The 230686-nt window shown below is 45.7% G+C and carries 176 protein-coding genes, 8 tRNA genes and 3 pseudogenes (1 of these 187 cut by a window edge); 147 read left to right on the forward strand and 40 right to left on the reverse strand.

Annotated elements, in window-relative coordinates:
* Window positions 1-554: 554 nt before the first annotated feature.
* The 40 genes from HXT35_RS04685 to HXT35_RS04880 all read left to right on the forward strand — a co-directional run bounded on the left by HXT35_RS04685 (window position 555) and on the right by HXT35_RS04880 (window position 29376).
* Window positions 555-3467, forward strand: a complete 2913-nt coding sequence (locus tag HXT35_RS04685) for a peptidase (RefSeq protein WP_421787951.1) — start codon at window positions 555-557, stop codon at window positions 3465-3467.
* A 197-nt stretch (window positions 3468-3664) separates the two neighbouring features.
* Window positions 3665-3958, forward strand: coding sequence for a metal-sensitive transcriptional regulator (locus HXT35_RS04690; RefSeq protein WP_421787953.1), 294 nt, complete (start codon window positions 3665-3667; stop codon window positions 3956-3958).
* A gap of 6 nt (window positions 3959-3964) precedes the next feature.
* Entirely contained in the window at window positions 3965-4630 is a 666-nt protein-coding gene (locus HXT35_RS04695) for an IMPACT family protein (RefSeq protein WP_421787955.1), read from the forward strand.
* Window positions 4631-4669: 39 nt separating this feature from the next.
* Window positions 4670-5302, forward strand: coding sequence for an AbrB family transcriptional regulator (locus HXT35_RS04700; protein ID WP_421787957.1), 633 nt, complete (start codon window positions 4670-4672; stop codon window positions 5300-5302).
* Between the two features lie 8 nt (window positions 5303-5310).
* Window positions 5311-7476 carry a 4-alpha-glucanotransferase gene (gene malQ, locus HXT35_RS04705; protein WP_421787959.1) on the forward strand — a complete coding sequence of 722 codons (2166 nt, stop codon included), beginning with the start codon at window positions 5311-5313 and terminating at the stop codon, window positions 7474-7476.
* Between the two features lie 261 nt (window positions 7477-7737).
* Window positions 7738-8187, forward strand: coding sequence for a 50S ribosomal protein L13 (gene rplM, locus HXT35_RS04710; RefSeq protein WP_004129067.1), 450 nt, complete (start codon window positions 7738-7740; stop codon window positions 8185-8187).
* A 17-nt stretch (window positions 8188-8204) separates the two neighbouring features.
* Entirely contained in the window at window positions 8205-8693 is a 489-nt protein-coding gene (gene rpsI / locus HXT35_RS04715; RefSeq protein WP_004129066.1) for a 30S ribosomal protein S9, read from the forward strand.
* Window positions 8694-9024: 331 nt separating this feature from the next.
* Window positions 9025-11727 (forward strand): bifunctional acetaldehyde-CoA/alcohol dehydrogenase, encoded by a 2703-nt coding sequence (gene adhE / locus HXT35_RS04720; RefSeq protein ID WP_421787961.1) that lies wholly within the window; start codon window positions 9025-9027, stop codon window positions 11725-11727.
* A gap of 320 nt (window positions 11728-12047) precedes the next feature.
* Entirely contained in the window at window positions 12048-12356 is a 309-nt protein-coding gene (gene rpsJ / locus HXT35_RS04725) for a 30S ribosomal protein S10 (RefSeq protein ID WP_003808013.1), read from the forward strand.
* Window positions 12357-12369: 13 nt separating this feature from the next.
* Window positions 12370-13020: a 50S ribosomal protein L3 gene (gene rplC / locus HXT35_RS04730; protein WP_004129064.1), complete on the forward strand. Its 651-nt coding sequence runs from the start codon at window positions 12370-12372 to the stop codon at window positions 13018-13020.
* 5 nt (window positions 13021-13025) lie between these two features.
* On the forward strand, window positions 13026-13691 hold the full coding sequence (gene rplD, locus HXT35_RS04735) for a 50S ribosomal protein L4 (RefSeq protein WP_004135723.1): 666 nt from the start codon (window positions 13026-13028) through the stop codon (window positions 13689-13691).
* Between the two features lie 5 nt (window positions 13692-13696).
* Window positions 13697-13993, forward strand: a complete 297-nt coding sequence (gene rplW / locus HXT35_RS04740; protein WP_004105515.1) for a 50S ribosomal protein L23 — start codon at window positions 13697-13699, stop codon at window positions 13991-13993.
* A gap of 34 nt (window positions 13994-14027) precedes the next feature.
* Window positions 14028-14858: a 50S ribosomal protein L2 gene (rplB, locus tag HXT35_RS04745; protein ID WP_004129060.1), complete on the forward strand. Its 831-nt coding sequence runs from the start codon at window positions 14028-14030 to the stop codon at window positions 14856-14858.
* Between the two features lie 15 nt (window positions 14859-14873).
* Entirely contained in the window at window positions 14874-15152 is a 279-nt protein-coding gene (rpsS, locus tag HXT35_RS04750) for a 30S ribosomal protein S19 (protein WP_004114357.1), read from the forward strand.
* Between the two features lie 16 nt (window positions 15153-15168).
* On the forward strand, window positions 15169-15528 hold the full coding sequence (gene rplV / locus HXT35_RS04755) for a 50S ribosomal protein L22 (RefSeq protein WP_004105510.1): 360 nt from the start codon (window positions 15169-15171) through the stop codon (window positions 15526-15528).
* 2 nt (window positions 15529-15530) lie between these two features.
* Window positions 15531-16346 carry a 30S ribosomal protein S3 gene (rpsC, locus tag HXT35_RS04760; RefSeq protein WP_004129057.1) on the forward strand — a complete coding sequence of 272 codons (816 nt, stop codon included), beginning with the start codon at window positions 15531-15533 and terminating at the stop codon, window positions 16344-16346.
* A 4-nt stretch (window positions 16347-16350) separates the two neighbouring features.
* Window positions 16351-16770 (forward strand): 50S ribosomal protein L16, encoded by a 420-nt coding sequence (rplP, locus tag HXT35_RS04765; protein ID WP_004109684.1) that lies wholly within the window; start codon window positions 16351-16353, stop codon window positions 16768-16770.
* Complete coding sequence (gene rpmC, locus HXT35_RS04770; protein WP_004129054.1) at window positions 16770-17021, forward strand: 50S ribosomal protein L29; 252 nt, start codon at window positions 16770-16772, stop codon at window positions 17019-17021. Before rplP ends, rpmC begins: the two co-directional genes overlap by 1 nt.
* Before the next feature lie 2 nt (window positions 17022-17023).
* Window positions 17024-17290, forward strand: a complete 267-nt coding sequence (gene rpsQ / locus HXT35_RS04775) for a 30S ribosomal protein S17 (RefSeq protein ID WP_004114365.1) — start codon at window positions 17024-17026, stop codon at window positions 17288-17290.
* 91 nt (window positions 17291-17381) lie between these two features.
* Window positions 17382-17750: a 50S ribosomal protein L14 gene (rplN, locus tag HXT35_RS04780; RefSeq protein ID WP_004129052.1), complete on the forward strand. Its 369-nt coding sequence runs from the start codon at window positions 17382-17384 to the stop codon at window positions 17748-17750.
* A 1-nt stretch (window position 17751) separates the two neighbouring features.
* A complete protein-coding gene (rplX, locus tag HXT35_RS04785) occupies window positions 17752-18087 on the forward strand; it encodes a 50S ribosomal protein L24 (RefSeq protein ID WP_004129050.1) in 336 nt (111 codons plus the stop codon).
* A complete protein-coding gene (rplE, locus tag HXT35_RS04790; RefSeq protein WP_004129048.1) occupies window positions 18084-18656 on the forward strand; it encodes a 50S ribosomal protein L5 in 573 nt (190 codons plus the stop codon). Before rplX ends, rplE begins: the two co-directional genes overlap by 4 nt.
* Window position 18657: 1 nt before the next feature.
* The gene (locus tag HXT35_RS04795; RefSeq protein WP_003808046.1) at window positions 18658-18843 is read left to right on the forward strand and encodes a type Z 30S ribosomal protein S14; all 186 of its coding nucleotides are present in this window, start codon (window positions 18658-18660) and stop codon (window positions 18841-18843) included.
* Window positions 18844-18929: 86 nt separating this feature from the next.
* A complete protein-coding gene (gene rpsH, locus HXT35_RS04800; RefSeq protein WP_004105495.1) occupies window positions 18930-19328 on the forward strand; it encodes a 30S ribosomal protein S8 in 399 nt (132 codons plus the stop codon).
* A 16-nt stretch (window positions 19329-19344) separates the two neighbouring features.
* Window positions 19345-19884: a 50S ribosomal protein L6 gene (rplF, locus tag HXT35_RS04805; protein WP_004129046.1), complete on the forward strand. Its 540-nt coding sequence runs from the start codon at window positions 19345-19347 to the stop codon at window positions 19882-19884.
* A 1-nt stretch (window position 19885) separates the two neighbouring features.
* Window positions 19886-20257, forward strand: a complete 372-nt coding sequence (gene rplR, locus HXT35_RS04810; protein WP_004109670.1) for a 50S ribosomal protein L18 — start codon at window positions 19886-19888, stop codon at window positions 20255-20257.
* The gene (rpsE, locus tag HXT35_RS04815; RefSeq protein WP_004129033.1) at window positions 20254-20982 is read left to right on the forward strand and encodes a 30S ribosomal protein S5; all 729 of its coding nucleotides are present in this window, start codon (window positions 20254-20256) and stop codon (window positions 20980-20982) included. Before rplR ends, rpsE begins: the two co-directional genes overlap by 4 nt.
* A complete protein-coding gene (gene rpmD / locus HXT35_RS04820) occupies window positions 20982-21164 on the forward strand; it encodes a 50S ribosomal protein L30 (protein ID WP_004105491.1) in 183 nt (60 codons plus the stop codon). The genes rpsE and rpmD overlap by 1 nt, the downstream gene beginning before the upstream one ends.
* A gap of 2 nt (window positions 21165-21166) precedes the next feature.
* Window positions 21167-21622 (forward strand): 50S ribosomal protein L15, encoded by a 456-nt coding sequence (gene rplO / locus HXT35_RS04825; RefSeq protein WP_004129030.1) that lies wholly within the window; start codon window positions 21167-21169, stop codon window positions 21620-21622.
* Between the two features lie 195 nt (window positions 21623-21817).
* Window positions 21818-23158 (forward strand): preprotein translocase subunit SecY, encoded by a 1341-nt coding sequence (gene secY / locus HXT35_RS04830; protein ID WP_004129026.1) that lies wholly within the window; start codon window positions 21818-21820, stop codon window positions 23156-23158.
* Between the two features lie 34 nt (window positions 23159-23192).
* Window positions 23193-23753, forward strand: a complete 561-nt coding sequence (locus tag HXT35_RS04835; protein ID WP_004129023.1) for an adenylate kinase — start codon at window positions 23193-23195, stop codon at window positions 23751-23753.
* A gap of 168 nt (window positions 23754-23921) precedes the next feature.
* Window positions 23922-24140 (forward strand): translation initiation factor IF-1, encoded by a 219-nt coding sequence (gene infA, locus HXT35_RS04840; protein ID WP_004129021.1) that lies wholly within the window; start codon window positions 23922-23924, stop codon window positions 24138-24140.
* Window positions 24141-24161: 21 nt separating this feature from the next.
* Window positions 24162-24275, forward strand: a complete 114-nt coding sequence (rpmJ, locus tag HXT35_RS04845) for a 50S ribosomal protein L36 (RefSeq protein WP_003842636.1) — start codon at window positions 24162-24164, stop codon at window positions 24273-24275.
* A 137-nt stretch (window positions 24276-24412) separates the two neighbouring features.
* Complete coding sequence (rpsM, locus tag HXT35_RS04850) at window positions 24413-24790, forward strand: 30S ribosomal protein S13 (RefSeq protein WP_004105472.1); 378 nt, start codon at window positions 24413-24415, stop codon at window positions 24788-24790.
* Window positions 24791-24873: 83 nt separating this feature from the next.
* A complete protein-coding gene (gene rpsK / locus HXT35_RS04855) occupies window positions 24874-25272 on the forward strand; it encodes a 30S ribosomal protein S11 (RefSeq protein ID WP_004105468.1) in 399 nt (132 codons plus the stop codon).
* A gap of 79 nt (window positions 25273-25351) precedes the next feature.
* Window positions 25352-26347: a DNA-directed RNA polymerase subunit alpha gene (locus HXT35_RS04860; RefSeq protein WP_004129016.1), complete on the forward strand. Its 996-nt coding sequence runs from the start codon at window positions 25352-25354 to the stop codon at window positions 26345-26347.
* An 84-nt stretch (window positions 26348-26431) separates the two neighbouring features.
* Entirely contained in the window at window positions 26432-26866 is a 435-nt protein-coding gene (rplQ, locus tag HXT35_RS04865) for a 50S ribosomal protein L17 (RefSeq protein ID WP_004129014.1), read from the forward strand.
* Window positions 26867-26994: 128 nt separating this feature from the next.
* A complete protein-coding gene (locus HXT35_RS04870) occupies window positions 26995-28254 on the forward strand; it encodes an Mbeg1-like protein (protein WP_004129012.1) in 1260 nt (419 codons plus the stop codon).
* A 27-nt stretch (window positions 28255-28281) separates the two neighbouring features.
* A complete protein-coding gene (truA, locus tag HXT35_RS04875) occupies window positions 28282-29199 on the forward strand; it encodes a tRNA pseudouridine(38-40) synthase TruA (RefSeq protein ID WP_004129010.1) in 918 nt (305 codons plus the stop codon).
* A gap of 91 nt (window positions 29200-29290) precedes the next feature.
* Window positions 29291-29376: transfer RNA gene (locus HXT35_RS04880), tRNA-Ser, on the forward strand.
* A gap of 63 nt (window positions 29377-29439) precedes the next feature.
* Here HXT35_RS04880 and HXT35_RS04885 read toward each other — a convergent pair.
* On the reverse strand, window positions 29440-30504 hold the full coding sequence (locus HXT35_RS04885; protein ID WP_421787964.1) for a hypothetical protein: 1065 nt from the start codon (window positions 30502-30504) through the stop codon (window positions 29440-29442).
* A 173-nt stretch (window positions 30505-30677) separates the two neighbouring features.
* On the opposite strand from HXT35_RS04885, the gene nusA reads away from it, so the two are divergent.
* The 5 genes from nusA to ribF all read left to right on the forward strand — a co-directional run bounded on the left by nusA (window position 30678) and on the right by ribF (window position 37808).
* Window positions 30678-31715 (forward strand): transcription termination factor NusA, encoded by a 1038-nt coding sequence (nusA, locus tag HXT35_RS04890; RefSeq protein ID WP_004129004.1) that lies wholly within the window; start codon window positions 30678-30680, stop codon window positions 31713-31715.
* 212 nt (window positions 31716-31927) lie between these two features.
* Window positions 31928-34807: a translation initiation factor IF-2 gene (infB, locus tag HXT35_RS04895; protein WP_004129002.1), complete on the forward strand. Its 2880-nt coding sequence runs from the start codon at window positions 31928-31930 to the stop codon at window positions 34805-34807.
* Between the two features lies 1 nt (window position 34808).
* Complete coding sequence (rbfA, locus tag HXT35_RS04900; protein WP_004129000.1) at window positions 34809-35333, forward strand: 30S ribosome-binding factor RbfA; 525 nt, start codon at window positions 34809-34811, stop codon at window positions 35331-35333.
* A gap of 23 nt (window positions 35334-35356) precedes the next feature.
* A complete protein-coding gene (locus HXT35_RS04905; RefSeq protein WP_004128998.1) occupies window positions 35357-36493 on the forward strand; it encodes a tRNA pseudouridine synthase B in 1137 nt (378 codons plus the stop codon).
* Between the two features lie 70 nt (window positions 36494-36563).
* Window positions 36564-37808, forward strand: a complete 1245-nt coding sequence (gene ribF, locus HXT35_RS04910) for a bifunctional riboflavin kinase/FMN adenylyltransferase (protein ID WP_004128996.1) — start codon at window positions 36564-36566, stop codon at window positions 37806-37808.
* 14 nt (window positions 37809-37822) lie between these two features.
* On the opposite strand, the gene radA is transcribed toward ribF, so the two are convergent.
* On the reverse strand, window positions 37823-39328 hold the full coding sequence (gene radA, locus HXT35_RS04915) for a DNA repair protein RadA (RefSeq protein WP_004128993.1): 1506 nt from the start codon (window positions 39326-39328) through the stop codon (window positions 37823-37825).
* A 117-nt stretch (window positions 39329-39445) separates the two neighbouring features.
* Here radA and HXT35_RS04920 point away from each other — a divergent pair, with 117 nt between their 5' ends.
* Together HXT35_RS04920 and HXT35_RS04925 are read left to right on the forward strand one after the other, a co-directional pair.
* Window positions 39446-40048 (forward strand): hypothetical protein, encoded by a 603-nt coding sequence (locus HXT35_RS04920; RefSeq protein ID WP_004128990.1) that lies wholly within the window; start codon window positions 39446-39448, stop codon window positions 40046-40048.
* Window positions 40049-40152: 104 nt separating this feature from the next.
* The gene (locus tag HXT35_RS04925; protein ID WP_004268639.1) at window positions 40153-40242 is read left to right on the forward strand and encodes a 30S ribosomal protein bS22; all 90 of its coding nucleotides are present in this window, start codon (window positions 40153-40155) and stop codon (window positions 40240-40242) included.
* A gap of 570 nt (window positions 40243-40812) precedes the next feature.
* On the opposite strand, the gene rpiA is transcribed toward HXT35_RS04925, so the two are convergent.
* From rpiA to HXT35_RS04945, 4 genes are all read right to left on the reverse strand, one after another.
* A complete protein-coding gene (gene rpiA, locus HXT35_RS04930; protein ID WP_004128983.1) occupies window positions 40813-41511 on the reverse strand; it encodes a ribose-5-phosphate isomerase RpiA in 699 nt (232 codons plus the stop codon).
* 154 nt (window positions 41512-41665) lie between these two features.
* On the reverse strand, window positions 41666-42628 hold the full coding sequence (locus HXT35_RS04935) for a ribonuclease H family protein (protein ID WP_004128981.1): 963 nt from the start codon (window positions 42626-42628) through the stop codon (window positions 41666-41668).
* Between the two features lie 101 nt (window positions 42629-42729).
* Window positions 42730-44403, reverse strand: a complete 1674-nt coding sequence (gene pgm, locus HXT35_RS04940) for a phosphoglucomutase (alpha-D-glucose-1,6-bisphosphate-dependent) (protein ID WP_004121470.1) — start codon at window positions 44401-44403, stop codon at window positions 42730-42732.
* 356 nt (window positions 44404-44759) lie between these two features.
* On the reverse strand, window positions 44760-45887 hold the full coding sequence (locus tag HXT35_RS04945) for a diacylglycerol/lipid kinase family protein (protein WP_421787966.1): 1128 nt from the start codon (window positions 45885-45887) through the stop codon (window positions 44760-44762).
* A 112-nt stretch (window positions 45888-45999) separates the two neighbouring features.
* On the opposite strand from HXT35_RS04945, the gene HXT35_RS04950 reads away from it, so the two are divergent.
* From HXT35_RS04950 to HXT35_RS04975, 6 genes are all read left to right on the forward strand, one after another.
* Window positions 46000-46947, forward strand: a complete 948-nt coding sequence (locus HXT35_RS04950) for an alpha/beta fold hydrolase (RefSeq protein WP_004128977.1) — start codon at window positions 46000-46002, stop codon at window positions 46945-46947.
* Between the two features lie 83 nt (window positions 46948-47030).
* Window positions 47031-48875 carry a L,D-transpeptidase gene (locus HXT35_RS04955; RefSeq protein ID WP_004128975.1) on the forward strand — a complete coding sequence of 615 codons (1845 nt, stop codon included), beginning with the start codon at window positions 47031-47033 and terminating at the stop codon, window positions 48873-48875.
* A 10-nt stretch (window positions 48876-48885) separates the two neighbouring features.
* Complete coding sequence (locus HXT35_RS04960) at window positions 48886-50346, forward strand: App1 family protein (protein WP_421788392.1); 1461 nt, start codon at window positions 48886-48888, stop codon at window positions 50344-50346.
* A 9-nt stretch (window positions 50347-50355) separates the two neighbouring features.
* Window positions 50356-52968, forward strand: coding sequence for a S9 family peptidase (locus tag HXT35_RS04965; RefSeq protein WP_421787968.1), 2613 nt, complete (start codon window positions 50356-50358; stop codon window positions 52966-52968).
* A 171-nt stretch (window positions 52969-53139) separates the two neighbouring features.
* The gene (locus tag HXT35_RS04970; protein ID WP_004128969.1) at window positions 53140-53865 is read left to right on the forward strand and encodes a Crp/Fnr family transcriptional regulator; all 726 of its coding nucleotides are present in this window, start codon (window positions 53140-53142) and stop codon (window positions 53863-53865) included.
* Between the two features lie 36 nt (window positions 53866-53901).
* Window positions 53902-56229, forward strand: coding sequence for a transglycosylase domain-containing protein (locus HXT35_RS04975; protein WP_004128967.1), 2328 nt, complete (start codon window positions 53902-53904; stop codon window positions 56227-56229).
* A gap of 168 nt (window positions 56230-56397) precedes the next feature.
* On the opposite strand, the gene HXT35_RS04980 is transcribed toward HXT35_RS04975, so the two are convergent.
* Window positions 56398-57552 (reverse strand): quinone-dependent dihydroorotate dehydrogenase, encoded by a 1155-nt coding sequence (locus tag HXT35_RS04980; RefSeq protein ID WP_004128965.1) that lies wholly within the window; start codon window positions 57550-57552, stop codon window positions 56398-56400.
* A gap of 175 nt (window positions 57553-57727) precedes the next feature.
* Between HXT35_RS04980 and HXT35_RS04985 the strand changes: the two genes are divergently transcribed.
* Window positions 57728-58585 (forward strand): DeoR/GlpR family DNA-binding transcription regulator, encoded by an 858-nt coding sequence (locus HXT35_RS04985; protein WP_032843628.1) that lies wholly within the window; start codon window positions 57728-57730, stop codon window positions 58583-58585.
* Window positions 58586-58633: 48 nt separating this feature from the next.
* On the opposite strand, the gene HXT35_RS04990 is transcribed toward HXT35_RS04985, so the two are convergent.
* The gene (locus HXT35_RS04990; protein WP_004128962.1) at window positions 58634-59461 is read right to left on the reverse strand and encodes a hypothetical protein; all 828 of its coding nucleotides are present in this window, start codon (window positions 59459-59461) and stop codon (window positions 58634-58636) included.
* Window positions 59462-59492: 31 nt separating this feature from the next.
* Complete coding sequence (locus HXT35_RS04995) at window positions 59493-60194, reverse strand: tRNA (cytidine(34)-2'-O)-methyltransferase (RefSeq protein ID WP_004128961.1); 702 nt, start codon at window positions 60192-60194, stop codon at window positions 59493-59495.
* A gap of 414 nt (window positions 60195-60608) precedes the next feature.
* Here HXT35_RS04995 and rpoB point away from each other — a divergent pair, with 414 nt between their 5' ends.
* From rpoB to HXT35_RS05015, 4 genes and pseudogenes are all read left to right on the forward strand, one after another.
* On the forward strand, window positions 60609-64157 hold the full coding sequence (rpoB, locus tag HXT35_RS05000) for a DNA-directed RNA polymerase subunit beta (protein ID WP_032841565.1): 3549 nt from the start codon (window positions 60609-60611) through the stop codon (window positions 64155-64157).
* Window positions 64158-64239: 82 nt separating this feature from the next.
* Window positions 64240-68259 carry a DNA-directed RNA polymerase subunit beta' gene (locus tag HXT35_RS05005; protein WP_004128956.1) on the forward strand — a complete coding sequence of 1340 codons (4020 nt, stop codon included), beginning with the start codon at window positions 64240-64242 and terminating at the stop codon, window positions 68257-68259.
* Window positions 68260-68568: 309 nt separating this feature from the next.
* Window positions 68569-69817: pseudogene (locus tag HXT35_RS05010) on the forward strand (AMP-dependent synthetase).
* A 176-nt stretch (window positions 69818-69993) separates the two neighbouring features.
* Entirely contained in the window at window positions 69994-71079 is a 1086-nt protein-coding gene (locus HXT35_RS05015) for an ORF6N domain-containing protein (RefSeq protein WP_004128948.1), read from the forward strand.
* A gap of 221 nt (window positions 71080-71300) precedes the next feature.
* Here the strand turns inward: HXT35_RS05015 and HXT35_RS05020 are convergent, their stop codons facing one another.
* Window positions 71301-71630 carry a nucleotidyltransferase family protein gene (locus HXT35_RS05020; protein ID WP_421777715.1) on the reverse strand — a complete coding sequence of 110 codons (330 nt, stop codon included), beginning with the start codon at window positions 71628-71630 and terminating at the stop codon, window positions 71301-71303.
* 834 nt (window positions 71631-72464) lie between these two features.
* Between HXT35_RS05020 and HXT35_RS05025 the strand changes: the two genes are divergently transcribed.
* Window positions 72465-74225, forward strand: coding sequence for a SpaH/EbpB family LPXTG-anchored major pilin (locus tag HXT35_RS05025; protein ID WP_004128940.1), 1761 nt, complete (start codon window positions 72465-72467; stop codon window positions 74223-74225).
* 118 nt (window positions 74226-74343) lie between these two features.
* Here the strand turns inward: HXT35_RS05025 and HXT35_RS05030 are convergent, their stop codons facing one another.
* Window positions 74344-74550, reverse strand: coding sequence for a hypothetical protein (locus tag HXT35_RS05030; RefSeq protein WP_155114879.1), 207 nt, complete (start codon window positions 74548-74550; stop codon window positions 74344-74346).
* A 433-nt stretch (window positions 74551-74983) separates the two neighbouring features.
* Between HXT35_RS05030 and HXT35_RS05035 the strand changes: the two genes are divergently transcribed.
* From HXT35_RS05035 to HXT35_RS05050, 4 genes are all read left to right on the forward strand, one after another.
* The gene (locus HXT35_RS05035; protein WP_419185105.1) at window positions 74984-76084 is read left to right on the forward strand and encodes a class C sortase; all 1101 of its coding nucleotides are present in this window, start codon (window positions 74984-74986) and stop codon (window positions 76082-76084) included.
* Between the two features lie 109 nt (window positions 76085-76193).
* Window positions 76194-85763 carry a hypothetical protein gene (locus tag HXT35_RS05040; RefSeq protein ID WP_421787970.1) on the forward strand — a complete coding sequence of 3190 codons (9570 nt, stop codon included), beginning with the start codon at window positions 76194-76196 and terminating at the stop codon, window positions 85761-85763.
* A gap of 313 nt (window positions 85764-86076) precedes the next feature.
* On the forward strand, window positions 86077-87045 hold the full coding sequence (thiD, locus tag HXT35_RS05045; RefSeq protein ID WP_032843619.1) for a bifunctional hydroxymethylpyrimidine kinase/phosphomethylpyrimidine kinase: 969 nt from the start codon (window positions 86077-86079) through the stop codon (window positions 87043-87045).
* A gap of 399 nt (window positions 87046-87444) precedes the next feature.
* Complete coding sequence (locus tag HXT35_RS05050; RefSeq protein WP_004128928.1) at window positions 87445-88782, forward strand: hypothetical protein; 1338 nt, start codon at window positions 87445-87447, stop codon at window positions 88780-88782.
* 546 nt (window positions 88783-89328) lie between these two features.
* Here the strand turns inward: HXT35_RS05050 and HXT35_RS05055 are convergent.
* A complete protein-coding gene (locus HXT35_RS05055) occupies window positions 89329-89799 on the reverse strand; it encodes a hypothetical protein (RefSeq protein ID WP_004128925.1) in 471 nt (156 codons plus the stop codon).
* A 344-nt stretch (window positions 89800-90143) separates the two neighbouring features.
* Window positions 90144-91163 (reverse strand): mevalonate kinase, encoded by a 1020-nt coding sequence (mvk, locus tag HXT35_RS05060; RefSeq protein WP_329503500.1) that lies wholly within the window; start codon window positions 91161-91163, stop codon window positions 90144-90146.
* A gap of 372 nt (window positions 91164-91535) precedes the next feature.
* Between mvk and mvaD the strand changes: the two genes are divergently transcribed.
* The 10 genes from mvaD (at window position 91536) to HXT35_RS05110 (ending at window position 103223) form a co-directional block, all read left to right on the forward strand.
* The gene (gene mvaD, locus HXT35_RS05065) at window positions 91536-92660 is read left to right on the forward strand and encodes a diphosphomevalonate decarboxylase (RefSeq protein ID WP_421777633.1); all 1125 of its coding nucleotides are present in this window, start codon (window positions 91536-91538) and stop codon (window positions 92658-92660) included.
* A complete protein-coding gene (fni, locus tag HXT35_RS05070) occupies window positions 92657-95011 on the forward strand; it encodes a type 2 isopentenyl-diphosphate Delta-isomerase (RefSeq protein ID WP_421787972.1) in 2355 nt (784 codons plus the stop codon). Before mvaD ends, fni begins: the two co-directional genes overlap by 4 nt.
* 139 nt (window positions 95012-95150) lie before the next feature.
* Window positions 95151-95345, forward strand: a complete 195-nt coding sequence (rpmB, locus tag HXT35_RS05075; protein WP_004128912.1) for a 50S ribosomal protein L28 — start codon at window positions 95151-95153, stop codon at window positions 95343-95345.
* 108 nt (window positions 95346-95453) lie between these two features.
* On the forward strand, window positions 95454-97907 hold the full coding sequence (locus tag HXT35_RS05080; protein ID WP_004128909.1) for an ATP-dependent DNA helicase RecG: 2454 nt from the start codon (window positions 95454-95456) through the stop codon (window positions 97905-97907).
* Window positions 97908-98152: 245 nt separating this feature from the next.
* The gene (locus tag HXT35_RS05085; protein WP_004128906.1) at window positions 98153-99301 is read left to right on the forward strand and encodes a PfkB family carbohydrate kinase; all 1149 of its coding nucleotides are present in this window, start codon (window positions 98153-98155) and stop codon (window positions 99299-99301) included.
* 255 nt (window positions 99302-99556) lie between these two features.
* Complete coding sequence (gene rpsF, locus HXT35_RS05090) at window positions 99557-99853, forward strand: 30S ribosomal protein S6 (protein ID WP_004128903.1); 297 nt, start codon at window positions 99557-99559, stop codon at window positions 99851-99853.
* 99 nt (window positions 99854-99952) lie between these two features.
* Window positions 99953-100558, forward strand: coding sequence for a single-stranded DNA-binding protein (locus HXT35_RS05095; RefSeq protein ID WP_004128901.1), 606 nt, complete (start codon window positions 99953-99955; stop codon window positions 100556-100558).
* A gap of 108 nt (window positions 100559-100666) precedes the next feature.
* A complete protein-coding gene (rpsR, locus tag HXT35_RS05100; RefSeq protein WP_004105399.1) occupies window positions 100667-100915 on the forward strand; it encodes a 30S ribosomal protein S18 in 249 nt (82 codons plus the stop codon).
* Window positions 100916-100931: 16 nt separating this feature from the next.
* Entirely contained in the window at window positions 100932-101378 is a 447-nt protein-coding gene (rplI, locus tag HXT35_RS05105) for a 50S ribosomal protein L9 (RefSeq protein WP_004128899.1), read from the forward strand.
* A 297-nt stretch (window positions 101379-101675) separates the two neighbouring features.
* Window positions 101676-103223, forward strand: a complete 1548-nt coding sequence (locus HXT35_RS05110; protein WP_421787974.1) for a zinc ribbon domain-containing protein — start codon at window positions 101676-101678, stop codon at window positions 103221-103223.
* Window positions 103224-103473: 250 nt separating this feature from the next.
* Here HXT35_RS05110 and HXT35_RS05115 read toward each other — a convergent pair whose 3' ends face one another.
* From HXT35_RS05115 to HXT35_RS05130, 4 genes are all read right to left on the reverse strand, one after another.
* Window positions 103474-104736 (reverse strand): hydroxymethylglutaryl-CoA synthase, encoded by a 1263-nt coding sequence (locus HXT35_RS05115; protein ID WP_032843584.1) that lies wholly within the window; start codon window positions 104734-104736, stop codon window positions 103474-103476.
* A gap of 24 nt (window positions 104737-104760) precedes the next feature.
* Window positions 104761-106095 carry a hydroxymethylglutaryl-CoA reductase, degradative gene (locus tag HXT35_RS05120; RefSeq protein ID WP_421787976.1) on the reverse strand — a complete coding sequence of 445 codons (1335 nt, stop codon included), beginning with the start codon at window positions 106093-106095 and terminating at the stop codon, window positions 104761-104763.
* Between the two features lie 79 nt (window positions 106096-106174).
* Window positions 106175-107395 (reverse strand): thiolase family protein, encoded by a 1221-nt coding sequence (locus tag HXT35_RS05125; protein WP_004128881.1) that lies wholly within the window; start codon window positions 107393-107395, stop codon window positions 106175-106177.
* Between the two features lie 694 nt (window positions 107396-108089).
* Window positions 108090-108671: a xanthine phosphoribosyltransferase gene (locus HXT35_RS05130; RefSeq protein ID WP_004128879.1), complete on the reverse strand. Its 582-nt coding sequence runs from the start codon at window positions 108669-108671 to the stop codon at window positions 108090-108092.
* Between the two features lie 144 nt (window positions 108672-108815).
* Here HXT35_RS05130 and HXT35_RS05135 point away from each other — a divergent pair, with 144 nt between their 5' ends.
* The 20 genes from HXT35_RS05135 to HXT35_RS05230 all read left to right on the forward strand — a co-directional run bounded on the left by HXT35_RS05135 (window position 108816) and on the right by HXT35_RS05230 (window position 132194).
* A complete protein-coding gene (locus tag HXT35_RS05135; RefSeq protein WP_004128876.1) occupies window positions 108816-111491 on the forward strand; it encodes an ATP-dependent helicase in 2676 nt (891 codons plus the stop codon).
* Window positions 111492-111632: 141 nt separating this feature from the next.
* Window positions 111633-112025, forward strand: a complete 393-nt coding sequence (locus tag HXT35_RS05140) for a DUF4418 family protein (protein WP_004128873.1) — start codon at window positions 111633-111635, stop codon at window positions 112023-112025.
* A 45-nt stretch (window positions 112026-112070) separates the two neighbouring features.
* Window positions 112071-113282 carry an ABC transporter permease gene (locus HXT35_RS05145; protein WP_004128871.1) on the forward strand — a complete coding sequence of 404 codons (1212 nt, stop codon included), beginning with the start codon at window positions 112071-112073 and terminating at the stop codon, window positions 113280-113282.
* A gap of 4 nt (window positions 113283-113286) precedes the next feature.
* Window positions 113287-114084 carry an ABC transporter ATP-binding protein gene (locus HXT35_RS05150; RefSeq protein WP_004128867.1) on the forward strand — a complete coding sequence of 266 codons (798 nt, stop codon included), beginning with the start codon at window positions 113287-113289 and terminating at the stop codon, window positions 114082-114084.
* Between the two features lie 257 nt (window positions 114085-114341).
* A complete protein-coding gene (gene rpsD, locus HXT35_RS05155) occupies window positions 114342-114968 on the forward strand; it encodes a 30S ribosomal protein S4 (RefSeq protein WP_004105277.1) in 627 nt (208 codons plus the stop codon).
* Window positions 114969-115118: 150 nt separating this feature from the next.
* Window positions 115119-115793 carry a histidine phosphatase family protein gene (locus tag HXT35_RS05160; RefSeq protein ID WP_004128857.1) on the forward strand — a complete coding sequence of 225 codons (675 nt, stop codon included), beginning with the start codon at window positions 115119-115121 and terminating at the stop codon, window positions 115791-115793.
* A 150-nt stretch (window positions 115794-115943) separates the two neighbouring features.
* Complete coding sequence (locus HXT35_RS05165; protein WP_004128855.1) at window positions 115944-116393, forward strand: DUF948 domain-containing protein; 450 nt, start codon at window positions 115944-115946, stop codon at window positions 116391-116393.
* Window positions 116393-116638: a hypothetical protein gene (locus tag HXT35_RS05170; protein WP_004128853.1), complete on the forward strand. Its 246-nt coding sequence runs from the start codon at window positions 116393-116395 to the stop codon at window positions 116636-116638. Before HXT35_RS05165 ends, HXT35_RS05170 begins: the two co-directional genes overlap by 1 nt.
* Window positions 116639-116775: 137 nt before the next feature.
* On the forward strand, window positions 116776-119460 hold the full coding sequence (gene alaS, locus HXT35_RS05175; protein ID WP_004128851.1) for an alanine--tRNA ligase: 2685 nt from the start codon (window positions 116776-116778) through the stop codon (window positions 119458-119460).
* A gap of 54 nt (window positions 119461-119514) precedes the next feature.
* On the forward strand, window positions 119515-119973 hold the full coding sequence (ruvX, locus tag HXT35_RS05180; protein ID WP_004128848.1) for a Holliday junction resolvase RuvX: 459 nt from the start codon (window positions 119515-119517) through the stop codon (window positions 119971-119973).
* Between the two features lie 46 nt (window positions 119974-120019).
* Window positions 120020-121207: an endolytic transglycosylase MltG gene (gene mltG / locus HXT35_RS05185; protein ID WP_004128844.1), complete on the forward strand. Its 1188-nt coding sequence runs from the start codon at window positions 120020-120022 to the stop codon at window positions 121205-121207.
* Between the two features lie 70 nt (window positions 121208-121277).
* The gene (locus HXT35_RS05190) at window positions 121278-121784 is read left to right on the forward strand and encodes a hypothetical protein (RefSeq protein WP_032843581.1); all 507 of its coding nucleotides are present in this window, start codon (window positions 121278-121280) and stop codon (window positions 121782-121784) included.
* Window positions 121785-121831: 47 nt separating this feature from the next.
* Entirely contained in the window at window positions 121832-123019 is a 1188-nt protein-coding gene (aroC, locus tag HXT35_RS05195) for a chorismate synthase (RefSeq protein WP_004128841.1), read from the forward strand.
* A complete protein-coding gene (locus tag HXT35_RS05200) occupies window positions 123016-124683 on the forward strand; it encodes a bifunctional shikimate kinase/3-dehydroquinate synthase (protein ID WP_004128838.1) in 1668 nt (555 codons plus the stop codon). The genes aroC and HXT35_RS05200 overlap by 4 nt, the downstream gene beginning before the upstream one ends.
* A gap of 19 nt (window positions 124684-124702) precedes the next feature.
* Window positions 124703-125158, forward strand: a complete 456-nt coding sequence (gene aroQ, locus HXT35_RS05205) for a type II 3-dehydroquinate dehydratase (protein ID WP_004128837.1) — start codon at window positions 124703-124705, stop codon at window positions 125156-125158.
* Window positions 125159-125218: 60 nt separating this feature from the next.
* The gene (locus tag HXT35_RS05210) at window positions 125219-126901 is read left to right on the forward strand and encodes a CTP synthase (RefSeq protein WP_004128835.1); all 1683 of its coding nucleotides are present in this window, start codon (window positions 125219-125221) and stop codon (window positions 126899-126901) included.
* Window positions 126902-127155: 254 nt separating this feature from the next.
* Window positions 127156-128697: a Fe-S cluster assembly protein SufB gene (sufB, locus tag HXT35_RS05215; protein WP_004128833.1), complete on the forward strand. Its 1542-nt coding sequence runs from the start codon at window positions 127156-127158 to the stop codon at window positions 128695-128697.
* The gene (gene sufD, locus HXT35_RS05220; protein WP_004128830.1) at window positions 128697-129968 is read left to right on the forward strand and encodes a Fe-S cluster assembly protein SufD; all 1272 of its coding nucleotides are present in this window, start codon (window positions 128697-128699) and stop codon (window positions 129966-129968) included. The genes sufB and sufD overlap by 1 nt, the downstream gene beginning before the upstream one ends.
* Before the next feature lie 9 nt (window positions 129969-129977).
* Window positions 129978-130754, forward strand: coding sequence for a Fe-S cluster assembly ATPase SufC (gene sufC / locus HXT35_RS05225; protein ID WP_004128824.1), 777 nt, complete (start codon window positions 129978-129980; stop codon window positions 130752-130754).
* A gap of 96 nt (window positions 130755-130850) precedes the next feature.
* Window positions 130851-132194, forward strand: a complete 1344-nt coding sequence (locus HXT35_RS05230) for a SufS family cysteine desulfurase (protein ID WP_004128822.1) — start codon at window positions 130851-130853, stop codon at window positions 132192-132194.
* Window positions 132195-132263: 69 nt separating this feature from the next.
* On the opposite strand, the gene HXT35_RS05235 is transcribed toward HXT35_RS05230, so the two are convergent.
* Window positions 132264-132938: a DUF3800 domain-containing protein gene (locus HXT35_RS05235; RefSeq protein WP_004128820.1), complete on the reverse strand. Its 675-nt coding sequence runs from the start codon at window positions 132936-132938 to the stop codon at window positions 132264-132266.
* A 357-nt stretch (window positions 132939-133295) separates the two neighbouring features.
* On the opposite strand from HXT35_RS05235, the gene sufU reads away from it, so the two are divergent.
* The 5 genes from sufU to HXT35_RS05260 all read left to right on the forward strand — a co-directional run bounded on the left by sufU (window position 133296) and on the right by HXT35_RS05260 (window position 136902).
* Window positions 133296-134042, forward strand: coding sequence for a Fe-S cluster assembly sulfur transfer protein SufU (sufU, locus tag HXT35_RS05240; RefSeq protein WP_004128817.1), 747 nt, complete (start codon window positions 133296-133298; stop codon window positions 134040-134042).
* 35 nt (window positions 134043-134077) lie between these two features.
* Entirely contained in the window at window positions 134078-134530 is a 453-nt protein-coding gene (locus tag HXT35_RS05245; protein WP_004128816.1) for a metal-sulfur cluster assembly factor, read from the forward strand.
* A 57-nt stretch (window positions 134531-134587) separates the two neighbouring features.
* Window positions 134588-135250, forward strand: coding sequence for an HAD family hydrolase (locus tag HXT35_RS05250; RefSeq protein WP_004128814.1), 663 nt, complete (start codon window positions 134588-134590; stop codon window positions 135248-135250).
* A gap of 179 nt (window positions 135251-135429) precedes the next feature.
* Entirely contained in the window at window positions 135430-136053 is a 624-nt protein-coding gene (locus HXT35_RS05255) for a type IV toxin-antitoxin system AbiEi family antitoxin domain-containing protein (protein ID WP_004128812.1), read from the forward strand.
* A 186-nt stretch (window positions 136054-136239) separates the two neighbouring features.
* Complete coding sequence (locus HXT35_RS05260) at window positions 136240-136902, forward strand: DUF3800 domain-containing protein (protein WP_080572233.1); 663 nt, start codon at window positions 136240-136242, stop codon at window positions 136900-136902.
* Between the two features lie 269 nt (window positions 136903-137171).
* Here the strand turns inward: HXT35_RS05260 and HXT35_RS05265 are convergent, their stop codons facing one another.
* Together HXT35_RS05265 and HXT35_RS05270 are read right to left on the reverse strand one after the other, a co-directional pair.
* Window positions 137172-137843 (reverse strand): DUF4125 family protein, encoded by a 672-nt coding sequence (locus tag HXT35_RS05265; RefSeq protein WP_329503494.1) that lies wholly within the window; start codon window positions 137841-137843, stop codon window positions 137172-137174.
* A complete protein-coding gene (locus tag HXT35_RS05270) occupies window positions 137840-139948 on the reverse strand; it encodes a DUF4037 domain-containing protein (RefSeq protein ID WP_421787979.1) in 2109 nt (702 codons plus the stop codon). Before HXT35_RS05270 ends, HXT35_RS05265 begins: the two co-directional genes overlap by 4 nt.
* 201 nt (window positions 139949-140149) lie before the next feature.
* Here HXT35_RS05270 and HXT35_RS05275 point away from each other — a divergent pair, with 201 nt between their 5' ends.
* Window positions 140150-142801, forward strand: a complete 2652-nt coding sequence (locus HXT35_RS05275; RefSeq protein ID WP_004128804.1) for a BspA family leucine-rich repeat surface protein — start codon at window positions 140150-140152, stop codon at window positions 142799-142801.
* Window positions 142802-143109: 308 nt separating this feature from the next.
* On the opposite strand, the gene HXT35_RS05280 is transcribed toward HXT35_RS05275, so the two are convergent.
* A tRNA-Pro gene (locus tag HXT35_RS05280) sits at window positions 143110-143183 on the reverse strand.
* A gap of 166 nt (window positions 143184-143349) precedes the next feature.
* Here HXT35_RS05280 and lysS point away from each other — a divergent pair.
* Window positions 143350-145035, forward strand: a complete 1686-nt coding sequence (gene lysS, locus HXT35_RS05285) for a lysine--tRNA ligase (protein ID WP_004128803.1) — start codon at window positions 143350-143352, stop codon at window positions 145033-145035.
* A gap of 68 nt (window positions 145036-145103) precedes the next feature.
* On the forward strand, window positions 145104-145844 hold the full coding sequence (locus HXT35_RS05290) for a phosphoglyceromutase (RefSeq protein WP_004128801.1): 741 nt from the start codon (window positions 145104-145106) through the stop codon (window positions 145842-145844).
* A 461-nt stretch (window positions 145845-146305) separates the two neighbouring features.
* Here the strand turns inward: HXT35_RS05290 and phoU are convergent, their stop codons facing one another.
* On the reverse strand, window positions 146306-146986 hold the full coding sequence (gene phoU / locus HXT35_RS05295) for a phosphate signaling complex protein PhoU (protein WP_004128799.1): 681 nt from the start codon (window positions 146984-146986) through the stop codon (window positions 146306-146308).
* 161 nt (window positions 146987-147147) lie between these two features.
* Between phoU and HXT35_RS05300 the strand changes: the two genes are divergently transcribed.
* The gene (locus tag HXT35_RS05300) at window positions 147148-148422 is read left to right on the forward strand and encodes a sensor histidine kinase (protein WP_004128798.1); all 1275 of its coding nucleotides are present in this window, start codon (window positions 147148-147150) and stop codon (window positions 148420-148422) included.
* Window positions 148423-148438: 16 nt separating this feature from the next.
* On the opposite strand, the gene HXT35_RS05305 is transcribed toward HXT35_RS05300, so the two are convergent.
* A complete protein-coding gene (locus HXT35_RS05305) occupies window positions 148439-148693 on the reverse strand; it encodes a DUF2530 domain-containing protein (protein ID WP_004128796.1) in 255 nt (84 codons plus the stop codon).
* A 281-nt stretch (window positions 148694-148974) separates the two neighbouring features.
* Between HXT35_RS05305 and HXT35_RS05310 the strand changes: the two genes are divergently transcribed.
* The 3 genes from HXT35_RS05310 (at window position 148975) to HXT35_RS05320 (ending at window position 152292) form a co-directional block, all read left to right on the forward strand.
* Window positions 148975-150237 carry a CHAP domain-containing protein gene (locus HXT35_RS05310; protein ID WP_004128794.1) on the forward strand — a complete coding sequence of 421 codons (1263 nt, stop codon included), beginning with the start codon at window positions 148975-148977 and terminating at the stop codon, window positions 150235-150237.
* Window positions 150238-150382: 145 nt separating this feature from the next.
* Complete coding sequence (locus HXT35_RS05315) at window positions 150383-151099, forward strand: C40 family peptidase (protein WP_004128792.1); 717 nt, start codon at window positions 150383-150385, stop codon at window positions 151097-151099.
* Window positions 151100-151266: 167 nt separating this feature from the next.
* On the forward strand, window positions 151267-152292 hold the full coding sequence (locus tag HXT35_RS05320; RefSeq protein ID WP_421777716.1) for a universal stress protein: 1026 nt from the start codon (window positions 151267-151269) through the stop codon (window positions 152290-152292).
* 206 nt (window positions 152293-152498) lie between these two features.
* On the opposite strand, the gene HXT35_RS05325 is transcribed toward HXT35_RS05320, so the two are convergent.
* On the reverse strand, window positions 152499-153782 hold the full coding sequence (locus tag HXT35_RS05325; protein ID WP_004128789.1) for a glycosyltransferase: 1284 nt from the start codon (window positions 153780-153782) through the stop codon (window positions 152499-152501).
* Between the two features lie 198 nt (window positions 153783-153980).
* On the reverse strand, window positions 153981-154400 hold the full coding sequence (locus HXT35_RS05330) for an OsmC family protein (RefSeq protein ID WP_004128786.1): 420 nt from the start codon (window positions 154398-154400) through the stop codon (window positions 153981-153983).
* A gap of 108 nt (window positions 154401-154508) precedes the next feature.
* On the opposite strand from HXT35_RS05330, the gene HXT35_RS05335 reads away from it, so the two are divergent.
* The 26 genes and pseudogenes from HXT35_RS05335 (at window position 154509) to murI (ending at window position 199037) form a co-directional block, all read left to right on the forward strand.
* The gene (locus HXT35_RS05335; protein WP_004128784.1) at window positions 154509-155381 is read left to right on the forward strand and encodes a thymidylate synthase; all 873 of its coding nucleotides are present in this window, start codon (window positions 154509-154511) and stop codon (window positions 155379-155381) included.
* Window positions 155382-155456: 75 nt separating this feature from the next.
* Window positions 155457-156110 carry a dihydrofolate reductase gene (locus HXT35_RS05340; RefSeq protein WP_421787982.1) on the forward strand — a complete coding sequence of 218 codons (654 nt, stop codon included), beginning with the start codon at window positions 155457-155459 and terminating at the stop codon, window positions 156108-156110.
* A 95-nt stretch (window positions 156111-156205) separates the two neighbouring features.
* Window positions 156206-156754, forward strand: a complete 549-nt coding sequence (locus HXT35_RS05345) for a low molecular weight protein-tyrosine-phosphatase (RefSeq protein ID WP_421787984.1) — start codon at window positions 156206-156208, stop codon at window positions 156752-156754.
* 90 nt (window positions 156755-156844) lie between these two features.
* A complete protein-coding gene (locus HXT35_RS05350; RefSeq protein WP_421787986.1) occupies window positions 156845-158212 on the forward strand; it encodes a dipeptidase in 1368 nt (455 codons plus the stop codon).
* 52 nt (window positions 158213-158264) lie between these two features.
* Window positions 158265-158927, forward strand: coding sequence for a DUF3043 domain-containing protein (locus HXT35_RS05355; protein ID WP_421787988.1), 663 nt, complete (start codon window positions 158265-158267; stop codon window positions 158925-158927).
* A gap of 155 nt (window positions 158928-159082) precedes the next feature.
* Window positions 159083-159925, forward strand: coding sequence for a DUF4191 domain-containing protein (locus HXT35_RS05360; protein ID WP_421787990.1), 843 nt, complete (start codon window positions 159083-159085; stop codon window positions 159923-159925).
* A gap of 519 nt (window positions 159926-160444) precedes the next feature.
* Window positions 160445-161053, forward strand: a complete 609-nt coding sequence (locus tag HXT35_RS05365) for an ECF transporter S component (RefSeq protein WP_004128767.1) — start codon at window positions 160445-160447, stop codon at window positions 161051-161053.
* A gap of 54 nt (window positions 161054-161107) precedes the next feature.
* Complete coding sequence (locus HXT35_RS05370; protein WP_421787992.1) at window positions 161108-163795, forward strand: ATP-binding cassette domain-containing protein; 2688 nt, start codon at window positions 161108-161110, stop codon at window positions 163793-163795.
* Window positions 163796-164220: 425 nt separating this feature from the next.
* Window positions 164221-165242 (forward strand): annotated as a pseudogene (locus HXT35_RS05375) (ORF6N domain-containing protein).
* 101 nt (window positions 165243-165343) lie between these two features.
* Window positions 165344-165416: transfer RNA gene (locus HXT35_RS05380), tRNA-Arg, on the forward strand.
* 228 nt (window positions 165417-165644) lie between these two features.
* The gene (locus tag HXT35_RS05385) at window positions 165645-165899 is read left to right on the forward strand and encodes a DUF4160 domain-containing protein (RefSeq protein WP_032843574.1); all 255 of its coding nucleotides are present in this window, start codon (window positions 165645-165647) and stop codon (window positions 165897-165899) included.
* A 145-nt stretch (window positions 165900-166044) separates the two neighbouring features.
* A complete protein-coding gene (locus tag HXT35_RS05390; RefSeq protein ID WP_004128759.1) occupies window positions 166045-166485 on the forward strand; it encodes a helix-turn-helix domain-containing protein in 441 nt (146 codons plus the stop codon).
* 707 nt (window positions 166486-167192) lie between these two features.
* On the forward strand, window positions 167193-173711 hold the full coding sequence (locus tag HXT35_RS05395; protein WP_421787994.1) for a hypothetical protein: 6519 nt from the start codon (window positions 167193-167195) through the stop codon (window positions 173709-173711).
* A gap of 231 nt (window positions 173712-173942) precedes the next feature.
* Window positions 173943-175805: a SpaH/EbpB family LPXTG-anchored major pilin gene (locus tag HXT35_RS05400; protein WP_421777644.1), complete on the forward strand. Its 1863-nt coding sequence runs from the start codon at window positions 173943-173945 to the stop codon at window positions 175803-175805.
* A gap of 934 nt (window positions 175806-176739) precedes the next feature.
* The gene (locus HXT35_RS05405; RefSeq protein WP_032843568.1) at window positions 176740-177864 is read left to right on the forward strand and encodes a class C sortase; all 1125 of its coding nucleotides are present in this window, start codon (window positions 176740-176742) and stop codon (window positions 177862-177864) included.
* Between the two features lie 644 nt (window positions 177865-178508).
* Window positions 178509-184172 (forward strand): S8 family serine peptidase, encoded by a 5664-nt coding sequence (locus HXT35_RS05410; protein WP_421787996.1) that lies wholly within the window; start codon window positions 178509-178511, stop codon window positions 184170-184172.
* A 485-nt stretch (window positions 184173-184657) separates the two neighbouring features.
* Window positions 184658-187534, forward strand: coding sequence for a hypothetical protein (locus HXT35_RS05415; RefSeq protein ID WP_004128748.1), 2877 nt, complete (start codon window positions 184658-184660; stop codon window positions 187532-187534).
* 9 nt (window positions 187535-187543) lie between these two features.
* Window positions 187544-189259 carry a SpaH/EbpB family LPXTG-anchored major pilin gene (locus HXT35_RS05420; RefSeq protein ID WP_421787999.1) on the forward strand — a complete coding sequence of 572 codons (1716 nt, stop codon included), beginning with the start codon at window positions 187544-187546 and terminating at the stop codon, window positions 189257-189259.
* A gap of 110 nt (window positions 189260-189369) precedes the next feature.
* Window positions 189370-190479: a class C sortase gene (locus tag HXT35_RS05425; RefSeq protein WP_004128744.1), complete on the forward strand. Its 1110-nt coding sequence runs from the start codon at window positions 189370-189372 to the stop codon at window positions 190477-190479.
* Window positions 190480-191038: 559 nt separating this feature from the next.
* Window positions 191039-191112 (forward strand) — tRNA-Lys (locus HXT35_RS05430).
* A 112-nt stretch (window positions 191113-191224) separates the two neighbouring features.
* Entirely contained in the window at window positions 191225-192571 is a 1347-nt protein-coding gene (xseA, locus tag HXT35_RS05435) for an exodeoxyribonuclease VII large subunit (protein ID WP_004128740.1), read from the forward strand.
* 45 nt (window positions 192572-192616) lie between these two features.
* Entirely contained in the window at window positions 192617-192958 is a 342-nt protein-coding gene (locus tag HXT35_RS05440; protein WP_004128738.1) for an exodeoxyribonuclease VII small subunit, read from the forward strand.
* Between the two features lie 44 nt (window positions 192959-193002).
* Window positions 193003-193075, forward strand: a tRNA-Arg gene (locus HXT35_RS05445).
* A gap of 126 nt (window positions 193076-193201) precedes the next feature.
* Window positions 193202-194350: an Abi family protein gene (locus tag HXT35_RS05450; RefSeq protein WP_230455194.1), complete on the forward strand. Its 1149-nt coding sequence runs from the start codon at window positions 193202-193204 to the stop codon at window positions 194348-194350.
* Between the two features lie 354 nt (window positions 194351-194704).
* The gene (ileS, locus tag HXT35_RS05455; RefSeq protein ID WP_004128734.1) at window positions 194705-198103 is read left to right on the forward strand and encodes a mupirocin-resistant isoleucine--tRNA ligase; all 3399 of its coding nucleotides are present in this window, start codon (window positions 194705-194707) and stop codon (window positions 198101-198103) included.
* Between the two features lie 160 nt (window positions 198104-198263).
* Window positions 198264-199037: a glutamate racemase gene (gene murI, locus HXT35_RS05460; RefSeq protein WP_421777647.1), complete on the forward strand. Its 774-nt coding sequence runs from the start codon at window positions 198264-198266 to the stop codon at window positions 199035-199037.
* A gap of 26 nt (window positions 199038-199063) precedes the next feature.
* Here murI and HXT35_RS05465 read toward each other — a convergent pair whose 3' ends face one another.
* Window positions 199064-199711, reverse strand: coding sequence for a vitamin K epoxide reductase family protein (locus HXT35_RS05465; RefSeq protein WP_004128729.1), 648 nt, complete (start codon window positions 199709-199711; stop codon window positions 199064-199066).
* Window positions 199712-199830: 119 nt separating this feature from the next.
* On the opposite strand from HXT35_RS05465, the gene HXT35_RS05470 reads away from it, so the two are divergent.
* A complete protein-coding gene (locus HXT35_RS05470; protein ID WP_004128727.1) occupies window positions 199831-200751 on the forward strand; it encodes a PHP domain-containing protein in 921 nt (306 codons plus the stop codon).
* A 443-nt stretch (window positions 200752-201194) separates the two neighbouring features.
* On the opposite strand, the gene HXT35_RS05475 is transcribed toward HXT35_RS05470, so the two are convergent.
* Window positions 201195-201413 (reverse strand): DUF3107 family protein, encoded by a 219-nt coding sequence (locus tag HXT35_RS05475; protein ID WP_004128724.1) that lies wholly within the window; start codon window positions 201411-201413, stop codon window positions 201195-201197.
* A 37-nt stretch (window positions 201414-201450) separates the two neighbouring features.
* Window positions 201451-203082: a phosphotransferase gene (locus HXT35_RS05480; protein ID WP_032843566.1), complete on the reverse strand. Its 1632-nt coding sequence runs from the start codon at window positions 203080-203082 to the stop codon at window positions 201451-201453.
* A 156-nt stretch (window positions 203083-203238) separates the two neighbouring features.
* On the opposite strand from HXT35_RS05480, the gene HXT35_RS05485 reads away from it, so the two are divergent.
* Window positions 203239-204801 carry an ATP-dependent helicase gene (locus tag HXT35_RS05485; protein ID WP_004128721.1) on the forward strand — a complete coding sequence of 521 codons (1563 nt, stop codon included), beginning with the start codon at window positions 203239-203241 and terminating at the stop codon, window positions 204799-204801.
* A gap of 447 nt (window positions 204802-205248) precedes the next feature.
* Here the strand turns inward: HXT35_RS05485 and HXT35_RS05490 are convergent, their stop codons facing one another.
* A complete protein-coding gene (locus HXT35_RS05490; RefSeq protein ID WP_004128719.1) occupies window positions 205249-206802 on the reverse strand; it encodes a zinc-dependent metalloprotease in 1554 nt (517 codons plus the stop codon).
* 147 nt (window positions 206803-206949) lie between these two features.
* Between HXT35_RS05490 and HXT35_RS05495 the strand changes: the two genes are divergently transcribed.
* Window positions 206950-207855 carry a YlbL family protein gene (locus HXT35_RS05495; protein WP_004128717.1) on the forward strand — a complete coding sequence of 302 codons (906 nt, stop codon included), beginning with the start codon at window positions 206950-206952 and terminating at the stop codon, window positions 207853-207855.
* A gap of 71 nt (window positions 207856-207926) precedes the next feature.
* On the opposite strand, the gene HXT35_RS05500 is transcribed toward HXT35_RS05495, so the two are convergent.
* Window positions 207927-208000 (reverse strand) — tRNA-Val (locus HXT35_RS05500).
* Between the two features lie 121 nt (window positions 208001-208121).
* Here HXT35_RS05500 and HXT35_RS05505 point away from each other — a divergent pair.
* From HXT35_RS05505 to HXT35_RS05515, 3 genes are read left to right on the forward strand one after another with little or no spacing between them, the layout of a single operon-like run.
* On the forward strand, window positions 208122-209642 hold the full coding sequence (locus HXT35_RS05505; RefSeq protein WP_004128715.1) for a DivIVA domain-containing protein: 1521 nt from the start codon (window positions 208122-208124) through the stop codon (window positions 209640-209642).
* A gap of 51 nt (window positions 209643-209693) precedes the next feature.
* Window positions 209694-210440, forward strand: coding sequence for a DNA repair protein RecO (gene recO, locus HXT35_RS05510; RefSeq protein WP_004128713.1), 747 nt, complete (start codon window positions 209694-209696; stop codon window positions 210438-210440).
* A gap of 2 nt (window positions 210441-210442) precedes the next feature.
* On the forward strand, window positions 210443-211237 hold the full coding sequence (locus HXT35_RS05515; protein WP_004128711.1) for an isoprenyl transferase: 795 nt from the start codon (window positions 210443-210445) through the stop codon (window positions 211235-211237).
* A gap of 30 nt (window positions 211238-211267) precedes the next feature.
* Here HXT35_RS05515 and HXT35_RS05520 read toward each other — a convergent pair whose 3' ends face one another.
* Window positions 211268-211660, reverse strand: coding sequence for an MTH1187 family thiamine-binding protein (locus HXT35_RS05520; RefSeq protein WP_032843597.1), 393 nt, complete (start codon window positions 211658-211660; stop codon window positions 211268-211270).
* A 173-nt stretch (window positions 211661-211833) separates the two neighbouring features.
* Here HXT35_RS05520 and HXT35_RS05525 point away from each other — a divergent pair.
* From HXT35_RS05525 to HXT35_RS05560, 8 genes and pseudogenes are all read left to right on the forward strand, one after another.
* Window positions 211834-213353, forward strand: a pseudogene (locus HXT35_RS05525) (glycine--tRNA ligase).
* Window positions 213354-213433: 80 nt separating this feature from the next.
* Entirely contained in the window at window positions 213434-214588 is a 1155-nt protein-coding gene (gene dusB / locus HXT35_RS05530; RefSeq protein ID WP_004128705.1) for a tRNA dihydrouridine synthase DusB, read from the forward strand.
* Between the two features lie 213 nt (window positions 214589-214801).
* Window positions 214802-216013 carry a cell division protein FtsZ gene (gene ftsZ / locus HXT35_RS05535; protein ID WP_032843563.1) on the forward strand — a complete coding sequence of 404 codons (1212 nt, stop codon included), beginning with the start codon at window positions 214802-214804 and terminating at the stop codon, window positions 216011-216013.
* Window positions 216014-216037: 24 nt separating this feature from the next.
* On the forward strand, window positions 216038-216502 hold the full coding sequence (locus tag HXT35_RS05540) for a cell division protein SepF (protein ID WP_004128702.1): 465 nt from the start codon (window positions 216038-216040) through the stop codon (window positions 216500-216502).
* Between the two features lie 168 nt (window positions 216503-216670).
* Complete coding sequence (gene trmB / locus HXT35_RS05545; RefSeq protein ID WP_004128700.1) at window positions 216671-217489, forward strand: tRNA (guanosine(46)-N7)-methyltransferase TrmB; 819 nt, start codon at window positions 216671-216673, stop codon at window positions 217487-217489.
* 513 nt (window positions 217490-218002) lie between these two features.
* Window positions 218003-218074: transfer RNA gene (locus tag HXT35_RS05550), tRNA-Glu, on the forward strand.
* 313 nt (window positions 218075-218387) lie between these two features.
* Window positions 218388-219104, forward strand: a complete 717-nt coding sequence (locus tag HXT35_RS05555; protein WP_004128698.1) for an ECF transporter S component — start codon at window positions 218388-218390, stop codon at window positions 219102-219104.
* 84 nt (window positions 219105-219188) lie between these two features.
* Window positions 219189-219262 (forward strand) — tRNA-Ile (locus HXT35_RS05560).
* 93 nt (window positions 219263-219355) lie between these two features.
* Here the strand turns inward: HXT35_RS05560 and HXT35_RS05565 are convergent.
* Both HXT35_RS05565 and HXT35_RS05570 read right to left on the reverse strand, forming a co-directional pair.
* A complete protein-coding gene (locus HXT35_RS05565) occupies window positions 219356-220252 on the reverse strand; it encodes a carbohydrate kinase family protein (protein ID WP_004128695.1) in 897 nt (298 codons plus the stop codon).
* A complete protein-coding gene (locus HXT35_RS05570) occupies window positions 220245-221834 on the reverse strand; it encodes an aminopeptidase P family protein (RefSeq protein ID WP_421788003.1) in 1590 nt (529 codons plus the stop codon). Before HXT35_RS05570 ends, HXT35_RS05565 begins: the two co-directional genes overlap by 8 nt.
* A gap of 270 nt (window positions 221835-222104) precedes the next feature.
* Here HXT35_RS05570 and HXT35_RS05575 point away from each other — a divergent pair, with 270 nt between their 5' ends.
* Window positions 222105-223562, forward strand: coding sequence for a bifunctional folylpolyglutamate synthase/dihydrofolate synthase (locus tag HXT35_RS05575; protein ID WP_004128692.1), 1458 nt, complete (start codon window positions 222105-222107; stop codon window positions 223560-223562).
* Between the two features lie 32 nt (window positions 223563-223594).
* Here the strand turns inward: HXT35_RS05575 and HXT35_RS05580 are convergent, their stop codons facing one another.
* From HXT35_RS05580 to HXT35_RS05595, 4 genes are all read right to left on the reverse strand, one after another.
* Window positions 223595-224320: an aspartate/glutamate racemase family protein gene (locus HXT35_RS05580; protein ID WP_004128690.1), complete on the reverse strand. Its 726-nt coding sequence runs from the start codon at window positions 224318-224320 to the stop codon at window positions 223595-223597.
* Between the two features lie 42 nt (window positions 224321-224362).
* On the reverse strand, window positions 224363-225604 hold the full coding sequence (locus HXT35_RS05585) for a hypothetical protein (RefSeq protein ID WP_004128687.1): 1242 nt from the start codon (window positions 225602-225604) through the stop codon (window positions 224363-224365).
* 85 nt (window positions 225605-225689) lie between these two features.
* Window positions 225690-227477 (reverse strand): UDP-N-acetylmuramoyl-L-alanyl-D-glutamate--2,6-diaminopimelate ligase, encoded by a 1788-nt coding sequence (locus tag HXT35_RS05590; protein ID WP_004128685.1) that lies wholly within the window; start codon window positions 227475-227477, stop codon window positions 225690-225692.
* A gap of 79 nt (window positions 227478-227556) precedes the next feature.
* On the reverse strand, window positions 227557-228336 hold the full coding sequence (locus HXT35_RS05595; protein WP_032843595.1) for an exonuclease domain-containing protein: 780 nt from the start codon (window positions 228334-228336) through the stop codon (window positions 227557-227559).
* A gap of 119 nt (window positions 228337-228455) precedes the next feature.
* Between HXT35_RS05595 and HXT35_RS05600 the strand changes: the two genes are divergently transcribed.
* Window positions 228456-229028 (forward strand): sigma-70 family RNA polymerase sigma factor, encoded by a 573-nt coding sequence (locus tag HXT35_RS05600; RefSeq protein WP_004128682.1) that lies wholly within the window; start codon window positions 228456-228458, stop codon window positions 229026-229028.
* 60 nt (window positions 229029-229088) lie between these two features.
* On the opposite strand, the gene HXT35_RS05605 is transcribed toward HXT35_RS05600, so the two are convergent.
* The 3 genes from HXT35_RS05605 to gap all read right to left on the reverse strand — a co-directional run.
* Window positions 229089-229163, reverse strand: a complete 75-nt coding sequence (locus HXT35_RS05605) for a 50S ribosomal protein bL37 (protein WP_369803150.1) — start codon at window positions 229161-229163, stop codon at window positions 229089-229091.
* Window positions 229164-229270: 107 nt separating this feature from the next.
* On the reverse strand, window positions 229271-229771 hold the full coding sequence (gene ybaK / locus HXT35_RS05610) for a Cys-tRNA(Pro) deacylase (RefSeq protein ID WP_004128680.1): 501 nt from the start codon (window positions 229769-229771) through the stop codon (window positions 229271-229273).
* A 177-nt stretch (window positions 229772-229948) separates the two neighbouring features.
* A protein-coding gene (gap, locus tag HXT35_RS05615; protein ID WP_004128678.1) for a type I glyceraldehyde-3-phosphate dehydrogenase crosses the window boundary here: on the reverse strand, window positions 229949-230686 show its 3' portion. 318 nt of this gene lie beyond the right edge of the window; 738 of the gene's 1056 nt are visible here — the last part of the coding sequence; the start codon falls outside the window, past its right edge; it ends in the stop codon at window positions 229949-229951.

Below are 230686 nucleotides of genomic sequence, written 5' to 3' on the forward strand. Positions count from 1 at the left end.
TGCATGATTCTACTGTTTTGCCAAATCTCTTTCTTTACAGTGTGATTATGTGCGGTTTGTTAGTGTAACTGTTGAGTGTAGGCCGGTTTTGTTTATTAGGGAAAACGATCCGGTTTTGTTAAAGGGCTTGGGTTTGGCACTGTAGGGGTGCTATCTCCAAGCCTTTCTTCGTATGTAGATTCTTTTTTAGTGTAAGCGACCAAAACTGCTCGGCGGTGAGTAGTTTATGCCGCCTACGTGCGCAATTTCGACCAAAACGACTCATTCGTGAGTAGTTTATGTCGTTTTTTAGCCAGATTCCGACCAAAACTGCGCAAGGGTGAGTAGTTTGAGTCGCTTTTGCGGAAGATTTCAGGTTATTTCCCAAATTGTGTATTTGTGCATAACTTTTATCCAAATCCTACCTTTTAACCACAATACTAAAAAAATATTTACGCAAATCTTTTCTAAAGTCATAGTTGATGTCATGAGCGCTTACTTTAGTGCTCAATGCAAATAGAAAATTATGCTCATAATTCGCTATTGCATTAAGGGTTGGGTTAAAGGAGATTTTTATGGAAACATATTTGGGGAAGCATACTAGTTTTAGTTGTGCGAATAAATTGCGAAACCTCATGAAACAAAAAAATATTCGCAAAATGTTGGCATTGTTTACTTCCGCGGTACTAGTTCCTTCGGTACTTTGTTCGCAAATTGCTATGGGATCTGTCAATAATTTAACGGGTTATTATTACAAAAAGTCGAATACTGTTGAATGGTTAAGTGAAAAGATTGGAAGGCTAAGACTTGGTCCTGTTAGGGATAATTGGGAAGGCCGAAAGAATGCTTTTTATTGCATGGAATCTTCCGTGTTTGTAGATTACAAAGGCGAATTTAAGCAGATGAATGGTGAAGATTATCGTATTGCTGCAAATATTATTAAAACACACAACAATAATGACGATGATTTAACTCAGGCTGCTTTGGCGTTTATGGTGCATAATCATTTTGATATTAATCAGAACAGATGGAAGGAGGCTGTTGAAAACGGATTTATAGGCGTTGAAACAGAAACTTTAAGGAATAAGGCAGATGAGTTGTGGCAACAGGGTGTTAAAGAAACTCCGGTTAAGGCTGTGCTAAAAAATGATTACACTAAGGGCAAGCGCGTTGGTGTAATGCATATTAGTCTGCAAAATTCCAATGGAGATTCTTTAGGCGGAGTACCTATTAAAGTAAAATCCTCAAATAATCTTATTAAATTTGCTAACGGATCTGAGTCTTTTGAAGGAAAATCTAAAAAAGAAGGTTTAGATATTACTTGGAACGCACTTGATGCTGGAAACGCTCGAATTGAAGTTTCTTTTAATGCGCCAAAAGCTGAACGTTTATTCTCTCCAGATGGTCAAGATGTGATGAAAGCTTTTGAGAATACGTGGTATCCGCAAGATTTTTCTTTTGGTGTAGAAAAAACTTTCCAGCCGTTGCTTAAGTCGAAAATATCAAAGCATGAGCTGCGTGCAGGAGAGCAGGTAGATAGTACTGTAACTAGCGGTGTTGCGGGAAATGATTCCTGGCCAGAAAATGTTCATCTTCGCGCGCAAGGCTACTATTTTGTAGGTTCTGCTGAAGATATTTTGCATATTCAACAGCGAAATAGTGGTGAATCTGCTAAAGAGTACTTGAATCGCATGCGCTCTATGCCTAATTTACGTCAAGTTGCTGCGGCTAAAGCTAATTTCTCTAATTCTGGAGAAACTATAACTGCACTAGCAAAACGTGCTAATGGAGATATTACAGCATCTGATCTTGATAAAGCAGAAGCTTATAAAGTAAATGATTTAGAAGCAGGTTTGTTTGGCACATGGGTTTGGATTATTTCTCGCGATTCTCAGAATAAATCTGACCGAGAGTTTTTGAAAGATGATGTTGTGCAGCTGTTTGGTTCTACCGACACTACGGCTGTTCATCAAGCAACTGTAAGTTCAGATATTGTTGCTAAGCAGCAAACTGTTGGGCTTAATACGGAAATTGTTAATGAGATTACTGTAAGAGGTCTTCCTGAAACTTACGGATCTTTTAAGGGGAATAACAGTTACGGCTTTAATGAAGATAAAAAAGCGCATATTCGCGTTTGGTGGGCTGGTGCAGGTAGTGAAAATCCTACTAAAAAAGATAACGAAAATTATATGCCTGGATCTAAAGGCGAGCCGTCTTATCAAGAGCCAAAAGAAGATAGTCATCATCGTTTGATTGCTAAGTGGGATGTTCCTGCAGTTAATGGCGTGTACAAGATTGGCAACGGAAATATTACGCTTAGGCCTATTGCTGGAACTGATAGGTCTACTACTGAGCCGAAAGTTTTGGAAAATAATGTGCATATTCGTGCCGATAAGAATAGTGCTTCAGGATGGTATGTGTTTGTGTACGATTTTCCTGGATCTTCGCGCGCTGTAGCTTATAAATCGGCGTACGACAATTTGTGGAGCCGCACGTATGTGGAACCAACTGCTTTGGTTCATCCTGTATCTGTGACAACTAGAGTTAGTGACGATAAAGTGCAGGTTGGAGAAAAGTTCCATGACAATGCTCGTATTACCGGTGATGTTCCAAAGGGAAGTTACGTAGTATTTAGCGCATATGCGTACGGTGATGATAATGCTGACGATAAATCCAGGTCTTCTTCGCTAAAGTCTAATGCAGAAGAAAAAGGAAAGGCAAAAGAAAAAGCAAAAGAAAAGGCAAAGGTAAAAGCAACTGATGCGCCTCATGCTTCACCGGCTGCTAACTCTGTAACATCTGCACAAAGCGATGAGATTATGCCTGAATCGCGCGTAAATATTACGGATAAGCAATCTGAAGATAGCAAGAAATCTCCGATTACCGTTAAATCTGCGGATATTACTTTGAACCACGACGGAATTGTTTATTGGAAAGCGGAAGTTTTCGATGCTCAAGGTCATCCTTTAGCTACTCATGTTTTGGGTGTAGAGGGTGAAACTGTGCAGGTAATGGATAATTCTGCGCGTTCTTATGGAGACCAGAATCAGAATGATCAAGCTGATTTTGATAATCAAGGTGGCAATGGTGAAAACGACAAAAGTGGTAAAGGCGGTGCAGGCGGTAAGTCTGATGCAAATTCAAATTATCCAATTGATCTAAAGAATTTTGGTTTTGCGGATGGCAATAATGGGAATAACGATAAGAGTGGAAAAGGTAATACACAGTCTACTCCGAACAATTTGGATGAATTGTCGGATAACAGATTAGATAAAGATGGTAGTGATGAAATAACAAATACGAACCCATCTTCACTGGCTGTTACTGGCGTTTCTGGTGCGACTGTAATGCTTCTTTCACTAACAACGCTAACATTCGCTAGTGGAATGTTCCTAGGGAGATTTGTTGCTGTAATTCCTAGACACGGACGCAAATTCGACAATGCGCGTCACGGTGGTGCTCGCCAATTGAAACGTAGATTGGTATAGTACTTATTTATAGGAATATTCGGAATTTGGCGCGTTAATCTTATGCATATTTTCAAAAAATATGATTAGCGCGTCAAATTTTTGTTGTAATTACTTTACAATTTGCGCATAATATGATTAGTATGTCAACTTGTACTATGTTGAATATGACGTTATAACATGTAGGTTAGTGTGTTTTTATAGAAGAGGGAGCAGCAATGAAAGATTATGATATTGATAAAAATAAACTGTTAGTACGCTTGCATAGAGTGCAAGGGCAGCTTAATGCTATCAATACTATGATTGAGAAAGATGCTGAATGCAAAGATGTTCTTATGCAACTTTCTGCTGCAACAGCTGCATTGCATTCTTTAGCTGTGCTGACTGCTCGTGAGCATGTCAATAGTGATATACATCATGCTGTTGAAACAGGTACGGTTGAAAGCGCAAAGCAAGCAATGGAAGATGTTACTGAGATTATTGATCGTTTGCTTCGCTACGAAAAGGCGTAATATATAGTGCCAGATTCGCATACTGTTTCGCGTACTGTTTTGCGCACAGTGAAAGAAGATTCTTCTAATCCTGCACATGATGCGTTTGTTGAGAAAAAATCAGAATTTATTGGCAATATTTGTCATATAACAACTCTTGATGAAGCTCTTGATTTTGTGCAGTCGGTTAAAGTTGCGAATCCTAAAGCGCGTCACGTTGCGTATGCTGCTATCTGCGGAATGCGTGGAGCGCAATTATGCGAACGAATGAGCGATGACGGCGAGCCTGCTTCAACAGCGGGAAAACCAATACTTGATGTTTTACGCTCAGCGAATTTAACCGATTGCGTAATAACAGTAACGCGCTACTTTGGCGGTATTTTACTTGGCTCGGGCGGATTAACACGCGCTTATGCTAGGTCTGCAAGTATGGCAGTCGCAGCAGCAAAAATCGTAGATATTGTTTCTTGCATTAGCTTTGCTTGTAATCTTAAATATCAGCAATTGCGCATGTTGCAGCATATAGTCAATCAAGTAGAAGGCGCGATTGACAGCGAAAATTATGGGGCTGATATTACTCTAAATATTTCCGTACCAACTTATAAATCGGAAGAATTTCTTTTGCTAGTTCGAAATGCTTTTTCTGGGAGTGTTGTTCCTGAAGTGTTGTGCCGAAAGCAGATGGTACTCTAAGTAATAAGCTAATCGACATAAAGCGTTAAAGGTGATTTTATGAGTACGAATAATCAAGAGCAGTCAAATAATGATGCAGAATATGAGCCTTTAACCGCAGTATATGAGCATTTGCGCCATAGTGAAGATTCTGCAGAACTTCACGAATTTGCTAGACGTAAGTTGCCAGATAGGTCTGATCAAGCCGCGTTTTCTAGGGCCACTTCTTTACTAGAAGCTGTTGCTGGGAACGCAAATACTCCAGAAGAAGACAGAATCTACTTAGCTACTTCAATGCCTTTTCCAAATATATTAGTGAAACTTTCAGAAGATTGCGCAGATGATGTTCGTCTTGCTGTTGCTGAAAATCACGATGCTAAAAATTGGTTAGTTGGAAGACTCACAAAAGATTCTTGCCCTAAGGTTCGCGATGCTGCATTGTGCAATCCAAAAGCATCTTGGAAAATGCGTTTAGAAGGTGCGCAAGTAGATGGCGTAAGTGCGAAAACCTTGCAATATCTTGCATCTCTTGGAATAAGTATAGAAGAAAACGCTCCAAGCGTATTGGCAACTATGGTGCGTAGAGCAGTTGCGCTAAATCCTGGAGTTCCGCAAAATGTTTTGCAAACTTTGTGTGACGACAAGTCGGAAGACGTGGCTTTGGCGGCGCGCGGTCGTTGCTTTCGCGAATAATGGGAAACATGAATAATACAACAGAAGAAGTGACAGAAGCGTCGCCACTGCATCGCCTAGCAGAATTAATGGGCGTAGGTGTGCGTTACGTTGGTTCCGACAATAAAGAATATGAAATTCAAGATAATGTATTGGTGTCTGTTTTAGCCGCATTAGGCGTAGATGCTTCTAGCGATGCTGCAATAGAAAAATCTATGCAAGATGCTTTGACTTACCGTCACGGCCGTATTGTTGCTCCAACGGTTTTGCATACTGTTGGCAAGTGCGATGAAGTAACTGTGAATACTGGAATTCTTGAGTATCCAGCGGCAACTATCACGTTGGAAAACGGCGAACAGTATGAGGGTGAACTAGAAATCGTACCTAACGATAACACCACTGCATACCCAGTAAATGGCAAGTTTGTAGCTACGTCTTTAATTAAAATTCCTGAAGATTTGCCAATGGGCTACCACACTTTGCGAGTAACTGTTGGAGAGCGTCAAGAAGAAGCAACACTTATTAGTGCTCCAGAAAGCATAACTACACTTGATTCTCTTGAAGCAAACGGTGAGCAGCTTTGGGGATGGATGGCTCAGCTTTATTCAATTCGTTCTTCAAAGTCTTGGGGTGTTGGCGATTTTGCAGATTTAGCAACTCTTCTTGCTGAAGCTAAGAAAAAAACTGGCGCTGACTTTGTATTAATTAACCCAATGCATGCAGGTGAGCCTGTGACTCCACTTACACCATCTCCGTACCTGCCAGTTGCTAGGGGAATGGTAAACGTAACGTATATTCGTCCAGAAAGTATTCCTGAGTACGAAACGTTAAACGATAAAACTCGAAAAGAAGTCGAAAAATTACATTCCCAGGTGGAGCCTCTTAATAACGATGCTCAAATCATTGATAGAGATTCTATGTGGCGCGTAAAAATGCGCGCACTGTGGCTGATTTTCAAGGCTGGAATGCCAGAAAATCGCACTCGTGTTTTTGATGAGTTTAAGCAGGAAATGGGCGAGCGTCTTGAATCCTACGCAACATGGTGCTTGTGCTACGACAAGTGGGGTGCTCCAAAGGGTGACGATTGCTGGGAGAAGACTCTTACTAAGGATTCTGACCAAGTGCGCGAATTAGCTAAGCGCTTCCCAGATACTCTTGAGTTTTATCGTTGGCTTGAATGGGTTGCTTTTACTCAATTGCATGATGCTCAAGTTGCTGCACGCGAAGCTGGAATGAAAATCGGCATTATGTCAGATATGGCTGTTGGTGTGCATCCTGCAGGATCTGAAGTTTGGTGGAATCCAGAGAGATTTGCTAACGGTGCTACAGTTGGCGCTCCGCCTGATTACTTCAATCAGCAGGGTCAGGATTGGTCGCAGCCTCCACTGCATCCGTTTGAGCTTGAGCGTACCGGTTTTAAAACATACCGAGACATGGTTCATGGAATGTTTGCTTCTGCTGGTGCTGTGCGAATTGATCACATTCTTGGACTTTTCCGCTTATGGTGGATTCCAGAAGGTTCAGCTCCAAGTGGTGGTGCTTACGTTTACTACGATTCTGATATTATGCTTGGCATTTTGGCAATCGAAGCCGCTCGCGCTCACGGTGTAGTTGTTGGTGAAGATTTGGGTGTTTTGCCTGCAAATGCTTTGGATGTACTGCGCAAGAAGGCTGTGCTTGGTTGCACGGTTGAATGGTTCGAGGTGCAAGATGGCGAATTCCGTTCTCCAGATAAGTGGCGCGAGATGACACTTGCTTCTGTAAATACCCACGATATGCCTCCTGCTGCTGGTTATTTGCGCTATGAGCAGGTTAATATTCGTGAGCGTTTGCACTTGCTTACGGGTTCTGTTGAAGAATTCCGCGCTGGAGCTGAAGCAGAGCATCGTGCCATGATGCGAATGTTGGTGAAGGACGGTTATTTGGATGCTCAGTTGCTTGAGGATGAGGATGCTCATACTCAGGAGATTATTGAGGCATTGTACCGCGCTTTGAAGGATGCTCCTTCACGTTTGCTTGCTGCTTCTTTGGTTGATGCAGTTGGTGAGTATCGTACGCAGAATCAGCCTGGAACTAATAATGAGTACCCGAATTGGCGTATTCCGTTAGCTGATGGTGACGGCAATCCGGTGTCTTTGGATACTATGTTTGATTTGCCTCGTGTGCGCTCGCTTGCTGCGATTATGAATGCATAACATCTTGTGATTTATTTTGTTTAGCAATTTGTTGAGCAATTTGTTTTGTATTCGTCTCAGCCTTATATAAAATAGACACTTGCAAGTAGTCGCCACTTGGCGATATACTTGCAGATTGTTGTGTTTCCCTAAGGGGTCCTTCAAAGCGCTTTTCCCACTCGCCATCGAGGACTTTCAGGGAGCCCACGGATTATGAGTAACGTATTTTCTATAAACCAAGAAAATACAACGCTCGAAACACAATAGAGAAAAGGTACGATTGTGAAGACTTTCACACCGAAACCAGCAGATTTGACTCATGACTGGTACATCATCGATGCCACTGACGTGGTACTTGGTCGTTTGGCCTCTCAGGTAGCAATCTTGCTGCGTGGTAAGAATAAGCCAACGTTTGCTCCTCATGCTGATTCTGGCAATCACGTTATTATTATTAACGCTGAAAAGATTGCTTTGACTGGCAATAAGTTGAGCAAGGAACTGTATTCCCACTCTGGTCGTCCAGGCGGCCTTCGTCGTGATAGCTATGAAGAGCTTTTGGAGAAGAATCCAAAGCGTATTATCATGGCTGCTGTCAAGGGCATGCTTCCAAAGAATCGTCTTGCTAAGGTGCAGCTTGACCGCCTTCGTGTGTTCACTGGCGCTGAGCATCCGCACACTTCGCAGAAGCCACAGGTCTTCGAGATCGCTCAGGTCTCTCAGCAGGCTAAGTGAGATCAAGGAGAATAGATATGGCAGAAAATAACAACTCCGCGGTTCTTGAAAACGAAGAAGAACTGACTAGCTACACTACTGAAACTAACGCTGGTGCAGGCACCGGCACTTCCGCAATCGAGCCAGGCTACGGCACTGGTCGTCGTAAGGAAGCTGTTGCTCGTGTACGTTTGGTTCCAGGCTCTGGTAAGTGGACCATCAATGGTCGCACTTTGGAAGAGTACTTCCCATCTCGCTTATTGCAGCGCGAAGTGAATTCACCAATCGTGTTGCTCAAGCTTGAAGGCAAGTTCGACGTCGTAGTCCTCGTTGACGGCGGCGGCACTACCGGCCAGGCTGGTGCTATTCGCTTGGGTGTTGCTCGTGCATTGAATTCCATCGATCGCGATGCAAACCGTATTGCTTTGAAGAAGGCTGGCTTCTTGACTCGCGACGCTCGTGTTGTGGAACGCAAGAAGGCTGGTTTGCACAAGGCACGTCGTGCACCTCAGTTCTCGAAGCGTTAAGTTTCGCAGAATATATATTTTACAAAATGGCTTCAGGCTTTTGCTTGGGGCCATTTTTGTATATCAAAATCTAAATATCAAAATCTATATAAAAAAATAAAACGAACGTAAAAGTAAGCAAAAGTACTCAAAAAACGAACATAACTCTACCGTGCTCAATCATAAATAGCGCAACTCGCTGCAAAGATGCAAAAGTACAGTAAAACGGCTAAATTGTGACTTGTATCACATATTTACTTACTGTGAGTAACAACAGGCAAAAAAATTTGCTATTAACGTCGTTATTAACGTCGTTATTAATGCCGTTGGTAAAGATCAAGGAGGACTACTCATGGTTGAGGCACAGAATAAGGCCGAAACAGAGTCTAAAACCGTCGATGATGTTGAATTAGCAGCACAGCAAGAGGTTGATCAACTTGTTGAAAAAGCATCACATGCTTTAGATGAATTTGAAAAGCTTAATCAGCAACAAATTGATCATATTGTAGCTAAAGCATCTGTTGCAGCGCTAAATAAGCATTTGGTTCTTGCAAAAATGGCTGTTGACGAAACTGGGCGCGGTCTTGTTGAAGATAAAGCAACAAAAAACATTTTTGCATGCGAACATATTACGCATTACTTGGCAGGGCAGAAAACAGTTGGAATTATTCGCGAAGACGATGTTCTTGGAATTGACGAAATCGCTGAGCCAGTTGGTATTGTTGCAGGCGTAACTCCAGTTACAAACCCAACTTCAACAGCAATTTTTAAGTCGCTTATTGCACTAAAAACTCGCTGCCCAATTATTTTTGGATTCCATCCTTTCGCGCAAAAGTGCTCTTCTGAAGCAGCTCGAATTGTTCGTGATGCAGCGGTTGCGGCTGGAGCTCCAAAAGATTGCATTCAGTGGATTGAGCATCCTTCTATTGCTGCAACTGGCGCTTTAATGAAACATCCGAAGATTGCAACAATTCTTGCAACAGGCGGTCCTGGAATGGTAAAGGCTGCGTATTCTTCTGGAAAGCCAGCTCTTGGTGTTGGAGCTGGAAATGCTCCTGCATATGTTGACAGCGATGTTGATATTTCGCGTGCTGCAAACGATTTAATTCTTTCAAAGCATTTTGATTACGGAATGATTTGCGCAACCGAGCAGGCAATTATTGCGAATAAGGACGTATATGAGCCATTACTTCGCGAATTGAAGCGCAGGAAAGCATATTTTGTTAATGCTGATGAAAAAGCTAAGCTTGAGCAATATATGTTTGGCTGCACTGCATATTCTGGAAATACTCCAAAACTTAACTCCACTGTTCCAGGAAAATCTCCTCAATATATTGCTCACGAAGCTGGATTTGAAATTCCGGAAGATGCTGTGATTTTGGTTGCTGAGTGCAAAGAAGTTGGTGAGATGGAGCCGCTTACTATGGAAAAGCTTGCTCCTGTTCACGCAATGCTTCGCGCTGAAAATAAAGAACAAGGTTTTAAGATGTGTGAACAGATGCTTGTGCATGGAGCTGGTCACACTGCTGTAATTCACACAAATAATCAAGATCTTGTGCGCGAATATGGCGTTCGTATGCATGCTTGCAGAATTGTTTGGAATTCTCCTGGATCTCTTGGTGGCGTTGGAGATATTTATAATGCTATTGCTCCTTCGCTTACTCTTGGATGCGGATCTTACGGTGGAAATTCCGTTTCTGGCAACGTACAGGCTATAAATCTTCTTAATATTAAGCGTATTGCACGAAGGAATAATAATATGCAATGGTTCAAGATTCCGGCTAAAACTTATTTTGAGCCGAATGCTATTCGTTATTTGAGGGATATGTACGGCGTTGAGCGCGCAGTTATTGTGTGCGATAAAGTTATGGAGCAGCTTGGCGTAGTAGATAAGATTATTGACCAGCTTCGTGCTCGGGATAATCGCGTTACTTTCCGCATTATTGATTACGTTGAGCCTGAGCCAAGCGTTGAAACGGTTGAGCGTGGCGCAGCAATGATGCGTGACGAATTCCAGCCAGACACAATTATTGCTGTTGGTGGCGGTTCTCCAATGGATGCTTCTAAGATTATGTGGCTTATGTATGAGCATCCGGAGATTTCTTTCGCTGATTTGCGTGAAAAGTTCTTCGATATTCGTAAGCGCGCATTTAAGATTCCGCCTCTTGGTGGCAAAGCTAAGCTTGTTTGCATACCAACTTCTTCCGGAACTGGATCTGAAGTTACGCCTTACGCTGTTATTACAGATCACAAGACTGGATACAAGTATCCTATTACGGATTACGCTTTGACTCCAACGGTTGCAATCGTAGACCCTGTGTTAGCTCGTACTCAGCCGCGTCGTTTGGCGTGCGATTCTGGTTTTGATGCCTTAACTCACGCTATGGAAGCTTATGTTTCTGTTTACGCAAATGATTTTACGGACGCTATGGCGTTGCACGCTTCGAAGCTTATTTGGGAAAATCTCAACGATTCTGTGAATTGTGAAGATTCTCAGCGCAAGGTTGAGGCGCAAGAAAAAATGCACAATGCCGCTACTATGGCTGGAATGGCATTTGGTTCCGCATTCCTAGGTATGTGCCACGCTATGGCTCATACTATTGGTGCTTTGTGCCATGTTGTACACGGACATACGAACGCAATTTTGCTGCCTTATGTTATTCGCTACAACGGTCAGATTCCGCAAGAGCCAACTAGCTGGCCAAAGTACAATCATTATATTGCGCTTGAAAGGTATCAGGAGATTGCTAAGAATCTTGGTGTAGATCCTGGTAAAACCCCTGAAGAAGGCGTGGAAAATCTTGCTCGCGCTGTTGAAGAGTATCGAAATGAAAAGCTTGGAATGGACGCCTCGTTTAAGGCTTGTGGCGTAGATGAAGAGTACTACTGGTCGATACTTGACAATATTGGCATGCGCGCTTACGAAGATCAGTGCGCTCCTGCAAATCCTCGTATTCCACAAATTGAGGATATGAAGGATATTGCGATTGCTGCGTATTATGGCGTTTCTCAAGAAGAAGGCCATCGTATACGCTTGGAGCGTGAAGCCGCATAATTTTTGCGTATTTAGTTAATAATGGCAGAAGCTAAACTAATTGTAGTTTCTGCCATTTTTTGTTGGAAAATAGCCGACACGCCCTGTTTTTAATAATCGAAGGTTGATGGTTTAATTACTTAGTTGCCTGTTTTAAGGCTCGCATATTGTAATTAAAAAAAGCGAGCGCGGAAGCAAAAACTTTGAATCGAATTTTTTTGTATGAATAGGTTTTTGATGCCGCGCACTGATGTGGAATTGCCCTAGGGGTTTATTCTCGCCGGTGCCCTTGAATTCAGGTTGGTAAACAGTAAACGAATCGCTAGAAAGGGCGGACGGCAATGGCGGGACAGAAAATCCGCATCAGGCTTAAGTCCTATGACCATGAGGTCATCGACCAATCGGCGAAGAAAATCGTCGAGACGGTGACGAACGCGGGCGCCACAGTGGTGGGTCCGGTTCCTCTGCCGACCGAGAAGAACGTGTTTGTTGTTATCCGTTCTCCTCATAAATACAAGGATTCTCGCGAGCATTTCGAGATGCGCACTCATAAGCGCCTCATTGACATCGTAGATCCAACGCCAAAGGCTGTGGATTCTTTGATGCACATTGACCTGCCTGCGGATGTAAACATCGAGATCAAGCTGTAGGAAGGGGGAGAAAATGTCGCAGAATAAGAATCGCACTGCATTGCTCGGCCGCAAGCTGGGTATGTCGCAGGTTTGGGATGAGAACGGCTTCTTCGTCCCCGTAACTCTGGTTGAAGTTGCTACTAACGTAGTTACCGCTGTAAAGACTGTAGAGTCTGACGGTTATTGCGCAGTACAGCTCGGTTATGGCCAGATTGATCCTACCAAGGTGACCAAGCCATTGGCCGGTCATTTTGCAAAGGCTGGTGTAACTCCTCGTCGTCACCTCGCTGAGGTGCGCACGGAGAACGCAGCAGATTATCAGCCAGGTCAGGAATTGACTGCTGAATTGTTCGCTGAGGGTTCTGAAGTAGATGTCACTGGCACTACCAAGGGTAAGGGCTTTGCTGGCACTATTAAGCGTTGGGGCTTCAAGTCCTATCGTCGTACTCACGGCTCGCACAAGAACGAACGTCGCCCAGGTTCTGTGGGCGCTTGCGCAACTCCAAGCCGCATTTTGAAGGGCAAGCGTATGGCTGGTCGCATGGGTCATGTGACTTCCACCGCGCTTAACCTCACCATCGTTTCTTCGGATGTCGAGAACGGCATTCTCGCTATTAAGGGCGCTATTCCAGGTCCTAAGGGCGCAATCGTTCTCGTCCGTTCGGCAGTGAAGGGAGCCTGATAATTATGGCAAACGTAACTCTGAACGTCACTGATACTAAGGGCAAGGCAAGCGGAACCGTTGAAGCTCCTGCTGAAATTTTCGGCATCTCCAACGAAGACGTTTTGGCTCACGGTCCACTGGTTCATCAGGTCGTAATCGCTCAGCTTGCTGCTGCTCGTCAGGGCACCCATGCTGTGAAGAATCGTGCTAATGTTTCCGGCGGCGGTAAGAAGCCATGGAAGCAGAAGGGCACCGGTCGTGCTCGCCAGGGTTCCATTCGTGCTCCACAGTGGGTACATGGTGGCGTTGTTCACGGTCCAGTTCCTCGTAAGTACGATCAGCGCACCCCGAAGAAGATGAAGGCAGCTGCTCTTCGTTACGTTCTTTCGGATCGTGCAAATGCTGGACGTATTGCTGTAGTTGACTTTGGTATTAAGGATGTTCCATCCACCAAGGCAGCTGTTGCAGCACTTACCCCTGTGACCAATAACCAGTTCACTACTGTTGTTCTTTCTCGTGAGAACATCAATGAGTGGATGTCTGTACGCAACATTCCAACTGTTCACGTGATCTTCGCTGATCAGCTCAACACTTACGATGTTGTTACAGCTCAGTACGTCGTCTTCTCCAAGGAAGGCTTCGAAGCCTTCGTTGCTGCTAAGACCGAGCCTGTCGTTAAGGAGGCCTGATTTAAATGGTCGCAGTCCATAACCCAGCACATGACGTAATTCTTAAGCCAGTTGTTTCTGAAAAAAGTTATGCAGCTTCTGATCGTGGTCAGTACACTTTCGTAGTGGCTCCAGATGCTAACAAGGTTCAGATTAAGCAGGCTATCGAAGAAATCTTCAAGGTCAAGGTGACAAACGTTAACACTTTGAACCGCGCTGGCAAGTTGAAGCGCTCTCGCACCGGTTTCGGCCGTCGTGTGAACCAGAAGCGCGCTATTGTCACCGTGGCTGAAGGTCAAACGATTGACATCTTTGGTAACTGAAGGCTAGCCGAGAAAAGTAAAGGAATACTATATTATGGCTATCCGCGTTTATAAGCCGACGACTGCAGGCCGTCGTAACGCTTCGGTTTCGGATTTTGCCGAGATCACGCGTTCTACGCCTGAAAAATCGTTGGTACGCAAACTCAGCAAGACTGGTGGTCGTAACTCTTACGGCCGCATGACTTCTCGCCATCGCGGCGGCGGTCACAAGCGTCAGTATCGTCTCATCGACTTCAAGCGTTGGGACAAGGATGGCGTGCCAGCAAAGGTCGCTCATATTGAGTATGACCCTAACCGTTCCGCTCGCATCGCATTGCTGCACTACGCAGATGGTGAGAAGCGCTACATTATCGCTCCTGAAGGTATTGCCCAGGGTGACGTTATTGAGACTGGTGCTCAGGCTGATATTAAGCCAGGCAACAACCTGCCTCTGAAGAATATTCCAACCGGTACTGTGGTTCACGCAATCGAGCTTCGTCCACTTGGTGGCGCAAAGATTGCTCGCTCCGCTGGTGCTGCTGTTCAGCTCGTCGCTAAGGATGGCGCTTACGCTCAGTTGCGTATGCCATCTGGCGAAATTCGTAACGTTGACGCTCGTTGCCGCGCTACGATTGGCGAAGTTGGTAATTCTGATCACGCCAACATTGAACTTGGTAAGGCTGGTCGCGCTCGTTGGCTTGGTCGTAGGCCAATAACTCGAGGCGAATCCATGAACCCTGTGGACCACCCACATGGTGGTCGTACCCGTGGTGGCAAGCCGCCAGTTTCTCCATGGGGCAAGGGCGAGGTTCGTACACGTCGTCCAAAGAAGGCTTCGAACAAGATGATTGTTCGTCGTCGCCCGAATGGTAAGAACCGCAAGTAAGGGAGTGTCGAATAGATGACTCGTAGCATCAAGAAGGGCCCTTTCGTCGACGCCCACTTGCAGAAGAAAGTCGACGAGCAAAACGACAAGGGCACGCATAACGTCATTAAGACGTGGTCGCGTCGTTCGATGATCACTCCTGATTTCATTGGACACACCTTTGCCGTACACGATGGCCGCAAGCATGTGCCGGTATTCGTTACCGAAGCCATGGTTGGTCATAAGCTCGGTGAGTTCGCCCCAACCAAGACCTTCAAGGGTCATGTGAAGGACGACAAAAAGGCACGCCGCTAAAGGAGAGTTAGGACACATGGAAGCTAAAGCAATCGCTCGTCACGTCCGCGTGACGCCGCGCAAGGCTCGCCGCATGGTCGACCTCATCCGAGGCAAGCGTGCAAGCGAAGCTATTACCATTTTGAAGTTTGCTCCTCAGGACGCATCTTTGCCGGTGCGCAAGGTTCTTGAAAGCGCGATCGCTAACGCTCGCGTGAAGGCTGAAAAAGCCGGTGAACCATTCCGTGAGCAGGACTTGGTCATCAAGGAAACCTACGTGGATGAGGGTGTAACGCTTAAGCGTTTCCGCGCTCGTGCACAGGGTCGCGCTGCGCGCATTAACAAGCGCACAAGCCATATCACCGTTATCGTCTCGCTTAAGGAAGGAGCCCGCTAAAGATGGGTCAGAAGATAAATCCTTTCGGCTATCGCCTGGGCATCACCGAGAATCATCGTTCTAAGTGGTTCTCCGACTCCAACAAGGCTGGCGAGCGTTATCGTGACTTCGTCCTTGAGGATGACAAGATTCGCAAGGAAATGAGCCATGACCTCGAGCGTGCTGGCGTATCTCGTATCGTCATCGAGCGCACTCGTGATCGCGTTCGTGTTGATATTCACACCGCTCGTCCAGGTATTATTATCGGCCGTCGTGGTGCTGAAGCTGAGCGCGTTCGTGCAAAGCTGGAGAAGCTCACAGGCAAGCAAGTACAGCTCAACATCTTTGAGGTGAAGAATGCTGCACTTGACGCTCAGTTGGTTGCTCAGGGAATTGCGGAACAGTTGACAAACCGCGTTACATTCCGTCGTGCTATGCGTAAAGCACAGCAGGATGCCATGCGCGCTGGTGCCAAGGGTATTCGTATTAAGCTCTCCGGTCGTCTTGGTGGCGCCGAAATGAGCCGTTCTGAGTTCTATCGTGAGGGTCGCGTTCCACTGCAGACCCTTCGTGCCCTTATTGATTACGGCTTCTTTGAAGCCAAGACCACTTACGGCCGTATTGGCGTTAAGGTCTGGATTTACAAGGGTGATATGACCGAGCGTGAGTTTGAAGAGCAGCAGGCTCAGCAGGGTAAGCGTGAAGGTCGTCGTGGCGATCGTCGTCCACGTCGTGGCGCACGTCCTGCTAACCAGCAGAAGGCTGCTGAAGCACAGGCTGAAAAGCCAGCTGAAGCTGCAGCTGCTGAAGCTCCTGCCGCAACGGAAACGAAGGAGTGAGCAGATGCTTATCCCAAAGAGGACTAAATATCGTAAGCAGCACCGTCCTACCCGTAGCGGCATGTCTAAGGGTGGCACCGAGATTGCTTTCGGCGATTTCGGTATTCAGGCGCTGGCTCCGGCCTACATCACTAACCGACAGATCGAGGCAGCTCGTATCGCAATGACCCGCTACATTAAGCGTGGCGGTCGTGTGTGGATTACGATCTTCCCAGATCGTCCATTAACCAAGCACCCGCTTGGTGCGCGAATGGGTTCCGGTAAGGGTGCTCCAGAATTCTGGATTGCCAACATCCACCCAGGACGCGTAATGTTCGAGATCGGTGGTGTTTCTGAGGACATCGCTCGCGAGGCTTTGCGCCGCGCTATCGATAAGCTCCCAATGAAATGCCGCGTTATTGCGCGTGAAGGCGGTGACATCTGATGCCAGTCGGAACTGCAGACTACACCATCAAGAATTTGAACGAGAAGACCAATGCTGAAATTGAAGGCTTCTTGAAGAAGTCCAAGGAAGAGCTTTTTAACTTGCGCTTCCAGGCAGCAACTGGTCAACTTGAAAACAGCGCTCGCCTCAAGGCGGTCAAGCACGACATAGCCAGGATGTATACTGTCCTGCGTGAGCGTGAACTCGGCATCAGCCAAGAGCCTGGCGCCACTGAGGTCAAGGAGAAGTAAGCATGGCTGAGAACCAAGAGCGCAACTTCCGCAAGGTTCGTCGCGGCTACGTCGTGTCCGAGGCCATGGACAAGACGATTGCCGTTGAGCTGGAGCAGCGTTCGACACACCCGCTTTACGGTAAAGTCGTTCGCTCCACCCGCAAGGTCAAAGCCCATGATGAACACAACGAGGCACATATTGGCGACCTCGTGAGTATTATGGAAACTCGGCCCCTGAGCAAGACCAAGCGTTGGCGTCTCGACTCGATTATCGAGCGCGCCAAGTAAACAAGTTCGGCAAGGCTCCGCGCTTCACCTGTGTCTGTTCTTTGGGCAGGCACAGGTGAGTGGGGAGAACCAGCTCGGCTAAGGAGAATCAATGATTCAGCAGGAAACGCGGCTTCATGTCGCCGACAACACGGGTGCTAAGGAATTACTTGCCATCCGCGTGCTCGGTGGATCGAAGCGACGCTATGCCGGCATCGGCGACATCATCGTCGCCTCCGTCAAGGACGCGATCCCTGGCGGGTCGGTCAAGAAAGGCGACGTAGTTAAGGCTGTCGTCGTCCGTACTGTCAAGGAACATCGCCGTGTCGATGGTTCCTATATTAAGTTCGATGAGAACGCCGCCGTCATTCTCGGCTCTGGCCGTGAACCAAAAGGCACTCGTATCTTCGGACCAGTCGGTCGTGAATTGCGTGATCAGCACTTCATGAAGATTGTGTCCCTTGCCCCGGAGGTGATCTGATATGGTAGCCAAGATTAAGTCCGGCGACCAGGTGAAGGTTATCCGCGGTAAGGATCGCGGTAAGGAAGGCAAAGTACTTCGCGTACTTGCCGACGACCGTTTAGTCGTAGAAGGCGTTCAGGTCGTTAAGAAGCACGTTCGCGCCACCCAGCAGGGTCAGCAGTCGGGCATTGTTTCGGTTGAGGCTCCAATCCATCGCTCTAACGTGATGGTTATTGATCCAGAAACCAAGCAGCCTACTCGCGTCGGCGTGATTGTTAAGCAAGAGGCTCGTGACGGCAAGGTTAAGACCGTGCGCGTGCGTGTCGCCAAGAAGTCCGGAAAGGAGCTGGCATGACCGATACTACAGTTGAGTTGCCGGCAACTCCGCGCTTAAAGCAACAATACAAGGATGAAATCGTTCCAGCCTTGGAGAAGGAATTTGGCCACACCAATCCTATGCAGGTGGCTCGTGTACAGAAGGTTGTCGTCTCTATGGGCGTCGGCGCTGCAGCACGTGATTCCAAGCTCATCGAAGGTGCGATTAAGGATCTCACTTTGATCACCGGCCAGAAGCCAAAGGTCACTAAGGCAAAGAAGTCTGTCGCACAGTTCCATCTGCGCGAAGGCCAGGCTATCGGTGCTTACGTAACCCTTCGTGGCGATCGTATGTGGGAATTCTTGGATCGTTTGCTTACTCTGGCTTTGCCTCGTATCCGCGATTTCCGTGGTATTAACGGCAACCAGTTTGACGGTCAGGGTAATTACAACTTCGGTCTTACGGAACAGTCTATGTTCCATGAGATTGATCCTGACTCGATTGATCATCAGCGTGGTATGGACATCACCGTGGTGACTACCACCAAGGACGATGTGGAGGCCAAGTCTTTGCTTAAGCACCTCGGTTTCCCATTCAAGGAGAACTGAAATGGCAAAAACCGCTCTGAAAAACAAGGCGGCCGCTAAGCCGAAGTTCAAGGTACGCGCTTATACGCGTTGCCAGGTTTGTGGTCGTCCTCACTCCGTGTATCGCAAGTTCGGTCTGTGCCGCATCTGCCTTCGTGAGAAGGCTCATCGCGGTGAGTTGCCGGGTGTTACGAAGTCCAGTTGGTAAATATCGACGCTGAAGGTCCACTGCCTAAAGACAAAGGTCTTATATAGAGGCGGTGGAAACCACGGCGAGAAAGGGCGTTAGCCCACATGACAATGACAGATCCAATCGCAGACATGTTGACACGTCTGCGTAACGCGAGCGCGGCAAAGCACGATACCGTGGAAATGCCGTACTCCAAGTTCAAGGCGAATATCGCCGAGATCCTTAAGCACGAAGGCTACATTAAGGACTTCGCTGCTAAGGAAGCTAAGGTTGGACAGACGTTGGAAATTACGTTGAAGTATGGCTCCAATGGCCAGCGTTCTATCCAGGGCATCAAGCGCATTTCTAAGCCAGGCTTGCGTCGTTACGCTAAGTCTGATGCTTTGCCAATGCCTCTTGGTGGTCTCGGTATCGCTATTATCTCGACCAGCTCGGGATTGTTGACTCAGAAGGAATGCCTCGACCGAGGCATTGGCGGCGAAATTGTCGCCTACGTATGGTGAGAAAGGAGAGCTGAAGATGGCATCGCATATTGGTAAGCTCCCCGTCGACATTCCTCAAGGCGTGGAAGTAAAGATTGAAGGTCAGTCCTTCAGCGTCAAGGGCGCTAAGGGTTCTGACTCCTATGTAATTCCAGAGGGCATTACCGCGGAAGTTGCTGAGAATCAGATTGTTTTGACTCCAGTTGACGATTTGCGTCCAACTCGTGCAAAGCACGGCTTGGCTCGTGCAATTGTTGCTTCCATGGTTAAGGGTGTGCATGAAGGCTACACCAAGACTTTGGATATTGTTGGTACCGGTTATCGTGCAGTAATGAAGGGCAAGGGCATTGAGTTCTCGCTCGGTTATTCTCACACTATTACCGTTCAACCACCTGCAGGTATTGAGTTCGAGTTGCCAAATCCTAACCAGGTAATCGTTAAGGGCACTGATAAGCAGACTGTTGGCCAGGTTGCTGCTAACATCCGCAAGCTTCGTGCTCCAGAACCTTACAAGGGTAAGGGTATTAAGTACACCGATGAACGTATCCTGCGCAAGGCTGGAAAGGCTGGTAAGTGATATGAGCGTTAAGATTTTCGGTAAGGGTACCAAAGTCGCACGTTTGCGTCGTCACGCCCGTCTTCGTAAGCATATTGCTGGCACATCTGAACGTCCTCGTTTAGTTGTTTCTCGTTCTAACCGCCACATGGTTGCTCAGATTGTGGACGATACCAAGGGCATTACTTTGGTAAGTGCTTCCACTTTGACAGCTGACTTCGCTGGTTTCACCGGTACGAAGACTGAAGCTGCAACCAAGGTTGGCGAATTAGTAGCGGCTAAGGCGAAGGAAGCGGGCATCACCGCTGTAGTCTTCGACCGTGGCGGTAACAAATATCATGGTCGCGTCGCAGCAGTAGCTGAAGGCGCCCGTCAGGGAGGTCTAGCACTGTGAGCGACAACGAAAAGGAAACCCAAGTGGCTGAAGAAACTCAGAACACTCAGGCATCCGCTGAGCAACGCAACGATGATCGTCGTTCTCGCCGCAATAAGGGCGAGGGTAAGCGCGGCGAGCGTCGTAATCGTCGTGAAGAAAACCGCGGCGAAGAGCTTCTGGATCGCGTAGTTACTATTAACCGTGTTTCCAAGACCCACAAGGGTGGTCGTACCTTCAGCTTTGCAGCACTTGTTGTTGTGGGCGACGGTAAGGGCACTGTTGGTGTTGGTTACGGCAAGTCTCGTGAAGTTCCAGCAGCTATCGCTAAGGGTCAGCTTGACGCTAAGAAGCATATGTTCACTGTTCCACGTATTCGTGGTACCGTCACTCATCCAGTGCTCGGTCACGATGCTGCTGGTACCGTGTTGCTTCGTCCAGCTGCTCCAGGTACTGGTGTAATCGCTGGTGGTGCTGTGCGTGCTGTTATGGAGTGCGCTGGCATTACAGATATCCTCACCAAGTCCATGGGTTCTGCGACCGCTGTAAACGTGGTGCGCGCTACTGTGGACGCTTTGAAGAAGCTCGAAGAGCCAGAAGAGATTTCTGCTCGTCGTGGTCTTTCTCTTGAGGAAGTTGCTCCTGATGCTTTGCTCCGTGAGCGCGCTGCCGGCATTGCCGAAGCTCGCAAGGCTCGCGAAGAAGCTCAGGCCGCCAAGGCAGCTGAAGCAAAGGATGGTGAGTGATGTCTAATTTGAAGATCACTCTGGTGCACGGTTTGGTTCATACCACTGAGCGCCAGCGCGCGAATGTTCATACGCTCGGCCTTCATAAGATTGGTCATAGCGTAGTTCGTGAAGACACCCCCGTCAATCGTGGCTTGGTCATGGCCGTGCGCCACCTGGTGAGCGTCGAGGAGGTCGACTGATTATGGCTAACGAAGAACCAATGCTGCATATGCACACATTGCGTCCAGCTCCAGGAGCTAAGAAGGATCGTATCCGCGTAGGCCGTGGTGAAGGCTCCAAGGGTAAGACCTCGGGTCGTGGTGACAAGGGCACAAAGAAGCGTTATCAGGTTCGTCCTGGCTTCGAAGGTGGCCAGCTTCCACTTTACATGCGCTTGCCTAAGTTGCGTGGATTCAAGAGTCCTTTCAAGAAGGAGTTCCAGGTCGTTAACGTTGCAGCTCTCGCTGAACTCTTCCCAAAGGGTGGCGAAGTTACTGTAGCTGACCTTATTGCAAAGGGCGCCGTGCGCGATGGTTACCCAGTTAAGGTTTTGGGCGATGGTGAATTGACTGTTGCTTTGAACTTGAAGGGTATGAAGGCTTCTGCTTCTGCTAAGGCAAAGGTTGAAGCTCAAGGCGGCTCCATCAGCGAAGAGTAGGTAGAACTACTTTAAGCTTGATGCAGTTATAAAGCTGTAGATAGTCCCTCTAGCGTTGTCTAGGGGGACTATTTTTATCGACAAAACTCACCAATAAGCTGTTTCAGTATGCACCGTGAGTTAAACTATTGCCTCAGAGTTTGTTTTTTGCACTGTTGCGCCTAGGAGTGCGCGAAAAAAGGGAGGAAGACCCAGGTGAAAACGTTAATCCAGGCCTTCAGGACGAAGGAGTTGAGGAATAAGATCCTCTTCGTCTTCGCTATGATTATCATCTACCGTATCGGTTCGTTTATTCCGATTCCAGGTGTTGACTATAAAGTAATTAGTGATTGCACAACTAAGCTGGCTTCGTCAAAAGAGAACTTTATTGGGTTGGTCAACTTGTTCTCCGGCGGCTCGCTGCTGCAGCTTTCCATCTTTGCTTTGGGTGTAATGCCTTACATTACAGCTTCCATTGTGATTCAGCTTCTTCGCGTTGTTATTCCTCGCTTCGAAGCGTTGCATAAGGAAGGTCAGTCTGGCGAGACAAAGCTTACGCAGTACACTCGTTACTTAACTATTGGTTTGGCTGTTTTGCAGTCAACAACAATTTTGGTAACTGCTCGTTCAGGCGCTTTGTTTAATTATCAGTGCGGTCAGGTTATTCCAGATGGTGGCTTCTGGAGCTTGGTTGTAATGGTTTTGATTATGACCGGCGGCACTGGTTTAATTATGTGGATGGCAGAGCTTATTACAGATAAGGGCATCGGCCAAGGTATGTCCGTCTTAATCTTTATGTCTATTTGCTCCGGCTTCTTGCCAAAGCTTTGGGATATTGGTTGGGGCACCAACGGTTCTGATGGTGATTGGACTAAGTTCTCCATCGTTGGTGGTGTGCTTCTTGTAATTCTTGTTTTCGTTGACTTTGTGGAACTTGCACAGCGTCGTATTCCTGTGCAGTACACTCGTCGCATGATTGGTCGAAAGATGTACGGCGGATCTTCCACTTATTTGCCGTTGAAGATTAATATGAGCGGTGTTATTCCACCAATCTTTGCTTCTTCTATTCTTGCTGTTCCTACTCTTATTGCTCAGTTCGGAGATAAGAGCAAGCCTTGGGTACAGTGGATTGAGAACAATTTGGCAAATTCCACGTCTGCTTGGTATATTGCCCTATACACTGTGATGATTGTGTTCTTCTGCTTCTTCTACACCGAGATTACTTTTAATACGGATGAAACTGCAGATAACATGAAAGAGTATGGCGGATTTATTCCTGGAATCCGCGCCGGTAGCGCAACTAGCAACTACTTGAGCTATGTTATGAACAGGCTTAACACTGTCGGCGCTATTTATTTGCTTTTCGTTGCTTTGATTCCTACCGTTTTGATTATGGCTTTGCACTTGAATACAAAGTTGCCATTCGGCGGTACAACGATTCTGATTATTGCTGGCGTAGGTTTGGATACTTTGCGTCAGGCAAAGGCTCAGACTGAACAGTTCCAGTATGCTGGTTTCTTGTTCAATCACGAAAATCAAAAGCAAGTATCTAAGTAAATAAAATAATTTGTGAAGAATCAAGGAGATGAATATGCGATTGCTGATTATGGGTCCTCAGGGCGTTGGCAAGGGCACTCAGGCTGCTTTGTTAAGCGAGCATTACAATATTCCAGCAATTTCTACTGGTGATATTTTCCGCTATAACTTAAAAAATCAGACTGAGCTTGGCAAGCAAGTGCAGGTTTATCTTGACAAGGGCGAGTTGGTTCCAGATGAGCTAACAAACAGCATTGTTAAGGATCGTCTTGCACAAGATGATGCTAAGAATGGCTGGATTCTCGACGGTTATCCTCGCAACGCTTCCCAGGTTCAGGCTTTGGATTTAATGTTGGAAGAACTTTCAACTCCTCTCGACCACGTCGTGGCTTTAGAGGCTGAGCGTGAGGTTTTGCTCGAGCGCATGCAGAAGCGCGCAGTAGAGCAGGGTCGTTCTGACGATACTCCAGAAGTTATTGCTAAGCGTTTGGAAACATACGAAAAAGAAACTGCTCCGCTTCTTGATATTTACGATAGCCGCGGTCAGTTAGTTGAAGTTGATGGTGTTGGCGATATTAAAGAAATTAATAATCGCATCATTGAATCGCTAAACTAATAGCAGTAGAACAATAATACTAGACTGATTTATTACAGTCAGGTTTGTGTGAGAAATGCGCCCCATGCGACACGCCGAGTGTTGTATAGGGCGCATTTACTGTAATATAGAAGATTGGCGTGTCTTCGGATGCGCGAAGTAGTATGCCCAAGGATCGGAACGAGGCTCATGGCAAAAGACGGTGTGATTGAAGTCGAAGGCAAGGTAGTCGAAGCACTGCCGAACGCGATGTTTCGCGTTCAGCTCGAGAATGAGCACATCGTTCTAGCTACGATTTCCGGAAAAATGCGCAAGAATTATATCCGCATTCTTCCGCAGGATCGTGTAGTGCTGGAGATGAGTCCATACGATCTGAACCGTGGACGTATTACGTACCGTTATAAGTAAAGGTACAAGCAAAGGAAAACCATGAAGGTCAGCCCTAGCGTGAAGAGGATCTGCGAAAACTGCCGCGTGATCCGCCGTCACGGCCGCGTCATGGTGATCTGCATTAACCCACGTCATAAGCAGCGTCAGGGCTGAGCAGATTTCCATCGCGGAATACAAAGAATAAGGCGCTAAGTCACAGCAGAAGCTGAACCCTGGGTGCGCAGGCCCAGGCCGCATCTAATAATGCGGAAGACTTGGTGCACGACCTGCGTAACAGTAAAGGAATTACAATGGCACGTCTTGCCGGAGTAGATATTCCCAATGAGAAGCGCATTGAGATTGCCCTCACCTACATTTTTGGTGTTGGCCGCACTCGCGCTAAGGAAACGCTTGCCGCGACCGGTGTGAATCCGGACACTCGCGTCAAGGATCTTACGGATGAACAGCTGATCACCTTGCGTGATTATCTCGAGGCTAATTACAAGATCGAGGGCGATTTGCGTCGTGAAATTGACGCAGACATCCGTCGTAAGATTCAGATCAACTGCTATCAAGGCCAGCGTCATCGCAAGGGTCTTCCTGTGCGTGGTCAGCGTACCAAGACTAATGCTCGTACCCGTAAGGGCCCGAAGCGTACTGTCGCCGGGAAGAAGAAGGCCACCCGATAGTAGTCGGTGGTCGGCTCTAGGCCACGGATACATTTCCATCGTCTAGACATACCAACTCATTCGTCATTAGGAAACGAGGGTCAATGGCAGCTGCAAAGCAAGCCTCGCGCAAGCCGCGTCGCCGGGACCGCAAGTCGGTGCCGGTTGGGCAGGCGCATATTAAATCAACATTCAATAACACGATTATCTCCATCACCGATCCATCCGGTGCAGTCCTTTCCTGGGCTTCCGGTGGTGACGTCGGCTTTAAGGGTTCCCGTAAGTCGACTCCTTACGCTGCAGGTATGGCTGCTGAGTCTGCCGCTCGTAAGGCAATGGAGCATGGCCTTAAGAAGGTCGACGTGTTTGTTAAGGGTCCAGGTTCCGGTCGTGAAACCGCTATCCGTTCCCTCCAGTCCGCGGGTCTCGAAGTTGGTTCTATTACCGACGTTACCCCGCAAGCGCATAACGGCGTACGCCCACCAAAGCGTCGCCGCGTCTGAGCACTCTTACGAATCCATCCATCCAACCCGCTTATGGGCGGCGAGTGCACCACCGACCAGAAGCTGAAAGGATACCAAAGTGCTTATCGCACAGCGTCCGACACTTACCGAGGAATCACTGAATCCCCAGCGTTCTCGCTTTACTATTGAGCCGTTGGAACCAGGTTTTGGCTACACTCTCGGCAATTCGCTGCGTCGTACCTTGTTGAGCTCCATTCCAGGTGCTGCCGTTACTTCGGTACGCATTTCCGGAGCTTTGCATGAGTTTACGACTCTGCCAGGTGTTGAAGAAGATGTCACTGAAATTCTGCTGAACATCAAGGGCATCGTGCTCACTAGTGAGTACGACGAGCCTGTAGTGATGTATCTGCGCAAGAATGGTAAAGGTGAAGCAACCGCTGGAGACATTACTCCTCCGGCTGGCGTTACTATTGCCAACCCTGAATTGCATATTGCTACACTTGCTGAAGATGGTGAACTTGAGATTGAGTTTACTGTTGAACGCGGTCGCGGCTACGTACCAGCTCAGATGAACAAGCAGGAGAACAGCGAAATCGGCCGCATTCCTGTGGATTCGATCTACTCGCCAGTTTTGAAGGTGAGCTATAAGGTCGAAGCTACCCGCGTGGAACAGCGCACGGACTTCGATAAGCTCATCCTGGATGTGGAAACCAAGCCAGCTATTACACCGCGCGATGCTGTTGCGTCCGCAGGTTCAACCTTGGTTGAGCTTTTCGGCCTTTGCCGTGAGCTTAATCTTGAAGCCGAAGGTGTTGAAGTTGGTCCAGCGCCAATGCGTGAGGAATCTGATTCCCAGCTGGCTACACCGATTGAAGAAATGAATCTTACCCAGCGCAGCTACAACTGCTTGAAGCGCGAGGGTATTCATACAGTCGGCGAATTGGTAGTTCACACTGAGCAGGATTTGCTCGATATTCGTAATTTCGGCATGAAATCCATCGATGAGGTCAAAGAGAAGTTGCAGACCATGGGTCTGTCTTTGAAGGCTTCGCCGATTGGCTTCGACGCCAATAATCTCGAAGGTGGCACTTTCTTCTCGCCTGAAGACGAGTAGAATTCACCTGCAATCGTCGTAAATTCGGATGTTCGGGTTGATGCCCACCTGAGTTTTCGGCAATTGCGACAATAAGGAGTAATAATGCCTACACCGAAACAAGGCCCTCGTCTGGCTTCTAGCCCGGCTCATGAGCGCCTGATGCTGGCCAACATGGCGACCAGCCTCTTCCAGCACGGTCGTATTGTGACGACGTTGCCAAAGGCAAAGCGTCTTCGTCCGCTTGCTGAGCGTTTGATTTCATTCGCTAAGCGTGGCGATTTGCATTCGCGTCGTCGCGTGTTGCGCGTGATTCGCAACAAGTCCGTGGTTCACGTTCTTTTCACTCAGATTGCTGAGCAGATGAAGCAGCGTGAAGGCGGCTACACCCGCATCGTGAAGATTGCTCCACGTCGTGGCGATACCGCTCCTCAGGCAATTATTGAGCTTGTAACTGAGCCAGTAAGCCCAAAGAAGGCTGTTGTGAAGGAAGCTGAAGCAGCTACTAAGGTAGCAGCTAAAGAAGAAGCTGCCGAGTAGTCAGCATTTCAGCTTTACGCATCGGTAAAGTAAATCTTAAAGTTAAGCGTAAAATCGCTTCTTGAAGAATTGCTAAAACGAGTCGAGGATTTCCTCGGCTCGTTTTTTATTTGTATTATTATTGAATTATGTCGAATGTTATTGATTTGTTGCGCAACGATTTCTCTACCTTCGCTCAGCGCAAGTTTAATGCCGTAGATGCGCTGATTTTGTGCGAGCTATCTTATATAAATATGCCAACGTACGTGCCAAAATATTGCGATAATCCAAAGAATATTTCTACTGTATCTATTAACGAATTGCTTAGAATAGAAGAATATTCGTCAATGTTTTCTTCTGGATCTCCCAAAGTAGATAAATTCCGCAGGAAGCTGCTTCTTGCTGTCGCTTCCAGCCCTAGGTATAGGGGAATTCGCGTAGGGGAGTATCTTGAGAGGTTTGATGAATCAAATATTGACGAATCATTAGAGCAGCAGTTTGCTGGAGTTACTTTTGATCTTAGCAATTGCGAGGGGATTGATAATCCTCATACTCTTGTTGTTGCGTATCGCGGCACTGACAGTACGCTTGTTGGGTGGAAAGAAGATTTCAACATGGCTTTCCGCTGCCCAGTGCCAGCGCAAGAATCTGCTGCTGAATATTTGACTTCTGTAGCGCAAAGATATAGCAAGCGTTATTCTAATAAAAACTTCTTTAATAAAAACTTCTTTAATAAACTTTGTGCGAACAAAATTTTTGCCCGCTTTTCAAAATCTTCCGTAGACTTGCAAAATAATAATCCAAATATTATTGTTGTCGGTCATTCAAAAGGTGGGAACATGGCTGCTTATGCGGCTATGCGCTTAGATGCTACAAGTCAAAAACTAGGTGATCTTGTATCAAAAATTTATTCTATGGACGGACCTGGTTTTGCGTCTGATGTAGTGGATACAAGCGTTTTTGCGAATGTTTCAAGTCGTATTGAAAAAGTAGTTCCGCAGTCTGCCTTTATTGGATTGATTATGGATACGGGAGTGCCGTATAAGGTTACATTTGCCGATTCGATTGGATTAATGCAACATTTTGGCATGTATTGGCAGATTAAAAATGGTGATTTTGACTACTGTGATTGCGTAACTCCGCGCGCTCTGGCCGTTTCTAAGGCTGCAAACGAGTGGATGATGAATCTGCCATTCGAGGAGCGAAAGCGCAGAATTGACAGCGTTTACAGCATTTTTAGCAGTTTGGGTTACCCAACTTTTGATGAAATGTCTTCTCATTGGTCGGAGGTTGTTCCTAAATTATTGAAGATTGCAATGCATATGGATTCAAAAACTTATGAGCTTATTCGTAGTGTTATGAGTGCTTTTGCGCTTGCGGGCGGCAGCTCTTCGGATAAGAAAAGCTAGTGGAAAGTCTGTTTGGAAAGGTTTTGAATGCGACTTCGCTTAGATTTAGCTTACGATGGTGGCGGATTTTACGGTTGGGCTAAGCAGCCTACTTTGCGAACTGTGCAGGGTGAAATTGAGGGGGCTTTGCACACAGTATTGCGTGTGCCAGAAGGGGATGCTGCTGAGCCGCTGCGCCTTACTGTGGCTGGTCGTACGGATACGGGCGTGCATGCGTCGCATCAGGTTTGTCATCTTGATGTTTGTGAAGAAACTTTGCTGCGATGCGTAGGGCATACCGGATTGAACGGTGTTTGCGCGCTCGAGTACCGGCTTAAGCATGTTTTGCCGCAAGATATTTCGTTGAATAAGGTAAGTGTTGCTCCACTTGGTTTTGATGCACGCTTTTCTGCGTTGGAGCGCACGTATGTGTATCGTATTTGCGACGCTTCTGATTATTGTGATTACGATCCTCGTATGCGTGGTTTTGTTTTGAAGCTTGACGATGTTTTGGATGTTGATGCAATGAATCAGGCTGCTGGGCTTATGATTGGCCTTCACGATTTTGGATCTTTTGCGCGTCCTAATCCTGGCGGCACCACTATTCGCGATGTAAAGAGTGCTTGTTGGGAACGTGTTGGGGAGCGCGCTAATGACGTGCGCGTTAAGCTTAAAACTGGATGCGTGCCGCCTGTTGAGCAGGGTTTGCTTGAGTTTACTATTGTTGCTGACGCTTTCGCTCACAATATGGTGCGCTCGCTTGTGCAGGCTTGCGTGCAGATTGGGCGTGGAAAACGTTCTCTTGATTGGTTTGCTGAGAAGATTAATACGCCGCTTCGAGAAGGTTCTACTGGGCCGATTGCGCCGCAAGGGTTGACTTTGGAATATGTAGCTTATCCGCCGGATGATGAGCTTGCTTCTCGTGCGGAGCAGATTCGTGCTCGCCGTGATTCCGCTGAGTTATAGCGTTTCAACTCGCCAGAATTTTATATTCGCGCCATGGTTTACAATTGAAAAGTTGCGTTTGTGCGCGCTTTTGTTGCGCCAAATTGCAAGTGGATGAATGTCCGAGCGGTCTAAGGAGCACGCCTCGAAAGCGTGTGAGGGTAAAATCCTCCGCGAGTTCGAATCTCGCTTCATCCGCGAATTAACCAAGCCTAAAGCATGTAAATTGCTTTAGGCTTTTTGGCCTATAACCCAATTATTCTATTTCAAAACCAAATTTGTCTCTGCAGGGTAGCCGAGCGCGTAGGCGCGCAATAATCTGGAAGTAATCAGCTTTATTACAGCATCTTTAAAATCCTTATGCGCTTGAACAGCAGAGTATTCGTAGCTTGTTTCGTCGCGATTGTTTTTTGACGCGCTTTTAGTTTTATTTTCTTCAATAACTATTATTTGATTAAAAGCAGTAAGTTCAGTTCGTGCGCAATCCATATAAGCTATGGCTGCAATCGGCAAATCTTTTCCACTTGCATTATCTTGCGCTTTTCCACTTTCAAGAGCGTCGGATGGAATCTCATATATTTTTTTGCGCAAATCATCGCCTTTTCCGGATGCGTTCATAAAAGTTTGAGCATTTGTTGATGCCATATCGCTATATTCCAAAGGCAGTCCTGGAACTTTTTTTGCGGCTAAAGTTTGTAGTATAAACGCTAGCTGGTCTTCTGCAGCTGCTGCGCTGGCCAAAGGGTGATGTGTCCATTGAAAATTGTTGTAATGCTTTACTGTTTTTGTAAATTGTATATAAGCGTTACGCTCTAGTTGATGAGTTATTGAAGATTCTGCGTTTTCTGGTGTAGCTGTGTTTTCTGTGCTTTTGTAAGTATTTTCTTCATCGCTTGTGCCAGAAATTTCTTCAGCAATTTCTTCAGCAATTTTTGACTTATTATTTTCAGATTCTTTAGATAATATTTCCCATTTTGCTTGCGCGCTATAAACAATACTTTCGCTTAATCTTCCTGGACATTGCTGTGCTACAGTTTCCCATTCTTTTGCAGAAGATTCCAAGTCTGAAGCAGATATATTATTTGCGTTGTTTTCAATAAATTGTTGATTTTTTTGCGCTAAACGGTAGGCTTTTGCGCAAATATTTTCGCCAGAAGTAGATTTTACAGTATGATCTACGTGAATGTTTTGCAATGTGCCGCAAGATGCTAGAGTAAAAACTAGCGTAGGTGTCAATAAAGCACAAACGAAAATCTTAAGCGCAATTTTTATGCTGCGCATTGCGTTAGTGCGTACGGCTTTTAACAAAACATAAAGTGTCTGCATAATCTACTAAAATAGCCACTGACTGTGACCAATATCGACTGTGTTAATTCAGTAAGATATTGGCTTGTCTGCAACTTAAAGCAAATCTGATTATAAAAGCTATATCAGAAGGCAGAACAGTTGCAAAAAATAATAATCATAAATGAATGCGTTATAACGAGAGGACGTGCGCGATGGAATTGGATTTGGCGGGAATGCATCAGCTTGCGGCACAGCAGGGGATTAATGCCGAGGAGCTGGACGAGGCGCTCGCCGAGGCCTTGCGTCTTGCGTATATGAAAACCGCTCATCCTGCAAAGCATGTGCGAGTTGAATTGGACGAACGTGCAGGTTCGTTCACTGTGTGGGCTAGGGATGAAATTCCTGGTAAGCCTACTGAAGATAACCCGTATCCGGCTCCAACGCTGGGTGAAGAGTATGATGATACTCCTCGCGATTTTGGCCGTCTTGCTGCGGCAACAGCCCGTCAAGTTATTAGCCAAATCTTCCGTAAGGCTGAAGATGATCGCGTATTTGGTGCTTTTTCTGGTCAAAAAGGCAAGCTGATTAATGGAATTATTCAGCAGGACGCCAAAGATACTACTAATATTCATGTTGCTGTTGGGGATGTTGAAGCGATTTTGCCTCGCCGCGAGCAGGTTCCAGGTGAACGTTACCGTCATGGCGAGCGTATTCGCGTGTATGTTGTTAATGTTGCGCGTGGTCTTCGCGGACCAGAAATTGTGGTTTCTAGGTCGCATCCTGAGCTTGTTCGTCGTCTTTTTGAGCGTGAGGTTCCAGAACTTGTTTCTGGTGCTGTTTCGATTATGGCGATTGCTCGAGAGGCTGGAGCTCGCACAAAGATTGCTGTACGTGCTAACTCTGAGGGCGTTAATCCAAAGGGCGCTTTGATCGGTCCTGGCGGTTCTAGGGTTCGTGCTGTAATGGAAAACTTGGGTCAAGAAAAGATTGATATTGTCGATTGGTCGGATGACCCAGCAAAGTTTGTTGCCGCAGCGCTTTCTCCAGCAACTGCTACACAGGTGCAGGTAGTTAGCGAAAAAAGTCAGACTGCAGTTGCGTTTATTCATGATGCTCAGCTTTCACTTGCTATTGGCAAGGAAGGTCAGAATGCTCGTTTGGCTGCAAAGCTGACTGGTTGGAAGATTGGCATTGAGTCGCAAGAAGAGCATGATAAGAAAGTTGCTGCAGCTCAAGCTCAAAACGCATAATCTTTAGTAGTGGCGACACTCGCACCAATCCAACGTTTCGAGTATGCTGAAAGCTGGAATCTGGGCGAAAAGGCAGTAGCATCGTCCTGCACAAGACGAGGTACAAGATCATGGTCGCACGATGATATATCGCACGATAATAAATAATAAGCTCGCAATAATGTAAAGTGGCCGCGCGCGCTAGCGCTGCCACAGACAGAGGAGAACACTGAGTGGTTAAAAAGCGCGTGTATGAACTGGCCAAAGAATTTGGTGTAGACAGTAAAACCGTGTTGGAGCGTTTGAAAGGCATGGGCGAATTTGTTAAGTCCGCTTCTTCAACAGTTGAGGCTCCAGTAGTGCGTCGTTTGCAGGCGGCGCTGGCAGCTGAAGGAAATCAAGCAGGCAGTAAGTCAGGTAGCAAGCCTGCTAAGGCTGCGGCAAATCCTGCTTCAACTACAGCTTCAACTATAGCTTCAAAGCAAGCTGCAAATCAGTCTGTAAATCAGTCTGCAAAACCTTCTGCACCAAAAGCTAAGTCTCAGGCTGAATCTCAGAAGCACTCTGCAGGCAATCAAAATTCGGAGCAATCCGAACGTTCTGCAGCTTCTAAGCCATCACCAAAGTCTGAAGCAAATCACTCTCGCACGAATCATAATCCTCGTCCATCTTCTTCTGGCGAATCAAAGCATGCAGAGCGTCGTGGTGAAAATCGAGAAAATCACGAAAATCGTGCGCAAATGCCTCCTCGTCCGCGCCCGCATCAGGGTGCTCAGGGAGCAGGTAATGCAACACCTCGTCCTGGGAATAATCCGTTTAGCCGTAAGCAGGGCATGCGTTCTCCTACCCCTGGAGATATTCCTCGTCCTCACCCAATGTCTCGTCCAGGCGCTCAAGATGGCCGCGGTGGTCGTCCAGGCCAGGGTGGAGCAGGTAATGCAAATGGTGCTCGCGGTGAACGTGGCGGGAATCGTTCTCGCGGCGGTCGCTCTAACCAAGGAGCTGGGCGTTCTCAGTGGTCAGGCCAGCGTCGCGGTGGCGCAGGTAATGGTTCTGGCTCTTCAAATAGCAGGCCTTCTGCAGAATCGCGTTTTAATGCTAATCAAGCTGCAACTTTCCAGGCTGCGGCTGCTGGTGCTCCTAATGGTGGTCCATCTCGCGGCGGCGGTCGCGGTAGGGCTGGTGCTGCAGGCGCATTCGGCCGTCAGGGAGGTAAGTCTTCTAAGGCTCGTAAGAACCGTTTAGCGAAGCGTCGTGAATACGAAGAGCTTAAAGCACCAGTTATTGGCGGCGTGCGCATTCCTTCTGGTAATGGCGCTACTATTCGTTTGCGTCAGGGTGCAACTCTTTCTGACTTGGCAGAAAAAATTGATGTCAATCCAGCAGCTTTGGTAACTGTGCTCTTCCACTTGGGAGAAATGGCAACTGCTACGCAGTCTTTGGATGAGTCGACATTCCAGATTTTGGGTGAAGAAATCGGCTGGAATATCAATATTGTTTCTGCTGAAGAAGAAGATAAAGAGCTTTTGCAGCAATTCGATATTGATTTAGATGAAGAAGAGTTGCAGGAAGATGACGATTTGCAATCTCGTCCACCTGTTGTTACCGTTATGGGTCACGTTGATCACGGTAAAACTCGCTTGCTCGACACCATACGCAAGTCGAATGTTATTGATCGCGAAGCTGGCGGTATTACGCAGCGAATTGGCGCTTATCAGGTAACTGTAAATCTTGAGGGTAAGCCTCGCAAGATTACATTCCTCGATACCCCAGGTCACGAAGCGTTTACTGCTATGCGTGCTCGCGGTGCTGAGCTTACAGACGTTGCTATTCTTGTTGTTGCAGCAGACGACGGCGTGATGCCTCAGACTGTTGAAGCAATTAACCACGCTCAAGCGGCTCACGTGCCAATTGTTGTGGCTGTGAACAAGATTGATGTTGAAGGCGCTAACCCAGACAAGGTTCGTGGTCAGCTTACAGAATACGGTTTGGTTGCTGAAGAGTACGGCGGCGACACCATGTTTGTGGATATTTCCGCAAAGCAGGGTACGAACGTTAATAAGCTTCTTGAAGCTGTGCTTCTTACTGCAGACGCAGAGCTTGATCCTAAAGCAAATCCAAATATGGACGCTCGCGGCGCAACTATTGAAGCTCGACTCGACAAAGGTCGCGGTGCTGTTGCAACTGTTTTGGTGCAGCAGGGTACTCTTCATGTTGGTGATTCTATTGTTGCAGGCACTTCTTACGGCCGTGTTCGCGCTATGCTCGACGAAAACGGAAACCACTTGCAGGACGCGGCTCCTTCCACTCCTGTTCAGGTGCTTGGTTTAACTTCTGTTCCAACCGCAGGCGATCTGTTCTTGGTTACTTCGGACGACCGTTCTGCTCGTCAGATTGCGGAGAAGCGTGCAGCTACAGAGCGTGCAGCTCAGCTTGCTAAGCGCCGCAAGGTTGTGTCTCTTGAAAGCCTTAAGGAACAGTTCGCTAAGTCTGAAGTTGACATGCTGAACATTGTTATTAAGGGTGATTCTTCCGGTTCTGTTGAGGCTTTGGAAGATTCCTTGATGAAGATTGAGGTTTCTGAAGAAGTTGGAATCCAGGTTATTCACCGCGGTGTTGGTGCAATTACTCAGAACGATGTGAACTTGGCAACTGTTGACAAGGCTGTGATTATTGGCTTCAACGTGCGTCCAAACCGCCAGGTTGCAGATTTGGCAGATCGCGAGGGCGTGGAAGTTAAGTACTACTCTGTTATTTACAAGGCAATTGAAGATATTGAAGCTGCTTTGAAGGGTATGCTTAAGCCGGAGTTTGAAGAAGTTGTTACTTCGCATTCCGAAATTCGCGAAATCTTCCGTTCTTCCAAGTTCGGCAATATTGCTGGTGTTATGGTTCAAGACGGCGAAGTCAAGCGCGGTACGAAGTGCCGTATTTTGCGCGACGGCGTTGCTACAGTCAACGACCTGGAAATCTCCAGCTTGCGTAGGTTTAAGGATGACGTGCAGTCCGTTAGCGAAGGTTATGAAGCAGGTATTAACCTTGGAAGCTTCAACGACATTGAGCTTGGCGACGTAATCGAAACCTTTGAAATGAAGCAGATTGAGCGCAAGTAATATGGCAGGAACAAATCCTAGAGCTGCTCGTATTGCAGCGTTAATTCAGCGCGTAATCGCCTCTAATATGGAGTCGCAGTTGCACGATAAGCGTCTTGCTAGTGTAACTATTACGGAAGTTCGAGTTACTAACGATTTGCAAATTGCAAAAGTTTATTGGACTCAGCTTGGTCATGCTGGAAAAGAGCAGGGTGAGCGTCAACGTGCAGCCCAGGCTTTACAGCAGGCTCACGGACGTTTGCGATCCTTGGTTGGTGCAAAAGCTGGCTTGCGTTTAACTCCGCAATTGCAATTCGTTTACGACGAAGTGCCTACGGAAGCGCACGAAATTGAGGATATTTTGGTTGCTGCTCGTCATCGTGACGAAGAGTTAGCTAAAATGCGCGAAAACGCTAAGTATGCTGGCGAATCTGATCCGTATAAGAAACCGCATGAAGATGATGAGTCTGACGACGATTTTGAAGATGACGACTTTGAAGATGACGAACCTGCAGAATCTTCAGAACCTTATGAATCTGCAGAATAGCGCGAAAAAATCTTAATTTGCATATGACGCAATTCACACCATCTTCCGGCATTTTACTTGTAGACAAGCCGCAGGGAGTTACAAGTCACGACGTTGTAGCCTGCGCTCGTCACCTTTTGCACACAAAACGTGTAGGTCACGCAGGAACGCTAGATCCTATGGCAACAGGTTTGCTAATCGTAGGTTTTGGTAACGCAACGCGCTTGCTTAACTACATGCTAGGTCACAACAAAACCTATGAGGCGGTAATTCGCTTGGGTGAGTCTACGACTACAGATGATGCAGACGGTGAGATTTTGCAACAAAACAATCTGCAATTAGGTCCGGGAGTTGTTACTAAAGCTGCAGACGATTTGCTTTTGAAGCTTCTTCTTGAAAGCGATTCTTGTAATAGTGAGCTCATAAACCAAGCTTTTGAGCGCATTAAGCAAGTTATTAAAGAAAACTTAACTGGCAAAATTATGCAAGCTCCAACCGCTTTTTCTGCAATTAAAATTAACGGTCAGCGAGCATACGATTTAGCTCGCGAAGGAAAAACTGTAGAAATTCCGTCTCGCGAAGTAACTATTAGCGATTTTTATGTTGCTAATCCTTGTATTTTGCGCGGCAAAAGCGGAAGAAAAGTATGCGATATTACTGCAACTGTTTCTTGCAGTAGTGGCACATATATTCGTGCTTTAGCGCGCGATTTAGGCCGTATTCTTGGAGTTGGTGGGCATCTTATTTCGCTTCGACGCACAAGCATCGGCGATTTTTCAGTAACAGATCCTCGCGTTCTTAAACTTCGCACGGAAACTCGCGAATTTACCGATAGGGAAGGTGTTTTACAAAAACGTTCAAAAGCTGTGCTGGAAAAAGATTTTGACGCCGATATTTGTCTTTCTAAAACCTGCTTAAACATGTTTGAAGCAGCCGAGCATACTTTACCAATGCTACAAATTGACGAAACTCAAGCTCGAGACTTGCGTTTTGGGCGCTGGCTTAGTTTTGAATCAGAAGAAAATTCTCAACAATATCCTGCAATAGCCTACGTTAAATCCTCAAACAATGCGCAAAATGACGTTGTTGCTGTAGTTGAGCAAGCAAAAAATAGCAAAACTAATCAAATCAAACCAATTGTGGTATTTCCGGCAAGCCAGAAGACTGGTAAACTGTATTAAGGATTGAAAATAAGGAATTACGCAAGACGTATTGCGTACGTAAAGCTTCAACGCGGATAGTAAGGATATCATGAAGGTCATCGACATTCGACCAGATGCCAACGGCATGATTAATTGGCCAACGCTAAGTGCAGAGCGTAAAGCAGTTGTTACAATTGGTGTGTTCGACGGTATGCACAAGGGGCATCGTGAGGTTGTTCGCCGCACTGTGGAACTTGCGCACCGTCACGGCGCGTTTTCTGTTGTTATTATGTTCGATCCGCGCCCAAGTGTAGTGCATGCAAACCCTGATTTATACGACGATTTTGGCGATTGCAACACGGATCTTCCAGAAGATTCGGATGCGCTTACCAGCGTTCGTCAACGCTTGCGCGTGCTTTCTGAGCTAGATGTTGATCACGTTGTTATTGTGCGTTACAGCCTTGCTTTTGCTGCAAAATCGTACCGTTTCTTCTTAGGTCAGCTCGTAGGAAAGCTTGGTATGAGAGCTTTGGTTCTTGGTTCTGACGCTGCTCTTGGTGCTCGTAGGGCTGGAAATATTCAAGCGATTCGCGAATTATCTAAAGCAACGGGTGTTTTTGAGCTTATTGAGGTAGAAGATTTAGGTCCGGAGGATGTTCGCGTGCCGGATCCTATTGTGCGCGAAGTTCCTAAGGGTTCTGGAGAGCCGGAAGATCCTGCTGAAGGCATGAATAAGGCGGAATATCGCGCTTGGAGTAAGAGTATGCCGAATAAGAAGGTGCGTGCTTGGAGCTCTACGAATGTTCGTTGGATGCTTGCAACTGGGCGCGTTAAGGCGGCTCGCGAAATTTTGGATCAACCGCATCGCGTTGAAGGAACAGTGGTTCATGGAGATGAGCGCGGTCGTGAGATTGGTTTCCCAACAGTGAATCTTGGCGAAAAAATTGAAGGATATATTCCAGTTGACGGCGTATACGCTGGTTGGGTTGTTGATTTAGATTCAGATAATAAGAATGAAATGCGCCCAACAAAGAGCACTGTGCCGGATGTTAGCGTTTTGCGCCGAGATGAGCTTCATTTAGGCGTACATTCTCCATGGCGTTGGCCAGCTGCGATTTCAATCGGCACAAAGCCAACGTTTAATAAAGATGGTGAGGACGAAGCTGAGCGCACAGTTGAAGCTTACGGATTGTTCGACGATTGGAAGGATTTGTACGGACATCGCGTTTGCATTGAGTTTGCTAGTTTCTTGCGCCCACAGCAGGCTTTCGATTCTGTTGATGAGCTAAAAAATATGCTTAAAGCCAATGTTGAAGAGGTGCGTGCAATTACTGACGCTGAGGCTGAAGACTAAATTTACTTACTGTCTTACAACCCAAGCGCTTGCAACGCATCTCGAACGTTGCGCACTTCAACAATCTGCAATCCTGGAATATTAATTTTCTTTCGAAGCGGGCACACAACAACGCGCTTGTATCCTATTCTGGCCGCCTCGCGCAAGCGTGGCTCCATTCTAGGAACAGGACGCACTTGACCAGTTAAGCTTATTTCGCCAATTGCGCACGTTTTTTTAGCTACGGCTTTTCCGCTGGCAGCGCTTGCCAAAGCAGCAACAATTGCAACATCGCACGAAGGCTCTTTTGCAAGCGCGCCGGCAATCGTAGAAACATACAGGTCTTTTGCTAGTAAATTAACTCTTCCATGACGATACAAAACAGCCGTAAGCATTGCAATACGGTTTGCGTCAACCCCAGAAACTGCGCGACGAGGTGTTGGTAGTGCAGATTGCGTTACAAGCGCCTGTATTTCAATCGGTAAGCTTCGGTGTCCTTCTAGCGTAAAAGTAACGCAAGTGCCGTCGTTTGCGCCATCTTGCGAATTTTTACCTTGATTATCGTTTTCTGTAGAAGACAAAAACAGTCCGGAAGGATCTGGCACTTCCTCAATTCCTTCGCCGCTCATATCGAAGCAGCCAACTTCGTCAGTTGGTCCAAAACGATTCTTAACAGCCCTAAGCATGCGCAAAGCCGTCTGCGAATCTCCCTCAAACTGGCAAACTGTATCAACTAAATGCTCAAGAGTGCGAGGGCCTGCAATAGAGCCGTCTTTAGTAACATGACCAACCAGCATAACTGGAATATTATTCGTTTTAGCAACGTCAATAAGAGCGCTCGCAACTTCGCGCACCTGAGTGGAGCCGCCGGTAATGCCTTCAACGTCTCGGGCAACAATTGTTTGAGCAGAATCAACAATAGCAAGCGTTGGCCTGTGTGCTTCAATAAGATCAAGAACAGTGTCTAAGTCTCCGGTTGTTGCAAGAAGCAAGTAGTCGTTTACAGCGTTAATTCTAGATGCGCGCAACTTTACTTGGGCGGCTGATTCTTCGCCGGAAATGTATAAAACAGGAGGATTTCCATTTAATTTCGCCTGTTTTGCAATATTTGACGCAGCTTCTAAAAGAAGAGTTGATTTTCCGATTCCAGGCTCACCTGCAATAAGAGTTACTGAACCAGGCACAAGACCGCCGCCTAAAACGCGATCAAATTCGCCAAAGCCTGTGTGAATACGAAGTGCATCGTCGGCTTCAATTTCGCTCATAGGTTGAGCTGATATTGATGCGTTTGTTGCGTTTGCAAAGTTTGCTGTTTTTGCTGAGTTCGCTGACAGGTATCCTGCGTTTGCTGCCGTATTTCTAGCATTTCCAGAGCGCGTCATCCTAGAGGTGCGAGTAGTTTTTGAAAGTCCGCTAACGCGCGCTTCTTTAAACTCGTTTACTGTGCCCCATTCTCCGCATTCTGGGCAGCGTCCATACCATTTTGACCCGCTCCAGCCGCATTCGGAGCATAAATAGTGCAGGGGAGATTTACTAGCCATATTTAGACGCTATATGTCTTTAGAGACAATGACGCGCTGTGCTTTATGAAGCCCCAAAAAAGCAGTGTTGCAGACTTACGCGTCATCATGCTGTGAGATAATGCAAGTATGTCGGATATGAATGTTTCAAATGCTAATGGATCAACACATCGCAAATTATTAGTTGTAGTTACGTCTGCAGCAGTAGTGGTTATTTTAGCGTTTCTTTCAGCTTTCGTGTGGCCAGGTTGGGCGCTTAATCACGATAATTCTGCAAATAAAAATCATGTTGCTGTGCAAAAAACACCATCTATACCGGCTAAAACTTTGCCGGTTTCTTCAACAGCTTTGTTGAAGTCTATGCCGGATAGTGTTCTTGATTTTGCGCGAGTTGACGCAATTCCTAGCGCAACTTGGACTGAATCGTCGCCTTTGGAAGAATATAGCGTAAAGTATTCAACAGGTCAGAGCGATGGTGAGGTTTCGCTGACTGTTGCGCAATGGTCGAATCGTGATTCTGCAAATAAGCAATACGAAGCATTGCTCGACGGTCTTAAGGGTTCAGACGTTGCAAGCGGTAAGATTCAAGTTGCTGGTAAAACGGTTGGCAGCTACGTGCTTCGCGTTGATGAGAATGATAAAACTCAGGCGAGCGCATTATGGCAAAACGACACTGCTGTTTTTGAAGTAACTGGTTCGAAGCAGTCTGTAGAGCGTTTTTACCACAGCTTCCCAATGTAAATTTCTTCAAAAAGCACTGTTCTTTGTGACGGGACTGTCCAAAGTCGTCAAAACGGTGTAACATTAGGCAAGTTGCACACTTTACATAGGAATGGAGGCTTCAGATGGGTTCTGTCATCAAGAAGCGCCGCAAGCGGATGAGCAAGAAGAAGCACCGCAAACTGCTGCGTAAGACTCGTCACCAGCGCAAGTAATTATGCTTATGCGTTGATGCGTGTCTGAACGTTTAGGCACGTAAATACTTTTTATAAAGCGTCGGTTTTTCCCGGCGCTTTTTTATTTATTTATATATTTCGCGGATTGTCTTGCAAATATTCGTGTGGTGAGATTTGAGATTTTTCGCACTGAGAAAACAATGAAGTAGGTAGTTGCACTCACCCGCAGCTTAATTGCGCGACTTTAGTTGCACTTAGTAAACCACGCACTTTGCGTAACTTTTTGCACGAGTCTATGAGTTTTGTGTTGTCGTTTAGTGTGTTGAGAGGCTGGAAAAATTGTGTTCAGCAATAAAAGAGGACTGAGGAAGCGACATTGTTAAAAGATAGGCGAACACGGCAAAATACTTTAACAGTTAAAGCGACGAAGGACGGGGCTTGCGCAAACACAAATTTTCTAGCCTCGTCAAAAACAAAAAACTAAATCAGTCACAAAACTCATAGACGAAACGCAAGAATATCGCAAATAAAAACTCGTTGCAATAAAAAATAGAGCCAGTAAAATGCTGACTCTATTTGCGATTGCTTAGTTGCGCTATTTATTCGCGGCTACTTATTTGGGTTTGTAAGTGTGCGAGGACCGTTTGGGTCGCCAACAATCACTGTGTCAACCATGTTCAAGAACAAGCCGTGTTCTACGACTCCGACGGTTTCAATCAAATCTTTAGCCAACTCCTGTGGATGCTCAATGCGCTCCATGTGCAAATCAACCACGAAGTTGTTCTCGTCGGTGCGCACTTCCTTGCCGTTAGCGTCAAGACGCAAAACTGGTTTATATCCGCGCTTTTCGAACTTACGAATCACCTGTGCGGAGCCAAACGGAATCACCTCAACTGGAAGTGGGAATTTGCCAATTGTGTCAACTACCTTGCTTGCGTCCACAATCCACACAATGCGGTCTGAGTTAATGGCCACAATCTTTTCCCAAAGCAGAGCCGCGCCGCCGCCTTTAATGCCGTTGAAGTTCTTATCAACTTCGTCAGAACCATCAATCGTAACATCAATATGGTCTACTTCATTAATGTCGAGAATCTTAATTCCGTAGCCTTCTGCCTGCTCCTGCGTGCGGCGAGAAGTGGTGACTCCTGTGAAGCTTAAGCCTTCTTCCTTAACTCTGCGGCCAAGCTCGTCAACCAAGAATCGCACTGTAGAGCCGGTGCCGAGGCCAACCATCATCCCATTTTTTACAATCTTTGCGGCCTCAATGCCTGCTGCCTTTTTAAGCGCGTCTTGTTGTGCTTTATCCATTATTCCTGCTTTCTTGTTTTTTGTTATTCCCGAGTTCGTCGATGAACTTCCATCGCATTTGCGGGAGAGGCTTTTACGCTTTATGCTGTTGCGCTTTTATGCGTGCCTCATTTTCGTACATTTCCATATTAGTCTGTGTGCAGATTTTTATGGTTTATTTGTTTGCTTGATTTAGGTAGAAGTCGGTTGGAGATAAGCGCAAAGTGCCGTCGGGTTCGACGTATCCGCTTACGTTAATTGTGCCGGAAATAAAACGCGCCTGGCCGTTAAAAGTTGGGCTTGTGTTTGGCGGGGGAGTAAACTGCAGCACTCCAGAAACACTTAAACCAGGTACTGGCTGGGGCGTGATTTGCGGCTTTATTTCGGGCTTTATTTCTGACTCGTGCGCCTCGTTTGATTCATCTGCTTCGTTTGATTTTTGAGTAGAATCTTGCATATTTTCGGCAATTTTAGACGCGTCTTGAGTGTTGCTATTTTTCACGAAATCTGGGTTTGTGTCTTCTCCAACTGCGCGCCCAATATGGTATTCTTCGCAAGAAATCTTATTTTCCATTAACGCTTTTGCGTCTTCAGGAACGTCAGTTCCGCTTGCGTATGGCGAAGAAAGTAGCGACTTCCAGCCTTCTAAAGGCAAGTAACCGTCCTTCAAACCATTTCGGCAATCTTCCGCATATGTGCGCGCTAATGTATCAACTTTTTCGTTTCCAGCGTTTCCAGCGTGCCCTTTAACCCACACGAATTTTACAGCACCTTCGCGCTTAGTAATTTCCGCATCAATAGCGCGAATCAAATCTGCGTTTTTTACAGGCTCGTTTTTGGAATTTTTCCAACCGTTCTTTTTCCAGCCGTGAATCCACGTAGTTGAGCAGTTGATTGCGTATTGTGAATCAGTTTCGATTGTAAGAGGCTCGCTTCCTGGGTGCGCTCGCAAAGCTTCCAAAACCGCGCATAATTCACCAATTTGATTCGTGCCGTTAGTTGCGCCTCCAGCGTCCGCGTTGCCAGTGTGATGGTGCTCGCTAGTGCTACCAGCCTCGAAGCCGTGATCTGCCCATGCCCAACCCATTGAACCGTTTGGGTTTCCTAATGCGGAACCGTCTGTAGAAACAACTATCATGGCAAACCTTTCAAAAATGCGCCGGCTGCAAATTGCAACCAGCGCAATTAGTGTATTTTTTATTTACGCAAGATTATCACGTTAAGCCAAAGTCTTGTTGACTATGCTAAAGCCTTGTCGACTACAGCAGTGGCTTCTTCAAGCACCTTGTCTAGTGCTTCTGGAGAAACGAAGGATTCTGCGTAAACCTTGTAAATATTTTCAGTACCAGATGGGCGAGCAGCGAACCAATTATTCTTGGTGGTAACCTTCAAGCCGCCAATCTTTGCACCGTTTCCAGGAGCTTCCGTAAGCTTTGCGGTAATGTCCTCGCCAGCAAGCTTGGTCGCTTCAACATCGTCACCACTCAAAGCTGCGAACTTCTGCTTCTGCTCGAGAGTGGTTGGGGTATCAACGCGCTTATACCAGCTTTCGCCAAAGCGAGCAACCTGATCCTGGTGAAGCTGAGCTGGGTTCTTGCCAGTCTTCGCAGTGATTTCCGCCGCGAGCAAGTCTGGAATCAAACCATCCTTATCGGTGGTCCAAACGCGACCATCCTTGCGCAAGAAGCTCATGCCGGAGCTTTCTTCGCCGCCGAAAGCAACTTCGCCGCTAAAGAGTGGGTCAACGAACCACTTAAAGCCAACTGGTACTTCCACAAGCTTTGCGTTAATAGAAGCAGCCACGCGGTCAATCAAGGAAGAAGACACAAGCGTTTTGCCAATTGCAGTATTCTTTGGCCAATCTGGGCGAGCGCCTCCGAACAAGTACTCAACGCATACTGCAATGTAGTGGTTCGGGTTCATAACGCCCCAGTTAGGGCACACAATTCCGTGGCGGTCGGCATCAGGGTCTGTGCCGCCAACCAAATCGTACTTATCCCAAGCGCCAGCGTTAAGCTGATCAACTAAGCCCTTCATTGCGTAAGGGGAGCTTGGATCCATACGAATCTTGCCATCGTGGTCAATAGTCATGAATCGCCAAGTTGGATCAACTTCTGGGCGCACAACGCCAATGTTCAGGCCGTACTTTTCGTTCATAAGTGGCCAGTAGTTTACGCTTGCGCCGCCGAGTGGGTCAATTCCCAAACGCACGCCGCTGGAACGAATCACGTCGAAGTCGATTACGTTTGCCAAGTCGCTTACGTAATGTTCGCGGTAATCGAAGCCTTCAACCAAATCAGACTTGATTGCTTCCTCGAAAGGCACGCGCTTTACGGACTTGTAGTTGTCGAGCAATTCGTTTGCGCGGTTTGCAATCGCATTAGTTACGTCTGCAGGTGCAGGGCCGCCGGTTACAGGATCGTACTTAAAACCACCGTCGGTTGGAGGATTGTGCGAAGGGGTGACTACGATGCCGTCAGCCAAGCCGTCGCCGCTAAAACGCTGAGTGCCGTCGGCTGCGCGATTATGAGTCAAAATAGCCTGAGAAACAACAGGAGTTGGCACGAAGTCGCCGCGAGAATCCACGCGAACGTGAACGCCGTTAGCAACCAAAACCTCAATAGCGGTTTTTTGAGCAGGCTCAGAAAGAGCGTGCGTATCGCGACCAATATAAAGAGGGCCAGTTACGCCAGCTTTCTTGCGATATTCAGCAATAGCTTGTGTAATAGCCACAATATGAGCTTCGTTAAACGAAGTTTTCAAAGCAGAACCACGGTGACCGGACGTGCCGAAAATCACGCGCTGTTCTGGAATGTTGGAATTTGGAACTTCATCATAGTAAGCGCCAACCAAAGCGTCGACGTCGACTAGATCTTCTGGGGTGGCGGGCATTCCCGCATTTTTTGCTACCATAATTTTTTATTTTGCCACGGCGCTTGTATTTTATATTTTCACACGCATTTTGGTTTCACATACGTGTGGATATTCGTGTGGTGAGATTTGAGATTTTTCGCACTGAGCGAGGCGAACGTCAGAGCCGAAGGCTGCTGATTCGCCGAGCGAAGAAGAAAAATCGAAAAATCTCTGCGATTAGCACGGTTATTAACGAATTAGCATGCAGAGTTTGGGGGATTTCTTTACGAGCACTAAAAGAGGACTGAGAAGCTACATTCTTTAAAGAAAGGCGAACACAATAAACGCCTTTAACAGCCAGAGCGCCCGAAGGACGGGACGTGCGAGGAGAGAAATCCCCCAAACTCGCGCCACAGTTACTTATCACTCACAGAAGCGCTAGTTTTTACGCTTGCTGGCACGCGCACGCACAGGGCTTGTTTGTCAACAGTGAAGCGCAAATGCTTTGTGTAACCCAAAATGTCGCCGTCCACCTGCACTGGAGCCGCTTTTTCTAACTGCACTTCCGCGCTAAATCCTTGCGTTTGGTCAATTCTGGAGCCTGCGGATAGCGACTCCTGCTGCAGGGCGTGACCGGTTACGGTTTGGTGTACTACTCCTCGGAATAAATTAGCCCAGCCGATTAATCCGCCTGAAGTGTCAATAATTTCAAAGTCGAGCACGCCGTCGTCGTAAGCGGCTTCTGGCATTAGCGAGAACATAGGAATTTGCCCGCAATTTCCTGCCATAAGGGTTCGGAAGGTGAGTCCTTTTAGCACGCTTTCGTCGCCGTTTGATCTTTGTAAGGTAACGGTTGCACGATACTTCGGTATAAACAAATGTTTAACTCCGGCCACAAAATAAGCAAGCCAACTAATATTTTTCTTTAGCTTCGGGTCTGTGTCGTCAATCATAAGCGCATCGAAACCAATTCCGGCAATAATCAAAAACGCGTGGCCATGGTCTTCATTCGGATTGTCCAGAATAGTTACTCGCCCAACATCAACCTGCCTGGACCCGTGCGAAGTAGCCACGCGCAACGCAGCTTCCACATCGTTTACAGGTATGCCCATGTTTCTTGCAAAAAGATTTCCGGTGCCAATAGGAATAATTCCCATCGCATGCCCTTTGCCGCTTACTGCGCTCGCAACTGTTCTAACTGTGCCGTCTCCGCCAACTGCCACAACAACGTTAGCTCCGTTGGAAAGTGCCTCTAAGGCGCACTCGCGTCCGTCTTTATCTAGCTGCGTGTCGATTATTTCGTAAGTTAGCTTGTGATCGTTGCAATAATTTTGAATACTTTCGCGGTAAGATTCTGCCTGCGGCTTTGAAGGATTTAAAATAAACGCGTAATGCACGGAGTCGCCGTGTCGTTTTGCGAGTTTTTTCGCTAAATGATGCCGTTTCATGGCGCGCGTAACAATCATGATGACGAATGGCGCAATAACTAGCGCAAAAACAATCACCATAAGTGCAATGGTTGCTTGAATAGGCATAATTGGCATACTCTCTATTCTTGCACATTATTTCTATTGCTACGATAAATTTTGCTTAATACTGTGAATATTTACGTTTTTTACACATTTGTGTTATTGGCTAAGACTATTATTAGGCACTATGTGTGAAGCTTTTAATAACGCAAATAATAAGTGCGATTCTTTTAAGGATTGCTCACTTTTTCAGTTGCACAATACGGTTTATAGAGATGTAAAAAATTCTGACGATTCAAACAATTCCAATATTGTTCCAATCGTTTTAATCCACGGTTTTCCGGTTGATCACCGCATGTGGGATGCTTGTGCAGATTCTTTGAACGCACAAATTGATGCCGCTCTTGAATCCGGCTTGTTAAAGCATGACGTTCCTATTTTTGCTCCGGATATGGTTGGTGCCGGCTTGAGCGAGACTCCAAAAGCCGAAAGCTCCGAGTTTAACGAGTCTGATTACGCTCACGCTCTCGACGCTCTTAGTGCATCTTATGTAAAACTTATTAACGATTTGGGCTTTAATCGCGCTGTGTGGGTTGGCCTTTCCATGGGCGGCTATGTGGCTTTGGATGTTCAGCGTCTTCTTCCTAAAGCTGTTGCCGGCATTGCTTTATGCGATACTCGAGCCTGCGTTGACGCTCCTCAAGCACGCGCTAAGCGTCTTGAAATTGCAGATGTTTGCGAGCGCGACCAAACGGTTGAGCCTGTTATGCATTTTGCTCACGCAACCGAAAAAGATTCTACGGTTAAACAGTCGCCTGAGTTTATTCATACTTTTGAAAATTGGATTCATGACCAGAAGCCTGAAGGTTTGGCATGGCGTCAGCGCATGGCTGCTTGCCGTCCAGATATGGAAGATCAGCTTCCTTTGATTACAGCTCCGGCTGCGGTTATTAGCGGCACTTTGGATCCTTCTAGTGCGCCTGAAATTATGCGACCAATGGCCGAGGCAATGACTTCTTCAAAGCATGTTGATTTTACGGTTATTGAAGATTGTGGACATTTCAGCGCTACTGAGCATCCGTATGAGGTTGCTTCTGCTTTGGTGACTTTATTGTCGGCAGTGCAGCGTTTGTAGAGCAATCTGTAATTTCGTGCGTCGCTAGTGATAAACTGTACGAGCGTGTTTTTGCGTACAATTATTGAGCAGAGGTTATTAATATGACTGATATGCAGCACAATCCTGAAGGCGAAGATTCCTTCAATCAAATGCCGGGTCATACGCCTGATGACGCAAGCGACGACACAGTTGCTTTTGCGCAAGTCGAGCAGAATCAGGTAGATAATCAATCTGCCGATAATGATGAAAAAACTCTTGCCGAAAATCTTGGTGAAGTTGCAGACGAATACGAAGATCAGGATTCTTTCGACAGCGGTCTTTCTGTACAAGAAATACTTATTAACAATTCTGCAGATTCTACAGAAACAGACACTTTTAAGGCTGTAACGCCTGATTCTAAATCTACGCCCGAAAATGGCGGCAGCAGAAATAGTAAAGATGGCAAGCGAGGCGGTCGTGGCGCTAACGGAGCGAAGGCAGGCTCAGCCAATCACGGCAATCGTTCTGCGCTCGCATTGCTTTATTCTCTTCTAGTTTTTGTTATTTTGATAGCTGTGGCATTCTTTGCGCTACAGTGGTATTTCCACGATCGCGTATCTCCAGGCGTTAATTTTGGCGATGTTTCTGTTGCGCGTAATCTTACGGGTTATAAAGAGGATTCCGTAAAGCGCGTTGTAAGTGATGCCGTGGATGCTTCTTCTTTGGTTATTAAGGACGACCGTGGAAACAGTATTACTGCGGATTTGGGTGAGCTTGGTGTAAAAATCAATCAGCCAAATACTGTGCGAGCAATTATGCAAGCTAAGCATGATAATTTATTCACTCGCATTATGCCTTGGATTCAGCAGTCTGTTAGTTTGCAAGCTAAGGTTGATCATTCTGCAATGGATTCGTATGTGCTTACTAGGTTTGTTCGCGAGCGTGATCGTGCCGTTCCTTACAGCGCAAAATTCGACAAGAATTCCGAGTCTTACGTTGTAGAAGATGGTATTCCTGGCCGCACTATTGAAACTTTGTCCGTGCGCGAAGCGGTGAAAAAAATACTGGCTCATCCTGGTAAAAGCTTAAAAGTTTCAGTTACTTCTCGCAAAACTCAAGCTCCTATTAAGCGCGATGCTGCACAGAAACTTGTTGACGAATTAAATAAGTTGCTGTCGAAAAAAATTACGTTTAATAATGGCGACGGAAAAGATTTTACTGTTCCTAAAACAGTTCTTGCTTCCTGGATTACTGTAAAAGCTGATACTACGCGTCGTAAGCTTTCCTACACTATTGATACAGATAAAGCAGACGATTTCTTGTCTCAGGCACTTCCTAAAGAGCTTAATCAGCAGAAGGTTAATCAGGAAGACGCAATTAATAAAGACGGAAAGTTTATTTTCACAACCATGAAGGGTTCTAATGGTGTTGAAATCACTTATGCAAAAACTGCTGCAGAAAAAGCAGTCGATGCTTTGCGTAAGGGAAATGATTTTAAGCTGACTCTTCCTGCAAAAATCACTAAGTTTACGGTTGAGAAAAAGCTTGTAGAAATGCGCATTGTTGTTGATAAGTCAACTCAGACTGCGTCTGTTTATAGAAACGACGAGCTTGTGAAGACTTTCCCTGTTTGCACCGGTAGGACTGGCGCGGATGATTCAACTCCTGGCACGTTCTTCATCTACTTGCGTTACGCTTCTCAAGATATGCGCGGTCGAAATGGCGATGGTTCTTCTTACTTCTCGCCTAATGTGCGCTGGGTTAGCTATTATCACGCTGGAGAAGGATTCCACACTGCTTCTTGGAATTATGATGGTATTGCTACTGGCGATGCTGCGAATCACGGTTCTCACGGATGTATCAACATGTACGAGCAGGATGCGCGTTGGATTTATGAGAATTGCCCGCGCGGCACGATTGTTCAGATTGTAGGAACTACTCCGGATGGTCCTGTGCGCGAGAAATGAGCGTATGAGCATGTATGATGAAGGTTCTGAGGATGAAACTGTCTCATTCGATGAGAATGTAGCTACTTCTGCAGCGCCCTCAAAGCCTGCTGTTGTGCAAAAACCGGCAGCGCAATCGAAACCGGCAGCGCAATCGAAACCGGCAGCACCTTCGTCATCTCGTCGAATTAGCAGCGCCCCAATTCCTGTACACGTTACAGCCACACTTTTTGACACACCGTCTGAAGACGAAAAAATCAGCAATAAACCTTGGTTTGTGCGCGTAGTAAGACGTGTTATTACGTCTTGTGTTGGAATATGGATGCGATTTGCATCTCGCATTGCTCGCCGGTCAGGATGGTATCCAAGCGTAGAGCCGTATATTGGCTATGGAACACATCGCTATGCTCGCTTAATTTGCCGCACAGTATATGCTCCAAAGCGCGGACACCGTTCAGTATTAAAGCGCGGTATTTACGCCATGCTTGTGATTCCAGCCGTCCGTGTTCGTGTTGCGCTATCAATAGACAATATTCCTGTAGAAACCGCGCAAGTCGGTGATTCTGAAGTTTATGACAAGCCGGAAGAGGCTCGTGGCGGTAGTGCTGAATATTGTATTTCTGATCGCGCAGGCTACTTGGATTTGATCACAGAACGCGCGCTTTTGCCGGGTCGTCATGTTGTTTCTTACACGCTTGAAAATCGTGAGCCGGTTAAAGCAAGCTTGTTTGCTATTGATGACAACGTGCCAATCGGAATTATTTCCGACGTTGACGACACTATTATGGTCACTCAAGCGCCTTCTCCAATTCGTGCCGCGTACAATCTGCTTATTATGAATCCGGCGCATCGTTCGCCTGTTGCTGGAATGTCGGAGTTTTTCCAGTCGCTGTCTAGTTTGCGTAACGATATTCCATTTTTCTATCTTTCTACTTCTCCTTGGAATGTTGAGGCTTCAATTCGTCACTTTATTGAGCGCGAAAAGTTTCCTGAAGGCCCTCTTTTGCTACGAGATTTAGATCCGCGTCCTAAGACTTTTATTCCAAACGGTCCGCAGCATAAGTTGGAGTTTGCCACCCAGCTTATGGATGATTTTCCAGGTATGCGTTTTGTTCTTATTGGCGACGACGGCCAAAAAGATCCAAGCACTTATGCGAATATTATTCGTCAGAATCCTGGCCGAGTGCTCGCTGTTGGTATTCGTCAGCTTCATAAGCGAGATACCGTAGACAATTTTCGACGTAAATTATCTTGCGACTTTGCGGTTGCTCTTAGTGCTTCTCGTCGCGCTTATATTTTTGCAGATGAAAGTATTCCAGAAATTCCTACAACGGAACTTGAAAAACTTGACGATAATATAAATGTTGTAGAAGCAAAAGGTGCTGCTGGAACATTGCAAGGAGTGCCATTTTTTGCAGCGCCTACAGGTCAAGGATTGTCTAAAGTAATGCTTCCGTTTATAAAAGAGGCTATTAAAAGCAGAGTAAGGTAAAAAATATTTATGAGCGAAAAGATTTGTGAAACAAGCTGTAAAACAACTTCCCAAACAGTCTTTGAAAAACCTGCAGAAGCTAAGCGAATACCCTCAAAGCGCGAATTTCATGGCGATACTTATATTGACGACTACGCTTGGATGAAAAATCGTAGCAGCAGCGAGCTTCTTGAATATATAAATTCTCAAAATGCGTACACTGCTAAGCGTGTTAAGCATTTAGAAAACTTGCGTTCTACCTTATTTAATGAATTGCGCTCTAGAGTTCAAGAAACAGACATGTCTGTTCCTGTGCGAATGAATAATTACTGGTATTACGTTCGTACGCAAGAAGGAAAACAGTACGCTATTCAATGCCGTATGAAAGTTAGCGATGAAGCTAATTGGAATCCGCCTACTATAGATGAGTCCGCTGAGGCGGGCGTAACTGTAGGTGAAGAAATACTTTTTGATGCAAACAAAGAAGCAGAGCTTGCTGGAAGTAAATTCTTCCGGCTTGGAGGAATGGATTTAAGCTCCGACGGCTCCCGCATGCTTTACGGAGTTGATACTCAAGGTGACGAACGTTTTAGCTATTTTATGCGCGATTTTTCTTCCAGCACATGTTCTTGGTCGCCTTTGGAAGAGTCTTGGGAGAATCTTTCTTCTGCTTCACTTTCTCCGGATGGAAAATGGGTGTTTTATGTAAAAATAGACAGCGCATGGCGTCCTTACCAGGTTTGGCGGCACCGCGTTGGAACACCAACAAGCAGCGACGTAAAAGTGTTTGAAGAAAAAGACGAGCGCTTTTTTGTTGACGTTTACGAAAGCTTTGACGAACGCTACATGATGATTAGTAGCAGCTCTAAAACAACCTCTCGTGTGCTTATGCTTCCGCTAAGTACGCCTGAAGGTGATTTTCGCATGGTGATTGAGCCGTCTGAAGGCGTTGAATACGACATTTCCTTCGCATGTTTTGAAGGCGCTGGTAAAAATGGTGAGGATATTCCGGTTGCTATTGTTTGCCACAATGCTAAAAATCCTAATTTTGAGATTGATGTTATTGATATGCGAAATCTTCCGGACGCAAAATCGGACGCAAAATCGGACGCAAATACGGACGCATATTCGGACGCAAATACAAGCGCTGGTGCAAGCGCAACTACAAGCGCAGTATCATCTAAAATTGCGACTTATAAACTAGGCGATGGCGTTTGCGTTGCTTCCGGTTCTCCTTACGGCTGTGAAAATGGAGATTTGTGGGAAGATTCGGCCAGCAAAAAGCCTATTTGTCAGCCGTATAATTCCGAACAAAATCCTGAAATATTGCGAAACTCAGTCGGCTTAAGTATAAGCGGATTGTCAATGTATAAAAATTATGTTGCGTTGGCGTATAGGACTCAAGGATTGCCGCATCTGGCTGTAGTTAGCAAAAAGCGCGCTGCAGAAGACTTTTTAAACGGCAAGCCGTGGCGTTTTTACGAAGTTCAGCCTCAAAGTGTTTTAGAGCACGAATCTACTCGCGTTAATATTCAAAACGTAAGTATTTCGCATGTTAATAATCTGGAATTTTGTATAACTAATCAAACTAAATCTTCTTCTCGTGAATGTCTTTGCAAAATATCTAAAGAAGAAATCAAAAATAATCGCTTGTTTAGTATTTCTATGACTGGAAATCCTTCTTATGAAGCTCCTCGCATGCGTTACGCTTTTGGAAGCTACGCAACTTTAGGCCAGCTTCGTGAGCTTGATCCTTCTAGCGGCGAAGACGTGTTGCTTAAGCGCGGGAAGATTCTTGGCGAGTTTGACGAGCATAATTACGCCGAAAAGCGCATATGGATTACTGCTAGAGATGGCGAGCGCGTGCCGGTGTCTATTGTTTGGCGTCCGGATAAAATTTCGCAAAACGAATCAATGTTTATTACAGGATACGGCGCGTACGAAGTAAGTTCTGACCCTAGTTTTTCTGTTGGACGCTTGAGTTTGCTAGATCGCGGAGTGCTGTATGCTCAAGTGCATGTGCGCGGCGGCGGTGAAATGGGTCGCGCGTGGTATGAGCAGGGTAGGCGCGTTAATAAAAAGCACACTTTTGAAGATTTTGTTGATGCAACGCGCGCATTGCAGAATGCTGGTTTTGCTTCTGCTTGCCATACTGTTGCAAATGGCGGTTCTGCAGGCGGCTTGCTTATGGGTGCTATAGCAAATATGGCTCCGGAATGTTATGCGGGAATTGAAGCGGATGTGCCGTTTGTTGACGCACTTACTTCTATGCTTGATTCTTCTTTGCCGCTTACTGTAACCGAGTGGGATGAGTGGGGAAATCCGCTTAATAATGCTGAAGATTACGCTTATATGAAGTCGTATACTCCTTACGAAAACGTGCCTTGTGCTGGTAGTGAAGATGGGCGCAAAAAATTAGCTGATTTCCCGAAAATCTTAATCACATCGTCTATTCACGATACTCGCGTACTTGTTACTGAACCTATGAAATGGCTTGCGAAATTGCAGGCTTCTGGGGTGGATGCTATTGCGCGTGTTGAAACTGACGGCGGCCACGGCGGTACTTCGGGCAGGTATAGGCAGTGGCAGGAGCTTGCGTATGAAAACACTTGGTGTCTTGGTGCTATGGGCATAAGCGAATAGTCTAAAACGACCGAAACTGCGCAGCTGTGAGTAGTTTATGTCGCCTACGTGCCAGCATCCGTGATATTATAGTTCGAAGTGATGTTCGTTTACACGCATACGTTTACGTTCATCTGTATACGTAGGTAACTCAAAGGCGATATATCTACTTTGCTTGAGAAGGGTAAAGCAATGGTGATAAGCAAAACTAGTGCAGTGATTACAAATAGTGATAGATTGTCGCTGCAACATACTGCATTGTTTAAGCAAGTTCCTGCGGATCAAATGAAGGAACTTTTGGTGCATCTTCAGGAGTCGATTTTTAACAAAGGTGAGTCGATTTTTAATGAGGGCGATACCGATCACAGAATGTACCTTCTTGAGCGCGGTCGCGTAAAATTAGTGCGTCATTCTAACGATAATCGCGTGCAATTGCTTAGTATTCATACTTCTGGTGAAATTTTGGGCGAAATTCCTGTTTTTGACCCAAAGGGCGGTCCTCGTACCGCTTCAGCAATCACCATTACAAGCAAAACAAAAGTTTTGTGGCTGGAAAACGATATTTTATTCGCTTGGCTAAATAATCATCCTCGAGTTGCTGTAGATATGCTGCAAGTTTTGGCTGCGAGAATGAGAGCTAATAATGAGAGAATTTCAGATTTAGTTTTTATGGATGTTCCAGCTCGTTTGGCAAAAACTCTGTTAAATTTGGCATCCAGATTTGGTGAGCCAATGAGTGACGGTTTACTTGTGCCGCATGATTTAACTCAGGAGGAATTAGCTCAGTTGGTTGGTTCTTCTAGGGAAACTGTGAACAAGGCGCTTATGGATTTTGCAAATCGCGGGTGGATTATGCGAAAAGGACGTTCGATTATTATTTATAAGCCGGGAATGTTAATTCGAAGAGCAGAGCGCTGATTATTCAAGTAGAGGCAAACCTTTAGAATAGTACGCATGCCGAAAAAGAATTCACTTACTGCTCGTCGTGTGCTAGCACTGTTTCTTACCTACATCACTTTGTGTGTTGCAGGTGGTGTTGCTGCAAGTATTATGTTCGTTCCTGGTGTTATGAGTGTGAATAGCGTGGTGAAAACAGTTGTTCCTTCACTTCGCGTTGATGGCATTGATTTTGACGTAACTGCTTTGCCACAAAAATCGCGACTTTATGCAGCTGATGGCAAAACAATTATCGCAACATTTTATGCGCAAAATCGCACTGTTGTGCCGCTTAGACGTATTTCGCAATATATGCAGCAGGCAATGGTTGCTCGTGAAGATAGGCGATTCTTTGAGCATTCTGGCGTTGATGTTCAAGGCGTTATGCGCGCGTTTGTGAAAACATTCGTTAAAAAGTCAGATATGCAAGGTGGCTCTTCTTTAACCCAGCAGTATGTGAAAAATGTGCTTATGATTAAAGCGCGCGAAAACAACGATCCTTTGGCGGAATATCACGCTTCTGAAGGTACGATTGCGCGTAAGCTTCGCGAAATGCTCATAGCAATTCAAATGGAAAAAAAGTATTCAAAACTTGAGATTTTGCAAGGCTATCTTAATATTGCGCAATTTGGTAGCAATAATATTTACGGTGTAGAAACTGCGGCTCACCGTTACTTTAATACGAGCGCAGCAAAGCTTAATCTTGTGCAGGCTGCAACTATTGCCGCAATCACAAAAAATCCTTCTCATTACGATCCGTCTATTGAAGAAAATCAGCCAGAAGCGCAAAAGCAGCGCAATATTGTGCTTGATTTAATGCTTCGTCAAGGTTTTATAAATAAGAAGGAGCATGATTCTGCCGTAGCAATCCCTCTAAAAAATACTCTTAATGTGCAGCGAGAAGTGTCTAAGATTGGTTGCCAGGCTGCAGGTGACGCCGCATTCTTCTGCGATTACGTAACCAAACGAATTTTGCATTCTCGCGAATTTGGAAAGACGGCTGCTGCGCGAGAAAAGCTTCTTACTGAAGGTGGTCTCGATATTTACACCACTATGGATTTGCGCGCAAGTAAGGCTGCAATGAAAGCTGCTCGTGACACGATTCCAGTAAACGATAAAAGCGGTTTTGAAGTTTCGATTGCTGCTATTAAGCCTGGAACTGGTGAAGTTTTGGCCTTTGGTAGCAATCGTATTTATGACGCGTCCGACGCTGCTAGGTCTGATCCAACTCATACTGCTCTTAACTACGCTGTTGACGAGCGAGATGGCGGTGGTCTCGGCTGGCAGATTGGTTCTACTTGGAAGCCTATTAATATGGTTGCGTGGATGCTTGCTGGAAAGTCAATCAACCAGCCTCTTCGCACGACTATTCGATACAATAATTCTGATTTTAACTGCAATAAGTTCCGCGGATTCGGCTCATGGTTTGTGCAAAACTCCGGCGGTGGCACTGTTAGCCCAGAAACGCCTTTGCAAGGTCTTGTTCGTTCTCACAATACTACGCAGGCATCTATGGCTCAGCAAATTAAGCTGTGTTCTATTGCAGACGCGGCTAAAATTCTTGGATACCATAACTCGCCTCTTGGTCAGGAAAGTGTGTATTCGGCCAATTCTTTGAACCCGCCAATGACCATTGGTTCTGTGCAGGCTTCGCCTTTGACTGTTGCTAATGTGTATGCAACTTTGGGTGCAGATGGTGTTGCTTGCGATCCGATTGCTATTAAGCGAGTTATTGATAAGAATGGTAAGCGTTTAAGAGTTCCTAGTGCGCATTGCCATCAGGCTATTCCAAAGGGTATTGCACAAACTGCCGCATACGCACTTAATCAGGGTGTTGTTCAGCCTGGTGGTGAGGCTTCAACAACTCAGCTTGACGGCGGACGTAAAACCTTCGCAAAAACTGGTACTAACGAACAGTACTACATGACAACAGCAGGATTTGTGCCGTATCAGGTTGCTTCGTTTGTTGCCGTCGGCAATGCTGAATCGCAGAAAAGCTTCAACGGCATGACTATTAACGGCCGCACGATGGCAGCTTGGTATGGTATGTATATTGCAACGCCTGCGTGGAAGCAGTTTATGAACGACTATTTGAAGGCTGCTAATATTCCTGTTGATAACGATTACGGAAAGCCTGATCCAAAGTACACTGCTGGAGCTTCCTCAAAGCAAGACTCGCTTTATACGAAGCCTTCGCAAACTGAGCAGGAGAAGCGAGATGAAGACGCTCGTCGTCAGGCCGCTAACGAACAGCAGGAAGAGGCTAATAAGCAGCTGCAGACACAGGATCAGTATGGAACTGCTCGTCGTGATGACTACAGCACTTCCACAGGAGATGAGTATTAAGTTTTAGATGATTAAACAGCGTAGGCGGCATAAATTACTCAACGTTGCTCTGTTTTGGTCGGAATTACGTAAGAAAACGACATAAACTACTCATGATTGAGTTGTTTTGGTCGGAATTACGTAAGAAAACGACATAAACTACTCATGATTGAGTAGTTTATGTCACTTTTAGTCTAAATCTGCTCCAACAGCGTCGGAAACATGCTCGAATCCGTCGCGCTTCAAAAGATCCGCAAGTCCGCGCTTTAGCGTCGTAATCTGCTGCGGTCCTCTGTACATAAGCGACGTAATAAACATAACCAAATCCGCACCAGCGCGAATCTTCTCGTATGCTTGCTTTGGTGTAAATACGCCGCCAATTCCAGCAATAGCAAAACGATTGCCAAAAGCCTTACGCGTGCGACTAATAAGTTCGTTGCTTGCACTGTAGGTAGGGCCTCCGGAAAGTGCGCCTTGCCAATCTGCTGGAACGTCAAGTCCGGAGCGGTTCTTCTGCAAGTTCGCAATACTTACGCCATCAACCTTATGCTCTGCAAGAACGTCTAGAAGTGACTTAAACTGCTCCCATCCTCCCGGCAAATTAAGCGGCATCTTAACAAGAGTTGGCTGCGGTCGCTTAATAGTATCAAGATCGCTAAAAAGCTTATCCAGCGCTTCCGGCTGACTAAATGGTTCACCTACGCGAGTATTTGGGCAGGAAATATTCACCTCAATAATCGAGCTGCGTCCAGCCGCGCGCTCCATAGAAATGTGATAATCTTCAATGCCTTCGTTTAAGTCGCCAACTAAATCGTCGTTTGTGCGAGCAATTGAAATAGACATATTCATTGATTTAGCTTTAGTCCACGCTTTTTCTGCGCGCGCAACAACCGCTTCGCTGCCGTCGTTTGCCAAACCTGCGTGCACCAAAATAGAGTCGTATTGCGGAAGACGATGATACCAAGGCTTCTGATTTCCTTCGCAAGGGCGGCTTGTAGTTGAGCCAACTGTTTCAAAACCAAAGCCGGCATTGTCTAGAACGGTTGCCATTTGGCAGTTTTTATCTAATCCAGCGCTTAAGCCGAACGGGTTCGCAAAATCTAATCCCATAACATTAGTTTCAAGAACTGGATCCGTGTAGTTAAGCATTGTGCGAAGAAGCCACATAAGTCCCGGCGTGTTTTCGCTGAATTTGCAGAAGTCAATCATGCGTTCGTGAGCTTCATCAGGTGGAATGTTGAACACAAAATGAGGCTTTATTACATGCTTGTAGGAGAAAGTGAAAAGATCAGTCGTGGCTTTATTGACGACATTGTGCAATGAATTTTCAGAAACGTAATGCATATCTATATACTAGTGCATTATTTGTGCGTTTGCCACCCGAATGCGCGTTCGTTTTTGTGCGATTTATTACAAAAATAAGATTTGTACGCGGGTAAATGTGCGTTCTTTTCGTTTTTACACCCCAAAACGCTCAATCGCGTTTGTTTTTTGCGTATACTTGTGCGATAATGTTCGTATGATTTCTTCGCAGCGTCAACATTTGATTTTAAGCCGTCTTCGTACTCGCGGTGCAGTTCGCATTACCGCGCTGTCTAAAGAGCTGAACGTTTCTGCAATGACAGTTCGCAGGGATATTGCCGAGCTTTCCGATCGCGGTCTTTTAAAGCGTGTTCACGGCGGCGCTGTAACAACCAACACTTTGCTTTCCGAGCCACTGTTTTCTGTAAAGTCGCAAATGGACATTGGTTTGAAGGATGCTATTGCGCGCTTGGCTGTGGACTACGTTTCTCCGGGAGATGTTATTGCTATTGGCGGCGGCACAACAGCTTACGTGTTTGCGCAGCATTTGCTGGAGTCGCGTAGGGCTTCCGGAATTACGATTTTGACTAATTCGATTCCTGTTGCCGAGCTTGTGCAGGCGTTGGAGTCCAAGGATGTTGAGGTTATTGTAACCGGCGGCGTGATTACGCGCTCCAACTCGCTGGTTGGCCCGATTGCAGACAAAGTTGTGGCTTCTCTTCGCGTGAATACCGTGTTTCTTGGCACGCACTCGGTGTCTCTTCCTCGCGGATTCCTTATGCCGAACTCTTTGGAAGCGGCTACAGATATGGCTTTAATGGATATTGCTGACCGCACTATTATTTTGACGGATCACACTAAGTGGAGCTGCACGTCGCTTTCGCTATTTGCGCGTTTTGATCAGGTTGATACTGTTATTACCGACGATGGTTTGGACGCTGATTCGCAGCTTCGTACGCGCGAGCTTGTTAAGGATTTGGTTTTGGCGCCTGTTGGTGACGATCGCGAGATTCTTAATTCTGCTGCAGATGCTGCGGATTTTGATTTAGCACATAATTCTGCAGACGAAAACTGATGCGAAGTTTTGCGCGAAGCTGGAATACGTTTTTTGCTTAACTCACGCCTAGCGCACGTTTACAAAAAGCGGCTCGCTATGCAATCCCGCAACGCGCTTATGCTCAACTCTAAGAACATAAGTTCCGCGATTCACCTTCGGCAAATCCTCGTCTGCAGTGCAGCCTTTTCCTGCATTCGTATTGGTATTCCAGGTAATCTTCTTTTCAAAATGATCGCCCTTAGCCATAAGAAGCGGTTTCAAAGCAGTATCGCAAGTGTCTGAACGCCACACTGCGTTAGATAAGTAGCTGCTGCTATTTGCGTCTTTCGCGTCTTTTGAATCTTTAGTATTTTTGCCGCTTTTTACTTCTTTGTTATCTTTGCCATCTTTACTATCTTTTGCATCATCATTCGCCTTACTAACAGCATCGCTACTGTTTACAGACAGCACAGAATTCATATCGGAAGCATCAATAAGACACGAAGTATTTCCCTCATAAACAAAACGCTCAGTAAGCTCAACGCTTCCGCCCATAGGAACGTTTTGAGATTTCACAGAAAGTTCAATATTAATATCGCGCGCAGTGCATCGGGGAGTGAGACCAACCGGGCGCGGATCAGGCACGGATTTTCTAGAAACATCAACTTCATGCCCTGTAATCGCTCCGCCAACTGCAGCAAGTCCCTTACCTAAGCTAATAACGCAAAATATTGCCAGCGACACAATCAAAAAAAGCACTACACACACAAAAACGCGTCTGCGAAAATACATTTTTTGCTGCGACGTGCTCATTTTTTTGCCGGATTTACGCAATTTACTGCGATTAAATATGGCGCTCGCTTTGCGCTGCACCTGTCGCTTTATTTTGCGCTGTATTCCGGATGGTGTGAACATATTATCCATTGTAATGCATAGTTTGATGTGCTTACTTGCCGCCGGCGAAACCGAGCTGCCTCCACGCTTCATACACTGCAATAGAAGCGCAATTCGTAAGATTTAAGCTACGAAGCGAAGGTCGCATTGGAAGACGAACCTGCTCTGCCACATGCGGGCCTGCCATAACATCCATCGGATCCGGAATATCTCCAGGCTCTGGTCCAAAAAGCAGAATATCGTTCGGCTTGTACTCAATATCAGTGTAAAGTTTCGTAGCATTTGCTGTAAAAGCAATAATTCGCGAATTAGGCATCGACTCAACTAAATTCTCAAAATTAGGATGCAAAACAACGTGAGCCATATCGTGATAATCCAAGCCTGCGCGACGCAGTTTAGTATCGTGCAAATTAAAACCAAGCGGCTCAACCAAGTGCAAAATCGTGCCAGTTACAGCGCAAAGACGAATCGCAGAACCAGTATTGCCTGGAATACGAGGGGAGTAGAAGCAAAGATGAGGAGTGTGCGTTTCTGCGCGCGCGGCATCGTCTGCGCTGAGCATGGCGTCCATAACGCTAATCGGATTTCCATGAGCGTCGGTTACAAGCTCGTCCGGACCGTAGTTTGACTTGCGGTAGCCGTACTCGTACATTTGCTCTACGCGACTTGCGGCGGCTTTGTGCGATTCGATTTGCGATGCGGCTTGTTCTTCGGTTTTTGCCGCTGCTTCTTGCGTATTCTCGCTGTTATCCATTCTATTCCTTAGCTTTTAAGTATTCCTTACGTAACTTCGTAATCGTAACGTATTTAGTTTACTCGCAACTTGCACATTATGTTTTATTGTTTTGGGAAACATTTGCCGTGTAGTTTTCTCGCGTTTGGAGGGTTTGGGGTTGCGTATCGCTCCAAACGCGCGCAACTTTTCCGGCGTTTGTTATCGGTTTTTATTGGCGTGGTGATAGCTGCGAAAAGTCTGGAGCTTTCGCTAGAATAGTCAGTCTGTGTAAGGTGTGTCATATAGCGGGCATGCTCATGGAACCGAAGAAGGCGCCCGCGAATCAAAATATGCTTAAATAAGCACCAAATTTGCCGCGATTTTCTTCAGTTTTCAAATATTGATATTAACTAGCGAGTGATAAAGGAACGTCCATTGGCTGCTGAACAAGCTATGACGAGCACCACGAAAGTCATCGCACGTGCTGACGAGCATGATATTAAACTGCACAAAGCGTCAGATCGTGTGAATTTTGGCTCCATTTGTGAGCCTATTGATGTGCCATACCTCCTCGGCGTGCAAACCGACAGCTTTGATTGGTTGATCGGCTCTGAGCGCTGGAAGAAGCGCGTCGCTGAAGACGAGGCAAACGGAACTCACACCGTGCCTCATGTTTCCGGTCTTGACGAAGTCTTCCAGGAGATTTCCCCAATCGAGAACTTTGCTGAGACAATGAGCCTCACATTCTCCGACCCATACTTTGAAGAGCCACGCCACACTGTGCTCGAGTGCAAGGAAAAGGATTACACCTATTCTGCTCCACTTTATGTGAACGCTGAGTTTGAAAACGGCGAAACTGGCGAAATTAAGAGCCAGACTGTTTTCATGGGTGATTTCCCACTTCAAACTCCTCACGGCACCTTCATTATTGGCGGAACCGAGCGAGTAATCGTTTCTCAGCTTGTGCGCTCCCCAGGCGTGTACTTCGACCGTGCGCAAGATCGCACTTCCGACAAGGATGTTTTCGGTGCGAAGATTATTCCAAGCCGAGGCGCATGGTTGGAATTTGAGATCGACAAGCGCGACGTTTTAGGCGTTCGCGTAGACCGCAAGCGTAAGCAGTCCGCAATCGTATTCCTTATGGCAATCGGCATGACGAAAGACGAAATTGCCGAAGCTTTCCAAGGATATCCTCTTGTTTTGGATGCGCTCGCAAAAGAGCCTATCGATACGCAAGACGATGCACTTACCGACTTGTATCGTAAGATTCGCCCGGCTGACACTGCAACTCCAGAAGCTGGCCGCAATCTTCTCGATTCCTTCTACTTCAACACAAAGCGTTACGATTTGGCTCGCGTTGGTCGCTATAAGATCAACCGCAAGCTTGGTCTCGAAGCAGACTACAGTGATCGCAGCTTGAACCGCGAAGATATTATCGCCACTATCAAGTATTTGGTAACCTTACACGCAGGCGAAAAAACCTTCCCAGGTAAGCGCGACGGTCAAGACGTGCAGTTGCGCGTTGACGTTGACGATATTGATCATTTCGGCAACCGTCGTATTCGTCAGGTTGGCGAGCTTGTGCAGAATCAGCTTCGTACCGGCTTAAGCCGCATGGAGCGCGTTGTGCGCGAACGTATGACAACTCAGGATGCGGAAGCAATTACTCCACAGTCCTTGATTAACATTCGCCCAGTAAACGCAACTATTAAGGAATTCTTCGGAACTTCCCAGCTCAGCCAGTTTATGGATCAAAACAATCCATTGGCAGGCGTTACGAACAAGCGTCGTCTTTCCGCACTCGGCCCTGGTGGTCTTTCTCGCGATCGCGCTTCCATGGAAGTTCGAGACGTGCACCCATCCCACTTCGGACGTATGTGCCCAATCGAATCCCCAGAAGGTCCAAACATCGGTCTTATCGGTTCTTTGGCAACCTTCGGACGCATCAACCCATTCGGCTTCATCGAAACCCCATACCGCAAGGTTGTGAATGGTCACGTAACTAACGAAGTCGAATACATGACTGCAGACCGTGAAGCTGAGCACGTTATTGCTCAAGCAAACCAGGAACTCGACGAAAACGGCAACTTCGTTGGCACTCAGGCACTTGCCCGCGTGGACGAAGAAGAAGCAGTCGATGTGCCTGTAAGCACTGTAGACTACATGGACGTTTCCCCACGCCAGATGGTTTCCCTCGGCGCTTCCTTGATTCCATTCTTGGAGCACGACGAAGGCCACCGTGCTTTGATGGGTACGAACATGCAGCGTCAGGCTGTGCCGCTTATTAAGTCCGAGCGACCACTTGTTGGTACCGGCTCTGAATGGCGTGCAGCAGTTGATTCTGGCGACGTAATCTTGGCAGAAAAGCCAGGTGTTGTAACCTACGTTTCTGCAGATATTATTCGCGTTATGAACGACGATGGAACTCAGTCCAGCTACAAGCTTTCTAAGTTCCAGCGTTCTAACCAGACTACTTGCTACAACCAGGTGCCACTTATTAAAGATGGCGAGCGTGTTGAAGCTGGTACTGTTTTGGCAGATGGTCCTGCAACCGAAAAGGGTGAACTTGCATTGGGTAAGAATTTGCTCGTTGCATTCATGCCTTGGAATGGTTACAACTACGAGGATGCTGTGATTATTTCCCAGCGTCTTGTGCAAGACGATACGCTTTCTTCTATTCATATTGAAGAATACGAAATCGATGCTCGCGAAACCAAGCTTGGTTCCGAAGAGATTACTCGCGATCTTCCAAACGTTGGCGAAGATGCGATTGCAAATCTTGACGAGCGCGGCATTATTCGCATCGGTGCTGAAGTTGAAGCCGGCGACATTTTGGTTGGTAAGGTAACTCCTAAGGGTGAAACCGAGCTTACTCCAGAAGAGCGTTTGCTTCGTGCAATCTTCGGCGAAAAGAGCCGCGAAGTGCGCGATACTTCTTTGCGCGTGCCACACGGCGAAACCGGTACTGTGATTGCAGTTAAGGAAATCACTCGTGAAGACGCTGAAGACGACGGCGACGAGCTTCCAAACGGCGTGAACCAAATGATTCGCGTCTACATCGCTCAGCATCGTAAGATTACGCAAGGCGATAAGCTTTCCGGCCGCCACGGCAACAAGGGTGTTATTTCCCGCATTTTGCCAGAAGAAGATATGCCATTCTTGGCTGATGGTACTCCAGTTGACATCATGCTTAACCCGTTGGGCGTGCCTTCTCGAATGAACTTGGGCCAGGTGCTCGAGCTTCACTTGGGTTGGATTGCTCACGCTGGCTGGGATATTAACTTGGATCCAGATCTTGAGGCTGCTTGGAAGAAGTACGTGCCGCAGGGCGCTGAGCATGGCGATCCATGCACTCCAGTTGCAACCCCAGTATTCGACGGCGTTCGCCCAGAAACTTTGAAGGGCTTGCTTTCTACAACGCTCGCAAATCGCGATGGTGAAAAGCTTGTTGGTTCTGACGGCAAAGCAACTTTGTTCGACGGTCGCACTGGCGAGCCATTCCCGAAGCCAATTTCTGTGGGCTACATGTACATTTTGAAGCTGCATCACTTGGTTGATGATAAGATTCACGCTCGTTCCACTGGTCCTTACTCCATGATTACCCAGCAGCCGTTGGGTGGTAAGGCTCAGTTCGGCGGCCAGCGCTTCGGCGAAATGGAAGTGTGGGCGCTCGAGGCTTACGGTGCTGCTTACACATTGCACGAAATGATGACCACGAAGTCTGATGACGTCGACGGTCGCGTGCGAGTGTATGGCGCTATTGTTAAGGGCGATAACCTCCCACCAGCAGGCATTCCTGAATCCTTCAAGGTGTTGCTTAAGGAAATGCAGTCGCTTTCCCTTAATGTTGAAGTGTTGAACGCTGAAGGCGTTGCAATCGACATGAAGGATGAAGAGGACGACCCAGTTTCATCTTCCGACGATCTTGGCTTCAATATTGGCGCTCGACCAGATTCGTCCGCCAAGGAAGACCAGATTGCTGTTGAACCTGAATACCAGTGATTCGGTAACCGATTCGGTAACGAACACACTTTAAGAAATTAAGAAACATTAGAAAACAATTTCATGAGACAGGACGATAAGAGTGCTGGACGTCAACGCATTTGACAAACTGAGGATTGGACTGGCCACCGCCGAAGATATCCGTAGCTGGAGCCACGGCGAAGTAAAGAAGCCAGAAACCATTAATTACCGTACCCTAAAGCCAGAGAAGGACGGTCTGTTCGGTGAGCAGATCTTCGGTCCAACTCGCGACTGGGAGTGCGCGTGCGGCAAGTATAAGCGCGTGCGCTTTAAGGGAATCGTGTGCGAGCGATGCGGCGTGGAAGTTACCCGCAGCCGCGTTCGCCGCGAACGCATGGGTCATATTGAGCTTGCAGCTCCGGTAACACACATTTGGTTCTTCAAAGGTGTGCCAAGCCGTTTGGGCTACTTGCTCGACATTGCACCTAAGGATCTTGAAAAAGTAATCTACTTCGCAGCCTACATGGTTACGAAAGTCGACGAAGAGCAGCGTCACCAAGATCTTCCAGATTTGCAAGACGAATTCGATACCGAAATCGGCAATCTTCGCAAGCGTCGCGATAACGAAATCGAAGCGCGCGCTAAGAAAGTTGAAGAAGACTTGCACGAGCTGGAAGAATCTGGCGAAGGTAAGGGTGCTGCAAAATCTAAGTTGCGCGCCAGTGCAGAGCGCGAAATGTCTGCTATTCGTACTCGCTATGATGAGCAGATTCAGCGTTTGAACGCAGTATTTGACCGATTCAAGGGCTTGCGTGCCGGAGACATGGAAGGCGACGTTGACTTGTGGCGCGAGATGGAAGATCGCTACGGCGACTACTTCGAAGGCTGCATGGGTGCTGAAGCTATTAAGAAGCGTTTGCAGGACTTCGATTTGAAGTCTGCCGCAGAAGAGCTTCGCGCAGAAATTGACAACGGAACCGGTCAGCGCAAGGCTCGCGCTTTGAAGCGACTGAAGGTTGTAAACGCATTCTTGACTACTGGAAACAAGCCAGAAGCTATGGTTTTGGACGTAATTCCAGTAATCCCACCAGATTTGCGACCAATGGTTCAGCTCGATGGTGGTCGTTTCGCAACTTCCGATTTGAACGATTTGTACCGTCGCGTAATCAACCGTAACAACCGTTTGAAGCGACTTATTGAGCTTGGCGCGCCTGAAATCATGCTTAATAACGAAAAGCGCATGCTTCAGGAAGCAGTAGACTCGCTCTTCGACAATGGTCGCCGCGGACGTCCAGTAACCGGCGCATCCAACCGACCATTAAAGTCGCTTTCAGACATGCTTAAGGGTAAGCAAGGCCGATTCCGCCAGAACTTGCTCGGTAAGCGTGTTGATTATTCCGGCCGTTCCGTAATCGTCGTTGGTCCAAGCCTTCGCATGCATCAGTGCGGTTTGCCGAAGCCAATGGCGTTGGAGCTTTTCAAGCCGTTCGTTATTAAGCGTTTGGTAGATCAGGGCTTCGCTCAGAATATGAAGAGCGCAAAGCGTTTGGTTGACCGCGGCGACTCCGAAGTTTGGGGCGTGCTCGAGGAAGTTATTTCCGAGCATCCTGTGCTTCTTAACCGCGCACCTACACTTCACCGTTTGGGTATTCAAGCATTCGAGCCAATTTTGGTTGAAGGTAAAGCAATCCACCTGCCACCACTTGCCTGCGCAGCATTCAACGCAGACTTCGATGGTGACCAGATGGCAGTGCATCTTCCGCTTTCTGCAGAAGCTCAGGCTGAAGCGCGCACTTTGATGATGGCTTCCGACAATATCTTGAAGCCAGCAGACGGTCACACCGTTACAATGCCTTCTCAGGATATGATTTTGGGTCTTTACTACTTGTCTACCGTAATTGAGGGAGCCAAGGGTCAAGGTCGAGTCTTCTCCTCGCTTGCTGAAGCTGAAATGGCTCTCGACAAGCATGAGATTGACATGCAAGCTAAGGTGCTGATTCGCGTTCCTTCAGACTTCGTATTGCCAAAGAATTGGGAGCCTTCCGAGCTTAAGGTTGTTGATCCTGAGCCAGGCAGCCCAGACGTTGTGCGCGAAGAGCGTTTTAAGGACGGAACTGTACTGTTTGCAACTTCTTGCGGACGCATTTTGTTCAACGGAACTTTGCCAGTCGACTATCCGTTCGTAAACGAGCAGGTGCCGAAGGGCGTACTTTCTAAGATCGTCGACGAAATCGCAACCCGCTATTCTACAGCTCAAGTTGCTGCAACACTCGACGCTTTGAAGGATCTCGGCTTTACTCGTGCTCCTTGGTCTGGCGTAACAATGGCATTCTCCGACATTGTGCTTCCTCCAAATCGCGAGCAAATTGCGCAAGATTACGAGGATCAGGCTGCAAAAATCAACTCCCAGTACGATATGGGTCTTCTTACTGACGAAGAGCGTCGTCAAGAGTTGATCAACTTGTGGACTGAATGCACCGACAAGGTTGCAGACGCAATGCGCGAAAACTTCCACGACGACAACAACGTGAACATCATGGTTCAGTCAGGCGCACGTGGTAACTGGATGCAGATTCGCCAGATTGCTGGTATGCGAGGCCTCGTGGCAAACCCTAAGGGTGAGATTATTCCTCGACCTGTTAAGTCAAACTACCGCGATGGTCTGTCCGTGTTGGAGTACTTCATCTCCCAGCACGGCGCTCGTAAGGGTCTGGCAGATACTGCACTTCGTACGGCAGAATCTGGCTACTTGACTCGTCGTCTTGTGGACGTTTCGCAGGAAGTAATCGTGCGTGAAGAAGATTGCGGCACTAAGCGCGGTCTTATGATGAAAATTGCTGATCGCGACGAAAACGGCAATTTGACGCTTGTTAAGGCTGCTGACGGTGGTCCATACTCGCGCTTGCTTGCTGCAGATGTTCTCGATCCTGCCGACGGCACAACAGTTTTGGCAAAGTGTGGAGATGCGCTTTCTATGGACGTTTTGCGTGATTTGGTTGCGCATGGCGTTGAGGAAGTTAAGGCGCGTTCTGTGCTTACTTGCGAATCTAAGCGCGGCGTTTGCGCAAAGTGCTACGGCTGGTCCTTGGCTACGAGCCGACTCGTGGATGTTGGCGAGGCTGTTGGTATTGTGGCAGCACAGTCCATTGGTGAGCCTGGTACGCAGCTTACGCTTCGTTCCTTCCACTCTGGTGGTGTTGCTTCGGCTTCCGATATTACGCAGGGTCTTCCTCGTGTTACGGAGCTTTTCGAGGCTCGTACTCCTAAGGGCGAGGCTCCAATCGCTGAGTTCCCAGGCGTTGTGAAGGTTGAGGATACCGACCACGGCCGTCAGGTGACTTTGACTCCAGACGACACAACTGTTGACCCAATCGTTTACCCTGTGACGCGTCGTGCGCCAATGCTTGTAAAGGATGGCGAGCATGTTGACGTTGGTACGCAGCTGATTGAAGGTTCTGTGGATCCTAAGAAGATTCTTCGAATCCTTGGTCCGCGTGCGGCTCAGGTGAACATTGTGGAAGAAGTTCACAACGTTTACCGTTCTCAGGGCGTTGATATTCACGACAAGCACATTGAGGTTATTGTGCACCAGATGCTTCGCCGTATTACGGTGATTGATTCTGGTGACACTGAGCTTCTTCCTGGTGAGCTTGTTGATCAGGCGAAGTTCCGCGAGGCAAACTTGGCTGCTGTTAAGAACGGTGGCAAGCCTGCTGCTGGTCGACCAGAGCTTATGGGTATTACCAAGGCTTCGTTGGCTACGGATTCTTGGCTTTCTGCAGCATCCTTCCAGGAGACTACGCGCGTGCTTACTGAGGCCGCCTTGAGCCAGAAGGAAGATGATCTTAAGGGCTTGAAGGAGAACGTTATTATCGGTAAGCTCATCCCAGCTGGCACCGGTTTGGCGCGTTATCGCAACGCTAACGTGGAGCCGGATCCTCAGGTGCGTGACTCCATTTACCCTAACTTCGGTTTGGGTGGTGCTGACGGTACGCCATCGAACTTCGGTGAAAGCGATATGGCGGATGTTGACTTCTCCAACATTGATTTCGGCGATATGAAGCTCGGCGATGACTTTAATCCAGATGACTTCCTTGATGATCAGGGTGGTCAGGGTGATTACGGCGACGAAGCTGAGTGATTTCGCTAATCTGATATAAATGGGGCTTCAAGCTTTCTGGCTTGAAGCTCCTTTTTTGTTACTGGCGCAGTTGGTGTTCTGCGTTAGTAACGTATAATGTTGCTTTTTTGTTACTCACGCAGTTGGTGTTCTGCGTTAGTAACGTATAATGTCGCTTTTTCGTTACTGGTGCAGTTGACGTTCTGCGCAAGTAACACATGAATCGTCCTTAAATACCTTTTAACCACAATGCTGTAAATTTATTGTTTATTCATCGTATTATCGAATAATCTCAGTAGTATGCCTAAAACTAACAACGAAACGATACGCATGATAAGAGATGCCGAAATAGAGCATCGATGCATCCTACCTATTAACGCAGCTCAAAAACAGTATGCGTATAGATGCGTGAAAAGCGGCACTTTTGTGCGCACTTTTCGTAATCTTTACGCGCGAACTGAGTACTGGCAGAAGCTATATACGTCAGAACGCATACGTCACGTAGCGCTTTCATTGATGGATCTTTATCCGGATTGGAAGTTTACTGTTACGAGTGGGGCAGCTTTATTAGGTTATGATGTTGTTGAAGATTATGACACGCTGCTTGTTGGCAGTAAACATGATTTACAGAAAACGAATTTACAAACGCTTCCGACGCAGATTTATATTCGCTCAAAAACTAACAAATCTACGCACGATAATCCGCAATTGCATCGTATTGGCGCAACTGGAAAGGAGCAGGATGGCTACTAGCGACGACGTGCGTATTGTGCAGCCGAGTCGCAAATATGATGGTCAGCTTATTACGCTTCCGCATTCAAGTGACAGGGTAAGTTATGAGATTAGAAGTCATGTTGTTGACAAAAGTACTCTGCTTTTTGATGCTGCTAACAGTTTGAGTTTTAGGGCTGCTTTGCCGATTTTTGATTCTGCTGCGCGCGATAACGTGAACTTTAACAAGGTTCTTGAGATTTGCGAAAGAAGAGATGGCGGAAGAGACGGTGGAAGAGATGGTGCTGTTGGTGTTGGCGGTAGTGGTGTAGTTGGCAACGGTTTTGTGTATAGCTGTGTAGCTGGTTTCGGCAGTAATGCGGATCCTATTTTTAGGTTGCGTCGCCTTTGCTTTTTTCAGAATGGTTTAAGCGAGAATGGTGGCGAGTCTTTCGCGCGCGGCACGATGATTGATCTTGGGTTTATGGTGCCTGCGTTACAGCATGAGTTTGTTGCGTCTAATTCCAGGGTTAAGTATAGGTGTGATTTTTTGTGGCGGGTTTCAGGCGGTGGCCTGATTGTTGGCGAGCTTGATGGGTATGACAAGTATTTTGTTGATTCGACTAATTCGACGCATGCGAATATCAACTTTAATTCTTCGGCTGATACTCAAATGTTGCGTAATTCCTACAATCAGGCCGCTATTAATCGCAATATTGATAGGCAGGCTGAGCGTGAGTCGGTGCTTTTTAGGGAGTGCGGCGTGAGTAAGATTGTGCGTTTTAATTTTGCGGATGTTGTTGGCGTTAAGAATCTTGAGCGGAAGCTTGTTGAGGCTGGTGTGCCGCGGATTATGCGCGTTGGATGAGAGCGGGCGCTTAGAATGCGCACGCTTTACCGTTTTTTTTTTGTTACTGACGCAGTCGGCGTACTGCGTGCGTAACGGATAGATGCGTTTTTTCGTTACTGGTGCAGTTGGCGTTCTGTGTGAGTGTTGCTGGTTGGTTGTTTTGGCAAGAGATTTAGATAATTTTGGAGGGCACCATGGCAGAAGAGAATAAAGAGATTGCGATAATAGATGAAACTACGCTTAAAAGTAAGATTTACCATATAAGAAATCAAAAAGTTATGCTTGATTTTGAACTTGCTGAAATTTATGGATATTCTACAAAAAGATTTAACGAACAGGTTAAAAGGAATATTGAAAAATTTGAAGGGGATGATTTTATGTTCCGGCTAACCGATGAGGAAGTATATGAACTTTCAAGGTGCCATTTTGGCACCTTGAACAATGGGCAAGTATATGAACTTTCAAGGTCGCATTTTGCGACCTTTAACAAAGTGCAAGGCAGAGGCAGTAACATTAAATACAATCCCTACGCTTTTACGGAACAGGGCATCTATATGCTTATGACTGTATTAAGGGGAGAACTTGCGATTAGGCAAAGTCGAGCTTTAATACGAATGTTTAAGCAGATGAAAGACTTCATTATTGAGAATAGAGACTTTCTTAGCTCAAAAGAAATGTCGCAACTGTTATTGCAAACAAATCAAAATACAAATAACATAATGCAGCATTCAAAAGAAATAGCAAATATGAATAATAAAATTATCACCCTAGCAACAAAAGAAGATTTGAAAAAAGTGATGGATAATTTTATAGATAGTAGCACTTACAAGCATTTTCTTTTGCTGAATGGGGATAAGATAGAAGCGGACGTTGCCTACACAAAAATATATAAGTCAGCAAAGAAAAGCATTTATGTTATAGATAACTATATAGGGCTTAAAACGTTGGAACTTTTAAGGGCTGCAAGAGATAACACGCGAATCATAGTTTTTAGCGATAATGTAAGAAATAAAGATATGCTTACGAAAAATATTTTAGATGATTTTAGAAAAGATTATCCTAATGTAGATTTGAATCTGAAGGTAGCTGATAAAAAATACCACGATAGATATATTGCAATAGACTTTGGGGCAGAAAATGAAGCCTTTTATCTTTGTGGAGCATCATCAAAGGATGCTGGAAATAAAATATCGAGTATTACCAAGATAGAAGAATCATCGAAGGATATGTATCATGCAATGTTTGGGGGAATGTTAAACAATAAGAATTTGAAAATTTGATATACGGGAATGGGCTAGAAAGTTGTATGGATTCCAAGCAAGGCGGTAGAAGTAAAAATCTATCGTCTTTTTTTAATTGCAGCAAATTATAGAGCTGTTTTCGCGCGCTGCGTTAGTAACGGATAATGTCGCTTTTTTGTTACTGGCGCAGTTGGCGCGCTGCGTTAGGGTCTCATTTTTTACCTTATTCTTATGCGTCAAATCCTGCGTTAGCTCTCTCGTTAAATTATTTTGTAGATTGGCTGTTTGTTGATTGCTGTAACGAACGCTTTTCTTTGCAATTCTGCATCTCCGCCATTGCAAAGTGGTTTTGTTACGTAATCTTTGTTTACAAGATCCACTTTTCTTCCTAAACATTCGGACAGAGCTAAGCGCAATTCTTGCTTTTTTCTCGCTTCTTCGATAGTCGATTGCGGCGACGGCAGGTTTGGATCGTTGTGAATTTGGTAAATGAAGTCAACGTCCGAATAGCGGTTTGATGCGTTTCGCGCGACCGAGCCAAAAAGGTACAGCTCGTCTATGCCTAATTTGCGCGCTATTTTTTCGCACAGATTTAACTACAATTGGCGTTAGTTCGGACGTGTCAGTGGCAAGCGAATGAGAAGATGCAATATTATTTGTCATTCTGCTTCCTCCTCGTATTGCTTATGCGCGCAGTATATTGCGTAAGTTTTGTTAACTGTTGTCTTATATGAAATTTTATATCATAATGCGCAATTAATCACACCTTATTAACATACGACCTGCCTGAGCGCTGCATTGAGTCGTCGCTACCGCATTGGGTCGCTTTTCGCGCCACGCTTAAGCGAAAAGCGAATCAATTATATTGGTGTTTTATTGGATTATTGCTCGTCGGATTACGCTTTCTTAAGAGTATAAAGAAAGCGTAATCGTGTGCGCGCTTGCGTGGAAAGCCCACTGGGCTTTCCACGCTGAGCAAGCGCTGCCGCATTAGTGTATCGAGAAGCGCGCTGTGTTGCTTCTCGATACACTAATGCGACACGCCGAATTTTGATTTGTGAAAGTTTGTGAAAATTTTGAAAAGAAAAAATGCAAATAAATAAGCAGCGTCTTGCATGATGACACCATCAAAAGCATTGATATACAGGGATTCTGTTCGTCGCGGGGGGGGGTGCTTAAAAGTATAAACATTTGTTTATATGCGCAATATGCCTATTTTTGTGTCTTGTTTACGATTAAACTTGTATTTACTCATAGTTGAGCGCTCGCGTCCAACTTGCTACAAATTGCTAAAAACAACAAGGTTTTTGCAGTAACTTTCTTAAAATTTGTTATTACATCATAACATTGTTATAATTAGCTTTTTGCAAGCCGAAAACAAAATGTAAACCAAAACAAGACGTTCCTACAAGAAGAGAGGGAATATGCGTCTAAACAAAATTTCATTAAAACAGGCTGTGGCAATGCTTGCCGCAACCTGCACACTCTGCACCTGCTGCGTCGCCGGCTCAGTCGCCTGGGCTGAAAATACGCCGACTACTACTCCTGCTCAAGGTGAAAACACCGCGAATATTAAAACTGGGCAGAAAACTTCTATCACTATTTATAAATATGAAGGTCCTGAGACCAAGGATAGGAATAATGGTAAAGCGTATAAGAATATTCCAGCCACACAAAAACCAATTTCAGGAGTGAAGTTCAAGCTTACTCCAATTCTTGATTCTAAAAGCAACAAGATTGATTTGTCTAATACATCTGGTTGGGAAGCCATCAAGAATTTAACGACTGAAAATAAAACTGCTAGTCAGGCTTTGACTGATGCTGGTTTGAAGGTTTCTACGACTGATGCAGACATTAAAGAACAAGAAACTGCTGCAGATGGCTCTACAACATTCAATCTTGGTACTACGTACGGCTTGTACCTGGTAGAAGAAGACTTGGCTAATAGTGCGCCTAAGAAAGATGGAAAGCCTATTAAGGTTACTAAGCAAGTTAATCCATTCCTTGTAACGGTTCCTCTTCCTGATACGCAGACTCATAGTTGGCTTTACAACTTAAAGATTTATCCAAAGAACGACGTTAGCTCCAGCAAGGTAGAGAAGAAAGCTCAGGCTGATCCAAACAAGCCATTCATTGATGGAACTAATACAACGATGGGCTGGGATATTTCCATTCCACTTACTGCTATCAAAGATGGTGGCAGCACATATACCAATGTTTCATTCACTGACCCGATTAACACAGACTTCTTGAACTATAACAGTGTTAAAGATGTGAAGGTTACTGATAAAGATGGTAATAATGCTGATACGCTAACTGCAACAGATTACGAAGTTAAAGCATATTCTTCAATTGGTGATAATCCAACTGAGGTTACTGATTTATCCAGTGCTGAAAAACTCAAGACTGTCAAGTGGATTCGCGTTAAGCTCACTAAAACTGGTTTGGCTAAGGCTTCTGCAAAAGTTGGTGGCAAACTTACAGCAACAGTTGTAACAACAGTTATTGCTCCTGGAAATATTAAGAACAATATAAACACTGATGTAGATGGTGTAGCAACCGGCGATGGAGATAAAACTCCAAGCTGCGTTCCAACTAAAGATAAGCCATGTAAGGAAGACCCAGATCATCCTCACGAAGGTGGAGATACCACTAATTTTGCTAAGCTCACCATTGATAAGGTTGGATTGAGTGATGACATTACTAATAAGAATGGTAATCCTTTGAAGGGTGCAATCTTCAATGTGTATGAAGCTGCTGCAGGTAAGACTGTAGACAATCTTAATGGTAAGACAGTTGAAGCTGCTGGTACTGATTTAATAACGACTACTGACAAAGTTCGCACGATGGCTGCAACTGACGATAAAGGTAATGCTTCTGATTCATTCTTCGTGGGTAATGCTGATAAAGTTTCACACGTTTATTGCGCAGTTGAAACTACTGCTCCAGATGGATTTGAACTTGATAACAAACTTCATTGTGTGAATCTTACTGCTGGTGCAGAAGATAAAGCTAACACTTTGAAGATCAACAACAAGAAGTCTACTTCTCTCGAAAAGATCCTTAAAGCGCTGCCTATGACTGGTGCTCGCGGCTTGGTGATTTTGACGCTTTGCGGTGTTCTTGGTTTGGGCGGCACGTTCTTCTACATTGTAATGAAGCGTCGCAAGGAGCAAGAGCAGTAGTAAAACTCAATCGGCTGGTTAGTTGCTTTGATGATTGTTCAGCTGATTTGCTTTGCCGGTTGCACAGTTTGATTTCGAAACAAGCTGTGCAACCGGTTTGAGCAGATTAGTTGCGCGGTCAGGTGTAGCGCAAGCGCAGGAAATCTACGTCAAATGTTTCCGAACAACGCAAAAACGACAACATTTGCCGGGAAATTACACGGCGTTTGTGGTCAAAAGTAGCAAAAACGACAACAATTGCCGGACATTCTCCGTCAAAGTTCCAGAAGCTTTGCACCATTGCTTTGCAAACGGCGACTATTTGTTGCTTAGTGACCGCTAACATTAGTGCTGCTGCGCACGCCACACCAAGCACGCAAACCACGCACCCACCCGCAGCTTAGTTTCGCGACTCTAGTTGCACTTAGTAAACCACGCAGTTGCGTAACTTTTGCACGAGTCTATGAGTTTTGTGTTGTTGTTTAGTATGTTGAGAGGCTGGAAAAATTGTGTTCAGCAATAAAAGAGGACTGAGTAAGCTACGTTCTTTTAAGAACAAAGCAGACAGTGAAGCCTTTAACAGCCAAAGCAACGAAGGACGGGAGCTTGCGCAAACACAAATTTTCCAGCCTCGTCCAAACCAAAAAACTAAATCAGTTACAAAACTCATAGACGATACTAAAGAATATCGAAAAGAATATCGCAAACAAAATCATAACCAAAAAAACCACTCAAACTCGCGCAACAACGCAAAAAACTGGCGATTCTCTAAATCGTGCATAGTTCCGGCTTTGCTGTTGCTTGCGTCGTTTGCGTCTCTTATTTACCCGCATGCCGCCATGTGGCTAAGCCAGTATCACATGTCGGAAGTGGCGGCCGAGTATGCAAAGCTTATTACACACGCGGTTCCTGCTCCGCACGAGCAGCTCCGTCGCGCTCGTGAGTATAACAGTAAGCTTTCGTCGGGTGCTATTTACGAGGCAAATACGAACATACCAACTTCTCACGGAGCTACTTCCGATGCGAGCCAGGATTACTGGGATCAATTGAAAGTAAACGATGACGGGCTGATGGCTCGTTTGCGCATTAAAAAAATTGATCTTGATTTGCCTGTGTATCACGGCACAGAAGATGCCACTCTTCTGAAAGGTCTTGGTCATTTGCGTGGAACTTCGCTTCCGGTTGGCGGTAAGGGAACGCGATCTGTGATTACAGGACATCGCGGTTTGGCAAGTGCGGAAATGTTCACCAGGCTGGACGAAGTTGGAAAAGGTGACACTTTTACCATTGAGGTTTTCGACGAGATTCTCACTTACAAGGTTGTTGACAAGATCGTTGTAAACCCTGATGAGACGAAGAAGATTGCAGCCGTTCCTGGTAAAGATTTGGTGACGCTGATTACTTGTACGCCGCTTGGTATCAACACGCAGCGCATTTTGGTTACTGGCGAACGCGTGGTGCCAACGCCTGCGGCAGATAAAGCGCTTCGTGGTAAAAAGCCTGATGTTCCGCGATTTCCGTGGTGGATTGTTGCGTGCTTTGGAAGCCTGTGTATTGTTGGTGGCTACATTTGGTGGGCTGGTTTGCCTGTTAAGAAGAAAAAGAAGGAAGATAAGGAAGGTAGCGAGGAAAGTAAAGAAGATAGCACGAAAGATAGCGCGAAAGATAGGGAAGAAGATAGCGAGGAAGATAGGGAAGAGAATAGTGCAGTAACTGGCTCTGCACGAAGAGAAGATCTTGAGCGCGAGGAAGCTAAGGCGATTGAAAATCGCCTGAAAAAACGACCGAAGGTCAAAAAGTCTAGTTCGCGCAAAAAACGCAAGCGGAGTGGTAACAGCGAAAAGACTTCCGATTGGCTTATAGACATTCTTGGTTTATGAGCGATTGCGTATGGCAACAAAAACTTAATAACAAAACTTAATAACAAAACTTGCGGTGCCGTGTTGGCGACGCAAAGCAGTGTAAAACAATGCAAAACAGGTGAAAACAATGAAGAGTATTTGGACGATTATGCTAAACGTTCTTGTTCGCATAGGTCAATTGACCCAGTGCGCAACTCGTGCGGCTAAACGTGCGACTCAGCATATGTGCCGTGTGGCTAAAAGTGTGACTAAGCGTTTGGCTAATCGTATAGCTAATTGTGTGCTTGAACTTTCAAGTAAACGTTCATCTAAACGCGAGTCTGTTTCTGCATATCGTGCGTTCAGCAGTTCTTTTGCCAGTGCTCTTAAAACTGTTCTTGTTTGTTTTCTTTCGGTAGCAATGTTGCTGCCTGTTTGCTTGAGTGCTGAAACAGCAGTTGCTTTGGATAGTACTAATAATTCCGCAAGTAATTCCGCAAAGTCTGATTCTAAAACTGATCAAAAGTTTGATTTCAGCAATCCAGGTTCTAATCCAGACTCATCTGAATCCACAGGCACAGACTTATCTTCCTACCAAGATTCTTCTTCCTCTCAGTCTTCTGCATTACAGAGTTTTGGCAATTCACAAGGATTTATGGATCCAAGAAATCCATTCTCTCGATCTTTTGACTCTTACTCAGGCTCTGGCACAAGTATGCCGTCTGCTTCGCCGTTCGGCTCCAAATCAAGATCGTCGATTTTTGAGCGCGCAGTCAAAGAAGCTCAAGCCAAAGCGCAAAACCGCGACGCAAATGACCGTGATTCTTACGAAGTGTATCGCCCTGGGTGCAACAAGGATTATGCTCGCGGCGCATGCATTACTACTGACGGCGACGGAGCTGGTTTGCGCGCTACGAACGGCCACGATTTGGATGTTAATAGTCTTGGCTACAACATGGAATCTGGCGACCAGTTTGATGGTGCAGCAACGAGGCCTCGCGGCCACTACGAGAACGGTCCTGTGCCTGAAGATCCTTCCAACACGGATCATTACGGCGCAACTTACTTCACTCCATACCCTAAGGGCACTTTTATTATGGGCCGTTTACGCAACATGGCTTTTAACCATAAGGGTTCCGGCGTTGACAGAATGAACTTGCCTATAGACGACACTGCAGATTTCGTGTTTGTAAAGCGTACTCCTAAGCTTTCCGGCGGCGGCTTCGTGTGGGATGTTATTTTTAACGCTGGCGGTCGTACTCAAGGCGCTGGTGCTGCTCTTGATTACTTTACGATTCCAAAAGGTCAGATTCTGGACAAGGGTAGCGAAGGCGGAAGGCAGTATATTCAGCGTGTTCTTTACAGCGGCAGGGAAGCTACTGCTTTGTATAAGAAGAAGCAAGGCAACAATAATCCTCCTCGCGAAACCTGCTCATTCTCGTGGGATAATCCTAACGGTTTATGCAGCATTAAAACCGATGGTAACGATTTTGATTCTGGAGACGACTTAGTTGCAGCTTGGAATAAGATGCGCGGCACTGACGACGGTAAGAATGGCAATTATTCTAGGATTCTTCCGGATGCTATAACAACTGATGATTTGAGTAGTACTGACGCTATTGGTTGGTGCCATGATGGCACAGGTTTGGACTGCATTAATTCCAGTAGCTATGGTGCTTTGGATGAAGGCGATCTTAAAGTTGTTCCTAAAGTTGAAGGAAGCTATAGCGGAGGATATAGTCCTGCTTATATTGCTCTCGTGCAAAATCTTTATAGATCTATAAAAGATGACACACAACGCGTATTTAGTTTTGTGAACAATATTAAGTCCGGCGAGATTGCTTATACGTATAAGATTCACTTCACTACTACAACTTCTACGAATAAAAACGACTCATATTGCTCTCGTAATAACGTGGGTGATGGCACGGGTTGCGAAAACTTTTCATTCTTCTACGCTGCAGGATCTTACTACGGTAAGAGAAAAAGCAGAGGTTTTTATGGTGCTACTGACCCGTTTGGTGTTACTAAAGCAAGTAAATATTCCATGACTAATTTTGGTCGTGACGCTAACTACTACATGTACACTGTAATGCATCAGCAGTGGTATGGTGCGCCGCGAATCATAGATATTCAGGCTCCTAGATACCACTTCCTTAAGGGTACTGGTTTAGGACCGTACAACAGTGACATCGGTAATTATCTTGAACACAGGCATATTTCATTCTCTAGTGTGTTGCTTGGAATAGTAAATAAGCCTTTGGGATCTTCAACTCTTATGAATGAGAATCAGGATATACGCTTATTGCCTGATTATTATTCTCCTAATAACGGCTATGCTCGAGGTAATCAGTGGTTCCGTAATCCTGGTGTAAACGACCATAATACGAAGGATTCAGAGCCTGGTAGACATAAGCTTGAGCTTAGATATAACGATAGAACGTATCACATGAGCGAAACTCAGGATTTGTGGTATAGGGTTATTACGCAAGCAGACGTGTTTAAGCCTTTGCAAACTGAGGAATATGACGAAAATAACAAGACTCCTAAGTATTATTCTTACGATCAGCCGCTTCCTAATCCTCTTATTATTGATGATCGTGATAATAATGCTGGGTTTGTGAATTTTGTTGGCAAACGTTCTGACTTGTATAAGCAGGTAATGGCTTTCGACCCTAACTTGTTCCCACCTGTTAATCAGGATGAGTATGGTTCAAGGAATAGGTATGGTTCCATAAAACAGAAGAAGGGTTCCAAGACAAACCCTTACCCGTTTGATGCTGGCTATTTGAATACTGATCCGGATGGAGATTCTAATACTCCGCTTAAGAATCTTGCTGTTTATAAAGCTGAGTGGACGGATAAGTGGGGTGATGAGCCTCGCTCGAATACTCTTCAGGATGCTGATTTAAGCGTTGCTGCTAAAGTGCCTATTGTCAGCGTTGTAAATCCTTGCGGCCATTCTAAGATTCTTGACGAATACAAGGATAAAATTAACGGTAAGTCTAGGTCTTCTGTTTCGTTTAGATCCGTAGATAGTGACGATGCTTCTGCTGTAAACAACGACCGTGCAGCTCTTGGTGAGGATCGTGAAGACAGCATGCCTGAATGCTGGCCTAAAGCGCAAAATGCTACTAAGCGTAATGTTTGGTTTGTAAGTAACGCTCCTAAGGCGGGTGATGATGGTAAGGCGTTGAAGCCTGGCGATCCTGTAAAGCAAGACTTGCAGGACAAAGTCTTGGCTAAAATAAACCGTCTTTACAGAACTTGGATGCGCAACAAGTATAGTGCTCAGCTGCAGGATGGCAAGAACCCTAAAGTTTTGCCAAATTATGTGTTTGTAAAGTACGTAAAGATTACGTTCTGGGATAATTCGACTACTGTTATACCGGTTGTATTCCCGTATGTTGATTACGAGAAGCCAACGTTGGATGTAAAAGTGAGTGTGAATAACGCAACTCCTGTTGATGTTCCAGCTGATGGTTTGAAGATTCCTGTCAATAGCAAAATTAAGTTCTGGGTTAAAGGTCATGACGATAAGAGGATTTTGCTTGGCGTAAAGCCGAAGGAAGCTACAGACTACTTTACTAACGATAAAAATAAGAGATTCTTTGATAGTAAAAAAGTCGTTGTGCGCAATGATTTCGATATGATTACTACTGCGCGTGACAGGAAGAATGATTGCAATAATCGCGGTTGCGGCGATTTTACTACTATAAGCTACGATCAATTCATTCATAAAAATGGTGAATTTGATAGTAAGACGGATCAAGTTGGCTGGGTTACTAACAGCAAAAATTCTAAAGATGATGGTTCTCCTACAGTATTAGTGGGCGATCAGAATAGAAATCACGGTGTGCATGATTTGATATTCCATGGTTGGGATGCTGCAGGTAATTCCGTAATAAAGAAAATTAAGCTGATTATTGTATCTCCTGGTTATGGTTTGCCAAACGTTTGGTGGGATAAGAAGCCGAATGGACATTATGTTGGGCGAGTGAATCCTTGGGATGAAGATAAGCGCGTGCGTTCAATTATGGTACGCATTTGGGCGCGCGGTAAGGAAGCTCCTAAGAAGGATCATAATTACTCTAGTATGTGTCCAAAAGATGGCAGTTGCTACGGCATTGTTATTCAGCGAGATGGTAATAGGAAGACTGATCTTTGGCATCAGGTTAATACGTATAACCACAATAATGATGCTGCAAGCCCGAATGGGTATAGGTCTGCTGAAGATAGGTTTGCTTCAGAAGACAGAGATACGGCTGACGAAAAGGCTAAAGCTAACGATAAGAATAAAGCTGACGACAAAGCTAAAGCTGACGATAAGGCGGCTGGTGACAAAGCTAAATCTGAAAGCAAGAATGCTGACAACAAGACTAAAGCTGATAATGAAAAAACTGATAATGCCGAACCTGGGGAGAACTCTACCCAAAATCAGCAAAAGCCGCAAAATCAGCAGAAGTCAGAAAATAAGCAGCAGGAGCAGCAGACTAATAAGCCTCAAACTAGCAACAAGCCTGCTTCTTTGAAGATTTCAAAAGTGACTAAGAAGAATGCTAAGAAGCGCAATGTTCCTGGAAAGCGCGGAAGCGTAAAGCTTGCAGTGCTAAACGAAGGTGATTCTTCTAATAAAGAAACTCCGCAAAAATCTGAAGTAAATAAGAATGAAGTAAGTAACGGTAGGCAGAGTGATGCTACTAATACCGAAGAAAATGGTAGTGCAAGTAAGGATAGCAAAGATAATAAAGGCTCCAAAGACGCTAAAGACGCTGAGTCGAAAGATTCTAAGGGTCAGGATCGAGAGTCTGAAGACGAAGATCGTTCTACTACAAAATCTAACGATCAATGGCGTGAAGAATTTAGTAAGCGTATTATTACAGCAAATCTTGGAGACCATATCAAGGGCTGCACTGCTAACGGCGATGATAGTTGCGAAATAACTTTTGATCCTGTAACTGGAAATATTACGATTCCGGAATACTTTGCGGAAATTGGTTCAAGAATTTACGTAGACGCTTACTCTGTGCCGGAAAATAATCCAGATTGGCGTCAGGATAAACTTTGGAAGCTTATGGATCCAAGCAATTTCCAGGATCGCGAAGAGTCAGACCCGCTTCCACTCGATATCGCGTGGCCAAACGGCTTAGTGCAAGTGAACCCGTTTGAGCTTAATAATAACGAAATTGTTGCAATGCTTTCTTGGATGAGGCACGATAAGCGAAACGAGCGAATCTTTGGCTACCGCAAGGAAGAAATTGGCGTTAAAGGTGAAGATAAGTACGATACTTATGACCAGTACGATAATGGTTTTAATCCTGCAAAAACTACTCAAGCAAAGTATGCTTATGGTGAAGATAAGCATCAATACTCATGCGCTACTGAGAAGGATCAGCAGTGGAAGCTGTGCTTAGATGGCGTTACTGGTATTGGCAAGCTAGGCGAGAATCTTAGAGAAATGCAGCACGCTATAAAGAAGCTTTCTTTCAAAAAGTTGGAAGCTGATGACGAGACTACGCTTAACCCGATTGAGCATAAGGTGACGCGCTTCGTTGATATGCGCAAGGACTATACGTGGGGATTAGTCAATAACAACAAGAAAAGTGTTGACGGGCGAGATGACCCTGGATTTGACGGACCGCAAAACGGCTTGCATGGAAATCAAAAGTTTGGCACGCAATACTTTGTGTACAAGTGGAACATAAACTCATACCGCAAGGGCGGTAATGGTAAGGCGTTAAACCTTCAGGATGTGCTAAAGCTTGTAAAAGGTACGCCTAGTATCAATACGAAAGATGAAAATAATCCGCAGCCTTCGCTAACTCCTATGAGTGCGGCGGATAATAAGCAATTTGACGCATGGAATGGCGAATACCCTATGGTTGTCAAAGGTGGCTTAAGTTACGCTGTGCACGACAGTACATGCGCTGCGTCTATTAATGCTAATAATGGTGTTGCGCAAAAAGGTAAGTGCCAGTGGCGAAATAAGCTTAATTTAGTTAAGTACACGCCTAATGAATTTATTATGGATCGTTCTTCATTCTCTTACGACGCTTCTGTAAATATGAAGGACGGAAGTGAAGTACATATTACAGGTAAGCTTATTAAAAATAAGAGTAGTCAACATGCTGGTGAAGATGAGTATGTTAGTGAATATGCTATTCACAAGGACTTCCTTATGCCTGGTGGTGAAGATCTGAACGGTCAAGCAGACGGTGAAAATATTGGCGACATTATAACTAAGAATATTGATGTCGACACTATTAACGACTACGACGCGTACGGTGAAGGTACTTCAAAGCCTGTGGGATACGCAAATAACAGGCCGTTCACGCATGCGCAACTTTATGTGAATAATGGTAATGTTACGAACGACCTTCTGCTTCGTGAGCCTGGTAAGACGCCAGATAACACAACGAACGTAATAAACGTGTGGTTTATGCCGGTTGATAATGAGAAGCCGACTATTAGTGCGAAGAGTATTGATAGTAATGGCAATCCATGGGATATTCACGGAAAATGCATGGTTAATGGTGATGTGAATCACTGCGATGTGAATAAAGATAATCTTGTTATCTTGGATAAGAAAGCTTATGTACGTGGCACTAAAGCTTGGTATGAAGCTGATAATGGCACAATGAATTTGCCTTCAGCATTAAAGTTGGATGATGATTTCAATGCGTATGAACCTGGTAAAGGTGAACAGCATAATGAAGGTGGACTACGTGTTACTTTGTATCCGAATAGTATAAACAGTAAAGTGCTGCTTAATAATCTGAATGTGTATATTCAAGCGAATAATATTCAGGATTCTAGTGGTAAAACTTCTAGTCCGATGGTGAAGTTTGTTAGTAACGGCGTTACAAATAAACATTTGATTAGAAGGTTTATTGAAAAATACAGAAGCACGGATTTGGAAAATCCAAGTGTTAATAAGCAAACTGTATTTACAATGTATGCTGAAACTACGGATAGTGCCGGAAAGCAAAGTGCTAGAACTGTTGTTGGATGCTTTAAGGCGATGTGGACAGACATGGTGAAACCATCTGTTGTTGCGTACGATGGTAAAAGCGATGAATTTGCAAAGTACGATAGCTGGCTTAGCAAAGATGGTTCTTCACAAAACCGCGATTATAAAGTTGTAGTTAAATCAGGCTATGGAGCTAAAAGAATGGTAGTTTACTATCATCCTGCTTCAGAGCTTGAGAAACCTGTTGCTATTAATGGTCTTTTTGGCTCTGCTGCAAACTCAAATGAGACTAACTTGGAAACCAGCATTGGTCAAACAATTTCCGTGTGCTGGGTAGAACGTGGAGTGCTAAGACGTGGTAAGTGGGAAGTATGTGCTGGCACTTCCAAGCCGAATGAAGTAAAATTTGAGCAAGATAAAGATGGTAATGCTGTTATAACATTCCCTAGCGGTTTCTTAGCTCCAGGAAGCGTGGTTCGAGCACGCAGCCGTCTTGAAGTTGGCCCATGGACGTATATGCCTGGTGTTAGAAGCCCTGAAGATCTTTCCGATGACTCGCGTAATAGAGACAGAAATAAGACTGCAAGAAGCGCTGGTAGTAGCAGAAGTGCTGGAAATGCGCGTGCTGCAAAAGGTAGAAACGCTGACAAAGACGACGCTAGTTCAGAAGATACTCTTGACGTGCTGCCAATGGCTTACGCAAAAGAAAAGCCTAGCGAAGTATGCCGTCCGGATTACTTGAGCGCAGACAACTGGTCTGGTTTGAAGAAGCCGTCCGACTGCGTGTACTTCGGTGTTACTATGAAGCGTCAAATAGTGCAAATACACCCAATGCTTCTAAGTGGTCGCGAGGAGCGCGCAATACGAATGGATTTGCGCAGCGAAAACAACTTTGCAGGCGAACCAAAGAAGGGAATTTGGCTTCAAAACGATAGTGAAATCGTTACGGATGAGGATCCAAGGCTTGAGCCTGGTAAAACGATGGTGACTTTTAGGAAGTATGACTACAATGCTATGGACGGTGACCATAAGCCTTTGAATCTGCCTGATTATGGTAGCCGCAAAGTAGGAAATATACAAGACGTGGCTGTTATGACTAGAGGCTGGAGAAGCCGCGTGCTTGTGCCAAATCCGCGAGAAAATAAGATTACGCGATTTGTGCGATTGCGCGCACCTGAAAACGTAGATAGTGAACATGGTGGCGATAGTAAGGGTGCTGCAGACTACTTAGCTGATGCGCCTACTAGCTTCGAAGAAACTAAGGGTGATAAGGCTCTGCGCGTAGCTGGGCGTCCGTATGATCCAGGATTTGTTCTTTCGAAAGATAAGAAGTCTCTTCTGTATCTGTATAATGCTTCAACTAAGCACAACTTTACGCTTAATGATTTGCAATCTGCGTTGAAACTTAAGCGTAACAGTAGTTTGCATCCAGAAAAAGAGTGTGGAACGTATGTTGATGGAAGTCAATGGGCGTTTGATGATTGCCAGCCATCCTTGCTGCCAGAAGTAAGAGGTAGCGATAAGGTTGATGGCGAGCACGGTCGAAACGGCTTCAGTTTTGATGGGAGTACACACTTCTATACGTATAATCCGTCTGAAGACCATAGGTCTGGTGTTAATGGAGCTGCTAACGTTTCTGCTAACGGTGCTGATAACGACAATGGTGGTGCTGCTAAAGAAACTTGGTATGTAAACGTCATAGATATGATTTCAAAAGGCGGTACCGGCGGTGGATATTCTATTCCTAATAGCTCTGGCGTAACGTCTGAGAGTAGTAATACTGGTCTTTCGCTTACCGACTTTGCTGGTGTTGGCGCATGGGGTAGGTCTGGCAGTATTGGATCTAACTTAATTAGTCATAAGATTTTCGAAAATCCAGATAATCGTTTGTCGGTTATTATGACATATGGCGATAGCTGGGTTGGTAATACTCATACAACGCGAGGTAAAGAAGGCGGCTGGAATAATGATGCCAATTACGAATTCGTAATGCCTGTGTATCTGATTCCTGTAGATAATGAGAAGCCGACCGTTGCAGCAACTGGAGGATCGCTTCTAAGTGGGCACACGAATGCTAATAATCCTTACGTTGTAACAATGGAAGAAAAGGACTACTCTAAGCTCACTGTTAAGGGTGATCCTGTGGAATACACGGACGGAAAAGTTTCGAAGTCTCAAAGCAAGGAGAGTGGAAAGACTCTGTTTGCGGATGTTCACGACGATTACGATAGTTTCGGTGATCTCAGCAACCTTAGCCTGGTTGCATGCAAAGTCAAGAAGGCTGGCGGCGCAACTGATTTTGGCACTTGCACGTCAATAATGGGCAAAGATGGCTCCGTGGATACTACGGCGTTCAAGAAGCTAAAAACTGACGGTGGTGGAGTTGAGTACGCTTTGTACGGACGTGCAAAAGATAAGTCCAGTAATGAGAGTGAAGGCTTTGGTGACAACAATAACGTAGGTCACTTAGTTGGATACTTTAGCTTCGGATACTTGGTGCGTCCGGTTGCTCTGCCTTACAGCGGCGGTCAGGCTGCAATATGGTTCAGCTTCATGTTCGGAGTGCTGTTGGCGCTGTTCTTGGCATCCGGCGCGTTCGGAAGACGCGGATGGCTCAGCTCAGTGCTTAGTGGCAACGGATTCGGTGCTCTTACCGACAGCAAGCACTGCGATGCTTCGGCTGAGGCACTTCGAAGCGGAAAGCTGTTCTTCAAACTCAAGTCAAAGTTCAAGTGGCCTAGGCTGTGATGCGCGACGATTTGCCTGAGCGCTGCGATTTAGCGCGCGAAGGCAATTCGGAGCGCCGAGCTTGCTCAAGGTTGAAAGCACGGGGTGCTTTCAACGCAAGCTCAGTAGCGAGCGCGTTACCCGCGCGAGCGTTCCTTCGTCGCTTTATTCTTAAGCGTTGTTAACGATACGCTCGCGTTTTATTACGCTCGCTTGCGAAACTCGCGTTGGAAGTCCACTGGACTTCCAACTTAAGCGAGTTTCCGCATTGAAGTGCATACGCGCGCTACGCTTTAAGCGCTCCGGCAAGTCAATGCGCGCATATAATAAAAGTATGACGCAAGTATCAGGTAAACAACACGACTCGCAATATACGCAATCGCTTCCGCAATCGCATACGCAGCAATCAAATCCAATCATCCCGCGCGTTTTAAGCGTGGCCGGCACAGACCCAACAGGCGGAGCCGGAATACAAGCGGATCTCAAATCAATCATGGCTGCAGGCGGCTACGGCATGTGTATACCAACTAATCTGGTTGCGCAAAACACGTGCGAAGTGCGCGAAGTGTTTACGCCGCCGGTCAGCTTTTTCCGCACTCAACTTTCGTGCGTGTACGACGATGTTACGGTTGATGCGCTAAAAATAGGTATGCTTGGCTGCGCTGAATATATTGAGTCTATGCGCGATTGGATGCGTGATAATCCGGTTCCTGTAAGCGTGCTAGATCCTGTGATGATATCGACTTCCGGTAAGCGTTTGCTTGAGGAGAGTGCCGAAAAAGTGATGCGCAAGTTTATAAGCTGCGTTGATGTTGTAACGCCAAACGTGCCGGAATTGGCGGCTTTGTGTAAGTTGCCAGTTGCGGAAAACTTTGAGGAAGCTTGCGATCAGGCGCGTAAGTTGGCTGCAAAAAATAGCGTTGTTGTGATTGTAAAAGGTGGGCACTTAACCGGCGAAGACGTTGGAAATACTGCGGTTTTTCCGGATGGATACGCGCAACACGTAACAAGCGAGCGTGTTGAAACAAGCACAACTCACGGAACTGGCTGCTCGCTTTCTTCCGCACTTGCTACGAAAATTGGGCTTGCTTTGCGCGAGGGAAAGAATTTGAGCGATCACGATACTGTGATGCGCGCTCTTAAATGGTCAACGGCGTGGCTTCGAGAGGCGATTGCGGCTGGAAGTGTGTTGCATGTTGGTCGCGGAAGTGAGGGCGGCGACGAGCGCGGGGGTGTGCGTGGGCATGGGTGCGGCCACGGGCCTGTGAACCACTCCGTGCGAATCTTGAAGCAAACTGTGTGAATGCAGCAAGCTGCGAATGCAAACTGCGTGAGTCTGTGTGAATGCGGGCTGTGCCTGTAAAAGCGCGCGATTCTTTCGCAATAATGCAAACCTTAAAGAAACCTGAGAAAAGTATTAAAAAGTTCTGGTTGCGGCGTGTCTTGTAACTTTTACACAAAATCAATATTAAAACCGTAAATATTTCGCCTTTTTAACAGAAAAACAGAAAATTTATCAAAAATTCTCTGCATTTGGGGGTATAAAAATTGAACACAGGTGTTGAGTTTTCTGAGAGTATGCTGTAAGTTATAACTCAGCTACCGGTGAAATCCCTAGTTCCACCGGTGCTAGCGGGAAACCGCAAATGGCAAATTTTTCTTCGTGTTCCTAGCACGAAGGAGAAGAAGAAAGGAAAATATTATGTTGAACAAGAAGGCTATCGCCGCACTCGCTGCTGGCGCCACCCTCGTTTCCGGTATGGCATTCGCCGCCCCAGCTTTCGCTGCTGAGGATTCTAAGAAGCCAACTGCTGAAGAATGCAAGGCTGCTCAAGGCAAGATTGATGAAGCTAAGGCTAATTTGCAGGATGCAAAGGATGATCTTGTTACTGCTAATGCTGCTAAGCGTCGTGCTCATGCTAAGCTTGACAAAGCTACAGGTCTTGTAAATGCTTATAAGACTGCTCTTCAGGCTTACAAAGATGCTAAAGCCGCTGAAAATGGTAAGGCTGATGCAGAATTAGCTGATGCTCAGGCCAAGACGGCACATGCAAAGGTTGATTTCGATAAGGCTGCTAAGGATGCAGAAGCTAATGATGATTTGAAGCTTGGTGCTGCTAAGGAAGTTACTGCTGCAACTGCTGATGATTACAAGGATAAGCTTACTGCTTTAGATACCAAGGATGCTGATACTGCTGCTCAGAAGGCTGAGGATGCAGTATCTGTAGCCCAGGATAAGCTTGATCTTGCTGAGATTCATTTTAAGAATCTTGGTTGCAAGGCTGAAACCCCTAAGGATCCTAAGGATCCAAAGGATCCAAAAGATCCAAAGGATCCACAGGGTGGCAAGGATGTTCAGCACACTCTCATCGACCAGGTTCGTTTCGCTAAGATGATGCTTGACGATGCTGATGACGCTTTGGCTCACGCAAAGGCAACTCTTAAGGATAAGACCGCTGCTTATTCTGCTGCTACTGCAGAACTTAAGGCTCGTGTCAACGATCTTGAAAACGCTAATTTGCGTCTTAACGCATTCTTGGCTTCTGGTGTAAACGATTCTGCTACCGAGACTCGTTTGCGTGACGCTGTGGCTCGCGCAGAAGCTCACGTAGCTCGTGCAACCGCTGCTTTTGCTAAGGCTAAGGCTGAGTATGAAGATGCTTTGACCAAGGCTTTTGCTGCAGTTGACGCTTACAACAAGGCTTTGGCTGAGTACAAGGCTGTTTACAACAAGGCTATTGCTAATGGTGTAAACCCAGCTTTGCTTCCACCAGTTGTAACTTCTGACCCATTGTCCAAGGACTTCCCACAGGTTCCAGGCGCTAAGGCTCTCTACGACGCTGCTTTGAGCGGCAAGTTCGGCCAGGAAGTTAAGAAGGTTCTTGAGGAAACTTCTGCCAAGAAGAACGATGCTAAGAAGGCTGATGCTAAGAAGTCTGCTGCTCCATTGGCTAAGACCGGTGCTGCTGTAGCTTTGGCTGCTGTTGCTGCTTCCGTGCTTGCTGGCATGGGTGCTGCTCTTCGCAAGATCCGCCACTAAGCTAGAGTCTGGTTCAGCACTGAATTAGTTGATTCGGCGTTGAACTAACTTAAGTAAACTTGTCGGAGGATAACTTCCTTCGGCAAGTATGCTAAGCTTTCGGGGACTGATTCGTCAGTCCCCATTTTTTATTGTCAAACCTACTTAACACAGCCATAATCCTGTGCGCGCGTAAGCGACATAAACTACTCGCGCCCGCGCTGTTTTGGTCGGATTTTCTTGCGTAGGCGGCATAAACTACTCACGCCCGTGCTGTTTTGGTTGGAATCTGCTGTAAAAGCGACATAAACTACTCACGCCCGCGCTGTGGATATATTAAGATATAAGAAAATCATTTTGCGTTAATAAAGAATGCTGGTATAAGTACTCTCGTCATTCTTTGTATAACAATTATTGTATGTATTCCCAATTTATGAGTTCTAATCCAAAACAAAGACGTGTGGTGCAAAACCAACGATTTCACACCACACGTCAAAGCATAATTAAACGGTGCAAATTAAAATAACTTACACCGTTTAACTTTTTTAATTATTCATCAGTCATGTATTAATGGCGGAACTTGCGGATCGCAACACCCAAGCCTGCAATAGCAGAAGCTGCAACAGCAAGCAAAGCTACAGCAGCACCAGTCTTAGGAAGCTTCTTGGTTTTAGTACCACAATTATTAGTGCACTTAGGAGCTGGCTTGGCTGGAGTGTCGAACTTACCAGACAAAGCTTCATCGTAAAGTGGGGTAGTTCCTGGCTCGTAAACTACAGTGCCCAAAGAATTCGTGTATGTGCGAGTCTTTGGACTTGCAACCAAAGCATCTGGAGCATCAGGAAGCTGAGCTGGAGCTGGAGCTGGAGCTGGAGCTGGAGCTGCAAAAGCTTCGGAACTTGTAGCAGAATCGTAGCTCACTGGATCAGAAGTATTCAATGGTGAAGTAGCATCAGCCATTGCTGGGGTTGCAAAAGCAAAACCAGAAATTAAAGTGACGCCAGCAGCGAATGCGGCAATGGTCTTTTTAGTCAACATTTGTAGACCTTCAATCTCTTTTATCTGATACCTGCGCAAAAGTTAGGGCTAACGCGTAGAAGTCAGATACCAATAATTAGAACCCAAAACTGGAATAGGACGGTCAAAAATTTAACCGAAGTAAACCTGTTTCAGGCCACAAAATTAGCCTACACCAATTCTTTGCAAATCAAAAGTTTTTCTAGAAAAATCACTAAATAAAAGATGTTTTGTAGCAATAAGATACTACTGACAGTGTTGGGATTGACTAAGAATGACATAAACTACTCGCGGATGAGTCGTTTTGGTCGGAATCTGCAGTAAAAGCGACCTAAACTACTCGCGCACGCGCTGTTTTGGTCGGTTTATGCCTGCGCACTCAAGTCCACAATCCACGTGCCGCGCGCGCCGGCCGCACGCAAAGCCGTGCTTACTTGCTCGGCTGCATCCTCGGTATCCGCCAACGCAATCACGCATCCGCCGCCACCGCCGCCAGTTAGCTTAGCGCCCAACGCACAGTGGTCGCGCGCAGTTCGCACCAACTCATCAAGCTGAGGCGTACTTATGCCCAAATCCGCTAAAATCCGGTGCGCTCGCGTCATCCTTGCACCCATATCTGCAGCGCGCCCCAACGCCAAATCTTCCGCCGCCTGATTCGCAATTGCCCCCAACTCATCCAGCTGATTTTTTACCGCATCCGGCTGCGCATCCATTCGCGAACGCAACGCATCAACCGTTACACGCGTCATACCTTTGTACCCAGAATCTGCCAAAATAAGCCATGCTCGCATGTTGATTTCCATGCGCGAAAACTCACCGCTGCTAAAACGCACAGGCCACGAAGCCGAAGTTGCAGTTGCGTCCAGACCCGACGGGCGTCCGTGAGCCACGCGCTCAGCAGATTGCGTCAGCTCAAAAATCTCATTTTCACTTGCACTAATTTTATAGTAGTCAAGAATTGCGCGGATTACAGCTCCAGCCGAAGCGGCAGACGAGCCGAGACCGCGCTCAGGCGGAAAATTAGACTCTGTTGCAACATGCAGTGAATCGCCGACGTGCCCCGCAAACTCGAGTGCCGCGTGAATTGCGGTGCGAACGCTGCTAAAACGAGGAGGAACTTTTGAAAGTTTGCCGTTAAAGTCGAGGCAGGAAAGCGTGATGCGCGAATCGGAATTTAGAGGGATGAAAGTTTCGTCACCCGATAGATCGCAGCCAGTCACCGTAGCTCGCATGCGCAAGTTTTTAAGCGGCAGAGCAATCGCAGAATACCCATAAACCACAGAATGCTCGCCGAAAAGAATCACCTTTGCGCAAGTTTCGCCGTAACCCGCGCGCGCACAATTTCCCGACGCGTCAGCATAACTTGACGTCGTCTTAGCGTTGATATTAAGCGCTTTTGACGGTTCGCGTTGCGTTTGCTGCACGGTTTTAAGTCTCCTTTGTATTCTTGCGATTTAATTTGTAATTTTTACAATTTAATTTGTAATTTTTACGATTTAACAATTGTTCTAATTTAGTCGCGTTGAAGTCAAAAAACTACGGTACGCGCCTTACGCTTACAACACATTCACATTTTGCGGCAGATTTTCAGATTTTTCGGAAGATTTTCAGATTTTGTGCGCGTTTTTGCGTGTTCGTTTGCGTGTTTGTTTGCGCGCGTGTGAGCTTTTGCGCCGGCAATTGCTAAAATAGATACTTAGTTGTGCCGCTTACCAGTCTTGTCGGCAGCGCCAATCAATTCGCAGCAAAGGAATCGCATGCAAAACGTTGAAATTCAGCCAAAAGTAACGTTTGACTCAAGTCTTGCTCCTAACTTTGCTGTAGCCAAAGCGAATGTGAATATTGCGCTGATTAAGTACTGGGGCAAGCGTGATGAACGGCTGATTTTGCCTTATACTTCCTCGCTTTCGCTCACTCTTTCGGATTTGTACGCAACTACTAGTGTGCATTTTGACGAAAGTCTTACTTCTGATTGCGTCACTTTGGACGAAGTTGAGCTGCCGACGGATGATTCCACGCGTCTTCGCGTAGTTGCTATGCTCAATTTGGTGCGCGAAAAGGCCGGAATTTCAACGAAAGCGAAAGTTGTTTCGCATAATCACGTGCCAATTGCGGCAGGTCTTGCTTCTAGCGCGTCCGGATCTGCTGCTCTTGCAGCTGCCGCATCTTATGCCGCCGGATTGAATTTGACTCCGCGCGAACTTTCTAGACTTGCTCGCCGAGGTTCTGGTTCGGCGTGTCGCTCGATTTTTGGCGGATTCGTGCTTTGGAATAAGGGCGAGGATGACGAAACGTCTTATGCGGAGCCGATTGCGGATTTGCTTGCTGAGACTGCTGATAAGCCGCTTTCCGATTCTATTTCCGCTTCTCTTTCCGCCCCAAAAAATTTGAATCCCGCAATGATTGTTGTCACGCTAGACCGCAGTAAAAAGCCTATTTCGAGCCGAACTGCCATGCGTCGAACTGTTGAAACTTCGCCCGCGTACATTCCTTGGGTTGAGCAGTCGAAGAAGGATCTTGCGCTCGCTCTTGATGCGATTCGCGTTGGTAGTATTGAGCAGCTGGGCGAGGTTATGGAGCAAAATTCGTTGGGAATGCACGAAACTATGCGTAAAGCCAATCCGCCTGTAAATTATTTGACAGATAAAACTTACGCTGTGTTAAATGCTGTGCGCTCTATGCGCGAGTGCGGATGGCCAGTTTGGGCCACGATGGATGCGGGGCCGAATGTGAAGGTGCTGACTGATGCAGGTTGTGCGGCGCGTGCGGCTGAGGAGTTGCGCGGGCGAGTGGCGGAATCTGCAAAATTTACGATTGCTTTACCAGGAGACGGCGTAAGCGTAAGTGTAAGTGCGAGTTTGAAACAGGCGGTGGAATTATGACTAAGGTGCGGGCGAGTGCTCCAGGAAAGCTTTATATTGCGGGAGAGTATGCGGTTGTTGATGGTTCGGCGGCGATTGTTGCTGCTGTGAATCGTTATGTAACCGTTACGGTTGATGATGAAAATTTGCCTACATTATCGTCGGAAAGTCGAAAATATTACGGCGTAATCGTATCTGAAAAAGAAAATTATAAGCCGACTTTTTGGACGCGCGCCTCTGACGGAAGTATCGAAATGCTAGGCGACGAAAAATACGCGTATGTGTTAGCCGCCATGCGTGTAATTGACTCTTATGCCGGCGAGTGCTTCGCGCCAAATATGGACCGAAAAAGCTACAATTTGCACATTTCCAGCGAACTTGACGACGCAGAATCAGGGCGAAAATACGGTCTTGGATCGTCTGCTGCAATAACTGTTGCAACCGTGCGCGCGCTGTGCAAATGGTATGGATTGAAGCCTGATGTGGCAACGATTTGCAAACTTTCGTTGATTGCGTCTTCGATGGTAAAGAGGTCCGGCAGCGGCGGCGATGTGGCCGCGAGCTCATGCTGCGGCTGGATTTTGTACCGCGCGTACGATCGAGAGTGGCTTGAGTTGGAGCTTGGCTTGATAAAATCCGGCGAATCTGATTTTAATAAATTATTGCGTAAAAAGTGGCCGCGACTGGAATTTAAACGAATAAATGTGCCAGAAACGCTAAAACTTTTGGTAGGCTGGACCGGTTCGCCAGCTTCTAGCGAGCAGTTAGTAAGTAGTGTAGAAAGTAGCGTAGTAAGTAGCGTAGAAAGTAGCGTTTCTTCCGAAATTGCGCACTCATTTACCTACCAAGATTTTTGCAATCAAAGCGAAGTTTGCGTGCAGAAATTGGCGAAATCGCTAGAAGAATCTTCTCTAGAAGAATCAGAATTAAATAATATTTCCGCTTGTTTTGCACAAAATCGCGAATTATTACAAAAATTAAGCGTACTTACCGGAACACTAATCGAAACGCCAAAACTTACGCAACTTATTGAAGACGCCATTTTGGCTGGAATTCCAGCGAAAACTAGCGGCGCTGGTGGGGGAGATTGCGCAATTGCGCTTACAACAATTTACGAAAAGAATCGGATTGAAAGTATGAAGTCAGCTTGGGAAAATCACGGAATTATGCCTTTAAATATTGAAGTTGCGCAAATTATTGATGACGGCGAAAATTCGGAAGCTTGCGTCGCTAAAGTGACCGAAAATCAGCCTTCTAAATCAATTCAGAATCGCAAAGACGCACATCTTGCCCTTGCGGATGCTCAGTATGATCCTCGCGCAAATTCCGGTTTTGACTCCGTGCGATTTATGCCGAATGCTTTGCCGCAGGTGGCGTTGGACGAAGTTGACTCTAGCGTGCGCGTTTTTGCGGAAGATGCAAGTTGCGCCTGCAGTACCTCCGCCAGTGCCTGCAGTACCTCTGCCAGCGACTGCAGTACCTCCATCAGCGCGGCCTTCCTTTGGCGCTCGCCGCTGTATATTAACGCAATGACCGGCGGAAGCGCCAACGCGCAAAAAATAAACGCACAACTCGCGCGAGTTGCTGCAAAAACCGGCGTGGCAATCGCAAGTGGATCGCTAAGCGCCGCACTTCAAAACGACGCTCTAGCCGGCACTTTTAGTGTGATTCGAAGCGAAAATCCACGCGGTTTTGTAATGGCGAACGTAAGTGCTGGCACGAGTGCAAACGATGCTATGCGCGCCGTTGATATGCTGCAGGCAAACGCGCTGCAGGTGCATTTGAACGCGGCTCAGGAGCTTGTGATGCCGGAAGGCGACCGCGATTTTCGAAATTGGCTTAAAAATATTGGGCAGATTGTGCGCTCGTGTGAAAGGGTGCGCGTGCCGGTTGTTGTGAAGGAAACTGGCTGCGGTATGACGGCTCGAGATGTTTTGCGTCTGCGCGATGTTGGCGTGCGCGCGGTTGATGTTTCTGGGCGCGGCGGCACGAATTTTGTGACGATTGAAAACGCTCGTCGCTCGCACGGCGGATACGATTATTTGGCGGATTGGGGGCTTACAACCGTTGAGTCGCTGATTGATATTCGAAAGTGCGAGGCGCTTAAAGCTAATCCTGTGGAAATTTTTGCTAGCGGCGGAGTTAGAACACCGCTTGATGTTGTGCGCGCGCTTGCGTTAGGGGCTTCTGCTGTTGGAGTTGCCGGCGAGTTTTTGCACACGCTTATGCACGAGGGCGAGGACGCACTTACGCAACAAATTTCAGATTGGCAGGAGCAGATTCGCGTTATTATGGCTCTTCTTGGGTGCAGGACTGTTGCGGACTTGCGAGATAAGACGGAGTTTGTGCATTCGGATTGTCTTGGTAAGTGATATACTTGTGTAGTTGTGCGTTCAGCGTGCTTATTTGTTTGTGCTATTTGCGTAGTCTATTTGAATACGTAATTTGCGCGGTAAGTGGCATGATTGAATGACGCAAGACTTGCAAGTCAAAGAAAATAGGGAGTCCATTATGGCAGCTCGTTGCGCATTATGTGGCAAGGGACCGCAGACCGGTTTCAGTGTTTCACATTCGCATATCCGCAATAAGCGCACCTTCCGCCCGAATCTTCAGCCGGTTCGCACCACTATTGATGGCGAAAATGTTCGTCTTCGCGTGTGCGTGAAATGCATTAAGGCTGGCAAGGTTCAGCGCGTTGAGGCGTGAATCGCGTATTGATTGCGTTTAAATTGTAAGGCCCTGAGCAGTGCTCGGGGCTTTTTTGTATTTGCGATTTTCCTCGCGTTTGGAGCGCGCCAACTAAATGCTTTGCGGATGATTTATAATCGAAATATGCTAAATATGCCCACGAACTCAGCCAAAACGCACGCTGCACTTTCCTCAATAATCAGTAACAAGCGCCGCGTTTCTGCTCTGAAGTCACTTGGCATCATCACAATCGAAGACGCTCTAACTTACTACCCGTTCAGGGTTACAAATCCGCTAAAAATTGCGCGTTTGCGTGATGTTCAAATTGGCGAAGAGATTGCGTTTTATGCGCAGATTCAGTCGATTAACCTTGTGCCAATGAACGCGCGCCGTGGGTTTAGGCTTGAAGTCAACGTTTTGCAAGATCAGCAATCAGCTGCGCAACTTATTTATTTTTCTAAAAATCGCGCTTACGCTAATTGGCTTTCGGCTAAGTTTCGTGTGGGTGAAAACGTTGTGATTGGCGGCGTGTCGAGCGCTTTTAATGGTCGACTTCAGTTTGCGCATCCGCAGATTTTAATAGTAGATTCACAAAATCACGATAGTTTTAATAAGTCTGCCGATACTGTTGGAAGTGTTGAGGAAGGTTTGGCTAGACTTTGCGCCCCGCAGCCGGTTTATCACGCAAATTCTAGGATTTCCAGCGAGCATATTCACGAAACTGTGCTTTCTGTGATTTCTGCGCTTTCTGCATCTAATCAACCTGCACTTGCGCAATCCGCGCAATCCGCGCAATCCTCATCCGCGCAATCCGAGCTTTCTTCATCCGCGCAACCGGCTCAGTCCACACTTTCCGCCCAAATCCCCAATATTCTTCCGGAATCCGTGCTAAAAAAGCGCAATCTTTTGCCTCGCGCGGAAGCAATTTGCGCTATTCACAATCCTCAATCAACCGACGAATTTTACAAAGCTCTTGCCACGTTGCGTTACGAAGAGGCTTTTGTTTCGCAAGTGGCTGTGCTGCAATCTCGCGAAAATTCTAAAAATAATCAGGCAAAATCCTGTAATAATTCTCGTCTTCGCTGCAAATTTACGGAAAGTTTACCGTTTTCGCTTACGAGCGGCCAGCAAGAGGTTATTGACGAAATTATTGGCGATATGCATGAGCGCCGCCCAATGCGTCGACTTTTGCAAGGCGAGGTTGGTTCCGGAAAAACGGTTGTGGCTGTGAGCGCAATGTTGGAAGCGGTCGGATCTGGGTATCAGGCGGTTTTGGTTGCTCCAACTCAGGTTCTGGCGTCGCAACACGCCGAAAATTTGCGGCAGATGATTAAGCGGGCGAACCTAAATGTTCCTGTTATTTTGGTTACTGGCGGCATGAAGCTTGCCGAGCGTCGCCGTGCGCTCGCGAATGTTGCAAGTGGTGAGCCGGCGCTGATTGTGGCCACGCACGCAGCTTTTTCTGCGACTTTTAAGCCGACTAATTTGGCGCTGGTTATAATTGACGAGCAGCATCGTTTTGGGGTTGCGCAGCGAGATGTGCTAATGCGCAAAATGAGCGAAGTTTCGCGTGCTGAAGATTCACATTCTGAAGTTTCGCGTGCTGAAGGTTCTTCAATCACCCCGCATCTTTTGGTAATGACAGCAACTCCTATTCCGCGCTCTGCCGCAATGACCTGGTTTGGCGATTTGGATGCTTCGTATTTGACGGAACTTCCGGGCGGCAGAAAGCCGATTCGCACTTTTGTTGTGCAGGAAGCAGATGCTGCTACTATGGCGCGCATGTTTGCCCATATTCGCTCGCGAATTGACGCGGGGGAGCGTGCTTACGTGGTTTGCGCGCATATTGAGGACGATGATTTAGAAAGCGACGATGATTTAGCGCGCGGCAATTACGATTTATCGCGTAGCGATTCCGACTTATCTCGCGCCGCTTCCGACGATTCAGCAAACTTAACTCCTGCCCGTAAATTGCACACGGTTACCGGCATTCTAAGGCGACTTTCCGCACTTCCGCAGTTCAAAGGTATTAAGTTTGCTCAGCTTACCGGCCGCGACGATGACGCAACAAAGCGCGAAACTATGGAGCGTTTTGCGCGCGGAGACGTGCAGGTTTTGGTTGCAACTACTGTGATTGAGGTGGGCGTTGACGTGACTCAGGCAAGCTGCATTGTGATTTTTGATGCGGATCGATTTGGTCTTGCGCAATTGCACCAGTTGCGTGGCCGAGTTGGGCGCGGTGGCACAAATTCTTGGGCGTTTTTGGTTGCGCAAACTGATGGTGACACGGTTGCTCAGGAGCGTTTGCAGGTTGTTGAAAATTCCCTTGATGGAGCGGTTATTGCGCAAAAAGATTTGGAATTGCGCAATGTTGGCGACGTTTTGGGCGATTCGCAGTCTGGTGGAAGCTCGAGTTTGAAGCTTTTGCGCGTTGTTCAAGATGCGAAGATTATTGCGCAGGCGCGAGATGACGCTGCTGAAATTTTGCGCGACGACGTGCATCTTACGACTTTTACGAATCTTGCTGGCGCTGTTTTAGACTTTACTAGAGGTGGACGCGCGCAAATCGTAAGCAACTAAACTTGCGTAGTCAAGTCTGTCAAGTCTAATCAAATCTAGTCAAGTCTAGACAAGTCTAATAAAATCTAATCAAATCTAATCAAATTTAATAAATAAAACTCCTAAAACGGTAGTTCCTATCACAAAAATAAACAAAAATATATAAAATTTTATAAATTTACGTGCATATTATGAGATTTGTGAATATCCTAGAAAGTAAGCAAAGGTAAGGATCATTTGTAATAGCAATAGAGATGAGGCCTACAATGACAGAACGTGAACAGCAAATCTTGGCTTGGATTCAACAAAATCCAATGATTAGTCAACAGGAACTTGCAAATCTTGCAGGCATTACTCGTTCTGGTATTGCGGCTCACATATCTAATCTCATTCGCAAAGGCTACTTGCGCGGCAAGGGCTATATTGTTACGCCTCCAAGCTACGTAACCGTTGTTGGCGGCATTAGCATGGACGTGCTGGGAATTGCTTGTGGCGATTTGATGGATTACACGTCTAACGCTTCGCGCGTTCGTTACATGCTCGGTGGAGTTGGGCGAAATATTGCAGTTGCTTTGGAGCGACTTAATGTGCGCACAAGCATGGTTTCTGTGTATGGCGGCGACCACAATGGCGAATTGTTCCGCATTGATGCTGCTGCAAACGGATTAGATATTGGTTATGCAAAGCAGCTTCCGGATTCTATGACCGCTTCCTACATGTATGTTGGCGACGCTTCCGGCCAGCGTTTGCTCGCTTTGGATGACATGAGTATTTACGACCACATGACTCCTGATTTTCTGCGCGAACGAATGTCGATTATTGAAAACGCAGATATTTTGGTGCTTGATACTAATATTCCACAGAAGTCGTTTGAGTGGTTGTGTGATAGGTATCGTCGTCCAATTATTGTGCGCGCAATTACGGATGCGAAGGCTCCGCGCGTGCTGTCTAGATTGTCTAGAATTGATACTCTTGTGCTGGATACTGCCGAGTCACAGGCGCTTACTGGCATTAATGCGATTGACGAGCGTTCCGCGACGCGTTGCGCGGGTGCGTTGCTTAAGCGCGGCGTGAAGAATGTGTTTGTGAATGCTGGTCGCGCGGGCGTGGCTTATGGTGTGGCAGATGAGGGCGTGGCGTTTTACCCTGTGCCTGTAAAGCGTGTGCAGCGAATGATGCTTGCGCACGGTAATGGGAACGTTGGCGTTGAAGCTGTTGGAAACGATAACGGTTCGAGCGATGCTGCGACGGCGGCGTTGATTTATGCGCGATATAACGAGTTTGATTCAGCTAAGACTGGTCGTTTTGCGGTTGCTGCGGCGGCTCTTAATACTGAGTCGATGCAGCCTGTGCACGAGTCGCTCAATCCGGAGCTGATTGCTAATCGCATGGTTGATATTCACGAGCGCGCGTAGCGCGACGACATAAACTTCTCACGTTTGAGTCGTTTTGGCCGGATTTTCCGCTTCTGTCTTTCACTTTTATCTCTTAAATATGTCGTCGCGAGCGCGGGGTAGAATAGCTAAGTTATGTGCGGTTTTAACGCTGCAAGCTGCCTAATTAGCGACTTCTCAGTTAAAGACTAGCGAAATCAGCAAAATGCCGCGCATATTTGCAAACACACTCCTGCTGTGGAAAGTCCATAGCCGATAGTCCGAAGGAGGTGGGTGATGTCTGCACATAAGTATGAACTGATGTTCATTGCAAATCCTGAGCTGGATGAGCACGGTCTTAAGAAGTTGACCGAGCAGTATCTTGAGCTCGTCACCAACGAGGGCGGTTCTGTTGACGGTACCGATTACTGGGGTCGTCGCAAGTTCGCTTACGAAATTGAAGGCAAGACCGAAGGTAACTACGTTGTGGTTAACTACACTGCTGAGCCAGCCGTAAGCGACGAACTTGACCGTGTTTTGAACCTTAACGAGTCTGTAATCCGCACGAAGATTCTTCGCAAGGACGCTAAGTAAATAAGGTAATAAAGTAAATAATTGCAAGATTTAGTAAGATTTAGCAAGAATTTAGTTAGATCTCAAAATCAAGCAAAAGCGAGAAAGAAAAGGCAAACTATGGCAGGCGAAACAATTATCACTGTTGTGGGAAATCTCACGGCAGATCCTGAATTAAGGTCGCTTTCTAATGGTGCTTCTGTTGCAAGCTTTACCATTGCGTCTACGCCTCGTACGTTCAATCGTAATACGAATCAGTTCGAGGATGGTCCTGCATTGTTTATGCGCTGCTCAGCTTGGCGAGATCTGGCAGAGCATTGCGCTAATAGTCTTTCTAAAGGTATGCGCGTTATTGCGCAGGGCCGATTGTCGCAGCGCTCGTATCAGGCGCAAGATGGTTCAAATCGCACGGTAGTAGAGCTTACTATCGATGAGATTGGTCCGTCTTTGCGTTACGCAACTGCTCAGGTTAATCGACAGACTTCCGCAGCTGGTTTTGCTGGCGGATCTCGTGCAGCTGGAGCTGGTAACGGTGCGAACGGTGCAAGTAATCCTAACTTCGCTCAGGGCGGTTATGCTGGCGGCGCGAATTACGCTGCAAGTCAAGCTGCTTCCAATGCGAATGCTGGAGCAGATCCGTGGAGTTCTGCACCAACGAACGACGGATTTACTACTTTCGGTGCCGGCGCTGATTTCGGCGGCGACGAGCAAGAGCCGGAATTTTAGGCTGTTTACTTAATATTGCTTAATATTATTTGCTTAATACTAATAATTTCATCATCAGTTAAATGTTATGCGAATAAATAGCATAACGGATTTGAGAGAGGACATCTTATGTCACGCAAGAGGCCGCAACCACCGGTCAAGCCTTTCAAGAAGAAGCCAAATCCTCTGAAGGCTGCCAAAATTACTGAAATTGATTATAAAGACGTTGCTTTGCTGCGCAAGTTCGTTTCTGACCGCGGCAAGATTCGTTCCCGTCGTATTACCGGCGTAACCGTGCAGGAACAGCGCAAGATCGCGAAGGCCGTGAAGAACGCTCGCGAAATGGCTTTGCTCCCATACGCCACTACCGGTCGCTGATTGAGAGGTTGTAACAATGGCTGAAACTAAGGTTATTCTTACCAAGACTGTTGCCAACCTCGGTCACTCTGGTGACGTTGTTGAAGTTAAGGCTGGCTATGCTCGTAACTACCTTATTCCACAAGGTTTAGCTTTTGCTTGGAATAAGGGTGCTGCTTCCCAGATTGAGGCAATGCGTCGCGCTCGTTTGGCTAAGGCTGTTGCTACTCGCGAAGAGGCTGTTGCAGCTAAGGCTCAGATTGAAGGCACTGTTGTGGAGCTCGCTGCTAAGGTTTCCGAGTCCGGCAAGCTCTTCGGTGGCATTTCTGCCGAGAAGATTGCTGCTGCTTTGGCTCCAAAGGCCGCTGTGGAAGCTCGCGCAATCAAGGTTGCTGCTATTAAGACCACTGGTGAGTTCCCAGCAACCGTAGCGTTGCATCCAGAAATCACCGCTTCCTTCACCGTGAAGGTTGTGGCTGAGTAGTAGATAGCTCTCGGTAGCAGTTTTGTAAATTTTGCGAAATTGCTAGATTGTGAAATTTTACGAGATTTTACGAGATTTTACGAAACGCGTGTGGCAGGCAGATTGTTGTTTAGCTGTTTGCTTGTTTACTTGCGTTGATTGAACTTAAGCATTGGCTCTGCGCTGTGTTACTTGGGTTTTAAGACTCACGTAACACCGGCGCAGAGCTTTTTATTATTTGTTTTATCGTTTATCTATTAGAATTGATGCAGGTTATGCGATTTAGCTTATGATTTGCTGCATGATAGAAGGTTTCGTATGTTTTGCATTAATTGTGGTAATCCTATCAATGGTACAGTCAAGTTTTGCACAAAATGCGGTGCAAGAGTAGAAGATGCAGCTTCTCAGCGGCTGCAGAATCAGCAGCCGCAGGATCAGCAATCGCAGCAATCGCAACAATTGCAGCAGCCGCAACAGACTTACGCGCCTCAGCAGACTCAGCAATACCAGCAATATCAGCAATACCAGCAATATCAGCCGTCTCAGCAATACCAGCAGACTCATCAATATCAGCCGTCTAATCAATACCAGCAATCGCAACCGTCGGCTTATACACAGCAGCTTAATCCAGTCAAACCGAAGTTTTCCAAGTTCTTTACAGCACTAAGTCAACCTAAGAATCTTATTATTACCATAATTTCCTCTGTTGTTGTAATTGTGCTAGTTGTATGCACTTGCGTATGGTATTTCCGCTCAAATAATAATTCTTCATCAACTCGCAGCGCAAATTCTAATCTGAATGCTGCAGGCAACACTTTTAATAACGCAAGCGCACCTAAAGCTTTAACTCAAGATGATATTATCTCAAATGCTGGTAAAGCATACAAAAATGTGATTGATAGCGGATCTTATACTTCTACTAATTTCCCTCAGCATTACAGCTATTACTACGCATTGTGGGATATTGATGGCGACAATATTCCGGAAATGGTTGTTACTGCGTCTGAAGAATACAATATTGGTAAAGATCAATATATTCACGTATTCTCGTACAAAAATGGGAAGATTGTTTCGTATCCGGACATTATAGATAAGCATGATATTTATGAAGAGCGTGGCACTATGTTCTTCAGCGGTAATCATGACGGTATTGTTGTTGCAAGATCGTATCAAACTCCTGAAAATGATGGTGTTGATGGCCTTCCTTGGCATGTGTATACGTACAAAATTAATGGTAAGAGTTTTGATAAATCTACGGTTGACGTTGCTAAGCCTATAGAATTTAAGACCAAATTTACTACAGGCTCGTTGGCTGGTTTGCAAAATTTTGTGTATCCAAAATTTGTGTCCGTTAACGACTTAACTGATATAAACAATCTGATTGATACCCCGAATTTAACTCCTGAGCAGAAGAAGATGAATAAAACTATTAATGAGTGGCTCGAAAAAGGGTATCAAGTTTTTTCTGGAACTGTTAAGAGGTTGAGCGCTGAAGAAGCGTACGATTATCCTGGCACTACTCCAAATGATCCAAATGCTAAGGATGAAGTTATGAAATCTCTTAACTACGGGAACGGAGGAAACGGTACTTTTGACATTATTGCATTAGATCAGAAGCGTTCGGGTAACGGTTTTTGCACTGGAATGTATGGTGGGTTTATGCCAAGTCACATGATATTTGATCTTGTTTCTGTTCGATTTGATAATTCGGATAAAGATCAGGCTGCGTTTGTTGAAAAGTATGCGGGCAAAAAGATTATGGTTGCGGCTCGCCCAGGTAGTTACGACGGTGGAAATTGGATGGAATTGCCGGCTCGTCAGCCTACTGTGGGTGAGATTCATTTGATAAAGGAGTATAGCGAGTAGGGCGGTGGTTAGGCTGAAACTGCGAGAGTGGAATTGCGCGCGACATAAACTACTCGCGCGTGCGCTGTTTTGGTCGGTTTTGCGTGAGATTTCGGCATAAACTGCGCGTGGTTGAGTAGTTTTGGTCGGTTTTTGGCGTGTAGGCGGCATAAACTGCTCACGACTGAGTAGTTTTGGTCGGAATCTGCCGTAAAAGCGACATAAACTACTCGCGACTGAGTCGTTTATGCCGCGTATACAGTGTTTCGCTTTAGTTCGAGCGATAGTGGCGCTCTTGCGATGTGATGCCGTCGAGGAAGAAGTGCGCACCTTCGCGGTAAGACGTATCGCTTACGAAATCTTCCGGAGCGTAAGGTGCAACGCTTTCAAACATCTCCTCGTAATCAGCAACGCTTAAACGCACGCGTGAGTCAAGCGTATCCGCATGCTCGCGCGCAAACAGCGCATCTCTAAATCCTGGTGCAATCGTGCCGCTGAAAAATTCACCAACAGCGCCGGATCCGTATGAGAATAAGCCGATTTTATCGCCGCTTTTAAGCGTAGGAAACTCACTATTTTCGTGAGCGTATCCGTCTAATTCAAGCAAAGACAACAATCCCAAATATAGCGATCCTGTATAAATATTGCCCACGCGACGGCTGTATTGTGTGCTTGTTTCGTAGCGCGCAAGTAGGAGATTTCGTGAAGATTCGCTTAAGTTGGTATTATCGCAAGAATCCATCGCCGCTTTAAGCGCTTTCAAACCCATTTTCGTATACGGCAAATGGAAGCAAAGTCCTGCAAAATCGTTGAAATTACAATAGTTTTGCGCACAATACTTTTGCCACACGTCGCAGAAAAATTCTATATACTGCTCGGTTGAAAACTTGCCGCGAGCAAGCGCAGTGTCCTGGTAAACTGGTCGCCAAAAGTCCTGAATATCCGCGGATTTTACAACGCTATCGTCGTTAATTTTAAGCACGTGCGGATTCGCGCTCACAAGCATTGCCACAGCACCAGCACCTTGCGTTACTTCGCCAGGTGTAGCAAGACCGTAGCGCGCAATATCGGACGCAATTACCAGCACTTGCGGATCTTTTTCGGCGTGCGCGCGCACGTAGTCGCATGCCATCATCAAAGCTGCAGTGCCGCCGTAGCAAGCTTCTTTTACTTCAATAGAGCGTACCCACGGAGTGAGTTTTAGCAGATTTTGAACGTATAGTGCGCTTGATTTACTTGCGTCGACGCCGCTTTCTGTGCCGACGATTAGCATTTTGAGGCGATTGCTATCGATGTGGGGTAGGAGTGGTAGAGCGGCTTGGGCGGCTAGAGTGACGATGTCTTGGTGATTTGGCGGCACGGATTGCTCGCTTTGGCCGATTCCGATTGTGAATTTGTTAGGGTCGATTCCGCGCGCGTTTGCAAGATCTGTGAGATTTAAGTAGTAGTGCGGGGTGGCGAAGCAGATGCGGTCGATGCCGACAGCAAGTGGGGTTGTGGTATTGGTTGTGGTTTTGGTATCTCGTGTGTTCATTTTCCCTAAATCCCTAAATTTTCCTCAATTTTTACTTGACTTGCGAAATGTTTTAAGTAATTGTGCAACTTTTTCCGTAGTTCTTTCTGCAGGATTAAGTTGCAGAAGATTTTTTGCGATTTTCTCGATTTCTTCGCCTTTAGCGCCGGCTGCGATTGCAAGATTTGAGGCCTGCAATGCCATGTGACCGGCCTGAATGCCGGGGCCGGCCAACGCGCGCAGTGCCGCAAGATTTTGCACTAAGCCGAGGGCTGCAAGCGTGTTTCTAAAGTCGTTTGCGTTTTTGTATTTGCCGATTTTAAGCGCGAGTTTTGCCATTGGAAGAGATGAGATTGAGCCGCCAACAATGCCGATTTGTAGCGGAATTTCAATACGGCCATGGAGTATGGTTTGCTTGTTTAAGCTTTCGGTGTTCCACGTTGACAGTGGTAGGTAGCGACCGGAGCGCGCCGCCCACGCGTGTGTTGCCGCTTCTAGCGCTCGCGTATCATTTCCGGACGCGAGCGCGGCTCCTGCAATGCCGTTCAGGATTCCTTTGTTGTGCGTGGCGGCGCGCTCAGGGTCGCTGGCGGCTAGCGCGCTTAATGCCGCGATTCGGCGTGCGAGGCGCTTTCCTTCATCTTCGCGTTTAGCTTCTTCAAGCAGCCTGGAAGCGAGCGCTTCAACCGGTATTCGCACTTCTGCCGTGGTGGCAACGCGGCTTGTGTTGGTAAGAATCGCCACAAGCGCCTCAACGCCGAGCCAGCTTTCCAGCTGGGCTTTGACGGCTTCGCCCATAGTGTTCACTGTGTTTGCGCCCATTGCGTCGCATGTGTCTACTTCAATCTCGAGCTTTGCGAAGCCGTGCAAAGCTGAAACGCGGCATTTTCGCGCGCCGCCACCCCTTTTACTCATTGATGGGTGTGACTCGTTTGCAACGCGCAGCAGATCTTCAACCTTTGCACAATCCTCAACAATCTCGCGCAAACGCGCCGCCACGCTCCCGTCTGCGTCTTCAAAAGCTATTTGCGCTGTAGTCACGTATTGTGGCGATTGCGCTACGATACATCCTTCGATACCAGACTCCGCCGCAATCCTCGCCCCATTGCACGCGGCCGCAATCACAGACGGCTCCTCTGTTGCAACCAGTACGTCCCGAGCCTCGCCGTTCACAATAAGCCCGCGAACAACGCCAACCGGCAGCGTGTACTTTCCAATCTGATGCTCAATCATATGATTTGCAACATCCGCGGGAATCGTAGTATCAGAACTTTCCGAAAGCTGCTTAAGTAAAAAAGTTGCTTCAGACTCGTTTATTGCGCCATCATTTTGCAAGGTTTTTATGCGATTTTCCACGCTTAATTCACGAAAAGCAGTCATCGAAATCACCTCATGATTTTACCGACTACGAATGCTACTGATTGCTTCGCATTCTAGCTTGATTGTTTCGCATTCTAACTTAATTGCTTCGCATTCTAATCTGCATCGCAACGCCAATTCCGCCGCCAACGCACAGTGCAGCCACTCCGTTTTTCTTATTGCTGTCTCGCAAAGCGTACATAAGCGTCGTCAAAATTCTCGCTCCGCTAGCACCCAGCGGATGACCGAGCGCAATCGCGCCGCCCCTCACATTTAGCTTCGACTCGTCAATATGAAGTTGCTCCGAAACTGCAATGCTCTGAGCAGCAAAAGCCTCATTAATCTCAAACAAATCAATGCTTTCAACGCTGCTTCCGGTTGCGCGTAGCATGCGTTCCATCACGTGTTTTGGAGCGTATCCCATTAAATCTGGGTCGATTCCGCCTTCTGCAAATCCCACAATTTGCGCAAGATATTCAATTCCGTGCGCTTGCGCGTAATCTTTGCTCATAAGTACGAGGGCTGCGGCTCCGTCGTTGATTCCGCTTGCGTTTCCGGCAGTTACGGTAGATTCGCGCTCGCTAACTTCGCGCTCCGCGCCTGAATTTTCGTCCGACGCCTTAAACAGCGTGCGCAATTTCGACAACTGCTCTAAAGACGTATCTTCGCGAGGATGTTCGTCGCGTGTTACAACAGTTCCGTCTGCAAGAGTTACTGGCACAATCTCAGAGTCAAAATCGCCTCGTTTAATAGCGGCAACAGCTTTTTGGTGAGATTTAAGCGCAAAAATATCTTGTGCTTCGCGAGTAATACCAAATTTTGCGGCCACGTTTTCCGCAGTAACGCCCATTGCGTCGCCTGTAAAAGCGTCGTTTAAGCCGTCGCGCTGCAGGCCGTCAATAAGCGAAAAGTTTCCATAGCGATGACCGCTAAATCGCGAGTTAGTTGCATAAAATGGCACGTTGCTCATACTTTCGGTGCCGCCTGCAACAACGACTTGCGCGTCTCCCATTGCGATTGCAGATTGTGCTAGTCGCACTGCTTTTAAGCCGGATCCGCACACTTCGTTAATAGTCATTGCGCAGCTGGAAGTGTCGAGTCCTGCGCGCAATGCGATTTGGCGAGCTACGTTCTGACCGCTGCCTGCTTGCAAAACGTTGCCAAAAATGGCCTGATCTACGTCGTGAGCATTAAGACCTGCGCGTTCGATTGCGGCTTTTGCGGCAATCGTTCCTAAATCAACTGAGGAAAGCGAAGATAAGCTGCCGCCGAATTTGCCAATGGGCGTGCGTACAGCGCTCGCAATCACCACTTCAGTCATATGTTTAGCCACCTAATCAATTGTTTGTTGCATTTGAATTGCAACATACCAACCGGACTACTTTATCGTATTCCTGAGCAAAATCGAGAGTCTCAAAAAATTCTTCTCGGTTTTTTCACAATTAATCTTGATTCGGTGAGTTTGCGCCGGCTTCGTAGCGACAAAACTTTACAGGCTTGTAAAGGAAATGTCGGAACAATCTCCGGCAAATGTTTCTGAAGCTTTGCAGTAATGCTTCTGCGAATGTTGTTCCTGTAGCTTTGCAGTAATGCTTTGCTAACGGTGAGTATTTGTTGATTAGAGAACTTTAACATTAATGCTCTGCTGACGTTGAGTATTTACTGCCTAGAGAACGCTAGCATTCGTGCTGCTGCACAAGCCCCACCAGGCACTCCTACCACACAAAAAAATAACGGTGGGTGAATTTACTAGTGCGAGATAGGAATTGCTTGTCGAGCAATATAAAAGCGGAGCGATAGTAATAATCTTGTTGATGAATACTATCTTCGCAGAAAAAGTAAGTAAAAAATAAACTCAACTACGCAACCGCTAAGTCCGAATAAGGTATAGGAGCGTAGCGCTGCGAGACAAGTAATTCCTATCTCACACAGCCACTTCAGAGACCCACCAGCCAAACGCCAGTCAAAACTCATAGACGAAAGCCAAGAATATTGCAAATAAGCTAGCACACTCGCTACTTACGGAACGAAATTGAGCAGTCAACAGGATCCATTGCATCCACAATCGCCAGCGAATCCAAGTCGTATCCGGCTTCACGAAGCGAGTCGCCACCGCCTTGGAATCCTTTTTCAATCGCAATACCAATTCCTGCAACTGTAGCTCCAGCGTGATCGCAAATATCAATCAAACCTTGCAAAGCTTTGCCGTTAGCCAAAAAATCATCCAAAATAAGCACGCGATCTTCCGCACTCAAGTATTTACGCGACACAATTACCGGAAACTCGCGCTGCTTTGTAAAAGAGAATACGGTGGATACGTATTGGTCGCCATCAAGATTAATTGACTGCGCTTTTTTCGCAAAAACCACAGGAATATTGCCAAAATGACGCGCAGCAATGCAAGCGATTCCAATTCCGGAAGCTTCAATCGTAAGAATCTTATTGATGCCAGCGTTGCGGAAATGTTCAGCCCAAGCGGCTCCCATGTGGTCAAACAGCTCAACATCGCACTGATGGTTCAAAAAAGCGTCTACTTTCAAAACGTTTCCAGGTTTTACAATACCATCTTTTAGGATGCGTTCTTCCAGTTCTTGCACGATGAGCCCCTTCTTGCGTAACTTACATTGCAATTGCATTGCAGATTGCATTTGCTTATTAAATTGCAGTACGCTCAAGCATACCCAAACGTGTGACACAAATCACGCAAAAACGACTGCAGTGTGTGGTAAACCTGATTAAATATGTGCGTAATTAAAAAATCTTTACTCGACGGATTAAATCCGCAGCAATCTAAAGCCGTGCAATACGACGGTCCGGCTCTTCTTATTGGAGCAGGCGCAGGCAGCGGTAAAACGCGAGTTCTTACGCGCAGAATCGCTTGGATTTTAAGCCAAAAAGGTGCGTGGCCTAGCCAAATTCTTGCCATCACTTTTACCAACAAAGCCGCTGCTGAAATGCGTGAACGTTTGAGCAGTCTTATTGGCAGCGAAGCAAATACTATGTGGGTTTCGACTTTCCACTCCGCATGTGTGAAAATACTTCGCAAATCGGGTCAAAGTATTGGCTTAAAACCAGGCTTTTCTATTTACGATACTGCCGATTGCGAGCGTTTAGTAAAAATTATTGCAACCGAGCTTAATGTTGACATTAAGCGTTTTACTCCGCGAAATATTTTGGCGAAGATTTCGGATTGTAAGAATAGTTTGATTGGTTGGCGAGAACAGCTAGACATGTATGCCAACGATTACAAGCCGGGCATTTTGGGTCAGCAGATTGCGCACGCTGGAAATGCTGAAGCCGTGTATGCTTCGATTTATGCGGAATATCAGCATCGCTTGGCTCAGGCTAATGCTGTTGATTTTGACGATTTGATTATGCGAACTGTGCAACTTATGCGAGAAGCTCCGGAGGTTGCTAAATACTACCGTCACAAGTTCCGCTATATTTTGGTTGACGAGTATCAGGACACTAATCACGCGCAGTATGAGCTTGTTCGAGAGCTTGCGGGAGTGGATGTAAAGCAATCTCGCGCAAACGCAACACAATCTAACGCAAATGCGGTACAGCAGCAGCAATCACAATCCGTTGATCCTCCTGCATCAATCACCGTCGTCGGCGACTCCGACCAGTCAATTTACGCTTTCCGCGGCGCAGATATTCGCAATATTCAAGACTTTGAAAAAGATTTCCCGAACGCAACTACTATTATGTTGGAGCAAAACTATCGCTCTACGCAAACTATTTTGGACGCTGCAAACGCTGTTATTTCCCATAATCAAGGTCGAAAGCCTAAAAAATTGTGGACTGCTTTAGGCAAGGGCGCTCCAATTTGCGGTTACGCTGCAGACAACGCTCAGCAGGAAGCGGCTTGGATTGCTGGGGAAATAGCGCGATTAGCTGGTGAAGAGGGCGTTGCTTATTCGGATATGGCAATTATGTACCGTGCTAATGCGCAGTCACGTTCGCTGGAAGATGCGCTTGTTAAGGCGGGTTTGCCGTATCAGCTGGTTGGCGGAACGAAGTTTTATGAGCGTCGCGAAGTAAAGGATGCTCTTGCGTACTTGCAGTCCATGGCAAATCCGGACGATGACGTGAATATGCGTCGAATTTTGAACGTTCCAAAGCGCGGACTTGGTGCGCGCGCAGAATCTTTACTTACCTTGTATGCGCAAACTCAGGGCGTTAGCTTCTGGCAAGCTTTGGAACATTTGGAATCAATCGAAGGCATGCCAACTCGCACTGCAGCGAAGCTTAAAGAGTTTCGAGATCTTATGCACAATTTGATGACGTGCATGCAAGATAACGATTCGAAGCCTTCAAAAGTTATTGACAGCATTTTGAAAGACAGCGGTTTGCTGGAAGATTTGCAGCGTTCGGAAGATCCGCAGGATGCTTCGCGCGTGGATAATTTGTCGCAATTGCAGTCGGTTGCGGCCGAGTATGAGCAGAATACGCCGGATGCTAGCGTGGCTGGTTTCCTTGAGACGACGGCTCTTGTGGCAGATTCGGATCAGTTGCCGGATGAAAACGAAGACACTGGCAAAGTTACGTTGATGACGCTTCACACGGCTAAGGGCTTGGAGTATCCGGTTGTGTTCTTAACTGGCATGGAGCAGGGTACTTTTCCGCATGCGCGCGCTTTGGAAGACGATGGCGAGCTTTGCGAGGAGCGCCGTCTTGCTTACGTTGGAATTACGCGTGCTAAGCAGCGTTTGTATGTTACGCGCGCTGCTGTTCGCGCGCAGTGGGGTCAGGCTCAAGATATGCTTCCAAGCCAGTTTTTGGATGAGATTCCAGATGATTTAATTGATTGGAAGCGCAAAGAGGCTGATGTTAATCGTTGGGGTGCATCGCGTGAGCGCAGAGGCAATTTCGGCGGCGATTTTGGTGGCGATTTCAATAGTGATTTCGACAGTGATTTCGGTGGCTGGGATGACGATTACAGCGATGCTTTTGGCGAAAAAACAACTTACGGCGGAAGCGCTTACGGATCTAAATCTTATGGATCTAAATCTTATGGATCTAGGTCGTACGGATCTAGGTCGTACGGATCTAAATCTTACGGCTCCGGCAAATCTTACGGATCTTCTTACGGATCTTCTTACGGATCCAGCTCGTCTTATTCTAAATCGAATTGGTCTAAGTCAAGCTCCGTAAAAACGCGCAAAATCACAGCAAAATCCGCGTCGTCAACAAGCTCAACAAAACTTGGCTCATCTTCCTCAGTTGTAGACAAAGACAACAATCTCAATATTCAAGATTTCCAAGTTGGAGACAAAATTACGCACGACACTTACGGTTTAGGAACTGTTCTTGCAACTCAAGATAAGGGCAGAAACTCAATCATTACAGTCGATTTTGGTTCTGACGGCGTAAAGCGCTTAATGCTTCGAGTTGCACCAATAGAAAAATTGTAAAATTTCGTTTTATGCGGTTCAAGGTAAGATATTTTTTAGCAGGGACGTGGCGCTTGAAGGTGTGGGCGCCGAGAAGCGTGTTGCATTAAGGAAAATGCAGCACTAAAAGATAAATAATATACATTTAATGAGGTATCAATTATGAAAAACAAATTATTCGCATCAATTCCATCTATTATTTTGGGCATATTGATTGCTATTGCTCCGCTAACTTTCGCAAAAGTTTGCCAAAGTGAAGGCGGAATGCATATGGCATGCTACTACACTGGTCGCGCTGCCCTTGGAATTGGCTTAGTTATTGCAGTTCTTGGAATTGTTGCGCTTTTTGTTAAAGAAAATGTTCGCATCGGTTTGAGCATTGCTGTAATCGTGAATTCTTTGCTTATGATTGCTGTTCCAACATTCCTTATTGGCGTTTGCAAGAGCCCAATGATGCATTGCGCATCGGTTACGCGCCCAACGCTGATTGTTCTTTCTGTGCTCTCATTGGTGTTCGCAGCTATTTCCGTGTATTTGGATAGCAAAGAAGACTAATAGCTAATAGCATAGCTTGTAAAACAGCTTAATAAAGCAAAAATTATGCGCACTATTACGCTAAAGCGTTTGCCGCTGGAAAATCTTAAACGAAAGCCGCTTAGAACTGCCGCATTGCTGGTAGCTGCAGCGTGCTTATCTGCCATATTTTTCGGCGGCTCGCTTATTTCTATGAATCTTGCGCAAGGCTTGAACAGTATGCGCGCCCGCATGGGAGCCGATATTATGGTTATTCCAAACGGCACGCATACTAAAGCTGAAGCGCTACTTACTAACGGCGGATCAAGTACTTTTTACTTCACCAATAATATTGAGGATTTAGTTAGACGTTCGCCTGGCGTTCAAAAGGCGAGCGCTCAAACGTACATTTCCTCACTTTCTGCAGGATGCTGCGCGGAAAAGCTGCAGATTATCGGTTTTGATCCGGACTCTGATTTTGTTATAGGCCCTTGGATTTATTCGCAGCATAAAAAGACTTTGCACAAAGGTGAAATGATTGCTGGAGCAAACGTACTAGTTTCCTACAAGAATACGGTTCGGCTTTTTGGTCACCAATGGCCGGTTGTAGCTCAGCTCGCAAAAACTGGCACAAGCATTGATAATTCTGTGTTTGTTCGACGAGAAAGCGTGCCGCAAGTAGTTGAGTATTCTACAAAAGTGCATCACACAGCCATTCCAAAAGAGTATGCAGAAAAAGCAATTTCTGCAGTTTTAGTGAAGGTGCGAAAAGGTTATAGTGCTAAACAAGTTGCGCAAAATATTAAAAAAACAACTGGGCTTTCTAGCATTGGCATAGTTTTCCCAGGAGGAATTACCGCAACAACTCAGGCTAATCTTGGTGTTTTTACGCGCTCGCTTACTTTTATAATTGCCGCATGTTGGATTGTTGGATTGCTTGTGCTGATTGTTGTTTTTGCAACTTCGCTAAATGAGCGCAAAAAAGAGTTTGCTTCTCTTCGCATACTTGGGTTTACGCGAAAAATGCTTTTGGGCGTGGCTACGCGCGAATCTGCAATACTTGGTTTTGTGGGGGGAGTTATTGGAGTTGCGTCTGCAAGTCTTATAATTTTCCCTTATAGTTCGCTTATTTCCTCCCAATTGCAGCTTCCGTATTTGGAAGTTACGGCACTTCCTGTAATAGCTTTGATGGCTGTTAGTATAGTTCTTTCACTGCTTTCGGTTGTTGCGGCTTCGGCGCTTACAACATGGCGTATTGCAATGCGTGAAACGTATTTGACTCTTCGAGCAGGGGAGTGATTAGATGTGCGAAAAAACGGTATTAAATAGCGAAAAATCGCCTGTTTCAGTGCTGAATCTTACTCGCGTAACTAGAGAGTTTATGCGACGAAAGCACAGATTCTCTGCGGTAAATAACGTAAGTTTTTCGATAAATAGTGGCGATTTTGTTGCAGTTGTTGGAAAATCTGGCAATGGAAAATCTACTTTATTAAATTTGATTGCTGGATTACTTAAGCCAACTTATGGAAGTGTAACTGTTTTAGGCAAGGAGATTTCCGCGCCTGAATTTAGCGATGGGGAAGTATCTAGATTGCGCGCGCAAAATATAGGTTTTGTTACGCAATCGCAAACGCTTTTGCCGAATCTTACTGTGTATGACAATATTCTTTTGCCCGTGCAGATTGCTAAAAGCGGCGGTCAAAAAAGTAGTGATCAAAAAAGTAGTGATCAAAAAAGTAGTGATCAAAAAAGTAGTGATCAAAAAAGCAAAAGTACAGACGTTGAAGATTACTACTCAAATCGCGCTCTTGATTTTTGCAAACGCTTGCATATTGAAGATTTGCTGTGGTGCTATCCAAAGGAGCTTTCCGGCGGAGAGATGCGTCGCGTAATGATTGTGCGCGCGCTAATAAACAATCCAAAGCTTCTGCTTTTGGACGAGCCTACTGGAGATTTAGATCCAGAGCACACTCTAATAGTGGTGGAAATGTTGCGCGAGGCTGCAAATCTTGGTGCGGCGGTTCTTATGGTAACGCACGATTCTGAAGCTGCTCGAAGCGCGGATTGCACCTACACAATGGATGCTGGCTCCCTTCACTAATTTATTCTTACTGGTGTGTAGAATTAGAAACGATGCCTATTTTGTGTAAGCATCATCTGGAGCCTTAGCCCATCAGTGGGTCGGCGCGCGGTAGTTATGGCGTTATTTCAACGTTTTAATACTTACGCGTTCGTGTGTTAGCACGAAGAAGCACTGGAGAGGCCGGCTCAGCGTGAGTAATTTTTAGGAGATTTTACGATTGACTAAAAGTTTGGCTCGCGTTCCGTTCAGATAACGACAGAATTAAAGGATTAGTTATGACTAATATTCAGCGTTCTCGCCGTCAGGTGCGTCTTTCCCGCGCCCTCGGCATCGCTTTGACCCCAAAGGCTCAGCGTATCTTCGAGAAGCGCCCATATGCTCCAGGTGAGCACGGCCGCACTCGTCGTCGCACCGAGTCCGATTACGCAGTACGTCTTCGCGAGAAGCAGCGTCTTCGCGCTCAGTACGGCATCTCCGAAAAGCAGCTTCGCGCTGCTTACGAGAAGGGTACGCACACTGCAGGCCAGACCGGTGACGCAATGCTCACCGATTTGGAAACTCGTCTTGATGCTTTGGTTTTGCGCGCAGGCTTTGCTCGCACCACTGCCCAGGCTCGTCAGTTTGTTGTACATCGTCATATTTTGGTTGATGGCAATCTTGTTGATCGCCCATCTTACCGTGTCAAGCCAGGCCAGACCATTCAGGTTCGTGCCAAGAGCCAGACCATGGTTCCATTCCAGATGGCTGCAGAAGGCGTTCATCGCGACGTTTTGCCAGCAGTTCCTGGTTATCTCGATGTGAATCTTGCCTCTTTGAAGGCTACTTTGACTCGTAAGCCGGAAGTCGATCAGATTCCAGTTGAAGTCAACATTCAGTACGTCGTCGAATACTACGCTCGTTAATTCGCCGATTTAATTCTTAAGGACATACCGCTTGACCCCTGTTGCGCATTCGCGTGGCAGGGGTCAATGCGTTTTTGGTGTTTTTGGTGTTTTTGTTGGTGTTGTTGATGTTTTCGACAATTATGTATCGCGTAGTGCAATAATGGAGCTATGTTGCTGCATCTTTATTTAGTGCGTCACGGTCAGACGCTATTTAATCGTTACAATCGTCTGCAAGGCTGGTCAAATTCTCCGCTTACCGAAAAAGGTTTGAAGGATGCGGACAAGGCTGCAAAAAAGCTAGAAAATATTACTTTTGCTGCAGCTTACTGTTCGGATACTACGCGTGCGCAAATCACGGCTCAACGTATTCTCGACGCAAACGAAGCCGCTGGTAACGCGCGTCCAAAGCTTGTAAGCGATATGCATTTTCGCGAGCAATGCTACGGCTATTTTGAAGGACAAGATATGCAAATGGCTTGGTGGGCTGCGGGAGCGCCGAACGGAGCGCACACCTACAACGAAATCGTTGAAAAGTTTGGGCTCGCAGCCACGCGCGACATGCTTAAAGAGGCTGATCCTTTCCACGATGCCGAGTCGGATATTGAGTATTGGACTCGCGTAGAAGACGGTTTTAAGCTTATCGCCTCAAATTCTTCGCTTAAAGATGGCGATAACGTGTTGCAGATTTCGCACGGAAATACGCTTTTAAGTCTTATGCACCGTTTTGCACCTGCTGGTTACGATTTAAGCGAGCGTCCGGAAAATGGAAGCGTAACTAGGCTAGATTTTGACACTACTAAACCTATTGATAACGCTATTACTATTCGAGGCTACAACGAGTAGATTTTTGCTGCAGCTTTCTTAACGTATGCGTCGTTACCGTTCGTTAGTCTTAAGTCATTGCGAATGGTTTTAACTGTAGTCTGATTTGCTGTTGTATTAGCTTTCAGCGCGGTGAAGTCTTAAGCAAAAATGGTACAGAAAGAGGTTACGATGAGCGTTGGAGACATAGCTGCTCTTATTGCCGCGATTGCGTTTACTGTGCTTTCGGGTTTTTTGATTTATCCGCTAATTAGATTGGGCAAGCTGTTCGATCAGATTGCGAAAACTGTCAAAGAGTCGGGTGAGCATGCGATGCCTGCAATTGATGAGTCTGTTACGACGATTAAGCAAGTTAATAAGACTCTTGACGATGTGAACGCTGTTTCAGGTGCTACGCGCACAACTGTTACAAATATTGGTGCTCTTACTGATTTGTATGGTGCTTTCCTTGGAAAACCTATTGTTAAGGTTGCGGCTGCCGGCTACGCGCTAAAAGACACGGTTGCTTCTTTCTTTAATAAGCCTACTGTTCCGACCGATTCTCATTCTACTGGCCGTCACGCTGCAAAAGAATCTTCTAACAGCTCTGCAAGCAATAGCTCTGCAAGCAAGGGGGAGTAATGTTCAAGCGCCTATTTTGGATGTGTGTTGGCATTGTAATTGGTGTGCTTGCTGTAACAAAAGCGCGTGCCTACTTAAAAGCCAAAATGCCTGATTCTGCTCGCAAATTTGTGTTTAGTAAAGAGCCGGAAAATATTACTTTAAGCACAATATTGGGATTGTTTAAAGATTTTAATGAAAGTCGTAAAAAGCATGAGGATGAGCTTAATTCTCGTTATGCTCACAGTCGTCATGAGGATTTTTAACTAATCTTTTGCTGCTTAGACTTGCGTTTTTACTAAAATGCTAGTCGAAAAAGTTTGTTTAAGTTAAGTGTTGAAGTACTATATTGAATGTTTGCATGACAAGATCTTGCTAAAAATTACACAAGGAGTTCGTACGTATGCGCACAGCAGAAATTGCAAAGCGTTATCTTGACTATTTTGCTAAAAATGGTCATATGGTCGTTCCTTCGGCATCCCTAATTTCGCCGAACCCAACGACGCTTTTTACTATTGCCGGCATGGTGCCGTTTATTCCTTATTTGCTTGGTGAGCAGACGCCTCCTTCTCGACGTATGGCTTCGAACCAAAAGTGCGTGCGCACTCTTGATATTGACGAAGTTGGTAAGACTACTCGTCACGGAACCTTCTTCCAAATGGTTGGTAACTTCTCCTTCGGTGATTATTTTAAGGAAGAAGCAATCCACTACGCTTGGGAGCTTTTAACTAGTCCGCAAGATAAGGGCGGCTACGGTTTCGATCCTGAAAAGCTTTGGGTTACTACTTACACTGATGACGACGAGGCTCGCGCAATTTGGAAGAACGAGGGCTTTGATCCAGAACACATGCAAGTTTTCGGCATGGAAGATAACTTCTGGACTACCGGCGGCCCTGGTCCTGGCGGCCCATGCTCCGAAATTTACGTTGATCGTGGCCCTGAATATGGTCGTGACGGCGGTCCTGCTGCCGACGAATCTCGTTTTATTGAGATTTGGGATTTGGTTTTTGAAAACTACCAGGTTGATAACGTCAAGTCTAAGACTGATTTGCATATTGCTGGCGAGCTTGATCAGAAGAATATTGATACCGGCGCTGGTTTGGAGCGCTTGGCTTACCTTATGCAAGGTAAGGAAAATATTTACGAAACTGACGAAGTTTACCCAGTTATTGAAGCTGCAGAAAAGCTTAGTGGCGTAAAGTACGGCGATAATAATGATGCTGACGTGCGTTTCCGCGTTGTAGCAGATCACGTGCGTTCCGCTTTGATGATTATGAGCGACGGCGTGCGTCCAAGTAACGTTGGCCGCGGCTACGTGCTTCGTCGTCTTCTTCGTAGAACTGTTCGCGCAATGCGTATGCTTGGCGTTCAAGACCCAGTTCTTCCAACGCTTTTCCCAGTTTCTAAGTCTGCAATGGAACCAAGCTATCCGGAGCTTAACGATACTTTCCACGAGGTTAGCGAAGCTGCCTACGGTGAGGAAGATGCTTTCCGTCGCACTCTTGAAAAGGGCACAACTATTCTCGACTTGGCTGTTGAAAAAGCTAAAAAAGAGAAAAAGGACGACCCTATGGTTGGCGGCTCAGACGCGTTTACTTTGCACGATACTTACGGCTTCCCAATTGAGCTTACTCTTGAGATGGCAGCCGAGCAGGGTGTTAAGGTTGACGAGGCTAAGTTCCGCGAGCTTATGAGCGAGCAGAAAGGTCGCGCTCGCGCTGACGCTTTGAAGAAGCGTCACAATGTGGACGTTAGCGTTTACGACGATATTAAGAAGGCTCTTGAAAAGCCAATCGACTTCCTCGGTTACACAGACTTCTCAAGCCGCTCTAACGTTTTGGCAATTGTTGAAGCAGGCAAGGGCTCTGTTAAAAGCGTTACTGCTCCTGCAAACGTTGAGATTATTCTCGACCGCACGCCATTCTATGCTGAGCGAGGCGGCCAGATTGCTGATCAGGGCGAGATTATTTCCGACGACGGCGCAATTTTGGAAGTTGACGACGTTCAGCGTCCAATCAAGGATTTGATTGTTCACAGCTGCCGTTTGACTGAAGGAACGCTTAGCGTTGGCGCTCCTGTAAACACCAATATTGACCAGGTTCGCAGGGCTGCTTTGGCACGTTCTCACACTGCTACCCACACTCTTCACAAGGCTTTGCGTGAAGAGCTTGGTCCGCAGGCAACTCAGCGCGGTTCTGTGGTTGATCCAGATCGTTTGCGCTTCGACTTCCAGTGGCCAAAGGCTGTTGAAAAGGATGCGCTTTCACGCGTGGAAGCTCGCGTAAACGAGCGTATTCGCGACGATTTGCAGGTTGTTCCTAAGGAAATGCCAATCGACGACGCTTTTAAGCTTGGAGCAATGCACTTGTTCGGCGAAAAGTATGGTGACGTTGTGCGAGTGGTTGAAATCGGCGACGGTTGGAGCCGCGAGCTTTGCGGCGGTACTCACGCTAAGAGCACCGGAAAGATTGGTATGGTAACTATTCTTTCCGAGTCTTCTATTGGCTCTGGCGTTCGCCGTATTGACGCTCTTTGCGGCGAGGCAGCATACGAGTATGGCGCTCGCGAGCACACTTTGGTGGCTCAACTTGCAGACATGGTTAACGCTCGCCCAGATGAGTTGGCTGAACGTTTGGAATCCTTGCTTAACAAGATGAAGGATTCTGATCGTAAGCTCGTAGCCGTTTACGAGTCTCAGCTTGCAGATTCTGTTCCAGCTTTGATTGAGTCCGCTAAAGCTAGCGCCGGAAGCGTTAAGTTGGCTGTTAAGAACGTTGGAAACTTCGGATCGTTTGAAACTCTTCGTAAGACGGTTCTTGACGTGCGCTCTCGCCTAGGTGAGGACCTTCCTGCAGTAGTAGTTTTGAGCGGCGTAAACGAGGACGACAAGCCAATGGTTGCAGTTGCAACTAACGAGGCTGCTCGTGGCCTTGGTGCTAAGGCTGGTGACTTGGTTCGAACTGCTTCCAAGGTTCTTGGCGGCGGTGGCGGCGGCAAGCCAGACTTCGCTCAAGGCGGCGGCACAGACGCTTCTAAGATCGACGAAGCGTTGGAAGCTGTAAAAGCGCAAGTGGCTGAGCTCGCCTGAGTCTCGTAGCTTCCTGCTTAAAATTTAAAATCTTTACCGAAAGCAACACGAATCATGGTGTGGTTAGGTATTGATTTAGGTGATGCCAGGGTCGGGCTTGCGCTTTCCGACCCTGAGCTCACTTTTGCGCATCCAATCGGAAACGTGCAAGTTTTTGGAGATTCTTTTAGAGCTATTGACGAAGTCATGAATCTAATAGAAGAAAATCAAGTTAAACGTGTTGTAATTGGCTTGCCTCTTCAATTAGACGGTTCTGAAGGAAAATCTGCGAAAAAAGCGCGTCGGTGGGGCAAAAATTTAGCTAAACGCATTGAATTAGCGAAAAATGTTGGAGATTGGACGCTTTCTTACATACCTGATATTGTTTGGAAGGATGAGCGTTTAACAACAGTTAGTGCTCACCGGCAGTTGCTACAAGCTGATTTTTCTACTCGCAAGCATCGCCCTATGGTAGATCAGCAGTCGGCAGTATTGATTTTGCAGTCTGCGCTTGACGCAAATAATGCAGAGTAGTTTTGAAAATCGTGTAAAAAGTAGAAATAGCGAAGAGGAGCATAGCGTGTCTGACAATTTTGACGAATTTTTTGACAAACATGCAAAGTGGACTGAGCATGATGGCGAGCCGTCGTCAAAATCATCTAATTCTAAAGACGAATCTTCGACTGTTAGCTCCAGAAAACGCGCTAAAGCTCGTCTTGAAGCAAAAAAACGCAGGCGTAGAGCAAAAGTAGTTTTAGCTATTCTGCTCGTATTCGTATTAGCTGTTGTTGGATATTTTGGATACAGCGCGGTTCGCGCGTGGAAATTATCTCAAAATAGCGAGTCGGTTGCAGACTGGCCAGGCCCAGGCTTTGGAACGGTTGAGTTTACTATTGACACCGGCGAGGGTGCTATTAGCGTTGCCAACAAATTAGTTAAAGCAAATGTTGTTAAATCTCAATCAGCTTTTACTTCCGCAGTTGCTGCAAATAATAAAATCTTGTACCCGGGAGTTTACTCGCTTAAAAAGCATATGGCTGCTATTGACGTGGTTAATATTCTTTCCGATCAAACAAAAGCCGGCGGATTCCTTGACGTTCGTGCAGGAGACCACGCTACTGAAGTTTTGCAGCGCGCTTCAAGCTTATCTGGAATAAGCATGGATAAGTTTAAAGCAGCTTTAGCAGATGGGGGAGCTGGAATTTTGCCTCCAGAAGCTAAAGGAAGCATCGAAGGCTGGCTAGAGCCTGGAGTTTATAACGTAAAATCTATGAAAAGCGCGGAAGATATTCTTTCCGCAATGGTAAAAAAGCGTATTGCTAAGCTCGACTCTCTCGGTATTCCTAAAGGCGAAGATCGCGAAAAAGCTTTAATTATGGCCTCAATTGCCGAAGCTGAAGTGAATAATCGCGAATATTACGGCAAAGTTGTGCGCGTAATACTAAACCGTTTGGCAAAAGATATGCCTCTTGGAATGGACTCTACAATTGGTTACGGAGCGGGAGTAAAGCCTATAAAGCTTACGCAATCAATGCTAGACAATCCAAATAATCCTTACAATACTCGCATTCACAAGGGCTTGACTCCTACGCCTATTGGTATTGCTGGAGACAACGCTCTTATTGCCACTATTAAGCCTCAAGATGGTCCGTGGCTTTACTTCGTCACCACGAATTTGAAGACTGGTGAGACGAAGTTTGCGGATAACAAAGACGACTTTTTGAAATTCCGCGACGAGTACAAGCGCAACAATCCCGAAGGCAACTAAAAATATAGCTTTTAACCACATGGATGCGTTTAGGTTGCAAAAGTTGTATAAGTTTTCGTAATTTGCTTTAATGAGGCAATTAATTATTACGATAATATCGGCGCTACCAACGCTTACATGTTTAATTTCAGTTTGCGTAACCGACATAAAAAGTCGCATAGTGCCAAGACTTTGGATTGTTATTGCAGGATTTTTTCAATCTTTTGCGAATCTTATATATTCGATTATTTTGTTTAGAAATATTAGCGTGCTTATTTTCGGCTGTATTTCTTGCGTATTTGTTTTTGTAATTTATTGGATTATGCGAAAACTCGCTCCAACAAATTCCGTTGGCTTCGGAGATGTTACTAGTGCGTCAATGATCGCACAAGCATTGGTATTATTCGGTTTTGACTGCTTAATTTACTGGTTTGCTTTAGTTGGAGTAGTTGGCCTACTTTGTCTTTTAGCATGGAAAATTTACTGCAAAATCCGCATGCCAACCAACGCATCAATACCATTCGTGCCAGTAGAAGCAATATCAGCCATAATCGCAGCATTGCTGTCAATAACAACCCACTCAATACTTGGTGGTTAGTAGAGTAAGTATTTAGACACGTAAATTAGTTGAGAATGGAGAATGGCATGCTTAGATGGCAAACTGCAGGGGAGTCGCATGGTGAAGCATTAGTTGCCATGATTGAAGGTTTGCCTGCGGGCGTGCGCATTACTAGCAGCGATGTGGTTTCGGCTCTTGCGCGCCGTCGTCTTGGATACGGCCGCGGCGCTCGCATGAAGTTCGAACAAGACAAAGTGCGTCTTTTAACCGGCGTTCGCCACGGAGTGACTCTTGGCTCTCCGATTGCTGTAGAAATTGCGAATACAGAGTGGCCAAAGTGGACGGAAGTAATGAGCGCAGATCCTTTGGATCATGAGATTGAGAAAGTTGGCCGAAATGCGCCGCTTTCTAGGCCGCGCCCGGGCCATGCGGATTTAACTGGCATGCGCAAGTATGGTTTTAATGATGCTCGCGAAGTTTTGGAGCGTTCGAGCGCTAGGGAAACGGCTTCACGCGTTGCTTTGGGCGCTATTGCTGATGCGTTTTTACAGCAGGCTTTGGGTGTGCGCACTGTTGCGCATGTTGTTGGAATCGGAGGCGTTTACGCTAACAAAAGTTTAGCATTACCAACACCTGACGATGTTGCGGCTTTGGACGCTTCTCCAGTTCGCACTCTCGATAAAGACGCCGAATCTCGCATGATGGCTCGCATTGACGAAGCAAAAGCGAATGCGGATACTTTAGGCGGAGTAGTAGAAGTACTCGCATACGGTATGCCTGCTGGAGTTGGAACATACGTTGAGTCGGATCGCCGTTTGGATGCTGCTTTAGCGGCTGCGCTTATGGGAATTCAGGCAATTAAAGGCGTGGAAATTGGCGACGGTTTTGCAGAAGCAGATCTCCCAGGCTCGGCCGCGCACGACGAAATCGTAACAGACGAAAATGGAAAAATCACCCGCCTAACTAATCGTGCTGGAGGTATTGAAGGCGGTATGTCAAACGGCGAAATTATTCGCGTGCGTGCCGCAATGAAGCCAATTCCTTCTATTCCGCGCGCTTTGCAAACTGTAGACGTGCTAACTGGAGAGCCGGCTCAAGCTATTAACCAGCGCTCCGATTTTACTGCTGTTCCAGCGGCTTCCGTAGTAGCAGAAGCAATGGTAAGACTTACTTTGGCAAAGTATGCTTTGGAAAAGTTTGGTGGAGATTCTTTGCAAGAAACGCGCCGGAATGTAGAGTCTTACCTAACTTCCTGGCCGGAGAATATGAAATGAGCAATACTAAAATTCCGCTAGTTGTTATTATCGGCATGCCTGCCGCCGGAAAAACGCGCGTTGGTCGCGAAGTTGCGCATCTTATGAATCTGCCTTTTTGCGATACAGACGACATGATTGAGCGCGAAATTAATATGCCAATTACTCAATATTTTGAGCAGTTTGGTCAGGAATCCTTCCGAGATATAGAAGCCAGAATAGTTAGAAACGTAATTTTAGAAAATCAGACTGATTCCGGCATTGTTTCTCTTGGCGGCGGCGCTCCTGTTCGCAAAGAAACGCAGGAAGTGCTAAAAGAATACGTGAATCTTGGCGGTCGCGTAGTGTATTTGCAAACCAGCGCAGACGATGCTATTGAGCGCGCAGGTTGGAGCAATAATCGTCCTATGCTAATCGGCCAAGACGCTAAAAAGCGTTGGATGGAATTATTTGAGCAGCGAGACCCAATTTTTAGGGCAGTATCAAATATTCACATGCCAACAAAAGGTTCAAATCCGTATATGGCTGCAGAAAAGTTAAGGAGCATGATTATGCAACGCATAGTGCATGTTACAGGCGAAGCGATTGAGCCGTACGATGTGCGAATTGGCGACGGAGCCATGCAACTTTTGCCGCAAATGCTTGGAACTAAGCCGGTTAAAGTGGCGTTAGTTCACACGCAGCTGGTTCAGCGCCACAGTGACAGAGCTCGCGCAATTTTGCGTCAAGCAGGCTACGAAGTTTTAGACATACTTGTGCCGGATGCTGAAGCTGGAAAAACTATTCAAGTTGCGAGCGGAATTTGGGCTAGACTGGGTGAAGCTGGTTTTACGCGTTCCGACGCGATTGTTGGCTTAGGAGGCGGCGCTGCTACGGATGTTGCCGGCTTTGTTGCTGCAACTTGGATGCGTGGAATTCGTTACGTAAACTGCCCAACTTCGCTTCTTGCAATGGTTGACGCTTCAACAGGCGGAAAAACTGGTATAAATACGGATGCTGGCAAGAATCTGGTTGGAAGTTTTTACACTCCAGCTGGCGTTTTGGCAGATACTTCTACGCTTTCAACTTTGCCAAACGATATTCTTATTGAAGGCTTGGGTGAGGTTGCAAAATCTGGTTTTATTCTAGACGGCGAAATTTTGAAGATTCTTAGCGACTCGAATAATGCTAAGCTTTTGCGTGAATTTAATGGGGATCAGATTGAAAATAATAGCGAACTTCACGAGCTTATTGTGAATCTTATTGAACGCACTGTTAGAGTAAAAGCGTATCACGTTTCGAGTGACTTAAAAGAGCAGGGTTTGCGCGAGTTTTTGAACTACGGGCATACTTTAGGCCATGCGATTGAGCAGATTGAACACTTCCGTTGGCGTCACGGAAACGCTGTTGCTGTTGGCATGGTTTTTGCGGCCGAGCTTGCGCAAATTTTAGGATATTTGGATGCTGAAGACGTTTCATACCATCGTTCGCTTTTAGATTCGCTTGGATTACCAACTTCGTGGCAGAGTAGAGAAGATTCTGACGCTGCGTTTGAGCGCGTGCTTAATCTTATGCATCGTGACAAAAAAGCGCGCGGCAACATGCTACGTTTCGTAATTTTGGATGGTATTTCTAATCCTATTCATTTAGACAATCCGCCTATTGAAGCAGTTAAAGAAGCTTTTAAGCGCGTGTATAAAAAATAATTAACTTTGCGAGGCAATAATGGAAAATCAGCAACCGAAAAAAGTTCTTGTTGTAAACGGTCCGAACTTAGGCCGTCTTGGTGTGCGTCAGCCAGACGTTTATGGCAGTCAAGATTTTGAAACTTTGCGCTCGCTTTGCGAAAAGTGGGGAGCGGAGCTTGGACTAAAAGTAGAAGTTCGCCAAAGTGATGATGAAGCGCAAATGGTTCATTGGATGCACGAAGCTGCCGACACGCATACTCCTGTTGTTATGAATCCTGCTGCTTTTACGCACTACAGTTATGCGCTGGCGGATGCGGCTCACATGGTTTTAGACGCTGGAGTGCCGCTGATGGAAGTGCATATTTCTAATCCTTCCGCACGCGATTCTTTCCGCAAAATAAGCGTGATTAGTCCTGTTGCAACCGGCACTATTACTGGCATGGGATTGTACGGTTACAAGCTTGCGATTGAGGCTGTTGCGCACTTAATATAACTTTTTAAGTCGCTTTTAATACAACACCCGAGTCGAGGCTCGAAGATACTATGGAGTTCCATGGTTAGAAGAAAACATGGTAACTCTCAGGAGCATATTACAAAGCATATTTTTGTCACTGGTGGCGTTGTTTCGTCCCTCGGAAAAGGCCTTACTGCATCGTCTTTAGGACGACTTTTGCGAAGCCGCGGCCTTCACGTTTTGCAACAAAAACTCGATCCTTATATCAATGTTGACCCGGGTACAATGAACCCATTCCAGCATGGTGAAGTCTATGTTACGGAAGATGGCGCAGAAACAGATCTTGATATTGGTCATTACGAGCGATTCCTTGATGTTTTCTTAAGTCAAAAAGCGAATGTTACTACGGGTCAGATTTATCAGTCTGTACTTCGTAAGGAGCGCGCTGGTGAATATTTGGGTCAGTGCGTGCAGGTTATTCCGCATATTACTGGTGAAATTAAGTCGCGTATGCGCGCGCAGGCTTCCGATGACGTAGACGTTATTATTACGGAAATCGGCGGCACAGTTGGAGATATTGAATCCCAGCCATTCTTGGAAGCCGCTCGCGAAGTTCGCCGCGATTTAGGTCCAGAAAACTGCATGTTTGTGCACGTTTCTTTGGTTCCTTATATTGCAGCCGCGCACGAGTTGAAAACTAAGCCAACTCAGCATTCTGTAATGATGCTTCGCCAGCTTGGTATTTCTCCAGACGCGCTTGTTTTGCGTTCGGATCGTCCGCTTAATCAGGCTATTAAAGACAAGATTTCGCTTATGTGCGACGTTGACGCCGAAGGCGTTGTAAACTGCGTGGATGCTCCAAGCATTTACGACGTTCCAAAGATTTTGTTCAACGAGGGCTTGGACGCTTACGTTGTTCGTGAGCTTGAGCTTCCATTCCACGATGTTGATTGGAACGAGTGGGAAGATTTGCTTGAGCGCGTGCATCATCCAAAGCATGAGCTAAACATTGCAATCGTTGGCAAGTATATTGATTTGCCAGACGCGTACCTTTCCGTTACGGAGGCCATTAAGGCTGGCGGTTTTGCAAACTGGGCTAAGGTAAACGTGCGCTGGGTTGCTGCCGACAAGTGCGAAACTCAGGAAGGTGCTGCTGCGGCTCTTGACCAAATGGACGGAATGGTAATTCCAGGCGGCTTCGGCATTCGCGGTATTGAAGGTAAGATTGGCGCGCTCCGTTACGCTCGCGAGCACGGTTTGCCAACGCTTGGCCTTTGCCTTGGCTTGCAATCTATGGTTATTGAGTACGCTCGCCACGTTCTCGGTCTTGAGGATGCTAATTCCACAGAGTTCGAAAAGGATTGCGGAGATCCAGTAATCGCAACTATGGAAGAGCAGAAAGATATTGTGGCTGGTAAGGGAGATATGGGTCACACAATGAGACTCGGCTCTTACCCTGCAACACTTGAGGAAGGCTCTATTGTTGCCGAGCTTTACGGTACTACGCATGTTACCGAGCGTCATCGTCACCGTTACGAAGTGAACGTGGCTTATAAGGATCGCCTGCGTGAAGCTGGTTTGCGTATTAGCGGTCAAAGTCCGGACGGTAATTTGACTGAGTTTGTGGAGCTTCCAAAGGAAGTTCACCCATTCTACGTGGCAACTCAGGCTCATCCAGAGTTTAAGTCTCGCCCAACTAAGCCTCATCCACTGTTTGCTGGATTAGTGGCGGCGGCACTGGAACATCAGTCGTCTGCACAAAATAGCAAAGCAGATAAGTAGTATTAAGCCAAGTAAAAACAAGCGGTAAAACTTAGGATTCTTAAGTTTTGCCGCTTTTTGTTTTATTAGATTGTGACAAACATTACGTTTTGTTCGTAACACAGCTATACCAAGAAATCGCATTACGCGGTAACCTTGAATAGGTAAGAAATAGACTAGACAGAATGCAAAAGTAACGTTGGGGAATAGCTTTTGCGATTGCGCTCTAAGGTAAGAGCGTAGCAATGCGTTATGCATGGAGGTGCTATAAGCGTATGAGCGATACTAGCAATATTAGTCATACAAGCGTTACAGCAAATGATGCTAATAATCCAGCAAAAAATAAAGCTGCAGACGTTGAAATGAGCCAGTATGTGGCAGATCGCGCTCGCGTAAACGAAGAGAAAATACGTCAAGACGAGCAGATTGTTGCTGAATTTGGCGATTACAATTACGGCTGGCACGATTCGGATGCTGCAGGCGAGGCTGCAAAAAAGGGTATTGACGAGTCGGTTGTGCGCGCAATTTCCGCAGACAAAAACGAGCCGGAGTGGATGCTAAATCTTCGTTTGCAAGGCTACCGTGCGTTTTTGCAAAAGCCGATGCCGGATTGGGGTGTTGATTTAAGCGGTTTTGACGCCGACGATTTTAAGTATTATGTGCGTCCGGTTCACGATCAAGCGAAAACTTGGGATGATTTGCCGGAAGATATTCGCAAAACTTACGATCGACTCGGCATTCCGGAAGCGGAGAAAAAGCGCTTAGTTTCGGGCGTTGCAGCACAGTATGAGTCGGAAGTTATTTACAATTCGATTCGTGAAGACTTGGCTGCTCAAGGCGTGATTTTTGTTGATACAGATACAGCAGTGCAAAAGTATCCGGAGCTTGTAAAAAAGTATTTCGCAACTGTGATTCCGGTTGACGACAATAAGTTTGCGGCTCTTAACACTGCGGCTTGGAGCGGCGGTTCGTTCGTGTACGTGCCAAAAGGCGTGCATGTGGATATTCCGCTTCAGGCTTACTTCCGCATTAATACGCCGAACATGGGTCAGTTTGAGCGCACGTTGATTATTGCAGACGAAGGCTCGTACGTGCATTATGTTGAAGGTTGCACAGCTCCGATTTATTCCACGGATTCGCTTCATGCTGCAAACGTTGAAATTGTTGTAGAAAAGCATGCGCGCGTGCGCTACACAACAGTGCAAAACTGGTCAAATAACGTGTACAACTTGGTAACTCAACGAGCTTACGTGCGCGAAGGTGGCACAATGGAGTGGGTTGATGGAAACATTGGCTCTAAGGCTACTATGAAGTATCCTGCTTGTATTCTTGCCGAGCCGTACGCAAAAGCAGAAACCATGTCTTTGAGCTTTGCTGGACGCGGACAGTATCAGGATACTGGTGCGAAGATGATTCATTTGGCTCCGCACACGAGTTCTACGATTGTTGCTAAGTCTATTTCGCGCGGCGGCGGGCGTTCTGCTTACCGCGGTCTTGTGAAGATTATTAAAGGTGCTAAAGGCTCGAGTTCGTCGGTTGTGTGCGATGCTTTGCTTGTTGACGATTTTTCGAGGTCGGATACTTATCCGCATGTTGATGTGCGTGAAGACGACGTTTCAATGGCTCACGAAGCCACTGTTTCCAAGGTTTCTGAAGATCAGCTTTTCTATTTGATGAGTCGCGGACTTGAAGAAAAAGAGGCCATGGGCATGATTGTGCGCGGCTTCGTGGAGCCGATTAGCCGCGAGCTGCCGATGGAGTACGCGCTTGAGCTTAATCGCTTAGTTGAGTTGCAAATGGAAGGATCCGTAGGCTGATGAGCGAAGATTTAAAAGAGAATTTAGGCAATAAAATGACGGGAAAAGAAATTACTATTCCTGTAGCAGATCCTAATGATCCTTATGCGGTTCCTGCAGCAATGCCTTCTAGCGCAGACAAATCCGTGCGCTCGTTTAACGTTGAAGATTTTGCGATTCCAACGCGTAAGCAGGAAGATTGGCGATATACTCCAGTTGAGCGAATTTCCGAATTTTTCGAGCGTTTCGAGCCTTCTAATAGTATCCAAGTAACGCTTGAAGGCGTTGGCGGAGCCGCTTTAGATGATTCTTACGTTGGAAGCGACGGTTCCGTAAGTTTGCAAGTAAAGCCGCAAAACGATGCGCCTCACACCGATATGAAGCCGTCTGATCGCGCGGCTGCAGTCGCATGGAACGCGGCGAAGCAAGCGCACGTACTTCACGTATCTGGCGAAATCAAAAAGCCAATCGTGCTAAAAATTCAGGGTAATCTCGCGAATAGCGCAAATGAAAACGCTGTGCAATCACTTGACGCACTGCACTTAGTAATCGAAGCAGATTCTCGCACAAACGCAGATATTATTATCGAACACACCGGCTGCGCAAAACTTGCTGAAGGCGTGGAAATCATACTCGGAAAGCATGCGCACGTTTCTACTACCTTTATTCAAGAGTGGGATTCAGGCAGCAAGCATGTTGGAAATCAGCGTATTCACGTTGGTGAGGGAGCTTCGCTTCGCCACGCTATGGTTACTCTTGGCGGAGATGTTGTGCGCATTCGCATGGATCAGGATTTTGGCGGCGAGCAGGGCGATTTGAACATGCTCGGCATGTATTTTGTGGATCCAGGCGAGCACGTGGAGCACCGCACGATGGTTGTGCATAATTATCCGGAATGCAAGTCCAGAGTCGTGTACAAGGGCGCTTTGGAAGGAAAGGACGCGCATTCGACTTGGGTTGGAAACGCGCTTATTAAGCCGGAAGCTCCTGGCACGGATTCGTACGAATTGAACCGTAATCTAGTGCTCACTCCTGGCGCAATCGCTGATTCTGAGCCGAATTTGGAAATTGAAAACGGAAATATTATTGGTGCCGGTCACGCAAGTTCAGTCGGAAGATTTGACGACGAAGAGCTTTTCTACTTGCAGTCTCGCGGAATTAGTGAGATTGAGGCAAGAAAGCTTGTTGTGCGCGGATTCTTTAACGAGCTGATTGAAGAAATTGGCGTTCCGGAAATTGTTGATCACTTAATGAAGGCTATTGAGCGCCGTCTTGCAAGAACGGAAGAATAGGAGAAAATCATGTCAACTTTGGAAATTAAAGATTTGTACGCTTCTGTAGAAACAAAAGAAGGACGCAAGCAAATCTTAAAAGGCGTAAATCTTACAGTTAATTCTGGCGAAACGCACGCAATTATGGGTCCTAACGGATCTGGAAAGTCTACTCTTGCTTACACTTTGGCAGGGCACCCAAAGTATGAAGTTGATTCCGGTCAGGTGCTTCTCGATGGCGAAGATATTTTGAAAATGACTCCTGACGAGCGTGCAAAAGCCGGACTTTTCCTCGCAATGCAGTACCCAGTAGAGGTACCTGGCGTATCTATGACGAACTTCCTTCGCACTGCAAAAACTGAGGTCGACGGAAAAGCTCCATTTTTAAGAAGCTGGGTGAAAGAACTTAGCGAGGCTATGAAAAAGCTTCGAATGGATCCAAAATTTGCGTCGCGTTCAGTAAACGAAGGCTTCTCCGGCGGCGAAAAGAAGCGTGCGGAAGTTTTGCAATTAGAGCTTTTGAAGCCAAAGTTTGCGATTTTGGACGAAACTGATTCCGGACTTGACGTTGACGCGCTTAGAATCGTATCGGAAGGCGTGAATCGTGCTAAAGAAAACACCGGTTTGGGAATTATGATGGTTACGCATTACACGCGAATCCTCAAATATATTAAGCCGGATATTGTGCACGTTTTTGCGCAAGGTCACTTTGTGAAGACGGCTGGTCCGGAGCTTGCGGACGAGCTGGAAGAAGAAGGATACGACAAGTACTTGCCGGAAGGCGCAACCGAGTCGGCACTGGCTTAAGCGCAGCTTAGGTGATAGCTTAACCTGTTTATGTATTCGTAAAAAATTACGTAAAAGCGTAAAAAATAGCGGTTTAATATGACTGAAGAAAATATTATGCGAGAATTTAGCGATTTGCGCGAACAATTTCCGATTTTGCGTCGCACAGTTCACGGCGCTTCGCTTTACGATACTGTGCACGGAAAACCCTTGATTTACTTGGATTCTGCAGCAACTTCGCAAAAGCCGCAAGTTGTAATCGACGCCGAAAAAGAGTTTTACGAAACAATTAATGCAGGAGTTCACAGGGGGGCGCACGAGTTGGCTGCGCTTTCGACTGTTGCGTTTGAACAAGCGCGTGCTAAAGTTGCGCGTCTTGTTGGAGCGTGTGCTGATGCTGGGCGTGAGGAAATTGTTGTTACTACGGGAGCTACAGGCGCGCTTAATCTTCTCGCAACTGCTATTGGTAACGCTAGTGCTAAGGCAAAAATCTGCAAAAAAGACAGTAGTGATCTGGCTGATTCTAAGAGTGATTTTCGCAAAAATTTCGCTCTTCAAAAAGGTGATGTAATAGTCGTATCTCGCGCGGATCACCATTCTGTTTTGTTACCATTCCAAGAGCTTGCGATTCGCACAGGCGCGGAGCTTCGTTGGATTGACGTAACAGAAGACGGCCGCGTGCGCACGGACGCGGATTATTTGCGCACGATTATTGACGAGCGCACGAAAATCGTTGCAGTTACGCATATTAGCAACGTTACTGGTGCTATTACGGATGTTTCGTCGATTTGCAAGCGCGCTCACGAAGTCGGCGCGATTTTTGTGCTCGACGCATGCCAGTCAGTGCCGCATATTCCGGTTGATTTCCACGCGTTAAACGTTGATTTTGCAGCCTTTAGTGCGCATAAAATGTACGGCCCTACGGGAGTTGGATTCCTGTATGGTCGCCGTGAGCTTTTGGATGCGCTTCCGCCTGCCAATTTCGGCGGCTCAATGGTGGAGCTTGCGTGGCTTAACAAGCCTGCGCAATACATGGATGCGCCTTACCGTTTTGAGGCTGGAACTCAGCCTGTTGCGCAAATGGTTGCGGCCGGAGTTGCTGCGGATTGGTTGCGTGAAATTGGCATGAGCCGAGTAGCAGAGCACGAGCAGGAAATTGCTGCAGAATTGCTAAAATTGAGTGAGATTCCTGGCGTTCGCATTTTGGGGCCGACTGATTTGAGTCAGCGAATTGGCACAGTTGCTTTTGAAGTTGAAGGCGTGCATCCGCATGATGTTGGACAGTTTTTGGACGCGCAGGGTATTGCGATTCGTGTTGGGCATCATTGCGCTCAGCCGATTCACCGTCATTTTGGCGTGTACGCTTCAAACCGCGCTTCCGTTGGCGTTTACAACACAATTGACGAAGCTCGCGCGCTTGTTGAAGCCGTTTCCCACGTTCGCGCCTACTTTGGCGCATAATGTTATTAGTGAGCGAGTTGGATAGTTAGCGAGTTAGTCAAGCAAATTGGCGAGTCAGTATGCATTGTTTTATTCAATAGCTTTATGCCTTGTTTCTTTTAATATGCCTTTTTTAAAGTCAGACCACGAACCAAAAAATTTTTCATCTGTCTTTGTTATGTGTTTATTTTCGTATTTGAGTTTTGTAAGTTCTACCATGCAAATGTAATCTGCTATTTGTGCTAGACGATACTGTGATTGTTTTGCGTATCTGTATATGGTCGCATTTTTTGACAAACTATATTCCATTGCTTTGTGTATTGCATTAACTATTGATTGCTGACCATTGTCATAGTATATTTTTATTTTTTCATATTGTTGCATATATTCCATATTGTCGAATAAAAAATTAATTAAATCTTTGCGCATTGCTGCAGACAATTGACTTGTTGATTCGTATTTTCTGTTTGTGTATACAAAAGTATGGTAATGAATTTCAACGTGCCTGAAGAATATTCTAAATGATTGCAATAATTTTTTTCTTGTAGACATATCTAAACATTTATAATTATCTTTTTTGTTCATAAGAGGTGAAGCATGAAAGGGTATATTAGGAAGTAGTCTTTGTTCGAGTGAGTTTTCGTAAAGTTTTATTGAATAATCTAAATTATTTGATTGGTCATGAAGTACGATAGTTAGTATGTAATAATAGTCTGATAAATTATCGCTGCCTGATTCGTCTATGAATATGCTAAGTTCTCTCATGCTTTCCCCAACTTTTTGACTTATAACCCAACTACACTGATAAGTAAGTAAAACAAAAGCCGGGGAAAACGTCCCCGGCACTTGGAAGCCTTTACAAAAGACCTCTTATAATTGTATCACATATACGACACTATTAAATACTTATTTTCTTGCGGCTATTACTACGATTGTTTAAAAATAATATTTGAAATAATTGAATTTGAAAATATAAAGCATAAACTTGATGAAGTTGATATGTTATTGAAAAAAGTTGTTGAGTTTTCTAATGATGAATCGTTTATTAAAAAATAAGTGATTAAATATTGTTAGCGAGCGAGTTGGATAGTTAGCGAGTTAGGAAGTAGGTAAGGAGTGCGTATGTTTGATATGGGTTTTGGTGCGGGCGCTGGTTTTGGTGCAGGTGCTGGTTTTTCAGATGCGGCTGGTGACGGCTTGGAAAGCATGTATCAAGAAGTGATTTTGGATGCTGCGCGAAATCCGCATGGCAAAACTCATTTTGAAAGCACGGATGCGCTCGCAAAAGCGGAACTGCAGGAAGAATCTCAAGAATCTCAAGAAACTCAAGAATCTCAAGAATCTGCCGAAAATACAGAATCTGCCAACTCTTCTGAAAATAAAAAATCTGCTGAAATCACCCTAAACAATGCGCACGAAAGTTGCGCTGTGGCAATCTTTGCAGAAAACTCAGCTTTAGGTCAATCGCACCAATTCAACCCAACTTGCGGCGACGAAGTAACAATGCGCGTGGAGCTTTCAAATATCGCAAATAATAACGAAACCCCAGTAATTTCAAGCGTTAAGTGGGATGGTCACGGCTGCTCAATTTCGCAAGCAAGCCTTTCGATGATGGTTGATTTGGTCGAAGGAAAGTCGGTTGACGAAGCCTTGCGATTAGACGCGCTTTTCCACAAACTTATGGAATCTCGCGGCGAAGGTCTTAAAAACGAAGATGAGGAAGATGCGCTGGAAGACGCAATGGTTTTGCAAGGTGTATCGCGATACCCAATGCGAATTAAGTGCGCGCTTTTGGCGTGGGAAGGCTTAAAAGACAGCATCGCAAAAGCTTCACAAAACTTGAATCCGCAAATTCTTGGCAGCTTGTAAAATCGAAATTTGGTACAAGCAAAGCAAGGAATATTATGGAAGAAAATAAATCGGCTGTTGAGGTGGCGGCGTCGACACCTTTAAGCGCGAACGATATTGGCAGGGTTACCGAAGAAGATATTAAGGAAGCGCTTCACGATGTTGTCGATCCGGAATTGGGCATTGATGTTGTTGATTTAGGCCTAGTTTATGGCATTGAAATTGACGAGCTGGGTCGCGCGATTCTTACAATGACGCTTACAACTCCGGCTTGCCCGCTTACTGATTTGATTGAGGACGAGTGTGCGAATGCGCTCGCAGGTTTGGTGGAAGAGTTTCGCATTGATTGGACGTGGAAGCCGCGCTGGAGCGTTGAAAACATTAATGAAGACGGTCGCGCGCAGCTTGAGGCGCTTGGCTACAATCTCAACAGTTTGCAGGCGAACTTTGCGGCTGGAATGTATGGTTCTGGGGTAGTTGGGGGCGCTGGTATTCCGCCAACCGCGTGAGTATTTGGTTAACTTGCCGTTTTGTTTTGATAGCAACGTACTAAACAAGTGGGAATTATGGGCGCTGAAATAAAAGCAGTTAGTGCAAACGGAGTCTGTGATATTCGCGATATAAATAGTGTGCGCGAAATAAGTGATGTGCGCGAAAATAGTATTCGCAAGTATGCTTCGCGCGGAATTTCCGACGTTGTTTTTGACTTGCATATGCTGGTGGATTGGGATGCGCGCCGCACTCTGGCCGCGGATTATCCGGATTTTATTGGGGAAGTGCTTTTTAGTTTCGAGCCGGAATGGGGATTTGAGTTTCACGAGTCTTTGCGCGAGGCTGGGTGGAGCTGCGATCAGGCGTTGAATTCGTTTGATGAGCATCACGGCCCTGCGGTTACGTGGCTGTATCGCTTGTATTTTGAGCGTTTCGAGCGCGGTTTTGCAGGCGAGCGCGCGGATGCTTCTGCCGTGGCGCGCGAGTTGATTGCGAACGGCGTGCGCGTGTGGGCGTTGGGTAATGCTTCTTGCGATTGGCTTTGCTGCGCGCGCAAAACTTGCCCAATACTTGGCGAGCTTAACGGCGTTTGTGCATCTTACGAATCGCATTTGCGCAAACCCGACGTAATGCTTTACCGCGCGTTTTTGCAACAAGCCGGTCTTTCCGCTTCCTCCACGCTTTTTCTCGAAGGCGACTTTCGCGCCGCTTCTGCAGCCTCGCTGATCTATTCTTAATCAGCATCCTTAATCGGCATTCTAATCTGCGCGCGCTCGGCTGAATCAAAGTTATCGCTATGAGTCTATAGTTAACTTTTACTTGTATTCGTGCGTTATTTATATAATAATAAAGCACAAAAGCAAGTTTTTAATAAGCTTTTGTTATTCGTAAAATGGTTCGAGCAGGTTGGTATGTGATGGTAAAAGTAACAGCAAATCAAAAGATAACAAATATTAGTGCGATTAAAGAAATTGTTAAGAAAAATAACGGTATCATCACAGCAAAAGAAGTTTCTTCCGCAGGAATTGACTCTTGGTATCTAACTAGCATGGTCAAAAATAATGATTTGGAAAGAGTTGCGCGCGGTGTGTATTTTGATAGCAATTCAAATAATTACGATGAACTTTATTTTTTCCAACTTCGCAATAAAGCTTGCATATACTCTTACCAAACTGCTTTGTATTTGCATAATCTTACAGATCGCATGCCGTTTATAAACGAAGTTACGGTATGTCAGGGTTATAACACATGGCGTATAAAAAATGATGTTGAAGTGCATCAAATTAGGAAAGAATGGTATAAAATTGGCGTTACAAGGGTGCGCACAATTATTGGTAATTATGTGATGTCTTGTGATATGGAGCGCACTATCTGCGATTTGGTTAGAAATCGTAGGTGTCAGGATTCAGAGATATTTGGTAAGGCTTTGCGTGCGTATGTGAGGAATCCTAATAAAAACGTACATAGATTGCGCGAATATGCCAAACAATTTGGTATTCTTCGGCAAGTTGACGATATTTTGGAGATTCTCGATGAATAACAGTAGTAATAAAAGTACTGCAATTAGAGATAGTGTTACGCAGCGTTTGCGTAATACACAAAAGCATTGTTCGTGAGGGTAAAACCAGCACGAAAGTGTGCGATAATTCGATCAAAACTACGCATGGTATTTTAAATTCATAAATTCATAATCTACAATTCATGTACATTTTGTATAGTTTAATTTATGTTTGCTTATATAGACGATTCTGGTGACTCTGGGTTTAAATACGACAGAGGTTCGACGAGATATGTCGTGATAGCAGCGTGTATTTTCGATACTATTGAAGACATTACTCATGCTTGGAAGTTGATGGAAACAGCAAGGTGTGAGGAACAAAATGGTGAATTCTTTCATAAGTATGATCGAGAATTTAAATATAATAAAACGCATCCTAAGCTTAAAGATGTGTTTTTTGATTGCATGAAATTAGCCAATTATCACGTACGAGTAATTATTGCAGACAAAACTAAAATTCGTAGTAAAAATTTATTAAGTAATCCTAGGCTACTAAAAAGTTATATGATACGTCAGCTTTTTACGCACACATTTGGGGCGGTCAAGGAATGTATTTTGTATATTGATGGGCAGGATACTCGCGCTTTTTCTATTCCTGATGCAGATTATCTAATGAATATAGTTAATAAAGTATGTCCAGGAACATTAAGTAAGGTTGATTTTGTTGATTCAAAAACCAATCCAATGATTCAATTGGCGGATATGACCGCTGGAGCTGTTCGCGCAAAATTAGAAACTGGTAACCAAAAAGCATTAGCGCATTTTAATACTTTTGCTTATAGGACTAATAAGCCATTTGGAACTTATTGGGTGTTTACAGATGACAAATAAAATTTTGCTAATCTGCAAAATTTTTTGCCGCAAATAACAGATAACTTCTGTACTGATTTCGAAAAGAACAGATAAAAAATTATAGTCCCTCTATTCATTACGTTATGTAAAGAAACGCACACCAGCGGGTGACTATTCGAGGGACTACCTAAAATTGTATCAAATTAAAATAACGTTAGCAACATACTGTAGTTTGTGTTGCTGTAACTGTCTGGCATTTTGAAGGAGCTTGAAATGTGTTATGCAATTATTAGGCTCAGGCAATGTGCTTAGGCGGGTCGTTGTTCTATCTCAGCCGCTTCGAGTGAATCGTAGCCATACATGCGCACAGTATTCGCGATTATCATTTGCGTAAGATTTAGATTTTCCGCGCGCAAGTTATTCACAAAACGCTGGTATTTTGCGAAAGTTGCGTCAGAATACGTGCTTAATTCGCCTCGCAAATACGTTTCAAAAGACGTATTTTCTGCCGTATCTTCGCTAGTTTTAAGCACGCGCATCGCAAGACCTAAATGCGGGTAGCGCTCGCGAAAATCCGCAGCCCACTCAACTTGCGTTAAAATAATCTGCTCCTGCGAACTTTTTCTAGGCTCTAAAATCGGCTTAATATAAGGCTTAATCGTGCGCTCAAAAATTTCCGGCGCAGTAGACTCCATCATTCGCGCATACTTTTCCGTAATCAAATTGCGGCCACCGCTATTCGCACGCTCAAGATCCTGCTTATAAGACTCTTGCAAATTGAGCGGCCACGCCAAAAACTGACTCACGCGCATAATGTGAAAAGTCGGCCAGTTTCCTTGACAATTCGCGCGTCCGCCTTCGTTTTGCGTAAGCTGAAACTGATCCCACTCGAGTTTTGTAATTTCTTCCGCAAGCTTTTCTGATCTTGGATTTTGCGCTTTCTGATTTTGCGCTTTCGTTGCCAATAAATCACACATCATAAGCTCCTTAAGCACACAGCGCGCGAATTAATATGCGCTTCAACATACGGCCGCTGCCATTCCAAAAAAGTTTCGCCGCAATCGCTTAAGCCCTCGTATTGCAACTCGCGCACAATATCCTCGCAAATACTGTCAATTATTTGCGTAACTTGCTTTTGCGCAATTCCCGCTCCTTTGCCACCTTCTCCAAAACCGTCGCCGCCGGAGCCGTCGCCACCAAAGCAAGCAGCGGAAGAAAGTCGCATTACTGACTCAAGTTTGCCGCACACTTCCGGAAGCCTGGAAGCCATGCGATTGCTTAGCTTTCGCAATGCCTCAAACTGCCACTTGTAGTAAGGCAAGTAGCTTGCGGTTACGGGATTGTTGAGCAGAAAAACGAGGGAAGCGGTTGCGCGCACGAATTCGTTTATAGAAAGCCACGCGGCGGATGCATCTTTGCGAGCTATCATGCGTTGGAAATTGTATTGGCCGGCTTGTGAAATCATGCCAAGTCTTCTGGAGATTAGTGAGATTCGCACGTCGTCCGGCATGAGTTTGAAGCTTTGCCGAGCTTTTGAGAACTCTCCAAGTGGGTCCGCGAAAATTTTTCCGTTCGTAGCTGCTGCAAGCGTTGACTCATCTAAGGACAGCCATAAATGCGGCTCGTTTTCGCTTGGGGCAGTGGGGAAGCCGGTTAGATTTTCGAAAAATTCGCTTATGCGAAATACTCCGACGCGCTTGCTGCTTTCGCAAGATTTGGCGCGCGGCGTTTCGCTGCGAGATTCAAAATCGGCGTATTTCTTCGGAAGTGCGTTGTAAGCGTTTTGCAAATCCGCGCCGATTTTCGCGTAATCTTCGTCGGTGAGCCACAAGCAGAAGCCGGGACCAAAATCGTGGTCGCGCGAAATCTCGTCGTCAAAACCGTAACATTCCGAACCGTGACCAACTAATCCTGCAGCTATGCGATTTTTGTACATCGCAAATTTTGGCTGATCGAGTAACGACTTTCCGTAAGTTTGCCAGTATGATTGCGATAGTTGCATGCCGGTTGTTATTTTTGGATTATTTTCTGTTTTTACAGTTTTGATTGATTTTATGGTTTTATTTGACTCTGGCTGTTGCTCATCGGTTGCTTGCGACTTTTCCGAATCGTATTGAATCACATTCGCCGCGCCACTCGCCGTAACTTTTTCTGCTAACTTGCGTGTCTGCTGCAAATTTTCCGCTGTAATCGCGTAAGATTCGCTATCTTTTCCGTAACATTTCGCAATCAAATCAAGCGCTTTACTGTAACTTTCCGCCGCCTGAGCGTACTCGCCGCGCGCGCACTGAACTTGCGCAAAACCTGCCAAAGCAGAAGCGTAGTGCGGTTGATTTTCGTTATTTCCAGCGACGTACATGCGAACGCTGGTCGAGGCGTGATTAAAAGCGGATTCAAGAGTTGCGGATTTGCTGTTTGTGCTGGTGTTGGGATGTGAGCACTCCTGCAACATAGCAAGCGCAATATTCGTGTGCGTAGCGGCAATATCGATGTCGTGATCAGGATCTGTGCTCGTATTTTGCAAAATCTCAAGCGCCTGATTAAGCTCATCAATTGCTTCACTCGTGTTACCTGTTTCGCTATAAAGCATTGAAAGATTGTTGTGAAGGGCAGCGAGTTTTCTATCGTTTGGTTTTAGTGTTTTCGATGATTCTTTAATAGCTTGAGAATATATTTCTGCTGCGCGCTCGTAGCTGCCAGCCGCGCGAAGGCTTGTGGCGGCGTTGATTAGCGTGGTCGTGCCGGCTTCGGTGCCAGCTATGCGCATGGAATCGGCCAGATTTAGAGCGCGATTTATGATTGACTGATTTTTTGCGTGTTCGCCGCGCGAACGGTAAAATCCCATGATTTCGTTGAGAATTGAAAGCTGCAGGGAATTGGTTTGCGCGGTTTTTGTGGTTGATGCGGTTTCTTCGGTTGCTGCATTTTCCGCGGTTTCTTGTTGCGCCTTTGCATCTGCCGCGACTTCGGAATTCACCTGTGTTTCGGCAAGTTTTCGCAAAAGGTACGATTCAATTGCTTCCGCGCCCGCGTGATTCGCGAACATTTCGTCAAGCTCGCTATAAAATTGCGCAGCGTTCTGCATCAAAGCCCCCTTGCTATTGCGCTCTTCAATCAATCGACTTCAACTTTACAGCCACGTAAAGAAACTGCCGTAATCTTCTCGAGAAGCGACAAAAACTTTGCGCGCGCTAACTTATTTTTTGCGCTGCTCTTTCGTTTTTTTTTTTTACTGGCTAGCATAAATATTGAGAGTGTGTATTTTGCTGATTGAACAGGAAGATAAATGAGCAATAAGAGTGTGAAGAATAAAAGCGGGATTTATAAAATTGTGGCCATCTGCGCGTCTGTGATTTCGTCAGTAACAATGACGTTGCCAACAATCACAAGCGCAGTCGGTATGATTGGCACATCGCGCACTTCTTCCGCGATTTCCGGCGCTACTGCTCCCAAATCCTCAAAAAATGCCGCGCGTTCGGCGGGTGCGGGTTCGGGGAGGGCTTCGGCTTCAAGTACTGCTACTTCGACTCGGTCTGCTGATGATGCAGATGACAAAGAATGGATTAAACTACCTGGTCGTAATCTTAAGTGGCTTATTATTGCTGGTACGTGGGATACGATACATCTGAGACCTATTGATCCAAAGAAGCCTGTTTATGGTGGGAATACTGGATATGGTACGGGTTCAGGTAAGTTCGATAGTATTTTCGGAACTTCGGATGGAAATTATAGTGGACCTGGCTTTGATGCTCTTAAGAATCAAATAAAAACTATTGTCATAGATGAAGATATGACATTAGATGGTGCAGAAAGTATGTTCCAAGGATACGCTGGTCTTCAAAAAGTAGTTGGTTTGGACCATATAAAATTTGCGGATGATATCAAAGACAACTCATTACAATCAATGTTCGCAGAATGCACAAACCTTGAAACTGTTGATGGAATTACGAATTGGGATATGAGCAGCATTACTAATACCAGTTTTATGTTTGCGAATGATAAAAAACTTAAAAACATTGATTTAAGTGGTTGGCAAAACGTTAAGATTAAAAATGCTTGGGCGATGTTCTATGAGTGCAATAGTTTAACTAGTGCCAAGTTGTTTAAAGCAAATTCTGGTACTTTAGCAGATATCAGTCAATTATTCCAAAACGATATTAACCTCACTAGTGTAACAGGTTTAGATAACTGGGATACTAAAAGCGTTAGAGATATGTCTTTAGTGTTTGCAAACAATCAAAGTTTGGAAGCTGTTGCGGGTGTTGAAAAATGGAATACTAGCAGCGTTAAGACTATGTACGGCATGTTTTACAATACTCAAAGTTTGAAAACTATTGCGGGCATTGACAAGTGGAATACGAGTAGCGTTATAGATATGTCTGCAATGTTTTTGCGAAGCGGAGTTAAGTCTTTAGATTTAAGTAAGTGGAAGTTCCCACAAGGGTCAGTTAAACATGGAAAGGAAGATCCTTGTTCTGCAACTTCCGACATGTTTAAAAATTCTGGACTAAGAGATCTTACGTTGCCTACGGATGCTAATAATAAAAATACTTCCATTTTTCCTGATGGCATATGGCGTAAATCCAAGGGTAAATCTGCTGTTAAACCTGGGGAAAATATTGATTTGGTAGCTAATGATTATGAGTCGAAGACTGGCTACATTCGTTGGGTTCGCGATTATATTAAAGTTACATTTAACAGCAAAGTTGGGAACGCTGAAAATCCTAATAACACAATTACCTGTATTACTGACGCATTGCAAGGTCAAAATCATACGTTAGGTAGGAATAATACGTTAGGTAAGAATACAGAGTTTGTGAATTGCACGCATAAATACACTCCTAGTAAAGATCTTCAACTAAGCGGTAACCCTGCTAACAAAGATGCTGATAAAGAAAAACTAGCCTTGCAGGCGGAAGATCTTGGTTTAACTTACACTGCTAAACTTATTCGCGAATCTAAGAATAGTAAGATTGATGTGTTGGAGAATCTTCTTAAAGAAGCTGATAATTCTCGCTATAAATCAACCATGACTTTTGATGAGATTAGAAAGTCTCTTGGAATTGTTGATGGGGATACAGTTAAGTGGCAGAGATTGCTGAATCCAATATTCACCAATATTGATTATAAAATTATTAATAAAAATCCAATATTTATGAAGAACACTGGTTCTGCTGTAGATGGGAACGTACCAACAAGTAATTTGCTCAAAAATCAGAAAAATCCTTCATATATCCAAGATAAAGATATTAAAGATGCGGTTATACATTCGCTTTTTGACATCACTTTTACGGCTGATGTAAAGCACAAGCCAAAGCCAAAGCCGCCTGTTCCACCAACGCCGCCAACGCCACCGCAGCCAGAACCGCAACCGCAACCGCAGCCGCAGCCTGGCCCGCAACCTTCGCCAACACCGACTCCGACGCCGAATCCAGATTTGAATATTAATCCGGATTTTACTCCGGATTCGAACCCGGATTCAAATCCATTTAATCCGCTTGATAACGAGCCTGATAATGTGCCTCAGAACGCGCCGCAGAATCCGCTTCAATCAATTCAAAACGCTGATGCAGAAAATAACGCGCTTCGTCGTGGGGTGGCCAATCGTAATCGCAATAATCTCGCTAATCGCACTAATAACGCCAATTCCGGCGCGCAAAAGCAGTTAAATGGCAACGACGGGACTTGCAAATGTGTGTGCCCAACTTCGCCATCTGACGCAAATTCGCGCAATTCCGCCGGCTCGGCAAAAAAGTCGGAAAATAACGCTGCGTCTTATCAAAACGGTAATAAGTATTCGTGGTTAGAAAATGGCGGATTGGTTGCTGGTCTGATTGCTGGATTGATTGTGTCGTGGCTGATTATGCTGATTATCGGCTTTGCCTTGGGATACAAGATGAGGAAGAAGCGCGACGAGAAGCAGATTGTTGAAGAGTAGCAGATTGTCAGCGTGCTTATAGCGTGCTTATAGTGTGCTTGCGTGCGAAAATCCGACCGAAACTGCTCAGCTGTGAGTAGTTTATGTCGTTTTTACGGAAGATTCCGACCGAAACTGCTCAGCTGTGAGTAGTTTATGTCGCTTTTCAGCCAGATTCCGACCAAAACAGCGCACGCGTGAGTAGTTTATGTCGCGCGCTCGCTCCTGCGTGCTGCGTTGGTAACGAATTTCCGGCAAATATTTCATAAAACGGCCGAGAAGACTACAAATGCCGGATAATTTCCGGCAGATGTTTCAAAAATCAAAAGTCGGGCTGGCGGGATTTGAACCCGCGGCCTCTTCGTCCCGAACGAAGCGCGCTACCAAACTGCGCTACAGCCCGATGTTAGACTTGCGCAAAAGACTTGCGCAAAATACTTGCACAAAGTACTTGCGTACAAAGTTCTAACAACGTCCGTAATGTTACAGGCTGGCGCATACAAATATTTTGTTGCGCTTGCTTAGCTTGTGTTCTTATCTGTATTACCTAGTAGCTACAATTAGCGTTTATGACTGACACCAATACTGCAATGTCTGCCGCGCAAAACGCCGCAGAAAACGAAGCAACAGATACTACCACAGATATCGCCAACGAAATCGACACTGTTGAACATGCCGAAATGTTACTCGCTCAAGACGAGGCAATCGCCAAGCGTGTAAACGAAGGCGCAACTCTGGACGAAGCAATCGACCCAAGCAATAAAGAGTTTGGCCCTCTTGCGCACCCAGAGCAGGTGCAGATGCGCGTTGCTAAGCGTGCGATGCTTCTTAAGGAAGGCGTGCAGCCTTACCCTGTGCATCTTAACGTTACGGATACTATCGAGCAGGTTCGTAAGCAGTTCGACGGCAAGCTTGAAGCAGGCGAAGAAACCGATACCGAGGTTGGTATTGCAGGTCGCGTGCTTTTCTTGCGTAACGCTGGCGGCTTGTGCTTCGTTAAGCTTTCTGCCGGTGATGGCACGACGATTCAGGCCATGGTTTCCAAGAAGGAAATTGGTGAGGAGTCCATTAAAAGCTTTAAGCAGATGGTTGATTTGGGCGACCACCTTTACGTTCGCGGTCGCGTGATTTCGTCTAAGACCGGCGAGCTTTCCGTTTTTGCAACCGAGTGGGCGATTGCAGCTAAGGCTTTGCAGCCTCTTCCGGCTTTGCACAAGGAATTAAGCGACGATACTCGTACGCGCAAGCCATATATTGGTATGATTGCGGACGAGAAGATTCGCGATATGGTTCGCAGGCGTTCGCATGCTGTGGCTTCTCTTCGCCGCACTTTCGACAGTCACGACTTCTTGGAAGTCGAAACCCCAATGTTGCAAACTGTTCACGGCGGTGCTGCTGCTCGTCCGTTCACAACTCACATGAACGCTTTTGACATTGATCTTTATTTGCGCATCGCTCCAGAGCTTTTCTTGAAGCGCTGCTTGGTTGGTGGCATTGACCGCGTGTTTGAAATCAACCGCGATTTTAGAAACGAAGGCGTGGACGCAACTCACGCCCCAGAGTTTACAATGCTCGAAGCTTACCAAGCTTACGGCACTTACGATACGATTGGCGCTCTTACTAAGGAGCTGATTCAGAAGGCTGCTATCGACGCTTTCGGCTCTACCAAGGTGACTTTGCTTAACGGCGAAGAGTACGATTTTGGTGGCGAATGGAAGCAGATTACAATGTACGGCTCGCTTTCTGAGGCTTTGGGCGAGGAGATTACGCCGGAAACTTCCGTTGAGCATTTGGGTGCGATTGCAGACAAGCTTGGCGTTGAGCGCGACGACGTTGAGAATCACGGCAAGTTGGTTGAGCACTTGTGGGAGCACTTCTACGAGGATAAGCTTTACGAGCCAACGTTTGTGCGCGACTTCCCAGTGGAGACCAGCCCGCTTGTTAAGGGTCACCGCACGAAGCCTGGAATGGTTGAAAAGTGGGATTTGTACGTGCGCGGCTTTGAGCTTGCAACCGGCTATTCTGAGCTTAACGATCCTGTTGTGCAGCGCGAGCGCTTTGTGGCTCAGGCTAAGGATGCTTTGGCTGGCGATGTTGAGGCAATGGATATTGACGAGGACTTCATTGAGGCTCTCGGCGTTGGTATGCCTCCTGCCGGCGGTATGGGCATGGGTATTGATCGCTTGCTGATTGCTCTTACGGGCGCAACTATTCGCGAGACGATTACGTTCCCACTTGTGAAGCCTCTTCGCTAGTTGACGCTAATTGACGCAAAGTAAAATTTAATTCATGTAGTCGTACGAAACGAATAGACTAGGTAATTATGACATATAAATTAGTATTGCTCCGACATGGTCAGAGCGCATGGAATAAGACCAATCAGTTCACTGGTTGGGTTGATGTACCGCTGACTGAGCAGGGTGTTGAGGAAGCTAAGCATGGTGGCGAGCTTCTTAAAGAGAAGAACGTTCTTCCAGACATCGTGTTCACTTCTTTGCTTCGTCGTGCTATCAACACCGCGAATTACGCGCTTGATGCAGCCGACCGCTTGTGGATTCCAGTTCGCCGCAGCTGGCGTTTGAACGAGCGTCACTATGGCGCTTTGCAAGGTAAGAACAAGTCTGAGATTCGTCAGGAATATGGCGATGAGAAGTTCATGATTTGGCGTCGTTCTTACGCAACTCCACCTCCTGAGATTGATCCAAACGATGAGTATTCTCAGACTAACGATCCTCGTTACGCAGGCGATCCAGTTCCAGAAACTGAAGCTTTGGCAAATGTTGTGACTCGCGTAACGCCTTACTGGGAGTCCGATATTATTCCTGAGCTTAAGTCTGGAAAGACCGTGATGATTGCAGCTCATGGCAACAGCTTGCGTGCAATTGTGAAGATGCTTGACGGTTTGAGCGAGGAAGAGATTTCTAAGGTCAATATTCCTACCGCTATTCCGCTGCTTTACGAGTTGGATGAGAACTTCAAGCCAATCAAGCCTCGCGGTGAGTATTTGGATCCAGAAGCTGCTGCTGCCGGCGCTGCCGCTGTTGCAGCTCAGGGTCAGAAGTGAGCTTAAGTCGAGCTTAAGAAGGCTTAAGAAGGCTTAAGAAGACTTATTTAAGGCTTAGCTAATACTTAGCGAAAAATTAAAAAGAAAATTTAAGAAAATATTATAAAAGTACTTGCGTAATATTAACTAGCATCGTATACTTATAAATATCTTCTTTCTAATTTCTCTATCGGGTGAATTTGTTGCGTATTGCAAATTCACCCGTTTCTTTTTTATTTACGATTGAGCGCATCTGCAATATTCTAGGAATTTTTATACGCCCCCCCCCCTAATAAGTATTGAATGAATAATAATTTAGTTTTTAGATGTGGGGGATTGGGGGCGCTACTAAATATAGTGGTATAGCATTGTATAAATATTAATCTTGCATAACAAATATGCACTGTTTATGTGCCGCTTATACGCTGCTTAATATATGTCACTCAACGCTCTAAAATATCAGCGCTACGCAACCACAAGCGCTACGCAATCACAGTGTCTTTATCTGGCTCAGGCTTCTTTGTTGGATCAAATCCCGAAACAATAAACACAATCTGCCTTGCAACAGCAACGCTGTGGTCGCCAATGCGCTCAATAAAGCGGCTCAGCAGCACAATGTCAATCAGCTGCCTGCGCGTGCCGTGCCAATTTTCACCTTCAACAAGCGCAAAAATCTCCTCATGCAGCTTGTCTAGCGAGTCATCTCCAGCAATAATGGTTTCCGCCATTTTTACGTCGCGATTAGCAACCATGGTAGTTAATCGCCCTGCAAGCTCGTGCAAAAAGTCAATCATCGCAACAATTGTTTCGCGCGCTTCTTGCACAATAGCGGACTCTGGCCAAGTTCGCCTAGTGATTTGCGCAATATGACTAGTTAAGTCGCCCATGCGCTCGAAAGTTGCCGCCAAACGCATAGTGGCAACAACTTCGCGCAAGTCCGTTGCAACCGGGTTTTGGCGCGCGAGAAGAGTTAAGCACTGATCAATAGTGCTGGCTTCCAAAGCGTCCAAATCCGCGTCTTTGTCAATAACGGTTTGCGCAGATTCCAAATCCGCGTTCACAAGTGCGTTTCCCGCGTCGTTCATAGCTTTCGACACAAGTTCCGCCATGCGTTCGAGGTTTGCAGATACGGCCTTCATTTCTTCGTTGAAAATCACTCGCATGGTGCATCCTTTCGTTGTTGCAATAAGCTTTATGTGCGCATCCTTTCTAATTATAGACGACGCTAGTAACGAAGCGGCCGAAACTGCTCAGCTGCGAGTAGTCTATGCCGCTTTTTATTTGCAGAGTTACCAAAGTGCGCAAAATATGAGATTATAATAGTATGCCTGATTCTTCAGCCGTAGTATTTATTGCGTTTGGCGTGCTCTCGCTTTGCGTTGTGCTTGCGTTATGCGTTTTTGCGTCGGATTGGTTTTCGCCGTTGTGGCGTTTTTTGCTGCGCGCGTTTAAAAGAGTTAATATTTCACGCGGCTTAACTTCTAATCATGCTTACGATTCTTACGATTCAGATCTCAACTCAGGCCGCGAATCCGAAAATCTTTCCGATTTAGACGACCTAAGTTCGGATGCGTCTCAAGTTTTGGCAATGCTCGACATGCCGACTGTTGTAATCGACTCCGAAAATGACGTAATTCGCGCAAGCTCCGAAGCTTATTTGCTGGGCGTTGTTATTGACGATTCGCTCTGCCAGTCGCGCGTGCTTCAAGCTGTTAATTCCGTTCGCAATTCCGGGGGATTTGAGCGTCTTTCTTTGGTGACTTCAACTCCAGAGCGTTATAAAATTGCGGATGATTCCGAAGAATCGACTACGATTTCGCGCCCAAATTGGCTGAATATTACGGCAGGTAGCGTTGGTGGCGGTGTGGTTGTGTTGATTATTGAGGACACGAGTGCGGCTCACCGTTTTGCGCAAACTCGAGACGACTTTATTGCAAACGTTTCTGATCAGCTAATAAATTCCACGCGCAGCTTAACTCAGCTTACTAAAGTTTTGCAGGAAGCTAACGTTTCTACGCAAAAAGTTAAGGAAATAGCGAAAATCGCAAATAAATCTTCCACAAAACTTGAGCATATGCTTGAAGATTTACTGTGGCTTGTTCGTGCGCAAAATCCTATTGACGTAAATGCGTCTAAATTGTTGTCGGTTGCAGATTTGCTTGAGTCTGTTAAAAATCAGACTGACTCTTTTGCTCAAAATTGCGGCGTTTTGCTTAAGATAAAAGCTGATTCTTCTTTGCGCGTGCGCGGTGACGGCGATCAGATTAAAGCTGCGATTCGTAAGTTAATTGAAAACGCGATTACGTATTCGCCTCAAAACGCTACCGTTTCAATATCTGCCGCGTCTTCTTCGGACGGTTGTTACGCTGTAATTCGCGTGGTTGACAGGGGTGTTGGTATTGATTTAGAAGATCAGTCGCGCATTTTTGAGCGTTTTTATCGTGCGCACAATCAGAGTAATAAAAGTCAGGATGGTGTTGGCTTGGGTCTTGCGATTGCTAAGCATGTGGCACTTACGCATCACGGAAGTATTACATTGTGGAGCAGGCCGGGCCAGGGGACTACAGTTAGTTTTGCTGTGCCGATTGCGAATAATTAAGTTTCGCGAATATAAGTTATTTTCCGAGCCGGCGATAATCCCAGCGGTCAAAGTGCTCCCAAATTAAAAGCAGAACGCCAATAATCATGCCGCTTGCGCAAACTAGCGCGGGAAACCAAGTAGTAATATGCAAAAACGCAATAATAACCGTAACTACTGTTGCAATAAGCCAAGCTATTGTACCTATCGAAAAAACCTTACGCAAATCTACGCGCAGTGGCTTTGGTGTAGACTTTCGTGCATCTGGATTAACTATAGGTGCTAATTTCATACTCTAACCATACAACTGAGTCGAGTCTAAAAATTACGCACGAGATTATGCAGGGCGATTATGCACGTTATTGCGCACGTTATTATGCACGTTATTGCGCACTCGATTTCGTATGTTATTGCGCACAGGATTGCGCAGCGCGATTCCAATAAGTGTTTCCTACATCCGCGCCACGTTGTAATCTTAAATAGATGTGTCTGTGGAAGGCGTGCGTTGGGTGTCGCTAAATCCACAATATTCACAGCATTTACAGGCAAAGTTTACGTAAGAAAGTGATTCGTATGAAGCGTGCTGCACATGGTGCTCCGAAGGCAAAGGGGCGTAGTTATTCGCCGCTTTCTCTTTTTGTAGCACAGCATGGTGAGCATGGTGCGCACGGTTCGCACAGTGAGCGTACTTCTTCGCATAGCTCTCGCACTTCGCGCGGAGCTCACGGCCTTCATGGCGCGCGTTCTTACCAAACTAATCGCAATAGTGAGCGTTTAGCTGCACTTTCAGCAAGCAATGGTGCTGTTGTTGAGGTTTCGGATGCTGTTGCCGAGCGTTTGCAAGAGATTATGCCGCAAAGCCGTCGCGAAATCAGGTTGTCTAGGCTTGCTAATGAGCGTCGTCGTCGCCTGCTTGTTTCAACTTCTATGATTGCTATGATTGGCGCTGTTGCGGCAACAATGTCGCTTACAAAAATTAATACTTTTGATTCTCGCGCATCAGAGCTTGAGCATGGCATAACTAGCGTTGATGATTCTTCGGCTTTGAACGTATCTCGCTCTAGTCAGCGAACTTCGATTGATTCGCCAGATTCTATGGATGCAATCAATAACGCTGTTGACTCTATTGAAAACGCTAGTGGCTCAGACTCCGGTGATGCTTCACATGCAGCTCATGCCGCTCATGCTGCACACGCTGCACGCGCTGATTATGATGCAAATACTAATAATTCCGGCGCTTATGCTTCTTCGGGAATTTCCGGCCTTTTGGGTATTTCGACTGCAAGAAGCGCTGCAAGTTCGCATCCTGGAACCGCTTCTGTAACGTCTTCTAAGTCGGATTCTTGGAAGCTGGGCGCGGATTCAGGTTTTAATATTGCGGAAATGTCGCGTTCTGCTGCAGATAATCCTAAAGTCGCTTTGCTTATGGATAAAGACTTTGACGTATTGCCAAAGGGCTTTAATCCAAATCATGCAACTGGGGATACCGGTAACGCGTATGAGTTCAGCCAGTGCACTTGGTGGGTGTATGTGCGTAGATCTCAACTTGGTTTGCCTGTTGGTTCGCATTTTGGCAACGGAAACATGTGGGCTGATTCTGCGCGCGGACTCGGGTATTGGGTTGATCGCACACCTCGCCACGTTGGAGATGTTATGGTTTTCCGCGCTGGTCAGGCTGGTTCGGATCCGTTCTACGGACATGTTGCAATTGTTGAGAAGATTAATTCAGACGGTTCGATTGAAACTTCGGAATCTGGCGCTTCTTTGCACGGAAAAACATTCTCTCGTAAGTTTGATGCAAAGCAGCTTTCTCAATATCAATTCATTCACTACTAAAGCATTACTAAGTGGCATAGTCACAATCCAAACACCGTTACTAATTCAGTCAGCGAACTGAGAAAGTAACAGTCATGTGTACTGGTGTAGAACGCAATCTGCGCCAAACGAGCATGTAGCAGCATAGTGTTAAACTTTCAGAAGTATGTTAAATCACAGTAAGATTTTTTCAGTTATTGCATCAGCGGTCACTGCGGCTTCAATGCTTGCTGTTATGGCTCCAGTTGCCATGGCAGAGTCTTCGCATGCGTCAGAGCAGGCGGCTGTTACTTCAACGCGCTCATTCCCAAAGATGTCGAGTGTGCGTCGAGATCTTTTGACTGAATCTACCTCTACTGATGTAGATTCCAACTCCAATTGGGGTGGAATTGAAAGCTTAAACGTTCCTCAAACTAAGACTCCTAGCGAACTTGCCGCTGCTGCTGCGCGAAACACTTATGAAGCTGCAGCAAGCCGTTCTGAGTACCGTGGTTCCGTTCAGCCTGTTCAGCAGGCTAATATTGTGCCGCCAAACGGTAAGTCTGTTGAGGCTTTGCTTAATTTCGCTACGCAATTCTTAGGTAAGGTGCCGTATCGCAGTGGCGGTACAACTCCTGCTGGCTGGGATTGCTCCGGCTTCGTGCAGTACGTTTTTGCGGCTGTTGGTGTTTCTTTGCCTCGTACTTCTGGCGCGCAGGCAACTGTTGGAACTCCAATCCCAAGTCTTGATCAAGCACAGCCGGGCGATATTATTGCCAACGGTCAGCATGCTTCTATTTATGTTGGTAACGGTATGGTAATTAATTCCCAGCTTGCCGGCACTAAGTACGATCCAATCCGCTACGTTTTCCCTGGTGGATATTCTATTCGTCGCGTCTTGTAGTTATATATCTCGTCTTGTAATTGTATTGCGTTTTGCGAGTATATAGCGTCTTGTAGTTATATATCGCAAAACTTGCGAGCAATCAATCTAAAATTACGCTACAATAGTAAATACGTTTGCGCACGAGTGACGCTGCTGCCGCAAGTGCCCGTATGAGGAGGTTGGCGATGATTCCCGAAAAAGCTGTTTTAGTTGGAGTTGATGGCTCTCACGCGAGTTATAAGGCAGTTTGGTGGGCTGCAAATTACGCAAAACATGCAGGCTTACAGTTGCAAATTGTTTGCGCGTATTCTTTGCCGAGTTATGCGGCGGTTTCGTTTGATGCTACTTATACTGCGATTGGTGACGATAACGCGGCTCATCACGATGCGCAAGAAATTCTTTCAAAAGCTAAAGCTGTGGCGCTTGAGCAGGGCGTTGACGCAACTACTCTGATTGTTACAGGCGACCCTTCGTCGGTTTTCGTGGAGCTTTCGCGCAATTATCAGCTTATTGTGATCGGTAACCGTGGTAAAGGCGGCTTGGCGGAGCGTTTGCTTGGAACAACCAGCTCTTCGTTGCCGGCGTACGCGTATTGCCCGATCGTGGTTGTGCCTTACACAGACGACGATGGTCAGCGAATACACTTAAATAACACGATTTCGCGCGTGGCTGTGGGTTCGGACGAATCTAAGTGGGGTCTTAAAGCGCTGGAAATTGCCGCTAATTTGGCGGATAGCTGGAATGCTGAGTTGGATGTTATTTCCGCGGTTCCAAGCGTGCAGGGCGCTGAGGGAGACACTGCAGTTATGGGATCTTATATGGAAGATCTTGAGGAGCGCGTGAAGCCTATTTTGCAAGGTTTGCCTGATTTGAAGATTCACCGCACTGTTGTGCCTGGTTCCGCTGTTGATGCGCTAACCCAGGCGAGCTTGAATCATGATCTTGTGGTTGTTGGTTCGCGCGGACGCGGCGGTTTTACTGGACTTTTGCTTGGTTCGATTAGCCAGGGCTTGCTGCAGCATTCTTCGAGGCCTGTGTACGTTGTGCCTAGAAAGTATGTGGAATTTAGCGCGGCTCAGGTTGCCGAGGCTCAAAAGCAGAGCGAGAATGCGTCTATTGACGATATTTCTGGCGTGCATGAGGTTGATGTTCCAAAGGCTGGAGCAGAAGCGGCCAAGGAGATTGATCAGACGATTGATCCTTTGCGTTAGCGCTTAACCCGAGCGAGATAACGCTCGTGTTTGGAGCGTTGTTTGTGCTATATTGCTCCAAACGTGGGGTAGTTGTCTCGCGTTTGGAGGGTAATGTGTGCGTAAATGCTCCAAACCTGGGTAACTTCTCCCGCGTTTGGAGGGTTTTGGGTTGTGTTTTGCTCCAAACGTGGGGTATTTTTCACGCGTTTGGAGCGTTAAAGCGTCTAATCTTGCGGATTTTGCTCAGTATTTTCGTGCTTCTTTAGCATAAAACGCGCACGCCTTGCATCTTGCTTAGCTTTCTTTTCGGCGAGATCTTTCTTATTCATCTCAATTGCGCGCTCATAAATTTTGAGCAGCTCAAGCGCTTGGCTCTTAAAATCGTTATTCTTCGAATACTCGAGCACATTCGCCTTAAGCTGAGCCTGCTCAGCCTCGCTCATATTCAAAACTTTGCTAAAAACTGCCTTAAAATCTTCGCGAGTATCCCACTGATACCCGTTTTGACCGCTAATAATCTGGTCTTCGTTAGGCGCATCGTGCTTCACAAGCGCAAACAGTCCGGAAGCCATTGCTTCGAGCATAGAAAGCGAGTGCATTTCGGAAAGTGAGGCGGTGGTGTAGTAGTCCATCGCGTGCAAATACTTCGGAATTTCCGTGTGTGAAATCGGTCCAAGCAGGCAGATCCTATCGTCAAAACCGTTGTCTGCCACGCGATTTCGCAAGTCTTCCAAATCCGGTCCGCCGCCAATCACAAATAATCGCGCTTTTTCGCGAGGAAAATCGCAATACATAAAGTTGTCAATCAGCTCAGCAATATTTTTTTCTGCACCAATTCTTCCTACGAAAACGAAAAGCTTAGTCGAGTCCGAAACGCCGTATTTTTCGCGGAAAGCTTTACGGAAGGCAAGACGCTCTGGAGTAGGCAAAAACTGCTTGTATTCAACGGCATTGTTTAGCACAACAACTTTTTTATCTACCTTCTGACGGTCAATATAAGCCTGCGCTTTAGCAGACATGCTCGTAATAATTGTGGCATTTTTCGAAAATCGCATAAAATATTTCGCCGAAAGGTTGCGCGAAAACTCAGTAAAATGCTTCAAACCAATGTAAAACAGGAATTTATCGTATTCCGTGTGAAGTGTGTAAATAACAGGAATATGCTCTTTTTTCGCAACTTCCAAGCCTATTTCGCCAATTCCAAATTCGTTCTGAATATGAATAACATCCGGCTTGAATTTAAGTGGCAGCTGCTTTCGCATGTGGCCAATCGGAAGCGCCACGCGGTATTTGTAAAGCTTTTTAAGTAAGATTCCAGGCACATAGACGACGCCGTCTTCAAGCTTGGTTTTGCGCTGTTTTTCGGAGCCAACCGTGACCACAAGCACCTCGTGACCAAGCTCTTCATACATTTTTTTGAGCATGTATGACTGTGTTGCAACGCCATTTATGTACGGTGGATACGTTTCGGTAAAAATAGCGATTTTCAAAGTTTCCTCCGGTTGCATACATGCATGCGTAGCATCGTTATTGCGCAAGTATTCTGTGTACTAAATTCGTGTACTCAGTTCGTGTATTCAATTGTGCCACAAGTGGTGAATTTTGCGTGATTTTTGCTACGATTTTGTGGTGAATTTGCTACGATTTCTGCTACGATTTTTTCTACGATTTTTGGTGTGAATTTTGGTGCGATTTTTTGCCTTATCTTAGCGGCGAACAGTAACATTTACGCTTACTTTAGCCTCATTTTCGAGCGTATGCTTAACCGTGCAACCCCTGGAAATATGACGTTCCATGCGCTCTTTAAGTGCGGCCGCATCTTCCTGGCTTAATGCAGGTTTTGCCGAAGTTGCGTCAAGTGTAACGTCTTCTTGAAAACGCAAGTACGCTCCTTCTTCTGCGTCGTACGTGCCGTTTACCACAACTCGCGCGCCGGCAGACTCGCCAACAGCCTGCTCAGCCGCATACTGGCTACTAAGAGCGGTGCAACCGGCCAAAGCAATCTGCATCAGCTCAACTGGATTAAACATGCCGTCGCCGTGCCCAAACTTCAAGCTCGCACCGTCATCGCTGTGTGCTTCCCAAGTGCCGTCTTCTGCGCGCTCTACCCATAATCTTCTAGACATTTTTGCTCCTTTGCTACTGATTATCTAACTATTTTACGTCATATTGTTACCGCCACGACAGTCCAATTCTTACCGTGAATTGTTACCGTGAATTGTTACCATTGAATCATGGCTTTAACAGAAGAAGAACTTGCCGCAATTCGCGCGCGCATCCCACAAAAACCGCTTTCCAGCATCCCTACTCCTTACGAGGATTTAGTGCGAAAAATCCTTACGGAAGGCACTCTAAAATCAGATCGCACCGGCACTGGCACAATCTCACTTTTTGGCCAACAAATCCGCTTTGATATTAGTAAATACTTCCCGCTTATTACTACAAAAACCGTGTTTTTCAAAGGACTTGCGTACGAGTTACTTTGGTTCCTTAAGGGTTCGAGTAACGTGCGCTGGTTGCAAGAAAATGGCGTTCATATTTGGGACGAGTGGGCGGATGAAAACGGCGATTTGGGTCCTGTTTATGGCGTTCAGTGGAGGAGTTGGCCGGCGCCTACGGCGGAAAATCCGAACCGCACAATCGACCAAATCGCGAACGTGCTAGATCTTATGAAAAATCATCCGGATTCTCGCCGCATGATTGTTAGCGCTTGGAATCCTGCGGAAGTTGAGCATATGGCGTTGCCGCCTTGCCACTCGCTTTTCCAGTTCTACGTTGCTGACGGCAAGCTTTCGTGTCAGCTTTACCAGCGCTCTTGCGATATGTTCCTCGGCGTGCCGTTTAACATTGCGTCTTACTCGCTTTTGACGATGATGATGGCTCAGCAGGCAGGTTTGGAGCCTGGTGAGTTCGTGTGGACGGGCGGCGATTGCCATATTTACGACAATCACGTTGAGCAGGTGCTTGAGCAGCTTTCGCGCGAGCCATACCCGTATCCGCAACTTGAAATTCGTAAGGCAGATTCGATTTTTGACTACGATTACAGCGATTTTAAGGTTGTTGATTACAAGCATCATCCGACGATTAAAGCGCCGGTTGCTGTGTGATAATTGCGAAATATTTTGCGTGATTTTGGTTGATTGAGCGTGATTGAGCTTGATTTTGCTTGTGAGGTGCGAAAAATGGAAAGTAGCGTAAGTGCGGTGAATAATTTTCCGGTGCGACTTATTTGGGGTGAGGCTTTCGGTTTGGACGGTAAGCCTGGCGCTATGGGCGTGAACGGCGGAATGCCGTGGCGACTTTCTCCAGATTTGCGCTATTTTAAGGCGATGACAATCGGCTGCCCTGTGATTATGGGCCGCGGTACGTGGGATGCAACGCCGCCGAAATTCCGTCCGCTGCCAGGCCGCGAAAATATTGTGGTTACGCATAATCCTGATTTTGTGGCAGATGGAGCGCGTAGTTTTACTAGCATTGATGCGGCATTGGATTACGCGCGCGAATGGCTGGAAAATAAGGAAAAGCTCGAAAGTAAGGAAAGCGCATCTCAAGACGCATCTCAAGACTCTCCTCAAGACGGCCATGCAATTTGGGTTATTGGCGGTGCTGCGATTTTGCGCGAAATGCTTGCGAATTATCACGCGAACGCAGCTTACGTTACGCAAATCGACGCGAAAGTTGAAGCTGACACATTTGCTCCGAACATCCAAGAACTTGTTGATTCCGGAAAATGGCATGTTGCGCGCGAAGGTGAGTGGCATGAAGCGCCGCTTAAAGTTGGTGACGAAAGCAATCCTGCACAATACCGGTTTATGGTATATGAGCCTTTGCAGTAAACGAAATCGCAAAATAAAAAATCGCAAAATAAACGAAAAACCCAAAAATAAACGAGACAGCAAAATAAACAAGACAGCAAAATAAACGAGGAAGCATGACTGAAGAATCAAGCAAAATCAAGGTCGACGCGCGTCACCCATACACTGTTATGACGGTTTGCACTGGCAATATTTGCCGCTCGCCAATGGCGGAAATCGTATTGCGCAACGAGTTCCAGTTGAGGGGATTGGGCGACGTTGTTGCAGTGCGTTCCAGCGGAGTTAGCGACGAAGAGTACGGAAATCCGATTGACCGTCGCGCACAGCGTGAGCTTACGAAACGCGGGTATAGGATTCCTGCGTCACATTTTGCGCATCGAATTGATGCGGATGAGATTGCGGAAACGAACCTGTTTTTGCCGATGACGGCTTCGCACATGCACTCGCTTTTGCGCCTTCTTCCTGCACAAAAGCGCTATCTTGTGCACATGTATCGCGCGTTTGATCCGGAGCTTCCTAAGCCGCAGCCTGGTCGCGAGATGCTGCTCGATTTGGCAGATCCGTGGTACGGCGGCCCGCACGAGTTTGAGGTTGCGATGGATCAGGTTGAACAGTGCGCGCCTTACATAGTCGATTGGGTTGAAAGTAGAATCGCGCGCGCTTAGCGCATGATTTGCGAATATAGTTTAGGTATAATTTAGATATAGTTTTGTAAGTATAAATTACTGCTCTGCTACTTTTACTTGGGAGGATTTATGGCAGGTTTGGCTGTTGAAGACGTGCGCGCTCGCGTGCAAGACGCTTGGAATGATGTAGTTTCCGTGTTGAATAAGAAGATTTCGCTTGCTGCGGTTTCGGCTAAGGGTATTGCCGGCGAGCATATGCAAAAGTCCGCGCAATACGTGGCTGGGGTATTGCGTGAGGTTGGTATTGACGCGCGCGTTGAGCAGTCCACGAATCCGGACGGCACTCCGGGGGCTTTTGAAGTGGTCGGCTCGCGCATCGTAAACCCAAGCGCGCCAACGGTTTTGCTGTACGCGCATCACGATGTGCAGCCTGTTCCGGACCCATCCGAGTGGAACACAAACCCATTTGAAGGCACAGAGTGCGACGGTCGTCTTTACGGCCGTGGATCTGCCGACGATGGCGGCGGAATCGCAATTCACTACGGAGCTTTGCGCGCGCTAAGCGACGATTTGCGCGTAAATATTAAGGTTTTCATCGAAGGCGAAGAAGAAATGGGCTCGCCAAGCTTCATTCCTTTCATAGAGTCGCATAAAGCCGAGTTCGAATCAGACGTAATCATCGTGGCAGACTCCGGCAACTGGTCCGCCGAAATACCAAGCCTCACAACGAGTTTGCGCGGAAATACCGACGTGGACGTAAAGGTTAAAGTTCTTGGCCATCAAGTGCATTCCGGCCAGTTTGGCGGCCCAATTTTGGACGCTTACACTCTCGCTTCCATGCTTATTGCTTCGCTTTATAACAAGGATGGCGACTTGGCAGTGCCTGGAATTAAAGCAGAGGAGCCAGTCGGCGGTTTGCAGCGCGATTTAGACGAGTCGCAAGTGCGTGCCGACGCTTCCGTAGTTGATTCTTATAAGCTTGCCGGCACCGGTTCTCTCGCCGCGCGCATGTGGACTAAGCCGAGTCTGACGGTAATTGGCATGGACGCGCATCCGGTTGAGGGCAGTTTTAATGTGATTGCGCACGAAACTAAGTTGCGTCTTTCGCTTCGTACCGCGCCTTCGCAGCGTCCAGAAGAAGCGCAAAAAGCGTTGTGTGACTTCTTGGTATCTCACGCTCCTTTTGGTGCGGAAGTTACTGTAGAGCCGATTGATAACGGCATGGGTTGGGCAATGGATCCGGATGCTGTTGCAACAAAGGATGCGCTCGCTTCTATGCGCGACGCTTTTGGCGTGGAGCCGGTAAATAAGGGCGAGGGCGGCTCGATTCCGTTTATTCCAGAGCTTCAGCGCATATTCCCAAAGGCGCAAGTGCTTGTGACTGGTCCGGAAGACCCTAAGTCTAATGCGCACAGCCCTAACGAGTCGATTTCTCTTTCTGGATTGCGCGGAAATATTGTGACCGAAGCGCTGCTTTTGGATCGATTGGCTGAGTAATCTCGTTTCTACGTTGCGCTTATGCGTCTAGTCTGTTGAGTAATCTGCAAACATGACATGGAATCCATTTGCAAAGAAAACAGCTGCTGAAGCTACAGTCGGTGCGTCTGCTCAGCAGAAATCGGACGAAAAATCAGCTGTGAAATCGGACGAAAAATCAACCGAAAAATTAGCAGCGAAATCCCGCGAAAAAAACGCGCCAACTCCTAAGCGCAACGCGGCTCAAGCGCAAAATCTTCGTCCGCTTGTTCCAGCCGATCGCAAGGCCAGTGCAAAGCAGGCTCGCGCTAGAATCAGGCAGCGCGAAAATATCCAATACGAAGCAATGCGTACGGGTGATTTAGCGCATATGCCAAAGGTTGAGCAGCTTCCGTGGCGCGTATATATTCGCGATTACGTGGACGCGCGCTTTAACATCGGCGAGTTTTTCGTGCCGTTTGCAATTGTGATTATGATATGCCTGTTTGCGCTTTCGCGGTTTGTGATTGTGTACATTGCGCTCGCTGTGCTGCTGTACACGTATCTTTTTGCTTCCGTGATCGACATGTTTATTATGTGGCGAAAGTTGCGTAAGGAGCTTGTGCGTCGTTATGGCGATGTTGCGGTGTCGAAGCAGTCGCGTTCCGGCATGTATGCTTGGAGCCGTGCGATGCAGATGCGTCGCTGGCGTTTGCCGAAACCAAGTTCGCCAAAGCGCGGAAATTGGCCGAAGTAAGCTGCAGTTAAGCGAAATTAAGTTGCAGTTAAGCGAAATTAAGCAATATTAAGCCAAGTTAAGCAATATAGTAATCGCAAACTTATTAATATTTGCACAACCTACTATTATTATTTTGAGTACTCAAAATAACGCGAATATCATGGGGTAAACGCATGGCACAAGGTAAATCACAAGACAAATCGCATAGCACGAATCAGTCGGGAAATAAGTCCGCAAATAAGTCCGCAAATAAAATGGGCATGCAGGGCATGTTTTCGCAGATTATCCGAATTTATAAGTACACGTATCCTGACGATAAGCAGCTTCCGCTGTGGCTGTCCGTGGCGTTTGCAGCGCCAATAGTCGTGGCTATTGTTTTTGGTTTGTTGCTGCGCTGGTCGATTTTTGCGTGGGTTATGATGATTGTTACAGCGGTAATGGTTGGTTTTCTGCTGTTTACGGTTGTGCTTACGAAGCGCGCGGATAAGGTTGGTTACGCGAAGTTGGAAGGTCGCCCAGGGGCAGCGGCTGGCATCGTTTCGGCGATTAACAAGGGCGGATTCACCTTCCCGCAGCAGCCGGTGTGGGTTGATCCTCGTACAAAGGACGCGATTTGGCGCGGCACTGGTTTTAACGGAATCTTCCTTGTTGGCGAGGGCAATTACGAGCGCTTAATGCACGCGATGGATCGCCAAGAGCACGCTATTAGAAGCGTTACGGCGGGATCGAATATACCTGTATACCGTATGGCTGTTGGTAATGGCGAAAACCAGGTGAAGCTTAAGGAATTGCGCGGAAAAGTGTTGCGCGCCAAGACTTTGCAGCCTTCGAATCACAAGTTTGCGCTGCTTAATAAGATTCATCCAAACCGCCGATTCTTCCTTACCAAAACGGAGCTGGCGATTTTGAACGAGCGTTTGCGCACTTTGCAAAGCAAGAGCGGATTCGGTATTCCTAAAGGTATTGATCCAACGCGTCCGCAGCGCATAAGCCGTCGTGCAATGCGCGGTAAGTAAATTTTAATATAGGATGATAAGCGTGCGTAAGTGCTGTTTGTTAGGTGCTTACGCACGTTTTTTATTGTTGCGTATTGCTCCAAACGTTGGGAAATTATACGGTGTTTGTTTTTCTGCATGCGTAACGGATATTTGCGTTTTTTCGTTACTGGCGCAGTCGGCATATTGCGTTAATAACGTATAACAGTGTTTTTTCGTTACTGGCGCAGATTATGTACTGCGTTATGGTCTATCAACCACATTCTTCGGCCCCTCGCGCAGTCGTCGCGACCAAGCTTGGAGGCGTGCGTCTACGCGCTGCCGTACAATCGTCAATCGACACGGGTGCTTTGTGTTGGTGCGTTATTGCGCGCAGCAGAGCTGAGAGAAAACCGCTTGAACGTGAATCCGGTTAATGCCGGCGCACGGAGGTCAGTTTTTCCCGTGCCTGAGAGGTGTTGCAAGGTTTCGTTGTAACGCAAGGTATTGCATTGCGCACAATGTAACGCATTGCAACGCATAATAAGAAAGGCACATTTTATGTCAGAAGAAAATTATCAGGTCAACATGCAGTGGCGTGTTGCAGACATCGCAGTTGCTTCTGTAATTGGCGTTGTTTCTGCTTTTATTTATTGGGTTGTTGCCATTTTTAGTGAGGTTCCATGGACTGCGCTAAACAGCATTCTTCCAGGTTTTGCAGGTCTTATTAACGGTCTTTGGCTCTTCGCTGCTCCTTTGGCCGCAGTAATCGTGCGTAAGCCGGGTGCTGCTATTTACGCTGAAGTCGTAGCTGGTGTGCTCGAAGCTTTGATGGGCAATCAGTGGGGTGGTGCTGAAACCTTCGCTATTGCAGTGGTTCAGGGTCTGTTTGCTGAAATTGCGTTCATTATTTTCGCTTACAAGAAGTGGAATTTGAACACAATGATTCTTTCCGGCGCATTGACTGGCATTGGTTGCTGGGGTTACACCTTCCTCGGTAAGTTGCAGGCTGTTAGCGTATTCGGCAAGTATGGTCTTCCATACTTCGTCAGCACCGTGGTTTCCGGCATTGTGATTGCAGGCATTTTGATGTGGTTCTTGTATGTGGGAATCGCTAAGACCGGCGCGTTGGATCAGTTTGCTTCCGGTCGCGAAATCCGCGAAAAATAGCGAATAACGTATTCGCAAAAATTAAAAATCTATCATTGCCATAAAGGATTTACTATGCCTGATGCTGTTAAATCGCAAGAATCTGAAACTTTCCTTCCATCAGCTTCAAGCGATTGCAATAGTGACAGCAGCGCTAATAACGCTAGCAAAGCTAATAACGCTGAGCTTCGTTTTGAGCATTGGGGTTATCGTCATGCTTCCCGTCGCGCTTTTGCTGTGCGCGGGTTGGACCTCACGATTAAGGCGGGTCAGCGTGTGTTGCTGCTGGGTGCGTCAGGCATTGGTAAATCCACGATTTTAAGTGGTGCGGCAGGTCTTATTGGCAATGATTTTGTGGCTAAAAGTAGCGCGAAAGATAGCGCTACTAAATCCTCTTCAAATACTACTAAATCTTCCGCAAATACTTCTGATACTTCCGCAAAATCCCATCAAACCACTCTCGTCGAAGATGCCGATGGTGGTGTGAGCGAGGGTTGCGTTTTGGTTGACGGCGTGCCGGTTCGCCGCGCGCGAGGCAAGGTTGGGCTTGTTTTGCAAGATCCGGATGCGCAGGCGATTTTCCAGCGTTTGGGAGATAACGTTGCGTTCGGTCCGGAAAATATGAACGTTCCGCGCGAAGAGATTTGGGATCGTGTGCGCGAAAGTCTTAAAAAAGTTGGGTTGGATGGCTTGCAGTTGCATCGTTCAACTTCGCATCTAAGCGGCGGTCAGATGCAGCGTTTGGCTCTTGCGGGTGCTCTTGCGATGCAGCCGAGCGTGCTGCTTTTGGACGAGCCAACTGCGAATTTGGATCCGGACGGAACGCAGCAGATTGTGGGCGCTGTGCGCGCGGTTTTGGATTCGACGCATGCCACGATGGTGCTTGTTGAGCATCATGCTGAGCCGTGGATTGACATGATTGATCGCGTGGTTGTGCTTGGGCTTGAGAATGATGAAACTTCTCGCGATGAGACTGCTCAACGTGAGACTTCTACTGAAACTGTTCACAGCGAAACCGTTCACGACGACGATATTGCGCGCGAGGCTTCATCTCGCACGGTGATTGTGGCGGACGGCACGCCGGACGAGGTATTTAATCGCACCGATTTGGACTTTGAAGATCTGGGTATTTGGCTTCCGGAGCGTTACAAGAAAAACGTAAAATCTTCTGCAAATGAATCTTCCGTAAGTAAATCTTCCTCAAACTGCAATCCAGCAGAAGGCTACGGAGAAGTTCTACTTTCTACGAAGGATCTCGCAATCAGCCATAGCAGCGAGCCGATTGCGCGTCACATAAATCTTGAGTTCAGAGCCGGTCAGATTACGGCTTTGGTCGGCGCGAACGGCACTGGAAAATCAACGCTTTCGCTAACTTTGGCGGGTCTTTTGCCGGCTGTAAGTGGCGATGTTGTGGCGAGCGAGGCTCTTGCGAAAGGCGCGAACGGCACGAATCCAATGAAGTGGAAGTCGCCGGATTTGGCGAAGCGAATTTCGTACGTTTTTCAGAATCCGGAGCATCAGTTCGCGTGTGGTTCGGTGCTGGACGAGGTTATGCTTGGCCCGCTTCGCACGGGCGTGCCGGCGGATGAGGCGCGCGCGAAGGCTCAGGAGTTGCTGAAGCGATTCCGTTTGGCGCGCTATGCGAAGGCGAATCCGTACACGCTTTCGGGAGGTGAAAAGCGGCGACTGACTGTTGCTGCGTCGCTTGCTGCAGCTCCGCGCGTGCTGATTTTGGACGAGCCTACTTTTGGTCAGGATCGCAAAACTTGGCTGCAAATTATTCGCCTGATTGCAAGCCTTCGTAGCGAGGGTGTGAGCATTATTGTGGTGACGCATGATCGTGAGCTGGTTGAGGCGTTAGGCGCGCGCTTGGTGGAGCTTGTGCCGGATTCGAAAACTGAAGCTTCTGAAGCTCTTTCCGCCACCACCGGCGCAACCGACATTTCGCGAATCAAAGTGAGTGCCGTCAACAATCGCGGCGAAAAGCCGAAACTTTCAAGCCGTTCGCCGCTTATTGCGTCGATGAATCCGGTATTTCGTATTTTTGGAGCGTTCGCGGCTTCGATTCCGCTGATTTTTACGCTTGATTGCGTGTCGGCTTCTGTGGCGCTGGTGCTGGAATTTGCGATTTTCGCATGCATCAAACTTACTCCGTGGCGTGTGATTCGCCTTTCCTGGCCTGTGTGGGTGGGTGCGCCGACTTCCGCGCTCACCGTGCTGCTATACGGCAAAAGTGGCGGAAATACTTGGTTCCAGTGGTGGCTTATGCATGCTACGGACCGATCGGCGATGCTGGCCGTTGCAACTTCGCTTAGGATTTTGGCGATTGGTATTCCGTCGATTGTGATGGTGATTGGCATGGACGCAACCGATTTGGCGGATGCGTTTAGCCAGGTGTTGCATTTGCCGGACCGATTCGTGTACGGCGGTTTGGCGGGAATTAGGCTTTTTGGCGTGCTGCAGGATGATTGGGCGGCGCTGACGGCGTCGAGGCGTTCGCGCGGGCTTGGCGATGAGCATCGCGTGAGGGCGTTCTTCCCGCAGTCGTTTGCGCTGCTTGTGCTTTCGATTCGACGTTCGACGACGCTCGCCACGGCTATGGAAGCGCGCGGTTTTGGGGGAGTTGGGGCGCGTTCGCACGCTCGCGTGAGTAGTGTGCATGCGCGCGATTGGTGGATTTTTGCGGTTTGCGTGATTGTGCCGCTGGTTTCGGTTGCGTCTGCGCTTTACTTCGGTACTTTCGCCTTCCTTGGCGGTGCGTGATACCGGCTGGGGTATCGTAGCGGCCTTTCCTTTACGACTCCGTAGAGTTTCTGTCGCTTTTTGGCTCTAAGGCGACATAAACTGCTCGCGGCTGAGTCGTTTTGGTCGGAATCTGCCGGTAAAGCGGCATAAACTACTCACCCTTGCGCTATTTTAGTCGTGCCCGCCTATTCCTTGCTCTTCCTGTAGTGTTGTAAAATAGTTGCATATGCGCTGGCGCATTTAAGACGACGCATTTATATATGACTTGCTTGATTTAGTAATCGTGATTTAGTAATCGTGATTTGTTTTTACCGTGATTTGTTGCTTCTGTGATTGCTTCTGTGATTTGTTGTTTCTGTGATTTTGTCATCTTGCGCTAGAAGTGATGCTGATTCTTTTGTTGCGCGGCGCTAGGTTTTACGTACATTTTTTGGAGGAGTCTTATGGTAGAGCAGAATAAAAATTTAATTATCGCGGATTCTAAAGGCGAGTCCGCTAAAGCGCTTATAGACGCTAAAACTATAAAAGAAAAGATATATAACATTCGCAATCAAAAAGTCATGCTTGATGTGGATTTAGCTGAAATATATATGGATACAGTACAAGAGCGTTCAATCAGCAAGTAAAAAATAACATAGAAAAATTTGATAACGACTTTATGTTTCAGCTAACTGCTGACGAGTTCAAAAACTTGATGTCGAAAAATTCTACATCAAGTTGGGGTGGTCGCAGAAAGCTGCCTTATGCTTTTACGGAGCAGGGTATTTATATGCTCATGACTGTGCTAAGAGGTGATCTTGCCACAATGCAGTCGAAAGCGCTTATTAGAACCTTTAAGCAGATGAAGGATTATATTGTTGAAAATAGGGATTTTATTGGCGAGAATGAATTAGCTAAGCTTGCGATTCAAACAAACCAGAATACTAAAGATATAGCGGAAATAAAATCTCAAATGGCAACGAAGGAAGATTTTAATAAAGTAATGGATAATTTTATTAATCCAGATACGTATAAACATTTTCTTCTTATGGACGGCAATAAAATAGAAGCGGATCTTGCGTATTGCAAAATATATAAGTCAGCTAAGAAAAGCATTTATGTTGTAGATAATTATGTTGCTCTTAAAACGTTGGAACTTTTGTGGTTTGCTGGGGAAGGGGTTGAAATCGTGGTTTTTAGTGATAATGCTAGGAGCAAGGATATGCTTACGGAAAGTATGCTGAGCGATTTTGTAAGTGATTATCCTAGTGTTGATTTGAAGTTTAAGACTTCTGGCAGAAAGTATCGCGATAGGTATGTGGTTATAGATTATGGTATGGGCGATGAGGCTGTTTACGTTTGTGGTGCTTCGTCGAAAGATACTGGCGGCAAAATCTCGACTATTACGCGGATAGAGTCTTTGAATTTGCGCTTGTATCATGCGATGTTTGATGAGTTGTTAAAGAATCCTGAGTTGGGGTTTTAGCGGTTTGTGCGCGCGTAGGCGGCATAAACTACTCACCGCTGTAGAGTTTATGTCGCTTCCCGCTTCGCATCCCGACTAGCGTGTATACTTTCTCGAGTTGCGGGCTTGTAGCTCAGTGGATAGAGCGTCTGCCTCCGGAGCAGAAGGTCGTGGGTTCGAACCCCATTAAGCCCACTTTTGATTTTCTATTCTCGCAGATTTCTCTTACTTCTACTTTCAATATTTCGCACGTAGGCGACATAAACTACTCACAGCTGAGCCTTTTTGGTCGGATTTTCACACGCAAGCGGCATAAACTGCTCGCGCGTTCGCTGTCTTGGTTAGCATACATCAAATATCACTGTATCGTGATATAATATATTGATATTATTGAACGTTTAGAAAAAAGAAAGAGGTGTGAATGTGCCTGTAATTTCAAGGTTTTATGGGATTGTTATACGAATGTATTTTGCAAGTGCAGAGCATAATCCGCCGCATATTCATGCTATATATGGCAACTATGTTGCTGCTCTAGATATTCAGTTATGTAAAGTCATTGACGGGTATTTGCCCAAGCGCGCAGAGTGCATGGTGATTGAGTGGATTGCAGTTCACAAAGATGAATTGATTACTATTTGGAATACTCAAGAATTTAAGAAAATAGAACCGCTGAATTAATACGCTGGTACGCTTTAAGTTTTTAAGTTCTTTAAGCGTTTTAAGCAGATTGATCAGAAGAATTAGTGCATTAGCGCGTTTAATATGGCGGCAAAGACGGAGCGTTTAGCAATAGTGAGTTTAGTATAGTGACAAAGGAGAGGTTATGAACTTCCACAAGATTAAAGATGTAAAAGCGTGTGCAAATATGAGGCTCCTTGTGCATTTTGTAAACGGAACTTTTAAGGAATACAATGTGCTTAATCTGCTGCACAAGTTTCCAGCGTTCAAAGCATTGGAAGACGAAGAGTTGTTTAATAAAGTCGTTGTAGATACTGGCGGATACGGCATTGTTTGGAATGATGATTTAGATATTTCGTGCGACGAGTTGTGGAATAACGGCGAGCAGATTAAAACGCCATTTGACAATTTAATGTCTTTTGCAGATGCGAGCGATTTGTGGAATTTAAGCGAGTCGACTCTTAGGAAAGCTGTGTCGTATAAGAAGCTTGTTAAGGGCGTTGATGCTCAAAAGTACGGCAAGCAGTGGGTTGTTACTCGTAGTGCGATGGTTAGAGAGTATGGGAATCAGGTTGGTGCTAATTGAGATTGTGCGTCGCTCCAAATGTGGGGAGAACGCTGCTCAAGCGGCATAAACTACTCACGCGCGTGCTGTTGTGGTCGGATTTTCGCGCGTAGGCGGCATAAACTACTCGCGGCTGAGTAGTTTTGGTCGGAATCTGCTGGTAAAGCGGCATAAACTGCTCACGGCTGAGTCGTTTTGGTCGGATTTTCGCGCCCGCGCTTCGCGCCTGCACCTCGCGCGCAGGCGACCACAGTATATAGCGCCAAATCGCGCGTAGCATACCTACATGTAGTATCTTGGGTCGTAGAAGTGGTCGGTTTTAGACACGCCGAACACGCACTTTCGTCGTTTTAGCGCCGAAAATTATTCGTTATAAATGCGATTTATAGTAGATTTTTTAGCGATATTAGTAGATTGCAGGAATTTTTCCGCATGTGAGATTAAACACACGATTCATGCCCTATTTTGCTTGAAATTCTTCATGGGGGGGGGTACAAATATTAGAAGATTTCACCTACTATACTTGCATATAGGGCGTACAGGTATGTTATACTGAACTACCTGTGGTTGGTTCTGTTAGATGGCATTTGCAGTAGTGTGCTCCAAGTTTTGGTGCACCGAGCATTGGCATTGCATGCAGGTTGGGTACGTGAAGTCTTAAAGATTAGAGTTGGAATTTGGGATATGCTGCTGCTTTTGCGGCAGTGGAGGATTAGGAAGGCGAGAAAATGTTACCAGCAAAGTTCCGTGGATTCGCATCACGCGTGGGGCGTCTTGCATCTCGCGCTTTTGCTTGGCATAAGATCAGCGAGTGTGACGGCGCGCTCAACGCTACCTCAAGCGCTACCGTATCTAGCGCAACCTCTAACTGTGCTGCTTCTAACTCTTCTGCTTCTAACTCTGTCTTTAACTTCGCCGACTCTGACTCTGACTCTAACTCTTCTGAATCTTCTTCTAACTCTACTTCTTCCAACACCGCAGTAACTTCCGTCAGCGCACGCACTTCCCGCACTGCACGCCCATCCCACACTCTTCGCCGCGCGCTTTTCGCAATGCTCGTAGCCGCCGCCACCATAGTAACCATGCTCATAGTTCCGCCGGTCAAGCAGGCTAATGCGGCAAGTGTTTGGTGGGATTACGCAGGTAACGGTTATATTGCTGCTACAACTGAAGATAGTAGAGGTAGGAAAGATGAACCGCATACTTATGATGCTTCTGATGCATTTAGAGATATGAGGATTGAAGATCCTGTTGTTGAAAAAGAAAATGGAAGAACGAAAGTAACTTATAAAATAATTTTCAACAGGAATGCTATGTTTGCTAGGCAGCTTGATTCAGGTGAGATGCAGCCTAAAGGAAATAAACCTAAAGACGGCGCTGCTTATCTTGGTAAACCTACTTTGTCAGTGTTTTTGCCTAAAGGTCTAGATAAAAGTACAATACTTGTAAAACGTTATTGGGAAGGTTCAAGCGGTAAAATTCAGATAGGTGATACTTCTGCACAACTTGTTCGCGAAGATCAAACTGATATGCGTATTGGAACTTTGAAAAAATTTGGCGGGTCGTGGACAGCTTGGACGTATACTAAAGATCCTAGTGATTCTAAGCAGTTTAAAGGTTTCAACGATAGTTGGAATGATAATCTTGGAGCTTCTAGTGGAGACAATGGTGTTGGTGGCGGCCTTCCAAATCCTTACAAATACTCTCGATTGGAGGGTAGTCCTGAAAATTGTCAATATGGCATGTGCGAAATATATAAGTGGAATAATAAAGATCTTTTTGAAACGTTATTTGCAAGTCTTGAATGGGATACTGGTGATAAGCGCTTTACGTGGATTGTAAGTGCCTACTTAGCAGATGGATACACTGAAAAAGATGTGTATACCAGGATGCCTGTTGCTGCTGGCTTTAGGAGTAGCTGGCGTAGAAATAAGTATGCGGTTTTTGGTCCATTTGATACTGATGGTGACGGCATACCTGATTATGTAGAACACTTGCATAACATGAACCCTAAAGGTGTGGATGACATTGAATATCCGCAGTATAAGGATTCTATTTTGAAGGATTATGGTAAGGATAACGTTCCACTTACTACTTATGGCCGTCCAGTAACAGTAAAGCCTATTATTAAAACAGGTAAATGGGAGGGTGACAGTTCTAAAGGTAAATTCGTGTATGATGGAGGAACTTCCTCTGCTTTACCTGACGATATTGGTATAAAATACTCACTTGTAAGCAAGTCTGATAATAGTATTCAAACAGTAAATTCTCCTAACAATATGCCTGAAGGATCTGTTTATATTAATCCTAAGTCAGGATACATAACATATAATCCGCGTAAGACTGATAAATATAAGACTTTTACTTTTGGTACAAAGATTACGTATCCTAATCCTGAATTGTACAATTGCAACAATTCTAAGACTCTTGAATACACTCACGATATGAAGGTTAAGGTTATACCTCAGTCGTGGATATACAACCCTGTTTACACTCCAGTTGATTTGACAGAAAAAACTGGTGAAAATCAGAGAGATGTTATACCGATTGTTTACACTGCTAAACCACGAAGCGTTAAGGATTCAAGCAAGAAGCATGCGGATAGTATTCAGGATGGTGATCTTCCTAAAGATGCTACTTTTGAGTTGAAGCAGTACACAAAACAGTCTGGTAGGAACGCTCTAAAGAGTGATCCTCTGCTTGATTGGTCGCGCATAGAAAATCAAGATAAAAATAATGGAAAAGTCCGTTTTTATTCAAACAAATGGAGGGAGCCTGTCGGGAAGTACCGTACTCCTGTAGTAGTTCACTATGCGGATGGTTCTAGTTCTACTGATGACGATGCAGCTAATGTTGACGCAAGAGGAGATTTTAGCAAGAGCGTAGTGTATGCTTCGGTTAATCTTAAGCGTCCAAATCCTAATGATTCTGAGCTGAAGCTGAATATTCATAAGGGTTACGGCCGTAATAATTTAGGAGATAATGGCTCTGTAACTATTGATGTTAACGATCCGCTTAAACCAAGTATTTGGATTGATTCGTGGGCTCAGTATCAAATTGGTCAAATATCGTTGAAGTCACTTTGTTGGAAGGAAACAAAGGAAGGTAATAGTGTCAAGAAGGAGAACTATACCTTTAGCGACCTGTCTAAAACGAATAACGATAATACTATTAACGGTTTGACTTTTAAGCAGACTGAAAAATGGCCTCACGCTAGTGATAAGGAACAGGAAACTTGCTTTGCTAACGGAACGTGCAGTGGCAAAAAGTTGTTTGATAAGGACGCTTTTACTATTGAACGTTCGCGTGGTGAGATTTCTGGCACGCCTAAGAAGGGCGGTAAGTACGTTTGCCGCGTGTTTGCTTTGAGAGATGGAAGCCAGGCAAAAACTGATTTTGATAAGGCTGTAGAAACAAAAAACTATAACGTCTCTTTGCCTACTAATAGCCAAAAATACGACTGGCAGTCTAAAACAGTAAACTTTGTTGTTCATTCACTGGCTCACAAATATAACCCTCAATACATAAAGGTGAATGTGAAGGTTGGTCATAAGGGAGGAGTTACCTCGGCTGCTCCAGTAAGCCAGAGTGGTTCTAATGGCGTGAAAGGTGACGATAAGAGTCAAAATGATCTTGTACCGAATGGTACAAGGTTGCCAAAAGGCACATGGTTTGAGTTAAAGAAGTATAAAGATTCTAAGACAGTTCTTTCATGGTCTAAGTTTGAGGGTAAGCAAAGTAACAAGAAATCAGGTAAGGATGAGCCTGACGATACTTCTTCTGAAGAGAAGTATGGTAAAGTTACTTTTGTGCCACCGAATGGTACCTTGGTCGGAGAGTATAGTACTCCTGTAATTGTGCACTATCCAGATGGTTCCACTTCTGAAGATCCTGACTCTGGTAACCTTGGCAAGCCTGTGTATGCACCTGTGTCTGTGACCGATCAAGATATTCAAGACGATGATTTAAAGCTTAGGGTTTATTCACAATATGGCGGAAGACAAATTGGGGACAATGATCGAACTGGTATTCGTTTCCGCCCAGGTGAAGTGTTAGGCGATGATAATGGCAACACTAAGCCAATGTTCTTTGATTCGTGGTCAAGTGCTAAGCCAGGAAAAATTTATCAGCGCATGCTTTGCTATAAGTTAGGCGCAGATAATAAGCGATCAGATTACACGATTGATGGTGTTAATGGTTTAACACTTGCTGGTCGAGAAGGCAATACTTTAGACGGTAAGTTTACTAGTAAGCCTTCTCAATGGACGAGAGCTAATAATGAGCAGAGGAATGAGTGTAAAGCCGATGGTAGCAAATGCAACCATAACCTTTACTTATATGGTGATGAGTATGATACCACAGAGCGCACTTGGGGTTGGTTGCGTGGCAAGGTAAACAATAATGGCGACTATGTGTGCACTGTGTACGCTATTAAAGACCTTGAAAATAAAGATGGTAAGCATGGTAATTTGCAAACTAAGTTTGATACAGAGCTAAAGAAGTTTGTAGAGAACCCTGGTGACAAAAAGTTTGAAGATGTTATCAGTAAGTCAGTTTTAAAGGATCAGAAGGGCAGTAAAAACAATCCTATTGATGCCACTCAAAGGCACGTTGACTGGGATTCGGTAACCTTCCCAATTCATGTGCATAGAGATGCTCACTACTACAACCCTCAATATACCACCCTTACAATGGAGGCCGGCACCAAACAAGACACTGCTTTGCCTCAAAGCAAGAAGACGGCTAATGGTGCGGATAAGTTGCAAGACGATGTGCGCGAAGGTGATCTGCCGGACGGAACTTGGTTTGAACTAAAGGGTTCTTTAAGTTACGCATTCTTTGAGGATGATCAAGACAATAAAGCTGACTCTAGTGATTCAGCTAAGAATCCTACGGGCAAGTTTGGCAAGGTTACGTTCCGACCGCACAGGTGGTTCCCTGCTGCTCCTGACAAAACGCAGGTTATAGTTCATTATCCGGACGGTTCTAAATCAACAGATTCAGATTCCGGAAACAACGGCAAGCCTATTTATGCGAGTGTGAATGTTACTCGATCGCATGATGAGACTCCTGGTAATTTGCACTTGAATGTTGGTGATAAAGAAGGCAGCGGCGATTGGTCTGATACTACAATCAGACTCACTAAGGGCGAGGAGCTAAAGACTTCTACGAAGACGACTCGTTGGCTTGATTCTTGGTCCGTGTATAAGCCTGGAAAAATCAATTTGCGCACAATCTGCTATAAGATCAATTCAGACGGCACTCAGTCTCACTACCAGTCGGGCGGTATTGCTGGCATTACGATGCAGAACCCTAAAATTTGGAATCATACTGAGGATGCACCAGCTCAGAAAGCTTGCGAGAAGGATAGGAGCAAGTGCCACCCTGATACGCAGCTGTATGATGATTACATTACAAATGGTGACTCACGCGACACAACTGAGCGTACGCGTGGATGGATTAAAGGCACAGCTAATGAGACTGGTGACTACGAGTGCGTAGTGTATGCAATTAAGGCAACTCAGTTTACTAAAGATAACTATTTGCTTAATAGCTTCGATAAAGCTGTAGCAAAACTCAACAAAGATGCAAGTAAGAATAACACTGATCCGTTGAAAGACTTCAAGTGGAAGCTTGATGGTGATAACGGCAAGAAAGACGCGGTTGAAGGCGTTGACTATGCGAAGCGCCCAATACCAATCCAAATTCACACGCAAGCTCACAACTACAATCCAGTGTACGATAAAGTGACTGTGCAAGCTGGTAAGCAAATGCAGTCTGGTTTGCCAAAGAACAAGAAGCCAACTGGCGATCATGTAAATAAGGGCTCGCTTGCGTATAAGGCGATTGCTGATGGTGAAGCGTTCCCAGATGGCACTTGGTTTGAGCTGAAGAAGGAAGCGTCATCGCCTGCAACATACGATAACGCATACGATTGGTCATTCTGGAAGAAGGGTCTGAAAGGTCAGAACGATAGTAATGCGCCTAATGATCAGACTAATCCACTCAATCACAAGGGTAAAGATAGTAGTTTAGGCTCAGGCTCTAAGTATGGCAACGTTACATTCCATCCGGACGTAACGATTTCGCCTAAAGACTACTACCAAACGCATGTGATTGTGCACTATCCGGACGGTTCAAATTCGGACGATCCTGATGCTGGAAATAACCAATTTAAGGCTTCAGCGAGTGCAACCAGTACCATGAATCCGGTGTTTGCAAAAGTGCAGGTGACTGATTTAGGCTATAGGGGTACTGATCTGCGAATGACTTTAACTAAATCTAAAGATACGGACAGTTCGCTAGATAGTAGAAGCGCTCTTACAGTTATGAAGGGCATTGGGCTTCTTAAAAACCCGTTTGTGCAAGCGTGGAGTGTAAAAGATAAAGGCAAGATTAATCTGCGTATGATGTGCACTAAGGATAGTGAGGATAAGTGGAGCCGCGGGCTTGAAGATACTCTGAACATGCACTTGGGCAATAATTACGGCGAAAACACTCCTGAATGGAATTTTGCTACCGAAGAGCAGCAGAAAAATTGTAGAGAAAACGGAATCTGCTATGCTGAGCATGTGCTTTACGGCTTGATGAATACGGATAATGCTCAGGCTGGAAGCGTAGAAAGTGCTGTTGCGCGCAGAGAAGAAGAAATCGAGGGCGATCCAAAAGAGACTGGAACGTATTCTTGCTCTGTTTTTGCGCTGAAAGATAAGGCGCTTACTGCTTTCAATCAAGTTGTGGGCAATGCTTCTTACACGTCAACTGATATGTGGAATGTAAATCTTAGTGCTACAGATAGCTCGTTAGTGAAATCTAAGGACTGGGATCGCATATCGTTCAAAGTTAACGTGGTTAACAAATTCGCGCTGCCAAAGACCGGCGGCGAGGGGATGAGCATGGCGCTGCTGGTGGTGGCGATGATTGCTATGTGCGTTATGTGCGGCGCGTTCTTCGTTGATCAGACGAAGTGGGGTCATGCGATGCTCGCTGGCGCGGCGGCTAGTGCGTCTGGTGTTGTTGCTGGAGTTGCTGGCGCGGCGGCTGGCATAATGCGCGGCTTGCGATCCACTACTCAAAACAGTAAAATTTCCGAAGTTTGGCGCGGTTTAGTCAAAAAAGTTAAGAATATTAGGCGATTTGACGAATATTGCGCGCCTGTAAAAGATTTTGTCTGCAAAGTCACCGGATGGTTGCGCGCCGCATTTAGGCGCGTCGGAAGGTGGTCTACCGAAAGGTGGCGATGCTGATGAAAAAATTTGCACGCAAACCTGCGCGCCGGCTGGTCCAAATACGCAACTGGCTTGCAAGCTTGCAGTGCGATTCGCGCTAAAACTTGTTGCGCACCAAAAGCGCCCGCGAAACGTGGCTTCACGAAAGTGGCTTCACAAAACGTGGCTTGCTAAGCGCAACACAAAATTAAAAACAATCGTATTTTCCTCAAAACCTGCCCAAAAGGGCACTAAACAAAGGAGAAGAAAGTGAATAAATTCACTAAACAATGCGTGGCCGCGGTGGCCTCGCTCGCAATGGCTGGCACGCTGTGCGTCGCCGGCGCCGTGGTGGCTGGCAGCTCCGCTTGGGCGAACCCAAGTGTTGTAGGTGGTGATGACACCACGTTAGCTAAAGGTAAAACTGGCGTAGCTGTTGATTCCGGTACTGCTTCCTACGGCAAAGCTCCATGGAATCTTGGTGATGAAGCTACCACCAAGCTCGGCTCCATCACCATCTACAAGTGGAAGAATGAAACCGATAACCAAGGCGCCCAGAAGAAGGCAACTCCTGTTGCCGGCGCTGGCTTTACCCTCAAGAAGATTAAGTCAATTGGCGGTACTGAGCTTAAATTGAACGAATACACTTCTTGGTCAACAATCACTAAGAATGTTGAGAAGCTCAACGCAGGTGCAATCAGCACCACCGATGAAACTGGTAAGCTTAAGGTCGCGTATGATGGGACTTTCACACTCGGCGAAGGCAAAACCAACAAGAACGGTGTTGTGCAGTTCAAGGATCTTCCGCTCGGCTTGTACCAGGTTCAGGAAACCACTGTTCCTAGCGGTTACTCTGCTGCGGACGGCGGCAAGGCATTCTACATGACTTTGCCAGCGATCGAGAAAGTGACAACTAACAATGGCGGTACAGTCAAGACCGAAACCAAGTACAACTACGCTCCATTCGTTGACCCTAAGAACACTGACCAGTCTGGTAGTGTGACTAAGACGCAGAACCTTACTCATACGGTTGGTGCTGGCGATACGATTGAGTACACCATCAAGGCAAAGCTTGATAAGTCAAAGGCTGCTACAAATTCCCCAGATTTTAAGGAAGATGATTTCCAGGGCTACACCATCTTTGATCTTGCGCCAAGTGAATACTTTACTACGTACGACCAATCAGTAATTACTAAAATGACTGTTGGAGATACGGAAAATCAAGGTAAAGTTACAGAAGGTACAGAACTCGCCTACAATAAGACTACCCCTGCTAGTGGCGACTACACTGTAGATAGCAATACTACTATTCCTGCAGTTACTACCGGTGAAGAGGTTAAGAAGGACGTTGCTCGCACTAAGATCAAAATCGAGTTCACTGCTGCTGGCCGCAAAAAGCTTGCTGCAAAAGTAAACGATGCATCCAACGTCGGTAAGGCTGTGTACGTGACTGTTCATTTTAAGTTCACGCTTAAAGACTCTGCATCACTTAAGACTGACAAGGTTACAAACAAGGCTAGCGTAATTCCTTCCCACGTGCCTGGAACAAATGTTCCAGAGATTCCTGCTGATACTCCTCCAAGCACCGAATTTGCTACGTTCAAGATTAAGAAGGTTTCGTCTAAGGATCAGACTGCCTTGGGTGGCGCAAAGTTTAGGTTGTTTGCGGTTCAGACTGAAGCTACAGCTTGCACCAATGCGATTAAGGAAGGCAAGGCAGGTGAAGAGCTTAAGGCCGCTTGCGAAACTAAATCTTCCGCTGGCTTTGGTGAGAAAACTACTGCTACTGCTGCAGATAACACAAAAGGCATAGAGAAAGGTGAAACCGAAGGCTACTCCGTTAAGCGCGGTACAGCATTCTACGTTGTGGAAACCGAGGCGCCAGAAGGTTACATTCGTAACCCTGATGTTCATGCTGTGACAGTTGCAGCAGATAAAACAACGGATACTTTCACCGTAGAGAACATTCCTGGCCCTGGTCTTGAAGGCGGCAAGAGCTGGCTGTTCAACCTTCCAAAGACAGGTGCTGCTGGCGTGATTATTTTCGCGTTGGCTGGCGTGTGCTTGGTGTGCTTCGGCATCTTCGTGTTCATGCGTAACCGCAAGAAGGATGAAGAGCAGCAGGCTGCCTGATTCTGCGCGATTCTTAAGGAATTGCAATCCGCTGGGCGGTTGGGTTTAGGCTTTTGCGCGTGTTGCGCGGAGGAACTTTAATCGCCTGGCTATAATTAAATACTCAGCAGGCTGCGCTGTGTTCGCGCTTTGCGCGAGCATCCCTCTTCTTCGCACAGCGCAGTCTGCTGTCTTATCTTTCTTTTTTGAAAACATTGCTTTGGCTGCAAACGCTGTAAATTTCGGCTGCGCTTGTTTCTGTATCTTTGCAGTTGTGCTCTGCTAACGGTGTTTCTGAAGCTTTGCAGTAATGCTTTGCTAACGGCTTAAGTACACAAACGCGGGGAAGGGTGCGCGTGTTTGTGGACTTGCACCCAGCCTAAGTACACAAACACGGGGGATTTTCCGGCAAATGTTCCATAAATTGGCTGATGTGACTACAAACGCCAGAAAATCTCCGGCAAATGTCCCACAAACCAGCCAATCCAGCTACAAACGCCAGAGAATCTCCTGCAAATGTTCCTGAAGCTTCGCAGTTGTGCTTCTGCAAACGGCGATTACTTGTTGCTTAGTGAACTTTAACATTAATGCTCTGCAGGTGGGAGATAGGAATTGCTTGTCGAGCAAATATTCGTGTGGTAGAGATTTGAGATTTTTCGCACTGAGCGCGGCGAACGTCAGATCCGCAGGCTGCTGATTCGCCAAGCGAAGAAGAAAAATCGAAAAATCTCTGCGATAAAACGAGGTTATTAATGGTTAGCACGCAGAGTTTGGGGGATTTCTCTACGAGCACTAAAAGAGGACTGAGAAGCTACATTCTTTAAAGAAAGGCGAACACAATAAACGCCTTTAACAGCCAGAGCGCCCGAAGGACGGGACGTGCGAGGAGAGAAATCCCCCAAAACTCGCGCCACACAAACAAAATTACGTACATAAACTTAGAAACGGAGGAAGCGTGAAATTAAACAGCGCTGTTGCAAAAGTATATGCTTTCCTCAACAAAATCTCCCAAAATAAGCTTTTCAAAAATCAAACTAACCAAACTAACGCAACTTCACTGACCGCAACTAACCAAACTAACCAAACCGAATCACCCGCAACCCAACCACCCGCACCCGAATCAACCCAACCACCCCAAGCTTCCGCCTCAAAACCCCACGCTGCTCACAAGTCTAAGCAAAAATCTAAGCTTCGCCGCATTATTGAGCCTATTGCGTTTGTGCTTGCGGGATTGTTGTGTTTTGCGTATCCGGTGTGTTCTACGCTTTGGAATAATCGCGTTTCTAAGGAAATTTCTTCCGCGTACGATAAGTATAATCACGATCAGGCTGGGGATGTGCGTCGTGCTCATTTGCGTGCGGCTCGCCGCTATAATGCGCGTCATAAGGCGATTATTAGCTCCGATCCGTACGATGGTACCACGGATTACATGAATAAGCCGGAGTATAAGGAGTATGCGAAGCAGCTTGATGAGCCTATGGGCATTATGGGTATTGTGAAGATTCCGAAGATTGGTGTGAAGCTGCCGATTTACCATGGTAGTTCGCAGGAGGTTTTGGCGCATGGTGCGGGCCACTTGTATGGCACGGATTTGCCGGTGGGCGGTAAGAATCGTCACGCGGTGGTGACGGCGCATACGGGTTTGCCGGATGCCACGATGTTCGACGATTTGGTGAATTTGAAGAAGGGCGACTATTTTTACTTTGATGTGCAGGGGGAGACGCTGCGATACAAGGTGTTTCGTATTAGTGTGGTTGATCCGCACGATATTAGTTTGCTGCAGCGTGAGAAGGGGCGTGACCTTGCGACGCTGCTTACGTGTACCCCGTATGGCGTTAACTCGCATAGGTTGCTGGTGACTGGATACCGCGTGCTGCCGGATCCGGTGAAGGCGCCGGAGGATCGTGTGCAGTGGCCGCTTTGGATGACGCTGTTTGTGCTCGCTATGATTCTGACGTTTGCAGTGTTGGCGACGATGGTTGCGACTTTGTGGCGTAAGAAGCGCGATGAGATTTATGTGCGCGGACGGCATTTGCTGGCGGTGTCGCGCAGTGTGCTGAGTAAGTTGCGGCGCGGGTGATTCTCTCCAAATGTGAGATGATTTTCCCGCGTTTGGAGGGTTTTTGTGGGTGTTATGCTTCAAATGCTAGGTAACGCTCTCACGGTGTAAATTTTTTCGTCGTTTGTGTCTTCATCGGGCGGCTGAAAAATTTACGGTTTAACTTGCGAGGTGTGCCAACATTAGTTGGTAAATCAACAATATTTTTTTAAAAAATATTGCCACAATGCAAGGTTTTTGAAAAATTTTGTAAATTATATGTTAACTACAATTTTTTTTTGCATGTTATTTGTGGAAAAGTGTTTGCGAGAGAATGGCGTAATTTAGCCATTTCTCTATCCGAGATATAAATTTTTCAAATTTTATTTGCGAAATTAACAAGTTAAAAAAATTTTTTCTCTTTAAACAAGTGCTAGAGTATATGGAAAATATTTTGTTGCACTTGCAAAAATGCGCCATTTCTTGCTGTTTGCATAGGGGGGGGGTATGCCTCTTGTGCGATATTTAGCGGAAATGATTCAAGCCAGCGTAACAAAAATATTTACACCCGCATGAAAAATTTTGACAGCCAGTATGAAAGATTTTGGCAGCTGGCATGAGTTTGTGATAGCTCGAACCGAAATTTTTCCTGTATAAAAACCACCATTTTGAAGGAGAGTATGTTTATGAAGTTCAAACGAACGTCATATCTGACTCGTTTAGCAGCATTAGGCGTAGCTGCGGTGACGCTTATGGTACCGCTTGCTGGATCAACTGCGGCTTATGCGGAAAATGTTAAAGACAATAGTGCTGAGAAAAATAATCTCACGCAAGTTGTAAACCAAAAAAATAAGAAGAATAAAACTACTAAATATCTTGATCCTAAGATTGTTGGCAGAATAGTTAATAATCCATTTAATAGGACTGGTTCTTCTAATAAGCCTGTAACTGTTATTGTTACTTTGAAGAAACAGCCAAAACTTCCTTCGAAACAATCTGAAAGTAGTAATAAAGCTGGCCAGAATCGTCTTATTGTAAAATGGTCTTCAAAATATGGCATGACAGTCCGCCGCCAATTTGGTTACCTTATGAATGGTTTTGAGGCAACGCTTCCAGCTAACAAAGTTGCGGCTTTACGTCATGAACATGAGGTAGCTTCTGTTGCGCAAGAACGTTTGTATTACCCTCTTGAAAATTATGCTCGCGGTTTGCAGGGTGTGAATGAAGAATTTAAGAAACGTGGACTTGATGGAACTGGAATGCTTGTGGCTATTATTGATACGGGCATAGATCCAAGTCACCATGATATGAAACTTGATTTCAAAGCTGAAAAAGCTCGTAAGATTAAGGAGACATTCCCGTCTAGAGGTGTAAAGTTCACTAATAAAGTTCCTGCTGGCTTCAACTATGCTGATGAAGACTACACTATTACAGATAGTGGTGCAGAGCAGCATGGCATGCACGTAGCTGGTATTGTGGCAGCTAACGGCGATGATGATAATAAGCCAGCTGATAAAAATGGTCATATCAACGGCATTGCTCCAAACGCTCAGCTTCTCGCTATGAAAGTGTTTTCGAATAAGCCAGGAGCACACGGAGCTCGTGATGCTGATATAGTTGCTGCAATCGAGGATTCTGTAAAGCTCGGTGCAGACGTTATTAACATGTCTCTTGGCTCAGATAACGGTTTCAGTGGAACTTCTAATGCTACATCTCTCGCTTTAAAGAAGGCTCGTGAAGCTGGTGTGCTTCCAGTTGTTTCTGCAGGAAACTCCGGTTTGAGTTTCTCTACATCTGGAGGAACTGATGATGCGTTAGGAAAGTGGGATGATGCAACTCTTGGTTCGCCATCTTCTTATCCTTCTGCTTTTAGCGTTGCTTCTGTAGAAAATTCTTATATTATTCAAACCGCTGGTTCATATAAAGATAAAGCTGGTAAGGCAACTGAGATTCCTTACTCTATAGCCTCAGGTAAAGCTGATGGTAAAGAACATGAGATTGTGAACATCGGTCTTGGACAAAAAAGTGACGTTGAGAATTTGAATCTTAACGGAAAGTACGCTTTAGTTGAGCGTGGCAAAATAGCATTTACTGAAAAATTCCAGAATGCTATTGATAAGGGTGCTGATGGTGTAATTGTTTATAACAAAGATGGTGATTCAGCACAGTTCCTTGGCATGGCTGGAGTTGATAAGTTCACATGCTTTGGAGCATCAATTCGTCGTGAAGATGCTTTGAAGATTGTTGCTGCACTCAAGGCTAATGCAAGTGGTACAGTTAAGGTTTCCTTCTCTGATAAGACAATGGGCATTCCAAATCCTGATAAGTTGCATCCTTCTAGCTTTACTTCTTGGGGCCCAACTCCAGAACTTGATTTTAAGCCTCATATCGCTGGCATCGGCGGTAACGTGTGGTCCACTCAGAACAACAACAAGTACACTAATATGTCTGGTACTTCTATGGCTGCTCCAAACGTTTCCGGTATTTCAGCTTTGGTGATGGAAAGCTATAAGAAGCGCTTCCCTAAGCTTTCTCCAAAAGATCGTGCTACTCGTGTTGAACAAGCCTTGATGAATACGGCTGAGATTCTCAATAATTCAAGCAATGTGCCATTCGCGCCTCGTCAAATCGGTGCTGGCTTAGCTCATGTCGATAATGCCGTTGCTACTAACGTGATTGCAACAGTTGATGGCAATTCGTATGTGGCTTTACGTCAGGTTAATGGAGATCGTAAGTTCACTGTTAAATTGCACAATTATGGAGATAAGGCTGTAACTTATGAAGTTCCTAAACAAAATGTTGTTAATGAATCTAATAATGCTGGTGAAAAAACTACTACTTCTATTAGCTCAGAAACATTAGCTTCTTCGACTGATAAAGTTACAGTAGATCCTAAGTCAGAAAAAGAAGTAGAGTTTACATTAACTCCAGACGTGACTCGCGATCATTACGTTGAAGGTTGGGCGCGTTTCGCTTCAAAAACTGACGGGGAACCAAATTTGGCTGTTCCATATCTTGGTTTTGTTGGTGATTGGGATAAGGAGCCAATTCTTGTAAAGCCTGGTGAAGAGTATCTTAACAATACAATTGATATGACTACTTCGCTTATTGCAGAAAGTTATTTTGGTGATGTGCAAGTTAATGATGAAGCTCCTGGTCATTTAGAATTTTCGCCAAATGGTGATGAGTTATTCGATAAGATACGACCATCATTAGCATTATTCCGTAATGCAAGTTTAATACAGTATTCTGTTTTGGATAATTCTGGTAAGACTGTTGCAGAAGTAGGAGAGGAACATGACGTTTCGCGTTCTAATTTCTCAGAATTATTAAGTGATCCAAGAGCATTAAATAGTTCTATTGCTTTTGATGGAACTATTTATGATAAGACATCTACTGATATTGCGCATTGGAATAAGAAACTTCCTGATGGCAAATATATTTATCGAGTAAAAGCTTGCTTGACTAAGGGTATGTGCCAGACGACTGATATGCATTTTAACCTTGATACTAAAGCTCCAACCGTTACAATTAGCGAACCTGACAACGATGGTACAATCACCATTACAGCTCATGATGAGTTAAGTGAAACGTTGAGTGATCCAGGGGTAAAAGTTAATGGTAACAGTGATTATGTCAAGGTTAATGAGAATGATTGCAGTGAAACTCATGACGCAAATGGCTATACTCGCACTTGCAAAGTTAATGTAGGTAAGAATGCTTATTACGTCAATGTCAGTTTGCATGATGGCGGTTTCAATGAAACCAATACATCCAAAGTGTTTAAGGAATTTGCTAATAAAAAGATTCTCATAAATAATAAGGTTAATCTTAATAATATTGGCATTAAGGATGTCACTACTAAAAAAGATAACGGTGTGAATAAATACAGCATCGAAATCTCTGGACGTGTTGCTGATGGCTGCAAGGATGTGAAAGCTTATGCTCAATCAGGAACTGAAGCAGAAAAAGAATTAACTGTTAAGACAGATAATTCTGAATTTAGCTTTACTGCTCCTATTAAACAAGGTGCTAACAAAATAACAGTTAAGGCAAAAGATTCTGATGGTAAAGAAGTAGTTGAAACTCTTGCAACTAATTTTGACGAAAAGGCACCAACAATTAAACTAACTAATGCAGATAGTAATGGGAATGTAACAATTGACCAAACTGGTGCAGTAGAAGTTAAAGGTGAAGTTAAGGACGATACTACTCCAAAGCAGAATCTCACGCTTACTGTCAAGTATAGTAAAGATGATGTTGTTAATGGTGAAATTCAGACTAAACAAGTGGAAGAGCCTGTAACTGTTGGTCCTGATGGCTCATTTACGGTAAAAGTTATTCCATCTGCTAATACATATTCACTTACTTTGGTTGCTAGTGATGGAGTTAACGCATCTACTCAGGATGTAGGCTTTGCTAATCGCGTTATGCCACAAAGACAAAGCCAAAAGCTTTATAATATTTCACTGAGTAATGCTAACAGCTTAGGATCATATAACTGGAATGTTCCTGATGGTACTTCGCTCGATTCATTTACCGCAAACGGCAAAGTAAGTAACAAAGCTACAGGAATACTATTTACAAAAGCTAATCGAGTTAAATATGATGGCTCGGGATATGAGGATTTTGATCCTATAGCTGCAACAATCACTAAGTCCACTAATGCAAATGCTGATTCTACATTCACGGTAACTCTGCCAATGCATCCTGGAATAAATGACTTTAGGATGATTGTCAAAGAGACGGATGATGTGGTATTAGATACTCCGGTTGCTTTCTATTTCGACAGACAGGCTCCAGAAGTAATGTTTAGTACTCCAAAGTTGTATGGCGACAGAATATTCACTAATAAAGACACTGTGAAATTCAAGGGTGTTATTAGTGATGATTTTGCTGGCTATACTCTTAAGATTAATAATCTTATTGCTTCAGACAACTTCAGTACTGATTCTAAAGGCAAAGAAACTAATGCTCAGAGCTTCGATAGAGATGTTGAAGTTAAAAATGGAGAGTTTGTGTTAATTCAAGCCATTGATCAGATGTCTAGCGCACTGTATGGTCGTGTTCCTGTTGTTGTTGATAAGAATGCTCCTTCTGTGACACTTGGAATAAAGGACAATGATCGTGTTGAAGCAAATAGTAAGATTTCTGTAACAGCTAAAGATGATCATTTGAAGTTATTGCAAGTGATGATTGATGGTAAAGAAGTAAATCATGCAAGTAATAATCTTAAAGAAACGGATATTAAGCTGAGTAAGAACAATCCTTACGATGCTACTTTTGCCGATCTGAAAGATCTGAAGAAACAGCTGAAGGTAGATGTCGATTTCAATTCACTTTCTGCCGGAAAGCACTTAATTAAAGTTGAAGCTGTTGATTATGCTGGTAACGTTGCAACGAAGAATACTTCCGCAGAATTCTTCGTTGAAAAGAAGTCAAATGATGGTCATGAGAATGATCATGGTTCCTCTTCTGTAACTGTCAATCCTCCTTCCGCTTCAATTCCAGCCCCTAGGTCTCCTGAGTCTACTGCAAAGCTAGATCAGTCGCTTAAGGGAATCCTTGTTGCTGGTGAACATATGAATGATGTTGTTCGCGCTGGTAAGAGCAATCCTGTGAAGTTGTATTTCTCTGGCATTGATCATGCTAAGGGCGATGCAAAGTCTGGCTCTAAGTCTCACAAGACTAAAGTCTCTTCAACTACGAGCAAGTTCATAAAGGAACTTCAGGAAAACAAGGTTTCTTACGCTTATGCTTACATGTATTCTTCGCCTGTGTTATTGCATGGTGAAGATGGATCTAAGTATGTGAAAGTAACTTTGGATAAGAATGGTCAACCTCAGTTTAATATTGTGATTCCAGCTGGCTACTTCGGTAAGCATACGATTGTTTTGCTTAACGATAAGGGCGAGCAGGTTGCTTGGGCTAACGTGTGGGTTATTCCTGAAAATGCTACAGCGTTCGATGAAACAGTTGCAGAGATTAACCTGAAGTATTCAGAGCTTCATTCTGGTACTGGATTTGGTAACGGACTTGGTACTAGATTCGGTAACGGATTAGGTACCGGTTCTGGATTCGGTACGTTTACTGGTATTACTTATGTTGGTACAGACGGAAATGCATCCGCTGCATCCGGCGATGCTGCTGCCAATGGCAACGCTGCTGAAAAGCAGAAGTCTGCTGAAAAGGAGAAGTCTGCCGCTAAGGCTGCCGCCAAGAAGATGACTTCTGATTTGGCGATGACTGGTAGCAGTGTGATTGGCATGGTTGTGACGTTTATGGTGCTGCTTGCAAGTGGTGTTGTAACGTTTAAAACTCGCAGCCGTCATATGCACGCAAGCAAGTAAGTAAACGCAAGTAAGTAAACAAAAATAAATAAATAAGTAAACAAAAGTAAATAACATAAACAAACAAAAGAGCACTTTTCATCTTCTAGTAAGGTGGGGTGCTCTTTTTGTATGTAATATATTTTGGGGAATAACCCATATTTTGTTGTATGCAATATATTGCGAATATTCTAACAAATCCATAAATTTAAGGCTAAAATAACATAATTTTAGATATTTTCCGTAAAATCTTTTAAATTTTAAGTGGGTGTTGCAAAATGCCTAGGGGGGGGGGGGTATAGTTGCAAAAGCTATTGTTGCAATTTACAAGAGGGACTCGGCAGATTGCAATTCGTGTTACAGCCTAGTGACTGCATGAATTTGATGGCTGGCGCTTAATTTGATGCGAATATTTCATATAAGTTAGCTTATGCCTGTGCCGTACTTATTGCGTAAATTGTTGTGCGAGTTTTAAGAGTCATTAAGATTAGAAGGAGATACTGCGAATGTCTATGCAACAACGCAAGCGCGATTTTCGTAAGTGCACGCGACGTGCTCTTTTTGCGTTTTTCGTTGCCTCTGCAACTGTTCTTGCAACCTTCGCGATTGCTCCTATTGCGCCGTCGAACGCATCTTCCGAAATTTCAAATAAAATTTCAACTAAAACAGAGAATAAGGCTGAGACTGAGGTCGGCAAAAAGTCTAATTCAAATACTTTAACAAATCCTGCGCCTGCGTCTGAGCTTAAGGCTGCTGATACTAATACTGCGTCTATTAAACCTGAGCCTACTAAACCTTCTTCTGCAGCGGTTGCTAATGACAGTCAAAACGCGAATAAAGCCAACGCAAATAATGTCAACGTAAATAAAGCCGATAACAAAAAAGCTGCTAATAAAACAACCGACACTAACAGCGGATCCTCCACAGATCGCAGCGCACCCGACGGCACTAATAACAGCGCCGAATATTATAATCCTCAGTATCAAAGTACTCCGAATATTGTTGCTGGAAATCTCTCTACAAGTGGAAGTAAGAATTCTGGTACTCCTAAGAGTAAGCCGATTCGCGGCAATAAGAAAATTAAGCGTGGGCTTCTTCCTGCTGGCACGTGGTTTGAAATTAAGCAAGATGCAGCTGATAAAGAAGATGCTTCTAAGTGGGCTAATTTTGAAGGCGAACAGTGCGATAATTCTTCCGAATGCAAAAAAACAAAATCCATTCCTGATAGTGCTAATTCTTCAAAATATGGTGTTATAACTTTCCGACCAGATAGGTGGACTAAAGCAGGTCATTACAAAGTTCACGTAATTGTGCACTATCCGGATAACACTACTTCCGATGATACAAATGCTGGAAATAGTAAAGATGGTAAGTCTTCTCCAGTTTATGCGAATGTAGTTTTTACGCGATTTAATCCACAACCTGGCGATTTGAAGCTTTCAATAAGTAGCAATGATACGGAAGATTTTAAGTATTCGGATTCTGGTGATTCTGATTTGGTTTTGATGCTTGGTCAAAAGGTTGAAAAAACCACTTTTGATGCTTCTGCGTATCTTGGCATAGGCAAGATTAATCAGCGCATGATTTGCTATGAAAAGGATTCCGATGGCAAGCCTGTTGCTGGAAGTTACAAACTTGGCGAAATTAATGGGCTTACATTAGATAAAAAAGACGTAAAAGTTTGGGAGCACGCCAGTTATGAGCAGCAAAAGAAGTGCTTTGACAATCCTGACAGTGGCTGCAGTGTAAAAGATTTACTTTATGACGATTACGTGTACAACAAGTATGTTACAACACATCCGGATTTTAAGCCTAAGAGCGTAAACGAGCGTACAGTTGGCAAACTTACTGGCACTGTAGAAAAAACCGGTAATTTTGCGTGCAAAGTTTATGCTTTAAGGAACTCTGTTAAAAATGACGGTTCGCAAGACCAGCAAGATGAAGCTGTAGTAAATAAGTTTGATCAAATAGCTACAGCTAAGTCTAACAATATTGCTGATATTGATACCGAGCTAAGTAAAGATGCTTTATTTAATTCCAGTAAAGGTATTACTTGGGAAGCTAAGACTTTGAACATTACTGTTCGCAAAATGTCTTACTATTATCAGCCTAATTATGGTGACGGCATTAATACTCTTCCAGGTGAAGTTTCGACTTCTATTGTGCCTGTTAACAAGTGCGGCGTAGGGGATAAGTGCAATAGTAAGCTAGCGCGCACGTATGATCTTCCTGACGGAACGTGGTTTGAAATAAGGCAATATGATGGCGATTCTGATCACAAAGTTCCTGATTGGGCTTCATTTATTGACCATAAAAATAACAGCGATCAAAGTAACAAGCCTGATGATGCTAGTAAGGCTGGCAGAGATTTTTCTGCAGGCTCTGGCAAAAAATACGGAAAGATCACTGTAAAAATGAGCACTTGGATTAAAACAGGTGACTACTATGTGCCAGTTGTTGCGCATTTTCCTGACGGATCTTCTTCTGCTGATTCAGATTCCAGTAACGAAGGTAAGCCTATCTATTTGAAAGTCTCTGTCAACAATTCTCCATGGATTGCTAATGATGATTTAAAGCTGCGAGTTACAACTGAAAAAGCTTCAGCTGAAGGCAAATCGGGTTTGCAAAGTGACGATTATGGAGATGTGGATCCAGATCAGGGAATCACAATGATGCGCGGAATGCGATTTTTGAATCCGTATATTGATGCGTGGTCATTGCGTGACGTTGATAAGAAGATTTCTATAAAAGTTTTGTGCACTAAGCTGAATAAAGATGGCGAAGTGGATGATGGTGCAAAATGGTCTAGTAGCGTTAATGGCTTGAGTGCTCCTACGGAGAGCCAAATTCATAAATGGGATCATATTAAAACTGTTGCTGAGCTTAAAGATTGCGAGCGTAACTCAGCTTCGTGCGATGCAAAGCGCACTCTATTTAGGCGAGATGTTAAAGCGGATGGTTGGGATACGGATAATCCGTTCGATGCAGTCGAGCGCACGGATTCGATCATTGCAGGCGCGCCTAAAGAAACGGGCGATTATCAGTGCGTTGTGTATGCGTTGAAGCCGAATGCGCTTGCTGCTTATACAACTAAGGTGGCTAACGAAACTTCCGTGCAAAACGGCGATACTCTTCTTGATGACGAAGCTGAGCTAACAGAAGGCAAGGATTACACGCTAACCGCCTTCCCAATCCACATTGTTGAGCCTTTTAAACTTCCAAAAACAGGATTCGCAGGTTGGAATATTCTGCTCTGCGGTTTTGCAACTGTTTCAACGTGCTTAATGGTTCTTGCGTTTGCTCTCGACCAAACAAAGTGGGGGCGCGCATTTATGAAAAATTTTGTGTACCGAAATTCTGCTCGAAAGAGCGCTAACAAATAAGGAGAAAAAATGAATAATTTCACAAAACGATGCGTTGCTGCGTTTGCTTCGCTAGCAATGGCTGGAACTCTGTGCGCGGCGGGGGCTGTGACAGTGTCCAGCGTTGCGTGGGGTGAAGAAGATACTGCGACTGCTGGTATAACAGGTGTAGATAAGAACTCGCAGGCTGCTGTTTACAAGAATGCTCCGTGGGAGCTTGGTGACAACGACAAGGCTGCTAATTATTCCCTCACCATTTACAAGTGGCAAGACGAGGTTGACTCAACCACCAAAAAGCAGAAGAAGTCAACTCCTGTTGCCGGCGCTGAGTTCACTGTAAAAAAGGTGACGCAAATCGACAGTAAGGATATCGACTTAACTAAGTACGCAGATTGGGTTAAAGTCGCGAATAAAATCGACAATCTTAATAAAGGCAATACTACTGGAATAACTCTTGAAACTGGTGCTGGAACTAAAGTAAAAACTAAAGAAAAAGGTGTTGCAAAGTTTGATAGTCTTAAAATTGGCTTGTATCAAGTTCAAGAAACAACAGTTCCAACGGGCTTCTCTGCTGCCGAATCTAAGCCATTCTATATGACAATCCCAAGGATTGAAAAGGATGCTGATGGCAAAGTAGTCTACAACTATGCTCCATACGCGGATCCAAAGAACAAGGATTTGAGCAAGAGCGTTAAGAAGACTGCAGATACTTCTAAGACTGTTGGCGCTGGCGATAAGATTTCCTACACCATTAGCGCTGAGCTTGATAAGATGAAGGAAAAGGCTGAAACTGGACAAACTACTGCAGATCTTACTGACGCTGATTTTAACGGCTATTCTGTAGTCGATCTCGCTCCAGCTAAGGCTTTTACTTATCCTACTGACATTTCTAGCGTAGTTACAAAGGTACAACTTGGAACTGGCGATAAGCCCGCAGATGGCGATACTGTGCTTGCTGCTACTGACTACACTGTTGGTACTGCAGAAGATGTAGCTGCTGCAGCTGGCGATGTTGCTTGCAAGAAGATTCCTATTACTTTCACTGAAGGTGGTAGGAAGAAACTTGCTAAAGCTGCAAACGACAATGCTGGCAAGGTTGTAAAGGTATTTGTTACTTTAGAGTTCACTCTTGCTGATTCTAAAACTCTTGGCAACAGCACTGTTACTAACAAGGGCGGCTTAATTCCTTCGCATGAAACTGGTACTCCAGACGTTGTTACTGGTAAAGAGTACAAGGAGGTGAAGTTCTCGAAGTTCAAGATTAAGAAGGTTTCTTCTAAAGATCAAAGTGCTCTTGAGGGTGGAAAGTTTGTGTTATTTGCTAATTCAACCGATGCACAAGCTTGTGCCACAGCAGTTAAGACAAACACTGATGTAGAGTCTAAGTGTGGTGCGAATAGTCCGCGCTCAGCTTTTGGCGAAAAAACATCAGCAAAAGATACTGGTTTAACTGAAGAATATTCTGTAAAGCGTGATGAAGATTTCTACATCGTAGAAACTGCTGCGCCAGACGGATACATCCGCAATCCTGATGTTGTTACAATTAAGGTAACTGATGATAACAAAACATACACATTCCAGAATCTTCCTACCAAGGATAAAGGTTTCTGGTTCAACCTTCCAAAGACCGGTGCTGCTGGCGTGATTCTCTTCGCGCTCGCGGGCGTGTGCTTCGTTGGCGCCGGCTTCGTGGTGTATATTCACCGTCGCAAGAAGGAAGAAGAGCAGGCTAAGCTCCGCGCTTAAGTTCAGTCCCTGCTTCTTTAAGCATTAACGAAAATGGGGGAGTCGGGTGCGCGTTAATTAACGCTTCCCGACTCCCTGTTTATTTTGCAAAAACATTTATTGGAGGAATTATGAAGCTAGCTGATTTTGCAGAGTCTGTTCGCGCGCTATTTAAGCGGCTGGCTCGTATGCGCGCTAACAAGTCCTCCAAAAGTGCGCAAGATTCCGCAAGCTCGCAGTCTATGCAATCTTTGCAGTCTCCGCAATCTTCGCAAATTCAGCAAAATCCGCAAGAGCAATCCACGCAGCCTCAGACGCCAGAGCAATCATCCCCAAAACCAATGTCTACACTTCGCAAGCTGGCTGAGCCTGTTGTGCTTGTTCTTATTGGCATTTTGTGCTTCAGCTATCCTGTGGTTTCTACTTTGGTCAACAATTACGCTGCCAAGGAACTCTCAATCGAATACGACAAATTAAATAAGTATGAGCCTAAAGAAAATCGCGCGCAAATTTTGCGAAAAGCGCGTGAATACAATGCTCGTCACAAAGCAATTATTAGCGCGGACCCTTACAACGGCAGTAGCGACTACATGGACACTCCAGAGTATAAAGAGTACGAAAAAATGCTTAGCGAGCCAATGGGAATTATGGGTATTGTGAAGATTCCGAAGATTGGTGTGAAACTGCCTATTTACCACGGAACTACTCAAACTATTCTGGCAATGGGTGCTGGGCATTTGTACGGTACGGATTTGCCGGTGGGTGGCAAAAGCAGACACACGGTTGTGACGGCGCATACGGGTATGCCGGATGCCACGATGTTCGACGACTTAAACACGCTTAAAAAAGGCGATTACTTCTATTTCGACGTGCAAGGCAAAACTCTTCGCTACAAAGTGTTTCGCATAAATGTTGTGCAGCCGAACGATATTCGTTTGCTGCGGCGCGAGAAGGGGCGCGACTTGGCGACGCTAATCACGTGCACGCCGTACGGAATTAACACGCACAGGTTGTTGGTGACGGGATACCGCGTGATGCCGGATCCGGTGAAAGCGCCTGATGACCATTTGCAGTGGCCGCTTTGGATGACGTTGTTTATAGTGTCGATGGTGATGTCTGCGCTGCTGCTGTTTATGATGCTTGCGATTGCATTGGGCAAGAGGCGCAGTGCGATGGGTTTGCGCGGACGGCATTTGCTGGCGGTTTCGCGCGCTGTGCTGCGTAAGTTGCGGCGCAGGTAGTGCGTGATGCGGTGTGCTGTGTGTTACTCGCGCAGTAGCCAATCTGCGTTAGTAACGGATGTTGGCTGTTTATCGTTACTCACGCAGAGAAACAAACGCGAGGTAAAATCCACGGCAAATGTTTCCATAAATAGCCAAACCTACAACAAATGCCGTAAACTTTCCCCGCGTTTGGAGCGCTACGCAGCCTCAAACCCTCCAAAGGTGAGATGATTCTCTCGTGTTTGGAGCGCTTAACTCTCCGTAACCCTCCAAATGCGAGATAACGCTCGCGCTATAAGCGCTCGCTACGAAACTCGCGTTGGAAGTCCACTGGACTTCCAACCTAAGCGAGTTTCCGCTCCGAATTGCTTTCGCGCGCGCTGTGCTGCGCTCAAGCAGGTCGTCGCGCACGTAAAGCACACTGTGCTTTCAGTATTGAGTCGTCGCTACCGCATTGAGCTTGCTTGAAGCGCGCAATGCAGCTTCAAGCAAGAGCAATGCGACACGCCCACTTGCGCGCAAGCTCATTCTGAGTATAGTAGTTACTCGGTTCGCAAAGCGGGCCGAGATAACCAATGCCCCTTTAGCTCAGTTGGTTAGAGCAGCTGACTCTTAATCAGCGTGTCCAGGGTTCGAATCCCTGAGGGGGCACAAACAAAACCCAAGCTTTGCGCTTGGGTTTTTTCGTATCCAATCACCGCACGCAACGAATCCATCGTTTGTCCCTCTTTGCAGTCAAGCTGGAAACATGACCTCGTCAAATATGATGCCGCAATTATTTCAGGATGATGTTTCGCAAAATCCACTGCAACAGCCGCAACAGCCGCAGCAAAATCTAGCTCATCCGCGCCCGCTTCCTCTAAAAGCTGCCGACACGACTGCCGAAAACCCGTGGCCTGTCGCAATCTTAAGCCAAAAGTTCCACAGCGCCGTCGAACGCTGGCCAGCCGCGTGGATCGAGGGTCAAATCGTCGAAATCAACATGCGCCGCGCCTCTTCCGGCTACATCACCCTTCGCGACAGCAACGAAGAAGTCTCGATTTCCGTAATGGGCTTCAGTAATTTCGTGCAGCAGGCGCGCGATCTTCGCCAAGGCGACCGCGTAGTCGTTCACGGCAAGGCGGATATTTGGGTAAAAGCCACGCGCTTGAGCTTCGTTGCGGACGAGATTCGTCGCGTCGGTGCCGGCGACTTAAAAGCGCAAATTGACGAGTTGCGCAAAAAACTTAAGGGCGAGGGCTTGTTTGACGCGGAAAATAAGGTGCCTCTGCCGGAGTTTCCTAAGTGCATTGGACTAGTTTGTGCGCCTCAAGCTCGCGCGGAGGGCGATGTTATTACGAACGTGAATTTGCGCTGGCCTGTTACGCGCTTCAAGGTTGTTCACGCGCATGTGCAGGGCGTGCAGTGTCCGGCGGATATTATTGCCGCAATTAAGCAGCTTGATGCGGATCCAGAGGTTGACGTTATTATTGTTGCTCGCGGCGGCGGCAGCTTTGAGGATTTGATTGGTTTTTCGGACGAGGGTGTGGTTCGTGCTACGGCTGCGTGCGTGACGCCGATTGTGTCTGCAATCGGCCACGAGGACGATTGGACTCTTATTGATTTGGCTGCAGATATGCGCGCGTCGACTCCTACAGATGCTGCAAAGCGCGTGGTTCCTGACGTTCGCGAGCAGTGGCAGCTTATTGATAACGCGTTGCAAACTATGCGCATGCGAATTTCTGCGCGCGTTGACAATGAGATTCGACTTGTTGAGGGTTACGCGAATCGTCCGAGCCTTACTCGCCCGAGCACTATGCTTGAGCCGCACGAGCGTTTGGTTGAGCAAGCTGTCGAACGAATGCGGCACGGTTTGGTGCGACTTCTGGACGACGCAAGCCTGACTGTTGAGAAGGCACACGCAAGCTTGACCGCGTTAAGTCCGCAATCGACTTTGAATCGCGGGTACGCTGTTGTGCAGCTCAGCGGTGGGAGAGTGCTTGACGACGCGGCTTTAGCGAGCGTTGGCGACGATATGACTGTTACTCTTAAAAGCGGCGTGGTGCTTGGCAAGGTGACTGGCACTAAGTCGGCTGCAACTAAGCCGGCTGCAGCAAAGTCAAGTAAGTAGATTTTTAGATATTTTAAATATTTTAGATATAGCGAAAGGTTAGATATGAGCGAGAAAGTAACGAAAAAAGCGGAAGAATCAGCGGCAAATAGTGCGAATAGTGCAGAAAGCGCGCAATTTGCAAGCACTCTTACGAAAGAAGAGCGTGCTGCGATTGAGGCGATGCCGTACGAAGAGGCTCGCGAAAAGCTGGTTCAGGCGGTTCAGGCGTTGGAGGCTGGCGGTTTGACGCTCGACCAGTCCATGCGTCAGTGGGAGATTGGTGAGGCGTTGGCAAAGCGCGCGCAGGGTTTGCTTGCCACTGTTCGCGCCAAGTTGGATGCGGCGCAGGCGGAGCAGTCAGCGACGGCAGCTACGGCTGGCACGCAGTCGAATCTTGAGGATTAGAGCTCGACGCAGTGACACGCCATAGTGTATAATTGCCATTTGTTGCCTCGGTAGCTCAGTGGATAGAGCACCACTCTCCTAAAGTGGGTGTCGTCAGTTCGATTCTGATCCGGGGCACTTTTATGTGTGGACGTTGTGCAGTTTATATTTGTGCAACGGTGTTGTGTGCTGTATATAGTTTGCTTATTTTTGTTGACAAGCATTAGTTTCTTTTGTATAATTAAGCAGTGGTGAAGCCAGGCAGTGTCTGGTTCGCAAAGAGCCAATCAAGCGATTGATTGGCTCTTTGTGCATCTAATAGTGGGGGGATTGTTGGGGATGATGGTGATTTATAAACCTTTTACTACTATCAGGCAACAAATAGAATTGCTTAAGTCTAGAGGAGTAGTGTTTCCTGATGAGTTTAAAGCTATGGAAATACTTGAAAGAGAAGGTTACTATAGCGTTGTAAATGGATATAAAAATCCATTTCTCGAATCAAACAATTCGAATAAATATGTTCAAGGAACAAAGTTTGAACAAATTTATTATCTTTTTAAATTTGATCGTGAACTTCGCAGTATTATCTTTGCGGCTACAACTAGAGCAGAAGCATTGTTAAGGTCATCATGTTCATATTGCTTTAGCCAAATGCACGGTAATGAAGTTAATGCTTACCTTAATGAAAATAACTATGAAGACCCAAAGGAATCACGTGGTTTAATTAAAGCATTTAATCGAATTATAGAAAATAATAAGTCAAATAATCAAAAATTAAATATAGGAAAAGAATACATACGACATTGTATCAATAATCACGATGGGCAAGTTCCATTATGGGTTTTATCTAATGATTTGACTTTCGGACAGATGTTCTGGTTTTACAAAGCTCAAACTAAATGCGTGAGAGGTTTGGTTGCTAAAAAATATACTGAACTTTATAATTCTTCACACTGTTCTCAAAAAGATATTACGTCAATAAAAATTGATTCTACTTATAGAAGAATTAAAGAGTTCAGAAATATTTGTGCGCACGATGAACGTTTGTATTGTGCTAGACCGCATAGTGATAATGCAACAGTCTTTCAACTTATTAAAGATTTCGACATATTATTAGAAACTAGCTATTATCTAGAGTTTTTAGAGAAGATTGAGAAATTATTAAGTGCGCTTTGTGTTGAAGTGCCAAATTGCTCTAAAAATGTTATTGAATGCATTGGAATGTCTAGTATTTATGAATTTTATGATTGGAAAAATAAAATTAAAGAGAATAGTAACTTGCCTGTTCCGAATGAAGCAACGCTTAAGTCTATGAATCACGCTAATCAAATTATGAATGGCAAAATTTCTGAAGACGGTATTGTTTTTAGCAATGCTAAGGAAGCTAAAGCATTTTTGGATAATATGTCATGAATATGTCATGAAAATTATTCGCGAGTCGCGAAATTATTCCTAATGTTAGGGGATAGTGTTAGATTATTTCTAACTTAAGCGATGATCCGTTATCGGCGGGGAGTTTTCGGAAGAACGGCGAGGATTCGTAAGGTTCTCGCTTATTAGAACCGACGGGGTTGGCCCGCACAGCCAAACACGAGAGGCTATAAGAATAGTTCGATTACGTTTCGTATTTGCACTACGCACTTGCGTTACGCACGTAACCTACGTAACTTTCGTTACGTAATCGTCTTATAGCAAGCGAGGTGGTACCGCGGCAGTAACTGTCGTCCTCGCAGGGAAATATTCACCCTGTTGAGCGAGGAGAGCACAGTGAGCGAATCCACTAATCCAGCCGAAAAGTCGTGCGCAAATAACGTATACCCAAAGGTAAGTGTTTCTGCATCTGCACAAGAAGCCGCCGGCGCGCAAGTTGCCCCAAATCCTTCCTTCCCAAAGCTTGAAGAATCCGTTCTTCAATACTGGGATGCAAACAACACTTTCCGCAAGTCAATCGAATACCGCCCGTCTGGCAAGGGTAGCCAAAACGAGTTCGTGTTCTTCGACGGCCCTCCATTCGCAAACGGTCTTCCTCACTACGGCCACCTGCTCACAGGCTACGCAAAAGACGTGGTTCCGCGCTATCAGACTATGCGCGGCCGCAAAGTAAACCGCGTTTTTGGTTGGGATACTCACGGTCTTCCTGCAGAGTTGGAAGCGCAGAAGGAGCTCGGCATCGAGTCGGTTGAGCAAATCGAAAAAATGGGCATAGCAAAGTTCAACGATGCTTGCCGTGCCAGCGTTTTGAAGTACACGAACGAGTGGCAAAACTACGTGCATCGTCAGGCTCGCTGGGTTGATTTCGAGCGCGGCTACAAAACGCTGAACATTCCATACATGGAATCCGTAATGTGGGCTTTTAAGCAGCTTTACGATAAGGGCTTGGCTTACAAGGGTTACCGCGTGCTTCCGTACTGCCCGAAGGATCAGACTCCACTTTCCGCCCACGAGCTTCGCATGGATGCGGACGTTTACCAGAATCGTCAGGACACTACCGTTTCCGTGGCCGTTAAGCTTCGCGACGAAGCCGACGCTTACGCAGTCTTCTGGACCACTACTCCTTGGACTGTGCCAACCAACTTCGCAATCGTAGTCGGCGCAGACATCGACTACGTGGAAGTTCGCCCAACCGAAGGCAAGTTTGCTGGCAAAAAGTTCTACATTGGCAAGCCTTTGCTCGGCTCCTACACTAAGGAACTTGGCGAAAACTACGAGGTCGTGCGCGAACTTAAGGGTGCGCAGATGGCTGGTTGGCGCTACTACCCAGTGTTCCCATACTTTGCAAGCGAATCTGCGCTCGCAGAGGGTGGCACTCCTGGTCCTAACGCTTTTACGATTTTCACTGCAGATTATGTTGACACCGCTGAAGGTACTGGCCTTGTTCACCAGGCTCCTTACGGCGAGGACGATATGAACACGCTTAACGCGCACGAAATTCGCAGCGTTGACGTGCTCGACGCAGGCTGCAAGTTTACAAGCGACTGCCCAGATTACGAAGGCTTGTACGTTTTCGACGCCAACTTGCCTATTTTGCGTAACTTGCGTGCAGGAGACGGCCCGCTTGCTCAAATGCCGGAAGATCAGCGCGCGCTGCTATTCCAAGAAAAAAGCTACGTGCACAGCTATCCTCACTGCTGGCGTTGCGCAACTCCGCTTATTTACAAGCCTGTTTCTAGCTGGTTTGTGTCTGTTACGAAGATTAAGAAGCGTTTGCTTGAGCTTAATCAGGAGATTAATTGGATTCCTGGAAACGTTAAGGACGGCCAGTTTGGTAAGTGGCTTTCTAACGCTCGCGATTGGTCGATTAGCCGTAACCGCTTCTGGGGTTCGCCAATTCCAGTGTGGGTGAGTGACGATCCAAAGTATCCTCGCGTAGACGTATACGGTTCGTTGGAAGAACTTAAGGCTGATTTTGGCGACTATCCGCGCGACGACGACGGCAATGTGAATATGCACCGCCCGTATATCGATCGCCTTACTCGTCCAAATCCGGATGATCCTACTGGAAAGTCGCAAATGCACCGTATTACGGATGTTCTCGACTGCTGGTTTGAGTCTGGTTCTATGCCTTTCGCGCAGTTCCATTATCCGTTTGAAAATAAGGAATTCTTCGAAGAGCACTTCCCATGCGATTACATCGTTGAGTATATTGGTCAGACTCGCGGTTGGTTCTACACGCTTCACATTATGGCTACGGCTCTATTCGACCGTCCGGCTTATAAGAACGTGATTTGCCACGGCATTGTGCTTGGTTCCGACGGTCAGAAGATGAGTAAGCATTTGCGCAACTACCCAGATGTTAATGGCGTTTTCAACGAGTACGGTTCGGACGCAATGCGCTGGTTCCTCATGTCTTCGCCAATTTTGCGCGGTGGCAATTTGATTGTTACTGCAGACGGCATTAGGGATACTGTTCGTCAGGTTATGCTTCCAGTTTGGAGCTCTTACTACTTCTTCACTTTGTATGCTAACGCTGCAAACGGTGGTAAGGGCTACGATGCTCGTCGCCTTCGCGCGGACGAGGTTGCGGGTCTTTGCAATATGGATCGTTACTTGCTTGCTCGCACGCGTTTGCTTGTTGAGCGCGTAGAAAAGTGCTTGAACGAGTTTGTGATTAGCGATGCTTGCGCTGCAGTTAGCGACTTTATTGACGTGCTTACAAATTGGTATATTCGCGGCAGCCGTGACCGCTTCTGGAATGAGGATGAAGCTGCTTTCAACACGCTTTACACTGTTCTGGAAGTGTTCATGCGCACGATTGCTCCTCTTGCTCCAATGGAAGCGGAGGCTGTGTGGCGTGGCCTTACTGGCGGCGAATCCGTGCATTTGGCTGATTGGCCTTATTTGGTTGAGCCTGAGACTCTTTCGGATGGCGAGAAGAACCCTAAGGCCGGAGAAGTCACCGAGCTTGGTGCTGTTCTTGCGCACGACGATGCTTTGGTTGCTGCTATGGATAAGGTTCGCGAGGTTGTGTCTTCTACGCTTTCGTTGCGTAAGGCGGAACAGTTGCGCGTGCGTCAGCCGTTGGCAAACTTGACTGTTGTTGCAGAAAATACTGCTGCTGTTGAGCCTTACGAGCAGGTGCTTGAGCGTGAGCTTAACGTGAAGAATGTTACATTCTGCACTTTGCAGGATGCAAGCTCTCACGGTTTGAAGATTGTTCACGAGCTTAAGGTGAATGCGCGCGCGGCTGGTCCTCGTTTGGGTAAGCAAGTGCAGTTTGCTATTAAGTCTTCTAAGAGTGGCGATTGGCATGTTGACGAGTCTGGTGCTCCTGTTGTTCAGACTCCAAACGGCGAAGTTGCGCTTGTTGAGGGCGAGTATGAGCTTGTAAATCGCGTTGAGTCTTCTGACGCTCAAGCGGCTCAAAACACCGCTTCTGCTGCAATGCCAACTGGCGGTTTCGTTATGCTCGACACTGCTTTGACAGACGATTTGCTTGCTGAAGGTTATGCTCGTGACGCTATTCGCGCTGTTCAGGATGCGCGCAAGGAGAACGGTTTGGATGTTACTGACCGAATCGCTTTGACTTTGAGCGTGCCAGCTGTGGACGTTGCTAAAGTTAATCAGTTCCGTGATTTGATTGCGGAAGAAACTTTGGCTACGAGCTTCGAGGTTGTTGAGGCTGATTCTAGCGCAACTGAGCTTAGCGTAAGTCTTAAGCGTGCGTAAAACACAACTAACAGCTAATTAACTAAACAAAAACGTGCCGGTGTATTCTTCATACTCGGCACGTTTTGTTGTTATTGCTCCGCTTGTATTTTTGTTTTTGATTCGCTTGTATATGTTGAGGCTCGCCATTACGATAGTAAGCGTTTTTAGGAGGTAGTCTATGGCATCGTCGGCAGCAATTGGCGTTTTTGATTCGGGGCTTGGAGGCATTTCCGTAGCTCGTCAGTTGCATGCTGCTCTTCCGCATGAGCGAATCATCTATTTTGGCGACTCTGCCAACGCTCCATACGGCATTAAAACTCCCGAGGAAGTTAAAAAGCTAAGCTTCGAAATTGTTGAGAGATTCGTTAGCTTAAATGTAAAAGCCATCGTAATTGCTTGCAACACCGCCACTTCCGCAGCTGTGAACGATTTGCGCGCGAACTACAGCATACCTATCATAGGTATGGAGCCGGCGCTTAAATTAGCTTGCGATTTAGGCAAAGGCGAGTCTCAGCGCGTAATTGTGGCCGCAACTGAGCTTACTTTGCGCGAGCACAAGTTCGCGGATTTGCTGCAGCGTTTTTCTAAAAATCATACGATTTTTTCTCAAGCTTGCCCTGATTTAGTGCGTATTGTTGAGTGTGGGGAGCTTAATAATCGCAATATTGTTTTTGCAGCTCTTCACAAGTATTTCGATGAGTATGATTTAGAAAGTATTGATTCGGTTGTGCTTGGCTGCACTCATTTTGTGTTCTACCGCGATTATTTCCGCGAATTTTTGCCTGCGCGCACGAATATTGTTGACGGTAACGAAGGCACGATCAATCATCTTCAAAAAATTCTGGAAGATTTAGGCGAGCTTGCAAGTGAATCTCAGGAAGGCTCAATTACGCTTACTAATTCGGATACTAGCGAGCGTATGCAGCAACTTGCAGAAAGCTTGTGTAAGTAGTCTTATATTCGAGCTTTAGTATTTTACTAAAAAATTACTTTTGCATACTGGCTTAAAATCAGCGTAACTAATGCCGCAATCCACAGCACGTCAACTAGTAGGTCGTATCGCAAACGGTAGTAGCTTTCAACCCACGTAAAACGCTTAACAAGTAGCTTTTGCGAGCTTACGCTTGCGTGCGTCAACGACATAAATTGCATTGTTGTGGAGAACATGAGCACAATGCACCATGGGCATAACGCGTGAATCACGAACATAGATTGTGAGAACAGCCAGTAAGAGTAGGCGAGCGCGCATAATCCGCCAATCCAAGTGCAGATTGCGAACCAGCGCGGCACGCAAACGCGAATCATTCCAATAACAGCAAGTGTTACGAACACGCTTTCTGCAGCAATTCCAAAGAATGCGTTTGGGAAGCTTAATTCGCCGAATTTCACAATTTCTGCCTGCCAAGCTTGTGAAACGCGAGAGCAGGAGACAACGGTGTTAAAGTCGCAGCTGAGCAGTTTTTTCGGTGCGCGCGCCAAAGCAAGCGTTTCTGCGGAAAGAATAAGCGATGTTATAAGCGCCACTACGGAAAAGAACAGCATTACGCCGTAAGTCCAAAAAGAGGAGTGTCTCCATCCGCGCAGTGTTGTTTCGTATTCTTCTTGCGCCGTGCTGGTCTGCTCCATTTGCGCTCCTAAAATTTACCGATAACGAATTATTAACAATGGGAATAATAGCAAATAATAGCGAATGATTATGAGTGCGTATTTATTTCTCTTTACATAGCACAGTTTACGATGATTATATGACCGAAAATAGCAACGAACAATGCGACGCATTTGATTATGCGAATGCTAGTAGCACGCATCTTACGCTGGCTGCGCGCGAACGCTGGGATTTGCACTGTCACACCGTTTATTCTGACGGCACTGCCATTCCAGAAGATTTGATTATGCAAGCTAAGCTCGCTGGTTTGCATGGAGTTGCTATTACCGATCATGACACTACTGCAGGTTGGGATGATTTTCGCGCTGCGGCTAAGGTTTCGAATATGCCCGTGTTGTTTGGTTCGGAAATTACTGCTCAAGATGCTGGAGTTTATGTGCACATGCTTGCATACCAGTACAATCCTAAAAACGAGCAGATTGTAAGCATGTTTGAGCTTACTCGTAAGCATCGCTTTGAGCGTACAAAGCACATGGTTGAGCGCATATCGCAAGATTTTCCAATTACTTGGGATGATGTTTTAGCTCAAGCTAAGCTCGGTGATTTGACCACAATAGGCAGACCGCATATTGCGGATGCTTTGGTTAAAGCCGGCGTTTTTCGCACGCGCTCCGAAGCTTTTGCTGGCCCTGTTTCTCCGCAAAGCAAGTACTATATTCCAACGTCTTCGCCGAATGTGCGTGAGGTTATTGATGCGGTTAAGAATGCTGGGGGAGTTGTTGTGATTGCGCATCCGGCGGATCCTGCGCGTAATCGTGTGCTTCTTTCAGACGATCAGATTATATCGTTTGCAAAAGCCGGTCTTGACGGTTTGGAAGTGTATCATCGCGGAAATTCTAAAGATCAGCGTCAGCGTTTGCTTGATTTGGCGCAAAAGTGCGATTTGCTTGTAACAGGCGGATCGGATTGGCATGGATCAGGCAAGCCGAATCGTTTGGGCGAAGAAACAACAAGCCGCGAAGTGGTATCAGAAATACTCTTGCGCGGCTATAGGCTTTAAACTCTTTATTTTCGATGTTCTTGAGTATCGTCTATGAGTTTTGTAACTGATTTAGTTTTTTGGTTTTGACGAGGCTGGAAAATTTGTGTTTGCGTGCGTCCCGTCCTTCGTGCGCTCTGGCTGATAAAGACGCTTATTGTGTTCGCCTTTCTTAAAGAATGTAGCTTCTCAGTCCTCTTTTAGCACTGAACACAATTTTTCCAGCCTCTCAACACACCAAACACAAACACAAAACTCATAGACTCGTTAAGTTTGTTACGAAACTGCACGGTTTACTAAGTGCAACTAGAGCCGCGCAATTAAGCTGCGGTGTGTGCATAGATTGAAGTTTCTGGCGTGGCGTGTGTAACAGCATGAATGATAGTGTTCACTAAGCAATAAGTAATCAGCTTCTGCAGAGCAATACTGTAAAGCTTCATAATGTTTGGTTATAGTTTGTTATATTAATTGAGGGCGCTGAATCCTACTGAATGCTTTGGAGTGTCGCCGATTAGTGCGTAAGACAATGACGATGCTGAAATCATAATCGTTCGACCGTTTACATCAGTAAACTCAAGCATATCTTTTGCGTCGCTAATAATTGTGCGCACTTCGTCCGCGCTCTGGTTTGTTTCAAAATCAATTGAATCGGAAACGTTTTTTAATCCCAGCACTACTCGCATGCTGTCCTCCTATAAGTGCTATAAACTACTTTCTTCTTCAGTTTTCTTCTTCAGCGTCGCGCTTTGCTCGCTCTTCGCGCTCGCGAAGAGGAATAATAACCGTTTCTGGCTTATCATCTTCTTCTTGTGCGGAAGTTTCTTCAGAATCTGCCTCTGCTTCAGTGTTTGCATCTGGCTCAGCAACTGTCTCTGATTTAGCAACTGTCTCTGTCTCAGCAACTGCTGCTTCAACATTCACAACGTCATCTTCTAATTCTGCTTCTGATTCTGCTTCAGCTTCTGCAGCGTCAGCATTATCATTTGAAGACTTAGCTTCAACATGCGTAATTACTTGAGTTGCCGTATCGTCTGCAATATGCGCTGCCTTTTCAGCTTCCTCGTTGCTAGAAGAATTAGTTACAGCGTACTGAACTGTGCGCTCGTGAGTATCGTCGTTTTCGGCAGCTTCGCGCGCGACTTTTGTGTTCTGATCGCTATCTTTAGAAACATTTCCTTCAACCGTAATATCGCGCTCATTGGTTTCGTCTCCATTTGCGGAATTTGCGGTATTTGCAGCATTTTCAGAAGAATTATTTTGCAAAATTTGGCGACTTTTTGTGTTGTCGTTTTCAAGAAGCGTGCCAACAGTAATAGTAGAAGCAGGGCTTCCAGCAGAGTGAGTTTTAGCGGCTTGAGCATTGTTAATACGGCTAAGCTCGTGCGCTAAACGTTCCACCTGCGCCTTAAAACGCATAATACTTGTTGTGTCTGCACGCTGCAAAGCCTGAATAAAATCTCCAACTTGCTCCATTTGCAACCACAAATTCGCTCGAAGCATAATCAAACTATCGAGACGAGATCCCATCATCCTGCCGTATGCAGAAAGTACTGCGTTTCTGCGCTGTTCGTTGAGTTTTGCAAAAATCCAAGCCAAATCTCGAGCAGGATCGTTAATTTGCATTCCCTGCCAATTTGTTACGGCAGTAATAGTAGATCCTGAAAACAGAATATCTCCGTCAACAAAACCGCCGTGTACTGGGCATGTTTCAAATGACCACAATCCTTCAGTTTCCAACACTCTGGACCAGCTGTCCGTAATTTCTGTTGGAATGTGACCTGCTTGACGAAGCCTTTTAATCCAACCGGTTAACTGTGCTCGAATTTGGCCAGTAGTAAAAGCAGGATATTTTCCGCGAGTTACGAAGCTAGGACGAAGTCTGTGAATTGCGCCGATTGCAGTTCCAACATTTGCGCAATCATCCGTTGTAAGAAGACGCAAGTCGCGCGCGCTTCCTTCAAGATGCTCGCAAATAAGCACAGTGTCATTGTCATTTTCGTCGGAAATAATGCTAGACATTTGCATAGTCTGCTTAAGATTTGCTCTATCTGCATTATTTGTAGCATTCGCGGTTGCAGTATTGTTTTCTTCGCCTTCGCGTTTTCCTGGAATAAACGTAAGCATAGTGTCGTACGCAAATCCCAAAGCTGCTAAATCTTTGCTGTGCTCAAGCGTCCATGCTGCACGAGCTCGGTCGCGCAAGCGCTTGCGACCCTTGTTGTCTGCACTAATAAAAATGTCATAAAGCTTACCTGAAACATCTTGCACAACGGCGTGAGAAATTCCAGCCGCGGTATCAGTGGCATTAACTTGCTCACTTTGGCGCGTTCCTGCAAACTGTACTTCGGGCATGGCTGCAGATGCCAGTGCTGCCAACTTGAATCTACTGAGTTGTGTCACACTCCCACAGTAATACAAAGCACCGAGATTTTACCAATTTTTCGTAAGTTATACACATGTTTTTATTCAGCTTGCACAAGCGTCGTTATTGCTGCCACAATAGTAGGTATGAATTATTCGCCAGAAACCTCGCAAGTGACTTCGAAAGCGGCTTCTTCAGACGCTTCTAAAGCGCCTTCTCCAGAAGCTCTTTTAGATGGTTTGGATGATTCGCAGCGTTTAGCTGCCACGGCAGTAGAAGGTCCGGTGCGCATTATTGCTTGCGCTGGAGCTGGTAAAACGCGCACTATTACGCGTCGAATTGCGTATGCTTGCGCTAGCGGTAAGTGGGATGCTGAAAGAGTTTTGGCAGTTACTTTTTCTGTAAAAGCTGCTGCGGAAATGCGCTCTAGAATAGAGGCTCTTGGCGTTAAAAATATTGGTTGTGTTGCAACTTTTCACTCGGCTGCATTGCAGCAGATTCGTAGCGTGTGGAGTGAAGTTTGTTCAGCGCCTTTTCCGTCTATTATGGAAGATCCTAAGCAAATAATATCTGCAGCTCTTAAGCGTTACCCAGATTTTGATGGCTTAACTTTGCTGCAAGCTCGAGATATTTTGGCGGAAATCAACTGGTCTAAAGTTTCGCTTATCGCGCCAGATGATTACATTCGCGCTTGTGCTGCAACTCATCGCCTGCCTCCTGCAGGATTAGAACCGCAGCAATTCGTTGACGTTTACGAAGCTTACGAAACAGAAAAAAATTCGCATAATTGTATTGATTTTAACGATATTCTTTTGCTTGCATGTCATATTTTGCGAAATTTTCCGGAATCTTCTAGGCGTATTCGTCAATCAATTGGTTGGATTACAGTCGACGAATATCAGGATGTGTCTCCTTTACAGCACGAATTATTGCGATTATGGATGGGGCAGAATCGTGATATTTGCGTAGTTGGCGACCCTGCTCAGACTATCTACTCGTTTGCGGGCGCAAGTAGCTACGATTTGTTAGCTTTTCCGCAAGAATTTGCTCCAATAAGTGCCGATATTAGTTTGAATACGGATTATCGTTCAACAGAGCGCATAGTTGGTATTGCTAATCGCGTACTTGCTTCATCGCCGTATAAGCGTGACTACGTAAAAGTTAAGTCTCTTACTAAAGGCGGTACTCGTGTTTCGCAGCAGGTTTTTGCGACTGATGTTGATGAAGCTTTGGGTGTGGTCAATCAAATTGTAAAGTTTGTAAAAAGCGAAGTTGCCAATCCGGGAGATTGCGCAATACTAACGCGCACTAACGCTCAGCAGCAGGTTATTTGCAAGGCTTTGAAATTTGCCAAAATGCCGTATCGAGTGAGAAGAGACGTTGGCTGGCAGCGAAATGTTTTGGAAGATGCGCAAACCTCGGCTTCTTTAGATGCTGGTGATGCTTCTAAAACGCTTGATATTTCAACAGTTACGGTTTCTACTATTCACGCAGTTAAGGGTTTGGAGTTTGCGCACGTTTATGTGGTTGGTTGCTCGGAAGGCTTAATACCATTCGGTTCTGCTTCTACAGATGAAGATATAGAAGAGGAGCGCAGACTTATGTATGTTGCTGTGACTCGTGCTGAAAAAACGCTTCACCTGTCTTACGCTTGCCGAAAAGAGGGAAGCGCGGGGATGAATCGCGCTCCTAGCCGCTTCTTGGCTTGATTTCGATTTTTGGCTGTCGGTTTATGGTGTGGCTGTGAGGGTGGGTGTTACTTGTCTCGCAGCGCTCCGCTCTTATACCTTATTTGGACTTAGTGGCTAGATAGTTAAGTTTAGTTTTTTTTTTACTTACTTTTTTGCAAAAATAGTTATTCGTCAAAAAGATATTACTATCGCTCCGCTTTTATATTGCTCGACCAAGCAACACCCACCCTCACTACCACTAAAACCGCTAGTGTTCTGCTGTGTGGTAGGAGTGTCTGGTGTGGAGTGCGCAGCAGCAATGATGCTAGTGTTCTATAAGTAATAAGTAATCAGCGTCTGCAGAGCATTAATGTTAAAGTTCACTAATCAACAAGTAATTACCGTTCCAGAAGCATTACTGCAAAGCTACAGAATGTTTGAGGGGATTTCGATTATTCCTTTACATCGCTTTAATAGCGTGATTGATTATTCAGCCTGATTTTCGGCGCCGTCGGTATTGTCAGATCCGTCGCCAGATCCGTTACCAGTTTCGCCGCCTTGATTCTTTTTGTGCTCTTCTTCCTCAAGTAGCTTGCTAAAGTCAGCATCCCAATTTTCGCTACTGCTAGTACCTAAGCTAGTATCTAAGACTTCGCTGCTATTTGCGTTTACGCTTTTGCTACTATTTTCATGATTAGATTCACTACCATCTTCCTTCGCGTTTTCGCTAGTTTCCTGCAAAGTTGGTAGCAAATCTGGGTGACCCCACAAACTATCTCGCTTATCAATTCCGTGCTCTTGCGTAATCTTTTCCCACAACTTAGTTGCTTCTCTCATTCGGCGAGGTCTAAGTTTCAATCCCAAAAGCGATTCGAATGTCACTTCTGCCGGTCCTCCTGCAGCGCGCTCGCGACGCATCATTTCGCGCAACTGTTCAATATGCACAATATGAGCCATTCCAGCCTGCCAAGTAACGCAATCAACCCATCCTTCAACAAGCGCAAGCAGTGTTTCTAAACTGTGCAATGCTTGACGCTGCTCCTCTGAATCATTGCTACCAATATTCTGCAAATTTACAGCACCCGAAATTGCTTCCGGATTCATAGTTTCTACGTCGCGAAGTTGTTCTTCCATCGCCTCTAAATCAATGTTTATTCCGTTTGCATACTTAATAATCAGCGCCTCAAATCGCGGCATAAGCCATGGCACGGATGCAAATAGTCTTGCGTGAGCTGCTTCTCGCAAAGCCAAATAATTCATGACTTCTGTAATATCTAACTCCCACACTTTTGCGTATTCAATGCAGTTGTATGGAATTAAGCCTCCAGCAGGATTTTGCAATAACGCAAGTCCTTGATCAAAACTTCCGTGTACTTCGTGCGAAAGTGCGCCCGCAGCTTGCCCTAATTGCATAGCAAAGGAAGTGTTTCCGAGTAGTTTCATTAGTTGCGCTGGATTATTCATTCCTTCAGGCAGCGGAATCGGCACAACTCCTGCAAAAAGTCCTTTTACTTCAGCGTCGTCCACACCGCTAAATCGCTCCTCAATAACAGAAGTAAGCGCTTCGTTCACGGATTTTGCAACAGGGTTTGCGAATTTTACCCATGCTCCGAGTGTTCCTTCAACCCAATCCGCTCTTGAAAGTACCGCTGGTGTTCCTGGAGCAGGATTGAAATTGCACGTAATATCTAGCCACAAATTTGCTTGACTTAGCGCACGCCTAGCCGAGTCAGCAACTTCTGCATTTACGTTACCTTGATCTCCGGTTGCGCGCTGTAATGCAATTGATTGCGCAAGTTTTTGGTTAATTGGCCCTTCTTCAAGTGTTGCTTCCATTTCATTAGGATTATTTAGTCCTCCTGCGCTGAAAGCTTGCATCATGCTACGAACTTCGTCCGGTTTAGGAAGCTTATCTGGGTTTTGATTTAAGAGTTGTTCGCGCAGCTCAAAAGGAAGTTGTTCAAGTTGTTTCCATGCTTCTTCGCCTTGTATTGGCCCAAAGCATTCAATAAGCCACTGGTGAATTGCATCATCGTTCATGAGTTCATCCTTTTGCTGCGGTTTAAAGCAAATATGTTTTTATTATGTTTTATACATTATATTTTGCATTATATTTTGCATTATTTGCATTATAAGTCAAATTCAAAATCAAATTAATCTATATAGGGCTTGTGTAATGATACAAACATGCTTGGCTTTTCTAAACGTTTGCGCATATTTAGCAGGTTATCAGGTAGATTGCTAACATTTGCGAAGCAGTTAATTTTGTATATTGATTCACATTCTTTGCGCTATTTTGCGGGATTTTTTGCCGTATTAGTTGCGTTAATTGCGCTGATGCTACCAAGTGCGTATGTTGTAGAAGAGCCTGGTACTACTCAGGATGTGCTTGGTGTTTCTGGAGATTCAAAGCTTCCTGTAATTCAAATACTTTCAAAGCATGCAAAGTATAAAGATAGCGGGAAATTATTAATGCTCACTGTTGATACTTCTGGAGTTCCAGGGCATGAAGTTTCAACATTTGAAGCGCTTATTTCGTGGCTGAATCCTCAAAAAGCGATAATTCCTCGCGAAGCAATTGTGCCTGTTGGTCAGAATGCGGATGATTACGATAAGGAATCCGAACACGAAATGAACAATTCGCAGGATGTTGCGCAAAATGTTGCTTTACAATACGCCTCTAAGCATCTTGGAATTAATACTAAGGGTGTGAAGTTGCGTTTACATATTGAAGATGTTGGGGGACCTTCTGCAGGAATGATGTATACGCTTGGAATTTTAGATAAGCTTACGCCTGAAAGTGAAACTGGCGGTAAAACTATAGCCGGCACTGGAACTATTGAAAAATCGAAGAAAATTGGCGCTATTGGTGGTATTCGCCTAAAAATGATTGCAGCTAAGCGAGATGGTGCTACCTGGTTTTTAGCTCCTAAAGATAATTGCGACGAAGTAGTTGGTCATGTTCCACAAGGTTTGCGAGTTGTTCGAGTTAGTACTATTGATGAAGCTTATAAAGCGTTGAAATCTATAGGTTCCAGCCGTGGAGCAGATAAATTGCCAAGCTGTAGTGCAAAAGATGTAAATACAAAATGAATACAAAATGAATACAAAATAAGCGAATTAAATAATCTAATTAAATAAGGTAATTTGAATCGAACAGAAAGTGGGCGATGAGGGACTCGAACCCCCGACATCCACCGTGTAAAGGTGGCGCTCTAGCCAGCTGAGCTAATCGCCCGATTGCAACAAAGTAAAAACATACATGAGGGTCTGTACGAATGTACTTAAGCGTGGCGCGCGTCTCAACAATCGCGTAGAGTATACTCAATGGAAACATGTGCTCAGGAGGTCGATAGTAGATGACTAATAAACCTGATACCGCTCGTAATGCTTCAGGAATGGAGCGTGTGGGTAAGCGTAAGTTAGGATATAACGTCGCACAGGTAGATGCTTTTCTGGAGCGTGCGCACACTTTGTATGAAAGCGATGAGGCTCGACTTACTCAGCAAGACATTCAAGAAGTTTCTTTTGACTTAGAGCGAAATGGTTATGTTATTGGGCAGGTTGATGCTGCACTGTCTCGTTTGGAGCGCGCAGTTGTTGACAAATGCACCGAGCAGGAGATTTCCGAGTGTGGTAGGGTGGCTTGGAAAGCTCGCGCTGAAGAGTTGTATCGTAAGCTTTTGAAACATGCTCAGCGTGATTATCGTGAACGTTTTGATAACGGAGCTTCTCGTCGACCATCTTATGCTCGTAAGCAAGTAGATATTATGGTTGATCAAGCTTTAGATAAGATTGCGCTTATGCTTGGTCACGAGCTTGAGTGGGAAACTGACGAAAATACTTTGAACGACATTAACTCCACATATGTTTCTAATGTTATTTTCACTCAAAAAACTGGCAAACATGGCTATGATGAGCGTCAGGTTGATTACTACTTGAATGCTTGCGTGCGTTTGTTAAGTAGCTTGGAATCTCTTAAGCGTTTAGACAAGTATGTTAATTCTGATTATTCAGGACATACTCTTGTTGAGGCTATTGCTGCTGCGTCTGCTGCTGAAGATAAGCGCGCGTCCGCTGAGGCTGCGTCTGCGGCTGCGGCTGTTGGAACAGCGACGGACGTGGCTGCTGCGTCTGCTGCTTCTGCAACTGCTTCTGTGGCTCCATCTTTTGCTCCTGCAACAAAAGTGTCTGGCGTATCTTCTGCAGTATCTTCCGCAACTTCTTCTGCAGAAAAGGGCGAAGTCTCAAACGTTTTGCCAAAGATTACTCGCTCTCAATTGGTGCCTAATGTTCCTGATCACGAAAAGCAAAGCATTTTTGCTCCGGTTGATTACAATAATCAATCTTCTAGCGATTCGTTTGAAGCGTTACATCAGTCTGAGCGCGCAATCTTTACGGCTCATTCTGCAGAAAGTAAGTCTGCAAATCTTGACGATGAAGATAGTAACGATGAGCTTTTGCAAAGTGCCACAGTAATGCATAATTCTTCTGCTTCTGCTACTGTGCCGCCGACTGTGCCTCCAGCTGTGAAGCCAGCTGCAAAGCCAGTTGCGAATACTTCTGTGCCGCCGACTGTGCCTCCTGCTTTCCCTCCGGTTTCACATCGTACGCACGAAGCTGCTGAGTCTGCACCTGAGTCCGCACCTGAGTCTGCTGCATCTGCTATACCATCTTTCCCGCCTGCAGCTCCTGCAAAGCGCGCATCTGATTCTATGCAAATCCCAGTTACGCATTTAGAGCCTAGCAAGCCATTGAGTTTGGATATTCCAGATCTTTCATTCCCAATAATCGGTCATATTGATGAATCGACTTCTTTCAATAATGATTCAGATAATGACGACGATAATAGTGACGATACCAGTGACGGCATAGCGTAACCGCTTTTATTTGCTAAGATTTGCAATAATTTTAGACTGGCAGTTTGATTTATGCCGTTGTATCGCGATGAAGCCGTTGTGCTTCGTGCTTTTCCTTTGGGTGAAGCAGATAGAATTGTAGTTTTGCTCACAAAGCAGCATGGAAAAGTTCGTGCTGTTGCAAAAGGAGTTCGTCGTCTTAAATCGCGCTTTGGCGGCCGACTTGAGCCTCTTATGCGCGTTGATGTGCTTTTGGCGCAAGGAAAGTCTTTGGATGTTGTATCACAGGCTGTTTCCATATCTGCCTACGCCGGCCCGATTTGTGCCGATTATACGTCCTATGAGTATGCAAGCGTTATGTTGGAAGTTGCAGATGCTCTGGTTTCCAACGAATATACGGATGAGTATATGCGTGAATATCAAGATACTTCCGGACAGTATCGTCTACTTACTGCTGCTTTGTCGTCGCTATCTAACAGAAAGCATGCGCCGAATGCTATTGGAATTTCATACCTTTTGCGCGCAATGTCTTTGGCTGGCTGGTCGCCGCGTTTAAAAACTTGCGTTGTTTGCGGAAAAGAAGAAAATTTGTGCTACTTTTCTCCATCTGCCGGCGGCGTTATGTGTGCTGGCGATCATACGCCCGAATCTATTATTTGTTCTGACGAAACACGTCTTCAACTATTCGCACTTTTGCAAGGCGATTGGCATTCTATTGACGGCGTGCCAATCGATTCTTCTACTCTTTCTTGCGCAAAGATTTGGGCGGAATATTATCTTGAGCGTCCAATTCGTTCAATGGGGTTGTTACATTCTTAAGTATGGCTTTTGAAAACGTGGATTATACGTCGCTTAATATTCCGGCGGCTCCTTTTAGTGACCTTTCTCGCATACCAGATTTTCCTAAGGGAAAGGTTCCTCGCCATGTTGGTGTGATTATGGACGGTAATGGTCGTTGGGCTAAAGAGCGCGGAATGATTCGAACCGAAGGTCACAAAGCCGCGGAGCCTGTTGTTTTTGACACTATTGCTGGCGCTATTGAAGCGGGAGTGCGCTACTTAAGCTTGTATACTTTTTCTACGGAAAATTGGAAGCGTTCTCCGCAAGAAGTGCGCTTTTTAATGGGATTTTCTAGGGATATTATTCATCGCAGAGTTGCGCAAATGAACGAGTGGGGTGTGCGCGTGCGCTGGGCTGGGCGTCGTCCTCGTTTGTGGAAGTCTGTTATTGACGAGCTGGAAAAAGCTCAAGAAATCACCAAGAACAACAAAACTATTGACGTTGTTTTTTGCATAAATTATGGTGGGCGAGCGGAAATTGCGGATGCGTGTGCGCAAATTGCTAAAGAAATTCAAAATGGCAAGATTAAAGGCGATCGTATCACTGAAAAAATGATTGCTGAGCACTTGTATAATCCAGATATTCCAGATTGCGATTTGGTTATTCGCACTTCCGGCGAGCAGCGCACAAGTAACTTTTTGCCTTGGCAAGCATCCTACGCGGAGCTTGATTTTGTGCCGGAACTATTTCCGGATTACGGCCGCGAAGCGCTGTGGAGGTCGATTGACCGTTATGCGCATCGCGACCGCAGGTTTGGCGGCGTAAAAAACGCTTAAACGCTTAGATGTTTAGACGCTTAAACGCGCTTAGTTTTCGTTGTTTTTGCGTTCGTCGAGAATCTTATCTACGAGCGCTGCTTTTGCGTCAATTTGATTGCTAAAACCAGGGCGAATGTCTAGCTTTAGAATTACGCCAGTTCTGTATCCTTTATTAACTAGCGTCATAGTTGCGTCACGAACAACGCGCATAACGTCGTCAAATTCGCCCTCAATATTCGTAAACATTGCGTTCGTTTCGTTTTTTAATCCAGAGTCGCGAATAACTTTCACGGCATCCGCCACGTACTCGCTTAACTCGTCGCCGACTCCGCTTGGAGCAATGCACAACGCCGCAACCGTGTTAGTTTTGTGAGCGTTTGCGCAGCTATTTTCGCAAATGTTTGCGTTTTTATCTTCGTTATCTTTATTGATTTCACTCATAGCACAATCCCTTAAATTCGTAATCTTACGCAAATTTAGCAAAATATAACGCCAAATAATGCGCAACAAACTCATAAATTTGCGTGACTTTAATAATTCTACAAGCGTCACAGGGTTTTTCTATAATTAACACCGTTTCACCCGAATTTTCTAGTTTTACGAAAAGGTGTATTGTGGCTGTTTCAAAGCTTGATGAAGTCGTGTCCTTGGCTAAGCGTCGAGGTTTTGTGTTCCCAGCTGGCGAAATTTACGGTGGCACGCGCTCCGCGTGGGATTATGGTCCGTTGGGCGTTGCGTTAAAGGATAATATCAAGCGCGAATGGTGGCGCTACATGGTAACCACGCGCGGCGATGTTGTTGGCGTGGATACTTCCGTTATTCTGCCTTCGCAAGTTTGGGTTGCTTCCGGTCACGTTTCCGTGTTTAACGATCCTTTGATTGAGTGCTTGAACTGCCATAAGCGTCATCGTGCAGACAAGTTGGAAGAGTCTTATGCCGAAAAGCATGGCGATAAAATGCCAGAAAACGGCTTAAAAGATATTGCTTGCCCAGATTGTGGTACTCGCGGAAACTGGACTGAGCCACGTGACTTCAACATGATGCTTCGCACGCATTTAGGCCCTGTTGAAGACGAAAACAGCTTGCACTATTTGCGTCCAGAAACAGCTCAGGGTATTTTTGTGGACTTTAAGAACGTCATGACTTCTACTCGTCAAAAGCCGCCATTCGGCATTGCAAATATTGGTAAGTCTTTCCGTAACGAGATTACGCCTGGAAACTTTATTTTCCGCACTCGTGAGTTTGAGCAGATGGAAATGGAGTTCTTCGTAGAGCCTGGAACAGACGAAGCTTGGCATCAGTATTGGATTGACACTCGCGTTCGCTGGTATGTGGATTTGGGTGTGAAGCCAGAAAACTTGCGTATGTACGAGCATCCTAAGGAGAAGCTCAGCCACTATTCCAAGCGCACTGTCGATATTGAGTACAAATTCGGCTTCCAAGGTTCTGACTGGGAGAGCTTGAGGGTATTGCAAACCGTACTGACTACGATTTGTCTGCTCATGCTAAGCATTCCGGCGAGGATTTGAGCTACTTTAACCAGGCTACTGGCGAAAAGTACGTGCCTTACGTTATTGAGCCTGCTGCTGGTCTTACGCGCTCTCTTATGGCATTCTTGGTTGACGCTTACGACGTTGACGAAGCTCCAAACACTAAGGGCGGCGTTGACAAGCGCACTGTTCTTAGACTCGATCCTCGTTTGGCTCCTGTTAAGGCTGCAGTTTTGCCGTTGAGCAAGAAGCCGGAATTGCAAGCTGTTGCTCAAGATTTGGCTGCAGATCTTCGCCAGCATGATTGGGTTATTGATTACGATGAAGCAGGCGCTATTGGCCGCCGCTACCGTCGCGAAGACGAAATCGGTACTCCTTTGTGCGTAACAGTTGACTTTGATACTTTGGAAGATCACGCTGTTACTATCCGCGAGCGCGACACTATGCAGCAAGAGCGCGTTTCTTTGGGCAAGGTTGCAGATTACGTTGCTAGCCGCATTAACGAAAAGCGCGTTAAGTATCCGCAGGGTCCTGTTGAGATTGTTGGCACTCGCTCAGCTGATGGTGCTGTAGATATTGCTAAAGAAGCAGGCGAAGACGAGTCTAAGCCTGTTAAAATCGCGACTGCTGGCGGCTTGTACTAATACGCGTTTGAGTATCGCTTAAGAATATCTTAAGTATTAATAAGCAAAAATATTATTAAAGTGAATGGAGTTAAAGCAATATGAATTTTTCTATCAAACCAGTGGATTTAGGGAAAGTTCATATTGCAACTCCTGTTGTTTTGTCTCCAATGGCTGGAATCACTAACTGGCCATTTCGCGTAATCTGCCGAGAATTTGGTCCAGACGGGCTTTACGTAGCAGAAATGATTACAGCTAGAGCATTAGTTGCAAGAAATCCAAAAGCGCTTAGACTTTGTCGTTTTGCGCCTAGTGAAAAAGTGCGATCTTTGCAGCTTTATGGTGTTAATCCTTCTATTGTGGAGCTTGCTGCTCGAATTGTTGTCGATGAAAACATGGCCGACCATGTTGACTTAAACTTTGGATGTCCTGTTCCTAAAGTTACAAGACGCGGCGGTGGGTCTGCTCTTCCTTGGAAAACTGATTTGCTGCAAGAAATTTTGCATCGCGTAGTTTCTGTTTGTAATCCTGCAGGAATCCCAGTTACAGCTAAATTCCGCGTTGGTATTGACGAGAGTCATGAAACTTTTATGCAAGCCGGCCATATTGCTCAGGAAGAAGGATGTGCTGCTGTAACTTTGCATGCTCGCACAACTTCAGAATATTACGGTGGTCATTCAGACTGGCAGCGTATTGGTGAGCTTGTTGATGCGCTTAATATTCCTGTTTTTGGAAACGGTGATATTTGGGGTGCGCAAGATGCGCTCGCAATGTTTAAAGAAACTGGTTGCGCGGGAGTTGCCATTGGTCGCGGATGCCAGGGTAGGCCTTGGATTTTTGCAGATATTCGTAACGCTTGCGAGGGTAGCGATAATCGTGTTAATCCTACTTTGGCGGAAGTTGGCTCAGTGATTTTGCGCCACTTAAATCTTTTGGTTGAGTTTTATGATGGTGACGAGCGTATGGCTGTTCACGACTTGCGTAAGCATATTGCTTGGTATTTAAAGGGTTTTCCGGTTGGTGGAGGAACTCGCAAAAACTTTATGGAATGCGAGTCTATTGAGGATGTTAATCGCAATCTTAATATGCTCGACGGCTCTCTTCGTCTGCCGGAACAAGTGTTAGACACGCCGCGTGGTCGTGTGCGTTTTGCTAAAAAAGTTCATTTGCCATACGGCTGGTTGGATTCTCGTACTACAAGCCATGAGGAGCGCGAAGCCTTGTTTGGCGACGACCCGATGGATGCTAGTTACTAGAGTTTTCTAGGCTTTTGGCCATTTTTATATACTGATTATTCTGCGATTATCTTGTGATTATTCAAAGAAAATTACCGGCTATGTATATTTGCATATAGCACGGTGTATTATCAAATCAGTGACATTTTTTCAGTTTATTGTTAAAACGTCGTCAGTATCGAGCGTTTTGCGCTAAAATATTGTGTAAACGTGCGTGAGTGACAGGAGAAAACGGTGAGCGAGATTGCCCAGACTGACAATTTCAACGACAAAACCATCATCAAGGTAGTCGGCGTCGGTGGTGCCGGCGGTAACGCCGTCAATCGGATGATCAGCGAGGGTCTACAGAATGTAGAATTTGTAGCCATTAATACTGACGCTAAAGATTTACTGCGTTCTGATGCTGATGTAAAGATTTCATTATCGGACGCTTCAAGCCGAGGTCTTGGTGCTGGTGCTGATCCTGAGAAGGGTGCAAAAGCTGCACAGGATCATCAATCAGATATTGAAGAAGCACTTAAGGGTGCTGATATGGTGTTCGTTACCTGCGGCGAAGGCGGCGGTACAGGCACTGGTGCTAGCCCAATAGTTGCTCGTGCTGCGCATCAGCAGGGTGCTTTAACTATTGCAGTTGTTACGCGTCCATTCGGTTTTGAAGGGCCGCAGCGAGCTGCATCTGCAAAACTTGGTATCGAAAATCTTCGCAAAGAAGTTGATGCGTTAATCGTAATTCCAAACGATCGTCTTTTGGAAATTTCGGATCGCACAATCGGTATTATTGAAGCATTTAAGACGGCAGATACTGCATTGCTTGCTGGTGTTCAAGGTATTACTGATTTGATTACCACAAATTCGTACATTCATGTGGACTTCTCCGATGTTACCGCTATTTTGCGTGGAGCAGGTACAGCACTCTTTGGCATCGGTTCTGCAAAGGGTGAAGATCGTGCAACTCAGGCTGCTGAAATCGCTATCAGCTCGCCTCTTCTTGAGGAAAGCATTGAAGGTGCTCACGGTGCTTTGATTAACATTGCAGGTCCAAGCGATTTGAAGCTTCAAGAAGCGTCTGCTGCAACTGAGCTTGTTCGTAAGGCTATTCATCCAGAAGCACAAATTATTTGGGGTCTTTCCTTGGATGATTCCTACGGTGACGAAGTGCGTGTGACTGTTATTGCTGCAGGTTTTGACGCTCACTCTAAGTCGGAAGAATCTTCAGCAACAGCCGGTCAGTTTGTTGATATGCAGGCAGATGTAAAGTCTGTTGCTCCAGCAAAGTCTACTTCTGCTATGAGGGAAGAATCTGCTGCTAAACAAGCAGAGCAGCCTGCTTCTGTGCCTTCTATGTTTGATACTGCAGCAAATCAGCAGTATGTATCTAATCCAGAACCTGCTCAACCGCAGCCTTCTGAACCGGATGAACTAGATATTCCTGATTTTCTGCGTTAGGCGTAACGAGAGGAGGGTGGCTTCATGGCTAGCTTTATGAAGAACGTAATGTCGTACGTTGGTATGGCAGATGTTCAAGAAGATGATGATTATGTTGAAGCTGATGTTCCAGAAACTTCCTTTGACAACGATCGATCGGTAACACCTGTTGCGTCGCAGCGCGGAGACGATTCTCGCCCTAGTGGCACTTCTGCTCGCGCAAGTCTTAATCGCATGAGCCGTATTACTACCATTCATCCAAAGTCTTATGACGATGCGCAAATGGTTGGTCGTGCTTTAAGAGATGGCGTTCCAGTGGTGCTTAATTTAACTGGCGTAACTGAGTCTGTGGCGTATCGAATTGTTGATTTCTCTGCTGGCGTAGTATTCGGCGTGCGCGGTTCTATTGAGCGTGTAACTCCTCGCGTGTTCTTGCTCAGTCCTGCGCAAGTGAATATTAAAGTAGAGGATGCTCCAAACGGCAATACTGCTCGAGACTTGTTCTCTTAAAGCGTATTACGCAATAAAAATCTTAATTAAGCAGCGTTTGTTTAACACTCTCGCTGCTTTTTTATACTTTTTGGTAGCATAAACAAGAGTTCGAGCATAACTAAAATCATGCGAATTTAACTAAATAATTTAACTAAAAGCGTATAGCCGAATAACGAAAGTAATCTAATGAGCAGTGAAAATGAAAACGAAAACACTATGCAAGCCAAGCAACGCACTGTATTGTCGTTTGTGCGTCGTTCTGGACGCTTAGATGCGCGTTTACAGCACGCTCAGGAGCGTTATGCAAGTCAGTACTTATTAGATGTTACTGAAGCTCCTGGCTCTTTTAGATTGCGCGAAAATTTGCACATTACGCATGATTGGATTAAAGATAAGTGGGGCAATAATAATCCGCTTATTGTTGAAATCGGTTCCGGTCAGGGCGAAAACGTTGTTGCTGCAGCAGAACGTTTGCCGGAAACTAACTTTTTGGCGCTTGAAGTTTATGATCCAGGCGTTGCTCACACAATGCTTTTAGCTGGAAAGCAAGGTTTAACTAATCTTCGTATTGCGCAAATCAATGCTCCTGATTTTTTCGCAGCTTGCGATTTAGGTGTTTTAGAAGAAGTTTGGACTTTCTTCCCTGATCCATGGCCTAAAATGCGCCACCATAAGCGTCGTATAGTGCAGCCAGAGCTTGCTTCTACAATTCACCAGGCATTGCGCAAAGAGGGTGCGTGGCGCATTGCTACAGATATTGAGGATTATGCTTTGCACGTGCATGAGATTATGGATTCTCGCGAAGATTTCACAAATATTGGCGAATTAAAAGTAAGTCTCCCAACTGAGCACGTTGGAAAAGGTACGGTCGACACTGCAGCAGCTCTTCCTCACGCAGATTTTAGTGAATCTGAGCGTTTTGCTGGTCGCGTTCTTACAAATTTTGAGCGTAAAGGCTTGGAGGCTGGTCGCAGGATTCACGACTTCACCTACCTAGCGAAATAATGCTCTCAATACGCTAGTCCTGTTGATTAGCGAATACTAGCATTCGCGCTGCTGCACACACCACACCGAACACTCCTACCTACCACGCACCTACCCGCAGCTTAATTGCGTGACTTTAGTTGCACTTAGTAAACCACGTACTTTGCGTAACAAATTTAACGAGTTATGAGTTTTGTGTTGTCGTTTAGTGTGTTGAGAGGCTGGAAAAATTGTGTTCAGCAATAAAAGAGGACTGAGGAAGCAACATTGTTAAAAGATAGGCGAACACAGCAAAATACTTTAACAGTTAAAGCAACGAAGGACGGGACTTGCGCAAACACAAATTTTCCAGCCTCGTCAAGAACCTAAGAACAAGAACACCAGTCAAAACTCATAGACGATACTAAAGAATATCGAAAGAAAAAATAAAACTAATCCTACAAACACACACGCAATTAAGCCGTACTTAATCTCAACACGCCGTAAGTTGCGAGCTTCTTTTCCGAGTGTTAATATCATATGGTTTGGTTCGAAGCCCCCTTCGTCTAACGGTTAGGACACCAGACTTTCAATCTGACAACAAGAGTTCGACTCTCTTAGGGGGTACAAATTATAGCACCGCTTAAAATCCTAGCGGTGCTTTTTGTTTTTGATTGCATCTTGCCCAAGTTTTTGGCATATAACCCTTATAACCTAGGTTTTTCCTTCAGTTATCTGTTTTCTGCTACTTGTTCCTATATTTCTGCGGTTTTATATTGCGTTATAACTTACTTTGATAACGCAAATTTGTTATAGCGTGTGTTTCTTTTGTTTAAGGTGATAGACTTACTCGTTGGTGCTTCTGCCCGGGTTGCGTAGGTCAGGAAGTGCTCAATTAAGTATTTACAATGCGCAGCATTTTTAAGATAAAGGATTTCTTATGAGCAATATTTTTAACACGAATATTGATAATAGTATTGATAGTGATGAAGCGAAATCATCTGCTTCTGTAGCTTCTGCAACTCCTGTAACGGATAGTGCGAATGATAAAGCTAATCCGGAGCCTTCAATTGTTGCTAATTTGCGTTGGCGTGTGGCGGATATTGCTTTGGGAGCTGCTTTATCTGCTGTTTTTGGCGTAATTCTTTTTGGCTATGGATTGGTTTTTATTCCAATAATTCGCACGCTTAATGCTGCTATTCTTCCTGGTTTTGCTAGTATTACGCATGGCGTGTGGTATTTATCTGGCACTCTTGCTCTTCTTTTAATTCGTAAGCCTGGTTCTGCAGTGTATGTGAATGTTGTTGCAGCTTTTGTGCAGGTTTTGCTTGGTTCTCCTTTTAATATTAGGGATACTGTTATTTCTGCTTTGCTGCAGGGTGTTTTTGCAGAATTGCCATTCTTGATTGCTAAGTATCGAAAGTTTAATTTGACTTTGAGTGCTCTTTCTGGTTTGCTTGTGGCTTTTGAGTATGGTGTGTTCTTAAGCTTCACTAAGTATCAGGCTAAAGCTCCTACTTATATTACGATTCATATGATTACGGAGCTTGTAAGTGGTCTTTTGCTTTCCGGTGTGCTTGTGTGGTTTGTTTACTTGGCTTTGCGCGCAACCGGTGCTCTTGATAACTTTGCTTCCGGACGAACTGAGCGCGTGTGATGCTTTTTATTTGAGTTCGACGCACTAGGTTTGGCTACGTTTATGGGTATGTGCTAATCTAGTCGTTGCTAACTTTGTTAGCGTGGGGCTTTAGCTCAGTCGGTTAGAGCAACGGACTCATAATCCGTCGGTCCAGGGTTCAAGCCCCTGAGGCCCCACGAACTAAATAACGCCACTTCATCAAGTTTATGAAGTGGCGTTATTGATTTTTATGAGTTAAATTTTATTTTTATTTTATTTTATTTTTTACTTTATCTTCCGGCTTTTGCTAAATAATCCGGTATTTGTTTAGGATACTTTGGCCATGCGCCTTCCTGAGTGCATACGAACGCAGCAGTATTAACGGCTGCTCGATGCGCTTCTTCAAGACTTTCGCCTTTAAGAATATGCGTTGCAAACACTCCAGAAAATGCGTCTCCTGCGCCAACCGTATCAATAATGTTTACGTGAGGCGTTGGAATAGTGGAGCTTTCGCCGGTGCTTGTAATAATCGTGCTAAATGTAGCTCCGCCTGTAAGAATCACGTAGTCTAATGCGTAGCGTGCTTGGAACCAGCGGCAAGCTTCTTCGTCGGAAGTGTCGCGAATATTGAACATGTCTCGAAGTAGGAACAGTTCGGAATCGTTAAGCTTAAAAACGGTGGCTTGCTGAAGAAGAGTATCAATGAGATCCTTAGAGTAGTGGTCGCTTCGAATGTTTATGTCGAAGAACTTCATCGCTCCAGGCTTAGTATGCTTCAATAATTGAAGAATAGTGTCGTGAGTTTCTTGCGAGCGCAGGCTAAGAGTGCCGAAGCATACCGCGTCTGCTCTCTCTACGAGGTCAATAAGCTCTCGAGTGTAAAGAATATGATCCCACGCAATATTTCTCAAAATTGTGTATTCTGGTATTCCGTTTTTAAGCGCTATTTCTACTGTGCTTGTTGGCCAAGCATTTCGTTGAATAATTGAGGTGATTCCAGCTTTGTTGACTTTGTCAATTAGCTCGTCTCCAAGCTGATCTTGGCCAACTGCGCTAATCATGCAGCTTTGAGCGCCGTGGCATTGTGCATGGTATGCAAAATTGGCTGGCGCTCCACCTACGCGCTTTCCGTGCGGAAGTAAGTCCCATAAAAGTTCGCCTAGCGAAAGAACAATTGGCTTAGTCATATATTTCCTTTCCTGCACGGTCGGCCATCCAGGCTTCTACATCGTCAATCTGCTTTGGAATGTCAATAGAAAGCCATTCCGGCCCGTTTTCTGTCATTAACACATCGTCTTCAATGCGAATGCCAATACCGCGCATTTCTTCCGGTAGTATTAAATCGTTAGCTGCAAAATACAATCCTGGTTCAATCGTAAAGATCATGCCTGGAGTAATTTTTGCGCCTTGATAAGACTCGTAGCGTGCTTGAGCGCAGTCGTGTACGTCCAAGCCAAGATGGTGAGCTACTCCGCACGCATGCCAGCGTCGATGCTGCTGGCCTTCTGGAGATAGTGACTCTTCAACGCTAACCTTCAAAATTCCCCATTCGTGCAAGTGTTCTGCTAATACTCGCATGCAAGCGTGGTGAATATCGGAGTAAGTAGCACCTGGCTTAGCCGCTTCAAAACCGGCTTGTTGAGCGTCAAGAACGCACTGGTAAAGCTTCTTTTGCAAGTCGGTAAACTTGCCGTTTGTTGGGAACGTGCGCGTAATGTCGGCGGTGTAGAGGCTGTTTACTTCAACGCCTGCATCAATAAGAAGCAGTTCTCCGTTAGAAACTACGCCAGTATTTCGCATCCAGTGCAAAATTGGAGCATGCTTGCCGGAAGCAACAATAGTGTCGTAGCCTACTTCGTTTCCTTCCTCGCGTGCAACAGAATTAAAAGCGCCTTCAATCATGCGTTCGGAATGTTCTTTGTCAAGAGCTTGAGGCAATCTAGTAAGCATGCGGTCAAAACCAAGCTTTGTTGCAGCAACAGCTTTGCGCATTTCTCGAATTTCGTAATCGTCTTTAAGCATGCGAGCTTCTGCAGCAAATTCGTGCAGTTTGTCGTCAGCGGAACTATTAGCGTCTTCGTCCGTAAACCCGCTTGCTTCGCGCATTGTCTCAACTTTTGCGGTAAGCTCCGGATCGGTTTCTCGAATAATTCGAACGCGAACGCCTTCGCCATTTGCGTCGTCGCTTACATTCTTTGCAATAGCGTCGTCAAGTTCAGCAATGTCACGCGTTTCAATTCCTGTCATGGCTTTGAGCTCTTTCAAGCCTGCGCGTGGGCCAACCCAGTATTCTCCGTAGTGTGGATCCCTGTAAAATGCTGAAGTGCTGTTATCTGCGCGTGGGGCTACAAAAAGCTCTGGAATATGATTTTTGCAGGCTTTAGCTTCCTTGCTGTCTTCGCTTACCGGTTCCATAACAAGTACGGCTCCAGCCTCATAATCTTGACCCAAGCCAGTGTAGTAGGCAAAAGTTGTGTCTGGGCGGAAAGCGTAATCGCAATCGTTATTGCGCACTTTTGGTTGTCCTGCAGGAATAACTAAGCGTTCTCCTGGGAAGCGCTCTGAAAGTGCTTCTAAACGTGCTGGAATGTACTTGCTGGATTCAAGAGGCTTAACTTCCGGCTCCTGATTATCCCAGCTGCTTGTCATAAAATCTTTAAAAGAATCGCTATTTGGTCGAAGAGAACGATTGTTAACGCGGTCTTCCGCCTTTTGCGTACCGTCAGATTTTAATTCTTCACCGTGCTCTGTTGGCGTATTTTCTGCCATTATGCGACTCCTTAACACTTCTTTTTGTGTGTAAATAAAAATAAACTAGGAATTAAACTAGACAATAACTAACATAGTCTTATTTACTGTTTTGCGCGAGTTTTTTGGATTAAAAAGATCAGATTTTATATGTAATTTACAAAACAATCATATGCGAGTATAAGTATTAGCTTTCTTCTTAAAAATTATTTTTTGTAAGTGTTGTTGGCATAAACTAATCTATATATTTGGAAAATGAGTAAGTGAGCACAAAATTAGGGGAGTGCAGTTATGTCTATGGAACATCCAAATTGCAATAATGAGCGAATTGTTGATATTGAGCGCAATATTATGAGCCGCGCTCCTGAGCATAATAAAACTAATCTTGATTTAGACAGAATGCGCTTAATTCTCGATATTCTTGGGCATCCAGAAAAGTCTATGCACGTTATTCATATTACTGGCACGAATGGCAAGGGTTCTACTGCTCGCATGGCTGAGTCGTTGTGCCGAGCATACGGTTTGCGCACTGGTCTTTACACTTCTCCACATTTAGAGCGCATAAACGAGCGCATTATGATTGATGGTCAAGAAATCAGCGACGACGATTTTATTGATGTTTGGGATCAAATGAAAGATATTATCGACATGGTTGATGCTCGCATGGAGGCTGACGGTAAGCCAAAAATGAGCTTTTTTGAAGTGCTTACAGCCATGGCAATTTGGGCTTTTGCGGATGCTCCTGTTGATGTTGCTGTAATGGAAGTTGGCATGGGTGGCGAATGGGATGCTACGAATGTTATGGACGCGGATGCTGCAATTATTGGCCCTGTGGATATGGATCACATGCAGTGGCTTGGAAACACTGTTGAAGAGATTGCGCGCACAAAAGCTGGCATTATTAAGCCAAATTGCACTGTAATTTTAGGTCCTCAGCCGCATGAGGATAAGGTTTTGCCAATTATTAAGGAAGTTGCTGAGAGTAATAATGCTAAATTATTGCGCGATTCTTCTTATGGTGACGGCGAGCTTGAAGTTGTTTCTCGTACTCCTGCAGTTGGCGGCCAGCTTGTTACCTTGCGCACGCCTCTTGGCACTTATGAGGATGTTCCAATAGATAAGTTTGGTAAGCATCAGGCGCATAATGCTTTGGCGGCGCTCGCTGCGGCTGAAGTTGTGCTACCGGTAAATGGAGCTTTAGATGGCGATTTGGTTGCTGAAGCTTTAAGCCAGGTTAAGGTTCCGGGTCGTATTGAGCAGGTTCGTACTTCGCCGACGATTATTGTTGACGGTGGTCATAATGTGAATGCTGCTGAGTCTCTTCGTGAAACTATTGAAGAAAACTATCATTTTGAGCAGCTTATTGGTGTTGTTGCAATGATGGCAGATAAGCAGGTTGAAGAATACTTGGGTGTTCTTGAGCCTATTTTGACGAAGATTATTGTGACTCGTAATTCTTGGCGCGACCGCGTAATGGATCCGGAAGAGCTCGAAAAGATTGCTGTAGGCGTGTTTGGCAGGGATCGCGTGATTCGTGTTGACGAGCTTCCGGATGCTATTCAAACGGCTGTGAATCTTGTTGATGAAGACGATGAGCTTGGCGTTGGCTACGGTCACGGCGTGCTTATTTGCGGAAGCTTTGTTACGGCAGGGGATGCTCGCACAATGCTTGTTGAGCATGTGAATCCGGACTTAAAAAAGCCAAAAGATCAGCGCGTTGCAATTCACCCGAATATTGACGAGTCTTGAGAATCAAGCTTCTTATTTAGCTGCTTAATTTGCTAATTTCGCAAAGCTTTAGCTTTTTCTACAGTATCTTTTACGAGTACTGCTTGAGCGTCAACTAAAGGAATTTGCGGAAGAGGGAAAGCTTCATTTAGCACGCTAAGCTCTGTGCATCCTAAAATAAGTGCGTCGCAACGGCATGCTCCAGAAGGGTCTAGCATATCGCTTAAAACTGATTCGTAACGGTGAAAATCAAGGTCTCCTGTGCCTTTTACGTCATCGTAAATAAGCGAAGTAATACGTTTCTGCAAATCGTCGTCTGGAGCTACAAACGTGTATCCCGCTTCTTCAATAGCGCGCTGATACACTCCCGCTTTACGAGATCCTGCAGTGCCTAAAAATCCAATGCGCTTGCAACGAGCAGTAGGGTAGCGTCGAGCAATTTCGGCCACAGCTCCGCGAGGCATATGCATAATAGGCACGTTTGTAAGAGCTTGGAACTTATCGTAAAAATAATGTGCCGTATTGCATGTTAATACAATAAAAGAAGCTCCCATTTGCGTTGCTTTTTGAATATCGTCCGCAAGAACAGGGAATGGGTTTTCTTCGGAATTGCCAACAATATAAGCCGTTCTATCTGGCACAGAAGCGTCGTTAAACACCACATAATCCAAAAACTCTTGATCATTATGCGCATGTGTTTCTTTATTCAGTAAACGAATATAGCTTTCTGTTGCAAGCGTGCCCATGCCGCCAAGCACAGCAAAAAACGGCCGTTTCATCGTGTAATTTTCCTTTCGGAACCCATATTGTGCCGGAGTATTTCACGCCTTATTGCGGAAAAATTCAGCATAGCGCTTCTTGTAAATTGAAAACATATGACGAATCATAAGCCAGCGTAGTAGGTTCATATCCTTCTTATATTCTAGCGTAGTGCCCCAATCGCCGCGACGAATCATACTAGTACCACGCTTCTTTTCTTCGCCTTCTGCTACATAATTTAAGAAAATAGAGCGTGGAATTTCCATCCACAATTTTTCTCCACGGCCGAACACAGTATTTCCGTCAAAAGGCTTATGGTCAATTAAATCTTCAACAAAATATTTCGCAATATTAAAGCCGTTTAAAGTCACAAAGTAGCTTGAGCGGCCTTGACGTAAGTTTATTTCAAAAAGTTTATACTCTCTGTCGCGCTCATCGTATTTCATATCAAAATTAGCTACGCCAACGTATTTAATATCTTCTAAGAACGCTTTAATGTTGCGGAAAACTTCCTCATTGTAGTCAGGAATAATAGCAGCGTAATTGCCGACCGCTTCTGGAGTTGGGTCTTCAAGAAGCGGGTGTCCAAGGAACATCATGCGCACGTGGTGCTCGCTATCTACGTATGCGTTTAGAACGCGCATACGGCTATCGTCGCCCGGAATAAAGTCTTGCAAAATCATTTCGCCATCGTAACCGGCTTTATAAGAACGTTGAATAAGAGTATCAAGCTCCTCAGGTGTGTCGATAATAAAAGCCTTCTTACGCCCCTCAAAATCAACTTTAAGCCATTTGGCGCTATCTGCAGGCTTCATAGCAATCGGGAAGTCGAATGGAAGATCTTTGTATGCGCAAGAAGCTACTTCCTCAGCGTTTACTACCTTAGTTTTTGGGTGAGGAAGATTGTACTTTTCGCAAGTTTTATAGAACGAGCTTTTAAGGCTAAGCTGTCGGTTTAATTCGTTTGGCAAAGTGTGGAAAGCAAAATAGTCGCGCAATTTTTCTCCACACTGGCTTAACAAATTTGCGTAAACATCTCCGCAAGGAATAAGTAGAAGCTTAGTATTTGGATTCTCTTTCTTCCATGATTCTCCAAACGAAAGCATTGTGCTTAAAAATGTTTTAAGCTCGCCAAAATTTGGAACGATTCTCACATCAATAATCTTGCTAAATTTTGTAGGAGAAAGTTGGAAATATGCAAAAGCTATAGAAGTAATACCGTATGCTTCATGGAATGCTCTAGCCATTCCGTAAGCGTTAATATCGCTGCCGAGCAGCACTGGTTGGAATTTTTGATTAGTCATTAATATCTTCTTTATGGTTTATTGGTTCGTTTATTTGTAGCATGTATTCGTAGCGTTTACTTTTACGTTTTTGCAATACTTAATGTTAAAGCGTAAAAAGACGTTTTATGATTTCTGAATCACCCTCGTAAGGCACATGCTTGTTTTCGTGTTTAATCCAACGCTCATCGCCTTTGCCAATCAAAAGAATAACGTTGAATTTTTCTTCGCGATTAAAGCTTTTTCGAGCGTCGTCAACACTGTATTCCACTGCATCTGGACGGTCTATAATAATATGCGACTTAACGTTTTCGTTAGTTATGTAGCCTCGCATATCTTTGCAAATATCCATTTCGTCTTCTGTATTTGTGTCTTCAGTTGTAAAAATAAACTGGTAAATACGATTTTGAGCAGCTTGAACGATTTCCTTACGACGATCGTAAGCTTTATTACCTGCAGATCCTGTTACTAGTGTAATTCTAGGGTTTTCCTTACCGTAACGTTCATCAACAAAATCAAGAAGTGCTTTAGTGGAAATATAATTATGCGCGTAATCAACAACAGCAATTGTGTTAGACTGTGCGTCTTTGAATACTTCCATGCGTCCAGGAATCTTAATATTTTCAATAGATTTCAGTGCTGCTAAATCAGTATCCTGATTAATTGAAAGTTCTCCAGCAATAGCAATTGCTGCTAAAGCGTTTTCGTAATTAAAATCTCCTGCAATAGACAATGCGAATTCGGATATAGGGCAGTAGTGCACGTCTTCTTCGTAGTCACTATTTTCGTAGTTGCCATCTTCGTCAGTGTCTCTAATAGCAATGCAATGCGACTCACTGTTTCCTGTAGGCATTGCAATGTAATCAGGCGTAAGTAGCTCGGCATAGTCGTCGTTAACAGATGTGCAAGAGTCTACGAGATTATCTTCTAAATCGTCACTATTTTTAATTTCGCAAGAGCTATTGTCTATTTCATCTTTTTGGATTCTTGCAAAAGTTGTTACATGCACGTTGTTACGTTCAGCGTCTTGCATTAAAAGATCTGCGTGATCTGCATCCGCATTTAATACCAGATGCTTAGTATTTGCAATAATTTGACGCTTGCAATACAAGTAATCTTCAAAAGTTGGGTGCTCAATAGGGCTAATATGATCCGGACTAATATTTAAGAAAGCTGCAACGTCAAACTTAAGCCCGTACACGCGATTTACCTTATAGGCTTGGGAAGAAACTTCCATAACAAGGTATTTCATGCCGTTATCTACAGCTTCGCGCATCATTTTAAAAGCGTCAAAACTTTCAGGAGTTGTTAAATCTGACTCAACATAATTAACACCGTCTAAGCAGTTATCTACGGAGGAGAACAATGCTGCTTTTGAGCCAGAATGTGCGTTTAGAATAGCGTGAGTAAAGTATGCGGTAGTTGTTTTACCTTTAGTTCCAGTAATTCCAACAACTGTGAGTTTTTCTTGAGGATTTCCAAAGAATTCTGCAGAAAGTATGCTCATTGCTTTGCGCGCGTCTGTAACAATTAAGCCAACAGCATTTGTGTACTCAGCGTAACTTTGTTCAGCAACGTATGCGCTAAGACCTTTGCTGTCTGCGTCTAAAAGATATTCAGGCTTAAAATTGCCTTTAATAAAAAGCAAAGTTCCAGGCTTAATATCGCGAGTATCGTAAGTTGCGTGAGCAAAACACTCATCCGCATCAAAATTGGCAAAATAATACGGATTTAAAGACCATATTTCATTACGAGAATGCGTAGAGTCTGTGGCTTGTTCTCTATTGGAAGCTGAATCTTGTGACTCGTGATGCTGAATCATTTCGCGCAACAATCCATATTGTTGCAAAAGTTTACTTGCGCTTGTTAGTGACAACGTGTTGTGCATAGTCATATTTTTCTTTTCGCTAAACATAAGTAAATATTTTTAAGCAATAATGCAATTGGATTATAAATTGTTTATTTCAACAAGTTTAAAGCCAAGTTCCACGAATTGGCTCGCGACCGTGAGATTCAAGCCACTTGTTAAAACTATCTCTCCAACGAATATATGCTTCTCTCTGCCAACTCATTAGATTGCTTAATGTCATGCTTCCAATTTGCTCATACGCATTGCACATAGGAGCAACTAAATCAAGAGCTGCCACAGTATCTGCAGTTGCATCGTGGAAGTCACCAATTGGTTCAACGCCATAGAATTGGGAAGTAAGAGTTAAGGTGCGTTTTCCAGGTCTTATAGAAACAGCGCGATCAATAACAAGCGGATCTACGGTAAGAACATCGTTTTCTGTAAGAGTGCTTATGCTGCAAGATGGTCGCTGATTTAAAGATTTTAGCTGCCAACGGTTCAAATCATGACGAAGCATAGCAACATCAAACGGTGCGTTATAAGCCAGCAATGGAATATTCTTTGCTTGAGCCAAGCTAACTGCTTGTGCCAGTGCTTCAAGCTCTTCTACAGGTTCTCCGCCGTGTTCTTGAAGGTATTCGTCTGTGAAACCATTTACTTCGCTTGCTTTAGGATTCATAGGCTGATGAGGGTTAATTAACCATGTAGAAACAGCATCGCCTTCGTGACCTAAAGAAGGATTTCTTAAAACCAAGGTTGCGGAAGCTATTGCGTCTTTACCAATATTTGCTCCGGTTGTTTCAGTATCGAAACCAAGCAGCCACGATTTTGAAAGTGGAGTGTTTTCCTCTTGAAATGGAGCTGCATTTAAAGCATCTAACAATTCTTTAATATTTGTTGGCATAGTCACAATATTACCGCAATGGCTCGTTATGGCGCGCGGACAATCTACAAAGCGATTCGTCAAACGATTCGTAAAGATATTTGCAAATCTATGTGCAAAGTAAAAAGTATTATTAAGTTATGAGTAAGTCTAATAAGTGCGCGCTTGTTAAGCGTAAATATGAGCAATTTGAGCAGCTTATTACTACTTGTGTTGATTCTTTATACAATCAAGCTATGCGATTAACCAATAATGTGCAGGATGCTCAAGATTTAGTACAAGATACTTTTGAGCGTGCGCTAAAATCTTTCTCGACTTTTCATCCTGGCACAAATTTTTCAGCTTGGATTAACAGGATTGAGCGCAATTTGTATTTTAACCAATACGCAAAAGAAAAGCGTGCGCCTAAGCGAGCAAACGATAAAACTGGCGATTATAACGATTGGGATATTTACGAAGCTTCTAATCATACTCCAAATGGACTGGTTTCTGCGGAACAAGAGTATTTTGAAGGATTCGCTCCTAAGGAGATTATTGCAGCTTTAGGAACTCTTCCTCCTGATCGCAGAAAAGTTTTTGTTGAGGCTGCTATTAATGGGAAATCTTATAAGCAGATTGCCAAAGAAGAAGGCATAAAAATTGGTACTGTTATGAGCAGACTTAATCGTGCTAGAACTCAGTTAAAGCACGAGCTTGCAGATTTATGCAGATAATCAAAACAAAAGCCCGCGTAGAAGCGGGCTTTTATAGTATTTATAAGCAAAAATTACAGCTTAAGCATTTGGCCTTTTGCCGTGATTTGCTGCTTTTTTACGACGCGCCTTGCGCTTGCGGCCACGCATACCCATAATGGTACTCCTTAACGATTAATTAACAACCTTAGGGATTATCGCACGTTGCCAAGACGTTATACTAGCTCACGCTTAGCTTATGCTTAAATCTAGTTGCAGCAAACTTATGCTGCAATATCTGCAACGGTTGCATTTAACAATGTTACGATGTCTTGAGGATTAAGCACCACGTCAAGTCCGCGCTTTCCTCCAGAAACAAGAATCTCATCAAACTGCATTACGCTAGTGTCAAGAACTGTTTCATGATGTGTTTTCTGACCAAATGGCGAGATTCCGCCAACCACGTATCCGCTTTCACGTTGTGCAACTTCTGGGCTTGTCATACTAGCTTTCTTTGCGCCGACCGCTGCAGCAATTGCTTTCATATTTAGTCGTCCATTTACTGGAACAATTCCAACTACTCGCTTTTCACCAGTGTCAACCATAAGTGTTTTACAAACTTGAGCGGCACTTACGCCGAGTTTTTCAGCAGCTTCAATTCCATAGCCGTCATCCATGTGATCGGCATCATGCTCGTATTGCGCTATGCGGAAGGTGATTCCTGCGTTTTCGAGTTGCGCAATAGCAGGAGTTGCTTTTCCTGTTTCTGCATGTTTTTTACTCATTGCGTTTCCCCTTATGTTGCGTGACTTAGTAGCAATTTTGTGTTACATGATATGCTATACCAACTATTGACTTAATGTAAATTTAAACAATAAACCCCTTGTGGGCCTAGAAAGCAGCACAAGGGGTTTAATAAACCTTACAAAATCAGATTATTTCTGATTTTTACTTGAGTGAAATCACTCGGAGATTTCAGCGAAGTAAAGAAGGGTGCGAATCATGTTAGCGGTGAAGCCGCACTCGTTATCGTAGAAGGTAACGGTACGAGCCAAAGTTACACCGTCAACAGTGTTCACATCGGTCTGAGTTGGATCGAAAACGCCACCGTGGGTGTCGCCGATGATGTCAGAAGACACGATGCTGTCGGCATTGTAACCGAAGTACTCGCAGTTCTCAAAAGCCTTCTTGAAGGCTTCGTTGATTTCTTCAACAGTTGCTGGCTTTTCAAGAACGGTGGTCAACTCGGTAACGGAACCATCTGGAACCTGAATACGCTGTGCGTGACCCTGGAGCTTGCCGTTAACTTCTGGCACAACCTTGCCGATTGCCTTAGCAGCGCCGGTGGAGTGCTCAATGGTGTTGCAAGCTGCAGAACGGTTGTTGCGTGGCTTGGAGCCGCGTGGGCCGTCAAGAATCATCTGAGTTCCGGTGTAAGCGTGGATTGTGGTCATGAAGCCGGACTTAATTCCCCAGTTATCTTGCAAGAGCTTAACCATGGCAGCCATGGAGTTGGTGGTGCAAGAACCAGCGGAAACAATGTTGTCGGAGGCCTTCAAAATCTGATGGTTTACGCCGAATACGACTGTTGGGGTGGTTTCATCCTTAGCAGGAGCGGAGATAAGAACCTTCTTAGCGCCAGCGTTCAAGTGAGCCTGGGACTTTTCTGCAGAAGTATAGAAACCGGTGCATTCAAGAAC

The organism is Gardnerella sp. DNF01141 (assembly GCF_049244255.1).
GTDB classification, from domain to species: domain Bacteria; phylum Actinomycetota; class Actinomycetes; order Actinomycetales; family Bifidobacteriaceae; genus Bifidobacterium; species Bifidobacterium vaginale_E.

Coding starts and splice junctions, on each gene's coding strand:
- HXT35_RS04685 (WP_421787951.1), top strand. CDS start 555: ATGGAAACATATTTGGGGAAGCATACTAGTTTTAGTTGTGCGAATAAA.
- HXT35_RS04690 (WP_421787953.1), top strand. CDS start 3,665: ATGAAAGATTATGATATTGATAAAAATAAACTGTTAGTACGCTTGCAT.
- HXT35_RS04700 (WP_421787957.1), top strand. CDS start 4,670: ATGAGTACGAATAATCAAGAGCAGTCAAATAATGATGCAGAATATGAG.
- malQ (WP_421787959.1), top strand. CDS start 5,311: ATGAATAATACAACAGAAGAAGTGACAGAAGCGTCGCCACTGCATCGC.
- rpsI (WP_004129066.1), top strand. CDS start 8,205: ATGGCAGAAAATAACAACTCCGCGGTTCTTGAAAACGAAGAAGAACTG.
- adhE (WP_421787961.1), top strand. CDS start 9,025: ATGGTTGAGGCACAGAATAAGGCCGAAACAGAGTCTAAAACCGTCGAT.
- rpsJ (WP_003808013.1), top strand. CDS start 12,048: ATGGCGGGACAGAAAATCCGCATCAGGCTTAAGTCCTATGACCATGAG.
- rplC (WP_004129064.1), top strand. CDS start 12,370: ATGTCGCAGAATAAGAATCGCACTGCATTGCTCGGCCGCAAGCTGGGT.
- rplD (WP_004135723.1), top strand. CDS start 13,026: ATGGCAAACGTAACTCTGAACGTCACTGATACTAAGGGCAAGGCAAGC.
- rplW (WP_004105515.1), top strand. CDS start 13,697: ATGGTCGCAGTCCATAACCCAGCACATGACGTAATTCTTAAGCCAGTT.
- rplB (WP_004129060.1), top strand. CDS start 14,028: ATGGCTATCCGCGTTTATAAGCCGACGACTGCAGGCCGTCGTAACGCT.
- rpsS (WP_004114357.1), top strand. CDS start 14,874: ATGACTCGTAGCATCAAGAAGGGCCCTTTCGTCGACGCCCACTTGCAG.
- rplV (WP_004105510.1), top strand. CDS start 15,169: ATGGAAGCTAAAGCAATCGCTCGTCACGTCCGCGTGACGCCGCGCAAG.
- rpsC (WP_004129057.1), top strand. CDS start 15,531: ATGGGTCAGAAGATAAATCCTTTCGGCTATCGCCTGGGCATCACCGAG.
- rplP (WP_004109684.1), top strand. CDS start 16,351: ATGCTTATCCCAAAGAGGACTAAATATCGTAAGCAGCACCGTCCTACC.
- rpmC (WP_004129054.1), top strand. CDS start 16,770: ATGCCAGTCGGAACTGCAGACTACACCATCAAGAATTTGAACGAGAAG.
- rpsQ (WP_004114365.1), top strand. CDS start 17,024: ATGGCTGAGAACCAAGAGCGCAACTTCCGCAAGGTTCGTCGCGGCTAC.
- rplN (WP_004129052.1), top strand. CDS start 17,382: ATGATTCAGCAGGAAACGCGGCTTCATGTCGCCGACAACACGGGTGCT.
- rplX (WP_004129050.1), top strand. CDS start 17,752: ATGGTAGCCAAGATTAAGTCCGGCGACCAGGTGAAGGTTATCCGCGGT.
- rplE (WP_004129048.1), top strand. CDS start 18,084: ATGACCGATACTACAGTTGAGTTGCCGGCAACTCCGCGCTTAAAGCAA.
- HXT35_RS04795 (WP_003808046.1), top strand. CDS start 18,658: ATGGCAAAAACCGCTCTGAAAAACAAGGCGGCCGCTAAGCCGAAGTTC.
- rpsH (WP_004105495.1), top strand. CDS start 18,930: ATGACAATGACAGATCCAATCGCAGACATGTTGACACGTCTGCGTAAC.
- rplF (WP_004129046.1), top strand. CDS start 19,345: ATGGCATCGCATATTGGTAAGCTCCCCGTCGACATTCCTCAAGGCGTG.
- rplR (WP_004109670.1), top strand. CDS start 19,886: ATGAGCGTTAAGATTTTCGGTAAGGGTACCAAAGTCGCACGTTTGCGT.
- rpmD (WP_004105491.1), top strand. CDS start 20,982: ATGTCTAATTTGAAGATCACTCTGGTGCACGGTTTGGTTCATACCACT.
- rplO (WP_004129030.1), top strand. CDS start 21,167: ATGGCTAACGAAGAACCAATGCTGCATATGCACACATTGCGTCCAGCT.
- HXT35_RS04835 (WP_004129023.1), top strand. CDS start 23,193: ATGCGATTGCTGATTATGGGTCCTCAGGGCGTTGGCAAGGGCACTCAG.
- infA (WP_004129021.1), top strand. CDS start 23,922: ATGGCAAAAGACGGTGTGATTGAAGTCGAAGGCAAGGTAGTCGAAGCA.
- rpmJ (WP_003842636.1), top strand. CDS start 24,162: ATGAAGGTCAGCCCTAGCGTGAAGAGGATCTGCGAAAACTGCCGCGTG.
- rpsM (WP_004105472.1), top strand. CDS start 24,413: ATGGCACGTCTTGCCGGAGTAGATATTCCCAATGAGAAGCGCATTGAG.
- rpsK (WP_004105468.1), top strand. CDS start 24,874: ATGGCAGCTGCAAAGCAAGCCTCGCGCAAGCCGCGTCGCCGGGACCGC.
- rplQ (WP_004129014.1), top strand. CDS start 26,432: ATGCCTACACCGAAACAAGGCCCTCGTCTGGCTTCTAGCCCGGCTCAT.
- HXT35_RS04870 (WP_004129012.1), top strand. CDS start 26,995: ATGTCGAATGTTATTGATTTGTTGCGCAACGATTTCTCTACCTTCGCT.
- truA (WP_004129010.1), top strand. CDS start 28,282: ATGCGACTTCGCTTAGATTTAGCTTACGATGGTGGCGGATTTTACGGT.
- HXT35_RS04885 (WP_421787964.1), bottom strand. CDS start 30,504: ATGCAGACACTTTATGTTTTGTTAAAAGCCGTACGCACTAACGCAATG.
- nusA (WP_004129004.1), top strand. CDS start 30,678: ATGGAATTGGATTTGGCGGGAATGCATCAGCTTGCGGCACAGCAGGGG.
- rbfA (WP_004129000.1), top strand. CDS start 34,809: ATGGCAGGAACAAATCCTAGAGCTGCTCGTATTGCAGCGTTAATTCAG.
- HXT35_RS04905 (WP_004128998.1), top strand. CDS start 35,357: ATGACGCAATTCACACCATCTTCCGGCATTTTACTTGTAGACAAGCCG.
- ribF (WP_004128996.1), top strand. CDS start 36,564: ATGAAGGTCATCGACATTCGACCAGATGCCAACGGCATGATTAATTGG.
- radA (WP_004128993.1), bottom strand. CDS start 39,328: ATGGCTAGTAAATCTCCCCTGCACTATTTATGCTCCGAATGCGGCTGG.
- HXT35_RS04920 (WP_004128990.1), top strand. CDS start 39,446: ATGAATGTTTCAAATGCTAATGGATCAACACATCGCAAATTATTAGTT.
- HXT35_RS04925 (WP_004268639.1), top strand. CDS start 40,153: ATGGGTTCTGTCATCAAGAAGCGCCGCAAGCGGATGAGCAAGAAGAAG.
- rpiA (WP_004128983.1), bottom strand. CDS start 41,511: ATGGATAAAGCACAACAAGACGCGCTTAAAAAGGCAGCAGGCATTGAG.
- HXT35_RS04935 (WP_004128981.1), bottom strand. CDS start 42,628: ATGATAGTTGTTTCTACAGACGGTTCCGCATTAGGAAACCCAAACGGT.
- pgm (WP_004121470.1), bottom strand. CDS start 44,403: ATGGTAGCAAAAAATGCGGGAATGCCCGCCACCCCAGAAGATCTAGTC.
- HXT35_RS04945 (WP_421787966.1), bottom strand. CDS start 45,887: ATGCCAATTATGCCTATTCAAGCAACCATTGCACTTATGGTGATTGTT.
- HXT35_RS04950 (WP_004128977.1), top strand. CDS start 46,000: ATGTGTGAAGCTTTTAATAACGCAAATAATAAGTGCGATTCTTTTAAG.
- HXT35_RS04955 (WP_004128975.1), top strand. CDS start 47,031: ATGACTGATATGCAGCACAATCCTGAAGGCGAAGATTCCTTCAATCAA.
- HXT35_RS04960 (WP_421788392.1), top strand. CDS start 48,886: ATGTATGATGAAGGTTCTGAGGATGAAACTGTCTCATTCGATGAGAAT.
- HXT35_RS04965 (WP_421787968.1), top strand. CDS start 50,356: ATGAGCGAAAAGATTTGTGAAACAAGCTGTAAAACAACTTCCCAAACA.
- HXT35_RS04970 (WP_004128969.1), top strand. CDS start 53,140: ATGGTGATAAGCAAAACTAGTGCAGTGATTACAAATAGTGATAGATTG.
- HXT35_RS04975 (WP_004128967.1), top strand. CDS start 53,902: ATGCCGAAAAAGAATTCACTTACTGCTCGTCGTGTGCTAGCACTGTTT.
- HXT35_RS04980 (WP_004128965.1), bottom strand. CDS start 57,552: ATGCATTACGTTTCTGAAAATTCATTGCACAATGTCGTCAATAAAGCC.
- HXT35_RS04985 (WP_032843628.1), top strand. CDS start 57,728: ATGATTTCTTCGCAGCGTCAACATTTGATTTTAAGCCGTCTTCGTACT.
- HXT35_RS04990 (WP_004128962.1), bottom strand. CDS start 59,461: ATGTTCACACCATCCGGAATACAGCGCAAAATAAAGCGACAGGTGCAG.
- HXT35_RS04995 (WP_004128961.1), bottom strand. CDS start 60,194: ATGGATAACAGCGAGAATACGCAAGAAGCAGCGGCAAAAACCGAAGAA.
- rpoB (WP_032841565.1), top strand. CDS start 60,609: ATGACGAGCACCACGAAAGTCATCGCACGTGCTGACGAGCATGATATT.
- HXT35_RS05015 (WP_004128948.1), top strand. CDS start 69,994: ATGGCAGAAGAGAATAAAGAGATTGCGATAATAGATGAAACTACGCTT.
- HXT35_RS05025 (WP_004128940.1), top strand. CDS start 72,465: ATGCGTCTAAACAAAATTTCATTAAAACAGGCTGTGGCAATGCTTGCC.
- HXT35_RS05030 (WP_155114879.1), bottom strand. CDS start 74,550: ATGTTAGCGGTCACTAAGCAACAAATAGTCGCCGTTTGCAAAGCAATG.
- HXT35_RS05040 (WP_421787970.1), top strand. CDS start 76,194: ATGAAGAGTATTTGGACGATTATGCTAAACGTTCTTGTTCGCATAGGT.
- thiD (WP_032843619.1), top strand. CDS start 86,077: ATGACGCAAGTATCAGGTAAACAACACGACTCGCAATATACGCAATCG.
- HXT35_RS05050 (WP_004128928.1), top strand. CDS start 87,445: ATGTTGAACAAGAAGGCTATCGCCGCACTCGCTGCTGGCGCCACCCTC.
- HXT35_RS05055 (WP_004128925.1), bottom strand. CDS start 89,799: ATGTTGACTAAAAAGACCATTGCCGCATTCGCTGCTGGCGTCACTTTA.
- mvaD (WP_421777633.1), top strand. CDS start 91,536: ATGCAAAACGTTGAAATTCAGCCAAAAGTAACGTTTGACTCAAGTCTT.
- fni (WP_421787972.1), top strand. CDS start 92,657: ATGACTAAGGTGCGGGCGAGTGCTCCAGGAAAGCTTTATATTGCGGGA.
- rpmB (WP_004128912.1), top strand. CDS start 95,151: ATGGCAGCTCGTTGCGCATTATGTGGCAAGGGACCGCAGACCGGTTTC.
- HXT35_RS05080 (WP_004128909.1), top strand. CDS start 95,454: ATGATTTATAATCGAAATATGCTAAATATGCCCACGAACTCAGCCAAA.
- HXT35_RS05085 (WP_004128906.1), top strand. CDS start 98,153: ATGACAGAACGTGAACAGCAAATCTTGGCTTGGATTCAACAAAATCCA.
- rpsF (WP_004128903.1), top strand. CDS start 99,557: ATGTCTGCACATAAGTATGAACTGATGTTCATTGCAAATCCTGAGCTG.
- HXT35_RS05095 (WP_004128901.1), top strand. CDS start 99,953: ATGGCAGGCGAAACAATTATCACTGTTGTGGGAAATCTCACGGCAGAT.
- rpsR (WP_004105399.1), top strand. CDS start 100,667: ATGTCACGCAAGAGGCCGCAACCACCGGTCAAGCCTTTCAAGAAGAAG.
- rplI (WP_004128899.1), top strand. CDS start 100,932: ATGGCTGAAACTAAGGTTATTCTTACCAAGACTGTTGCCAACCTCGGT.
- HXT35_RS05110 (WP_421787974.1), top strand. CDS start 101,676: ATGTTTTGCATTAATTGTGGTAATCCTATCAATGGTACAGTCAAGTTT.
- HXT35_RS05115 (WP_032843584.1), bottom strand. CDS start 104,736: ATGAACACACGAGATACCAAAACCACAACCAATACCACAACCCCACTT.
- HXT35_RS05120 (WP_421787976.1), bottom strand. CDS start 106,095: ATGACTGCTTTTCGTGAATTAAGCGTGGAAAATCGCATAAAAACCTTG.
- HXT35_RS05125 (WP_004128881.1), bottom strand. CDS start 107,395: ATGACTGAAGTGGTGATTGCGAGCGCTGTACGCACGCCCATTGGCAAA.
- HXT35_RS05135 (WP_004128876.1), top strand. CDS start 108,816: ATGTGCGTAATTAAAAAATCTTTACTCGACGGATTAAATCCGCAGCAA.
- HXT35_RS05140 (WP_004128873.1), top strand. CDS start 111,633: ATGAAAAACAAATTATTCGCATCAATTCCATCTATTATTTTGGGCATA.
- HXT35_RS05145 (WP_004128871.1), top strand. CDS start 112,071: ATGCGCACTATTACGCTAAAGCGTTTGCCGCTGGAAAATCTTAAACGA.
- HXT35_RS05150 (WP_004128867.1), top strand. CDS start 113,287: ATGTGCGAAAAAACGGTATTAAATAGCGAAAAATCGCCTGTTTCAGTG.
- rpsD (WP_004105277.1), top strand. CDS start 114,342: ATGACTAATATTCAGCGTTCTCGCCGTCAGGTGCGTCTTTCCCGCGCC.
- HXT35_RS05160 (WP_004128857.1), top strand. CDS start 115,119: ATGTTGCTGCATCTTTATTTAGTGCGTCACGGTCAGACGCTATTTAAT.
- HXT35_RS05165 (WP_004128855.1), top strand. CDS start 115,944: ATGAGCGTTGGAGACATAGCTGCTCTTATTGCCGCGATTGCGTTTACT.
- HXT35_RS05170 (WP_004128853.1), top strand. CDS start 116,393: ATGTTCAAGCGCCTATTTTGGATGTGTGTTGGCATTGTAATTGGTGTG.
- alaS (WP_004128851.1), top strand. CDS start 116,776: ATGCGCACAGCAGAAATTGCAAAGCGTTATCTTGACTATTTTGCTAAA.
- ruvX (WP_004128848.1), top strand. CDS start 119,515: ATGGTGTGGTTAGGTATTGATTTAGGTGATGCCAGGGTCGGGCTTGCG.
- HXT35_RS05190 (WP_032843581.1), top strand. CDS start 121,278: ATGAGGCAATTAATTATTACGATAATATCGGCGCTACCAACGCTTACA.
- aroC (WP_004128841.1), top strand. CDS start 121,832: ATGCTTAGATGGCAAACTGCAGGGGAGTCGCATGGTGAAGCATTAGTT.
- HXT35_RS05200 (WP_004128838.1), top strand. CDS start 123,016: ATGAGCAATACTAAAATTCCGCTAGTTGTTATTATCGGCATGCCTGCC.
- aroQ (WP_004128837.1), top strand. CDS start 124,703: ATGGAAAATCAGCAACCGAAAAAAGTTCTTGTTGTAAACGGTCCGAAC.
- HXT35_RS05210 (WP_004128835.1), top strand. CDS start 125,219: ATGGTTAGAAGAAAACATGGTAACTCTCAGGAGCATATTACAAAGCAT.
- sufB (WP_004128833.1), top strand. CDS start 127,156: ATGAGCGATACTAGCAATATTAGTCATACAAGCGTTACAGCAAATGAT.
- sufD (WP_004128830.1), top strand. CDS start 128,697: ATGAGCGAAGATTTAAAAGAGAATTTAGGCAATAAAATGACGGGAAAA.
- sufC (WP_004128824.1), top strand. CDS start 129,978: ATGTCAACTTTGGAAATTAAAGATTTGTACGCTTCTGTAGAAACAAAA.
- HXT35_RS05230 (WP_004128822.1), top strand. CDS start 130,851: ATGCGAGAATTTAGCGATTTGCGCGAACAATTTCCGATTTTGCGTCGC.
- HXT35_RS05235 (WP_004128820.1), bottom strand. CDS start 132,938: ATGAGAGAACTTAGCATATTCATAGACGAATCAGGCAGCGATAATTTA.
- sufU (WP_004128817.1), top strand. CDS start 133,296: ATGTTTGATATGGGTTTTGGTGCGGGCGCTGGTTTTGGTGCAGGTGCT.
- HXT35_RS05245 (WP_004128816.1), top strand. CDS start 134,078: ATGGAAGAAAATAAATCGGCTGTTGAGGTGGCGGCGTCGACACCTTTA.
- HXT35_RS05250 (WP_004128814.1), top strand. CDS start 134,588: ATGGGCGCTGAAATAAAAGCAGTTAGTGCAAACGGAGTCTGTGATATT.
- HXT35_RS05255 (WP_004128812.1), top strand. CDS start 135,430: ATGGTAAAAGTAACAGCAAATCAAAAGATAACAAATATTAGTGCGATT.
- HXT35_RS05260 (WP_080572233.1), top strand. CDS start 136,240: ATGTTTGCTTATATAGACGATTCTGGTGACTCTGGGTTTAAATACGAC.
- HXT35_RS05265 (WP_329503494.1), bottom strand. CDS start 137,843: ATGATGTGTGATTTATTGGCAACGAAAGCGCAAAATCAGAAAGCGCAA.
- HXT35_RS05270 (WP_421787979.1), bottom strand. CDS start 139,948: ATGCAGAACGCTGCGCAATTTTATAGCGAGCTTGACGAAATGTTCGCG.
- HXT35_RS05275 (WP_004128804.1), top strand. CDS start 140,150: ATGAGCAATAAGAGTGTGAAGAATAAAAGCGGGATTTATAAAATTGTG.
- lysS (WP_004128803.1), top strand. CDS start 143,350: ATGACTGACACCAATACTGCAATGTCTGCCGCGCAAAACGCCGCAGAA.
- HXT35_RS05290 (WP_004128801.1), top strand. CDS start 145,104: ATGACATATAAATTAGTATTGCTCCGACATGGTCAGAGCGCATGGAAT.
- phoU (WP_004128799.1), bottom strand. CDS start 146,986: ATGCGAGTGATTTTCAACGAAGAAATGAAGGCCGTATCTGCAAACCTC.
- HXT35_RS05300 (WP_004128798.1), top strand. CDS start 147,148: ATGCCTGATTCTTCAGCCGTAGTATTTATTGCGTTTGGCGTGCTCTCG.
- HXT35_RS05305 (WP_004128796.1), bottom strand. CDS start 148,693: ATGAAATTAGCACCTATAGTTAATCCAGATGCACGAAAGTCTACACCA.
- HXT35_RS05310 (WP_004128794.1), top strand. CDS start 148,975: ATGAAGCGTGCTGCACATGGTGCTCCGAAGGCAAAGGGGCGTAGTTAT.
- HXT35_RS05315 (WP_004128792.1), top strand. CDS start 150,383: ATGTTAAATCACAGTAAGATTTTTTCAGTTATTGCATCAGCGGTCACT.
- HXT35_RS05320 (WP_421777716.1), top strand. CDS start 151,267: ATGATTCCCGAAAAAGCTGTTTTAGTTGGAGTTGATGGCTCTCACGCG.
- HXT35_RS05325 (WP_004128789.1), bottom strand. CDS start 153,782: ATGCAACCGGAGGAAACTTTGAAAATCGCTATTTTTACCGAAACGTAT.
- HXT35_RS05330 (WP_004128786.1), bottom strand. CDS start 154,400: ATGTCTAGAAGATTATGGGTAGAGCGCGCAGAAGACGGCACTTGGGAA.
- HXT35_RS05335 (WP_004128784.1), top strand. CDS start 154,509: ATGGCTTTAACAGAAGAAGAACTTGCCGCAATTCGCGCGCGCATCCCA.
- HXT35_RS05340 (WP_421787982.1), top strand. CDS start 155,457: ATGGAAAGTAGCGTAAGTGCGGTGAATAATTTTCCGGTGCGACTTATT.
- HXT35_RS05345 (WP_421787984.1), top strand. CDS start 156,206: ATGACTGAAGAATCAAGCAAAATCAAGGTCGACGCGCGTCACCCATAC.
- HXT35_RS05350 (WP_421787986.1), top strand. CDS start 156,845: ATGGCAGGTTTGGCTGTTGAAGACGTGCGCGCTCGCGTGCAAGACGCT.
- HXT35_RS05355 (WP_421787988.1), top strand. CDS start 158,265: ATGACATGGAATCCATTTGCAAAGAAAACAGCTGCTGAAGCTACAGTC.
- HXT35_RS05360 (WP_421787990.1), top strand. CDS start 159,083: ATGGCACAAGGTAAATCACAAGACAAATCGCATAGCACGAATCAGTCG.
- HXT35_RS05365 (WP_004128767.1), top strand. CDS start 160,445: ATGTCAGAAGAAAATTATCAGGTCAACATGCAGTGGCGTGTTGCAGAC.
- HXT35_RS05370 (WP_421787992.1), top strand. CDS start 161,108: ATGCCTGATGCTGTTAAATCGCAAGAATCTGAAACTTTCCTTCCATCA.
- HXT35_RS05390 (WP_004128759.1), top strand. CDS start 166,045: ATGAACTTCCACAAGATTAAAGATGTAAAAGCGTGTGCAAATATGAGG.
- HXT35_RS05395 (WP_421787994.1), top strand. CDS start 167,193: ATGTTACCAGCAAAGTTCCGTGGATTCGCATCACGCGTGGGGCGTCTT.
- HXT35_RS05410 (WP_421787996.1), top strand. CDS start 178,509: ATGAAGTTCAAACGAACGTCATATCTGACTCGTTTAGCAGCATTAGGC.
- HXT35_RS05415 (WP_004128748.1), top strand. CDS start 184,658: ATGTCTATGCAACAACGCAAGCGCGATTTTCGTAAGTGCACGCGACGT.
- HXT35_RS05420 (WP_421787999.1), top strand. CDS start 187,544: ATGAATAATTTCACAAAACGATGCGTTGCTGCGTTTGCTTCGCTAGCA.
- HXT35_RS05425 (WP_004128744.1), top strand. CDS start 189,370: ATGAAGCTAGCTGATTTTGCAGAGTCTGTTCGCGCGCTATTTAAGCGG.
- xseA (WP_004128740.1), top strand. CDS start 191,225: ATGATGCCGCAATTATTTCAGGATGATGTTTCGCAAAATCCACTGCAA.
- HXT35_RS05440 (WP_004128738.1), top strand. CDS start 192,617: ATGAGCGAGAAAGTAACGAAAAAAGCGGAAGAATCAGCGGCAAATAGT.
- murI (WP_421777647.1), top strand. CDS start 198,264: ATGGCATCGTCGGCAGCAATTGGCGTTTTTGATTCGGGGCTTGGAGGC.
- HXT35_RS05465 (WP_004128729.1), bottom strand. CDS start 199,711: ATGGAGCAGACCAGCACGGCGCAAGAAGAATACGAAACAACACTGCGC.
- HXT35_RS05470 (WP_004128727.1), top strand. CDS start 199,831: ATGACCGAAAATAGCAACGAACAATGCGACGCATTTGATTATGCGAAT.
- HXT35_RS05475 (WP_004128724.1), bottom strand. CDS start 201,413: ATGCGAGTAGTGCTGGGATTAAAAAACGTTTCCGATTCAATTGATTTT.
- HXT35_RS05480 (WP_032843566.1), bottom strand. CDS start 203,082: ATGCCCGAAGTACAGTTTGCAGGAACGCGCCAAAGTGAGCAAGTTAAT.
- HXT35_RS05485 (WP_004128721.1), top strand. CDS start 203,239: ATGAATTATTCGCCAGAAACCTCGCAAGTGACTTCGAAAGCGGCTTCT.
- HXT35_RS05490 (WP_004128719.1), bottom strand. CDS start 206,802: ATGAACGATGATGCAATTCACCAGTGGCTTATTGAATGCTTTGGGCCA.
- HXT35_RS05495 (WP_004128717.1), top strand. CDS start 206,950: ATGCTTGGCTTTTCTAAACGTTTGCGCATATTTAGCAGGTTATCAGGT.
- HXT35_RS05505 (WP_004128715.1), top strand. CDS start 208,122: ATGACTAATAAACCTGATACCGCTCGTAATGCTTCAGGAATGGAGCGT.
- recO (WP_004128713.1), top strand. CDS start 209,694: ATGCCGTTGTATCGCGATGAAGCCGTTGTGCTTCGTGCTTTTCCTTTG.
- HXT35_RS05515 (WP_004128711.1), top strand. CDS start 210,443: ATGGCTTTTGAAAACGTGGATTATACGTCGCTTAATATTCCGGCGGCT.
- HXT35_RS05520 (WP_032843597.1), bottom strand. CDS start 211,660: ATGAGTGAAATCAATAAAGATAACGAAGATAAAAACGCAAACATTTGC.
- dusB (WP_004128705.1), top strand. CDS start 213,434: ATGAATTTTTCTATCAAACCAGTGGATTTAGGGAAAGTTCATATTGCA.
- HXT35_RS05540 (WP_004128702.1), top strand. CDS start 216,038: ATGGCTAGCTTTATGAAGAACGTAATGTCGTACGTTGGTATGGCAGAT.
- trmB (WP_004128700.1), top strand. CDS start 216,671: ATGAGCAGTGAAAATGAAAACGAAAACACTATGCAAGCCAAGCAACGC.
- HXT35_RS05555 (WP_004128698.1), top strand. CDS start 218,388: ATGAGCAATATTTTTAACACGAATATTGATAATAGTATTGATAGTGAT.
- HXT35_RS05565 (WP_004128695.1), bottom strand. CDS start 220,252: ATGACTAAGCCAATTGTTCTTTCGCTAGGCGAACTTTTATGGGACTTA.
- HXT35_RS05570 (WP_421788003.1), bottom strand. CDS start 221,834: ATGGCAGAAAATACGCCAACAGAGCACGGTGAAGAATTAAAATCTGAC.
- HXT35_RS05575 (WP_004128692.1), top strand. CDS start 222,105: ATGTCTATGGAACATCCAAATTGCAATAATGAGCGAATTGTTGATATT.
- HXT35_RS05580 (WP_004128690.1), bottom strand. CDS start 224,320: ATGAAACGGCCGTTTTTTGCTGTGCTTGGCGGCATGGGCACGCTTGCA.
- HXT35_RS05585 (WP_004128687.1), bottom strand. CDS start 225,604: ATGACTAATCAAAAATTCCAACCAGTGCTGCTCGGCAGCGATATTAAC.
- HXT35_RS05590 (WP_004128685.1), bottom strand. CDS start 227,477: ATGACTATGCACAACACGTTGTCACTAACAAGCGCAAGTAAACTTTTG.
- HXT35_RS05595 (WP_032843595.1), bottom strand. CDS start 228,336: ATGCCAACAAATATTAAAGAATTGTTAGATGCTTTAAATGCAGCTCCA.
- HXT35_RS05600 (WP_004128682.1), top strand. CDS start 228,456: ATGAGTAAGTCTAATAAGTGCGCGCTTGTTAAGCGTAAATATGAGCAA.
- ybaK (WP_004128680.1), bottom strand. CDS start 229,771: ATGAGTAAAAAACATGCAGAAACAGGAAAAGCAACTCCTGCTATTGCG.